Source organism: Streptomyces sp. NPDC046349, assembly GCF_055587885.1.
Window position 1 is genome coordinate 1 of sequence record NZ_JBVJFK010000006.1, and the last position, 209,753, is coordinate 209,753.

The 209,753-nt window shown below is 72.9% G+C and carries 186 protein-coding genes, 3 pseudogenes and 1 riboswitch; of the genes and pseudogenes, 106 read left to right on the top strand and 83 right to left on the bottom strand.

All coding sequences use genetic code 11. From position 1 onward, the window contains the following. Window positions 1-754 precede the first annotated feature (754 nt). Both ACZ6JS_RS15325 and ACZ6JS_RS15330 read left to right on the top strand, forming a co-directional pair. A complete protein-coding gene (locus ACZ6JS_RS15325; protein WP_469298135.1) occupies window positions 755-1,654 on the top strand; it encodes an aminoglycoside phosphotransferase family protein in 900 nt (299 codons plus the stop codon). A gap of 19 nt (window positions 1,655-1,673) precedes the next feature. Next, window positions 1,674-2,147 (top strand): GNAT family N-acetyltransferase, encoded by a 474-nt coding sequence (locus ACZ6JS_RS15330; RefSeq protein WP_469298137.1) that lies wholly within the window; start codon window positions 1,674-1,676, stop codon window positions 2,145-2,147. Between the two features lie 13 nt (window positions 2,148-2,160). On the opposite strand, the gene ACZ6JS_RS15335 is transcribed toward ACZ6JS_RS15330, so the two are convergent. Next, on the bottom strand, window positions 2,161-3,153 hold the full coding sequence (locus tag ACZ6JS_RS15335; protein WP_469298759.1) for a zinc-binding dehydrogenase: 993 nt from the start codon (window positions 3,151-3,153) through the stop codon (window positions 2,161-2,163). 140 nt (window positions 3,154-3,293) lie between these two features. Here ACZ6JS_RS15335 and ACZ6JS_RS15340 point away from each other — a divergent pair, with 140 nt between their 5' ends. Both ACZ6JS_RS15340 and ACZ6JS_RS15345 read left to right on the top strand, forming a co-directional pair. Further along, entirely contained in the window at window positions 3,294-3,968 is a 675-nt protein-coding gene (locus ACZ6JS_RS15340; protein ID WP_469298139.1) for a pentapeptide repeat-containing protein, read from the top strand. A 650-nt stretch (window positions 3,969-4,618) separates the two neighbouring features. Then, window positions 4,619-5,632, top strand: a complete 1,014-nt coding sequence (locus tag ACZ6JS_RS15345; RefSeq protein WP_469298141.1) for a glycoside hydrolase family 26 protein — start codon at window positions 4,619-4,621, stop codon at window positions 5,630-5,632. Here the strand turns inward: ACZ6JS_RS15345 and ACZ6JS_RS15350 are convergent, their stop codons facing one another. The 3 genes from ACZ6JS_RS15350 to ACZ6JS_RS15360 are packed head-to-tail and all read right to left on the bottom strand — an operon-like array spanning window position 5,633 to window position 7,978. Beyond that, window positions 5,633-6,136, bottom strand: a complete 504-nt coding sequence (locus tag ACZ6JS_RS15350) for a hypothetical protein (RefSeq protein ID WP_469298143.1) — start codon at window positions 6,134-6,136, stop codon at window positions 5,633-5,635. It lies immediately after the preceding gene. A 46-nt stretch (window positions 6,137-6,182) separates the two neighbouring features. Then, the gene (locus ACZ6JS_RS15355; RefSeq protein ID WP_469298144.1) at window positions 6,183-6,806 is read right to left on the bottom strand and encodes a response regulator; all 624 of its coding nucleotides are present in this window, start codon (window positions 6,804-6,806) and stop codon (window positions 6,183-6,185) included. Further along, window positions 6,803-7,978 (bottom strand): sensor histidine kinase, encoded by a 1,176-nt coding sequence (locus ACZ6JS_RS15360; protein WP_469298146.1) that lies wholly within the window; start codon window positions 7,976-7,978, stop codon window positions 6,803-6,805. The genes ACZ6JS_RS15355 and ACZ6JS_RS15360 overlap by 4 nt, the downstream gene beginning before the upstream one ends. 385 nt (window positions 7,979-8,363) lie before the next feature. On the opposite strand from ACZ6JS_RS15360, the gene ACZ6JS_RS15365 reads away from it, so the two are divergent. Together ACZ6JS_RS15365 and ACZ6JS_RS15370 are read left to right on the top strand one after the other, a co-directional pair. Continuing rightward, window positions 8,364-8,924: a GlcG/HbpS family heme-binding protein gene (locus ACZ6JS_RS15365; RefSeq protein ID WP_469298148.1), complete on the top strand. Its 561-nt coding sequence runs from the start codon at window positions 8,364-8,366 to the stop codon at window positions 8,922-8,924. Window positions 8,925-8,956: 32 nt separating this feature from the next. After that, a complete protein-coding gene (locus ACZ6JS_RS15370) occupies window positions 8,957-10,369 on the top strand; it encodes a M1 family metallopeptidase (protein WP_469298150.1) in 1,413 nt (470 codons plus the stop codon). Between the two features lie 23 nt (window positions 10,370-10,392). Here the strand turns inward: ACZ6JS_RS15370 and ACZ6JS_RS15375 are convergent, their stop codons facing one another. Further along, entirely contained in the window at window positions 10,393-10,917 is a 525-nt protein-coding gene (locus ACZ6JS_RS15375; protein WP_469298152.1) for a GNAT family N-acetyltransferase, read from the bottom strand. An 88-nt stretch (window positions 10,918-11,005) separates the two neighbouring features. Then, entirely contained in the window at window positions 11,006-11,581 is a 576-nt protein-coding gene (locus tag ACZ6JS_RS15380; protein WP_030854704.1) for a TerD family protein, read from the bottom strand. 157 nt (window positions 11,582-11,738) lie between these two features. On the opposite strand from ACZ6JS_RS15380, the gene arfB reads away from it, so the two are divergent. Further along, window positions 11,739-12,164 carry an alternative ribosome rescue aminoacyl-tRNA hydrolase ArfB gene (gene arfB / locus ACZ6JS_RS15385; RefSeq protein WP_469298154.1) on the top strand — a complete coding sequence of 142 codons (426 nt, stop codon included), beginning with the start codon at window positions 11,739-11,741 and terminating at the stop codon, window positions 12,162-12,164. A gap of 25 nt (window positions 12,165-12,189) precedes the next feature. On the opposite strand, the gene ACZ6JS_RS15390 is transcribed toward arfB, so the two are convergent. Beyond that, window positions 12,190-12,672 carry a flavin reductase family protein gene (locus ACZ6JS_RS15390; RefSeq protein WP_469298761.1) on the bottom strand — a complete coding sequence of 161 codons (483 nt, stop codon included), beginning with the start codon at window positions 12,670-12,672 and terminating at the stop codon, window positions 12,190-12,192. A gap of 386 nt (window positions 12,673-13,058) precedes the next feature. Here ACZ6JS_RS15390 and cdgB point away from each other — a divergent pair, with 386 nt between their 5' ends. Further along, window positions 13,059-14,780 (top strand): diguanylate cyclase CdgB, encoded by a 1,722-nt coding sequence (gene cdgB, locus ACZ6JS_RS15395; protein ID WP_469298156.1) that lies wholly within the window; start codon window positions 13,059-13,061, stop codon window positions 14,778-14,780. A 68-nt stretch (window positions 14,781-14,848) separates the two neighbouring features. Next, a complete protein-coding gene (locus ACZ6JS_RS15400; RefSeq protein ID WP_469298158.1) occupies window positions 14,849-15,880 on the top strand; it encodes a CBM35 domain-containing protein in 1,032 nt (343 codons plus the stop codon). Between the two features lie 69 nt (window positions 15,881-15,949). Here the strand turns inward: ACZ6JS_RS15400 and ACZ6JS_RS15405 are convergent, their stop codons facing one another. From ACZ6JS_RS15405 to ACZ6JS_RS15420, 4 genes are all read right to left on the bottom strand, one after another. Further along, the gene (locus tag ACZ6JS_RS15405) at window positions 15,950-16,408 is read right to left on the bottom strand and encodes a hypothetical protein (RefSeq protein WP_469298159.1); all 459 of its coding nucleotides are present in this window, start codon (window positions 16,406-16,408) and stop codon (window positions 15,950-15,952) included. A 144-nt stretch (window positions 16,409-16,552) separates the two neighbouring features. Next, window positions 16,553-17,473, bottom strand: a complete 921-nt coding sequence (locus tag ACZ6JS_RS15410; RefSeq protein WP_469298161.1) for a 1-phosphofructokinase family hexose kinase — start codon at window positions 17,471-17,473, stop codon at window positions 16,553-16,555. A gap of 122 nt (window positions 17,474-17,595) precedes the next feature. Further along, complete coding sequence (nagA, locus tag ACZ6JS_RS15415; protein ID WP_469298163.1) at window positions 17,596-18,759, bottom strand: N-acetylglucosamine-6-phosphate deacetylase; 1,164 nt, start codon at window positions 18,757-18,759, stop codon at window positions 17,596-17,598. Beyond that, window positions 18,759-19,691 carry an ROK family protein gene (locus tag ACZ6JS_RS15420; RefSeq protein WP_469298763.1) on the bottom strand — a complete coding sequence of 311 codons (933 nt, stop codon included), beginning with the start codon at window positions 19,689-19,691 and terminating at the stop codon, window positions 18,759-18,761. The genes nagA and ACZ6JS_RS15420 overlap by 1 nt, the downstream gene beginning before the upstream one ends. 176 nt (window positions 19,692-19,867) lie before the next feature. Here ACZ6JS_RS15420 and ACZ6JS_RS15425 point away from each other — a divergent pair, with 176 nt between their 5' ends. The 3 genes from ACZ6JS_RS15425 to otsB are packed head-to-tail and all read left to right on the top strand — an operon-like array spanning window position 19,868 to window position 22,335. Further along, window positions 19,868-21,166 carry an ABC transporter substrate-binding protein gene (locus tag ACZ6JS_RS15425; RefSeq protein WP_469298165.1) on the top strand — a complete coding sequence of 433 codons (1,299 nt, stop codon included), beginning with the start codon at window positions 19,868-19,870 and terminating at the stop codon, window positions 21,164-21,166. Window positions 21,167-21,210: 44 nt separating this feature from the next. Continuing rightward, on the top strand, window positions 21,211-21,447 hold the full coding sequence (locus ACZ6JS_RS15430) for a DUF3263 domain-containing protein (protein WP_030031449.1): 237 nt from the start codon (window positions 21,211-21,213) through the stop codon (window positions 21,445-21,447). 39 nt (window positions 21,448-21,486) lie between these two features. Then, entirely contained in the window at window positions 21,487-22,335 is an 849-nt protein-coding gene (gene otsB, locus ACZ6JS_RS15435) for a trehalose-phosphatase (RefSeq protein ID WP_469298167.1), read from the top strand. A gap of 122 nt (window positions 22,336-22,457) precedes the next feature. Here the strand turns inward: otsB and ACZ6JS_RS15440 are convergent, their stop codons facing one another. Further along, window positions 22,458-23,912, bottom strand: coding sequence for an alpha,alpha-trehalose-phosphate synthase (UDP-forming) (locus tag ACZ6JS_RS15440; RefSeq protein ID WP_469298168.1), 1,455 nt, complete (start codon window positions 23,910-23,912; stop codon window positions 22,458-22,460). Window positions 23,913-23,958: 46 nt separating this feature from the next. After that, entirely contained in the window at window positions 23,959-24,909 is a 951-nt protein-coding gene (locus tag ACZ6JS_RS15445; RefSeq protein ID WP_469298765.1) for a glucosyl-3-phosphoglycerate synthase, read from the bottom strand. Window positions 24,910-25,094: 185 nt separating this feature from the next. Next, window positions 25,095-25,252, top strand: a riboswitch (SAM riboswitch). Between ACZ6JS_RS15445 and thrC the strand changes: the two genes are divergently transcribed. From thrC to ACZ6JS_RS15485, 8 genes are all read left to right on the top strand, one after another. Continuing rightward, window positions 25,246-26,544, top strand: a complete 1,299-nt coding sequence (thrC, locus tag ACZ6JS_RS15450; protein WP_469298170.1) for a threonine synthase — start codon at window positions 25,246-25,248, stop codon at window positions 26,542-26,544. It overlaps the preceding riboswitch by 7 nt. A 36-nt stretch (window positions 26,545-26,580) precedes the next feature. Then, window positions 26,581-26,859, top strand: coding sequence for a MoaD/ThiS family protein (locus tag ACZ6JS_RS15455; protein ID WP_451926521.1), 279 nt, complete (start codon window positions 26,581-26,583; stop codon window positions 26,857-26,859). Between the two features lie 386 nt (window positions 26,860-27,245). Beyond that, complete coding sequence (locus tag ACZ6JS_RS15460; RefSeq protein WP_030009783.1) at window positions 27,246-27,452, top strand: cold-shock protein; 207 nt, start codon at window positions 27,246-27,248, stop codon at window positions 27,450-27,452. A gap of 317 nt (window positions 27,453-27,769) precedes the next feature. Then, window positions 27,770-29,389, top strand: coding sequence for a chaperonin GroEL (gene groL / locus ACZ6JS_RS15465; RefSeq protein WP_030823434.1), 1,620 nt, complete (start codon window positions 27,770-27,772; stop codon window positions 29,387-29,389). Between the two features lie 126 nt (window positions 29,390-29,515). After that, the gene (locus tag ACZ6JS_RS15470) at window positions 29,516-30,109 is read left to right on the top strand and encodes a hypothetical protein (RefSeq protein WP_469298172.1); all 594 of its coding nucleotides are present in this window, start codon (window positions 29,516-29,518) and stop codon (window positions 30,107-30,109) included. Between the two features lie 7 nt (window positions 30,110-30,116). Continuing rightward, window positions 30,117-30,677: a hypothetical protein gene (locus tag ACZ6JS_RS15475; RefSeq protein ID WP_469298174.1), complete on the top strand. Its 561-nt coding sequence runs from the start codon at window positions 30,117-30,119 to the stop codon at window positions 30,675-30,677. 36 nt (window positions 30,678-30,713) lie between these two features. Then, window positions 30,714-31,313: a phosphoribosylanthranilate isomerase gene (locus tag ACZ6JS_RS15480; RefSeq protein ID WP_469298176.1), complete on the top strand. Its 600-nt coding sequence runs from the start codon at window positions 30,714-30,716 to the stop codon at window positions 31,311-31,313. A gap of 194 nt (window positions 31,314-31,507) precedes the next feature. Continuing rightward, window positions 31,508-31,693 (top strand): hypothetical protein, encoded by a 186-nt coding sequence (locus tag ACZ6JS_RS15485; protein WP_469298178.1) that lies wholly within the window; start codon window positions 31,508-31,510, stop codon window positions 31,691-31,693. A 9-nt stretch (window positions 31,694-31,702) separates the two neighbouring features. On the opposite strand, the gene ACZ6JS_RS15490 is transcribed toward ACZ6JS_RS15485, so the two are convergent. Beyond that, on the bottom strand, window positions 31,703-33,364 hold the full coding sequence (locus ACZ6JS_RS15490) for a serine/threonine-protein kinase (protein WP_469298181.1): 1,662 nt from the start codon (window positions 33,362-33,364) through the stop codon (window positions 31,703-31,705). Window positions 33,365-33,492: 128 nt separating this feature from the next. After that, window positions 33,493-33,843: a protease inhibitor I9 family protein gene (locus tag ACZ6JS_RS15495; protein ID WP_469298183.1), complete on the bottom strand. Its 351-nt coding sequence runs from the start codon at window positions 33,841-33,843 to the stop codon at window positions 33,493-33,495. 551 nt (window positions 33,844-34,394) lie between these two features. Here ACZ6JS_RS15495 and ACZ6JS_RS15500 point away from each other — a divergent pair. Next, window positions 34,395-35,579, top strand: coding sequence for a S8 family peptidase (locus ACZ6JS_RS15500; protein WP_469298185.1), 1,185 nt, complete (start codon window positions 34,395-34,397; stop codon window positions 35,577-35,579). A 306-nt stretch (window positions 35,580-35,885) separates the two neighbouring features. Next, window positions 35,886-37,283 (top strand): outer membrane protein assembly factor BamB family protein, encoded by a 1,398-nt coding sequence (locus ACZ6JS_RS15505; protein WP_469298187.1) that lies wholly within the window; start codon window positions 35,886-35,888, stop codon window positions 37,281-37,283. Here the strand turns inward: ACZ6JS_RS15505 and ACZ6JS_RS15510 are convergent. Both ACZ6JS_RS15510 and ACZ6JS_RS15515 read right to left on the bottom strand, forming a co-directional pair. Continuing rightward, on the bottom strand, window positions 37,270-37,494 hold the full coding sequence (locus ACZ6JS_RS15510; protein ID WP_469298189.1) for a DUF397 domain-containing protein: 225 nt from the start codon (window positions 37,492-37,494) through the stop codon (window positions 37,270-37,272). The genes ACZ6JS_RS15505 and ACZ6JS_RS15510 overlap by 14 nt on opposite strands. Continuing rightward, a complete protein-coding gene (locus ACZ6JS_RS15515; RefSeq protein WP_469298191.1) occupies window positions 37,478-38,314 on the bottom strand; it encodes a helix-turn-helix domain-containing protein in 837 nt (278 codons plus the stop codon). Before ACZ6JS_RS15515 ends, ACZ6JS_RS15510 begins: the two co-directional genes overlap by 17 nt. Before the next feature lie 114 nt (window positions 38,315-38,428). Here ACZ6JS_RS15515 and ACZ6JS_RS15520 point away from each other — a divergent pair, with 114 nt between their 5' ends. Together ACZ6JS_RS15520 and ACZ6JS_RS15525 are read left to right on the top strand one after the other, a co-directional pair. Next, window positions 38,429-38,647 (top strand): hypothetical protein, encoded by a 219-nt coding sequence (locus ACZ6JS_RS15520; protein ID WP_469298193.1) that lies wholly within the window; start codon window positions 38,429-38,431, stop codon window positions 38,645-38,647. Next, entirely contained in the window at window positions 38,644-38,925 is a 282-nt protein-coding gene (locus tag ACZ6JS_RS15525; protein ID WP_469298195.1) for a hypothetical protein, read from the top strand. The genes ACZ6JS_RS15520 and ACZ6JS_RS15525 overlap by 4 nt, the downstream gene beginning before the upstream one ends. A gap of 252 nt (window positions 38,926-39,177) precedes the next feature. On the opposite strand, the gene ACZ6JS_RS15530 is transcribed toward ACZ6JS_RS15525, so the two are convergent. Beyond that, window positions 39,178-39,780 carry a GNAT family N-acetyltransferase gene (locus ACZ6JS_RS15530; protein ID WP_469298197.1) on the bottom strand — a complete coding sequence of 201 codons (603 nt, stop codon included), beginning with the start codon at window positions 39,778-39,780 and terminating at the stop codon, window positions 39,178-39,180. Window positions 39,781-39,895: 115 nt separating this feature from the next. Then, a complete protein-coding gene (locus ACZ6JS_RS15535; protein ID WP_469298198.1) occupies window positions 39,896-40,744 on the bottom strand; it encodes an SDR family NAD(P)-dependent oxidoreductase in 849 nt (282 codons plus the stop codon). A gap of 104 nt (window positions 40,745-40,848) precedes the next feature. On the opposite strand from ACZ6JS_RS15535, the gene ACZ6JS_RS15540 reads away from it, so the two are divergent. Further along, window positions 40,849-41,460: a CGNR zinc finger domain-containing protein gene (locus ACZ6JS_RS15540; RefSeq protein ID WP_469298200.1), complete on the top strand. Its 612-nt coding sequence runs from the start codon at window positions 40,849-40,851 to the stop codon at window positions 41,458-41,460. A gap of 346 nt (window positions 41,461-41,806) precedes the next feature. Here the strand turns inward: ACZ6JS_RS15540 and ACZ6JS_RS15545 are convergent, their stop codons facing one another. Together ACZ6JS_RS15545 and murQ are read right to left on the bottom strand one after the other, a co-directional pair. Then, window positions 41,807-43,330 (bottom strand): PTS transporter subunit EIIC, encoded by a 1,524-nt coding sequence (locus ACZ6JS_RS15545; RefSeq protein ID WP_469298202.1) that lies wholly within the window; start codon window positions 43,328-43,330, stop codon window positions 41,807-41,809. Window positions 43,331-43,360: 30 nt separating this feature from the next. Continuing rightward, window positions 43,361-44,290: an N-acetylmuramic acid 6-phosphate etherase gene (gene murQ, locus ACZ6JS_RS15550; protein ID WP_469298204.1), complete on the bottom strand. Its 930-nt coding sequence runs from the start codon at window positions 44,288-44,290 to the stop codon at window positions 43,361-43,363. Between the two features lie 664 nt (window positions 44,291-44,954). Here murQ and ACZ6JS_RS15555 point away from each other — a divergent pair. Both ACZ6JS_RS15555 and ACZ6JS_RS15560 read left to right on the top strand, forming a co-directional pair. After that, window positions 44,955-45,329, top strand: coding sequence for a hypothetical protein (locus ACZ6JS_RS15555; protein WP_469298206.1), 375 nt, complete (start codon window positions 44,955-44,957; stop codon window positions 45,327-45,329). A 7-nt stretch (window positions 45,330-45,336) separates the two neighbouring features. Continuing rightward, window positions 45,337-45,606, top strand: a complete 270-nt coding sequence (locus tag ACZ6JS_RS15560) for a DUF4031 domain-containing protein (RefSeq protein WP_469298207.1) — start codon at window positions 45,337-45,339, stop codon at window positions 45,604-45,606. A 114-nt stretch (window positions 45,607-45,720) separates the two neighbouring features. On the opposite strand, the gene ACZ6JS_RS15565 is transcribed toward ACZ6JS_RS15560, so the two are convergent. Then, window positions 45,721-46,980 (bottom strand): serine hydrolase domain-containing protein, encoded by a 1,260-nt coding sequence (locus tag ACZ6JS_RS15565; RefSeq protein ID WP_469298209.1) that lies wholly within the window; start codon window positions 46,978-46,980, stop codon window positions 45,721-45,723. 383 nt (window positions 46,981-47,363) lie between these two features. On the opposite strand from ACZ6JS_RS15565, the gene ACZ6JS_RS15570 reads away from it, so the two are divergent. After that, the gene (locus ACZ6JS_RS15570; protein ID WP_469298211.1) at window positions 47,364-48,257 is read left to right on the top strand and encodes a helix-turn-helix domain-containing protein; all 894 of its coding nucleotides are present in this window, start codon (window positions 47,364-47,366) and stop codon (window positions 48,255-48,257) included. Between the two features lie 241 nt (window positions 48,258-48,498). Then, entirely contained in the window at window positions 48,499-48,648 is a 150-nt protein-coding gene (locus ACZ6JS_RS15575) for a hypothetical protein (protein WP_469298805.1), read from the top strand. An 8-nt stretch (window positions 48,649-48,656) separates the two neighbouring features. On the opposite strand, the gene ACZ6JS_RS15580 is transcribed toward ACZ6JS_RS15575, so the two are convergent. Then, window positions 48,657-49,874, bottom strand: coding sequence for a Cmx/CmrA family chloramphenicol efflux MFS transporter (locus ACZ6JS_RS15580; RefSeq protein WP_469298767.1), 1,218 nt, complete (start codon window positions 49,872-49,874; stop codon window positions 48,657-48,659). 74 nt (window positions 49,875-49,948) lie between these two features. Continuing rightward, the gene (locus ACZ6JS_RS15585) at window positions 49,949-50,623 is read right to left on the bottom strand and encodes an HD domain-containing protein (protein WP_469298213.1); all 675 of its coding nucleotides are present in this window, start codon (window positions 50,621-50,623) and stop codon (window positions 49,949-49,951) included. 149 nt (window positions 50,624-50,772) lie between these two features. Here ACZ6JS_RS15585 and ACZ6JS_RS15590 point away from each other — a divergent pair, with 149 nt between their 5' ends. Next, complete coding sequence (locus ACZ6JS_RS15590; protein ID WP_469298215.1) at window positions 50,773-51,480, top strand: copper homeostasis protein CutC; 708 nt, start codon at window positions 50,773-50,775, stop codon at window positions 51,478-51,480. Between the two features lie 198 nt (window positions 51,481-51,678). On the opposite strand, the gene ACZ6JS_RS15595 is transcribed toward ACZ6JS_RS15590, so the two are convergent. Next, entirely contained in the window at window positions 51,679-53,760 is a 2,082-nt protein-coding gene (locus ACZ6JS_RS15595) for a HelD family protein (RefSeq protein WP_469298217.1), read from the bottom strand. A gap of 309 nt (window positions 53,761-54,069) precedes the next feature. Between ACZ6JS_RS15595 and ACZ6JS_RS15600 the strand changes: the two genes are divergently transcribed. Continuing rightward, window positions 54,070-54,255, top strand: a complete 186-nt coding sequence (locus ACZ6JS_RS15600; protein ID WP_030662445.1) for a hypothetical protein — start codon at window positions 54,070-54,072, stop codon at window positions 54,253-54,255. 85 nt (window positions 54,256-54,340) lie between these two features. Here ACZ6JS_RS15600 and ACZ6JS_RS15605 read toward each other — a convergent pair whose 3' ends face one another. After that, a complete protein-coding gene (locus ACZ6JS_RS15605) occupies window positions 54,341-55,570 on the bottom strand; it encodes a serine hydrolase domain-containing protein (RefSeq protein ID WP_469298769.1) in 1,230 nt (409 codons plus the stop codon). 220 nt (window positions 55,571-55,790) lie between these two features. On the opposite strand from ACZ6JS_RS15605, the gene ACZ6JS_RS15610 reads away from it, so the two are divergent. After that, window positions 55,791-56,585, top strand: coding sequence for a glycosyltransferase family 87 protein (locus ACZ6JS_RS15610; RefSeq protein WP_469298219.1), 795 nt, complete (start codon window positions 55,791-55,793; stop codon window positions 56,583-56,585). Here the strand turns inward: ACZ6JS_RS15610 and ACZ6JS_RS15615 are convergent. Both ACZ6JS_RS15615 and ACZ6JS_RS15620 read right to left on the bottom strand, forming a co-directional pair. Further along, complete coding sequence (locus ACZ6JS_RS15615) at window positions 56,551-58,194, bottom strand: DNA repair helicase XPB (RefSeq protein WP_469298220.1); 1,644 nt, start codon at window positions 58,192-58,194, stop codon at window positions 56,551-56,553. The genes ACZ6JS_RS15610 and ACZ6JS_RS15615 overlap by 35 nt on opposite strands. 79 nt (window positions 58,195-58,273) lie before the next feature. After that, window positions 58,274-58,891, bottom strand: a complete 618-nt coding sequence (locus tag ACZ6JS_RS15620) for a TetR/AcrR family transcriptional regulator (RefSeq protein ID WP_469298221.1) — start codon at window positions 58,889-58,891, stop codon at window positions 58,274-58,276. A gap of 70 nt (window positions 58,892-58,961) precedes the next feature. Between ACZ6JS_RS15620 and ACZ6JS_RS15625 the strand changes: the two genes are divergently transcribed. Both ACZ6JS_RS15625 and ACZ6JS_RS15630 read left to right on the top strand, forming a co-directional pair. Next, window positions 58,962-59,534: a peroxiredoxin-like family protein gene (locus ACZ6JS_RS15625; RefSeq protein WP_469298223.1), complete on the top strand. Its 573-nt coding sequence runs from the start codon at window positions 58,962-58,964 to the stop codon at window positions 59,532-59,534. A gap of 197 nt (window positions 59,535-59,731) precedes the next feature. Then, window positions 59,732-60,274, top strand: coding sequence for a DoxX family protein (locus tag ACZ6JS_RS15630; protein ID WP_469298225.1), 543 nt, complete (start codon window positions 59,732-59,734; stop codon window positions 60,272-60,274). Between the two features lie 24 nt (window positions 60,275-60,298). Here ACZ6JS_RS15630 and ACZ6JS_RS15635 read toward each other — a convergent pair whose 3' ends face one another. Both ACZ6JS_RS15635 and ACZ6JS_RS15640 read right to left on the bottom strand, forming a co-directional pair. Further along, complete coding sequence (locus ACZ6JS_RS15635; RefSeq protein WP_469298227.1) at window positions 60,299-60,898, bottom strand: DUF4291 domain-containing protein; 600 nt, start codon at window positions 60,896-60,898, stop codon at window positions 60,299-60,301. Window positions 60,899-61,289: 391 nt separating this feature from the next. Then, window positions 61,290-63,725 (bottom strand): helicase-associated domain-containing protein, encoded by a 2,436-nt coding sequence (locus ACZ6JS_RS15640; RefSeq protein ID WP_469298229.1) that lies wholly within the window; start codon window positions 63,723-63,725, stop codon window positions 61,290-61,292. A 132-nt stretch (window positions 63,726-63,857) separates the two neighbouring features. Here ACZ6JS_RS15640 and ACZ6JS_RS15645 point away from each other — a divergent pair, with 132 nt between their 5' ends. Then, entirely contained in the window at window positions 63,858-64,865 is a 1,008-nt protein-coding gene (locus ACZ6JS_RS15645; RefSeq protein WP_469298231.1) for a hypothetical protein, read from the top strand. Window positions 64,866-64,920: 55 nt separating this feature from the next. On the opposite strand, the gene ACZ6JS_RS15650 is transcribed toward ACZ6JS_RS15645, so the two are convergent. Further along, entirely contained in the window at window positions 64,921-65,295 is a 375-nt protein-coding gene (locus tag ACZ6JS_RS15650) for a hypothetical protein (RefSeq protein WP_469298232.1), read from the bottom strand. 378 nt (window positions 65,296-65,673) lie between these two features. Between ACZ6JS_RS15650 and ACZ6JS_RS15655 the strand changes: the two genes are divergently transcribed. Further along, window positions 65,674-66,354, top strand: coding sequence for an HAD family hydrolase (locus ACZ6JS_RS15655; RefSeq protein ID WP_469298234.1), 681 nt, complete (start codon window positions 65,674-65,676; stop codon window positions 66,352-66,354). Between the two features lie 8 nt (window positions 66,355-66,362). Here the strand turns inward: ACZ6JS_RS15655 and ACZ6JS_RS15660 are convergent, their stop codons facing one another. Continuing rightward, window positions 66,363-66,617 (bottom strand): hypothetical protein, encoded by a 255-nt coding sequence (locus ACZ6JS_RS15660; RefSeq protein ID WP_469298236.1) that lies wholly within the window; start codon window positions 66,615-66,617, stop codon window positions 66,363-66,365. A gap of 176 nt (window positions 66,618-66,793) precedes the next feature. On the opposite strand from ACZ6JS_RS15660, the gene ACZ6JS_RS15665 reads away from it, so the two are divergent. After that, window positions 66,794-67,177: a cold-shock protein gene (locus tag ACZ6JS_RS15665; protein ID WP_030012939.1), complete on the top strand. Its 384-nt coding sequence runs from the start codon at window positions 66,794-66,796 to the stop codon at window positions 67,175-67,177. A gap of 71 nt (window positions 67,178-67,248) precedes the next feature. On the opposite strand, the gene ACZ6JS_RS15670 is transcribed toward ACZ6JS_RS15665, so the two are convergent. From ACZ6JS_RS15670 to ACZ6JS_RS15685, 4 genes are all read right to left on the bottom strand, one after another. Further along, window positions 67,249-68,112 (bottom strand): 1,4-dihydroxy-6-naphthoate synthase, encoded by an 864-nt coding sequence (locus ACZ6JS_RS15670; protein WP_469298238.1) that lies wholly within the window; start codon window positions 68,110-68,112, stop codon window positions 67,249-67,251. Then, on the bottom strand, window positions 68,087-68,824 hold the full coding sequence (locus ACZ6JS_RS15675) for a futalosine hydrolase (RefSeq protein ID WP_469298239.1): 738 nt from the start codon (window positions 68,822-68,824) through the stop codon (window positions 68,087-68,089). Before ACZ6JS_RS15675 ends, ACZ6JS_RS15670 begins: the two co-directional genes overlap by 26 nt. A gap of 13 nt (window positions 68,825-68,837) precedes the next feature. Further along, the gene (locus tag ACZ6JS_RS15680) at window positions 68,838-69,326 is read right to left on the bottom strand and encodes a DUF2771 domain-containing protein (RefSeq protein WP_469298241.1); all 489 of its coding nucleotides are present in this window, start codon (window positions 69,324-69,326) and stop codon (window positions 68,838-68,840) included. A 399-nt stretch (window positions 69,327-69,725) separates the two neighbouring features. Further along, window positions 69,726-71,102, bottom strand: a complete 1,377-nt coding sequence (locus ACZ6JS_RS15685; protein ID WP_469298243.1) for an MFS transporter — start codon at window positions 71,100-71,102, stop codon at window positions 69,726-69,728. 328 nt (window positions 71,103-71,430) lie between these two features. Between ACZ6JS_RS15685 and ACZ6JS_RS15690 the strand changes: the two genes are divergently transcribed. Beyond that, the gene (locus tag ACZ6JS_RS15690; RefSeq protein WP_469298245.1) at window positions 71,431-72,354 is read left to right on the top strand and encodes a DUF3027 domain-containing protein; all 924 of its coding nucleotides are present in this window, start codon (window positions 71,431-71,433) and stop codon (window positions 72,352-72,354) included. 56 nt (window positions 72,355-72,410) lie between these two features. Here ACZ6JS_RS15690 and ACZ6JS_RS15695 read toward each other — a convergent pair whose 3' ends face one another. Further along, entirely contained in the window at window positions 72,411-73,442 is a 1,032-nt protein-coding gene (locus ACZ6JS_RS15695) for a WD40 repeat domain-containing protein (RefSeq protein WP_469298246.1), read from the bottom strand. A 76-nt stretch (window positions 73,443-73,518) separates the two neighbouring features. On the opposite strand from ACZ6JS_RS15695, the gene ACZ6JS_RS15700 reads away from it, so the two are divergent. Together ACZ6JS_RS15700 and ACZ6JS_RS15705 are read left to right on the top strand one after the other, a co-directional pair. Then, window positions 73,519-74,211, top strand: coding sequence for a GDSL-type esterase/lipase family protein (locus ACZ6JS_RS15700; protein WP_469298248.1), 693 nt, complete (start codon window positions 73,519-73,521; stop codon window positions 74,209-74,211). A 59-nt stretch (window positions 74,212-74,270) separates the two neighbouring features. After that, window positions 74,271-75,260, top strand: coding sequence for an aldo/keto reductase (locus ACZ6JS_RS15705; protein ID WP_469298250.1), 990 nt, complete (start codon window positions 74,271-74,273; stop codon window positions 75,258-75,260). Between the two features lie 201 nt (window positions 75,261-75,461). Here ACZ6JS_RS15705 and ACZ6JS_RS15710 read toward each other — a convergent pair whose 3' ends face one another. Both ACZ6JS_RS15710 and ACZ6JS_RS15715 read right to left on the bottom strand, forming a co-directional pair. Beyond that, window positions 75,462-75,605, bottom strand: a complete 144-nt coding sequence (locus ACZ6JS_RS15710; protein ID WP_469298252.1) for a hypothetical protein — start codon at window positions 75,603-75,605, stop codon at window positions 75,462-75,464. Between the two features lie 186 nt (window positions 75,606-75,791). Further along, window positions 75,792-76,097: a hypothetical protein gene (locus tag ACZ6JS_RS15715; RefSeq protein ID WP_469298253.1), complete on the bottom strand. Its 306-nt coding sequence runs from the start codon at window positions 76,095-76,097 to the stop codon at window positions 75,792-75,794. 138 nt (window positions 76,098-76,235) lie between these two features. Here ACZ6JS_RS15715 and ACZ6JS_RS15720 point away from each other — a divergent pair, with 138 nt between their 5' ends. From ACZ6JS_RS15720 to ACZ6JS_RS15735, 4 genes are all read left to right on the top strand, one after another. Continuing rightward, window positions 76,236-77,228 carry a helix-turn-helix domain-containing protein gene (locus ACZ6JS_RS15720; RefSeq protein WP_469298255.1) on the top strand — a complete coding sequence of 331 codons (993 nt, stop codon included), beginning with the start codon at window positions 76,236-76,238 and terminating at the stop codon, window positions 77,226-77,228. A gap of 319 nt (window positions 77,229-77,547) precedes the next feature. Continuing rightward, the gene (locus ACZ6JS_RS15725; RefSeq protein WP_469298257.1) at window positions 77,548-77,724 is read left to right on the top strand and encodes a hypothetical protein; all 177 of its coding nucleotides are present in this window, start codon (window positions 77,548-77,550) and stop codon (window positions 77,722-77,724) included. Between the two features lie 214 nt (window positions 77,725-77,938). Further along, window positions 77,939-79,372: a C40 family peptidase gene (locus ACZ6JS_RS15730; protein WP_469298259.1), complete on the top strand. Its 1,434-nt coding sequence runs from the start codon at window positions 77,939-77,941 to the stop codon at window positions 79,370-79,372. 92 nt (window positions 79,373-79,464) lie between these two features. Then, on the top strand, window positions 79,465-80,997 hold the full coding sequence (locus ACZ6JS_RS15735) for a peptidoglycan DD-metalloendopeptidase family protein (RefSeq protein ID WP_469298261.1): 1,533 nt from the start codon (window positions 79,465-79,467) through the stop codon (window positions 80,995-80,997). 77 nt (window positions 80,998-81,074) lie between these two features. On the opposite strand, the gene thpR is transcribed toward ACZ6JS_RS15735, so the two are convergent. The 3 genes from thpR to ACZ6JS_RS15750 form a co-directional block, all read right to left on the bottom strand. Further along, on the bottom strand, window positions 81,075-81,662 hold the full coding sequence (thpR, locus tag ACZ6JS_RS15740; protein ID WP_469298262.1) for an RNA 2',3'-cyclic phosphodiesterase: 588 nt from the start codon (window positions 81,660-81,662) through the stop codon (window positions 81,075-81,077). A gap of 92 nt (window positions 81,663-81,754) precedes the next feature. Continuing rightward, the gene (locus tag ACZ6JS_RS15745; RefSeq protein WP_469298264.1) at window positions 81,755-83,116 is read right to left on the bottom strand and encodes an MFS transporter; all 1,362 of its coding nucleotides are present in this window, start codon (window positions 83,114-83,116) and stop codon (window positions 81,755-81,757) included. 26 nt (window positions 83,117-83,142) lie between these two features. After that, window positions 83,143-83,580 (bottom strand): MarR family winged helix-turn-helix transcriptional regulator, encoded by a 438-nt coding sequence (locus ACZ6JS_RS15750; protein WP_030662370.1) that lies wholly within the window; start codon window positions 83,578-83,580, stop codon window positions 83,143-83,145. 141 nt (window positions 83,581-83,721) lie between these two features. On the opposite strand from ACZ6JS_RS15750, the gene ACZ6JS_RS15755 reads away from it, so the two are divergent. Next, window positions 83,722-83,904: a hypothetical protein gene (locus ACZ6JS_RS15755; protein ID WP_030010567.1), complete on the top strand. Its 183-nt coding sequence runs from the start codon at window positions 83,722-83,724 to the stop codon at window positions 83,902-83,904. A gap of 25 nt (window positions 83,905-83,929) precedes the next feature. Here ACZ6JS_RS15755 and ACZ6JS_RS15760 read toward each other — a convergent pair whose 3' ends face one another. After that, entirely contained in the window at window positions 83,930-85,390 is a 1,461-nt protein-coding gene (locus ACZ6JS_RS15760; protein ID WP_469298266.1) for an NCS2 family permease, read from the bottom strand. Window positions 85,391-85,553: 163 nt separating this feature from the next. On the opposite strand from ACZ6JS_RS15760, the gene ACZ6JS_RS15765 reads away from it, so the two are divergent. Both ACZ6JS_RS15765 and ACZ6JS_RS15770 read left to right on the top strand, forming a co-directional pair. Continuing rightward, entirely contained in the window at window positions 85,554-85,838 is a 285-nt protein-coding gene (locus ACZ6JS_RS15765; RefSeq protein ID WP_469298268.1) for a DUF2530 domain-containing protein, read from the top strand. 226 nt (window positions 85,839-86,064) lie between these two features. Next, window positions 86,065-88,527 (top strand): cation-translocating P-type ATPase, encoded by a 2,463-nt coding sequence (locus ACZ6JS_RS15770; protein ID WP_469298269.1) that lies wholly within the window; start codon window positions 86,065-86,067, stop codon window positions 88,525-88,527. A gap of 24 nt (window positions 88,528-88,551) precedes the next feature. On the opposite strand, the gene ACZ6JS_RS15775 is transcribed toward ACZ6JS_RS15770, so the two are convergent. Continuing rightward, the gene (locus ACZ6JS_RS15775; RefSeq protein ID WP_469298770.1) at window positions 88,552-88,968 is read right to left on the bottom strand and encodes a nuclear transport factor 2 family protein; all 417 of its coding nucleotides are present in this window, start codon (window positions 88,966-88,968) and stop codon (window positions 88,552-88,554) included. 101 nt (window positions 88,969-89,069) lie between these two features. Between ACZ6JS_RS15775 and ACZ6JS_RS15780 the strand changes: the two genes are divergently transcribed. Both ACZ6JS_RS15780 and ACZ6JS_RS15785 read left to right on the top strand, forming a co-directional pair. Then, window positions 89,070-89,639, top strand: a complete 570-nt coding sequence (locus ACZ6JS_RS15780) for a PadR family transcriptional regulator (RefSeq protein ID WP_469298270.1) — start codon at window positions 89,070-89,072, stop codon at window positions 89,637-89,639. Beyond that, window positions 89,626-90,417, top strand: coding sequence for an SGNH/GDSL hydrolase family protein (locus tag ACZ6JS_RS15785; protein ID WP_469298272.1), 792 nt, complete (start codon window positions 89,626-89,628; stop codon window positions 90,415-90,417). The genes ACZ6JS_RS15780 and ACZ6JS_RS15785 overlap by 14 nt, the downstream gene beginning before the upstream one ends. 377 nt (window positions 90,418-90,794) lie before the next feature. Here the strand turns inward: ACZ6JS_RS15785 and ACZ6JS_RS15790 are convergent, their stop codons facing one another. Beyond that, window positions 90,795-93,923: a sacsin N-terminal ATP-binding-like domain-containing protein gene (locus ACZ6JS_RS15790; RefSeq protein WP_469298273.1), complete on the bottom strand. Its 3,129-nt coding sequence runs from the start codon at window positions 93,921-93,923 to the stop codon at window positions 90,795-90,797. 336 nt (window positions 93,924-94,259) lie between these two features. After that, a complete protein-coding gene (gene serC, locus ACZ6JS_RS15795; protein ID WP_031158295.1) occupies window positions 94,260-95,378 on the bottom strand; it encodes a phosphoserine transaminase in 1,119 nt (372 codons plus the stop codon). Between the two features lie 175 nt (window positions 95,379-95,553). Between serC and ACZ6JS_RS15800 the strand changes: the two genes are divergently transcribed. The 4 genes from ACZ6JS_RS15800 (at window position 95,554) to ACZ6JS_RS15815 (ending at window position 100,753) form a co-directional block, all read left to right on the top strand. Further along, window positions 95,554-98,427 (top strand): FAD-binding and (Fe-S)-binding domain-containing protein, encoded by a 2,874-nt coding sequence (locus ACZ6JS_RS15800; RefSeq protein ID WP_469298772.1) that lies wholly within the window; start codon window positions 95,554-95,556, stop codon window positions 98,425-98,427. A 57-nt stretch (window positions 98,428-98,484) separates the two neighbouring features. Then, window positions 98,485-99,420 (top strand): EamA family transporter, encoded by a 936-nt coding sequence (locus tag ACZ6JS_RS15805; protein WP_469298275.1) that lies wholly within the window; start codon window positions 98,485-98,487, stop codon window positions 99,418-99,420. Next, the gene (locus ACZ6JS_RS15810; RefSeq protein ID WP_469298277.1) at window positions 99,420-99,776 is read left to right on the top strand and encodes a DUF1801 domain-containing protein; all 357 of its coding nucleotides are present in this window, start codon (window positions 99,420-99,422) and stop codon (window positions 99,774-99,776) included. Before ACZ6JS_RS15805 ends, ACZ6JS_RS15810 begins: the two co-directional genes overlap by 1 nt. A gap of 500 nt (window positions 99,777-100,276) precedes the next feature. Next, entirely contained in the window at window positions 100,277-100,753 is a 477-nt protein-coding gene (locus ACZ6JS_RS15815) for a GNAT family N-acetyltransferase (protein WP_469298280.1), read from the top strand. 784 nt (window positions 100,754-101,537) lie between these two features. Here ACZ6JS_RS15815 and ACZ6JS_RS15820 read toward each other — a convergent pair. Next, complete coding sequence (locus ACZ6JS_RS15820; RefSeq protein WP_469298282.1) at window positions 101,538-103,160, bottom strand: CocE/NonD family hydrolase; 1,623 nt, start codon at window positions 103,158-103,160, stop codon at window positions 101,538-101,540. A gap of 330 nt (window positions 103,161-103,490) precedes the next feature. Between ACZ6JS_RS15820 and ACZ6JS_RS15825 the strand changes: the two genes are divergently transcribed. The 7 genes from ACZ6JS_RS15825 to ACZ6JS_RS15855 all read left to right on the top strand — a co-directional run bounded on the left by ACZ6JS_RS15825 (window position 103,491) and on the right by ACZ6JS_RS15855 (window position 113,156). Continuing rightward, the gene (locus tag ACZ6JS_RS15825) at window positions 103,491-104,321 is read left to right on the top strand and encodes a TIGR03084 family metal-binding protein (RefSeq protein WP_469298284.1); all 831 of its coding nucleotides are present in this window, start codon (window positions 103,491-103,493) and stop codon (window positions 104,319-104,321) included. Next, window positions 104,318-106,150 (top strand): acyclic terpene utilization AtuA family protein, encoded by a 1,833-nt coding sequence (locus ACZ6JS_RS15830; RefSeq protein WP_469298286.1) that lies wholly within the window; start codon window positions 104,318-104,320, stop codon window positions 106,148-106,150. Before ACZ6JS_RS15825 ends, ACZ6JS_RS15830 begins: the two co-directional genes overlap by 4 nt. Then, a complete protein-coding gene (locus ACZ6JS_RS15835; RefSeq protein ID WP_469298288.1) occupies window positions 106,147-107,745 on the top strand; it encodes an acyl-CoA carboxylase subunit beta in 1,599 nt (532 codons plus the stop codon). Before ACZ6JS_RS15830 ends, ACZ6JS_RS15835 begins: the two co-directional genes overlap by 4 nt. 8 nt (window positions 107,746-107,753) lie before the next feature. Further along, window positions 107,754-109,664: an ATP-binding protein gene (locus ACZ6JS_RS15840; protein ID WP_469298290.1), complete on the top strand. Its 1,911-nt coding sequence runs from the start codon at window positions 107,754-107,756 to the stop codon at window positions 109,662-109,664. Then, window positions 109,661-110,821 (top strand): acyl-CoA dehydrogenase family protein, encoded by a 1,161-nt coding sequence (locus ACZ6JS_RS15845; protein ID WP_469298292.1) that lies wholly within the window; start codon window positions 109,661-109,663, stop codon window positions 110,819-110,821. Before ACZ6JS_RS15840 ends, ACZ6JS_RS15845 begins: the two co-directional genes overlap by 4 nt. 1,004 nt (window positions 110,822-111,825) lie before the next feature. Then, the gene (locus ACZ6JS_RS15850) at window positions 111,826-112,563 is read left to right on the top strand and encodes an enoyl-CoA hydratase family protein (RefSeq protein ID WP_469298293.1); all 738 of its coding nucleotides are present in this window, start codon (window positions 111,826-111,828) and stop codon (window positions 112,561-112,563) included. Continuing rightward, window positions 112,551-113,156 (top strand): TetR/AcrR family transcriptional regulator, encoded by a 606-nt coding sequence (locus ACZ6JS_RS15855; protein WP_469298295.1) that lies wholly within the window; start codon window positions 112,551-112,553, stop codon window positions 113,154-113,156. The genes ACZ6JS_RS15850 and ACZ6JS_RS15855 overlap by 13 nt, the downstream gene beginning before the upstream one ends. A 184-nt stretch (window positions 113,157-113,340) precedes the next feature. Here ACZ6JS_RS15855 and ACZ6JS_RS15860 read toward each other — a convergent pair whose 3' ends face one another. Then, on the bottom strand, window positions 113,341-114,447 hold the full coding sequence (locus ACZ6JS_RS15860) for a citrate synthase 2 (protein ID WP_031155218.1): 1,107 nt from the start codon (window positions 114,445-114,447) through the stop codon (window positions 113,341-113,343). Window positions 114,448-114,647: 200 nt separating this feature from the next. Between ACZ6JS_RS15860 and pdxH the strand changes: the two genes are divergently transcribed. Then, window positions 114,648-115,310 carry a pyridoxamine 5'-phosphate oxidase gene (pdxH, locus tag ACZ6JS_RS15865; protein ID WP_469298297.1) on the top strand — a complete coding sequence of 221 codons (663 nt, stop codon included), beginning with the start codon at window positions 114,648-114,650 and terminating at the stop codon, window positions 115,308-115,310. Between the two features lie 763 nt (window positions 115,311-116,073). Then, window positions 116,074-117,387, top strand: a complete 1,314-nt coding sequence (locus ACZ6JS_RS15870) for a PAS domain-containing protein (protein WP_469298298.1) — start codon at window positions 116,074-116,076, stop codon at window positions 117,385-117,387. A gap of 44 nt (window positions 117,388-117,431) precedes the next feature. Here ACZ6JS_RS15870 and ACZ6JS_RS15875 read toward each other — a convergent pair whose 3' ends face one another. Continuing rightward, on the bottom strand, window positions 117,432-118,187 hold the full coding sequence (locus ACZ6JS_RS15875; protein ID WP_469298299.1) for an SIS domain-containing protein: 756 nt from the start codon (window positions 118,185-118,187) through the stop codon (window positions 117,432-117,434). 212 nt (window positions 118,188-118,399) lie between these two features. Between ACZ6JS_RS15875 and ACZ6JS_RS15880 the strand changes: the two genes are divergently transcribed. Both ACZ6JS_RS15880 and ACZ6JS_RS15885 read left to right on the top strand, forming a co-directional pair. Then, window positions 118,400-119,092: a metal-dependent transcriptional regulator gene (locus ACZ6JS_RS15880; RefSeq protein WP_030665907.1), complete on the top strand. Its 693-nt coding sequence runs from the start codon at window positions 118,400-118,402 to the stop codon at window positions 119,090-119,092. 289 nt (window positions 119,093-119,381) lie between these two features. After that, a complete protein-coding gene (locus tag ACZ6JS_RS15885) occupies window positions 119,382-120,257 on the top strand; it encodes an alpha/beta fold hydrolase (protein ID WP_469298301.1) in 876 nt (291 codons plus the stop codon). 89 nt (window positions 120,258-120,346) lie between these two features. Here ACZ6JS_RS15885 and ACZ6JS_RS15890 read toward each other — a convergent pair whose 3' ends face one another. The 3 genes from ACZ6JS_RS15890 to ACZ6JS_RS15900 form a co-directional block, all read right to left on the bottom strand. Continuing rightward, window positions 120,347-122,032, bottom strand: coding sequence for a transporter (locus tag ACZ6JS_RS15890; protein WP_469298303.1), 1,686 nt, complete (start codon window positions 122,030-122,032; stop codon window positions 120,347-120,349). Continuing rightward, window positions 122,029-122,907 carry an ABC transporter ATP-binding protein gene (locus ACZ6JS_RS15895; protein ID WP_469298305.1) on the bottom strand — a complete coding sequence of 293 codons (879 nt, stop codon included), beginning with the start codon at window positions 122,905-122,907 and terminating at the stop codon, window positions 122,029-122,031. Before ACZ6JS_RS15895 ends, ACZ6JS_RS15890 begins: the two co-directional genes overlap by 4 nt. A 183-nt stretch (window positions 122,908-123,090) precedes the next feature. Further along, entirely contained in the window at window positions 123,091-123,771 is a 681-nt protein-coding gene (locus ACZ6JS_RS15900; RefSeq protein WP_469298307.1) for a bifunctional DNA primase/polymerase, read from the bottom strand. A gap of 222 nt (window positions 123,772-123,993) precedes the next feature. On the opposite strand from ACZ6JS_RS15900, the gene ACZ6JS_RS15905 reads away from it, so the two are divergent. Then, window positions 123,994-125,364, top strand: a complete 1,371-nt coding sequence (locus ACZ6JS_RS15905; protein WP_469298309.1) for a transcriptional regulator — start codon at window positions 123,994-123,996, stop codon at window positions 125,362-125,364. A gap of 215 nt (window positions 125,365-125,579) precedes the next feature. Next, window positions 125,580-126,854, top strand: coding sequence for a hypothetical protein (locus ACZ6JS_RS15910; protein WP_469298310.1), 1,275 nt, complete (start codon window positions 125,580-125,582; stop codon window positions 126,852-126,854). Between the two features lie 30 nt (window positions 126,855-126,884). On the opposite strand, the gene ACZ6JS_RS15915 is transcribed toward ACZ6JS_RS15910, so the two are convergent. Beyond that, window positions 126,885-128,186: an ABC transporter substrate-binding protein gene (locus ACZ6JS_RS15915; protein ID WP_469298312.1), complete on the bottom strand. Its 1,302-nt coding sequence runs from the start codon at window positions 128,184-128,186 to the stop codon at window positions 126,885-126,887. 196 nt (window positions 128,187-128,382) lie between these two features. Between ACZ6JS_RS15915 and ACZ6JS_RS15920 the strand changes: the two genes are divergently transcribed. Both ACZ6JS_RS15920 and purU read left to right on the top strand, forming a co-directional pair. Further along, complete coding sequence (locus ACZ6JS_RS15920; protein ID WP_469298773.1) at window positions 128,383-128,829, top strand: SCO4402 family protein; 447 nt, start codon at window positions 128,383-128,385, stop codon at window positions 128,827-128,829. Window positions 128,830-128,843: 14 nt separating this feature from the next. Then, entirely contained in the window at window positions 128,844-129,728 is an 885-nt protein-coding gene (purU, locus tag ACZ6JS_RS15925) for a formyltetrahydrofolate deformylase (protein ID WP_030964739.1), read from the top strand. A 478-nt stretch (window positions 129,729-130,206) separates the two neighbouring features. Here purU and ACZ6JS_RS15930 read toward each other — a convergent pair whose 3' ends face one another. Then, window positions 130,207-130,725 (bottom strand): EF-hand domain-containing protein, encoded by a 519-nt coding sequence (locus tag ACZ6JS_RS15930; protein ID WP_469298314.1) that lies wholly within the window; start codon window positions 130,723-130,725, stop codon window positions 130,207-130,209. A gap of 301 nt (window positions 130,726-131,026) precedes the next feature. Between ACZ6JS_RS15930 and ACZ6JS_RS15935 the strand changes: the two genes are divergently transcribed. Then, entirely contained in the window at window positions 131,027-131,605 is a 579-nt protein-coding gene (locus tag ACZ6JS_RS15935; RefSeq protein WP_469298315.1) for a sigma-70 family RNA polymerase sigma factor, read from the top strand. Then, window positions 131,602-132,871, top strand: a pseudogene (locus tag ACZ6JS_RS15940) (maleylpyruvate isomerase N-terminal domain-containing protein). The gene ACZ6JS_RS15935 and the pseudogene ACZ6JS_RS15940 overlap by 4 nt, the downstream one beginning before the upstream one ends. Before the next feature lie 439 nt (window positions 132,872-133,310). On the opposite strand, the gene ACZ6JS_RS15945 reads toward ACZ6JS_RS15940, so the two are convergent. Continuing rightward, window positions 133,311-134,864 (bottom strand): class I adenylate-forming enzyme family protein, encoded by a 1,554-nt coding sequence (locus ACZ6JS_RS15945; protein ID WP_469298317.1) that lies wholly within the window; start codon window positions 134,862-134,864, stop codon window positions 133,311-133,313. A 160-nt stretch (window positions 134,865-135,024) separates the two neighbouring features. On the opposite strand from ACZ6JS_RS15945, the gene ACZ6JS_RS15950 reads away from it, so the two are divergent. The 4 genes from ACZ6JS_RS15950 to ACZ6JS_RS15965 all read left to right on the top strand — a co-directional run bounded on the left by ACZ6JS_RS15950 (window position 135,025) and on the right by ACZ6JS_RS15965 (window position 139,146). Then, window positions 135,025-136,221, top strand: a complete 1,197-nt coding sequence (locus ACZ6JS_RS15950) for an amidohydrolase family protein (protein ID WP_469298318.1) — start codon at window positions 135,025-135,027, stop codon at window positions 136,219-136,221. After that, entirely contained in the window at window positions 136,221-137,375 is a 1,155-nt protein-coding gene (locus ACZ6JS_RS15955) for an acyl-CoA dehydrogenase (protein WP_469298320.1), read from the top strand. Before ACZ6JS_RS15950 ends, ACZ6JS_RS15955 begins: the two co-directional genes overlap by 1 nt. Before the next feature lie 5 nt (window positions 137,376-137,380). Then, the gene (locus ACZ6JS_RS15960; RefSeq protein ID WP_469298321.1) at window positions 137,381-138,313 is read left to right on the top strand and encodes an acyl-CoA dehydrogenase family protein; all 933 of its coding nucleotides are present in this window, start codon (window positions 137,381-137,383) and stop codon (window positions 138,311-138,313) included. Between the two features lie 341 nt (window positions 138,314-138,654). Next, window positions 138,655-139,146 (top strand): ATP-binding protein, encoded by a 492-nt coding sequence (locus ACZ6JS_RS15965; protein ID WP_469298323.1) that lies wholly within the window; start codon window positions 138,655-138,657, stop codon window positions 139,144-139,146. A 220-nt stretch (window positions 139,147-139,366) separates the two neighbouring features. Here the strand turns inward: ACZ6JS_RS15965 and ACZ6JS_RS15970 are convergent, their stop codons facing one another. Both ACZ6JS_RS15970 and ACZ6JS_RS15975 read right to left on the bottom strand, forming a co-directional pair. Further along, window positions 139,367-140,086, bottom strand: coding sequence for a hypothetical protein (locus tag ACZ6JS_RS15970; protein WP_469298325.1), 720 nt, complete (start codon window positions 140,084-140,086; stop codon window positions 139,367-139,369). A gap of 141 nt (window positions 140,087-140,227) precedes the next feature. Continuing rightward, window positions 140,228-141,154: a cyclase family protein gene (locus tag ACZ6JS_RS15975; RefSeq protein WP_469298327.1), complete on the bottom strand. Its 927-nt coding sequence runs from the start codon at window positions 141,152-141,154 to the stop codon at window positions 140,228-140,230. A gap of 106 nt (window positions 141,155-141,260) precedes the next feature. Between ACZ6JS_RS15975 and ACZ6JS_RS15980 the strand changes: the two genes are divergently transcribed. Genes ACZ6JS_RS15980 through ACZ6JS_RS15990 form a run of 3 tightly spaced genes read left to right on the top strand, consistent with a single transcriptional unit; the run spans window position 141,261 to window position 144,456 of the window. Beyond that, entirely contained in the window at window positions 141,261-142,181 is a 921-nt protein-coding gene (locus ACZ6JS_RS15980) for an SDR family oxidoreductase (protein WP_469298328.1), read from the top strand. A gap of 11 nt (window positions 142,182-142,192) precedes the next feature. After that, window positions 142,193-143,392 carry an acyl-CoA dehydrogenase family protein gene (locus ACZ6JS_RS15985; RefSeq protein ID WP_469298330.1) on the top strand — a complete coding sequence of 400 codons (1,200 nt, stop codon included), beginning with the start codon at window positions 142,193-142,195 and terminating at the stop codon, window positions 143,390-143,392. Then, window positions 143,389-144,456, top strand: a complete 1,068-nt coding sequence (locus ACZ6JS_RS15990) for a Zn-dependent alcohol dehydrogenase (protein ID WP_469298332.1) — start codon at window positions 143,389-143,391, stop codon at window positions 144,454-144,456. Before ACZ6JS_RS15985 ends, ACZ6JS_RS15990 begins: the two co-directional genes overlap by 4 nt. A 73-nt stretch (window positions 144,457-144,529) precedes the next feature. Here ACZ6JS_RS15990 and ACZ6JS_RS15995 read toward each other — a convergent pair whose 3' ends face one another. Beyond that, complete coding sequence (locus ACZ6JS_RS15995) at window positions 144,530-145,180, bottom strand: flavin reductase family protein (RefSeq protein WP_469298775.1); 651 nt, start codon at window positions 145,178-145,180, stop codon at window positions 144,530-144,532. 353 nt (window positions 145,181-145,533) lie between these two features. Between ACZ6JS_RS15995 and ACZ6JS_RS16000 the strand changes: the two genes are divergently transcribed. Then, a complete protein-coding gene (locus ACZ6JS_RS16000) occupies window positions 145,534-146,334 on the top strand; it encodes a VOC family protein (protein ID WP_469298334.1) in 801 nt (266 codons plus the stop codon). Between the two features lie 27 nt (window positions 146,335-146,361). On the opposite strand, the gene ACZ6JS_RS16005 is transcribed toward ACZ6JS_RS16000, so the two are convergent. Next, window positions 146,362-147,162, bottom strand: a complete 801-nt coding sequence (locus ACZ6JS_RS16005; protein WP_469298336.1) for an enoyl-CoA hydratase/isomerase family protein — start codon at window positions 147,160-147,162, stop codon at window positions 146,362-146,364. A gap of 171 nt (window positions 147,163-147,333) precedes the next feature. Continuing rightward, window positions 147,334-149,568, bottom strand: coding sequence for an acetate--CoA ligase family protein (locus ACZ6JS_RS16010; protein ID WP_469298338.1), 2,235 nt, complete (start codon window positions 149,566-149,568; stop codon window positions 147,334-147,336). A gap of 308 nt (window positions 149,569-149,876) precedes the next feature. Between ACZ6JS_RS16010 and ACZ6JS_RS16015 the strand changes: the two genes are divergently transcribed. Beyond that, entirely contained in the window at window positions 149,877-150,362 is a 486-nt protein-coding gene (locus ACZ6JS_RS16015; protein WP_469298340.1) for a hypothetical protein, read from the top strand. A 45-nt stretch (window positions 150,363-150,407) separates the two neighbouring features. Here ACZ6JS_RS16015 and ACZ6JS_RS16020 read toward each other — a convergent pair whose 3' ends face one another. Further along, the gene (locus tag ACZ6JS_RS16020) at window positions 150,408-151,556 is read right to left on the bottom strand and encodes a flavin-containing monooxygenase (RefSeq protein ID WP_469298341.1); all 1,149 of its coding nucleotides are present in this window, start codon (window positions 151,554-151,556) and stop codon (window positions 150,408-150,410) included. A gap of 246 nt (window positions 151,557-151,802) precedes the next feature. On the opposite strand from ACZ6JS_RS16020, the gene ACZ6JS_RS16025 reads away from it, so the two are divergent. Both ACZ6JS_RS16025 and ACZ6JS_RS16030 read left to right on the top strand, forming a co-directional pair. Further along, window positions 151,803-152,255, top strand: coding sequence for a DoxX family protein (locus tag ACZ6JS_RS16025; RefSeq protein WP_469298343.1), 453 nt, complete (start codon window positions 151,803-151,805; stop codon window positions 152,253-152,255). An 80-nt stretch (window positions 152,256-152,335) separates the two neighbouring features. Then, window positions 152,336-152,788 carry a Zn-ribbon domain-containing OB-fold protein gene (locus ACZ6JS_RS16030; protein ID WP_469298776.1) on the top strand — a complete coding sequence of 151 codons (453 nt, stop codon included), beginning with the start codon at window positions 152,336-152,338 and terminating at the stop codon, window positions 152,786-152,788. Here ACZ6JS_RS16030 and ACZ6JS_RS16035 read toward each other — a convergent pair. Next, window positions 152,737-153,471, bottom strand: coding sequence for a pyridoxine/pyridoxamine 5'-phosphate oxidase (locus ACZ6JS_RS16035; protein ID WP_469298345.1), 735 nt, complete (start codon window positions 153,469-153,471; stop codon window positions 152,737-152,739). The genes ACZ6JS_RS16030 and ACZ6JS_RS16035 overlap by 52 nt on opposite strands. Window positions 153,472-153,960: 489 nt before the next feature. On the opposite strand from ACZ6JS_RS16035, the gene ACZ6JS_RS16040 reads away from it, so the two are divergent. Beyond that, window positions 153,961-154,167, top strand: coding sequence for a DUF4287 domain-containing protein (locus ACZ6JS_RS16040; RefSeq protein ID WP_469298348.1), 207 nt, complete (start codon window positions 153,961-153,963; stop codon window positions 154,165-154,167). A 280-nt stretch (window positions 154,168-154,447) separates the two neighbouring features. On the opposite strand, the gene ACZ6JS_RS16045 is transcribed toward ACZ6JS_RS16040, so the two are convergent. Further along, window positions 154,448-155,641 (bottom strand): thiolase C-terminal domain-containing protein, encoded by a 1,194-nt coding sequence (locus ACZ6JS_RS16045; protein WP_469298350.1) that lies wholly within the window; start codon window positions 155,639-155,641, stop codon window positions 154,448-154,450. Between the two features lie 293 nt (window positions 155,642-155,934). Here ACZ6JS_RS16045 and ACZ6JS_RS16050 point away from each other — a divergent pair, with 293 nt between their 5' ends. Continuing rightward, window positions 155,935-157,197: an acyl-CoA dehydrogenase family protein gene (locus ACZ6JS_RS16050; protein WP_469298352.1), complete on the top strand. Its 1,263-nt coding sequence runs from the start codon at window positions 155,935-155,937 to the stop codon at window positions 157,195-157,197. After that, window positions 157,197-157,679 (top strand): nitroreductase family deazaflavin-dependent oxidoreductase, encoded by a 483-nt coding sequence (locus tag ACZ6JS_RS16055; protein WP_469298353.1) that lies wholly within the window; start codon window positions 157,197-157,199, stop codon window positions 157,677-157,679. Before ACZ6JS_RS16050 ends, ACZ6JS_RS16055 begins: the two co-directional genes overlap by 1 nt. Window positions 157,680-157,750: 71 nt before the next feature. Here ACZ6JS_RS16055 and ACZ6JS_RS16060 read toward each other — a convergent pair whose 3' ends face one another. Next, window positions 157,751-158,398: a TetR family transcriptional regulator gene (locus ACZ6JS_RS16060; protein WP_469298355.1), complete on the bottom strand. Its 648-nt coding sequence runs from the start codon at window positions 158,396-158,398 to the stop codon at window positions 157,751-157,753. Window positions 158,399-158,684: 286 nt separating this feature from the next. On the opposite strand from ACZ6JS_RS16060, the gene ACZ6JS_RS16065 reads away from it, so the two are divergent. The 3 genes from ACZ6JS_RS16065 to ACZ6JS_RS16075 all read left to right on the top strand — a co-directional run bounded on the left by ACZ6JS_RS16065 (window position 158,685) and on the right by ACZ6JS_RS16075 (window position 162,642). After that, window positions 158,685-159,479, top strand: a complete 795-nt coding sequence (locus ACZ6JS_RS16065; protein WP_469298356.1) for a VOC family protein — start codon at window positions 158,685-158,687, stop codon at window positions 159,477-159,479. A 193-nt stretch (window positions 159,480-159,672) separates the two neighbouring features. Beyond that, on the top strand, window positions 159,673-162,081 hold the full coding sequence (afsK, locus tag ACZ6JS_RS16070) for a protein serine/threonine kinase AfsK (RefSeq protein ID WP_469298358.1): 2,409 nt from the start codon (window positions 159,673-159,675) through the stop codon (window positions 162,079-162,081). 66 nt (window positions 162,082-162,147) lie between these two features. Further along, window positions 162,148-162,642 carry a peptidylprolyl isomerase gene (locus tag ACZ6JS_RS16075; RefSeq protein ID WP_469298360.1) on the top strand — a complete coding sequence of 165 codons (495 nt, stop codon included), beginning with the start codon at window positions 162,148-162,150 and terminating at the stop codon, window positions 162,640-162,642. A gap of 83 nt (window positions 162,643-162,725) precedes the next feature. On the opposite strand, the gene ACZ6JS_RS16080 is transcribed toward ACZ6JS_RS16075, so the two are convergent. Genes ACZ6JS_RS16080 through ACZ6JS_RS16090 form a run of 3 tightly spaced genes read right to left on the bottom strand, consistent with a single transcriptional unit; the run spans window position 162,726 to window position 165,122 of the window. Next, window positions 162,726-163,502 (bottom strand): enoyl-CoA hydratase/isomerase family protein, encoded by a 777-nt coding sequence (locus tag ACZ6JS_RS16080; protein ID WP_469298362.1) that lies wholly within the window; start codon window positions 163,500-163,502, stop codon window positions 162,726-162,728. Further along, window positions 163,499-163,963: a Zn-ribbon domain-containing OB-fold protein gene (locus ACZ6JS_RS16085; protein WP_469298363.1), complete on the bottom strand. Its 465-nt coding sequence runs from the start codon at window positions 163,961-163,963 to the stop codon at window positions 163,499-163,501. The genes ACZ6JS_RS16080 and ACZ6JS_RS16085 overlap by 4 nt, the downstream gene beginning before the upstream one ends. 7 nt (window positions 163,964-163,970) lie before the next feature. Further along, window positions 163,971-165,122, bottom strand: a complete 1,152-nt coding sequence (locus tag ACZ6JS_RS16090) for a lipid-transfer protein (RefSeq protein ID WP_469298365.1) — start codon at window positions 165,120-165,122, stop codon at window positions 163,971-163,973. 96 nt (window positions 165,123-165,218) lie between these two features. On the opposite strand from ACZ6JS_RS16090, the gene ACZ6JS_RS16095 reads away from it, so the two are divergent. Further along, on the top strand, window positions 165,219-166,847 hold the full coding sequence (locus tag ACZ6JS_RS16095; RefSeq protein ID WP_469298367.1) for a FadD3 family acyl-CoA ligase: 1,629 nt from the start codon (window positions 165,219-165,221) through the stop codon (window positions 166,845-166,847). A gap of 51 nt (window positions 166,848-166,898) precedes the next feature. On the opposite strand, the gene ACZ6JS_RS16100 is transcribed toward ACZ6JS_RS16095, so the two are convergent. From ACZ6JS_RS16100 to afsR, 4 genes are all read right to left on the bottom strand, one after another. Continuing rightward, window positions 166,899-167,681: an LppU/SCO3897 family protein gene (locus ACZ6JS_RS16100; protein ID WP_469298369.1), complete on the bottom strand. Its 783-nt coding sequence runs from the start codon at window positions 167,679-167,681 to the stop codon at window positions 166,899-166,901. A gap of 98 nt (window positions 167,682-167,779) precedes the next feature. After that, window positions 167,780-168,508, bottom strand: a complete 729-nt coding sequence (locus tag ACZ6JS_RS16105) for a class I SAM-dependent methyltransferase (RefSeq protein WP_469298371.1) — start codon at window positions 168,506-168,508, stop codon at window positions 167,780-167,782. Window positions 168,509-168,691: 183 nt separating this feature from the next. Next, on the bottom strand, window positions 168,692-168,883 hold the full coding sequence (locus ACZ6JS_RS16110; RefSeq protein ID WP_469298373.1) for a hypothetical protein: 192 nt from the start codon (window positions 168,881-168,883) through the stop codon (window positions 168,692-168,694). Between the two features lie 173 nt (window positions 168,884-169,056). Continuing rightward, complete coding sequence (afsR, locus tag ACZ6JS_RS16115) at window positions 169,057-172,404, bottom strand: SARP-family global regulator AfsR (RefSeq protein ID WP_469298375.1); 3,348 nt, start codon at window positions 172,402-172,404, stop codon at window positions 169,057-169,059. A 132-nt stretch (window positions 172,405-172,536) separates the two neighbouring features. On the opposite strand from afsR, the gene ACZ6JS_RS16120 reads away from it, so the two are divergent. Further along, the gene (locus tag ACZ6JS_RS16120; RefSeq protein ID WP_469298376.1) at window positions 172,537-173,769 is read left to right on the top strand and encodes an amidohydrolase family protein; all 1,233 of its coding nucleotides are present in this window, start codon (window positions 172,537-172,539) and stop codon (window positions 173,767-173,769) included. A gap of 312 nt (window positions 173,770-174,081) precedes the next feature. Here ACZ6JS_RS16120 and ACZ6JS_RS16125 read toward each other — a convergent pair whose 3' ends face one another. After that, window positions 174,082-175,431 (bottom strand): RICIN domain-containing protein, encoded by a 1,350-nt coding sequence (locus tag ACZ6JS_RS16125; RefSeq protein WP_469298378.1) that lies wholly within the window; start codon window positions 175,429-175,431, stop codon window positions 174,082-174,084. Between the two features lie 241 nt (window positions 175,432-175,672). Here ACZ6JS_RS16125 and ACZ6JS_RS16130 point away from each other — a divergent pair, with 241 nt between their 5' ends. Further along, the gene (locus ACZ6JS_RS16130; RefSeq protein WP_469298380.1) at window positions 175,673-176,527 is read left to right on the top strand and encodes a trypsin-like serine peptidase; all 855 of its coding nucleotides are present in this window, start codon (window positions 175,673-175,675) and stop codon (window positions 176,525-176,527) included. Between the two features lie 201 nt (window positions 176,528-176,728). Here ACZ6JS_RS16130 and ACZ6JS_RS16135 read toward each other — a convergent pair whose 3' ends face one another. After that, window positions 176,729-177,172, bottom strand: a complete 444-nt coding sequence (locus tag ACZ6JS_RS16135) for an NUDIX hydrolase (RefSeq protein ID WP_469298381.1) — start codon at window positions 177,170-177,172, stop codon at window positions 176,729-176,731. Window positions 177,173-177,456: 284 nt separating this feature from the next. Here ACZ6JS_RS16135 and ACZ6JS_RS16140 point away from each other — a divergent pair, with 284 nt between their 5' ends. The 6 genes from ACZ6JS_RS16140 to ACZ6JS_RS16165 all read left to right on the top strand — a co-directional run bounded on the left by ACZ6JS_RS16140 (window position 177,457) and on the right by ACZ6JS_RS16165 (window position 185,089). Further along, window positions 177,457-178,263, top strand: coding sequence for a L,D-transpeptidase family protein (locus ACZ6JS_RS16140; protein WP_469298383.1), 807 nt, complete (start codon window positions 177,457-177,459; stop codon window positions 178,261-178,263). 461 nt (window positions 178,264-178,724) lie between these two features. Beyond that, window positions 178,725-179,672, top strand: coding sequence for a TIGR03619 family F420-dependent LLM class oxidoreductase (locus tag ACZ6JS_RS16145; RefSeq protein ID WP_469298384.1), 948 nt, complete (start codon window positions 178,725-178,727; stop codon window positions 179,670-179,672). Window positions 179,673-179,682: 10 nt separating this feature from the next. After that, window positions 179,683-180,468: an SDR family NAD(P)-dependent oxidoreductase gene (locus ACZ6JS_RS16150; RefSeq protein ID WP_469298386.1), complete on the top strand. Its 786-nt coding sequence runs from the start codon at window positions 179,683-179,685 to the stop codon at window positions 180,466-180,468. Between the two features lie 107 nt (window positions 180,469-180,575). Further along, on the top strand, window positions 180,576-181,697 hold the full coding sequence (locus ACZ6JS_RS16155; RefSeq protein WP_469298777.1) for an LLM class flavin-dependent oxidoreductase: 1,122 nt from the start codon (window positions 180,576-180,578) through the stop codon (window positions 181,695-181,697). Between the two features lie 192 nt (window positions 181,698-181,889). Next, the gene (locus tag ACZ6JS_RS16160) at window positions 181,890-183,629 is read left to right on the top strand and encodes an N-acyl-D-amino-acid deacylase family protein (RefSeq protein WP_469298387.1); all 1,740 of its coding nucleotides are present in this window, start codon (window positions 181,890-181,892) and stop codon (window positions 183,627-183,629) included. Then, complete coding sequence (locus ACZ6JS_RS16165; RefSeq protein ID WP_469298389.1) at window positions 183,626-185,089, top strand: aldehyde dehydrogenase family protein; 1,464 nt, start codon at window positions 183,626-183,628, stop codon at window positions 185,087-185,089. The genes ACZ6JS_RS16160 and ACZ6JS_RS16165 overlap by 4 nt, the downstream gene beginning before the upstream one ends. Window positions 185,090-185,761: 672 nt before the next feature. Here the strand turns inward: ACZ6JS_RS16165 and ACZ6JS_RS16170 are convergent. Beyond that, window positions 185,762-186,850 carry a DNA alkylation repair protein gene (locus ACZ6JS_RS16170; protein ID WP_469298391.1) on the bottom strand — a complete coding sequence of 363 codons (1,089 nt, stop codon included), beginning with the start codon at window positions 186,848-186,850 and terminating at the stop codon, window positions 185,762-185,764. Between the two features lie 344 nt (window positions 186,851-187,194). On the opposite strand from ACZ6JS_RS16170, the gene ACZ6JS_RS16175 reads away from it, so the two are divergent. The 4 genes from ACZ6JS_RS16175 to ACZ6JS_RS16190 all read left to right on the top strand — a co-directional run bounded on the left by ACZ6JS_RS16175 (window position 187,195) and on the right by ACZ6JS_RS16190 (window position 190,865). Continuing rightward, complete coding sequence (locus ACZ6JS_RS16175; RefSeq protein ID WP_469298392.1) at window positions 187,195-188,754, top strand: APC family permease; 1,560 nt, start codon at window positions 187,195-187,197, stop codon at window positions 188,752-188,754. 116 nt (window positions 188,755-188,870) lie between these two features. Continuing rightward, entirely contained in the window at window positions 188,871-189,161 is a 291-nt protein-coding gene (locus tag ACZ6JS_RS16180; RefSeq protein WP_469298394.1) for a hypothetical protein, read from the top strand. 56 nt (window positions 189,162-189,217) lie between these two features. Continuing rightward, on the top strand, window positions 189,218-190,057 hold the full coding sequence (locus tag ACZ6JS_RS16185; protein WP_469298396.1) for a bestrophin-like domain: 840 nt from the start codon (window positions 189,218-189,220) through the stop codon (window positions 190,055-190,057). A gap of 190 nt (window positions 190,058-190,247) precedes the next feature. Then, on the top strand, window positions 190,248-190,865 hold the full coding sequence (locus tag ACZ6JS_RS16190) for a flavodoxin family protein (RefSeq protein WP_469298397.1): 618 nt from the start codon (window positions 190,248-190,250) through the stop codon (window positions 190,863-190,865). A gap of 139 nt (window positions 190,866-191,004) precedes the next feature. Here ACZ6JS_RS16190 and ACZ6JS_RS16195 read toward each other — a convergent pair. After that, window positions 191,005-191,145 (bottom strand): annotated as a pseudogene (locus ACZ6JS_RS16195) (hypothetical protein); the annotation flags it as partial. A 66-nt stretch (window positions 191,146-191,211) separates the two neighbouring features. Between ACZ6JS_RS16195 and ACZ6JS_RS16200 the strand changes: the two are divergent. Then, a complete protein-coding gene (locus ACZ6JS_RS16200) occupies window positions 191,212-195,165 on the top strand; it encodes a hypothetical protein (protein WP_469298398.1) in 3,954 nt (1,317 codons plus the stop codon). An 88-nt stretch (window positions 195,166-195,253) separates the two neighbouring features. Here ACZ6JS_RS16200 and ACZ6JS_RS16205 read toward each other — a convergent pair whose 3' ends face one another. The 4 genes from ACZ6JS_RS16205 to ACZ6JS_RS16220 form a co-directional block, all read right to left on the bottom strand. Continuing rightward, complete coding sequence (locus ACZ6JS_RS16205; RefSeq protein WP_469298400.1) at window positions 195,254-196,114, bottom strand: TIGR03619 family F420-dependent LLM class oxidoreductase; 861 nt, start codon at window positions 196,112-196,114, stop codon at window positions 195,254-195,256. A gap of 94 nt (window positions 196,115-196,208) precedes the next feature. Next, window positions 196,209-197,312: an ADP-ribosylglycohydrolase family protein gene (locus tag ACZ6JS_RS16210; protein WP_469298779.1), complete on the bottom strand. Its 1,104-nt coding sequence runs from the start codon at window positions 197,310-197,312 to the stop codon at window positions 196,209-196,211. A 747-nt stretch (window positions 197,313-198,059) separates the two neighbouring features. Continuing rightward, the gene (locus ACZ6JS_RS16215) at window positions 198,060-200,651 is read right to left on the bottom strand and encodes a bifunctional FO biosynthesis protein CofGH (RefSeq protein ID WP_469298402.1); all 2,592 of its coding nucleotides are present in this window, start codon (window positions 200,649-200,651) and stop codon (window positions 198,060-198,062) included. Between the two features lie 40 nt (window positions 200,652-200,691). After that, window positions 200,692-201,474: an SDR family oxidoreductase gene (locus ACZ6JS_RS16220; RefSeq protein ID WP_469298403.1), complete on the bottom strand. Its 783-nt coding sequence runs from the start codon at window positions 201,472-201,474 to the stop codon at window positions 200,692-200,694. Window positions 201,475-201,921: 447 nt separating this feature from the next. Here ACZ6JS_RS16220 and ACZ6JS_RS16225 point away from each other — a divergent pair, with 447 nt between their 5' ends. The 3 genes from ACZ6JS_RS16225 to ACZ6JS_RS16235 all read left to right on the top strand — a co-directional run bounded on the left by ACZ6JS_RS16225 (window position 201,922) and on the right by ACZ6JS_RS16235 (window position 204,256). Continuing rightward, complete coding sequence (locus tag ACZ6JS_RS16225) at window positions 201,922-203,247, top strand: diacylglycerol/lipid kinase family protein (protein WP_469298405.1); 1,326 nt, start codon at window positions 201,922-201,924, stop codon at window positions 203,245-203,247. Between the two features lie 131 nt (window positions 203,248-203,378). After that, window positions 203,379-203,630, top strand: a complete 252-nt coding sequence (locus ACZ6JS_RS16230; RefSeq protein WP_469298406.1) for an amphi-Trp domain-containing protein — start codon at window positions 203,379-203,381, stop codon at window positions 203,628-203,630. Window positions 203,631-203,746: 116 nt separating this feature from the next. Next, entirely contained in the window at window positions 203,747-204,256 is a 510-nt protein-coding gene (locus ACZ6JS_RS16235) for a hypothetical protein (RefSeq protein WP_469298781.1), read from the top strand. Here the strand turns inward: ACZ6JS_RS16235 and ACZ6JS_RS16240 are convergent. Beyond that, window positions 204,234-205,463, bottom strand: coding sequence for an aminotransferase-like domain-containing protein (locus tag ACZ6JS_RS16240; RefSeq protein ID WP_469298782.1), 1,230 nt, complete (start codon window positions 205,461-205,463; stop codon window positions 204,234-204,236). The genes ACZ6JS_RS16235 and ACZ6JS_RS16240 overlap by 23 nt on opposite strands. A gap of 224 nt (window positions 205,464-205,687) precedes the next feature. Here ACZ6JS_RS16240 and ACZ6JS_RS16245 point away from each other — a divergent pair, with 224 nt between their 5' ends. Then, window positions 205,688-206,545 carry a hypothetical protein gene (locus ACZ6JS_RS16245; protein WP_469298408.1) on the top strand — a complete coding sequence of 286 codons (858 nt, stop codon included), beginning with the start codon at window positions 205,688-205,690 and terminating at the stop codon, window positions 206,543-206,545. 97 nt (window positions 206,546-206,642) lie between these two features. Here ACZ6JS_RS16245 and ACZ6JS_RS16250 read toward each other — a convergent pair whose 3' ends face one another. From ACZ6JS_RS16250 to ACZ6JS_RS16260, 3 genes are all read right to left on the bottom strand, one after another. Then, window positions 206,643-206,852: a DUF397 domain-containing protein gene (locus tag ACZ6JS_RS16250; RefSeq protein ID WP_030845059.1), complete on the bottom strand. Its 210-nt coding sequence runs from the start codon at window positions 206,850-206,852 to the stop codon at window positions 206,643-206,645. A 198-nt stretch (window positions 206,853-207,050) separates the two neighbouring features. Next, window positions 207,051-207,935 (bottom strand): helix-turn-helix domain-containing protein, encoded by an 885-nt coding sequence (locus tag ACZ6JS_RS16255; protein WP_469298412.1) that lies wholly within the window; start codon window positions 207,933-207,935, stop codon window positions 207,051-207,053. A 331-nt stretch (window positions 207,936-208,266) separates the two neighbouring features. Further along, window positions 208,267-209,001: a GOLPH3/VPS74 family protein gene (locus ACZ6JS_RS16260; RefSeq protein ID WP_469298414.1), complete on the bottom strand. Its 735-nt coding sequence runs from the start codon at window positions 208,999-209,001 to the stop codon at window positions 208,267-208,269. Window positions 209,002-209,186: 185 nt separating this feature from the next. Here ACZ6JS_RS16260 and ACZ6JS_RS16265 point away from each other — a divergent pair. Then, a pseudogene (locus ACZ6JS_RS16265) lies at window positions 209,187-209,753 on the top strand (hypothetical protein); the annotation flags it as partial.

The window sequence follows — 209,753 nt, forward strand, 5'->3', positions numbered from 1 at the left end:
CCCTCCTGCGTGTCGCCGCCCCAGGGCAGCGCTCCGGAAGTGGCCGAGGGGGGACGTGGCGGGGTGTCCCCGCAGGACGAGCGCGCGACCACCGGATACAGCCGAGACATACCCGCACGCGCCGAGCCGAGGAGACACCCCGGCGGCGGCCCCCCGCCACCAACCGGCCCCGCCCCACCGCGCCCCCGCCGGGGACACCCCCGAGCCGGCCGCAGGGCCCCGGCCCCACCACAACCCGCCGAGGACACTCCCGAGCCGCCCCCAGGGCATCCCGCCGCCAGAGCGGTCCACCGCCGAGCACCCTGCAGGGCCCCGGTCCCGCCGCGCCGTGCCGGGGCCACCGCCGGGCCGGCCGCAGGACACCCCGCACCGGAGCGGGCCGTCCACCGCCGAGCACCCCGCAGGGCACCGGCCCCACCACAACCCGCCGAGGACACCCCCGAGCCGCCCCCAGGGCATCCCCCCGCCAGAGCGGTCTACCGCCGAGCACCCTGCAGGGCCCCGGTCCCGCCGCACCCTGCCGGGGCCACCGCCGGGCCGGCCGCAGGGCATCCCCCCGCCGGAGCGGGCCGTCTACCGCCGAGCCGCCCGCAGGGCCCCGGTCCCGCCGCGCCGTGCCGGGGCCACCGCCGGGCCGGCCGCAGGACACCCCGCACCGGAGCGGGCCGTCTACCGCTGAGCCGACCGCAGGGCAGCCGGCCGGGCAGGGCCGGACTGCCGAGCGCCCCGCAGGGGAAGCCGCTAGCGTCAGCGCATGGTCGAGATCGCGGAGATCCCGGACGGGCTGGTCGAGGCGCAGGTCGGGTACCACGGGGATGCCGGGCGGGAGTTCATTGCCGGGTTGCCCGCGCGGGCGGCGGAGTTCCTGGGGCGGTGGCGGCTGCGGCGGACCGGGCCGGTGATGCACGGGGTGACGGCCCTGGTGCTGCCGGTGGAGCGGGCCGACGGCAGCGGGGCCGTGCTCAAGCTGGTGTCGCTGGACGAGGAGTGCGCGGGGGAGCCGGTCGCGCTGCGTGCATGGGACGGGGACGGGTGCGTCCGGCTGCTGGACCACGATGCGGACACCGGCACGCTGCTGCTGGAGCGGCTGGACGCGGGGCGCGACCTGGCGGACCTCGCGCGGCGGGACGCCCGTCAGGCGGTGCGGGTGATCGGGGAGTTGCTGGCGCGGCTGACGGCGGTGCCCGCTCCGGCGGGGTTGCGCGGGCTCGGGGACATGGCCGCGGGGATGCTGGAGGAGGTGCCGCGGGCGTTGGAGCGGTTGGTGGACGAGGGCGACCGGCGGCTGCTGCGGGACTGCGCGGCGGCGGTCGCGGAGGTGGCGGGCGAGCCGGGGGACCGGCTGCTGCACTGGGACCTCCACTACGAGAACGTGCTCGCCGGCGGTCGTGAGCCCTGGCTGGCGATCGACCCGAAGCCGCTGGCCGGCGACCCCGGCTTCGACCTGTTGCCGGCGATCGTGAACAACTTCCGTGCGCAGGACGTGCGGTGGCGGTTCGACCTGCTGGCGGAGGCGGCCGGGCTGGACCGGGAGCGGGCCCGGGCCTGGACCCTGGGCCGGGTGCTGCAGAACTGCCTGTGGGACGTGGAGGACGGCGAAGGGCGGCTGGAGGACGAGCAGTTGGCGGTTGCGCGGCTGCTGCTGGGGCGGTGATCCGCCCTAGGCTGCGGGCATGATCCGTAGTGCTGAAGTCGCCGATGTCCCCGTCATCCACGCGATGATCCGTGAGCTCGCGGAGTACGAGAGGGTGCCGCACGAGGCGCGGGCCACCGAAGAACAGTTGCGGGAGGCGCTGTTCGGCGAGCGCCCTGCGGTGTTCGCGCACATCGCGGAGACGGACGAGGGGGAGGCGGTGGGCTTCTCGGTGTGGTTCCTGTCCTTCTCCACGTGGCGCGGGGCGCACGGCATCTACCTGGAGGACCTGTACGTGCGGCCGGGTGTACGCGGTGGCGGCCACGGCAAGGCGCTGCTGGCGGAGCTGGCGCGTACGTGCGTCGAGCGCGGCTACGAGCGGCTGGAGTGGTCGGTGCTGAAGTGGAACGCGCCGACCATCGCCTTCTACGAGGCCCTGGGCGCACGGCCGCAGGAGGAGTGGTCGGTGTACCGGTTGACGGACGGGGCGCTGGCGGAACTCGGCCGGGCGTAGGGCGGGGCGGCGGTCAGGGTTCGAGGACGACCTTGCCGGTGGTGGCGCGGGTCTCCAGGTCGCGGTGGGCTGCGGCGGCGCGGGCCAGGGGGTAGCGGGTCAGGGCGGGGCGGAGGCGGCCGGCCGCGGCTTCCGCGAGCGCTCGGGTCTCCAGCAGGCGCAGGGGGTCTTCGCCGCCGGCCCGCTGGAGCATGGCGGGGCCCAGTACGCCCCGGGTGGTGATGCCGCGGGCGGTGAGGTCGGCGCGTTCGGCGTGGGTGAGGTCGAGGGGGCCGCCGGACCAGCCGAAGACGAGGTGCAGGGCGCCGGGGGCGAGCAGGCCGAGTGCGGCGCGGGCGGTCGGTCCGCCGACGGAGTCGAAGAGGATGGTGGCGCCGTCGGGGTGGCGGGCGCGGACGGCCTCGGGCCAGGCGGGGTCGGTGTGGTCGAGGGCGAGGTCGGCGCCGTTCGCGGCGGCCAGGGCGGTCTTGGCGGCTCCGCCGGCGAGGGCGATGACGGTGGCGCCGGCGTTCTTCGCGTACTGGACGAGCAGGGTGCCGATGCCGCCGGCGGCGGCGGGCACGAGGACGGTGGAGCCGGGCCCGAGGTCGGCGAACTGGAGGATCCCGAGGGTGGTCCGGCCGGTGCCGATCATGGCGACGGCCTGGGCGGCGTCGAGGCCGTCGGGTACGGGGTGCAGCCGGGCCGCATCGGCGACGGCGTACTCGGCGTAGCCGCCGGGGGCGAAGCCGAGGTGGACGACGACGTCGCGGCCGAGCCAGGCGGGGTCGGTGCCGGGGCCGAGGGCGTCGACGGTGCCGGCGACCTCGCGGCCGGGGATCGTCGGGAGCTCGGGGAGTGGGGCGGGCGGTCCCTGGATGCCCTGGCGGAGGCTGGTGTCGAGGAGGTGGACGCCGGCGGCGGCGACGGCGATGCGGACCTGACCGGGGGCGGGGGTGGGGCGGGCGATGCGCTCGGGGGTGAGGTTCTCGGCGGGGCCGAAGGCGTGGAGGCGGATCGCGTTCATGGTGGCGTGCGTGGTGGCGTGCGTGTCGGTGGGCATGGGCTCAGGCTGCGACCTGGAGTCCGGTTGAGGTCAAGGGGAAGAAGGCGGGGGCGGGGGCGGGGGCGGGGGCCGTTGTCAGTGCGGTCGGCCACGATGGGGCCATGGTGCGAAACGGGCGGCAGCAGTCGGTGAAGGCGGCGCGGAGGCCGGAGCTGCGGCTGCCGGACCTGGCGCCCTGGGAGGGGCGGGAGCTGGAGCCGGACGGGGACTACGACGGGCTGGAGTTCGCGGACCTGGACCTGGCGGGGCAGGAGGGGGTCGGGGCCCGGTTCATGGACTGCGCGGTGCGGCGCTGCGCGCTGGACGAGTCGGGGCTGGCGAAGGCGCGGATCCTGGATTCGGTGCTGGAAGGGGTCCGCGGGGTGGGGACCGACCTCTCGGGTGCTTCGCTGCGGGACGTGGAGCTGGTGGACGCGCGCCTGGGCGGGGTGCAGCTGCACGGGGCCGGGCTGGAGCGGGTGGTGGTCCGCGGCGGCAAGATCGACTACCTGAACCTGCGGAAGGCACGGCTGCGGGACGTGGTCTTCGAGGGGTGCGTTCTGGTGGAGCCGGACTTCGGGGGCGCGGTGCTGGAGCGGGTGGAGTTCCGGGACTGCGCGCTGCGCGGGGTGGACTTCAGCGGGGTCAGGATGGCGGACGTGGACCTGCGGGAGGCCGCCGTCCTGGAGATCGCGCGGGGGGTGGATGCGCTGGCCGGGGCGGTGATCAGCCCGGCGCAGCTGTTCGACCTCGCTCCGGCGCTTGCTTCCCAGCTGGGGGTGCGGGTGCTGCCGTGAAGGGGCTCGGGGTCCGGGTGCGGCGGTCCGGGTGCGGCGCCGTGGCGGGGGCGCTGCCCCCGGGCCCCCGCGCCTCGAACGTCGGCGGGGCTGGGAGCGGGTCCTTGAAGGCCTGCGGGGCTGCAAGAGCGGGTTCTGCCCCGGGGTCGGGGCTTCGGATGCCGGGGGGTGTGCGAGCGGGGCTCTGCCCCCGGGCCCCGGGCCCCGGGCCGTGAAGGCCTGCGGGGTCGGTGAGCGCGGTCTCCGCCCCGGGCCCCGGGCTTCGAATGCAGGGGGCTGTGGCAGCGGGATTATGCCGGGCCCCGGGCTCTGAACGACAGCCGGGTCGGGGCGCGGGGTCTCTGCCCCGGGCAAACGCCGGCGGGGCTCACAGCCGGGCCTCGGCCCGGGCCCAGGCCTTGAATGCCGGGGGCTGTTTCAGCGGGGCTGCGGCCCGGGCCCCGGGCCCCGGGCCCCGGGCCCGGGCCCCGTGCCTCGGGTGTCGGCGCCCCCGGCGCGCCTCGGACGTCGGCGGGCCGAAGGACCGGGGGAGGGGAGGAGCGGGGTTGTGGCGAATGGCCGAGCAGGCGGGTGTCCGGACGGGCGGGGCAGCGGGGTGGGCGCCTAACGTCGCAGGCAGACACACGGTGCACGAGGCCTGTGGAGGTGTCATGTCCCACCGGAGCCGCCGGGTCCGATGGCTGGTCGGTGCCTGCGTCAGTACGGTCGCCGTCGCCCTGCTCCTCGTGGTGGGCGGCCCCGGCCCGCGACCGCCGCGGCAGGGCGCCGGCGGCGGGCCGGGGAACGGGGCCGCAACGGCCGTGGGCGCCTACCTTCACTACGGTTCGCCCGGCGTCGCGCGGATGGAGGAGCTCTCGCGCTGGCTCGGCGGTACCGAGCTGCGCGCCGGGCACACCTATCTGCCGGGTGACACCTGGACCAATATCGAGGGGGCCCCGGATTCGCTGCGCACCTGGGCGCGGTGGCGCAAGGAGAGGGCCGACCGGCTGTTCGTCCTGAACGTGCCCATGCAGGAGCGCAACGAGGCGGGTGTCCCCGACGGCCGGGTCGCGGAGCTGATCCGCGCCGGCGCCCGGGGTGCGAACGACCACCACTTCCGGCGGCTGGCCGGGCGTCTGGTCGACCTCGGGGTGCCGGACACCGTGATCGTGCTCGGCTGGGAGATGAACGGCTTCAACTACACCCACCGCTGCCGTCCCGACCCCGAGAACTGGAAGGCGTACTGGCGGCGGATCGTGGCCGCCATGCGCTCGGTGCAGGGGCAGCGGTTCCGGTTCGACTACGCGCCCAACCGCGGGGGTGACGCGATCGCCTGGACGCGCTGCTACCCCGGTGACGACGTGGTCGACATCGTCGGCATGGACTCCTACGACCAGGAGCCGGGGCGCACCTTCGACGAGCAGGTCACCCAGCCCTACGGACTCCGGCAGCAGGTCGACTTCGCGAAGGCGCACGGCAAGCGGATCTCGTACCCCGAATGGGGGCTGTTCCGGCACGGCGACAATCCCGAGTACGTGCGGGGCATGCTGGCCTGGTTCGCCGAGCACGAGCCGCTCTACCACAGCATCACCGACTACTGCCCGCACGGCGTGTGGCAGTGCGGGCAGAACCCGCGCTCCGCACAGGTGTTCCGGGAGTTCCTGTCCGGCGGAGGACGGCTCTGACTACGCGGGGACGCGGGGGAAACGGGCCTGGAGGGTCCAGATGGCCGGGTTGTCGCCGAGGCCGTCGTGCATGTCGATCAGGTCCGCGAGCAGGTCGTGCAGGAAGTCGCGGGCCTCTCGGCGCAGCAGCCGGTGGCTGAAGGTCAAAGGGGCCTCTTCGGCCGGCATCCAGTCGGCCTCGACGTCGACCCAGCCGAACCGGCGCTCGAAGAGCATGCGGTCCGTTGACTCGGTGAAGTCGATCTCGGCGTACTGGCGGTTGGCGGAGCGGCTGCCGCGCGGATCCTGGTCGAGCTGCTCGACGATGTCGCACAGCGCCCAGGCGAAGTCCAGCACGGGCACCCATCCCCAGGCTGTGGATACTTCCCGGTCCGAATTCGTGTCGGCGAGGTAGACGTCCCCGCAGAACAGGTCGTGGCGCAGCGCATGGACGTCCGCCGAGCGGTAGTCGGTCTGCGGGGGGTCGGGGAAGCGCCGGGAGAGGGAGTAGCCGATGTCGAGCACGTACCCGATGGTGTCACGGGTGCGCAGGGGTCCCCACCCCGGTCGGTCAGGAGGGCAGGAGGCGCTGTTCCTTCGCGACCGACACGGCGCCCGCGCGGGTGTCGACGCCGAGCTTGTCGTAGATGCGCCCCAGGTGGGTCTTGACCGTGGCCTCGCTGATGAACAGGGCGCGGGCGATGTCGCGGTTGCCGAGGCCGCGGGCCAGCTGCCCGAGGATGTCCAGTTCGCGGTCGGTCAGGGTGGGGCGGCCTCCGCGCAGGTGGGCCATGACGCGGCTGGCGACCGGCGCGGAGAGGGTGGTGCGGCCCTGGGCGGCGGAGTGGATGGCGGCGAAGAGCTCCTCGGGGCGTTCGGCCTTCAGCAGGTAGCCGGTGGCGCCCGCTCCGATCGCCCGGGTGATGTCCGCGTCCGTGTCGTAGGTGGTGAGGACCAGGACGTGCGGGGGCTGTGGGAGCGCGGTGATGCGGCGGGTGGCCTCGACGCCGTCGATGCCCTCGCCGAGCTGGAGGTCCATGAGGACCACGTCGGGGTGGAGTTTGGCGGCCAGGGCGACCGCTTCCTCGCCGCTGCCTGCCTCGCCGAGGACCTCGATGTCGGGCTCGCTGCCGAGGAGGGCCAGCAGGCCGGCGCGGACGACCACGTGGTCGTCGCAGAGCAGGATCGTCGTCATGGAGCGGGCTCCAGGGGGATGGCCGCGGAGAGGACGGTGCCCTCGCCCGGCGTGGATTCGATGGTCAGGGTGCCGCCCAGCTGGCGGACGCGCGCCCGCATCGCCGGGAGGCCGTGTCCTCGCCCGTCGGCGTCGGCGTCGGCGTCGGGGCGGGGGTCGGTGAAGCCGTGGCCGTCGTCGGCGATGTCGAGGACCACCTGGTCCCCGAGGAAGCTCAGGGTGAGTGCGGCCGTACGGGCGCCCGAGTGCTCCCGGACGTTGGCGAGGGCGCCCTGGGCTATGCGCAGCAGGGCCGACTGGACGCGGTCGGGGAGGGGGGCGGGGATGCCTTCGAGGTGGAAGCGGACCTCGATGTCGGGTCCGGCGCCGAGGGCGCGCAGGGCTTCGGCGAGGCCGGAGCCGTCGGCGAGCTCGGAAGGGGCCAGGTCGTGGACCAGCCGGCGGGCCTCGGCGAGGCCGTGGGCGGCGATGCCGGTGGCGGTGCGTACGTGCGCGCGGGCCGTGGCGGGGTCGGTGTCCCAGGTGCGGTCTGCGGCCTGGAGCAGCATCTGCTGGCTGGACAGGTTCTGGGCGAGAGTGTCGTGGATCTCCATGGACAGCCGCTGGCGTTCGGCGAGGGTGCCTTCGCGGCGTTCGGTGGCGGCCAGTTCCCGGCGGGTGCGGATCAGGTCGTCGATCAGCGCCCGCTGGGCCTGGGCCTGGCGTTCCATGTGGACGAAGACGGCGGTGGCGAGGGCGGCGACGGCGGGCGGGGCCAGGAGCAGGTTCGGGTCGAAGGACGTGGACAGCTGGAGCTGGGCCGTCACGACGAAGGCGGTGAGGAGGGCCACCAGGACGACGGCGGCGCGCGGCGGGAGGGTGCGCAGGGCGGTGAGGAAGAGCGGTACGGCGCACCAGGCGAAGCTGGGCGCGAGGAGGACGAGGACCACCCAGGTGGTGACGACCAGGCCGAGCCAGAGGAGGCGGCGTCGGGTGGGGGCGGCGCCGAGTGCGGGGCCGAGTACGTAGAGCAGGGCCAGGGTGACGCTGAGGGCGATGACCCACGGGGTGCGGGGTTCGCCGGGGTGGCGCAGCAGGAAGCGGGCCACGGAGGCGCTGAGGAGCAGGAAGAACGCGGTGTGGGCGACCGTCGCCAGCGTGCGGGTGTCGTCGCGCGGCGGGGCGGGTGTCACGGGGTGCTCCTCGGTCGGGGGCGTGCGTCCATTGTCGGCTGCGGCCCTGTGCCTGCGGCGCCGTCGGGGTGGGGTCGGCAGTGCGGCGCCGTCGGGGTGGGGTCCGCGGGTGCGGCGCCGTTGCCGGGGCGCCGCCCGGACTTCGCGCCCCCGGACGCCGACGGGGCTGGCCCCCGGTCCGACCAGGAAATACCGCGCCGGAGGTGAAGCGCATCGGCCGATCGGATGACCCCCGGGTCAGCCGGTGCGGTGGCCGGGGCGAGCCGGTACGGGGACGGGGTGGAGGGGGTGTCGGGCACAGGCTTGGAGCAGTGAAGGAGCCGGCCCGACCGGCCCGGACCGACCCGATGCCGTCACCGTGCCACCGTTCTCAGGAGCAGCAGAGATGAAGACCCGCACCCGCGTTCTCACCGGTACCGCCCTCGCCGTCGCCCTGGGCGCCGGAACCTTCGGTGCGGTGAGCGCCAGCGCGAGCCCCGCCGCCGGCACCGCCCAGGCCGCCGCCGTCGCGGGGAAGAAGGACGGTCCGAGCGACAGGAACTTCACCACGACGACCCACCTGACCGTCGATGCCGCCACCCGCGCCGCCCAGGCCGCCCTCCAGGCCGCCGCCGCGGAGAACCAGAAGGTGACCGTCGCGGTGGTGGACCGCAACGGCAACACCGTCGTCACCCTGCGCGGCGACGGCGCCGGCCCGCAGTCCTACGAGTCGGCGCAGCGCAAGGCCTTCACCGCCGTGGCCTGGAACGCCCCGACCTCGGTGCTCGCGGGCCGTCTGGCCCAGACGCCGAACCTGAAGGACATCCCCGGCACCCTCTTCCTCGGTGGCGGCACGCCGGTCCAGGCGAACGGCGCCCCCGTGGCCGGGATCGGTGTGGCCGGCGCTCCCAGCGGCGACCTGGACGAGAAGTTCGCCAAGGCCGGCGTGGACGCGCTGGGCAAGTAGATCGCGCCCTTTGCCCGCTTAGGATCGAGTGCGTGGACCACCGCGCGTTTCCCCGCCTCGCCGCCCCTGCCGTCGCCGCCCTGCTCGCCGTCACCACGGCGTGCACGGGGGGCCCGGTGCAGGGGCGGCCGGGTGCGTCGGGGCTGCGTGACCCGTACTTCCCCAAGGCCGGCAACGGCGGTTACCAGGTCGAGCACTACGGGCTGGACCTGGCCTACGATCCGGCGGACGGAGTGCTGCACGGCAAGGCCGTCATCACCGCGCGTGCCCAACAGGGGCTCAGTTCCTTCAACCTCGACCTGAGCGGCCTGCGCGTGGAGGACGTGGACGTCGACGGTGAGGCGGCCCGGTTCAACCGGACCGGCAACGAGTTGACGGTGCGCCCGGCGGACGACCTGAAGAAGGGCCAGGTCTTCCGTACGGAGGTCGCCTACAGCGGCAGGCCCAAGGCCCTCACGGACGCGGACGGCTCCAGGGAGGGCTGGATCACCGGCGAGGCCGGCGCGGTCGCGGTGGGCGAGCCCGTCGGCTCGATGACCTGGTTCCCCGGTAATCACCACCCGAGCGACAAGGCCGCGTACGACATCACGATCACCGTACCGCACGGCTACGAGGCCGTGTCGAACGGAGAGTTGCGCTCCCGTACCGAAGTCGCCGGCGGGCGGACGCGGTTCGCGTGGCACAGCCCGGAGCCGATGGCCGGCTACCTGGCCACTGCAGTCATCGGCCCGTACAAGGTGACCACCGGGAAGACGCCTTCGGGGGTGTCCGTCTACAACGCGGTGTCACCCGAGGAGGCGGCGGCGAGCGAGAAGTCGCTCGCGCGGCTGCCGGAGATGGTCGAGTGGGGCAGCCGCCGGTTCGGACCCTATCCCTTCGGTACGGCGGGTGCGGTCGTGCTGCCGGCCGGGACCCTCGCCTACGCGCTGGAGACGCAGACCAAGCCGGTGTACCCGGGGGCGCCCGAGGACGAGGCGCTGGTGCTGCACGAGCTGGCCCACCAGTGGTTCGGCAATTCGGTGTCGCCGAAGTCCTGGAAGGACATGTGGCTCAACGAGGGCTTCGCGACCTACGCCGAGTGGCTGTGGGACGAGGACCACGGCGGGCCCACGGCGCAGCAGCACTTCGACGCCCTCCTGGCCGGCGACACGGAGGTCGACGCGGCGGCCGACTCCGGCTGGGACGCCTTCCCGCCGGCCGACCCGCCCGGGCCGGAGGACATCTCCGCGAGCCCGGTGTACCAGCGCGGAGCGATGGTCCTGCACCGGATCCGGCAGGAGGTCGGCGACGAGAGGTTCTTCGCGCTGGTGCGCGGCTGGGCCGGCGACCACCGGCACGGCAACGCGAGTACGGCCGACTTCACCGCCTACGCGCAGGAGAGGACGGGCCGCGACCTGCAGGAGGTCTGGGACGTCTGGCTGTACGGGAAGGACCGCCCGAAGTAGCCCGTGGCGGGGTGGGCGCGACGCTACGCCGCGCCGAGGGGCTTGCGCAGCACCGTGCAGTCGCGGCCCCTCTCGAGGTCCCTGGCGCGGCGCACGGGGGAGTATCCCCGGGACTGCCAGAAGGCCAGGCCCTTGGGGTTGTTGTCCAGTACGGCGATCTGCACGCCGGTGCGTCCGGCGGCGCGGAAGCGGTCCTCGACCAGGGTGGCCACGGCGCGGCCGTACCCCTCGCGGTGCGCGGTGGCGTCGATGAGCAGCAGCCCGATCCAGGGGTCGTCGTCCCCGGGGGCGGCGGAGGGGTTGCGGTCCAGGGTGGCGGCGAGGCCGACGAGGCGGCCGGCGCTGCGGGCCAGGAGGATCTCGGCGCCGTCGTGGGCGAGTTCGTCGGCGAGGGAGGCCGCGACCTGCTCGACCGTGATGCGGTTCGGGTCGGGGAAGTCGCCGCTGAGTTCGAAGAACGCGTGGTTGGTCGAGTAGAGGGCGGCGATCTCGGTCAGGACCGGGCCGGGGAGGGCGCCGTCCACGGGGATCAGCGGTTGGAGGATCACCTGTGGAACGGTAGCGAAGCCCCCTCCCCGTAACGGCCGGGAGGGGGCTTCGCCCGCGCTGGTGCCGGTCAGCGCCGGACCGTGCGACTCAGACGTTGACGCCGAAGTCCTGGGCGATTCCGGTGAGGCCGGAGGCGTAGCCCTGGCCGACCGCGCGGAACTTCCACTCGGCGCCGTTGCGGTAGAGCTCGCCGAAGACCATGGCGGTCTCGGTCGCCGCGTCCTCGGAGAGGTCGTAGCGGGCGATCTCGGCGCCGCCGGCCTGGTTCACGACGCGGATGTAGGCGTTGCGGACCTGGCCGAAGTTCTGGCTGCGGCTCTCGGCGTCGTAGATCGAGACCGGGAAGACGATCTTGTCGACGTCGGCGGGCAGGCCGGCGAGGTTGACGTTGATGGCCTCGTCGTCGCCCGCGCCCTCGCCGGTGCGGTTGTCACCGGTGTGGACGATGGTCTGGTCCGGGGTGGACTTGTTGTTGAAGAAGACGAAGTGGCCGTCGGAGACGACCTTGCCCATCGCGTTGACGGCGATGGCCGAGGCGTCGAGGTCGAAGTCGACGCCGGTGGTCGTACGGACGTCCCAGCCGAGACCGACCGTGACGGCAGCGAGGCCCGGGGCCTCCTTCGTGAGCGAGACGTTGCCGCCCTTGGACAGGCTGACAGCCATGGGAATGTCCCTTTCCTCATCCAACATGCACGTACAGGCGGTCAAGGTACCGCTGACCTCTATAACGCGACGAGAGGCCGGTCGGGTTCCCGTCATGAATTCCGGATGACGGCAAATGCGGGTGACGCGGGCCGGGCGGACACGGATCATAGGGGGCATGCCTGGTCCCTATGTCATCCGCGGTTCGGTCGCGCTCCCCGAGGGGGAGCTCTCCTGGCGTTTCTCGCGGTCCTCCGGGCCCGGCGGGCAGCACGTGAACACCTCGGACTCGCGCGTCGAGCTGCTGTTCGATCTGGCGGCGACCAAGGCGCTGCCCGACGTCTGGAAGGAGCGGGCGCTGGAGCGCCTCGCGGGGCGACTGGTGGGCGGGGTGGTGACCGTACGGGCCTCCGAGCACCGCTCGCAGCTGCGCAACCGGGAGATGGCGCTGGTCCGGCTGGCCTCGTTGCTGGCCGAGGCGACGGCGCCGCCGCCCAGGCAGCGGCGGCCGACGAAGATCCCGCGCGGGATCAACGAGCGGCGGCTGCGCGAGAAGAAGGCGCGGGCCGAGACCAAGCGGGGCCGGACCGGGCGGGACTGGTAGCCGCGGCGGGAGCACGGTCCGGGAGTCAGCCCAGGTGCCGGTAGCGCCCGCGGAAGTACGCCAGCGGCGAGGAGTCGGGGGACGGCAGGGCGGCCCTCAGGACCCGGCCGATCACCAGGGTGTGGTCGCCCGCCTCGACGCGGTTCTCCGTCCGGCATTCCAGGGTGGCGAGGGCGCCGCTCAGCAGGGGAGCGCCGGAGGCCTCTCCGCGTTCGTACGGGAGGTCGGCGAAGAGCAGCCGGTCGCTGATGCGGCCCTTCATGGAGAAGCGGCCCGCGATCTGGAGCTGGTGGTCGGCGAGGACGGAGACCGCCCACAGCGGCTGCTCCGCCAGCAGGTCGTCCATGCGCGAGCCCTCGCGCAGGCTCACCAGGACCAGGGGCGGCTCCAGGGACACGGACATGAAGGCGGTCGCCGTCATGCCGACGTCCTCGCCGGGCGGCCCGCCGGCCGTCAGCGGGGCCTCCTGCGCGGTGATCAGGCACACGCCCGCGGCCAGCCGGGACATCGCGGCGCGGAACTCGTCATTGCTCACCCCCTCAGCATGGCGGCTCGTGTCGGGCGGGGCGGATACAGGGGTCGTCTTCGGCACCCTGAAACGCTAATCTCGCCCTCCCGTACGGCACATCGGGCCCTGGTCCGAGTCGTGCCCCCGCCCCTCGGCCTAGGCCCGGGCGTATCGTTTGCTCACGAGAAGCCGGGGGAGCGCTCCCAGTCCGAACCGTCCCCAGCGCGTACCGTTATTCATCTCATGTGACTTGAGTCACAGAGGACAAGATTTGTTGACCCTGTGTACCTGCCGCACAGCTCACTGTGATTCAGTGGACGGGACACCGCAACGAAACGCCGATGACAAACCTGGAGTTGCTGTCGAGGTCTCGGGGAGAGCGAGCAATGGAGACCGAGTCGGAGCCGTACGTCCGTCTTGCGACCCTGCGGCAGCTGCACCGGGTGGTGGCCGATCTCAACACGGCCCGGAGCCTGGCGGACACTCTGCAGACCGTCGTGGACGGCATCGTCGTGGGCCTCGGCTATGAGCTCGCCTGTGTCAACCTCGTTCGCCCGGACGGGGATCTCGTCGTCGCCGCCTTCGCGGGCGACCCCGCCGCTGAGGCCCTCATCACCGGTCGCGTGGGCTCCCGCGCCTCCTGGGAGCGCCGTCTGACGATGGGTGAGTGCTGGGACGGGCTCCGCTTCATCCCGCACACCGAGGGCTGGGTCCTGCTGGAGGACGACGTCCCCCAGTGGCACACCGACGGCCCGGATCCGCGCTTCGAGGACGAGTGGCACCCCGAGGACCGGCTCTACGCACCCATGTACGCGTCCGGCGGGGAACTTCTGGGTGTCATTTCGGTGGACAGACCGCGCAACGGCCGCCGGCCGGGGGCCTGGGGCCGCGAAGCGCTCCAGATGTACGCCTTCCAGGCGGCGATTGCGATCAGCAACGCGAGGCTCCGCGCGAACATGCAGCGCGCCCTCGTCCGGCTGGAACGCGAGCAGCAGGCGCTCCGCGCCAGTGAAGAGTCGTTCCGGCAGGCCTTCGAGTACGCGCCCAGCGGCATGGCCATCGCCGAGATGGGCGGAGACCAGCACGGGCGGCTGCTGCGCACCAACGACGCGCTGTGCCGGCTGCTCGGCCGCCCCGCCTCCGTGCTGCGCCGCTACTCCTTCTCCGACCTGGTCCACCCCGAGGACATCGGCACCCTGCTGCGCACCTCCGCCGAGGGCGGCCGCGCCGAGCTGCGCCTGGGCCGCCGGGACGGCACCTACGTCTGGGTCTCGCTGCGCAACTCCGTCGTGGCGGACGCCGCCGACGGGCCGCGCTTCCTGCTCACCCACGTCGAGGACATCGAGGAGCGCAAGCGCCACGAGCTCCAGCTCGCCCACCGCGCCAGCCACGACTCGCTCACCGGCCTGCCCAACAGCGCCGAGCTGCGGGCCCGGCTCGGCGCGCGGCTGTGCCGCAGGCCGCAGTCCGCGCGAGCCAGCGCGATCGAGGCCCTGGACGCGGCCTTCGAGGGGCGCGAGGTGCACGACGGCCACGAGGTGCGGGTGGAGGCGGGTGGTGCGGGTGAGCACGGGTTTCAACCCGACGGCCCCGACCGCTACACCGCATCCGATCCCTTCGACTTCCCAGGGGCGCCGACCGCCCCGACGGACGGCCCGTACGACCACCACGTGCACACGGTGGCGCCCGCGACCGACGTGGACGACGGGACGAAGGGGCTGGCGGTGCTCTTCTGCGACCTCGACGGCTTCAAGTCGATCAACGACCGGTTCGGGCATCACACGGGCGACGCGGTCCTGATCGAGGTCGCCCGGCGGCTGACGCGGGGCGTCAGGGACGGTGACACCGTCGCCCGGCTGGGTGGTGACGAATTCGTCGTCCTGGCCGACGGCCTCGGTGCCGCGGACGCCGCGGACCTCGCCGTCCGGCTGCGCAACGCGATCATCCCGCCGATCCGCGTGGACGGCCGCGCGGTGCGTGTCGGCGCGAGTTTCGGCATCGGCTGGGCCAGCTGCGGCATGTCCGCGGACGAGGTGCTGCGCTCCGCCGACCAGCGGATGTACATCGAGAAGAGGTCCCGCTCCAAGGCGCACCGCCGGGCGGGCTGAGGCGGTCCGTCGCCCGTGTGTGCACCTGTTCGGGGTAGGCTCCCGGGGGTCGAAAGGAGTGACCTGCGATGACGACGCCCGCGAACAACGGCCCGCACGGTGGGGCGAACAAGCCCGAGGACGATGATCCGTTCGGCTATCTCTACGCGGACGGCCAGTCTGCCGGAGCCACCCCGCCCACGTCGGGCGGCGGGTACGGCTATCCCGGCGGGTCGGCCGGCGGTCACCCCGGTGCGCAGCCCGGTGTCCCCCGTACCTCGCACCATCAGGTGCGCACGGTCGGGGACCGCCGCAACGGCGGCCAGCGCGGCCCCGTTCCCCAGCAGCAGAACCCCGGCTACCAGGCCCAGTACCAGGCTCCCGAGGCGCTCCAGGCGGGCGGCTACGGAGTTCCGCAGCAGCCCCAGGCCCCGCAGCACCAGACCCAGACGATCGGGCAGTCCGGCGGCCACGGCGGCCACGGCGGCGGCTCCAGCCGGCGCGGCCTGCTGATCGCGGCCGTCGCGGTGGTCGGCGCGGTCGTGATCGGCATCGGCGCGGCCCTCGCGTTCGGCGACAAGGACAAGCCCGAGGACAAGGGCAACGACACCGCGAACGGCAACCAGCAGTCGGCGGCTCCGCAAAACCCGGCGAGCCCGACCCCGAGCACGAAGCCCTCGCAGGTCCAGCTGCCGAAGGGCGAGGCGGCCGGTGCGGGCATGGTGCTGACCGGCGGCGCGAAGCTGGACAGCACGGTGCCCGGTTCGAAGAGCGCGGGCGGTCAGTACGTCGCGGGCTTCAACCAGCCCGGGGCGGCGCTCACCTGGACGGTGGAGGTGCCGGAGGCGGGCGACTACACGCTGTTCGTCAACTACGGCGTCCCCGGCAAGGACGGCAAGGCGACCCTCACGGTCAACGGGCAGACCCCGACCCAGGGGCTGAACCTGGCCAACTTCGCCAAGGCCGCGGACGGCGCCTGGGACAAGGGCTGGACGCGCACCTACGCGTGGATCACGCTGAAGAAGGGCTCGAACGCGATGAAGATCTCGTGCGAGCCGGGCAACCAGTGCGACGTGATCTTCGACCAGCTGGAGCTGGCCTCGGGCCACACCAAGCGCTGACCGCGAGCCGCTGAACGGGTCCGGCCCTGCCGCGCATGCGGCAGGGCCGGACGTTCGTCGCAGGGCCGGTCAGCCGCAGTGGACCCAGCCGGTGGTGTGGCGGTGCGTGCCCGGCCAGCCGGTGGAGCCGTTCCAGAAGCCCGTGACGTGCCCGGAGAGCTTGATGCACTTGCCCGGGGCGGAGACGTAGACGGGGCCCGCGTACTGGGTGTAGGCGCGCTGGCCGTCGACGTCGGACTTGCCGTCGCTGGTGGTGATGGAGATCCCCATGCCGTCGGTGATGTTGAACTGGCTGTCGCGGCGCAGGATCGCGCAGTTCTTGCCGGTGGACTTGTTGTAGTAGAGGAACATCACTCCGGCGCCGGTGGCACCCGAGTGGTCGCCCAACGGGTAGGCGTCCTGCTGGTAGTAGCCCGCGCCGCAGGAGCCGCCCGAGATCGTCTGGGCCTGGGCCGGGACCGCCGCCAGGGAGGAGACGGCCACGACGCCGGTGGTGATGGCGAGCACCCTGCGGGAAATTCGGTTCATGTGGTTCAACCTTGCATATGTGTAGATCAACAGCTCTCATGATCATAATCCGCCGCCCCCGGCCCGCCGCTCGCTGAAACACCGTCAAGCCTGTTGCGTGCGTGACACTTTGAGGGACGCCCGGGAGGCGCTCCGGCGGACACGTCAGCTGCTGCCGGTGACGCTCACGGTCTGCCGCAACTCCTCGTAGGTGCGGGGGTCGAACTCTCCCGCCACCGGGGACAGGACCGTGGCCGCCGAGAGGGCTGCCGCGCGGGTGAGGCGGTCCGGCCAGTCCAGGCCCTCCGCCAGGGCGGACAGCAGGCCCGCGACGACGGAGTCGCCGGCTCCGGTGGGGTTGCCGGACAGCGGGCGGGGCGGGGCCGCCTGCCAGGTGCCCCGGGCCGTGGCGGCCAGCAGGCCGGCCGGTCCCAGCGAGGTGACCACCGCATGCGCGCCGCGGCGGCGGGCGTCGAGGCTGGCGGGGAGCGGGTCGCGGGAGCCGGTGAGCTCGGCCAGTTCGGCGGCGTTCGGCTTGATGATCTCGGGGCGGGCGGCGACCCCGCGGCGCAGGGCCTCGCCGCTGGTGTCCAGGAGGACGGGGACCCCGGCCGCGCGGGCCGACCGCACGAGCACCGCGTACGCGCCCACGGGTACGCCCGGCGGGAGGCTGCCGCACAGGGCCACCGCCCGTGCCCCGGCCACGAGCTCCTCGTAGTGCGCGAGGAACCGCGACCACTCCGCCGCCGTGATCAGCGGGCCCGGCTCGTTGAACTGGGTCGTGTCGCCGGAGGCTTCGTCGACCACGGCCAGGGTGCGGCGCGAGGCGCCCTCGCAGGGGAGCAGGGCGTCCACCACCCCGGGGGAGGCGGCCAGCATGTTCCGCACGACGGAGCCGACCGGGCCCCCGGCGAAGCCCGTCGCCGTGACCTCGTGGCCGAGCGCGGCCAGGACGCGGGCGACGTTGAGCCCCTTGCCGCCGGGCCGTTCGGTGACGGCGGTGACCCGGTGCGAGGCGTGCGGAAGCAGCCGCGGCACGCGGTACGTGACGTCGAGTGCGGTGTTGAGCGTCACGGTCAGGATCATGGGCACCCCCGGGTCTGTTGCTGCCGGGATCATGCCAGGGGGTACTTCCCGGCGGTAGCCGGGGGAGGCGGTCGGCCCAGTCCCACGGGCCGACCGCCTCGCCCCGTTCAGCCGCTCGGCCGTCAGGCGGGGGCTCGGACGGCCGGGCTGACGACCCATTCGCCGCGCCGCATGACGCCCTTGAGGTCGAAGGCGGCGTCCAGCACGACGAGGTCCGCGTACTTGCCGGGCTCCAGCGAGCCGATCTCGTCGTACAGGCCGATCAGCTTGGCCGGGTTTGCGGAGATCGCCTGGACGACGGACTCCACCGGCAGCTTGTCGAGGGTCACCGAGCGCTTGAAGGCGGTGTCCAGGGTGAGCGTCGAGCCGGCGATGGAACCGCCCTCGACGAGGCGGGCCACACCGCCCTTGACCTCGACCTCCAGCGGGCCGAGGTGGTAGGTCCCGTCGCCGAATCCGGCCGCGTCCATGGCGTCGGTGATCAGTGCCACGCGGTGTGCGCCCGCGTGGTGGAAGGCCAGCTCCAGGGCGGCGGGGTGCAGGTGGGTGCCGTCGTTGATGAGCTCGACGGTGATCCGCTCGTCCTCCAGCAGGGCGGCGATGGGGCCGGGCTCGCGGTGCGCGAGCGCGGGCATCGCGTTGAAGAGGTGGGTGGCCACGGTCGCGCCCGCGTCGATGGCGGCGCGTGTCTGCTCGTAACTGGCGTCGGTGTGCCCGATCGCGGCGATGACCCCGTGCTCGGCCAGCAGCCGGACGGAGTCCAGGCCGCCGGGCAGTTCGGTGGCCAGGGTGAACATGCGGGCGGCGCCGTGGGCGGCGTCGATGAGCTTGCGGACCTCGGCCGGGTCGGGGTCGCGGAGCAGGTCCTCCTTGTGGGCGCCCTTGCGGCAGGCGTTGATGAACGGCCCCTCGAAGTGGATGCCGGCGATCTCGCCCGCCTGCGTCAGCTCGGCCAGCAGCCCGGCCCGCCGGGCGAGTTCGTCCAGGTCGCCGGTGACGGTGGAGGCGACCAGGGTGGTGGTGCCGTGCGCGCGGTGGGTGCGCACGCCCTGGAGGACGTCCTCAGCGGTGCCGGAGGTGAACGAGGCGCCGCCGCCGCCGTGGTTGTGCATGTCGACGAAGCCGGGGACGATCCAGTGCCCGGTCAGGTCGACGATCTCGGCGCCCTCGCGGGCGCTGCCGGCGATGCGGTCGCCGTCGACGATGATCCGGCCGCCCGCCACGGTCCCGGTGGGCAGCACCACCCTGGCGCCGGAGAGAACAGTGCTGTGTGCGCTTCCGGACATCAGGCCGGTACCTCCGTGGCGAGTAGGTCCCAGGCGAGCAGCCCTGCGCCCAGGCAGCCGGCGGTGTCCCCGAGGGCCGCCGGCACGATGTGGGGGAGCCGCTGGAACGTCACGCGCTCCTCCACGGCCTTCCGTAGTGGTGTGAACAAGGTTTCCCCCGCCTCGGCGAGCCCGCCACCGATGATCAGCGTGCGCGGGTCCAGCAGGGTGATCGCGGTGACCAGCCCGTCGGCGAGGGCCCTCACGGCCGCCAGCCAGACCTCGCGGGCGCGCGCGTCGCCGGATTCGACGGCCTTGGCGCAGTCGGCGGCGTCGGCCCCGGGGTCGCCGGAGGCGGCGGCCCAGGCGCGGCTGACGGCGGCGGCGGACGCGAGGGTCTCCAGGCAGCCGCGCTGGCCGCAGCCGCAGTGGGGGCCGCCGGGGCGGACCACGATGTGCCCGATCTCGCCCGCGTACCCGTGGGCGCCGGCCTCGATGCGGCCGGCGATGCCGATGGCGCCGGCGATGCCGGTGCCGAGCGGGACGAAGAGGAAGCGGTCGGCGCCCCGGCCGGCGCCGATGCGGCCTTCCGCGAGCCCGCCCGTGCGCACGTCGTGGCCGAGGGCCACCGGGATACCGCCGAGGCGCCCGGTGAGCAGGGCGCGCAGCGGTACGTCGCGCCAGCCGAGGTTCGCCGCGTAGACGGCGATCCCGTTGTCGGCGTCGACGATGCCGGGGACGGCGACGCCGGCGGCCGAGGCGGCCCGCCCGAAGCGCTCCCGGCCGGTGGCGAGGAGTTCGGCGGCGAAGTCCTGGATCGTCTCGACGACGGCGTCGGGGCCCCGCTCGCGGCCGGTGGCGCGGCGCGCTTCGTGCAGCAGGGTGCCGTCGTCGGCGACGAGGGCGGCCTTCATCCCGGTGCCGCCCACATCGAGGGCGATGACGTGTTTCACGGGTTTCACAGAGACAGTCTCGCGTGCTCGGCGGGGAAAGGTCTAGTCCATTGAGAGGGATTGTTGAGTGGCCATACAAATCGGGCGCCCTGGTGGGGGGCCTGATGTGGACGAGCCGCCAAAGTGGTGTAGACCTTACGTGGATCGTACGTACAACAAGGGGTGGATCGATACCTGTGAAGGGCCGTTACCAGAGCCTGGCCGCGTCCGGCGCCGCGCTGTGCCTGACCGCCGTGACGCTGACGGGCTGCGGAGCCATCGGCGGACTCACCGGAGACAACGAGGTGACCCTGCGGGTCGTGGCGGCCGACTACGGGGACAATCCGCAGAACTCCTCGTCGGCCTACTGGAAGGGAGTCGCCGAGGGCTTCCAGAAGGACCACCCCGGCATCAAGGTCGAGGTCGACGTCTACTCGTGGTCCGAGGTCGACGCCAAGGTCGCCGAGATGGTCAAGGCCGGCAAGGCCCCCGACATAGCCCAGATCGGCGCCTACGCCGACTACGCCGCCGCCGGCAAGCTGTACTCCACGGCCGAGCTGCTCTCGGTGAAGACCGAGGCCGACTTCCTCGCCCCGCTCGCGGACGCCGGGAAGGTCAAGCAGACGCAGTACGGCATGCCCTTCGTCTCCAGCACCCGGCTGCTCTTCTACAACGAGAAGCTGCTGGCCGACGCGGGCGTGATCGGCAAGGACGCCAAGGGATGGCAGCCGAAGAGCTGGGCCGACCTGGAGGCCGCGGCCAAGAAGCTCAAGGGCGCCGGCGTCCCCACCCCCTTCGCACTGCCGCTGGGCCGCGAGGAGGCGCAGGCCGAGACGATGATGTGGATGCTCGCGGGCGGCGGCGGCTACACCGACAACGAGGAGGGCTACTCCATCGACTCCGCCGACAACGTCAAGTCGCTGGAGTTCCTGCGCGACAAGATGGTCGGCCAGGGGCTCACCGGGCCGGTCGAGCCGGCCAAGCTGGACCGTCAGGCCGCCTTCGAGGCCTTCACCAAGGGCGAGGTCGGCATGCTCAACGGCCACCCGACGCTGATGAAGCAGGCCGAGGCCAAGGGCGTGAAGTACGGCATGGTGCCGCTGCCGGCGTCCGACGGCTCCCCGCAGCCGGCGATGGGCGTCGCGGACTGGGTCATGGCCTTCAAGAACGGCCACCGCGAGCAGTCCGGGAAATTCCTGGACTACCTGTACCAGCCCAAGAACGTGACGGCCTTCACGGAGAAGTACGGCCTGCTGCCCGCCACCACGACCGGCTTCCAGGCGAAGCAGGCCGCCACGAACGGTTCCGCGGCCCAGCTGAAGCCCTTCCTGGCGGCGCTGCCCAGCTCGCGGCTCTACCCGGTCGGCAAGAAGTCCTGGGCGGGCGTCAGCGAGGACATCAAGCAGAAGATCGGCACGGCCGTCCAGCCCGGCGGACAGCCCGCCAAGGTGCTGGAGGAGATCGCCACCGCGGCGCGCGCGGCGGACAAGGACTGACCGGGGCGCCGTCGTCTGTCGGACGGCGGCGTTAATCTGGCGGTATGACGGACGAGGGGCAGCTGACGGCCACGGAGGCCGCGGTGCTCGCGTACGAGGGACGCACCTGGCCGGGGCCCGGAGCCAAGGAACGGGCCATACGGGAAGGACTGGGGATGACCCCCGTCCGCTACTACCAGCTGCTCAACGCCCTCATGGACGACCCGCGGGCGCTGGCTCACGCCCCGGGCACCGTCAACCGGCTGCGCAGGATCCGCGAGGCCCAGCGAGCCCGGCGATAGCCGTAGCCGTCGACCCGCCGGGCCGTTAGGGTCGTGGCTATGGGGAGCCATCCGCACGATCTGCCGATGCCCGTCACCGCAGCCGGACGCGAGGGACTCGAAGCCCTGCTCCGCGCACCCCGCCGGTCCGTGGTCGCCCTGGACTTCGACGGCACTCTCGCCGACATCGTCCCGGACCCGGACCAGGCCCGGGCACATTCCGAAGCCGTTCCCGCGCTCTCGGCGCTCGCCCCCGAGGTCGACTCGGTGGCGGTGGTCACCGGGCGGCCCGCGGGCGTCGCCGTCCGCTACGGCGGCTTCGCCGGGGTGCCCGGACTGGAACACCTCGTCGTCCTCGGCCACTACGGCGCCGAACGCTGGGACGCCGTGACCGGCATAGTCCACGCCCCCGCCGAGCACCCCGGGGTGGCGGCGGTACGGGCCGAGCTGCCCGGGTTCCTGGACTCCATCGGGGCCTGGCGCGGCACCTGGATCGAGGAGAAGGGCCGGGCGCTCGCCGTCCACACCCGGCGGGCCGAGGACCCGGCGGCGGCCTTCGCGGCCCTGCGCGAACCCCTGACGGAGCTGGCCGCCCGGCACGGGCTGATGGTCGAGCCGGGGCGGGCGGTGCTGGAGCTGAGGCCCCCGGGCATGGACAAGGGCGTGGCCCTGACGGAGTTCCTGGCGGAGCGGGACGCGGAGACCGTGCTGTACGCCGGGGACGACCTCGGTGACCTCGCCGCGTTCTCGGCCGTCGAGAAGCGCAGGGCCGACGGGCTGCCGGGGCTGCTGGTGTGCAGCGGCTCGGCCGAGGTCCCCGAGCTCGCCGCCCGCGCCGACCTGGTCCTGCCGGGCCCGGGCGCCGTCGCTTCCTTCCTGGCCTCCCTGGCCGCGGCCCTCCGGCGCTGACGGCGTTCGCGGGCGGGCCGCCGCTGCCGGGGCCCGCCCCCGGACCCCCGCGCCTCGATCGCAGCCGGGGCTGATGTCCGGCGTCCGAGGAGCGGGGTCCGGGCCGGAGCGCCGGTAGTTGATCAGGCCAGGGCCGCGAGCTGGGCCTCGAACCAGGCCGCGGGCGGAAGGGCCGTCGCGGCCGCCGCCATCCGCTTGGTGCGCTCCGCACGCTCGGCGGCCGGCATGGCCAGCGCGGTGTGGAGGGCCTCCGCCGTCTGCGAGACGTCGAACGGGTTCACCGTCAGCGCGTCCTCGCGGAGCTCCTCGTACGCCCCCGCCCCGGTGGACAGCACCACCGCGCAGCCCGCCTCGGACAGCACCGGGATCTCCTTGGCCACCAGGTTCATCCCGTCCCGCACCGGGTTCACCAGTGCCACGTCCGCCATCCGGTACACCGCCAGTGACCGCGCGAAGTCGTCCTTCACCGACACCAGCACCGGCTGCCAGTCCTCCGTGCCGAACTCCGCGTTGATCTCCGCGGCCAGCTCCGAGACGGCCGCCGTGTAGTCGCGGTACACCTTCAGGTCCTGCCGCGACGGGTACGCCGACGCCAGGTGCACCACCCGGCCGCGCCACTCGGGATGGACCGTCAGCAGCTCCCGGTAGGCCAGCAGGCCCCGCAGGATGTTCTTCGACAGCTCGGTCCGGTCCACTCGGGCGATCGTCCTGCGGCCCGCGACCTCCGCCCGCAACTCCGCCAGCTTCGCGTCCACCTCCGGCCGGCGCGCCAGAGCCCGCAGTTCGTCGGCGTCCACGCCCAGCGGATACACGGCCACGTCCGTCCGCTTGTGGCGGACCGGACTCGACGGGTTCTTCTGGACGTACCTCGCCTTCGACGGCTCCACCCCGGCCGCGAACTTCGGCTCGGCGACGCCCCGTTCGTCGTCCAGGTGCGCGCCCCCCATGAAGGAGTGCGCCCAGGCCCATGTGTGGAAGCCGACCACGTCCGCGCCGAGCATCCCCCACATCAGCTCGCTGCGGATGTCGTCGGGCAGCATCCGCAGGAACTCCTCCGAGGCCCACGGCGTGTGCGTGAAGTGCGCGATCCGCAGGTCCGGCCGCAGCTCCCGCAACTGACCCGGCACGAGCGCCAGGTGGTAGTCCTGCACCAGCACGTGGGCCCCCTGCCCGGCCTCGTCGGCGAGGGCGCGCGCGAACGCCTCGTTGTACGCGACGTACGAGGCCCACCGGCGCCGGAACTCCGCGTCGAAGACCGGCTCGCGCGGCACGTCGTACAGATGGTGGTGGGTGAACCACAGCACAGAGTTCGCGATGCCGTTGTACGCGTCGTCATACATCGTGGGATCGATGTCCAACATCCGGACGCCCGGCTCGGAGACGTCCCGGCGGACCGCCTCCCGGTCCGCGTCCGACAGGGCCGCACAGATCCACAATGCCCCGGGCTGCTCCGCGAGGGCCGCCGAGAGTCCGGAGACGAGACCACCCCCGCCGCGCCGGGCGCTGAGCGTGCCGTCGTCGGAGAGGGCGTAGGAGAGCGGGCCGCGGTTCGCCGCGACGAGTACCTGAGAAGCCATGCGGCGAACCTAGCCCGGCCCGCGCTCGCTCAAACGTATGGACACGTCACGCCACGCGGCGCCGTCCGTACTCCTTCACGCCCAGCATCGGCGGCCGCTCCTCGGTGTCCACGGCGTACGTGTGCGGCACGAAGCCCTCCGGGCCCCGCTCGAACTGCGTCAGCTCCGGCCGTACGAGGTGCCCGCGAGAGAGCCGTACCTGGGCCGTGCGGTAGATCGCCGCGGCCATCCGTCCCAGCGCCTGTCCGCCCTGATGGCGGTGGAGGCGCACGCCCACGTCCACCTGGGCCAGCGCGTCCAGCCCGACGGTGTGCAGCGCGTCGACCAGCAGGCCGAGCTCGACCCCGTAGCCGACGGGGAACGGCAGCCGCTCCAGCAGGGAGCGCCGTACGGCGTACTCGCCGCCCAGCGGCTGGACGAAGCCGGCCAGCTGCGGCCAGTGCAGGTTCAGCAGCGGGCGGGCGACCAGCTCGGTGACCCGTCCGCCCTGGCCGGGGGCGTCCCCGAGGGGCCGGTCGTACATCGCCTTGACGAACTGCACGCCGGGGTCGGTGAGCAGCGGGCCCACGATCCCGGAGACGAAGGAGGCAGAGAAGTCCCGCAGGTCGGCGTCGACGAAGCAGACGATGTCGCCGGTGGTGGCCAGCAGCGAGCGCCACAGCACCTCGCCCTTGCCGGGCAGCGCCGGGATCCTGGGCAGGATCTCGTCGCGGTGCACCACCCGGGCGCCGGCCTTCGCCGCGACCTCGGCGGTCCGGTCGGCCGAGCCCGAGTCGACCACGACCAGCTCGTCCACGAGCGGGACCGGCAGTCCCTCGATCAGCTCACGCCGGATGACCTCGACGATCGCGCCGACCGTGGCCTCCTCGTCCAGCGCGGGCAGCACCACGCTGACCGTGGTCCCGGCCGCCCGTTTGAGGTCGAGCAGCTGGTCGAGCGGTCGGTCGGCGGCGGACCAGGAGCGGTCGGCCAGCCAGCGCTCCACCTCTTCCAGCACCCTCAGCACTCCCTGCTCGTCGGCGTTATGGGCCGTTATGCGATCCATCTCGCGTTTCGGACGGCTGTCTCAACCGCCCGTCCCTTCGGTTACAGTCTTGAACAACGCGAAGGACCACCGCATGCCGGGGTCCCCCGCGTACAAACGCACCGGCGCGCCACAGAGCGCGTGTGCCGGTGCCATACCGCTCATCCAGAGGGGCAGAGGGACACGGCCCGTTGAAGCCCCGGCAACCCTCCAGTCGGTTCTCGCGATCGCGCAGCAGCGCTCGTCAGCGAGGTCCCCGGCTAGGGAAGGTGCCAATTCCGTCTCATGGCGAAATGCGCCATGGGGAAGATGAGGAGAAAGGGCCTCGCCATCATGGCTGCACAGACTGTCGCCACCTCTGTCGATCTCGGACCTGCCACGGGCCTTTCCTGTCGCGAGTGCGGTACCCGCTTCGAGCTCGGCCCCATCTTCGCGTGCGCCGAGTGCTTCGGACCTCTGGAAGTCGCCTACGAGCTCCCCACCGGTGACCCCGAGGCCCTGCGCGCCGCGATCGAGGCCGGCCCCAACAACATCTGGCGCTACGCGCCGCTGCTGCCCGTCCCCGCGGACGTGGCGTCGAAGCCGAGCCTGAACCCCGGCTTCACCAAGCTCGTCGACGCGGCCAACCTGGCCAAGGAGCTGGGCGTCACCGGCAAGCTGTACGTCAAGGACGACTCCGGCAACCCGACGCACTCCTTCAAGGACCGCGTCGTGGCCATCGCCGTCGAGGCCGCCCGCGCCTTCGGCTTCACCACCCTCTCGTGCTCCTCCACCGGCAACCTCGCCGGCGCCGTCGGCGCCGCGGCGGCCCGGGCCGGCTTCCGCTCCTGCGTGTTCATCCCGCACGACCTGGAGCAGGGCAAGGTCGTCATGGCCGGTGTGTACGGCGGCGACCTGGTCGGCATCGAGGGCAACTACGACGACGTCAACCGCTTCTGCTCCGAGCTCATCGGCGACCCGCTGGGCGAGGGCTGGGGCTTCGTCAACGTCAACCTGCGCCCGTACTACGGCGAAGGCTCCAAGACCCTGGCGTACGAGATCTGCGAGCAGCTCGGCTGGCAGCTGCCGGACCAGATCGTCATCCCGATCGCGTCCGGTTCGCAGCTGACGAAGATCGACAAGGGCCTGCAGGAACTCATCAGGCTCGGCCTCGTCGAGGACAAGCCGTACAAGATCTTCGGTGCCCAGGCCGAGGGCTGCTCCCCGGTGTCGACCGCCTTCAAGGCCGGCCACGACGTGGTCCGCCCGCAGAAGCCGAACACCATCGCCAAGTCGCTCGCCATCGGAAACCCGGCGGACGGCCCGTACGTCCTGGACATCGCGCGCCGCACCGGCGGTTTCGTGGAGGACGTGAACGACGAGCAGGTCGTCGAGGCCATCAAGATCCTCGCGCAGACCGAGGGCATCTTCGCCGAGACCGCGGGCGGCGTGACCGTCGGCGTGACGAAGAAGCTCATCGAGAACGGGCAGCTCGACCCGACGCTGACCACCGTCGTCCTCAACACCGGCGACGGCCTCAAGACCCTGGAGGCGGTGGCCGCGGACAGCGGGCAGACCGCCACCATCCGCCCCAGCCTGGACGCGTTCCGCGCCGCCGGCCTGGCCTGACCATCCTCCACGTACTACCGGAAAGGCAGTAGCGCCATGAGCGTCAACGTCCGCATCCCCACCATCCTGCGCACCTACACCGGCGGTCAGGCCGAGGTCCCGGCCGAGGGTGCGACCCTCGCCGAGGTCATCGAGTCCCTGGAGGAGAACCACCCGGGCATCGCCGCGCGCGTCCTGGACGACCAGGGCAAGCTCCGCCGCTTCGTGAACGTCTACGTCAACGACGATGACGTGCGCTTCGAGGGCGGGCTCGAGGCGGTGACGCCGGACGGCGCCGGCGTCTCGATCATTCCGGCCGTCGCGGGCGGCTGCTGACCCACCCGGTAAACCGAAATTACCCCCTCCGCTAAAAAGCGGAGGGGGTAATTCTGTTTGATTGGGCACGGTAGAGTTGGGGAAGTCCCCTCCGCTGGACTTGCCCGCCGCATATGAACGGGTCGCGTGAGGGTCGACATCGGGTCAATGTGCAGGTGCGGTATGGGGCTTTGGCGAAATTTGCCCGGCCCGAGTTGCCCTGGAATCTGCCAAATTTTCACTCTATTTCAATGTTTCTCGGTGTCCAGATTTCTCGTCGGATTGACCTGTTGCAGACAGCACTCGCGCAGATACATTCAGCCTCGGTCGAAGCGTTCCGACGCAAGTTCTGACCCGGGAACGCGAAGTGCGTTCCCGCGCAAGGGCCAGTAATAGGGGAGTTAGGCATGGCTCAGGGCACCGTCAAGTGGTTCAACGCGGAGAAGGGCTACGGCTTCATCGCGGTCGACGGTGGTGCGGATGTGTTCGTCCACTACAGCGCCATCCAGATGGACGGGTACCGCACCCTTGAAGAGGGTCAGCGGGTCGAGTTCGAGATCTCACAGGGCCAGAAGGGTCCGCAGGCGGACATGGTCAAGCTCGCGCTCGGCTAGTCCCGGAGCATCGACCACCGACGCTCGGTCTTCCGTCGAAGACCCGGAAGACCTACGAGGGGCCCACATCCCGGACACGGGATGTGGGCCCCTCGCGTGTCACCTGGGCCTTCGTCGAAGCCGCTTGCACTCCAGGGGGTCGAGTGCTAATCATTGGCGTTAGCACTCTACGAGTGAGAGTGCTACTGAAACGAGGACCGGGTCGGTGAGGCCCGCAGGGTCCGGTGGGAAGGAACCGCCGGGCACGCAGGCCGTCCGTCGCGGGCGCGGGCGCGGTCCTGGGAGCAATCCACCGCTGTCCGGGAGGACCACTTCAGATGGCCAAGATCATTGCGTTCGACGAGGAGGCCCGCCGCGGCCTCGAGCGTGGGATGAACCAGCTCGCCGACGCCGTCAAGGTCACCCTTGGCCCCAAGGGTCGCAACGTCGTCCTTGAGAAGAAGTGGGGCGCCCCCACGATCACCAACGATGGTGTCTCCATCGCCAAGGAGATCGAGCTCGAGGACCCGTACGAGAAGATCGGCGCCGAGCTGGTCAAGGAAGTCGCCAAGAAGACGGACGACGTCGCCGGCGACGGTACGACCACCGCCACCGTCCTGGCCCAGGCGCTCGTCCGTGAGGGCCTGCGCAACGTGGCCGCCGGCGCCAACCCGATGGCCCTCAAGCGTGGTATCGAGAAGGCCGTCGAGGCCGTCTCCGCCGCCCTGCTCGCCCAGGCCAAGGACGTCGAGACCAAGGAGCAGATCGCTTCGACGGCCTCCATCTCCGCCGCCGACACCCAGATCGGCGAGCTCATCGCCGAGGCCATGGACAAGGTCGGCAAGGAAGGCGTCATCACCGTCGAGGAGTCCCAGACCTTCGGTCTGGAGCTGGAGCTCACCGAGGGTATGCGCTTCGACAAGGGCTACATCTCGGCGTACTTCGCCACCGACATGGAGCGCATGGAGTCGTCCCTCGACGACCCGTACATCCTGATCGTCAACTCCAAGATCGGCTCGGTCAAGGACCTGCTGCCGCTCCTGGAGAAGGTCATGCAGTCCGGCAAGCCGCTGCTGATCATCGCCGAGGACGTCGAGGGCGAGGCCCTGTCGACCCTGGTCGTCAACAAGATCCGCGGCACCTTCAAGTCCGTCGCCGTCAAGGCCCCGGGCTTCGGCGACCGCCGCAAGGCCATGCTCGGCGACATCGCCATCCTCACGGGCGGCACGGTCATCTCCGAGGAGGTCGGCCTCAAGCTGGAGAACGCCGGTCTCGACCTGCTCGGCCGCGCCCGCAAGGTCGTCATCACCAAGGACGAGACCACCATCGTCGACGGTGCCGGTGACAGCGACCAGGTCGCCGGTCGCGTGAACCAGATCCGCGCCGAGATCGAGAACTCCGACTCGGACTACGACCGCGAGAAGCTCCAGGAGCGCCTCGCGAAGCTGGCCGGCGGCGTGGCCGTCATCAAGGCCGGTGCCGCGACCGAGGTGGAGCTCAAGGAGCGCAAGCACCGCATCGAGGACGCCGTGCGCAACGCGAAGGCGGCCGTCGAGGAGGGCATCGTCGCCGGTGGTGGCGTGGCCCTGCTGCAGGCCTCCGCGGTCTTCGAGAAGCTGGAGCTCGAGGGTGACGAGGCGACCGGCGCCAACGCCGTGAAGCTCGCCCTGGAGGCCCCGCTCAAGCAGATCGCCGTCAACGGTGGTCTCGAGGGCGGCGTCGTCGTCGAGAAGGTGCGCAACCTTCCGATCGGCCACGGCCTGAACGCCGCGACCGGCGAGTACGTCGACATGATCGCCGAGGGCATCATCGACCCGGCGAAGGTCACGCGCTCCGCGCTGCAGAACGCCGCGTCGATCGCCGCGCTGTTCCTGACCACCGAGGCCGTCATCGCCGACAAGCCGGAGAAGGCTGCGGCCGCTCCGGGCGGCATGCCGGGCGGTGACATGGACTTCTGATCGACCTGGTGGTTGATCGGCTGTTCTCGAACGAGGGCGGCACCCCCGCGGGGGTGCCGCCCTCGGGCGTTCCCGGGCCGGGAAAACCGCTGGCCGGGGTGGGTGGGGGCGTGTGAACGTACGGCCATGGGGAACTTCGTCGCATATCCCGTGCTGCGCACCACCGATCCCGCCGAGGCGTACGCGAAGGCGCGACATCTGTGCGCGCTGCTCGCCACGCGGTACGAGCACGTGTACGTGGGGGCCGAGCTGTGGACGGTCGAGGACCTGCGGCGGATGGCCGGGCTGCTGCCGGAGGCGGTCTACGACCATGTGGAGAGCCGCAGAGACCCTGTGACGGGTGAGCCCCTCTACTCCGGCATGGACGGGCGGGCGGCCGCTGACGCGGAGCTGGCGGGGGAGGTGCCGCTCTGGTTCTGCCAGGAGGAGCTGCCGGGCGGGGTTCGCGACGAGGACTTCGTGCATGCCGTGGGGGCCGGGCCGGCCTCCGTGCGGTGGGAGGGCTGCTGGCCCGACGAGCCCGAGCTGGGCTCGCACGCCTCACCCGCCTACGACGGCGTGCAGCTGGTCCTCAACAGCGACGCATGCGAATGGTACGGGCAGGTCACCGGCGTCCGCACGCTGTACGTCCACGTGACCGAGCACGGCGACCCGGGCCGGGCCGAGCGGCTCGCCGCCGCGATCGGCGGAGCCGTGCTGGGCGAGCCGGAGCAGGGCTGAGGGCGGGGTGGGGAGTTCGCGTGCGTACCCCGTATACCGGTCCGACGACCTCGCCGAGGCGTACCGGCGGGCCCGACTGCTGGTGGGGCGGATGAAGCAGATCGACCCGGAGATGTGGCTGTGCGCGCAGACGCACACCGTCGCGCAGGCCCGTGGATTGGCGGCGTTCCTTCCGACGGGGCTGTTCGAGCCGTCCTACGACTGGTCCTCGGACGTCTGGTACACCGGCGCGGAACTGCCCCGCGACGACCTGGAGCTGGCGGCCGTCCTGCCGCTGACCGTCGACTCGTACGCGGCTCCCGGTCCGGTCGAGGGCGCGTTCCTGCGGGTGGTGGGCGACGGCGCGGCCACGTTGCTCTGGCGCGGGGCCTGGCCATTCGTCCCCGAGATACCGTCCCACTCGGACGACCCGACCAACCAGCGTGTGGAGCTGGACGTCAACGGTGAGCATCCCGACGGCCCGCACACCGTCTACGTGCACTTCCGGTCCGCCGACGAGGCGGGTGCGGCGCATCTCGCCGCGGCGATCGGCGGGTCGGTGCTGGGGCCCGTACAGGTGGGCCGCTGACGCCGGTACGCGGGCGGGTCCGCATAGGCTGGACGCATGGCTGACCTCTTCGTCAAGATCTGCGGGCTCAGGACCGCGCCGGACGTCGACGCCGCGGTGGCGGCCGGGGCGGATGCCGTCGGGTTCGTGTTCGCGCCGGGCAGCCCCCGTACGGTCGGCGCCGCCACCGCGCGCGAGCTGGCGGCCCGGGTGCCGGCCACGGTGCTGACCGTGGGGGTGTTCCGCGGGCAGTCCGTCGAGGAGGTGCGCCGGTTCGCCGAGGAGAGCGGCGTACGGGGCGTGCAGCTGCACGGTGAGGAGGGCCCCCAGGACTTCGCGGCGTTGCGTGCCGAGGGCCGCACCCTGCTGCGGGCCACCGCCGGGCGCGTGGAGCGCTGCGGTGAGTACGGCGAGGACCTGCTGCTGCTCGACGCCCCCGACCCGGGCTCCGGCAGGCCGTGGAACTGGGGGGCGGCGGACTTCACCGCGCCCGAGGGACGGTGGCTGCTGGCCGGCGGGCTGCACCCGGACAACGTGCGCGAGGCGCTCGCGGCCACCGGGGCGTGGGGCGTGGATGTGTCCAGTGGCGTGGAGCGGGAACGAGGTGTGAAGTCGCCGGAGTTGATCCGCGCCTTCATCGAGGCGGCCCGCGGCTGAACCGCGACGCCGACGCCGATGCCGGCGCCGATGCCGATGCTGCCGACTCTGCCGGTGTCGGCCCCGGCGCGCTGCCGCAGGCGTGAGCGCGTCGGCCGTGGCAACAACGCCGGTGTTGCCACGGCTGCGCATGGGATGCGGCGGACGGGGCATCCGGGCGGTGAGGACGGTTCGTCGTTCAGGAGGTGGCTGCGGTGCGCCGTACGAAGGTGCTGGACTCCTTTCCCGCCGGTGACCCTTACGGCAGTTGGCCCGCCGAGGAGTACGCGGCCAGGTGCCGGGAACGGGGGCGGCGGGTGACGGTCGTGATGGACCTCGACAGGGACGCCTTCCTCGTCGTTGCCCTCGACGCGGACGCGCCGCAGGAGGCGGCGGCATGAAGACCTGCGTCAGGAGGCCGCGCGCCAGACCGTCATGTCGGCCCTGATCCAGCTGGGGTCCTTCGACAGCCCGGGGGCCGACTTGATGCCGATGACGAACAGCGCGATGTCGCCGGACGGGTGCTTGACGCAGACCTCGCTGCCTGCCGCCATGACGTGCAGCGTCAGGTCGTTCTCCCTGGCGGACGCCAGCTCCTCGCGGCACGTCTCGAGGTTGCCGGTGCCCGCCTTTTGAGGCATGGAGAACACGCTCGCGTCGCTCTCCATCTTGCAGCCGCTGGCCAGCCCGCACTTCATCCGGATGTCTCCCGTGCGGTCGCCGTCCTCGTGCTGGACGGGCTCCTTGATGCTGATCGAGTTCTTCTCGTTCAGCATCAGCCCGGGGTAGGGGAGGGGCTTGGGCGGCTGGGACGCGTTCGGCGTGGGGGTGGGCGTGGGGCCGTTCTGCGGTGTCAGGGCGGCCGACGTGACTGCGGCCGCCTCACGTTCGGCCGCCCGGTCCGTCATGTCCATGAGCTTCCAGCCCAGGCCCCCCAGCGTCAGCGCACCTGTCACCGCTGCCACGGTGGCGAACCGCGCGGTCCGTCGCCGCTTGAGGTCGGCGGCCGCCGCTGCCGACGCGGCCCCGGCGGAGGACGTCGCCGGCGCCGCGGCTCCCGCGGGGGCGGCCGCGAGGTGCCCGGATGCCGCCGAAGCCGCCGCGGTCGCTGAGCCTGTCGAACCCGCCGAGGTGGCTTCACCCGAGGCCGGCAGTGGAGCGGCGGGCCGGGCGACCGGAGCCGGTACCTCCTCGTCCAGGCCGACCACCTCCCGCCAGACGGCCGGTCCGCCGCCGGCGGTGGCCTCCTCGCCCAGGTACGCGCGGCACCACGCGAGGATCTCCGCCGGGGTGGCCCGCTCCTCCGGTTCGGTGGCCAGGCACAGCGCGAACAGCGGGCGCAGCGGCTTGGGCAGCTGGGTCAGGTCGGGCTTGGAGTGCACGATCCGGAACAGCACGGTCATGGACGGCCCGTCCCCGTACAGCGGCTTGCCCAGCGCCGCGAACGCAGCCGTCTGGCCCAGTGCGAAGACATCGGTGGCGGGCGTGGTCCGGCCCGCCAGACCCTGTTCGGGAGCCATGTACTGGGGTGTGCCGATGGTGTTGCCCGTGGCGGTGGCCGTCAGGCCGGAGGCCTGCGAGATGCCGAAGTCGATCACCCGGGGGCCGTCGGCGGCCAGCAGCACGTTCGACGGCTTCAGGTCGCGGTGGACGATGCCCGCGCCGTGGACGGCCGCGAGGGCCTCGGCGACGCCGGCCATCAGCCACACGACCGCCGCGTCGGGCAGCGGCCCGCGCCGGGCGACGGCCTCCGACAGCGAGGGACCGGACACGTAGACGGTGGCCAGCCACGGCGGGGTCGCCTCCGCGTCGGCGTCGATCAGCTCGGCCGTGTAGGCGCCCCGGACCCGGCGGGCGGCCTCCACCTCCCGGCGGAAGCGCCGCCGGAAGGTCGGGTCCTCGGCCAGCTCGGGATGGACCACCTTGATCGCGACGGGGCGGCCGCCCCGGGTGTGGGACAGGTACACCCGGCCCATGCCGCCCGACCCGAGCCGTGCGGCGAGGCGGTAGCCGCCCACGGTCTGCGGATCGTCAGTCCGCAGCGGCTGGAACGCCTCGGTCGCGCCGTTCATCGGTCTCCCCCCGATCCCCCCGTGACCAACCGGTGAGTTGATCCACGTAACCCTAAGCGCCGGGCAGGGACGGGGCGGTGCCGGGGAGCGGCTGCGGCGCGGGCGGGCCGTGCCGGAGGCGTTCCCGGTCAGTCCGCCGTGTCGAAGGAGGACACACCGCCGTCCTCCTGGATGGACTCCACACCGGGGATGACGTGCAGGGCCGCGACCTGGCCGGGGCTGAGGCGGGCGGAGAAGCCGTGCAGCGCGGTGCGGTAGACGTAGTCCGGGGAGGCCCCGACCATCCGGGCCACCGTCGCCGGATCGAAGCCCTGGTGCACGGTGACGATGTACGGGGCTTCGTCGCCGACGGTCGCACGGGCCATGGGCGTGGCCACGGCGGCGGTGGCCGTGGCCGCGGCCACGGGGAGGGCGGTGACGGCGGCCAGTGCGGCGGCGGCCGCGACCACGGGCAGGGCTCGGCTCAGGAGGATGCGCATGGGGGGAGGCCATCACGCGCCGCGGTGCGGGTCAACGACGTCCGGGGGTGTGGCGGGCGCACGGGCGGCGCACCGGCCGTGCGCCCCCTGGGGTGGCGGCGGCCCGTACGGGTGATGCCGCCGGGGCGGCCACCGGCCGCGCGGGCCGGAGCACGACCGTGACGGCACAGCGGGGCAACCCCGTGTGCATCCGCGCCGCGCGCCGCGGCGGCGCGCCTCCCTCGACGGCCCGGGCCCGCCCACAGGTGGCGGGCCGTCGGCGGTCTCGAAGACTTCCGCCCACGGTCACACGTACGGGTGGACTTTTCCGGATCTTCCCCGGCGGTCGGCCTTCGGATGACCGCCATGGAGCCGCCGGAGGATGACCCTTTCTGCACCGTGCGCGACGGGCCCTCCCCGGCGGAGTCCGTCGCTGGGCCAGGCGGAGGGCGGGCGGCTCAAGTCCTCGGCGGGGCGGGCCCGATGTACGGGAGGGCCGCGCCCGGCGGGCATCCACCGGTTGACGCGGATCCCCCCACGCCGATCCACACGCACTTCAGGGAGTTCTCTCGATGCGTCTGCTCGCCGCACGCCTGACCACGGCCGCCGTGCTCACGTTGACTTCCGTGGCGGCCGGTACGGCCTCCGCCGCCGGACCGGAGCCCAGCCCGGCGCCGTTGATCACCTCGACGAACGCCATCGCCGGCAGCTACATCGTCACCCTCGCCAAGTCCGTCGATGCCGCGAAGGTCGCGGAGTCCGTGGGCGTGACGGCGAAGTTCACGTACGAGACGGCGCTGAACGGCTTCGCCGCACCCCTCACCGAGAAGCAGCTGAAGATCGTCCGGCACACCCGCGGCGTGCTGTCCGTGGCGCAGGACGGGCAGGTGACCGGTCCGCCGGCGCCGCCGAGCGGGATCACCACCAAGGCGCCCTCGAACTCCTGGGGCCTGGACCGCATCGACCAGCGGTTCCTGCCGCTCGACAACGGGTTCAGCCCCAACACCAGCGGCCAGGGCGTGACCGCGTACATCCTCGACAGCGGGATCGACTACCGCCACCCCGAGTTCGGCGGCCGGGCGCGCCCCGGCTTCGACGCCATCGGGGACGGCCGCAACGGCCAGGACTGCCACGGCCACGGCACGCACGTCGCGGGCACGGTCGGCGGCACGAATGTCGGCGTGGCGCACAAGGTGAACCTCGTCAGCGTCCGCGTCCTCGGCTGTGACAGCAGGGGTTCCTGGTCGGGGATCATCGCGGGCCTGGACTGGGTGGCCGCGAACGCCCAGCAGCCGGCCGTCCTGAACGGCTCCCTGGGCGGGGACCGCCTCGAGCCGGTCAACAACGCCACCGCCGCGCTGTTCGACCGGGGCGTACTGCCGATCGTCGCGGCCGGCAACGACAACCGGGACGCCCGCTTCGTCTCGCCGGCCTCCACCCCGAACGCGGTGACCGTCGGCGCCACCAACCGCTTCGACCAGGAGACCGACTTCTCCAACTGGGGCGAGCTCCTCGATCTCTACGCCCCCGGCCAGGACATCATCTCCGCGCGGATCGGCGGCGGCACGGTGTCCCTCAACGGGACCTCCATGGCCGCCCCGCACGTCACCGGGGTGGCCGCCCTCTACAAGGCCGTGCACCCCGATGCCCGTCCGGCCGAGGTGGCGAACTTCCTGAAGAACGAGGCCACCGAGGACGTCATCCAGAACCTCAGCGACAACGGCCCCGACAAGCTGCTGTTCACCAGCGGCCTGTGACCGGGACCCGCTGACCGACCGGCCCCCTTGCGGGCGCGGCCGGCCTCCGTCTCCTCGGTCTGCACCGGACCTGACGCCGGCCGAGGAGACGCCCGTCGCGCAGGCCCGGAACCCGGACTGTCGGACGGGTGACTGTCCCTCGGACGACCGCTGTTCCTGGAACAGCGCGGTGTTCCATCCCGGCCCCGTGCGCCGGGAACACCTCCCACCGGACCGGGACAGCAGACGCGTGTCGTGCACGGTCCGCCGCGGGGCATGCAGGCCCCGGCCGTCGGGCCACCCCCTAGGCTGCACGTGAGGGGGATCATGAACAACAGCACACTCATGGGCGCGCGTTGGGTGCCGCGCGCCCTGTTCGTATCCGGTACGGCCGGCGCCGCCGTGACCGCCCTGTACCTGATTCTGCTGAGCCGGTCGGCCTTCGTCGACTGGACCCGCGGCCGCGGCTGGCTGCTGCTGCTCACCCCCGCCCTCGGGGTCCTCGCGTACGTACTGCTGGCGCGCGGGCGCGGCGGCTCCCGGGGCGCGGGGATCCGCTGGGTGGCGGCGGCCGTCGCGCTCGCCGCGCTGTGGCCGGCCTGGCAGGGGTACGTGTGGATGCGCGGCCCGCAGGCGTACGTGTGGACCTGGTGGCAGCGGGAGAACCCGGAGTCGGCCCGGCCGATCGGCGCCTGGCACCTCCCGGGGACGGGGCTCGTACGGGCCCGCACCGACGGGTTGCGCATCTACGACGGTGGGGGCCGCTCGGCCGGAGGGCGGGCCGCCCCCGAGGGCGTTGCCTTCTGCGCCCTGAGCCGGGCCATCGCGCAGGACGTGGGCCTGGTCGCAGCTGCCCGCATGCCCGGCGGCTGCGGCACGCGGGTCTCGGCCGTGGACCTGCGCCAGGACGAGGAACTGTGGGCCAAGGACCTTCCGGCGGCTCCCGTCCCGGACGGGGACACGCCGCCCGTGGCGGTCGTGGAGGCGACTGCCGTCGCCGTGGCGGACGGTGCCCTCCTCGGCCTGGACCTGCGCAGCGGCGAGGAACGCTGGCGGGCGCCGGTTCCGGCCGGCTGCCGGGCGCGCGCCCTCGACGGCGCTGCCGGCCGGGTCCTGTACGTCGAGGACTGCCCGGGCGCCGGCACGGCCCGGCTGACCTCGCTGGACGCGCGGACCGGCACCCTCGCCTGGCAGACGCCGCTGCGGAGTCCTTCGGGTGAGCTGCGGATGCTGTCGGCGCGCCCGATCGCGCTGCGCGCGGGGGATGCGGTGCGGCTGTTCGACGACGCGGGGCGCGAGCGCGGCGCGGTGCCGGTGGCGGGCCCGCAGGAGGACCTCCTCGCGGAACCGGGACCGCTGGTCGGCGGTGACCTGCTGGTCCTCCCGGTGAAGGGCAGGGTCCCGGGGATCTCCGCCTACTCCCTGCTGGACGGCCGCCGCGTCTGGCACGCCGGGCTCGACGGGGCCACGGTCCTCGGTCTGGCGAAGGGCCGCGCCCCGGGCGGGGTCGACGTGCTGACGTCGACCGCCGCGCGGACACACCTGTGGCACCTGGACGGCGTCACGGGCAGGCCGAAGGCCGAGCCGACGATCCTGCGGGACGTCCCGCTGGGCCGCCGGTTCGAGATCTACCCGACGGGGGCCGAGGGCTACACCTTCGTGAACCTGGACCCGGCCGGTGAACTGCCGTCGTACGTAGCCCTGAAACGGGTCAGAGGCTGGTGACGAACGCCTTCCAGGCGGGCCCGCGGAAGGTGAGGTGGGGGCCGTCCGTCACCTTGGAGTCCCGGACGGGAACCGTGACGCTGCCGCTGGGCCCGCTGTGGGTGGACTTCGGCCAGGTGGCCATCTCCAGGCAGTTGCCGCCGTCGCCAGCGCTGTAGCTCGATTTGTGCCAGGTGGCCGCTGCGAGGTCGTACTCAGGCGTGCTCATCATGGTCGTAATCCTCCGCCACGGATTCGATCAGGGCCAGTGATTCCCGAGGTGGTAGCGAGCTGGCCGTGAGCAGATCGTAGGTCAGCGTGCGCTGGTTGACGGTGGCTGGATCGTCCAGCAGCAGTCCCGTCTCCAGGCCTTCAACGTAGACGAGGGGCGGAGCGTCGTCGAATGCCATCAGCCTGAGTGGGCCGCCAAGCACGGCATGTGCCCCGGCGGTGAACGGGATCACCTGGAGGATGATCCGGTGGCACTGGGCCAAGGCCGCGAGATGGCGCAGAGCGTCCGCCATCACCTGTCGACTGCCGACCTCCCGTCGTAGAACTGCCTCGTCAAGGACGGTCCACAACAGTGGGGTTGTTGGATCTTGTAGCAGTGCGGCGCGAGCCATTCGGTTCGTCACCAGCTCGTCGATGGCCTCTTCCGTAGCCGTTGGCTGGTACGCCCGGAAGACGGCACGCGCGTACGGTTCGGTCTGCAGCAGCCCGGGGATGATCAGGGGCGCGTACTCGCGGATGGCCTTCGCCAGAGCCTCCGCTTCGGCCGCGGCGGCGAAGTGGTCCGGATACTTGGACTTGGCCGCCGCGCCGCAGTTGCGGGCGAAGAAGCCGTTCGCGTCGAGGATGTCGTCGATCTGGCGGGCGAATTCGATGTGCATCCGCCGTGTGCCCGCCTCGAGCTGGCCGATGAACGAGCCGCTCACGAAAAGCGGTTCGCCCAACTCGGCCTGGCTCATCCCCGCCCGCTCGCGCGCCACGCGCAGTTCGGCGCCGAGCAGGGCGCGGGGTGAGGAGGAGGGATCGAGGTTCTTACCTGCCATGGCAACTCCCGGGCCAACAGGTGGGGTTGTTCTCGGTGCTTCCTTGAAAGGCTAGCCAGCCCATCGCCACGCTGTGTGCAGAACGAGACCACCCAGCGTAGAAAGGCGCAGTACATGGTGCTCACGCCCACGGAACGGATCCAGGCGGCCGAAGAGGCCGTACGGGAACTGAAGGAGGCCCTCGACGGGGTCGGTGTCGTCTTTCCCTCCCTGGGCGTGGAACGGGTCTCGGCGGCCGGTATGTACGGGCTGCCGTTGGTCGACCTGGGCCGCTGCAACCTCGACACCGCGCTCCGGCTGGCCGCCGTGCTCCACGAGCGGGCCCATCCGTGAGCGAGTGCGACCGGGACCGGGAGCGGGCTCGGTGCGAGGCCGCCCTGGAGGGCTTCTTCGAAGTGGCGCAGAGCTGGGAGTTCGAGCTGGCCTGGAAGCTGTGCTGGCTGGAGAAGGACTTCGCCGACGCGGGGTGGAGGGGCGGGCCGCCCGGCGATCCGTGGCAGGGTGCGATCCGGGGGGAGCGCGGGCTGCTGACGGCGGCCGACCGGGGGCCGTACGTCGGCTGCCCGGTGGACGCCCCGACGGCCGGCGGGGCCGACGATGCGGAAGCCTGAGGGTCGCACCGCCCGTTCGACGGTGGCATACGGATCAGTTGGATCCGTATGCCTGGAGGATCCTCGGCGAACGTGCCATCGAGGTGCACGGCCTACTCGCCCGGAGGGGTGATCATCGGCGCGCGTCGCTTTCCGACCTGCTGACGCTACGACAGCCGAGCGTCATGGGGTGGTGGGTGGTCCTCCACTGCGGCGCCGACCACGACGGCATCGCGGGGGTCACGGGGCGGTCTGTCGAGTGTGGGTGGTGGATCAGGGGTTCGTCCCCCGGGGGGTGGGGTCGGTGCGCAGGCGGGCGTGGAGGTGTTCGTCGTGCCAGCCGTCCGCGTGGAGGAGGGCGCCTCGCATGGTGCCCTCCAGGGGGAAGCCGGCCTTCGTCGCGATGGCGCAGGAGGCCGGGTTGGCCACGGAGTGGGTGATGCGTACGCGGTGCAGGCCGAGGTCGTCGAAGGCCCAGCGGGTCAGGCGGTCGGTGGCCTTCGCCGTGACGCCGGTGCCGCGCCCGGCGGGCAGCAGCCAGTAGACGATCTCGCCGCTGCCGCCCGCCAGGTCGATGTCGGCCAGGCCGATCAGGCCGACGGCCCGGCCGCCTTCGGGGGCGATGGCCCAGGTTCCGGCCTTCTCGGCCGTCCAGCGTTCGTGCCAGAGGGCGATCCGGGCCTGCGCGCCGGGCAGGTCCAGCCGGCTCGGGCGGTTCCAGTGCCGGATGTCCGGGTCGTCGTGGGCCGCGACGAGCGTGGGGGCGTCGTACGGGGTCCAGGGGCGCAGCAGCATCCCGCCCCGGAGGGCGAGTTCCGGCTGGGCGAGTGCGGCCATCCGGCCGGCCGGGACCACGGGAGGTATCGAATCGATCATGGTCCGATCATTCCCGCTGCCTCGCGGAGGCGCACCGTGGCCGGTGGGCGTTGGGGGAGTCCGAGGCGAACAGCCGGCTGCCCGGGTGTTCCGGGGCCGTTGGGCCCCACAGCCCTTACCTGTCGACGGCGCCGGTCACGCGATTCCAGTCGTCCAGCTCTGCGGTTCGGGCTTGCAGCGCGGTGCGCATGCCGGTGGCGCTGGAGGTGCCGAGTGCCAGGCGCAGCGGGGGATTGGGGCTGTCGACCGCCGTTCGGATGCCTTCGGCGATCCGGGCTGCGGAGGAGAACGCGGATGCGGGCAGTTCTCCGATGGCCTTCCGGACCTCGCGAACGGTCCGGTCGTAGTCGTCGAGGCCGGCCGCGACGTCGAGGTTGGACAGGAAGGGAGTGGCGGTCATTCCGGGCTGGATGATCGTGACCTTGATGCCGAGCGGTGCGACCTCGGCCACCAGCGCGTCCGACAGTCCCTCGACCGCGTGCTTGGTCGCGGCCAGCAGCCCCACGCCGGGATGGGCGGACTGCCCATAGACCGACGAGCCCTGAAGGACGTGTCCGGATCGCTGGGCGCGGAGTACCGGCAGCGTCGCGCGGAGCACGTTGAGCACCCCGAAGACGTTGGTGTCGAACACGGCGCGGGCCTGCGCGTCGGAGGCTTCCTCGACGGCTCCGAAGAGTCCGTAGCCGGCGTTGTTGGCCACCACGTCGATACGGCCGAACCGTCTGAGCGTGCGCTCCACCGCTTCCTGGACGGCCTGCTCGTCACGTACGTCCGCGGGGATGAGGAGCAGGCGGTCGCCGTGTGCTCCGGCCAGTTCGTCCAGGGGAGCGGTATCACGGGCGAGCGCCGAGACGACGTCCCCGCTCTCCAGTGCCTGGAGGGTCAGTTCGCGGCCGATGCCGGAGCTTGCGCCGGTGATGAGCCATGTGCGGGGGGCGTTCTGATGGTTCGACATCTCATTCATGTTGCGACCGTAAGCCGATAGCTCATAACCAGTCAAGCGAACCGGCGCTCTTCGTTGCCTGTTAGAGGCTTTAGAAGCTATTTCTGCTGGTGTAGGGTGGGACGATGAGCAGCGCTGCAGCCGGATCGGCGAAACCCAGCCCGCGCACCGTCATGCCGACGGTGGAGACCGTGCTCGCGTTCGTGAACACGCGCGCGGACGGGGCCGGACGGCGGGAGCTGTTCGCAGACGGGGGCGCGTTCGCGGCGTGGCTCGCGGAGCACGACGAGTTCGGCGGAGAGACCGTGGCGACCGATGCCGATGCCGCGGCCGCGCGCGAGCTGCGTGACGCCCTGGTGACCCTGCTGCTCGCGCACTCAGGTGATGAGGAGTGTCTCGGCGAGCCGCTGAGGCACGCCGAGCAGCACCTGCGGCGCGCGGGTGCGCTCTACCCGCTGGCGACGGTGGTGACGACCGGTGGCGTGAAGCTGGTGTCGCCGCAGGCAGGGGTGCCCCGAGTGTTCGGGACCGTGCTGGCCGCGGTGACGGCCTTCGCGCAGACCGGCGACTGGGGGCGTGTCAAGGCGTGCCGCAATCCGCCGTGCCATTTCGGTTTCTTCGACCGAACCCGCAACGGGGCAGGGCTGTACTGCAGTACCGGCTGCGGTTCCCAGGTGTCCATGCGCAGCTACCGCCGGCGGCAGCGCCAGGAGAGGGAGGCATCGCCCGAGGCGTGAGAGCGCGCTCCACGGGATCTCCCCGGCAGCCGTGTCCTCGGGTCTGCCACCCCCGTGTTCTCGCTGCTGCTGCTGCCGTCCGTCCGGGAACGGAAGGGGCTCCGTGACCGACCGCTCCGGACGAGACCAGGCCCCCACCCGAAGACCCGACCTCGGCGCAGGCGTCCGCCACCGCGCTCGAACGCCGGGGAGGCGAACTCGCCGGCCGCGGACCCGGCCGGCGAACCTGCGCAAACAGTGGCGGGGCATCGCCGCCCGCTGCGAGGAGACAGCGGCCTTCCCGCCGGCCGGACTGCACATCGCGGCATCTTCATGTGGTCTGCGCGGTGATCCAAACGAAACCCCCTCAGGCGAGGGCCGGAGCCTTCGCCTGGTCGGCGGGGCCGGCGGGGTCCGGGGATGCCGGATCCGGGTCGGTGTTGAGGTCGGTCAGCATCCGGCCGGTGAAGCCGAAGAAGTAGGTGGCGGCGAAGCCCACGAGGTAGCCGGTGAGCAGGCCGCCCGCGTAGATCGCGAGGGTGACGCCCAGGCCGGAGGTGCCGTCCAGCAGCGGAAAGAGGGCCCAGCCGGAGGGGCCGATGGCGGTGGAGCCGAAGGCGATGCCCAGCTGGTTGAAGAGGCCGACGAAGGCGCCGCCGGCCGCGCCGCCGACGCAGGCGGTGACGAACGGGCGGCCGAGGGGCAGGGAGACGCCGTAGATCAGCGGTTCCCCGACGCCGAGGAAGCCGGCGGGGAGAGCCGACTTGATCGTGGCGCGCAGCGAGCCGTTGCGCGGGAGCCGGCAGTGGACGGCGATGGCCGCGCCGACCTGGCCCGCGCCCGCCATGGCGAGGATGGGCAACAGGACGGTGTGGCCGGACTGCTCGATGAGCGTGGTGTGGATGGGGATCAGGGCCTGGTGCAGGCCGAGCATCACCAGCGGGAGGAAGAGACCGCCCAGGACCAGGCCCGCGAACGCGCCGCCGGTGGCGAGCAGCCGGTCGGCGAAGGTGCCGATGGCGGCGGAGGCCTCACCGGCGAGGAACATCAGGCCGAAGAGGGTGACCAGGCCGGGGATCAGGACCGTCAGGGTGGGGGTGACCAGGACGTCCAGGGTCTGGGGGACCAGGCGCCGGCAGCGCTTCTCGACGTACACGGCGAGGAGGGCGGCGGCCAGTGCGCCCAGGACGCCGCCCTGGCCCGGCCTGAGCTCCGTGCCGAAGACAGTGATCTTCGCGACGCCCGGGAAGACGATGATCGCGGCGACCGCGCCGCCCAGGATCGGTGTGCCGCCGAATTCCTTGGCGGTGTTGTGTCCGACGAATACCGCGATCAGCGACATGAAGCCGGACGCGATGGCGGTGAGTGCGGGGACGATGCCGGGGAGCCGGCCCAGGTTCATCAGGAGGCCGCCGAGGCCCGCGATGATCCCGCAGCCGATGAGGGCCGGGATCAGCGGCACGAAGATGTTCGCGATCCGGCGCAGCATCAGCTTGAAGGGGGTGGCGTTGCGTGCCTTCCGGGCCTCCTTCAGGGCCGCGCCCTGGGCGGCCAGTTCGCCGGCGGTGACCGGGTGCGCGGCGGCGTCCGGGGCAGCCGCCGAGCGTCCCTCCTCGACCATCGCCTCGAACTCCGGCGTGACGCGCGCGACGGCGCCCGGGCCGAGCACGATCTGGTACGTGTCGTCCTCCACCACGCCGAGGACCGCCGGGAGGGCCCTCAGGGCCTCGTCCTGGACGCGCGAGCGGTCGCGCAGCGAGAGGCGCAGTCGGGTCATGCAGTGCGCGATCGAGATGACGTTGTCCGGGCCGCCGACCAGGGGGAGGATCGCGGCGGCCGTGGCGCGGTTCGTGTCGGTGGACCGAGTGGGCTCGGTGGGCTCAGTGGACATGTGGTGGTCGCCTTGCCGTAGGGGGTGGGGTCAGCGGGTCCGGGCGTGGGCGAGGGCCGCGCGGAGGTGGCCTCGGGAGGCGGCGAGGAGTTCGGCGGCGGCCGGCCCGTCGAGCTCGCCGAGGACGACGAGGATGGCGTTCTTGACCTCGCCGCCGGTGGCGGTGAGGGCGGCCTCGATCTCCTCGTCGGGGGCGCCGGTGGCCAGGGCCACGATGCGGCGGGCGCGGGCCCGCAGCTTCTCGTTGGAGGACCGCATGTCGACCATGAGGTTCCCGTACGTCTTGCCCAGGCGGATCATGGTGATCGTCGAGATGAGGTTGAGGACGAGCTTCTGCGCGGTGCCGGCCTTGAGGCGGGTGGAGCCGGTGAGCAGTTCGGGGCCGACGACGACCTCGATGCCGTGGTCGGCCGCGGCGGCGAGGGCGGAGCCGGCGTTGCAGGACAGACCGACGGTGAGCGCGCCGCGGGTGCGGGCGGCCTCGACGGCGCCGATCGCGTACGGGGTGCGTCCGGATGCGGAGATGCCGATGACGGTGTCGTCCGGGCCGATGTGCAGCCCTGCGAGGTCCTCGGCGGCCAGCTGCGGGGAGTCCTCGGCGCCCTCGACCGCTCTGACCATGGCGGAGGGGCCGCCCGCGATCAGTCCGACGACGTCGCCCGGGTCGGTGTTGAAGGTGGGCGGGCACTCGGAGGCGTCCAGGACGCCCATCCGGCCGGCCGTGCCGGCGCCGGCGTAGACGAGGCGGCCGCCGCGGGCCATCCGTGCGGCGATCGCGTCGATGGCGGCGGCGATCCGCGGCAGCTGGGCGGCGACGGCGGCCGGGACGGTGGCGTCCTCGGCGTTCATGGTGCGGGCGATGTCGAGGGTGGACAGCCGGTCGATCTCGGCGAGTTCGGGACGGAAGGCCTCAGTGGTCAGCGTCTCCAGCTGGGCGCGGAGTTCGGCGTACGCGGTCATGGCGGGAGCCTCCGGCGGTTCGGCGGTTCGGCGGTTCGGGCGGTGGGTGAGGCCTGCTGCGGTTGGGGCGCTGCGCCGGTCGCCCGGGCGGCGTCGGTGGCTGCCGGGAGGAGCGCGGCAGCGGTCGGCCGTACCCGCACGGGTCCGCCCGGCGGGGCGGACGGGCTCGCGGGCGGCGGGACGGGTTCGCGCGGTCCCGCCTGCGCGGCGCGCCGTCCGGCGTACCCGGGTACGTCCGGGGCCCGGGGGAGCGGCCCGCCACGCGGCGCCGGCCGCGGCGCGCGACGGGTGCCGGGCCGTGCGGTGTCGGCTTGCCCCGCACCTCGGCGCGTGTCGGGCGGGCCCACGGCCGTACGGAGCTCGGGGGCACCGCGAGGCGGGGCCGGCGGCTGCTCCAGGACGTCGACGGACGGTGCGCTTCGGATGGCGGCGTCGGGGCGGGTCCGCGGGGAGGGGCACGGCGCGGTCCGGGAGCCCGGCCGTGTCCCGGGCAGGGCCTTCGCCGCGGCGTCGGCCATGGTCACCGGCCGACCGGGCGGAGCAATCTCTCGGCTCCCTCGTCACGCTCGAAAGCTATTTTCAGGGGGAGTGGCGGTCAATCCGCCATTGGGCCCACGGCAGGCGCGTCTTCTTCACCCGCACCCGGCAGGTCCACAATGGCCCCATGGACCATACGACCCCCCTGGAACAGGCGCTGCATGTCGCCCGCGCACTCGTGCTCGCCGATCTCGCCGCCGGTGAGGTCGCCGATGCCGATGTCGTCTCCCTCGTCGAGGACTCGGTCACGCACCGCCGGTGGTGGGTGGAGCAGTGGCCGGAGGGCGCCGACTACCTGCCGGGGCTCGTCGCCCAGGACGTACAGGACTCACTGCTGGAGAAGTACGGGCGCTGGCCGCTGTGCCCGGTCTGCACCCACGGTGACCCGCACGCTCTGGACGTGGAGCCGGAGCTCGGACCCGACCCGCAATGGGTGTGCTCGGAGGCGGGCGTGAGAGTGGCCGCGGTCGGCGGCCTCGGCCCCGTGCTCGGCGTGCGGTGAACCGCCGGTGACCGTCTACATCGACCCGCCGACCTGGCCGGGCCACGGCCGCATGTGGTCCCACCTGGTCAGCGACGTCTCGTACGAGGAGCTGCACGCTTTCGCGGCGGGCATCGGCTGTCCACCGCGGGCCTTCGAGCGGGACCACTACGACGTGCCCTCGCACCGCTACGCCGACGCGGTCGGCGCGGGCGCCGTCGAGATCGGCAGCAAGGAACTCGTCCGGCGCATCACCGCGGCCGGCCTGCGCCGCCCGAAGGGGCGCCCGGCTGCCTGAGGGCGCTCCCGTGATCCCCGGCGGGCGCACGACGACAGCCGCGGCGCCTCGCCGCGTTGTCGGTGACCGCGTAGCGCGCCGTGACGCGGCCCGAACGACCGGACCGAACGGCGCTCAGCTGCTCGGGGCGGGCTTCGGGGCCGGGGCCGGCGGCGTGGACGGCGTGGACGGGGTGGACGGCTGCGGGACCGGGTTGGGCTGGGCCGCTGCCGGCAGCTCCCAGACGTGCTCGGGCGTCACGATCTCGGTGACCGTGTTGGCGATGAGGCTGCTCAGGCTGCCGAACTTCCCGTCGATGTCGGAGTTCACGACGATCACCATGGTCGCCCGGTCCTGCGGGAGGCGGACGGCAATGGTCTCGTAGCCGGGCAGCTCGCCGTTGTGGCCGATCCAGCCGGCGATGTCGGCGATGCCGAGCCCGTAGCGCACCCCGGCGTGCCCGGTGGGCAGCATGCGCAGCCGCTGTGCCTGGGTGCCGGGCTCCAGCATGCGGTCGCCGTCCGGCAGCCGTCCGCTGACCAGGGTCGGGACCCAGGCGCGCAGGTCGTCGATGGTGGAGATCATCGCGCCGGCCGCCCAGCCCCAGGACGGGTTCCAGCGGGAGGCGTCGACGGTGCTGCCGTCGGGGGTGAAGTTCGTGTAGCCGTGCACGTACGGGCCGGTGATCTCCGCGCCCGTCGGCAGCGAGGTCGCGTCCAGGTCGGCCGGTTCGAAGACCTCCTGTTCCAGATAGGCGTGCAGGGGCCGGCCGCTGACCTTCTCGACGAGCAGGCCGAGCAGGACGGTGTTGGTGTTGGAGTACTCCCAGCGTGCGCCCGGCGGGAAGTCGGCGGGGTGCCGGAAGGCGATGTCCAGCAGCTGCTGCGGGGTCCAGGAGCGGTACGGGTCGGCCTTGAAGGCGGCCGTCCAGCGCGGGTCCTCGGTGTAGTTGTAGAGGCCGCTGCGCATCTCGGCGAGCTGCCGGACGGTGATCCTCTCGCCGCCGGGCACCCCGTCGAGGTAGGTCGAGATCGGCGCGTCGAGCCGTACCTTCCCGTCGTCGACGAGTTGGAGGACGCCGGTGATGGCGAAGGTCTTGGTGACGCTGCCGATGCGGGTGTGCATGTCGGTCTTGACGGGGACGCCGGTGGCCTTGTCGGAGGTGCCGAAGGAGCGGACGTAGGCCTCATCGCCGTCGATCCACAGGCCGACGCCCACACCGGGAATGTCGGCCTCGCGCATGGCCGCGGTGATCGCGTCGTCGAGCTTCTCGGCGATCACGTCGTCGATGCCGACCCGGCCGGGCGGGGCGGCGGCGGGAGCCTGGCCCGCGCACAGTGCGGTCAGCAGCAGGGAGGCCGCCGCGAGGACGGTGGGCGTGCGGTACCGGCCCATGGAGGATCACCTCTGATGCACGTCCCCGAGCGTTCACCTGATCCCCGAGCCGACCTTCCCATCGTAGGAACCGGGGTCCGCAGGGGCGACCCGGACCGGGGTCCGCAGGGCGACCGGGACCGGAGCCCGTGCGGTGGGGCGCCGGTGGCGGGGACGGTCCCAGGACTCAAGACACGAGGGGAAAGGACCCCACCAAGCCCCACCCCTCCCGCCCGTGGCGCACACTCACTCACTTGAGTGAAAAAGGCCAACTTGACTGGCTTCGGGGCGGGTTGCCTGATCTACGCTCAGCGCGACAGAGCACATCGCTGACATGCGTCGGCCCCCGCCGGGACTGCAATCCCAGTCGGGGGCCTGACCACCGAGGAAGAAGCACCTTCCCGATGGATACCCAGAACACTAGCGCGCGCCCGCACGTCCAGTCCCGTAACGGCGGGGAAAACCACCCTTCCCGGGGCACCCGCGCGACCACCCGCTCCGGCGGCGTCATCCACGACAACTCCCGCCACACCAGCCGCTTCACGGTGATCGGCAACCACCTTGCCCAGCACGCCGAGCTGTCGCTGCTGGCCATCGGCCTGGCCGTCCACATCCAGTCCCTGCCCGGCGGTGCGCCCGTCGACATCAGGACCCTCGCGGCCCGGTTCCCCGAGGGGAAGACGCGGATCGCCGCGGCCCTGCGCGAACTGGAGGCCCACGGCTATCTGCGCCGCACCTGCGAACGCACCGGCAGCGGCCGCGTCGTCACCCGCACGGTCTCCTGCAACCAGCCCGGCCGGTCAGGTGGCACGGACGGGCCGGAGCCGAAGCCGAGGGCGCGGCGCCCCGCTCCCCGGGAGGGCGAGCCGCCCCGCCGCGCCCTCCCCGCCGTGCCGCGGCCCGCGTACCCGGCCCCCGACCTCCTGCGGTCCGCCATCGAGGTCCTCGCCGGCCTCCGTCGCGGGGATCCCCGCCTCCTGCTCTCGGCCACGGACGTCGAGCACCTCGCCCCCGGAGTCGCGGCCTGGCTGGAGCGCGACCTGCCGCCGAGCGCCGTGCACCACGCTCTGACGGCCAACCTGCCGCCGGAGCCCCTGCACCGCCCGGCCGCCCTCCTGGCCCACCGCCTGGCCGCCCAGCTCCCGCCCGTGCCGCCGTTCAGGGCCCCGGCAGCACCCGATGTCGTCAGACATCCGCTCCGCAACTGCGACGCCTGCGACCACGCCTTCCGCGCGGCCGAACCCGGCCGCTGCCGCACCTGCCTGACCGGACCGCCCGGGGTTCACCCCTCGGGGTGAACCACCGCCCAACCGGCCGTCCCGCACGGCACGGCTGCCTACGCTCGCGGCAAGACCCAGTCGCGAAATATGCCAAAAGCACTTTCCCGCCCGTCACTCCCACAGGAACCCCGATGGTCAGCTCGCCCCACGAGGCGATGCACCGCATCTTCCAGGAACACCCGGAGCTCTTCTCCCGGGTGTCGGAGGTGCTCGGCGTCGACTTCGCCCCACCCACGTCGTTCATCGCGACGTCCTGGCCGTGCTCGCGGAACGGGGCATCGATGTCTCCGAGGCCGTACGCGAGCGGATCACCGGCTGTGGCGACGTCGAGATCCTGGGCCGCCTGGGCCGCTGGCTCAGGCGGGCCGTGACCGCGCCCTGCGGCGACGCGGTCTTCGGCGACGGGTAGCGGCGCCGTCAGGTGTGGGCGGGGGCCTCGGCGGGGGCGGGGGTGCTGCTCCCGGCGACCACGCGGGTCGCGCGCGGCGGCGTGCGGCGGTCCAGGCGCCGGGCCAGGACCGCGAGGGCGATCGCGGTCACCGTCATGGCGCCACCTGCCCAGGCGGTCGCGGAGAAGCCCAGGCCGGCGTCGATGACGGTGCCGCCCAGCCAGGGGCCGCCGGTGTTGCCCAGGTTGAACGCGGCCGTGGTGGTCGCCCCGGCCAGGGTCGGGGCGACGCCGGCGACGTTGAACATGCGTGCGTTGAGTGCCGGCGCGGTGAAGAAGGCCGAGACGCCCAGCAGGAAGGACAGCGCGATCGCGGCGGCCGCGGCCGACGCCAGCAGGGCGAGGGCGGCCAGGAAGACGGTGGAGGCGGTGATGCCCCAGATCATCACGCCGAAGAGGTGCGCGTCGGCGACCCGCCCGCCGATGGTCGTGCCGACCAGCGCGCCGATCCCGAAGAGGCCGAGGATCCACGGCACCCACTGCGAGTCCAGCCCCGCCACGTCCGTGAGCAGCGGCGAGAGGTAGCTGAAGGCGCAGAAGACACCGCCCGCGCCCAGCGCGGTGATGCCGACGGCGAGCCACACCTGCCGGTCGCCGTAGATGCGCAGCTCGCGTCGGAGCGCGGGCTTCTCGGTGGGCAGCGGGATACGGGGGATCAGCGCCAGGATGCCGGCGAGGGCGACCGCGGAGGCCGCGCCGACCGACCAGAACGCGGAGCGCCAGCCCAGGTGCTCGCCGAGGAACGCGCCGGCCGGGACACCGAGGACGTTGGCGATGGACAGGCCGCCGATCATCACGGCCATGGCGCGGGCCCGCTGGTCCTTGTCGACCATGGCGATGGCGACGGCCGCGCCGACGGCCCAGAAGCCGGCGCAGGCCAGGGCCGCGACCACGCGGGAGGCGAAGAGGAGCTCGTAGGAGGGGGCCAGTGCGCCCGCGACCTGCCCGAGACCGAAGAGACTGATCAGGGCGATGAGGGTGGTGCGGCGGGGCAGGCGCAGGGTGGCCACGGCCAGCAGGGGGGCGCCGACGACCATGCCGATCGCGAAGGCTGATATGAGCAGGCCCGCCCGCGGGATGGTGACGCCCATGTCGGCGGCGATCGGCGGCAGCAGTCCGGACAGCATGAATTCGCTGGTGCCGAGCGCGAAGACGGACAGTCCCAGGACGTAGACGGCGATGGGCATGCGGGGGCGGGCGGCAGCTGCGGGCATGACTGTCACCAACCCGCGTGAACGCGGTCGAATTCCCCCCCGGCGTGTCATTCCCGTGACGGCTGTGTCGTCAGGGTGGCCAGCTCGGCCGCCAGGTTCGCGCGGGCCGGGGCCTCCCAGCACGCCGCGCCGTGGGGCGTGCGGAACAGCCGCGGCAGGTCGAGGAGCTGGCGCAGCACGGCGGCGCGGCCGGTACGGAAGGCCTCCTCGGGGACGAAGCCGTACTCGTCGCGGACGGCGGCGGCGTAGGCGGCGTACTCCTGCGGGGTGCCGGCCAGGACGGCCAGGTCGGCGTCGCAGAGCACCTCGCCGTCGGTGTCGCCGGGGGCGGGGTCGTGGGTGACGGTGAGCCGGACCAGGCGGGCGACCTCGGCAGTGCGCGCGGCGTCGATGCCCAGCTCGGCCAGGGCGCGCTCGGCCAGGGCGGCGCTGCGTTCCTCGTTCTCGGAACGGTCGGGGCGGTAGACGGCGTCGTGGAACCAGGCGGCGAGCCGGACGGCGGCGGGGTCGGCGGCGTACGGCGCCAGTACGTCGATCCGGGCCAGTACGTCGGCCAGGTGCGCGGTGGTGTGGTAGCGGCGCTGCGGCTCGGCCCAGGCGGTGAGGAGGCGGTCGGCGTAGGGGGCGGGATCGCGGTCGGCGGAAGCCCCGGCCTCGGCGACGGTGGCCCGCCAGCGGGCGCGGAGATCCGTGGTGTCGGTGCTCGGGATGCCTATGTCCATGCGCACATTGTGGGGGTGGCGTGATTGTGCTGGTGGAGCGCGGCCGAAGGCCCGTACCCTGAATATTGGACTAGACCTCTTTCGGGGGCTTCTGCGCGGGCTCCCCGAGCTCCCGCTCTCCCGAGCGTTCTTCAGAAGGATGGGATCGAATGAGCAACCGTGCGCTCCTGGAGGTGATCGCCCTCGACGTGGAGGACGCGGTCGCGGCCCAGGCAGGTGGGGCGGACCGCCTCGAGCTGGTCACCGACATGGCCGCCGACGGCCTCACCCCGGCGCGCGAGACGTTCGCGGCGATCCGGGCGGCGGTGGACATCCCGCTGCGCGTCATGATCCGCAAGGCGGACGGCTTCGCCGCGGGCGACGTCTCCGTCCTGGCGGCGACGGCGCGGGAGCTGCGGGCGGAGGGCGCGCGGGAGTTCGTCCTCGGCTTCCTGAACGCGGACGGCAGCCCCGACCTGGCCGCCGTCGAGGCGGTCGTCGCGGAGCTGGACGGCTGCGCGTGGACCTTCCACCGGGCGATCGACCGTGCGGCCGACCGCTACCAGCTGCGCAAGGCGCTGGCCGACCTGCCGGGCCTGGACACGTACCTGACCGCGGGGGCGGCGGCCGGGGTCGAGGAGGGGCTGCCGGTGCTGCTCGCGGAGGCGGCGCGGGGCGGCGAGCCGGGGTACGCGCCGCGGATCCTCGTCGGCGGCGGGCTGACGCTCGCGCACCTGCCGGTGCTGCGGGCGGGCGGGATCGACGCCTTCCACATCGGCGGCGCCGCACGTCCTGCGGGCTGGCACCACCCCGTGTCGGAGGCGGCCGTCGCCGAGTGGCGGGCCGTGCTGGACGGGTCCGGGTCCGCCGGCGTCTGAGGCGCGGGGCGGGGAACGGGGCCGGTGCCGGGGCGGGGCCGTGGCCGGTGCCGTTTTTTGGCGGGTGCCGGCCGGGACTCATGAATTCGTAACGCCCCGGGCGGTCCGGCCCGCGGAGGCTCCTGCCGCGCCGACGCATCGCGTCCTGCCTCCCGGACAACACCCCGCTCCCGCCCCCCGGCGGGCCGGTCCGCCGGGTCAGGCCAGGGCCTGGGGGAGCGGGGCCGAGTGGAGGGCCGTCAGGCCCGAGACGGCTCGGGTGAGGCAGACGTACAGGCGGCGCAGGCCGGTCCGCTCGTCCGGTTCGCCGTCGACGATCGCCGCCGGCTCGTCCAGAACCACGTAGTCGTACTCCAGGCCCTTCGCCAGCGACGCCGGGACGAGCGTCAGCCGGGACTGCGCGGTCGTCTCCTCGCCGGGGGACAGGTACGGCAGGCCCGCCGCGAGCAGGGCCTCGGACAGGGCGGGGATCCGGGCGTCCGCGGCGATCAGGCCGATCGAGCCCTCGTGGGCCAGGGAGTCGCGGCACGCCTCCACCACGGCCTCGTCGAGGTCCGCGACCCGGGCGATCCGCAGGGAACCCGGCGTCTCGCGGACCGAGGAGACCGGGGCCAGGCCCGGGGAGATCGACGGCAGCAGGCGGGAGGCGTAGGCGATCACCTCGCGCGGTACGCGGAAGCCCGCCGTCAGCTCCTCCAGGACCGCCTGCGGCTTGCCCAGGTGCGCCAGCGCCTCGTCCCAGCTGCGCGTGGCCCAGGCAGTGGTGCCCTGCGCGAGGTCGCCCAGGACCGTCACCGAGCCGGTCGTGCAGCGCCGTCCCACCGCCCGGTACTGCATGGGGGAGAGGTCCTGCGCCTCGTCGAGGACGACGTGGCCGAGCGAGGGGGTGCGTTCCACCAGGTCGGAGGCCTCGTCGATGAGGACCAGGTCCGCAGCCGACCACTTCGCCGACTTCACGCTCCGGAACGGCTTGGGCCACAGCAGGAGCTTCTGCTCGTCCGCCGTCAGGACGTCCTGCGCGTGCTCGGCGAGGAAGTCGGGGTCGGAGAGCAGGCGCAGGACCAGCTTCGCCGGTTCGACGAGCGGCCAGACCTCCTTGACCGCGGCCTTCACGGCCGCGTTGCGGGCCACCGCGTCCTGGACGCGGTCGTCCGGTGCCTCGCCCGCCTGTTCCATGCGGACGAGGACGGCGTGCGCGATGCGCTGGGGGAGGGCCTCACGGGCGGCGCCGTAGCGGATGTCGCGGTTCTGCAGTTCCTCGGCCATCTCCTGGAGTTCGTACGCCGGCACGCGCCAGCGGCGTGAGCCGCGGACCACCACCAGGGGCTCCGAGGGGCGGCCGACGTGCGAGCGGACCGCGCGGCGCAGCACCTCCGCCATGCGGGCGTCGCCCTTGACGACGGCGGTCTCGGCGGGGTCGGTGCTGCGGACCTCCAGGCCCTCGCGGGCGACCAGGTCGTCGACGGTGGCCTGCTTGACCTCCAGCTCGCCCAGTGCCGGGAGGACCTGCTCGATGTAGTGGAGGAAGGAGCGGTTCGGCCCGATGACGAGGGTGCCGGTGCGGGCGAGGCGCTCGCGGTGCGCGTACAGCAGGTACGCGACGCGGTGCAGGCCGACGGCCGTCTTCCCGGTGCCGGGGCCTCCCTGCACACAGACGGAGCCGGACAGGCCCGAGCGGACGATTTCGTCCTGCTCCGGCTGGATCGTGGCCACGATGTCCCGCATGGGCCCGACGCGCGGGCGTTCGATCTCCTGCTGGAGGAGCTTGCTGACGGCGGCCGCCTCGGCCGGGTCGGACAGGTGCTCGTCCTCGTACGCGGTGAGCTCGCCGCCGGTGTAGCCGAAGCGGCGGCGCAGGGCGATGTCCTGCGGGTCCTTCTTGGAGGCCCGGTAGAACGGCTGGGAGACCGGCGCGCGCCAGTCGATGACCATCGGGTCGCCGTCGGCGTCGTGGACGTGGCGGCGGCCGATGTAGAACTGCTCGCCCTCCGCCCCTTCGGCGAGGTCTGCGCCGGGGGCGTGGAGGTAGTCGAGGCGTCCGAAGAAGAGCGGCGTGTGGGCGAGATCGGCGAGGGCCTTGATGCGCTCGTCGATCTGGGCCTGGAGCACGATCGCGTTGACCCAGTTCGCGGTGACGTCGCGGATGTCGAGGGCCTCGACGTCCGCGCGCATGGCGCGCAGGGCGGCACGCGAGGCGGTGAGATGGGCCCGTTCGCGGCCCAGCGGGTCGGCGGGCGGGGTCGCGTGGTCGGGGGTGGTCTCGGGGGCGTGCGCGGGCACGGGAATGCCTCCAGCTGCTGGTACGGAACACAAGCCCCCGGTTTCCGGCCGGTGGGCGGCTCTCCCCGATGGGGCGGTGGGAGGCGGCAAGAGCGGAGATTCTAGCCAGCGCGGCGGGACCGCGCGAACGAATTCGCCGGGCCGGAGGTCCGCCGCGGCCGGGACCTCCGTACGGGTGTCGTACTCGGGAGTGTCAGACCTCGGTCGGTCCGTCAGGGGGTGGCATGCGACGGGAGGAGGAGGCCGGGGGCCTTGGGATTGCGCCTCCGGAGCGATGTGGATCCGGCGGCGGCGGAGCACCATGGATTCATGAGCACCGCAACCTTCACCCCCATTCAGGGCGGCCGCCCGAGCGGCGCCACCGCCATCTCCGACTCCACGCCCCGCCACCGCCTCGGCAGCATGCTGCACGCCGCGAAGGTCTTCGCGGCGGCCGCCGTGAGCGTCGTCGTGCTGGGCGAGTACGCCGAGGACGCGGGCGTCATACGCCGCTGAGGCGCCGTCCCGCGTCCCGCACCGGGTCTCCTGGGCCCGGAGCCTGGCCGTCGCCCCGGTCCCGGCTCTCGGTCCCGGTTCTCGGTCAGGCGTCGATCGCCTGGTAGACCGTGGTCCAGAAGTCGTGGATGAGCTGCGCCGGAGCCGCAGTGGTCAGTCCGACCTGCGTGAGCAGGACGCCCGTGAGCCCGTTCTCCGGGTCGGCGTACGCCGAGGTGCCGGTTCCGCCGTCCCAGCCGAACTGGCCGACGGGCGCGTAGTCGCCGCGGTAGGTGCGCACCGCCATCCCGAAGCCCCAGCCGCCCTGCTGCCCCTGGCCGAACGACACGTGGACGGCGCCGCGGGCCAGGGCCGACCGGGCGGCCTCCTGCTCGGGGGTGAGCCGGTTGGTGGTCATCAGCTCGACGGCGGGCCGGGACAGGATCCGCTGCCCCGCGTGCGTTCCGTGGTTCAGCAGCATCCGGAAGTAGGCGTGGTAGTCGTCCACGGTGGAGACCAGCCCGCCGCCTCCCGCCTGGAACGCGGGAGGCGCGCTGTACTGCCCGCTCTTGGCTTCGTCCCAGACGGTGAACTCCCCGGTCTGCGGGTTGGGGGCGTAGCTGGGCGGCAGTCGGTCGATCTTGTCGGCGGGCACGTGGAAGGCGGTGTCCTCCATCCCGAGCGGGTCGAGGACGCGCTCGCGCAGGAAGGCCTCGAACGGCTTGCCCGTGACGCGTGAGACGAGCACGCCGAGGACGTCGTGGCTGAGGTGGTACTGCCAGTGCTCGCCGGGCTGGCGCATCAGCGGCAGCGCGCCGAGGCGGCGCATCCACTCGTCCTGATCGGGCAGCGGCACGGCGCCCTGACTGAAGACGCCCCCCTCGAAGATGGCGTTCATGATCGGGGAGCCCAGCGCCGTCAGGTCGATGCCGAGGCCGAACGTGGAGGTCAGCAGGTCCCGTACGGTGATCGGGCGCCGTGCGGGCTCGGTGTCGTCCACGGGGCCGTCGATCCGCTTGAGCACCTGACGGGCGGCGAGTTCGGGCAGCCACCGGTCAACCGGGTCGTCCAGCCGCAGCGCGCAGTCGTCGAGCAGGGCCATCGACGCCGCCATGGTGACCGGCTTCGATGTCGACGCCATCCGGAAGATCGTGTCCCGGCTCATCGGCGCGCCGCCGTCGTGGCGCATCGTCCCGACCGCCTCGACGTGCGTCTCCTCGCCGTGGCCGATCAGGGCGACCACTCCGGGGATCCTCCCCGAGTCGACGTGCCGTGCCAGCACGTCGCGCACCTTGCGCAGCCCTGCTCCGGAGAAGCCGCCGTTGCTCCTGCCCATCATGATTCTCCCCGTGATCGGTGTTCGAGAACTGCTGAACAACTCCGAAGCTACATTGCATTCACAAAATGTGCAACGAATGTTGCGCGGCATGTGTCCCGCGATTTAGAGGGAGTTTGGGCCTGTGTTGCAATGAATATGGTGCTGAACGCAATGGGTGGCCTCGGTGAGTGTTGCAATGAGCTGTGAGTGGATGCATAGATCCACTAGGGTCACGCGCGTGACCTTGAGCCCCGCCCCAAGCCGCTCGCCGTCGTCCCTCGCCGGCGTGCTGCCGACGGGCTCGCTGCTCGTGCTGGGTGTGCTCTGCATCGCCCTGCGCGTCCCGATGGCCGATGACCTCGTCGAGGGCTTCTCGGCAGCCGAGTGGCGCCCGCCCGCCGGCTATCCGCCGTTCGCGGCGATCCTGTTCGCGCCCGCCGCCTGGCTGCCGCCCGGGTTGTTGAAGGCCGTGCTCGTCCTCGGCAACGCCGGACTGCTCGCCCTGCTGATCGCCCTGTCCTGCCGCCTCGCGGGACTGCCGGCCAGGACCGGGCCCGTCCTGGCCGCCACCATCGCCGGGCTGTGGCTGGAGCCGCTGTTCCAGGCACCGCTCCCGGGCCAGATCAACCTCGCCCTCGCCTGCCTGGCCGTGTGGGACCTCGGCCGCCCCGGTGCCGCGCTCGGCAAGGGCTTCGCGCTGGGCATCGCCGCCGGGATCACCCTGACCCCGGCGGTCCTCGTCCCGTACCTGCTGGCCACCCGCCGGGTGCGCGCCGGGCTGACGGCGCTGGCCGCCCTGGCCGGCACCGCCCTGCTCGGGCGGCTGGTCCTGCCGGAGGAGTCCGCCGCGTTCTGGTCCCGCCACCTGGGCGCCGCCGGCCGCGCCCTCGTACCGGACGGACCCGGCCTGTGGGTCTGGAGCGTCCCGCTGCTCACCGTGCTCGTCGCGAGGGCCCGCGCCGCCCGCGCCGCCCGCGCCGCCCGCGTCGGCCGGTCGGTCAGTCGTTCGCCAGCAGCTCGTCGGCGTCCATGATCCGGTAGGCGTACCCCTGCTCGGCGAGGAACCGCTGGCGGTGCGCGGCGAAGTCCTGGTCGATCGTGTCGCGTGCGACGACCGAGTAGAACCGCGCCTCGTGGCCGTCGGCCTTCGGGCGCAGGACGCGGCCCAGGCGCTGTGCCTCCTCCTGCCGCGAACCGAAGGTGCCCGACACCTGGATGGCGACCGTGGCCTCCGGCAGGTCGATGGAGAAGTTCGCCACCTTCGAGACGACCAGCACGCTGATCTCGCCCTCGCGGAAGGCGCCGAAGAGCTTCTCGCGCTGCGCGTTGGACGTCTCGCCCTTGATGACGGGGGCGTCCAGGTGCTCGCCGAGCTCGTCGAGCTGGTCGATGTACTGCCCGATGACGAGGGTCTGCTCCCCCCGGTGCTTGCGGACCAGCGCCTCGGTGACCTTCCGCTTCGTCGCCGTCGTCGCGCAGAAGCGGTACTTCTCCTCCGTCTCGGCGGTCGCGTACGCCAGGCGCTCGGACTCGGTCAGGTTGACCCGGACCTCCACGCAGTCGGCGGGTGCGATGTAGCCCTGCGCCTCGATCTCCTTCCACGGTGCGTCGAACCGCTTCGGCCCGATCAGCGAGAAGACATCCGACTCGCGCCCGTCCTCGCGCACCAGCGTCGCGGTCAGGCCGAGCCGGCGCCGCGCCTGGAGGTCGGCCGTGAACTTGAAGACCGGCGCGGGCAGCAGGTGCACCTCGTCGTAGACGATCAGGCCCCAGTCCCGGGAGTCGAAGAGCTCCAGGTGCGGGTAGACACCCTTCCGCTTCGTCGTCAGGACCTGGTACGTGGCGATCGTGACCGGCCGGATCTCCTTGCGGGTACCGGAGTACTCGCCGATCTCCTCCTCCGTCAACGAGGTCCGCTTGACCAGCTCGTGCTTCCACTGGCGGGCCGAGACGGTGTTCGTGACCAGGATCAGCGTGGTCGCCTTCGCCTTCGCCATCGCGCCCGCGCCGACCAGCGTCTTCCCGGCGCCGCAGGGCAGTACGACCACACCGGAGCCGCCGTGCCAGAAGCCCTCGACGGCCTGCTGCTGGTACGGGCGCAGCGCCCAGCCGTCCTCGGCGAGGTCGATGGGGTGCGCCTCGCCGTCGACGTAGCCGGCGAGGTCCTCGGCCGGCCAGCCCAGCTTGAGCAGCGTCTGCTTGATCTGCCCGCGCTCGGACGGGTGCACGGCCACCGTGTCGGGGTCGAGCCGCGCCCCGACCAGCGGGGTGATCTTCTTCGACCGCAGGATCTCCTCCAGCACCGGCCGGTCGGTGCTGGTCAGCACCAGGCCGTGCACGGGGTGCTTGGAGAGGGTGAGGCGGCCGTAGCGGGCCATGGTCTCGGCGACGTCGACGAGCAGCGCGTGCGGCACGGGGTAGCGGGAGTACTCCACGAGCGCGTCGACGACCTGCTCGGCGTCGTGTCCGGCGGCCCGGGCGTTCCACAGCCCGAGCGGGGTGATCCGGTAGGTGTGGATGTGCTCGGGCGCCCGCTCCAGCTCGGCGAACGGAGCGATGGCGCGGCGCGCGGCTCCGGCGAGCTCGTGGTCGACCTCGAGCAGGAGGGTCTTGTCGCTCTGGACGATAAGTGGACCATTCACGCGCGGCGCCCCGTTTCACTCAGGTCAAACCTCCAGTGTGCCGTACGGGGCCGGGGCTGGGAACACGGCGCCCGGCGGGTCAGCGGCCAAGCCCCGCCAACAGCAGGGCGAGGCCGCCGTGGAACTCCCGGTCCGGGGTCAGGGACCGGGCGCCTCGGGCGGCTTCGGTCAGGTAGGGGTACTCCTGCGCCGGGAGCCCGGCGATGGCGGCGGTGCCCGCGCCGGAGAGGGCGCCGAGGTGCTCCTGCTGGATCGCGCCGATGACGTAGGCGAGCAGGGCGCGCAGGGCGACGATCCGCTCCTCGGGCCCCAGCCCGGCCTCGCCGAGCACGCCGAGGACGGTCTCCCCCCACCGCAGCACGCTCCGGGAGCGGTGCCGGTGGGTGAAGGTGAGCGGCAGCACCTCGGGGTGCGCGCCGACGGTCCCGCGCAGCCGGTCGACGAGGAGGACGATCCGCGCCTGCCAGGTGCCGGCGGCCGCCGGCGGCGGAGTGCTGTCGACGGCGCTGAGGACCAGTTCGACGACGAGGGCCTCGAGTTCCCCGCGGTCCCGGACGTACCGGTACAGGGCCATGGTGCTGATGCCGAGTTCGACGGCGACGGCGCGCATCGACAGTCCGGCCAGTCCCTCACGGTCGATCACGGCGAGGGCGGCGGCGGCCAGTTGGTCCTGGGTGAGTGAGCGGGGGCGCGGCATGGCGGTTGACAGCGTACGGCATACGCCTACGCTGGTAGGTGTACGGCATACGCCTATCGAGGAGGCCCCAGTGCGGCTCGACACCGGCTCCACCGTCCGACCCCGATCCCTCACCGCCGTCCGCGACGGCGCACCCGTCGCCGTCCCGGACCCCGAACGCCTCGTCCACCTGCAGTTCCGCCGGTTCGCCGGCTGCCCGGTCTGCCACCTGCACCTGCGCTCGGTCGTGCGCCGCCACACAGAGATCGAGGCCGCCGGAATCCGGGAGGTCGTGGTCTTCCACTCCGCCGCCGACGAACTGCGCGAGCACGTCGCCGCACTGCCCTTCGCCGTCGTCGCCGACCCGGCCAAACGGCTGTACGCCGAGTTCGGCGTCGAGTCGTCCTACCGCGCGCTGCTCGGCCCCCGCGCCTGGTGGCCCGTACTGCGCGCCGTCGCCGTCGGCACGGCCGAGGCGGTGCGCGGGCGGCAGAAACTGCCGTCGCGCACCCAGGACAACGGGCGCCTCGGCCTGCCCGCCGACTTCCTGATCGCCCCCGACGGGACCGTCCTCGCCCGGTCGTACGGGGAGCACGTCGACGACCAGTGGCCGGTGGAGAAGCTGCTGACACTCGCGGAACGGGCCCGTACGGTCCGGACATGACTGCTGATCAGCAGACCTCCGTACCGGCCCTTCGCCGGGCGGATCGACTACGCGCCCAGGCGAGCCCTGCCGGGGCCGAACGGGTCGAGGACGCCGGCCCCCGACGTTGCGGCCCGATGATCGTGAAAGCGCCGTCATAGGGTGGCCGTCGCTCAGGCGACCAGGGGGGACCGGACGCTCCTGACGAACGGACGCTCATGACGTACACACGCTTCGACCGCTCGCTCCTCCTCGACTCCGCGCCCCCCGCCTCCACCGTCGTCCACGACGTCGGCCTGCTGGTGCTCCGCGTCGTCGTCGGCCTCACGATGGCCGGCCACGGCACGATGAAGCTCTTCGGCTGGTTCGGCGGCCCGGGCCTCACCGCGACCGGCAAGGGCTTCTCCATGGCCGGCTACCCCGCCGGGGACGCCATGGCCGTCATCGCCGGCCTCTCCGAGACCCTCGGCGGCCTCGGTCTCGCCTTCGGCCTGCTCACCCCGCTCGCCGGTGCCGCCCTCACCGGCGTCTTCATCAACATCCTCGACGTCCGGGGCTTCGATGCCTACTTCCCGCCCAAGGGCGTGGAACTCGAAGTGGTGCTCTTCGCCTCGGTCATCGCCCTCACGCTCACCGGGCCCGGCCGCTACGCGGCCGACCACTACCTCCCGGTCCTGCGGGCATCACGGCCCCGCTACTCCCTGCTCGCCCTGCTGGTCGGTGCCGTCGTGGGCTTCGCCGTCCTGCTCATCCGGGACTGACGGCAGGCGGGCGGCGGGCGCCGCCTACGCACCCAGGTGCCCCAGCGGCCCCGACGGGTAGGGCGCCTCCACCGGCAGCAGCGCGCGGGCTGCGTCCTCGGCCCCCTCCGCCCCCGACCGCAGCAGACCGTGGACCTCGCGGGCCAGCGGCGTCACATCGCGGATGGAGACCGTCCACTCGTCGGCGTACGCCCGCGACGCCGGACCCGCCAGGCCCAGCTGGAGCGAGCGGTACGGCAGCGGGTTCAGGTGCAGGTCGCGCTCCGGATCCCACTGCACGCGGGCGGGCGCCGTGCGCAGCGACTCCTGCCAGGCCGCCCGGTCCGCGTGCACGCCCGCCTCGTAGTGCGACAGGCAGGCCTCGCGCAGGGCCCGGTCGAAGCCCTCGCGGGTGATCTCGACCGCCAGCACCGTCTCCTGGTCGGGCTTGGTGGCCCAGCCGCAGCGGTACATCATCCACAGGAACGACGGCTTGATCCACGTCATCCGCTCGCGCTTCCAGGCGGGCGGGAAGCGGTTGTCGCGGGCCGCCGGGACCCCGAGGCGGGGCGCGTACGCCTGGTAGACGGTGACGGTGGTGTCGGTGTGGGCGGCGCGGATCCGGCGGTGCGGTACGGCTTGCATGGGCCCAGCGTGTCCCGCGGCGGGGCCGGGCCGCCAGCCGTTTTCCGTGCGGGTTCCGCGCCGCCCGCCCTCTCGGCCCCGGGGCCCCGGGTCCCCGGCCCCGGGCCCCTGCCGGCGAGCGCCGGCGGGGCTGAAAGACCGGGGCCCGCGCACATCCGGCGACCGGAGCAGAGTCAGCGGGCTCGCCCCCGGGAACCGTTCTTCATGGCGGGCCCGTGCGGGCAGCCGCCCCCCCCGGGTGTCGAGCGGCCCCGGCTCGCCTGCTCGGGGGCCTGCTCCTGCCGGTGCCGGCGAATCTCGCCGCGCGCGCGGCGGCCTGCCGGTCCGCGAGGACCCGGTCGCCCGTGTGGCCGGGTTGTCCGGCGCGGTGCGGCAGCCGGCGGTGCGGCAGCTAGAGGTGTTCGTCCGCCAGTTCCGCCACGCCCGTGACGCGGTGCAGGGCGTAGGTGCGGACCTCGTCCGCCGTGTGGTCGTAGCCGGTGACGAAGCCGCCCTCGACCCGAACCGGGGCGATGACCCGCTGGCTCGCCGCGCCGTCCGCGTTCACGTAGCCGATCCACACCGCCGACCCGGTCAGCGCCGCCGCCTGCACCGTCGCCAGGGTCTCCGCCGCGCTCGTGCGCGGCAGCTCGCCCGGAGCCGCGGCCGTCGGCCCCGGCTCCTTGCGGACCGCCGTCGCCGCCAGGTCGCCCGCGCGGATCGCCCGCACGGCCGCCCCCAGCAGCGTCGCGTCCGGCACCGGCGGACCGTCCGGCACCGGTACGGGTGCCGAGCGGGCCGGCGTGCGGTGGGCGTCGGCCCGGGCCACCAGCACGTCGCCGGTGCCCGACTCCGCGGCCGGCGCGTACCCCATCGCCCGCAACCCCTCCAGCAGCGCAGTCGGTTCGGCCCGCGCGGCCAGCACCGTCGGCGCCAGCCGGCGCAGGCCCAGCCCCGCCGAGCGCTTGTCCGCCAGGATCTCGCCCAGCATCGCGTCGTCGTCGCAGCGCACGTACGAGGAGGCCGCGCCGACCCGCAGGTGCCCGTGTCGGCGGGCCACGTCGTCGATCAGGTACGCCAGCGGCTGCGGCACCGGCGTACGGCTGTGCTCCTTGAGGAAGGCGTGCAGGTCGGCGGCCGCATGGCCGGCGTCCAGCGCCCGCCGCACCGACCCCGGCGTGAACCGGTACACCGTCGCCCCGCCCTTGGACTCCACGTCCGCGAGCACGGCGAGGGTGTCCCCGAGCGGGCGGCGCAGCGGGCCCGGCGCCACCGCCGTCAGGTCGGCCTGGAGCAGCACGTAGTCCACCGGCTCCGGCAGTAGCGGCGCCAGCAGCGGCGCCGGGTCGCGGTGCTCCAACAGGGCCCGGCCGGGCCCCGACAGGGCGCCCCGGCCGGTCACGCCGAGGACCTCCGCCTCGGTCAGCGCCCAGCCCGCGAGCCGGGCCCGCAGGTCGCTCGCCGTGCGCACGGGACGCTCCCACGCGAGCCGCTCCAGCACCGCCTGCTTGTCGGGCGAGGCGCCCTCCGGCAGATCCGCCAGGAGTTCCAGGACGCGCCTGCGCACCTCGGGCGCTGCGGAACGGTCCAGTTCGGGGCCGAGCACCGACAGCGTGCGCCCCTTCGCGTCCTGATCGCCGACCAGGCCGGCCGTGCGGGTCGCCGGCAGCCAGGCGGCGACCAGCACCGACCACCGTTCGGCGGGCGGCAGTTCCCGCCACTCGTCGAAGGCCGGGGTGGGCGCGTACCGCTCGTCGGCCTCACCGTCACTGGCCAGCAGCCCGGCCGCGTAGGCCAGTTCGATCCAGAACGCCGCCGACGCCTCGGTGGTGTCCAGGGCGGCCGCGGCCCGCTTCAGGTCCCGTACGGACAGCCCGCCCGCCCTCAACACCGGCGGACCGGTGTGCTCCCAGGACTTCACCAGCTCCTCGACGGTGGCCAGCGCGGCCAGCGCCTGGCCGGCGGCGTTCGCGTCCACGAGCTGTGGACGGTGCTCGCGGTGCGCGGGCACCGGCGGAGCCACCGGCGCGGTGTCCTTGTGGGCGAGGCCGCCGCGCAGGTGCAGTGCCACCTCCCGCGGCAGGACCACGGTCCGCGCCGTCGCGGGCAGCAACAACCCCCGGTCGCGCAGCCAGCGCACCGGCGGAGCCGGGTTGGGGGTCACCTCTCCGTACGGCGGCCCCCACACCAGCCTCCCCAGCACCTGGTGCGCCTCGGCCGGGGCCTCGTCCAGCAGCGCCGACATCCGCTCCGGGTCCGTGAACAGCGCGGTCAGCGCCGTGACCGCGGAGACCGGGTCGTGCGTGGCGGGCAGCCCGGCCGCCGCCACGATCTCCTGTACCCGCGTCGGCGACATCCCGGCCGTGGCCTCGGCGACGGTCGGTCCCAGCCCCGTCGGCGAAGGCCGTTGCGCGGACGGCGCGAGCAGCTCGCGGGCCGTGCGCACCAGGCGCAGCCGGTCCTCGTCGCCCCACACCAGGGCCTGGTCGCGCAGGGTGCCCAGGGCTGCGGGCAGGGCCCTACGGGCCCGCTCGTCCTCGCCCCCGGTCAACAGCCCCTCCAGCACCGGGTACGGGCACGGGTCCGGGGCCACGGCGAGGGCCTCGGCGGTCTGCAGCGTGAACCGGTCCAGGCGCTCCAGCGCCCGCACCACCGACGCCCGCGTCCCGGCGCGCGTGGCGAGCTGGGTCACGTCGCCCGGTACCGGGTTCAACAGGTCCGGACGGGCGTGCAGCAGGGCGGAGAGAGCGGCGTCGTCGCGGGCGCGCAGCGCCTCGGCGAGGGAGCGCGGGGAGCTCGCCCCGGTCCCGCTCTCCGGAGCTCCCGCAGCAGTGCTTGGCTCGGGCACAGTCGCCTCCAGGTCGCATCGGCCGGTCGTATCGGCCGGTCCCCATCCGGCCAACGGTATCCGCTGCGCCCGGGGCGGCTCCACGGGCGCACGCGCTACCTTCGGGAGAGGCGGTACGGGAGGAGCCTGGGCGTGGGGATCGAAAGCGACCACCTGGTCTACGAATATCTGAGCGCCGTCGGGGACTTGGCGCAACGCCGGCACCTCTCCTCCGGCGACCGGATGAGGCTCGTGGCGGGTCTGCGGGACGAGATCGACCGTCGGCGCGCCAAGTACGACCCCGAGACCCCCGCGGCCGTCCGCCGCATCCTGGAACGCATCGGCACGCCCGAGGAGGTCCTGGACACCCTCGGCTCCCGGCAGGGCGCGGCTCCCGCCGCCGGCCCGGCCGAACCGGTCCCGGCGGTGCCCTCCCAACGGGCCCCCGGCCGCCTGCGCCTGCCCGGTGTGCCCCCGCCGCGGCCGACGCCGCAACGGGAGCCCGAAGCGGAGAACGTACCGCCGCACCTGGCCGGGCTGGACGAGCTCGGCCCGTCCGGCGGCGCCGAGCCCGACTGGTGGCGGATGACGCCCGGCACGTACGGACGCGGGCCGCAGGTCGACGGCTTCGCGGGCGGCATCGAGATCCCGGACCTGTTCAAGGAAGGCCCGACGGAGGACGCCGAGGAGGAGGACGGGGCCCCGCCCGGGCCGCCGGACTCGCGGACGCGGACCCTCGTACGGTTCCTGCGCGAGCGGCGGCGTGCGAAGGCGGAGGCCGCCGGGGCGGCCGGGGCACAGCCGGAGCCGACCGCCGCCCCGGCCCGCCCGCGCCCCAACGCCTTCCTGCTGTTGGCCGCCGCGGTCCTCGTCGTCGGTGTCGTCAGCGGCCACTGGCTGCTGCTCGTCATCGGCTGGCTCCTGCCGTACGCCTCGCGGGTGCTGCGGCCCGCCGAACGCAAGTGGGCCGTCCTCGGGCCGCCCGGGGCGGTCCTCGCGGGCGCCGCGGTATGGCTGTGGGGCCGCACCAACGGCAAGTGGGGCGAGACCCTCGCCGACGACCAGGTCGGCGGTGCGGTCCAGGGGATGTGGCCGTGGCTGCTGCGGGGCGCCGCGCTGGCGTCGGTGCTGTACCTGGTGTGGCGGGCCCGCCGGCGCTGAGGTGACACGACACGACGTGACGCGGCGCGCCCCGGGTCCGGCGGCCCGCTGCCGCTCAGCCGCCCGGGATGCTCCGCTGCTCCTTCTCCAGCGGCTGCGCCTCGGCGGCCCTGACCAGATCGAGGAAGGCGGGCGCCTTGGCCACTTCCAGCAGTTGGGCGGGGGTGACGGGCGCCGACGTGTTCGACGCCTCGTGCGGGAACACCGCCAGCCTGACGTTGCACGTCCCGTAGCGGAAGGACACCTCCGTCTCCGTCACCGAGCCGGTCGGGACCGTCCAGGCGTGGGCCTCGACGCCGCCGGGCAGTGCGGCCTTCGCGCAGACCCGGCCACGGAGCTCCTGGCAGGGCTGGGGCTTCTCGCCCGACGGCCGCACGGAGAAGACCACCGGGAACGCCTTGCCGTCCTTGGCGGCCTGGAAGAACTTCACCCTCAGGTCCGGCGGTCCGGTACAGCCCCCGCTGGGCGGTACGGGCGAAGGTCTCGAAGTCGAGGCCGCCGGTCGCCGCGTCGCGCTCGGCCGCAGGCCCGTGGCCGTACCCCGGCCCCGGCCCGTACCCCGGCCCCGGCCCGTACCCCGGCCCGGGCCCGTACCCCGGCCCCGGCCCGTACCCCTGGCCGCCCCCGAAGTCCCGCGCCGCGTCGTGTTCGGCGCCTGGTGGCATCCGCCCTCCCTCTCACATCGTGTCCGTCACCCCTGTCCTGAGCGCCGCCGCGCCGGAAAGGTTGAACACGAGTTCCGGGAAGGTTCCGGTGAGGTTCGCCGCACCGTCCACGGCCGTGCGCCCGCCTCGGCACAATGGGCCGTATGGACCTCACCGTCGGCTTCGACCTCGACATGACCCTCATCGACTCCCGCCCGGGCATCCGGGCCGCCTACCGGGCACTGTCGGCCGAGACGGGCACGTACATCGACGCCGACGCGGCGGTCACCCGCCTGGGCCCCCCGCTGGACGAGGAGCTCGCGCACTGGTTCCCGCAGGCCGAGATCCCCGCCATGGCGGAGCGCTACCGGGAGATCTACCCCGACCACGCCATCGGGCCGACCCCCGCGATGCCCGGCGCCCGCGAGGCCGTGCAAGCCGTCCAGGCCATGGGCGGCCGCGCGATCGTCGTCACCGCCAAGCACGAGCCCAACGCCCGCCTGCACCTGGAGCACCTCGGGATCGAGCCGGACGCGGTCATCGGCTGGCTGTGGGCGGAGGCCAAGGCGGGCGCGCTGCGCGAGCACGGCGCGCAGGTCTACGTCGGCGACCACATCGGCGACGTACGCGGCGCCCACAAGGCCGGCGCCCTGTCCGTCGCCGTGCCGACCGGCCCGTGCCCGGAGCCTGAACTGCACGCGGCGGGCGCGGACGTCGTCCTGGCGGACCTCACCGCGCTGCCCGGATGGCTCGCGCAGTACGTCGCCGCACGACCCGCCCGGGCCGTCCAGCGCGTCCAGGCCGTACAGGACCCCTCTTCCGGATCTTGCCGGGCTACGGCCTGATCCCCGCCCTAAGCCCCCTGGGAGGCGCGCGCCGCCTTGCGCTGGGCGGCCGCCGAGCGCAGCACGCCCGCGGCCGAGATCGCGAAGCCGACGCCCATCAGCATGCACACGGCCCACGCGTACGAGGGGAACGGGTCCACGTCGAGGAACAGAGGGGCCATCGTGGCCAGCGTGGCCACGGCCCCGGCGATGAAGACGATGCCGCCCGCCTTGACCAGTCCGTCGCCGGGGCGCGCTTCGTCCGAATGAGGAGTAACAGTCACCCCACCAGGGTAGTTCCCTGGCCGAAGCAGCCGACCGTGAAGGACCGGGGAACGTCTTGTCACCCGGCCCCCGACCATTAGCCTTGAGGTGGCGGGTCACACATGGCCCGCTGCGCTGTTGTCCGGAGCCGTTCGCGGCCCCCGGACCCCGACGAGCACAAGGACAGAGGACGGACGTGCCTACCGGCAAGGTCAAGTGGTTCAACAGTGAGAAGGGCTTCGGCTTTCTCTCCCGCGACGACGGCGGTGACGTCTTCGTCCACTCGTCGGTGCTCCCTGCCGGGGTCGATGCCCTCAAGCCCGGTCAGCGAGTCGAGTTCGGCGTCGTCGCCGGACAACGCGGTGACCAGGCACTTTCGGTGACCGTCCTGGACCCGGCGCCCTCCGTCGCCGCCGCCCAGCGCCGCAAGCCCGACGAGCTCGCCTCGATCGTGCAGGACCTCACCACCCTGCTGGAGAACATCACCCCGATGCTCGAGCGCGGCCGCTACCCCGACAAGGTGCACGGCACGAAGATCGCCGGACTGCTGCGCGCGGTGGCCGACCAGCTCGACGTCTGACCTGAGTACGCAGACCTGCGCCCCGCCCTCGCACGAGAGGCGGGGCGCAGCCGCGTACGGCGCGGAGGCCGCTACGGGAAGGCGAGGGCGCCCGGAGCGATGGCCGGTACCAGACCCTCGGCCGCCGCCCGCGTCAGCAGCCCGCGCACCGCCGCGTAGCCGGAGTCGCCCAGGTCCGCCGTGAACTCGTTGACGTACAGCCCGATGTGCTGGTCGGCCACGGCCGGGTCCAGCTCCTGCGCGTGTGCGCGGACATACGGGCGGGAGGCCTGCGGGTCGTCCCAGGCCATCCGGACCGAGGTGCGCGCCGACTCGGCCAGCGCGCGCAGCCGCTCCGCACCCAGCGAACGCTTCGCGATGATCGCTCCGAGCGGGATCGGCAGGCCGGTCGTGGACTCCCAGTGCTCGCCCATGTCGGCCAGGCGGTGCAGCCCGTAGTCCTGATACGTGAACCGGGCCTCGTGGATGACCAGCCCGGCGTCCACCCGGCCGTCGCGGACCGCCGGCATGATCTCGTGGAACGGCAGGACGACGACCTTGCCGACACCCTCCGCCAGCACGTCGGCCGCCCACAGCCGGAACAGCAGGTAGGCGGTGGAGCGTTCGCTCGGCACCGCGACCGTCTTCCCCGTCAGGTCCAGGCCCGGCTCGCGGGTCAGCACCAGCGGGCCGCAGCCGCGCCCGAGGGCCCCGCCGCACGGCAGCAGGGCGTACTCCTCCAGCACCCACGGCAGCACCGCGTACGACACCTTCAGCACGTCCAGCTCACCGCGCTCGGCCATGCCGTTGGTGATGTCGATGTCCGCGAACGTGACGTCCAGGACCGGCGCGCCCGGCACCCGGCCGTGCGCCCACGCGTCGAAGACGAACGTGTCGTTCGGGCAGGGCGAATAGGCGATCCTCAGCGGTTCAGCTTCGACCACGGTGTTGCTCATGGCGTTCTCCCCAGTTCGCGAGTACGGGCCCCAGTGCGCGGAAGCCCTCGGCGAGCGCCGCCAGCGCGTCCCCGATCCGCCAGGCGGCACGGTCGCGCGGGCCCACGGCGTTGGACACGGCGCGGATCTCCAGTACGGGCAGTCCGTGCGCGGCAGCGGCCTCCGCGACCCCGAAGCCCTCCATGGCCTCGGCCCCGGCCATCGGGTGCCGGGCCATGAGATCGGCCGCCCCGTCGGCGGTCCCGGTCACGGTGGACGCGGTCAGCACGGGTGCCAGCAGGGCCCCGGTCGCCTCGGCGGCCCGCGCGGCCAGTGCGGGGGGCGGCAGGTGCACACTGCGCCCGAAGCCCAGCGACGCCACGTCGACGAAACCGTCGGGGGTCTGCGCCCCCAGGTCGGCCGCCACGATCGCGTCCGCGACGACGAGGGAACCCACCGGCGCGGCGGGCGCGAACCCGCCGCCGATGCCGGCGCTGACGACGAGCCCGTATTCGGCGAGGGCCAGCGCCGTGGCGGTGCCCGCGGCGGCAGCCGCGGGACCGACGCCGCCGACGAGCACGTCGAAGGCGATGCCCGGCAGGTCCCGGCGGGTGATGAGGTATCCGCCGGGGAGCGTGCGCGGCTCAGGACCGGGACTGTCCGGATGAGGGGTCAGACCGGTGAGGACGGAGTCCGACTCCGCCCCCACCGCCGTCACGACGAGCGCGCGCACCGGGGTCGTCCGGTTACTTGAGCTTGAGGTTGAAGGACCAGACGGCGAGCGGCTTGCCGGCCTCGTCGATCTGCAGGAACGCCAGCTTCTTCGAGGTGGGGGCCTCGCCCTGGCCGCCCGTCGCGAAGACGTCGGCGCCCGGGAAGCTGCGGTACGTGTTCGACGAGGGCTCGGTGATCGGCTGGCCGTCGAGCACCGCCGACCAGCGCTTGCCGTCCTCGACGATCTCCGGCTCGACGCCGAGCCGCAGCGTGTCGCCACGGCCGTACTCGATGGTCTTGGGGTTCTTCAGGTTGGTCAGGCAGTCCTGGACCTCGTCCACGGAGAGCTCCTTGCCGTCCTTGTGGCAAGAGGCCTCGGCGGACACCGACTCGCTGCCGACCGTCACGGTCGCGAGCGGGGTCGGCTTGTCGCAGGCGGAGAGAAGGAGGAGGCCGGCGGACACGGCTCCGAGGGCCGCGACGCTGCGGCGGGCCCTACCCGAGAAAAGCGGTGCGGTCATGAGCCGAAGGCTATCGGGCCCCTGGGCTGCGCCGCTGCACGGGGTACCGCCGGCCTGCGGCGCGCCGCCCTTCGGCTCCCGCCGGGGGTGGCTGTCCGGGCTCGGGCGCGCCGCCCTTCGGCTCCCGCCGGGGTGGCCGGGCGTGTGTCGGTGCGCCGCCGCCTTTTCGGCTCCCGCCGGGCGGTGCGCCGCCGCTGCGGGGGCTCCGCCCGCGGACCCCCGCGCCTCGAACGCCGGCGAGGCTGAGGGGCGGGGCTGAGGGGCGTGCCCTCGCCGGTGCCGGGGCAGGCGGGGCGGTCTCTCGCCGCGGCAGCCGAGCGGAGGGCCGCATGTGCGCGGCCACCGGGCCGGAGCCGAGCGGCGCGCCCGGGGGGCACGGCCGCGGGCGGGAGCCGGGGGTCAGGCGACTCTCGGGCGCGAGGGGTGTTGCTCGGGCTGGTGGCGGGGGGCCGAGATGACGCCGCGGACGGCCATCGTCGCGCCCAGCGCGACGATCGCCGCCGCCACCGACATGCCCAGGGCGCCGTTCAGCGGCAGCACGATGCCGATCGCCCCGCCCAGCACCCACGCGACCTGGAGCAGCGTCTCCGAACGGGCGAACGCGGACGTCCGTACCGCCTCCGGCACGTCCCGCTGGATCATCGCGTCCAGCGACAGCTTCGCCAGTGCCTGGCAGAAGCCGGCCGTCGCGGCCAGCACCGCCACGAACAGCCCGCTGAAGAACACGGCCGCCAGTACCGCCACGCCGAGCGTCACGCACAGCACCGACGCGACGATCGCCTCCGGCGCCCGGGCCCGCAGCCATGCGCCCACCGCCGTGCCGCAGGCGTTGCCGACACCCGCCGACACGCCCACGATGCCCAGCGACACCGCCGCGCTCTGCCCCGCCAGCGGCTGCTCCCGCAGCAGGAACGCCAGGAAGAAGATCAGGAACCCGGACAGCCCGCGCATCGCGGCGTTCGCCAGCAGCCCGCACAGCACGCTGCGGCTCACCGTCCGCAGCCCCGGCCGCTTCGAGTGGGCCTCGTGCGTCGACAGCCGGGCGCGGCGCTCGCCCTTCGCCTCGTCCACCTTGTGCGGGAGCGTGAACGCCGCGAAGGTGCCGCCCAGGAAGACGACGCAGGCCCCGTACAGCGGCCACTGCGGCCCGATCGAGTTCAGTCCGGCGGCGACCGGCGCCGCCACGCCCGTCGCCAGCAGACCGGCCAGCGTGACCCGCGAGTTCGCCTTGACGAGTGAGAACTTCGGCGGGAGCAGCCGGGGCACCACCGCGCTGCGCACCACCCCGTACGACTTGGACGCCACCAGCACGCCCAGCGCCTCCGGATACAGCTGGAGACCCCCCGTGGCCACCACGGCCGACATCAGCAGCGCGAGGACCGCCCGCGCCAGCATCGCCGCCGCCATCGAGGCCCGCCGCCCGTGCGGCAGCCGGTCCAGCAGCGGACCGATCACCGGGGCCAGCACCGTGAACGGGGCCATCGTGATCGCCAGGTACAGGGCCACCCGGCCCCGCGCCTCGTCCGTGGGCACCGAGAAGAACACCGTGGACGCCAGCGCCACCGTGATCATCATGTCGCCGGCGCCGTTGATCGCGTGCAGCTCGATCAGCTTGCCCAGACCCGATTCGCCCGCCCCGTGCGCGTGCGTGGCCCGCCGGATCCCCTTGGCCGGACCGGTGATCGGGCGGTGCAGGGCACGCCCGACAGCCCGGCCGGCCCGCCTGGCCGGTCCCGAGCCGTCGTCGGACGACCGTACGGGTGCCACACTCGACATAGTGCCCCACCCGGGCCCCGCGGGGCGTCTCCCGGCGCGTCGCGCAACCGGCGGCTTGTCCGCGAATCGGACCTTGCATGTGTGCCCAGGGCTTAAGAGGAGGTAGCGTGCGTAGCGCGCCACCGGCGGTTGCTCCTGGCCGCGCGCCTCTTCGTGATCCCGCAGAATGGATCGCAGTGAGGTGCGCCCGGAGTCCGATCGGGTGCGGACGTCGACGCGGCCCTCTGGTCCGCTCCGCCCGCGCCTCGTACGGACAGCACCACCGGGTCGTTGTGGACGACAGTACGGACGGCGCACACGTGAGACGGCGTAGGAGAGAACGAGACCAGTGAGTGCTGCGACGACGCGAAGCCGTACCCCGCGTACCCCCGACCGCCTGTGTGTCGAGGCGGTGGAACTCGCCCGCGCGGCCGCCGAGGAGGCAGCCTTCCCCGGTGTGGTGGGCGCCCACCTCTCCGCGGTGGCGGAGGGCGACCGCGTCGTCACCCACTTCTTCGAGTCCAAGGAACCGGGATACCGCGGCTGGCGCTGGGCCGTCACCGTGGCCCGCGCCTCCCGCGCCAAGAACGTCACCCTCGACGAAACGGTGCTGCTCCCCGGCGACGACGCCCTGCTCGCCCCCGAGTGGGTGCCGTGGAGCGAGCGGCTGCGCCCCGGCGACATGGGTCCCGGCGACCTCCTGCCCACCGAGGCCGACGACCTGCGGCTGGAGCCGGGCTGGTCGGGCGAGGACGCCCCGCCGCCGAACTCCGTCGTCTCCACCGAGATGGCCGAACTGGTCGAGGCCGAGGACGCCGACGTCACCGACCGCGTGACCGTCCCCGCCCGCGGCTCCATCTCCTCGGTCGCCGAGGAGCTCGGCATGCGCCGGGCGCGCGTGCTGTCCCGCTACGGGCTGCACAGCGCCGCCGACCGCTGGGACGAGTCCTTCGGCGCGAAGACCCCGATGGCTCAGGCCGCCCCCGCGTCCTGTGTCTCCTGCGGCTTCCTCGTCGCCGTCGGCGGCTCGCTCGGCCAGGCCTTCGGCGTCTGCGCGAACGAGTTCAGCCCGGCCGACGGCCGGCTGGTGTCGCTGTCCTACGGCTGCGGCGGCCACTCCGAGGCCGCGGTCATGCCGGCGCCGCTGCGGCCGGCCCCGCCGGTCCTCGACTCGATGGCCTCCGACGAGTTCGTCCTGCGGCCTGCCGCCGACACGGGCTCGGTCCCGGTCCCGGACGCCCAGGCCGCGGACCTGGACCTCGGCCACTCGTAACCCCTACAGGGGCGGCGGGCCCGCGAAAGCGCACGGGGACGGGCCCTTCCGCGCCGTCAGTCCCGCGCGCGGCGGCGGAAGAGACGCTTGGCACCGAAGACCAGGACCAGGCCGCCCGCCAGGACCAGGGCGCCCTTGCCGAAGCTGCCGGTCGGCTCCGGAGAGGTCGCCGCGTCCGGCGGGGACCCGGGCTGCGGCGACGCCGAACCACCGGGCGAGGCGGTTGCGGCCACCGGGACCGCGACCACCCGGCTGCTCGCGCCCTCCGAGCCGAACATGAGCGTGGAGCCGTCCGCCGTGTACGTCACCGACTCCGCCTGCCCCTGCCACGGCGCGTCCACCCGCTCGCCCTCGCCCTCCGGCCGGCCGTCCTTCCACGGGTACGTCCGGGCGGTGAAGTAGCCGCGCAGCGTCAGCCGGTTCCCGTCGGGGGAGAACGCGCCGTCCGTCACCCACGGGACGTCGGCGACCCGCCGGAAGACGTTGGCCCCGCCCGCCGACAGCTGCGCGGGACCCTCGTACAGGCCGCCCTTGCTCTCGTTCTTGCTCGCGATGTAGACGCGGCCCGTCACCGGATGGACCATCAGGGACTCGGCGTCGCGCGGCCCGTCCTCGTACCGCACCGTGAACTGCGCCGCCTTGACCGTGACATCACCCAGTTGCCGCGGCTCCTGGAACCGGTAGATCCACACGTGGTCCCAGGTGCCGCCGCGGTTGTCACCGATGTCCCCGACGTAGAGCTGCCCGTCAGGACCCAGCGAGATCGCCTCGACGTCCCGCGGCCGTCCGATGCCCGTCAGCGTCACCCGGGCCACCGTGTTGCCCGTGGCCGAGTCCACGCCGTAGACGTACGGGCCGTCCTCGCTGTCGTTGTGCGTCCAGTAGACGCCCGGATGGACGCGGCTGGCCGCCAGCCCGCTCGACTCCTTGATCCTCGGATCGGCGATGGTGAACGAGGACGATCCGGGGGACTGCGCGGCGGACGCCGCGCCCGGCAGCACGGCGACGACGACGGCGGCGGCGAGGGCGGTGGCGGTCGCGAGGCGGGCGGTCACGAGGGCGGCGGCGGGCGGCAGGGGCAGGCGCATCCTCCCAGCCTGCCAGTACGTTCCGCGTGTCCGGCGTCACAGCGGTTTCTGTCGCGCGATCCGCGATGATGACCGGATGCGTTTCATGTTCGTCGGCGACTCCATGACCATCGGACGCGCCGGCGACTACACCTGGCGCTACCGGATGTGGCAGCACCTCAACTCGACCTTCGGCGGCCCCTACCGCATCGTCGGCCCGCGCTGCGAGGTCTACGACACCACCGCCGACGCGCCCGTCAGCCACGAGTACGCCGACCCGGGCTTCCCGGAGCACGCCCGCCGCCACCTGGCCGGCTGGGGCGAGGGCTGGCAGCACATGGCGCCCGTCATGGGCGAGACCGTCACCGCGCACCGCCCGGACGTCCTGCTGGTCTCCCTGGGGCTGATCGACCTCGGGTTCTACACCGACGCCGAGCAGACCGCCGACAACGTCCGCCGCTTCATAGCGGGAGCCCGCTCCGCCCACCCCGCGATCCGCATGGTGCTGCTGCCGGTCATCCCGAACAGCCGGGCCGAGGCGGACGCCCCCTTCGCCGCCGAGGTGACCCGCTTCAACGAGCTCCTCGCGAAGGCGGTGGCCGACCTCACCACCGACGCCTCGCCGATCCTGCTGGCCGCCCGCCCGGCCGCGTACGACATCCACCGCGACACATACGACGGCACCCACCCCAACGCCTCCGGCGAGCACCGGCTGGCCGGCGAGTTCGCCGCGGTCCTGCACCAGGCCTGGGGCATCGGCGGCCCCTACAGCCCCGCACACGGCGCGTAACACGGCATTCACGAACGGGTCTTGCCTCGAGTGCACTCGAAGCAGTTGGCTAGTGCCCCATGAAGTACACACAGCTCGGACGCACCGGCCTCAAGGTCAGCCGACTTGTACTCGGCACCATGAACTTCGGACCCCAGACCGGGGAGCCCGAAAGTCACGCGATCATGGATTCCGCCCTCGACGCGGGGATCAACTTCGTCGACACGGCGAACGTGTACGGCTGGGGTGAGAACAAGGGCCGCACCGAGGAGATCATCGGGACCTGGTTCGCCCAGGGCGGTCGCCGCCGCGAGAAGACCGTGCTCGCCACCAAGGTCTACGGATCGATGTCCCGCGAGGGGGACACCTGGCCCAACGAGGACCGCCTGTCGGCCCTGAACATCCGGCGGGCCGTCGACGCCAGCCTCAAGCGGCTGCGGACCGACTACATCGACCTCTACCAGTTCCACCACGTGGACCGCCGGACTCCCTTCGAGGAGATCTGGCAGGCCGTCGAGGTCCTCGTCCAGCAGGGCAAGATCCTCTACGTCGGCTCCTCGAACTTCCCCGGCTACAAGATCGCCCAGGCCAACGAGATCGCGGCGCGCACCGGGCGGCTCGGCCTGGTCAGCGAGCAGTGCATCTACAACCTCGCCGAGCGGCGGGCGGAGATGGAGGTCATCCCGGCCGCCGAGGACTACGGGCTCGGGGTCATCCCGTGGTCGCCGCTGCACGGCGGACTGCTCGGCGGCGTGATCAAGAAGGAGGCCACCGAGGGGCGGCGGGCCTCCGGGAGGTCGGCGGACGCCCTCGCGAACAGCGCGGTGCGCGCGCAGGTGCAGGCGTACGAGGACCTGCTCGACAAGCACGGCCTGGAGCCGGGCGAGGTCGGGCTGGCCTGGCTGCTGACGCGTCCCGGGGTCACCGGGCCGATCGTCGGGCCGCGTACGCCGGAGCAGCTCGCCTCGGCGCTGCGCGCCGTGGAGCTGGAGCTGGGCGAGGAGGTGCTGGCCGGGCTGGACGAGATCTTCCCCGGGCCGGGGCCGTCCCCGGAGGCCTTCGCCTGGTAGCCGCCGGGCAGCCGCCGCCGGCCGGGACTACTGGCCGGTGGCGGCCGCCACGGCGACGACGAGGAACATCAGCACGAGCACACCGGCCATCACACGGTTTCTGGTCTTGGGATCCACCCGTCGAGCCTAACGCGGCAGCCCCCGCATCGTGGACGCAGGGGCTGTGCCGAGGTGTCTGTGATGCCGGCCGTGGCCGGGCGGTCACTGCCAGCTCATGTCACCGTTCTGCGCGGCGACCGGCGGCTTCGCGGCGGTGAGCGGGGCCGCGGAGGCGACGGCCGGGCTGCCGAGGACGAGGGCGAGGGCGACGACCGCGGCGGCCTTGAGGATGCGAGTGGTGTTCATGGTGTCCGGAGTCCCTTCGGGGTGCCGTGAGGCGTATCGACGGTGGTCCCGGTCGGTCCCGCACCCCGCGGTGGCGTTGTCCCTTTCCGGTGAGACATAGCTAAGCCGCAGCTCAGCGGGGGGAGAAGAGGTATCGGCTGGCCCAAACCGTCCGTGGACGGATGCGGACAGGCGGCCCCCGCGCGGTCAGCGGCTCCGTTGCTCCGGCAGGGACAGCGGCATCAGCGGGACGCCGACGTCCAGCAGGCGTGCGGCGGGCAGCGCCCGCGCGCCGAGCAGGCGGCGGCATACGGCCTCGGCGTGCCGTTCCGCCTCCTCCAGGGACTCGGAGAGCAGGTAGAAGCCGAGGGTGAAATGCTCCGGGGACTGCGGGTGCACGGCGAGGTGCTCCACGCGGTCCCTCGGGCGCAGCCCGGCACGGACCGCCTCGCGCAGATCATCGGGCACTTCCACCGGAGGAACCGTCCGCAGACGGGCATGGACGAGGTACATGTCTCCACCGTCGCCCCGACTGACCCGTGCAGAACACCCCTCCGGCTGGCCGTTTGTGGCCGTGGACACATCTGTCCATCCGTCGCTTCTTTGAGATGATCTTTCTCATCGAAGTGCCAACGGGGTTGGGGGAACCACATGTTGACCGAACTGGGCCTCGACGCGAGAGCCGAGGCCGTCTACCGCGCCATGCTCATGGAACCCGGGTCGGGCGTCACCGCGCTCGCCGATGCCGTGGGGATCGGCGAGGGCGACGTGCGCGAGGCCCTGGACCTGCTGAGCGAGCTGGCCCTGGTCCAGCCGTCCGCCGACGACAGCGGGCGGCTGCGCGCCGTCTCCCCGGACATCGGGATGGAGATCCTGATGGCCCGGGGGCAGGCGGAACTCGCCGCGCAGCAACAGCGGCTGGAGGCGTCCCGGGCTGCCGCGGCCCGGCTGATCTCCGAGTACTCGGAGTTGCGGCCGGCCGCCCGGCATCCCGGGGTGGAGCAGCTCATCGGCCTCGACGCCGTCCGCGACCGGTTGGTCGCGCTGACCCGGGAGACGAAGGAGGAGCTGCTGGCGTTCTCGCCGGACGCCACGCTGAGCGAGTCGGCCCTGGCCGCCTCGCGCCCCCTGAACAGGACGCTGCTCGAACGGGGCGTCCGCATGCGCACCCTGTACCTCGACAGCGTGCGCAACAGCCGGCCCTCCGTCGAGCACGCCAACTGGCTCACGGAACTCGGCGGCCAGGTCCGTACGGTGGCGTCGCTGCCGACGCGGATGCTCATCGTCGACCGCAGGACGGCGTTGATCCCGGTGAGCGACGACTCCGCGGCGGGCGCGGTGGTCCTGACCGGGCACGGCATGCTCGTCGCCCTCTGCGCGCTCTTCGAGTCCACGTGGGCGCAGGCGCAGCCGCTGGCGGAGGTGGCGGTCCTGGGCCCGGACGGCCTGACCGCGCAACAGGCTGCCGCAGTACGCCTGTTGGCGGAAGGCCACACGGACGATGCGATAGCCAAGCGGCTGGGGGTCTCCTCGCGCACGGCCCGGCGCATCGCCAACGAGCTGATGGAACGCCTCGGCGCCCGCAGCCGCTTCGAGGCCGGGGTCCGTGCCGTCCAGGAGGGCTGGCTGCCCACCCGCCCGTAGGGCTGTATCGCTCAGGCAGGCCGCCGGGCGGGACCACGCGAGTGGTCCCGCCCGGCGGCTTTCGCATGTCTGCGCCAGGCCGGCCGGAGGGGCCGGATCAGGCCAACGGTGGCCAGGTCCGGCCATGGCCCTTTCGGGCCAGTCGATCTCTCTTCCGCCCGGCCCGGGCAGCGGCGAATCTATTGCTTGTCAGCGGGGCAGCCCCCCGGAGACAAGCACCGAAGGCCCTGAGAGCCCTGAACGGACGCCACCGCGGGACGTCCGAGGGTGACGGGTTCAAGCCACCAGCCCATTCGTTTCGGAAGGACGAACCACCCCCATGCGTACTGGAATCCTCCGGGCCACCGCGGTCGTCGCCCTCACCCTCGGCATCACCTCCGTCGCACCGATGGCCTCCGCCCACGCCCCGGCCCACCCGGCCCCGGTGGCGGGCAGCACGGCCGGCCACGCAGGCCCCGCCGGAGCCCCGCCTGCGGCGGTGGTGAGCCGGCCGTAGGGCCCGGGGCCGACGCCCCCCGCTGCGTCCAGGCCTCCGCGTCGCCCGACCTCCGCGTCGTCCCGTACCCCCCCGCGTCGCCCCGCGGGACCGCTGTACCTGCAGGACAGCTGTCCGTCCGCCGTGCCTCGCACAGATCACGCCGCACCACCCGCCGGTCGAGCCCGCGCTCCCGGCCGCCCAGACCTCACCTGACCAGAACCGGAGCACAGCCATGTCCCGATACGGGATGAACACCCGCCATGCCGCCGTAGCCGCCCTCGTCGCCGGGGCCGTCGCTGCCGGCACCGTGGTCGCCTTCGACACCGCGGCGATCGCCGCCCCGGCGGCCGTCACCGCCGAACCCGCCACGAACCCCGACTACGGCAGCCCCGGCCAGGGCCCCGAGGGGGCGGTCGGCGAGGAGTCCCGGGCGACGGCCTTCGCCGCGACGGCCGCCACGCCGATCACCCGCAGCGCGGTCATCGCCCGGGCCAAGAGCTGGGTCGGCATCGGCCTGGACTACAACAGCGGCGGCCGTCACGGCGGATACCGCACGGACTGCTCGGGCTACGTCTCGATGGCCTGGGACCTGGACTTCCAGCCGGCCACCAACACCTTCGCCTCCCGCGGTGTGACCGAGCCGATCACCAAGGCGGAACTGAAGGCGGGCGACGCGCTCCTGGACGCGGACGCGGGCTCGTCCGGACACGTCGTCCTGTTCGAGAAGTGGGCCAACTCCGACCGCACGCAGTACTGGGGCTTCGACTTCACGCCCAGCGGCGTCCACCACCGCGTCTACGACTACCCGTACTACCCGGGCTACGGCCCCTACCACCCCGTCCGCTACAAGAACATCGCCGACGACGTGACCACCCCGCCGGCGCCCAAGCCCGGCATGACCGACCTCGTCGCGGCCAACATCAACGGCGACGCCGTCGACGACGTGGTCGGCGTCGAGGCCTCGACCGGCAAGCTGTGGCTCTACAAGGGCGCCTCCAACGGCACCATCGCCTCCGGCGGCAACCGCGTGGAGATAGGCAGCGGCGGCTGGAACGGCATGGCCAACCTGGCCGGCGGCGACTACAACGGCGACCGCAAGGACGACATCGTCGCCGTCGAGGAGGCCAGCGGAAAGCTGTACCTCTACCCGGGCACCGGCAGCGGCCTCTCCTCCCGCAAGGAGATCGGCTCCGGCGGCTGGAACGGCATGTCCGAGCTGATGGGCGGTGACTTCAACGGCGACGGCAAGGCGGACGTCGCCGCCGTCGAGAAGTCGACGGGCAAGCTGTGGCTCTACAAGGGCAACGGCACCGGATCGATCGGCGGCGGCAGCAGCCGCGTCCTGATCGGGTCCGGCGGCTGGAACAGCCTGCACGACCTGGTCGGCATGGACGTCGACAACGACGGCAGGACCGACGTCGTCGGGGCCGAGACCTCGACGGGCAAGCTCTTCCTCTACAAGAGCAACGGCACAGGCCTGAACGCCCGCACGGAGATCGGCTCCGGCGGCTGGAACGGCATGAACGACCTCATCGGCGGCGACTTCACCTCGAACGCGAACGACGACCTCGTCGGCGTCGAGAAGGCCACCGGAAAGCTCTACCTCTACCCGGGCACCGGCACGGGTCTGGGGGCGCGCAAGGAGATCGGCACCGGCGGCTGGTAGCCCCACGCCCGACGCATCTCCCCGCTCTCCTTTCGCAACTCCCCTTCCCTAACACCCTTTTTGGCACCTCGTGCCGGTTTGGAAGCACTCCCATGTCTGTTGAGACCACCACCACCGCCACCGCCGCCGCCCCCTCCGCCTTCTCCCGCCTCATGTCCCGCCGGGTCCGCATCGCCACCGGCCTCGTCTGCGCCACCGTCGCCGCCGTGGCCCTCTCGGCCGGCGGTGCGAACGCCGACGGCGGCCCGGAGGACCCGCACGGCGACATGACCGAGCTGACGGCCGCCGACCTCGGCCTGCCCGAGGCCCCGCAGATGATGGCCATGGCGGCCACCTCCGGCGACGACCGCCCCGACTTCCAGATGCCGTTCAAGTGCGGCGAGACCTGGCAGGGCGCCTCCCGCTCCCACCACAGCCCCAGCGCCAACGCGATCGACTGGACCCAGGGCGGCTCGACGGTCAACTCCCCCGTCGTGGCGAGCGCCGACGGCGTCGTGGCCAAGGTGAGGGACCTCGGCGGCTCGAGCTACGGCAAGTACGTGGTCATCAACCACGGCGGCGGCTGGTCCACCGTCTACGCCCACCTCAACGGCTTCAACACCTCCACCGGTGCCACGGTCAAGGCCGGACAGCAGATCGGCATCGTCGGCAGCACCGGCAACTCCTCCGGCGCCCACCTGCACTACGAGCAGCGCCACGACCTGGTCGACCAGCGCACGGTCTTCAACGGCACCGCCTTCGGCGGCTCCGGATCCTGGTCCAAGTCGCTGACCAGCAAGAACTGTGAGACCAAGGCGCCGGAGCCGAAGCCCGAGGGTCCCGGTGACACAGGTGCCGGCTCCACCGGCATGGTCGACCTGGCCTCGGCCGACCTCAACGGCGACAACGTGGTCGACGTCGCCGCGGTGGAGGCCTCCACCGGCAAGCTGTGGCTCTACAAGGGCGCCTCCAACGGCACCATCGCCTCCGGCAGCAACCGCGTCCTGATCGGTTCGGGCGGCTGGAACGGCATGTCCAACCTGACCGGCGGCGACTTCACCGGCGACGGCAAGGACGACATCGCCGCGGTCGAGGAGTCCACCGGCAAGCTGTGGCTCTACAAGGGCGCCGACAACTCGACGATCTCCTCCGGAGGCAGCCGCGTCCTGATCGGTTCGGGCGGGTGGAACGGCATGTCGAACCTGACCGCCCTCAACCTCAACGGCGACAAGATCGCCGACCTGGCGGCCGTCGAGAAGTCCACCGGCAAGCTGTACCTCTACCCGGGCAACGGCACCGGCCTGAACGCCCGCAAGGAGATCGGCTCGGGCGGCTGGAACGGCATGTCCAACCTGACCGGCATGGACCTCAACAACAGCGGCCGCCAGGACCTGGTCGCGGTGGAGAAGTCCACGGGCAAGCTGTTCATGTACCCCGGCGACAAGGGCTACCTGAGCCCGCGCATCCTGATCGGCTCGGGCGGCTGGAACGGCATGTCCGACCTGATCGGCGGCGACCTGCTGAACTCGCAGCTGTCGGACGACCTGATCGCCGTCCAGAACTCCACGGGCAAGCTCTTCCTGTACCCGGGCACCGGCGCGGGCGGCCTGGGCGCCCGCAAGGAGATCGGCGTCGGCGGCTGGTGAGCACCGGCCGACCAGCGGCTGGTAGGCACCTGAAGTGAACATGCGTGAGGCGGCCCGTCCCTGCAGGACGGGCCGCCTCACGGCGTTCGCAGCGGCCAGGCGCGCACGGTCTCGTAACGGGGCTGTTCACCCCGCACCCCGCTCACGGGAAGGTGGCTGCGGACCAGGCTGAGCGTGTCCACCTGCCAGGCCGTGCCCTCGAAGCCCGCCAGGGCGTCCAGGTACGGGCGAAGCGGCGTGGCGCCGCCGTGCCCGTGGCCGTCCCCACGGCCGTGCCCGTGGTTGCGGGCCAGGGTGAGGTGCGGGGTGTAGCGGCGGTGCTGCTCCATCGGGATCCCGGCCCGCCGCGCGGCGGCGTCGGCCCGGTCGGCGAGCAGGCGCATGGTGTCGAGCTCGCCGGCGGCGCCGGTCCACAGGGCGCGGTCGCCGAAGTGCCCGCAGCCGTGCAGGCGCAGGGCGAACGGCGGCGTACGCCGGGCGGCCCGCTCCAGGCGGGCGTACAGCTCGGGGAGCGCGTCGTCGCGGACCTCGCCCATGAAGGCGAGGGTGAAGTGCCAGCCGGCTCGTGCGGTCCAGGTCAGCCGGTCGTCGTGGACCGCGTCCACGGCGGCGGCGAGCTCGGCGACGGCTTCCTCGGGCGGCAGAACGGCGGCGAACAGTCTCATGCGGTGAGCGTATGCCCTGCGCGCCGCCGGCTGCCGGGGTGCGGGCGGAGCCCGGCGGGGTGCCGGGCCCCGGACTCCGCCGGGCCGCCCGGTCAGGCCACCGTCACCAGTTCGCGGTGGCGCGGAACGGCCGGGACGAAGGTCACCCCGCGGCGGCCGACCCGCAGCCGGAGGTTGCCGACACGGGCCAGGACGACGCCGATGGCCACGGACGCGGCCAGGGAGATCAGGGCGCCCGAGGCCATGCCGACGCGGGCTCCGTAGGTGTCCGTGATCCAGCCGAGGAGCGGGGCGCCCAGCGGGGTGCCGCCGGTGAACACCATCATGAACAGGGACATGACCCGGCCGCGCATCTCGGGGTCGGTGGCCATCTGCACGCTGGAGTTGGCGGTGACGTTGACGGTCAGGCCGAAGACGCCGATCGGCACGAGCAGCGCGGCGAACAGCCAGAAGCCGGGGGCGAAGGCCGTCACGAACAGCAGTACGGAGAACAGTGCGGCCGCGGCCACCAGTAGCCGCAGCCGGGACTGCCCGCGGCGGGCGGCGAGCAGGGCGCCCGCGAGGGAGCCGGCCGCGATCAGGGTGTTGAAGAGCCCGTAAGTACCCGCGTCGCCGTGGAAGACGTCGCTCACGAACGCCGACAGCCAGATCGGGAAGTTGAACCCGAAGGTGCCGATGAAGCCGACGAGGACGATCGGCCAGACCAGCTCGGGCCGTCCGGCGACGTAGCGCAGGCCTTCCCGCAGCTGTCCCTTGGCGCGGGGCCGCGGCTCGACGGGGTGCAGTTCCTTCGTCCGCATCATCAGCAGGCCCGCGATGGGTGCGGCGAAGGACAGGCCGTTGAGCAGGAACGCCCAGCCGGAGCCGACGGCGGTGATCAGCACGCCGGCGATCGCCGGGCCGACCAGGCGCGCGGACTGGAAGTTGGCCGAGTTGAGGCTGACGGCGTTGGCGACCTGGTCCTTGCCGACCATCTCGGGGACGAACGTCTGCCGGGCCGGGTTGTCCACGACGGTGACCAGGCCGAGGAGGAGGGCCGCGAGGTACACGTGCCATACCTGGACGTGTCCCGCGAGGGTGAGGGCGGCGAGTGCGATGCCGGTCAGGCCCATCGCGCTCTGGGTGGCGAGGAGCAGGGGCCGCTTGGGCAGCCGGTCGGCGAGTACGCCTCCGTAGAGGCCGAACACCAGCATCGGCAGGAACTGCAGGGCGATGGTGATGCCGACGGCGGAGGCGGAGCCGGTCAGTGAGAGGACCAGCCAGTCCTGGGCGATGCGCTGCATCCAGGTGCCGGTGTTCGAGACGACCTGCCCGGTCGCGAAGAGCCGGTAGTTGCGGATCCTCAGCGAGCTGAACATCCCGCGGTTCGTGCTCGCGGGTGCCGCGGGCCGCGCGGCGGTAGTGGTGGTGGATATGTGGCCGGGTGCGGAGTCTGCTCCGTTTCCCGTACTCAAAAGCGTTCGCCTCCTGGCGTCGTTCCCTACAGGTGAGCGAGCTTCTCCAGGACGGGTGCGGCCGCGCGCAGCTTGGCCCATTCGTCCTCGGTCAGCTCTGCCGCGAGCCCGGCCAGGAAGGCGTTGCGTTTGCGGCGGCTCTCTTCGAGCATCGCTTCGGCCTCCTCCGTCTGGCGGACCACCTTCTGGCGGCGGTCGTCGGGGTGCGGTTCCAGCGTGACCAGTCCCTTGGCTTCCAGCAACGCGACGATGCGCGTCATGGACGGCGGCTGGACGTGCTCCCGCCGCGCCAGCTCACCGGGGGTGGCCTGGCCGCAGCGGGCGAGGGTGCCGAGGACCGACATCTCGGTCGGGCTCAGCGACTCGTCGACGCGCTGGTGCTTCAGGCGCCGCCCCAGCCGCATGACGGCGGAGCGGAGGTCGTTCACGGCGGCAGCATCGTCGCCATGGGAGAGGTCAGGCATGTACTTAGAATAACTCATTACTCTCGCTAAAGAACACCGGTTTTCCCGGTCATGCACCCGGTATGTGCCAGGTCACTCGTACGGGTGAGTCGGCGGCCGAAAGTGACCCGCGTACGCACCGTGTGCCCCGACTCTTTCGGCATGGGGACACATGTGCTGAGCATGCGCATAGACGGGGAGCTCCTCGACAGGCTCCGGATCCACGCCGCCAAACGCGGAATGAGCGTCCAGGACTATGTGGTCCGGACGCTCATTCGCGACGACTTCGACGAGCGCTTCAAGGCGGCCGTCGACGAGACGGAGAAGTTCTACGGGCTGACGTGAGCCCGCCGGGATTACGCGACAGCCCTCAGCCGAGGCCGAGCGCGGGCATCGCGTAGTAGAAGACGAAGACCGCCGACACGACGTACATGGCGGTCGGGACCTCCCGGCCCCGGCCGGTCGCCAAGCGCAGCACGCTGAAGGCGATGAAGCCGATGCCGATGCCGTTGGTGATCGAGTAGGTGAAGGGCATCATCACCATGGCCAGGAAGGCCGGAACGGCGATGGTGAAGTCGCTCCAGTCGATGTCCTTGACCGATCCCGCCAGGATCAGGAAGCCGACCGCGACCAGCGCGGGTGTGGCGGCCTGCGACGGGACCATGGTGGCCAGCGGGGTGAGGAACAGCGCCACGGCGAAGAGTGCGCCCGTCACGACGTTCGCCAGACCCGTCCGGGCACCCTCGCCGACACCGGCCGTGGACTCCACGAAGCACGTGGTGGCCGAGGAGGACGTCGCGCCGCCCGAGGCGACGGCGAGGCCGTCGACGAACAGGACCCGGTTGATGCCGGGGAACTCGCCGGTCTTCTTGTCGATCAGCTTGGCCTCGTCGCCGACGCCCAGGATCGTGCCCATGGCGTCGAAGAAGCAGGACAGCAGCACGGTGAAGACGAACAGGATGCCGGTGAGCAGTCCGACCTTCCCGAAGCCGCCGAAGAGGCTGACCTGACCGACGAGCCCGAAGTCCGGCGCGGCGACCGGGTTGCCGGGCCAGGCCGGGACGGTCAGGCCCCAGCCGGAGTCGGGCAGGTCGGCGACGAGCTGGATGACGACCGCGACGAGGGTCATGGCCACGATGGAGATCAGGATCGCGCCGGGGACCTTGCGGATCAGCAGGGCGAGGGTGAGCAGCGTGCCGATGACGAAGATCAGGACGGGCCAGCCGTGCAGGTGGCCGTCGCTGCCCAGCTGGAGCGGGACGGTGGTGTGGGCGGCGTCCGGGATGCGGGAGACGAAGCCGGAGTCGACCAGTCCGATCAGCATGATGAACAGGCCGATGCCGATGGCGATGCCCTTGCGCAGGCCCAGCGGGACGGCGTTCATGACGCGCTCGCGCAGCCCGGTGGCGACCAGCAGCATCACCACGAAGCCGGCCAGGACCACCATGCCCATCGCGTCGGGCCAGCTCATGCGCGGGGCGAGCTGGAGGGCCACGACGGTGTTCACGCCGAGGCCCGCGGCGAGCGCGATGGGGACGTTGCCGATGACCCCCATGAGGAGGGTGGTGAAGGCGGCCGTCAGGACGGTGGCCGTCACGAGCTGGCCGCCGTCGAGCTGGTGGCCGTACATGTCCTTCGCGTTGCCCAGGATGATCGGGTTCAGCACGATGATGTACGCCATCGCGAAGAAGGTCGCGAAACCGCCGCGGACCTCGCGGGCCACGGTCGAGCCGCGCTCGGAGATCTTGAAGTAGCGGTCCAGCCCGCCGGAGGGCTCCCGGGGGGAAGGCTCCGGGGTGGCGGATGCGGGGGCGGGAGCAGGGGTGCTCATACGGTCCTCATTGGTGGTTCATACGAAGAAAATGGGCCGCGCCCAAACCGTTTCAGTATGAACGCATAAGGGAAAGGCCGTCCATCTCCGCGCGTAGACCCACGCGGGGCGGGCGGAAGTCCGCCCGGGCGGGTTCCGGACGGCACCCGCTTAAACTTGCGGCATGGCGAAATGGACTGCGAAGCATGAGGCGCCCGAGCCCCTCGAGGGCCCCGTCGTCGCGACGGTCACGGGAGGAACGATCCTGTGGTTCGCCCTCTTCGTGGTCCAGCTGCCGTTCTACGGGTGGTTCGCCGACCGCGGCCAGCTCTGGTGGGTCTGGACCTGTGCGGCCGGGGGCTTCCTCGGCCTGATCGGCATCTGGTACGTCCGCGGCCGTGAGGCCGCCCTCCAGCGGCACTCTGCCGCCACTGCTGCGCAGGCCCAGAAGGACACCGACACCCCTTAGGGCGCCCTGCGGATTCGGGCCGGGCCCCGGCCGGAGCGAAGACAGTCCCCGCGCGAGGCGCGGCCCCCCCGAGGTGCTGGACGGGGCTCTGCGGGGTGCGCCCCGGGGTGGCTCCCCGCGCGGGGCGTTACGGGCTCCTACCAGCGGACGATTCGGGTCATCCCGAAGTCGCTTCTTCCGGCCCCTCGGCGGGTGAAGCCATCCGACCCCGCTTACCGTCGAAGGCATGACGGAGCGGGCGAGGATCGACCACGACGGGCGGGAGCCGAGCGGCGGACCCGGCACGGCCATCGACGCGGGGGCCGAGCTCGACCCCGTGCACCCCGTGCGGCCGCCGGCGCCCCGCTTCAAGCCGGGCGGGCTGAGCACCGCCGAGGTCGCCGAGCGTGTGGCCCGCGGGGACGTCAACGACGTCCCCGTCCGCTCCTCGCGCTCCACCACCGACATCGTCCGCGGCAACGTCTTCACCCGGTTCAACGCGATCATCGGCGTCCTGTGGGTGGTCATGCTCTGCGTCGCGCCGATCCAGGACAGCCTCTTCGGCTTCGTGATCATCGCGAACACCGGCATCGGCATCATCCAGGAACTGCGCGCCAAGAAGACCCTCGACGGCCTCGCCGTCATCGGCGAGGCCAAACCCAGCGTGCGCCGCGAGGGCCGGACCGCGGAGATCTCCACCTCCGAGATCGTCCTCGGAGACGTCATCGAACTCGGCCCCGGCGACAAGGTCGTCGTCGACGGCTCCGTCGGTGAGGCCGACGGCCTGGAGATCGACGAATCCCTGCTCACCGGCGAGGCCGACCCCGTCCTGAAGAAGCCCGGCGACCAGGTCATGTCCGGCTCCTTCGTGGTCGCGGGCGGCGGCGCGTTCACCGCCACCAAGGTCGGCCGCGAGGCCTACGCCGCCCAGTTGGCCGAAGAGGCCTCCCGCTTCACGCTCGTCCACTCCGAGCTGCGCTCCGGCATCTCCACCATCCTCAAGTACGTCACGTGGATGATGATCCCGACCTCCATCGGCCTGATCGTCAGCCAGCTCGTCGTCAAGGAGAACAACCTCGACGACGCCATCGCCCGGACCGTCGGCGGCATCGTCCCCATGATTCCCGAGGGGCTCGTCCTCCTCACCTCCGTGGCCTTCGCGATCGGCGTCATCCGCCTCGGCCGCAAGCAGTGCCTCGTACAGGAGCTGCCCGCCATCGAGGGCCTCGCCCGCGTCGACGTGGTCTGCCTCGACAAGACCGGCACCCTCACCGAGGGCGGCATGGACGTCACCGAACTCCGCCCGCTCGGCGGCGCGGACCCGGTGTACGTCAAGAAGGTGCTAGGCGCCCTCGGCGAGTCCGACCCCCGCCCCAACGCGAGCCTCCAGGCGATCATCGACGCCTACCCCGTCAGCGCGGAATGGCGGTGCACCGAGTCCCTGCCGTTCTCCTCCGCCCGCAAGTACAGCGGCGCCAGCTTCAGCGAGGGCGACGGTGAGAACAACACCTGGCTGCTCGGCGCCCCCGATGTCCTGCTGCCCGCCGGGGACCCCGCCCTCGACGAGATCAACGACCTCAACGAACAGGGCCTGCGGGTCCTGCTGCTCGCCCGCTCCGCCCGCGAGCTGGACGACGAGGCCGTCGCCACCGGGGTGCGGCCGACCGCGCTGGTCGTCCTGGAGCAGCGGCTGCGCCCCGACGCCGCCGACACGCTGCGCTACTTCGAGGACCAGAACGTCAAGGCGAAGGTCATCTCCGGTGACAACGCCGTCTCCGTCGGCGCGGTCGCCGGCAAGCTGGGCCTGCCCGGCGCGCAGAACACCGTCGACGCCCGCAAGCTCCCCACGGAGCGGGCCGGGATGGCCGAGGTCCTCGACGGGAACTCCGTGTTCGGACGCGTCACCCCGCAGCAGAAGCGGGACATGGTCGGCGCCCTCCAGTCCAAGGGCCACACCGTCGCCATGACCGGCGACGGCGTCAACGACGTGCTCGCCCTCAAGGACGCCGACATCGGCGTCTCCATGGGATCGGGCTCGGAGGCCACCCGCGCGGTCGCGCAGATCGTCCTCCTCAACAACAGCTTCTCCACCCTGCCGTCCGTGGTCGCCGAGGGCCGCCGGGTCATCGGCAACATCACGCGCGTCGCCACCCTCTTCCTCACGAAGACGGTCTACTCGGTGCTGCTGGCCATCCTGGTGGTCTGCTCGCAGGTCGAGTACCCCTTCCTGCCGCGCCACCTGACGCTGCTGTCCACCCTCACCATCGGCATTCCCGCCTTCTTCCTGGCGCTGGCCCCGAACAAGGAGCGTGCGAAGCCGCACTTCGTGAAACGGGTGATGCGGTACGCCATCCCCGGCGGTGTGATCGCGGCGACGGCCACCTTCGTCACCTACCTGATCGCCCGCCACCACTACACGGGCGCGGAAGCCCTGCCCGCGGAGACCAGCGCGGCGACGCTGACACTGTTCCTGACCTCGATGTGGGTCCTCGCGATCATCGCCCGCCCGTACACCTGGTGGCGCGTGGCCCTGGTGGGTGCCATGGGCGGAGCCTTCCTGATCGTCCTGATCGTGCCGTGGCTCCAGGACTTCTTCCAGCTCAAGCTGGTCGGAACCACGATGCCGTGGACCGCGGTGGCGGTCGCGGCGGCCGCCGCTGCCCTCATCGAGTCCACCTTCCGCTGGGTCGACCGCAAGTTCCCCGCCTGACCGGCAGGACCGTGGCGGGAATCCCTACGCCAGGCCGTCCGCCTGCAGGCCGGCCAGGACGGCCTGGCCCAGGGTGTGGACCGCGGATTGGGGGCGGACCATCACCGTGAACTCCTTGATCCGGCCCGCCTCGTCGAAGTGCAGCATGTCGATGCCGTGGATGTCCTTGCCGTCCACCGTGGCCCGGAACGGCAGGACCGCCGCGGGTCCCCGCGTGCCGTCCGCGCTCGTCCCGGTCGAGCCCTCGAAGTGGCCGACGTAGCGCAGGTCCTCGAAGACGCGCAGCAGGACCCCGAAGAGGCCCAGGACCATCGGCCTGCCTTCGAAGGGGCGGAACTTCACCGGGCTGTACAGCCTGATGTCCTCGGTGAACAGGTCCTCCAGCGCGGAGAGATCACGCTTCTCCACGGCGGCGCGGAAGTGTTCGGCGGTCTCCGTCACGGACTCCACGGCTCCTCCTGGTGCTGCTACTCAAGGAATTGACTAGTCAGTTTCGTGAGTATCATGCGGGGGAGTACGACGAAAGGGAAGGGGCAGCCGCGATGGCCTTGCGACATGCCGTACTGGCGGCGCTGCTGGACGGCGAGTACAGCGGCTACGAACTGGCGAAGTCGTTCGACATCGGCGTCGCGAACTTCTGGCACGCCTCTCCCCAGCAGCTCTACACCGAACTGGCCAAGCTGGAGAAGGCGGGCCTGGTCGAGGGCCGGCAGGTCGTCCAGGAGACCCGCCCCAACAAACGCCTCTTCCGGGTCACCGACGCCGGCCGGACCGAGCTGGAGGAATTCGCGGCCGCCGCGTCCAAGCCCTCGGTCATCCGCGACGACCTCCTCGTCAAGGTCCAGAACGCCGACCGGATCGGCACGGCGCCGGTGATCGAACAGCTCGAAGAACGGGCGTCCGCGGCCGACGCCAAGCTCGAACTCCTCGGCAGGGTCCTGCGCAAGATGCGCGGCGACCTGGACGAGGAGGAGTTCCTGCTCCGCGGCGAACGCATCGGCGGGTACCTGACCTGCCTGCGCGGCATCGCCTTCGAGCAGGGCCACCGCGACTGGTGCCGCCGCAGCGCGGCGATCCTGCGAGAGAGGCGGACCACCCGTGCCGAGACATGAGTACCGGCGCTACGTCGCCCTGGGCGACAGCCAGACCGAAGGCCTGGGCGACGGCGACGACACCACGGGCCTGCGCGGCTTCGCCGACCGGTTCGCCGGACACCTGGATGCCGCGCGCCCCGGCCTGCAGTACGCCAACCTCGCCGTGCGGGGACGGCTCGCCGGGCAGGTCCGCGCCGAACAGCTCGGCCCCGCCCTGGCCCTGCGCCCCGACATCGCCACCGTCGTCGCGGGGGTCAACGACGTACTGCGGCCCCGGTTCGACGCGGCCGGGGTCGCGGGCCACCTGGAGGAGATGTTCGCCGCGCTCACGGCCTCCGGGGCGCACGTGGCGACCGTGACCTTCCCCGACATCGGCAGGATCGCGCCCCTCGCCCGGCCGCTCGCACCACGCCTGCTCCAACTCAACGAGCTCGTCCGCGCCGCGGCCGCCCGGCACGGGGTCTTCGTCGCCGAGACCGCCCTGCCGGAGGCGGTGGCGGACCCGCGGATGTGGACCGAGGACCGCCTCCACGCCAGTTCCCTCGGCCACGAACGCATCGCCGCCGCCCTCGCCCACGCCGTCGGCCTCCCCGGAAGCGACGACACCTGGACGCAGCCGCTGCCACCGGCGGGCGCGCTGCGCCGCTCGGCCGTCGCGGCCGAACTGCGATGGGCGTCCGCCTTCCTCGGTCCCTGGCTGGGCCGCCGCCTGCGCGGCCGCTCCTCCGGCGACGGCCGCGCCGCCAAACGCCCCGACCTGCTGCCCCTGGCCTCCGGTAGCGCCGGGGCGCGGTGACCCGGCCGCGCCCCGCGGCGATTCAGGGGGCCGGTTTCCGGCCGCGAGCGGCCTCGGCCAGCCGCCCGGGCGTGCGGGGCGGTCCGCAGAAGGGCAGCAGCGTCATACGCCTCTTCCCTGCTCCGGCGACGAGCCGGACTCGCGCCTTCGCCGGTGGCGCGGCGGCTGCTGGAGCGCGGCCGGGCCGGGCGGCAGCGGCCGGGGCGGTGTGCCGGGCGGTCGGCGAGGCCCGAAGGCCCGAAGGCCCGTGAGCCGGATCCGTATGTCCGGGGCGTCGCCACCCCACCGCTGCGACAGCAACCGCCCACTGCCGCTGGTTACGCACGCGGAGCCGCACGCGGAGCCCGGTCCGGGCCGATGCCCGGTCCGGGGCCGTCTCAGTCGAACCAGCGGTCCCGGGCCAGTTCCGCCGTGCGGGACGGGTCCTCCAGCAGCGCCGCCACCTCGAAGCGGCGCGGCCACTGGCCCGCCGCCCAGGCCAGGCCCGCCGCCACACCCTCCAGGGTGGACGCGTGGAGGGTGCCGTCCGGCGTCCGCCGCCAGTCCAGCTCCGTGCCGCCCGCTACCAGCTCCTCGTGCTCGAGGTACGTCGCCGGGGTCGCCGGACCCAACAGCACCCGCACCGATTCCGGCACCTCGTGCTCCTCGCCCGGCGTCGTCACCTCCGCCGGCACCGTCTCCGACAGCCGGCGAACCTGAAGCAGGTCCGCGAGGTCCGCCGCCCGCACCGGCGAGACCGGCAGCAGGGGCAGTCCCGCCGCGAGCGGCAACAGGTCCGGGGCGTCCGCGATCACCGCGTCCGCCGCGTCCACCACGAGCACCTCGCCGTCGACCACCGCCCGCAGTTCGTCCGGCAGCGTCACCTGCTCGGGGTCGAGATCGGCCAGCGCCCCGTACAGGCCGTGCAGCTGCCGGTCCGTCACCTCGCGTTCGGGGTCGGCGAGCCGGCCCAGGAGCTCGGCCGCACCCCCGGGCTCGTCCAGCAGGGCCGGCACGGACGTGCGCACGCCCAGCGCCCGCAGCACCTGCTCGTCCTCGAAACCGGTGGCGTCCGCCGAGGTGTAGAGGCCCTCCAGCAGCGGGTCGCCGCCGGCCGCGCGCAGGCCCGCCGGGCGGCGGCCGTCCAGCACCGGGTGGTCGCGCAGCCACCAGGCCGTGTACGGGCGCACCGACTGCGTCGTCCCGTCCGGCAGCAGGATCCGCACCGGCTGGGTCAGCGCGTCCCGCAGCGGAGGCTGCGCCAGCATCGCGAGGGCCTGCGGCCAGCAGTCGTCGTCGACGAGGTCCAGGTCGCGGACGGCCACCAGCTCGGTCGCCACCGGCGGGACGGGCAGGTCCGGCAGCTGGTCCAGCACGTCCTCGCACCACACGTCCACCGCGTCCAGCAGCCCGGCGTCGTCCGGCTCCGCGAAGTCGCCCTCCCGCGGCTCCATTTCGTCCGGGTCCAGGACCACGTCGGTGGCGCGGACCAGCTGGAACGACGCCAGTACCCCACAGGCGGTCAGCGGGGCCCCGCCCCAGCGCTCGGCCAGCTCGGCATCCACGTAAGGGACCTCGTCCTCGCGGATCACGGCCGCCAGCGGCGATCCCGGCAGCAGCAGTTCGCCCGCCGGGGTGAGCTCCCCGTCCTCGTCCGGCAGGGCCAGCGCCCCCAGCCACGGCTCGTCGCCCGGTGCCAGATCCGCGTCGCGGACCAGCCCGAGGACGACCTCGGCCAGCTCGTCGGCGTCCAGGGTGTCGGCGTCCTCGTCCCAGATCTCCCCGGCATCCAGGGAGGCGGCCACCGCGGCCCGTACCTGCGGGGTCGTCAGGACCGCGCGGGGCGTCGCCGGCAGGGAGCCGAGCTTCTCCAGCAGCGGGTGCGCCGCCTCCGGGTGGGCCACCTTCAGGCCCAGCCGCGCCAGGTCCGCGGGAGTCTCGGCGTACGGGAGCAGGACGTGGCGCGGCCCGATCGTCGTGCGGCCGTCGGCGAGCGGCACGGGCAGCCCCGACAGCCGGTCGGGGTCCACCCCGGCAAGGCTGTCGTAGAGCCGGTACCACCATTCGGGGGTCCGCTCGATGCCCGCGATCCGCTCGATGGCATCGCCCAGCGGGAGCCGGCCCACGCCCAGGGTGCGCAGCTCGGCGCGGCGCTCCAGGCCCGCCGGCAGCAGGGTCGGCAGGACCTCCGCCAGGACGCGCACGGTGTCGGCGCCCGCGCCCTCCACCACCTCGGCCTCGAAGGGGCGCAGGGCCACCCGCTCCTCCGCGTGCTCGGGCGGCGCGGCCGGTGCGAGGAAGGCCGTACGGGGCAGCCGCTGCAGCACGGCGGCGCGCAGGGCGCCGTCCAGCTCGCCCTTGCCGAGCGGGCCGGGGACCAGGTCCACGAGACCGGTGCTCACGGGGTCCCAGGCGCCGAGGAGTTCGGCGTACGCGTCGGCCGCCCGCTCCACGAGGAAGTCGGTCAGAGGGCCCGGCGCGGGGTGGCGGCGGGTGGTGTCCAGCGGCAGGGTCGCGATGAGCAGCGCCGGGATGCCGAGCGGCTCGTCGGTCGGGGTCGGGGCGTGCACCACGGGCGCCGTGGTCGGCCGCAGCGGGGCGCCGTCGGTGTCGACGGGTACCGCCCACGACACCGCCCAGGCGGGTCGCAGCCGTTCCTCGACGGGCCGGTCGGCGAGCAGCGCCCTGTCGATGGCGCCGCCGTGGCGGACGGTGCGCCAGCGGTTGGTGCGCGAACCGGATTCGGTGGTGTCCTCGACGACGGTGTACGCGCCCTCGTCGCGGCGGTTGAGGGTGCGCGTGCCGGCGGGGGTCTCCACGACGACCTCGCACAGCCCGGGAAGGGTCAGCAGCAGGGCGTCGTCGATGCCCGCGAGGAGCCGCTCGACGAGGTCCGCGGCGGCGGTGTCGCGCAGCGGCAGGACCACGACGGTGTCATAGCCCTCCGGGGCGGTGCCCTCGGCGGGCAGCGGGAGGCGCAGCAGCGGCACGTGTCCGTCGCGGCGGCGCAGTTCGTCGCCGAGGCCGGGGCTGCCGACGGCGGCCTCGCGGGCCAGTTCGCGGGCCTCGGCGAGGGACCAGCGGACACCGCCGTGGCGGCCGAGGACCGCCGGTTCGTCACAGACGGCGAGGACGGCGGCGAAGCCGACGCCGAAGCGGCCGACGCTCTCCGCGGCGGGTTCCCGCTTGGCGGAGGCCCGCAGGGTGCTCAGGGACTCCACACCCGTCGCGTCCAGCGGGGCGCCCGTGTTGGCGACGGCCAGCAGTGCCGGGCCGCCCTCGCCCGGGTGGAGGGTGAGCCGCAGCCGTCCGGGCACCTTGGCGCGGGCCGCGGCGTCGGCGGCGTTCTGGGCCAGCTCGACGACGAGCCGGTCCCGGTAGCCGCCCAGCGCGAGGTCCTCCTCGGCGTTGGCGTCCTCTCGGAACCGGGCCGGGCCGGCACCCCAGGCATCGAGCACGCCGCGGCGCAGCCGGGCCGTGCCGAAGGGGTCCACGCCGCTCTGGGCCGCCGTCACTCGCACGCTCACGCCGCTGCCTCCAAGAATCGCCCAACGCAACTCCTGAAGGTATCGCGTGCCGGCCTGCACCTTGCCCGTGAGGTGGGGCGAACACGACGACGTCGCAGCCCGGTGGCGGTCCTGCGCGAGGTCGCCGCCGCAGGTGATGAGCCGCGGCTCGGGTCTGCGACGGGGCCCCCGCAGACCTTGTCGGTGGGGGAGGCGCCCTTCTCGAAGGCGTCGGTGCCGTCGGCGGTGAAGACGCCGACGGTGCCGTCCTCACCGGTGCCGGCGACGGCACCGGAAGGCGGAAGCCCCCGGTGACGAGCAGTACCGGGGGCTTCGGCAGTACGGGACGGACGACGGTCAGAGCTTCTCGATCACGTAGTCGATGCAAGCCGTCAGCGCCTGCACGTCCGCCGGGTCGATCGCCGGGAACATCGCGATGCGCAGCTGGTTGCGGCCGAGCTTGCGGTACGGCTCGGTGTCCACGATCCCGTTGGCGCGCAGCACCTTGGCGACGGCAGCCGCGTCGATGTCGTCCGAGAAGTCGATCGTGCCGATGACCGCGGAACGCTTGTCGGCGTCGACGACGAACGGCGTCGCGTACTTGGACGCCTCCGCCCACCCGTACAGGTTGCGCGCACTGGCCGCCGTACGGCCCGTGGTGAACTCCAGACCGCCCTGGCTGTTCATCCACTCCAGCTGCTGGTCCAGCAGGAAGAGCGTGGCCAGGGCCGGGGTGTTGTACGTCTGGTTCTTCAGCGAGTTGTCGATCGCCGTCGGCAGCGAGAAGAACTCCGGGATGTGCCGGCCCGACGCGTGCACGCGGGCCGCGCGCTCCAGCGCCGCCGGGGAGAACGCCGCCAGCCACAGCCCGCCGTCCGAGGCGAAGGACTTCTGGGGCGCGAAGTAGTAGACGTCCGTCTCGGTGATGTCCACCGGCAGACCGCCGGCGCCCGACGTCGCGTCCACCAGAACGAGGGACCCGGCGTCGGCGCCAGCGACCCGCTTGACCGGCGCCGCGACACCCGTCGAGGTCTCGTTGTGCGTGTACGCGTACACGTCCACGCCCGCCTCGGCCACCGGCTCGGGGTGCGTGCCCGGCTCGGAGGAGATCACGGACGGCTCGTCCAGCCACGGCGCGAGCTTCGCGGCCTTGGCGAACTTCGAGGAGAACTCGCCGAACGTCAGGTGCTGGGACTTCCGCTCGATCAGACCGGCGGTCGCGACGTCCCAGAAGGCGGTGGAGCCGCCGTTGCCCAGGATCACCTCGTAGCCCTCGGGGAGGGAGAAGAGGTCCCGGATGCCCTGGCGCACCGATCCGACCAGGTTCTTGACCGGGGCCTGGCGGTGTGAGGTTCCGAGCAGGGAGGTACCGGTGGCGGCGAGGGCGTCCAGCGCCTCGGTCCGCACCTTGGAGGGGCCCGCGCCGAAGCGTCCGTCGGCGGGCTTGATGTCAGCGGGAATCTGGATCTCAGCCACGAGCGGAGCGTATCGGGTCCGGGTCCGCGCTCCGGACGCGCGTCCACCGGATGAGACGCGGCGCGGCGGTGGCAGGCTGGGTGACGTGACGACATCCGGTGAAGTCGAGCGGACATTGCGGGCGCAGCTGCGCGGGGAGGTCGATTTCGGCGCCGCGGCACGCGCCCTGGTGACCATGGACGCCTCCAACTACCGCCGCGTCCCCCTCGGCGTCGTCGCCCCGCGCGACGCCGACGACGTCGCGGCCGCCCTGAGGGTGTGCGCCGAGGCCGGCGTCCCCGTCGTCCCGCGTGGCGGCGGCACCTCCATCGCCGGTCAGGCCACGGGCGCCGGCGTCGTCCTCGACCTCACCCGGAACATGAACGCCCTCCTGTCCGTCGACCCGGCGGCCCGCACCGCCGTCGTCCAGCCCGGCCTGGTCCTCGACCGGCTCCGCGACGCGGTGCGCCCCTACGGACTGACCTTCGGCCCCGATCCCTCCACCCACTCCCGCTGCACCCTCGGCGGCATGATCGGCAACAACGCGTGCGGCGCCCACTCCGTGGCCTGGGGAACCACCGCCGACAACGTCGCCGAACTCGCCGTCGCCACCTACACGGGCGGCGCCCACCGCATCGGCACCGGCTGGGACGGCGCCCCCGCAGGCCTGCGGGAACTCGTCGGCGCCCACCTCGGGCTGCTGCGCACCGGCATGCCGCCCGGCTTCTCGCGAAGGATCTCCGGCTACGGCGGCCTCGACGCCCTGCTCCCCGAACGCGGGGTGCGGCTCGCGCGGGCCTTCTGCGGCAGCGAAGGCACCCTCGGCGTGGTGACGGAGGCCGTGGTGCGCCTCGTGGAACTGCCGCCCGCGCCCGCCCTGGCCGTCCTCGGGTACGCCGACGAGAGCGCGGCGGCGGACGCGGCCGCCGGGCTGCTCCCGCACCGGCCGCTGACCGTCGAGGGCATGGCCGAGGACCTGCTCGGCACGGCCACGGGCGGGACGCGCGGGGCATCGGGGCTGCCCCGGGGGCGCGCCTGGCTGTTCGTGGAGATGCCGGACGAGGGAGGGGCGCGCACCGTCGCACGCGGCGCTGACGCCCTCGACGCGCTGGTCGTCACCGACCCGGCCCGGCAGCGGGCCCTGTGGCGGATCCGCGAGGACGCCGCCGGCACCGCGACCAGGACCCCCGACGGGCGGATGGCCTGGCCGGGCTGGGAGGACTGCGCGGTCCCGCCGGCCCGGCTGGGCGCGTACCTGAGGGAGTTCCGGGCCCTGCTGGCCGCCCACGGCCTGCGCGGTACACCGTACGGGCACTTCGGCGAGGGCTGCGTCCATGTACGCATCGACTTCGACCTCGCCTCCGCCACCGGCGTGGCCCGCTTCCGCGCCTTCTCCGAGGAGCTGGCCGACCTCGTCGTCGCCCACGGCGGATCCCTCTCGGGCGAACACGGCGACGGGCAGGCACGCGCAGAACTCCTGCCCAGGATGTACGGGCCGGACGTGATCCGGCTCTTCGGCGCGTACAAGGACGTCTGGGACCCGGCGGGCGGGATGAACCCGGGGACGCTCGTCAGGCCCGCCCGCCTGGACGAGAACCTCCGCTTCGAGGTGCTCCCCGCCACCCCTTTCGCCCGCGACATCGCACGGTGCGTCGGCGTCGCCAAGTGCCGTACGACCGAGACGGGCGGCCCCGGCGTGATGTGCCCCTCCTACCGGGCCACCGGCGAGGAGCGGCACTCCACGCGCGGCCGCGCCCGCCTGCTCCACGAGATGCTCGCCGGGGAGATCGTCACCGGCGGCTGGCGCTCGCCCGAGGTCGCCGAGGCCCTCGACCTGTGCCTGGGGTGCAAGGGCTGCCGCAGCGACTGCCCGGTCGGCGTGGACATGGCCTCGTACAAGTCGGAGTTCCTGCATCACCACTGGGCCGGCCGGATCCGGCCGCTCGCCCACTACACACTGGGCGGACTGCCGGGATGGCTGCGCCTGATCGCCCGCCTGCGTGCGGCGGGCGCCGTCAACGCGGCCGTGCGCCTCCTGCCGTTCCCGGTGCCCGGCCTGGCCCGGGAACGGCCCCTGCCGCGACTCGCGCAGCGGCCGTTCACACGGGATGCGGGGGCCGTGGGGCGTATGGCGGGCGCCGCGGGGCCGGCAGCCGGTGATTCGACGTCCGGTGGCGCCACGTCCGGTGATGCGACGTCCGGTGATGCGAGGTCCGACGGGCCGACTGCCGGTGGTCCGGCGGCACCGTCCGGAGGGCCGGCGCCGACGCCCGGTTCCGCGTCCGGTACCGCCTCCCGCGCCACGTCGGGTCCCGCGTCCCGTCCCAGCGTCACCCTGTGGCCCGACACCTTCACGGAGTACCTCGCCCCCGAGGTCGGACACGCCGCACTCCGCGTCCTGCGCGCGGCCGGCCTGCACGTCACCGTCCCCCGCGGCGGCCGGGTGTGCTGCGGCCTGACCTACCTCTCCACCGGCCGCCTCGACCGCGCCCGCAAGGTCCTGCGCCGCACCCTGGACGCCCTCGGCGACCTCCCCGGACCCGTCACCGTCCTCGAACCGAGCTGCGCCGCCGCCCTGCGCACCGACCTGCCAGCCCTGCTCCCCGACGACCCCCGCGCTGCCCGCCTGGCGGCGGCCGTACGGACCGTCGCGGAGACCTTGGAGGAGTACGCGCCGGCCTGGCGGCCGCCCCGCCTCGACCGCCCGGTGGTCGGCCAGACCCACTGCCACCAGCACGCCGTGCTCGGCGACGCCGCCGACCGCCGCTTGCGCGAGCGCGCCGGACTGGTGGGCGAGCCCTCCGGAGGCTGCTGCGGCCTCGCCGGGAACTTCGGCTTCGAGCCCGGTCACCACGAGGTGTCGGTGGCCTGCGCGGAGGAGCAGCTCCTGCCGTCGCTGCGCGCGGCCCCGCCGGGCGCAGCGGTCCAGGCCGACGGATTCTCCTGCCGGACCCAGATCGCCCAGCTGGGCGGAGTGCGAGCCCGTCACCTCGTGGAACTCCTCGCGGAGGGACTGGCGGACCAGGAGGCCCAGGAAGCCGCGCAGGTCCCTCCCGACACACGGTCGTAGCGAACATGTAAGGAAAGAGACGCGGCAACACTCCTTACGAAGGCTTAATCTGGATAAATGCCCGCACCTTCCGTGTCCCCGACGACCACCCCCGCCGCCGCACTCCCCGCCGACCCCTCCGTCGAGGGGCCCCGGTCCCGCTTCGGCCCGGTCGCACTGGTGATCTCGGCGGGCGTCTCGGTCCAGTTCGGGGCCGCCCTCGCAGTGATGATCATGCCGAGGGCCGGTGCGGCGGGAGTGGTCACCCTGCGCCTCGCGGCCGCCGCGATCGTCCTGCTGCTCCTGTGCCGGCCGAAGGTACGCGGGTACACGCGCTCCGACTGGGGCACCGTCGCGGCGTTCGGCGTGGCGATGGCCGGCATGAACGGCCTCTTCTACCAGGCCATCGACCGGATCCCGCTCGGCCCAGCGGTCACCCTGGAGGTCCTCGGGCCGCTCGCCCTGTCCGTCGTCGTCTCCCGCCGCCTCGTGAACTTCCTGTGGGCCGGCCTGGCCCTCGGCGGCGTGGCCCTGCTGTCCGGGCACGGCGGGGGCGGCCTCGGCTTCGGCTCCCTCGACCCGCTCGGTGCGGCCTACGCGCTCGGTGCGGGCGCGATGTGGGCGGCGTACATCGTGTTCAGCGCGCGCACGGGCCGCCGCTTCCCCCAGGCGGACGGCCTGGCCCTCGCGATGGCTGCCGCCGCCGTCCTTTCGCTGCCGCTGGGCGTCTACGAAGCGGGCTCGGACCTGCTGGTCCCGAGCACCCTGGCCCTGGGCGTCGGCGTGGCCGTCCTGTCCTCCGTGCTGCCCTACACCCTCGAACTCCTCGCCCTGCGCCGGATGCCTGCGCCGACCTTCGCGATCCTGATGAGCCTGGAGCCGGCCATCGCCGCCACCGCGGGCTTCCTCGTCCTCAACCAGGCCATGTCGGCGCTGGACGCCCTGGCCATCGCCCTCGTCATCGCGGCCAGCATGGGCGCGGTCCGCTCCCAGATCAGAAAGCAGCCCGCCTGATGGATGTCGCCGCCTACCTGGACGCCGCCCCCGAAGCCCGCCGCCCGGCCCTCGCCCGCCTGCGCGAGCTGTGTGTGACGGAACTGAAGGGCTTCGAGGAGCGCATCGCGTACGGCATGCCGGTGTACGTGCGGCCGGGCGGGACCGACGGGGAGATCGCCTGGGCGAACCAGAAGCAGTACATCTCCTTCTACCTGATGCGCACGGACGTACGGGACGCCTTCGCGGACCGCTTGGCGGCCCACGACATGGGCAAAGCCTGCCTCCGCTTCCGCAACCCCGCCAAGGTCGACTTCGACCTCCTCCGCGACCTCCTGCGCGCCACGTCCCAGGCGGGCCCGGGACAGGTCTGCTGATCAGGCTCCACGGCGGCGGCCGACCCCGGGCGGGCCGGGAGGCGCGGCGGGGGTGAGGGGGCGGGGGACGGGAAGGGCAGGGACGGGAGGTGCGGCGGGGGCTACGGGGGAGCGGGGTTTCGGCGGGGCGGGGTCGGGGGTGTGCTGGGGGTTTCCCGTCAGTCCCATCGTCTCTCCGGTTCGGGCCGGTCCCTCAAGGGCGCTCCTTCGTCGCGTCGCTTCGCGATGTCGCTGCGCTCCACCCTTGACCGACCGTCCCGCCCCGGAAATCCGAAAGACTGCCGGGAAGCCCCCAAAGGGACGGGCCGGGACCTTGTTTTCAGGGACGGCCACATCAGCGATGTGCGGGCGGAGCCCGCAGCGCCCCCAATCGCTACGCGCTCCTGCCGACGGCGGCCGCAGGCCCCTGTGGCCGGACATAGGCCGCCACCGATCGCTACGCGCTCCTCTCCGGATGGCGTCCGCAGACCGTCTGGGGCCGGTCGCTCTAAGGTCGAAGCATGAAGATCATCGTGCGCTCGGCTGTCGGAGCGGACCTGTCATCCCTGCTGACTCTCTACGGCGAGCTGAATCCCGACGACGAACCGCTGCCTCAGGCGAAGGTCGATGCCATATGGGCGACCATCTCCAGTCAGCAGGGGCGGACCGTGCTGGTGGCGGACGCGGAAGGCGACGTGGTCGGCACCGCAGACTGTCTGGTCCTGCCGAACCTCACCCGTGGTGGCCGGGCCATCCTCTTCGTCGAGAACGTCGTGGTCGCCGAGGCATTCCAGCGGCGAGGCGTCGGCCGCGAGCTGATGGAAGCCGTCGTGCAGCTGGGTGCGTCGAACGACTGCTACAAGGTGCAGTTGCTGGCAGCCGACGACGAATATGTCCACACCTTCTACGAGTCGTGTGGCTTCAAGGCCCGTGCGGAAGGCTTTCGTCGCTACATCGAACGACGATCTGACCTGAGTGGGGAAGCAAGCCTGAGATGACCGCTGAGGCGAAGCGAATCCAGGTGTGGGTGAGCGCGCGTCTCAGAGAGCCGTCAATACGCCCTGATTGCCCCTGTTTGGGCGAGCGGTTGAGATGTCACCGTGGCCTTGACGGGGGTTGGCATCGGCTGAGCCGATGGATCGCCCTCCCGTCCCCTCGAATCCGCCCCTCTCAGCCCCGAACAGGGGGCGGACGCGGTCGCGGAGAAGCGCGTAGCGATCGAGGGCGGCTTATGACCGGCCCCAGACGGTCTGCGGACGCGTGATCGAGGAGTGCGTAGCGATCGATGGCGGCCTATGTCCGGCCACAGGGGCCTGCGGACGCCGTCCGACAGGAGCGCGTAGCGATTTGGGGCGCTGCGGGCTTTGCCCGCACGGCGCCGACCCCCGATGGGGTCTTGCTGTCCCGGCCCGTTCCTTTGGGGGCTTCCCGGCAGTCTTTCGGATTTCCGGGGCGGGACGGTCGGTCAAGGGTGGCCGAAGGCCATCGCGAAGCGACGCGAGGAACGAGCGCCCTTGAGGGACCGGCACGACACGGAGAGACGATGGGACTGACGGGAAACCCCCAGCACATCGCTGATACCGCCCCGCCGAAACCCCGCTCCCGCTCCCCCTCACCCCCGCCGCACTTCCGTCTCTGCCCCTTCCCCGCCCCCTGACACCCCGCCACACCCCCCCCGCACCCCGCAGAAGCCCCGCAACCGGAGCGGTGTCGCGTGCGTCCTCCCTGGAGTGTGCGCCCGCCCGGACGGCCGCGGGGGACCGGCTGGGCGGGCGTACGGCATCAGCCGAGGGGAAGCTCCAGGTATGACGGGGTCGCCTCCGGGGAGGTGAAGGCCAGGGTCGCGCGGGGCAGATTGGCGTCGGCGTAGAACGGGTCGCGGGCGTCGATCACCAGCATCAGGCTGTGGCCGCGCTGCACGTCGTACGCCGTGGCCTGAAGCTCGATGTCCGCGCTGATCAGGCTGTCGGGCGGCGACTGGAGGTCGCTGTACGGGGCGTGCGTGACGAGGTGGGCCGAGCCGTCCGGGGCCGTGTCGAGGAGGTAAGCGACGAAGGTGGAGCCCGGGTTCGCCGCCCGGTAGGTCACGCGGAGCCGGGGCGTGCCGCGCAGCCGGACGGTCTCCGCGGCCGGTTCGGCCGTCCAGACGGCGGCGACGGTGCGGTCGATGTCCTCGGTCAGGTAGGTCTTCGGGCGGCCGGCCATCTCCGCGTACCCGGACTCGACGACCTTGTCGGCGACGGTCGCCGGGGTGTCCATCCCGCACAGCACGGTCGCCGTCCAGCCGGCTTCCGCCTCCGGGCCGAGCTCGCCCCCGTCGACGAGGTAGAGGCGTTGCAGCTGTTCGGTGGCGGAGGGCCAGGTGGGGCGGGGTTCGAGGGTTTGGCTCCACATGACCTCGCCGATGAACTGTCCCTCGTCACCGATGCCGTTGTCGATGTCCTTGAGGTGGTGGTCGAACCAGCGGTGAGCGTCCGTCCAGATCCGGTTCGGCAGGCCCAGGATGCCCGACATCTCGGGGCCCGAGTGGTCGCCGATGGAGATGGCGAGGCGTTTGGGCCCGGTCAGTTCGTTGAACATCCGCACCGTCTGGTTGGTCGGGAAGAGCGTCTCGTGCCAGGCGTGCGAGAAGAAGACCGGCACCTGACGGCGGTTGAGTTCCTTGATGTGGGTGAAGGGAGAGCGGACCTCGGCCCAGCGCAGGGTGCCCCGGACGTCGCTGCCGGTCAGGACGTTGTCGAAGACGCTGTGCGTCTGCGGGCTCAGCCGGGCCTTCGCGGCGGCCTTCAGCAGGGCCTTGACCGCTGCGACGTGGCGGGTGGAGTTCTCGTAGAACGCCTCCCCGAGGTCGCCCCAGGTGCTGAGCGCGACCACGGCGTCGACGCGGGTGTCGTGCGCGGCGACCAGTTGGCTGATGCCGGAGCCGTACGAGTCCCCGAGGAAGCCGATCTTCGTCACGGGGCCCGTACTGCGCTCGATCAGGTGGTCCAGGGCGCGGCTGCCGTCGGCGACGTCGAGCGGGCCGGCCACGTCGACCTGGCCCTCGGAGCCGGCGAAGCCGCGGGCGGAGTACGCGATGACGTTGTAGCCGCGGGTCGCGAACAGGGTGGCCTGGACGGCGTAGGCGAGCCAGCCAAGGGCCGTCCACGGCGAAGGCATGACGATCATCGGGCGCGGCCGGGCCCCGGTGTGCCGCCAGAGCGCCGCATCAAGGAGGTCGCCGTCGGCTCCGGTCACCTTGCCACGCGTGAAGACGGCGAGGGCGCGCGCCTCGGCCACCTCGGCGGCGCGGGCGGGCGGCAGGCCGGTGAGGTCGCCGCTCTCCAGCGCGGAGACGAAGGCTCCGAGGGTGGTCGCGTCGAGTTCGGGATAGAGGGAGAAGGGAGGTTGGGCGGCTGGAGTCACGTCAGTTCATCCTCTTCGTCGAGTGACACGAACGTGGGCGCCCGCCCGGGCCCGGTGCGGAGCGTTCAGTATCGACGGGACATCCGGTGACGTATCGCCGCTTTCCGGCTTACGGCCTGAATCGCCCTCCGTGGTTACCGGCGCGATCGTGCCGAGAGACCTGCGCCCGGTGCGGATATCGATCAACTACCTCTGGGTTCAGGGGTTTTGGTGCGGTGGCGGGAAGGTGTCACCCCGTGCTGCGCCCGCACCAAAAAATCATGCAAGCATGCTTGATTGTTTTCTTGGGTGCTGCCAGTCTTCCCCTCACGCCGAGAAGGGGAGCGCACCGTGCCCGATCCGTCCGCCGTCGACGACGCCGTCGCCGTCTTCACCGATCTGCGCGAGGAGGGGCGTGAACTCGACTGCCTCGTCGAGCGTTTGCCGGCCGGGGACTGGGCCCGGCCCACCCCCGCGCCCGGCTGGACCGTCGCCCACCAGATCGCCCACCTGCACTGGACCGACCGGGCCTCGCTGCTCTCCCTCACCGATGCCACGGGCTTCGGCGTCATGGTCGAGGAAGCCCTGAAGGCTCCCGACTCCTTCGTCGACGACGGCGCGCGCGAGGGCGCGGCGCTGCCGCCCGCCGAACTCCTCAACCGCTGGCGGGACACCCGTGACGCGCTCGCCGAGGCCCTGGCCGCGGCTCCGCCCGACACTCGTTTCCCCTGGTACGGGCCGCCGATGAAGGCCGCCTCGATGGCCAGCGCCCGCCTGATGGAGACCTGGGCGCACGGCCAGGACGTCGCCGACGCGCTGGGAGTGCGCCGCACCCCGACCGCGCGGTTGCGGCACGTGGCGCGCATCGGCGTACGGGCCCGCGACTACGCCCACGCCGTACGCGGACTGCCCGCGCCCGACGGGGAGTTCCGGGTGGAGCTGACCGCTCCCGACGGCGCGCAGGTCTGGGTGTACGGCCCGGCGCAGGCCCCGCAGCGGATCACCGGCCCGGCCCTGGACTTCTGTCTGCTGGTGACCCGGCGCGCCCACCGCGCGGACCTGGACCTGACCGCGACCGGCCCCGACGCGGACCGCTGGCTGGACATCGCCCAGGCCTTCGCCGGTCCGCCCGGTGCAGGGCGGGAGCCGGGTGCGGGGCGGGGCCGGGGAGCCGGACGGTGAACCGGCCGCCGCTGCGCATCGGCAACGCCTCCGGCTTCTACGGAGACCGCTTCGGCGCCCTGCGCGAGATGCTCACCGGCGGCCCGCTCGACGTGCTGACCGGGGACTATCTGGCCGAGCTGACCATGCTGATCCTGGGCCGGGACCGCCTGAAGAACCCGGACCTCGGCTACGCCAAGACCTTCCTGCGCCAGCTGGAGGAGGGCCTCGGGCTCGCGCACGAACGGGGCGTGCGGATCGTCACGAACGCGGGCGGCCTGTACCCGGCCGGACTCGCCGACGCGGTACGGGCGCTGGCCGCCAAAGTGGGCGTGCCCGTCTCCGTGGCCCACGTCGAGGGCGACGATCTCACCTCCCGCGAGGACGGCGCGCTGACGGCCAACGCCTACCTCGGCGGCGCCGGGATCACCGCCTGCCTGCGGGCCGGCGCCGACGTGGTCGTCACGGGCCGGGTCACCGACGCGGCGCTGGTCAGCGGCCCGGCGGCCTGGTGGTTCGACTGGACGCCGGAAGACCACGACCGGCTGGCGGGGGCGGTGGTCGCGGGCCACGTCCTGGAATGCGGGACCCAGGCCACCGGCGGAAACTACTCCTTCTTCACCGCCCACGACGTCCGGCGCCCCGGCTTCCCGCTCGCGGAGATCTCCGAGGACGGTTCGGCGGTCATCACCAAACACCCCGGCACCGGCGGAGCCGTCACCACCGGCACCGTCACCGCCCAACTCCTCTACGAGACCCAGGGCGTGCGCTACCTGGGCCCGGACGTGACCGCCCGCCTGGACACGGTCCGGCTGACCGACGACGGCCCCGACCGGGTGCGGATCACGGGAGTGCGCGGAGAGCGCCCGCCGGCCTCCCTCAAGGTGGGCGTCACCCGGATCGGCGGCTGGCGCAACGAGGTGGTCTTCGTCCTGACGGGCCTGGACATCGAGGCGAAGGCGGAGCTGGTCCGGTCCCAGCTCGCCGAGGCCCTGGACGGCGTCGCCGACGCAGCCTGGACCCTGGCCCGTACCGACCACGCGGACGCCGACACGGAGGAGACGGCGAGCGCCCTGCTGCGCCTGGTGGTCCGCGACCCGTCCCCGGACCGGGTCGGCCGCGCCCTGACCTCGACGGCCGTCGAGCTGGCCCTCGGCAGTTACCCGGGCTTCCACGTGTGCGCCCCGCCCGGCCCGGCCCAGCCCTACGGGGTGTTCGCCTCGGCCTTCGTCCCCGCGGACGAGGTCCCGCACACCGCGGTCCTCCCGGACGGCACCCGCCTCCGCGTCCCTGCCCCGCCCGCCCCGGCGGAGCCCCCTGCGCCCCCTGCCGTGCTCCCGGCCCCCTCGGCGGAGCCGGAGCCGACTGCAGCTCCGCCGGCGGAGCCCACCGGACTCCCAGCCCCGCCGGCGTTTGAGGCGCGGGGGTCCCGGGGCGAAGCCCCCGAAGGGGCCGGGGGCTCAGCCTCCGCCGGGACCGGGGCTGAGCCGCGGGAGACCGTCCGCGCCCCCCTCGGGGCGCTCGCCGGGGCCCGCAGCGGCGACAAGGGCGGCGACGCCAATGTCGGCGTCTGGGTCGCCTCCGACCCCGCATGGGACTGGCTGCGCGACACCCTGACCGTCGACCGGTTCCGGGCCCTGCTTCCCGAAACCCGCGGCCTCACCGTCCAGCGGCACGAACTCCCCAACCTCCGCGCCGTGAACTTCACCGTCATCGGGATCCTCGGCGACGGCGTCGCCTCCGGCCACCGCTTCGACCCCCAGGCCAAGGCCCTCGGCGAATGGCTGCGCGCCCGCCACCTCGACATCCCCGCCCATCTGCTCCCGCCCCCGGAGGGGACCGGCCCATGACCCGCCTGCGTACCACCGTCGACCCGCACGCCCCCGAGCACACCAGAGCCCGTACGGCCGCACTGGAGCGCCTCGCCGCCCTCCACGCCGAGCACGCCAAGGCCCTGGAGGGCGGCGGGGACAAGTACACGGCCCGGCACAAGAAGCGCGGCAAGCTCCTGGCGCGCGAGCGCGTCGAGCTGCTCCTCGACCCGGACACGGCGTTCCTGGAGCTGTCGCCGCTCGCCGCCTGGGGCAGCGACTACCCCGTCGGCGCCTCCATGGTCACCGGCATCGGCACGGTCGAGGGCGTCGAGTGCCTGGTCACCGCAAACGACCCCACCGTCCGCGGCGGCGCCAGCAACCCGTGGACACTGAAGAAGGCTCTGCGGGCCAACGAGATCGCCCGGCAGAACCGCCTGCCCGTCATCAGCCTCGTGGAGTCCGGCGGCGCCGACCTGCCCTCCCAGAAGGAGATCTTCATCCCGGGCGGCGCGATCTTCCGCGACCTCACCCGGCTCTCCGCCGAGGGCATCCCGACCGTCGCGGTCGTGTTCGGCAACTCCACCGCCGGAGGCGCGTACGTCCCCGGCATGTCCGACCACACCGTCATGATCAAGGACCGTTCCAAGGTGTTCCTCGGCGGCCCGCCCCTGGTCAAGATGGCCACCGGCGAGGAGAGCGACGACGAGTCCCTCGGCGGGGCCGACATGCACGCCCGCACCTCAGGGCTCGCCGACCACTACGCCCTCGACGAGTACGACGCCATCCGCCAGGCCCGCCGCATCGTGGCCCGCCTGAACCACCGAAAGCCCCGCCAGGACCCGCCGAAGGCCGAGGAGCCCCTCTACGACCCGGAGGAACTCCTCGGGATCGTGCCGCCCGACCTGAAGACCCCCTTCGACCCCCGCGAGGTCATCGCCCGCATCGTCGACTCCTCCGACTTCGACGAGTTCAAGCCGCTCTACGGCACCAGCCTCGTCACCGGCTGGGCCACCCTCCACGGCTACCCGGTCGGCATCCTGGCCAACGCCCAGGGCGTGCTGTTCAGCGCCGAGTCCCAGAAGGCCGCCCAGTTCATCCAGCTCGCCAACCAGCGCGACATCCCGCTCCTCTTCCTCCACAACACCACCGGCTACATGGTCGGCAAGGAGTACGAGCAGGGCGGCATCGTCAAACACGGCTCGATGATGATCAACGCCGTCTCCAACTCGAAGGTCCCGCACCTGTCCGTGCTCATCGGCGCCAGCTACGGAGCCGGCCACTACGGCATGTGCGGCCGCGCCTACGAGCCCCGCTTCCTCTTCGCCTGGCCCAGCGCCAAGTCCGCCGTCATGGGCCCCCAGCAGCTCGCCGGGGTCCTCTCCATCGTGTCCCGGCAGTCCGCCGCCGCCAAGGGACTCCCGTACGACGAGGAACAGGACGCCGGGATGCGTGCCTTCGTCGAGGCGCAGATCGAGTCCGAGTCCCTCCCCATGTTCCTGTCCGGGCGGCTGTACGACGACGGGGTCATCGACCCGCGCGACACCCGTACCGTCCTCGGCCTGTGCCTGTCGGCCGTCCACAACGCCCCCGTCGAGGGCGCCCGTGGCGGCTTCGGCGTCTTCCGGATGTGAGCCCGCACATGACGAACCTGACCTCCCTCCTCGTCGCCAACCGCGGCGAGATCGCCGTGCGGATCTTCCGCACCGCCCGCGACCTGGGCCTGGCCACCGTTGCCGTGCACTCCGACCCCGACGCCGACGCCCTGCACGTACGTGCCGCCGACGCGGCCGTACGGCTGCCGGGCGCGGCCCCCGCCGACACCTACCTGCGCGGCGACCTGGTCATCAAGGCCGCGCTCGCCGCCGGAGCCGACGCCGTCCACCCCGGATACGGCTTTCTCTCCGAGAACGCCGACTTCGCCCGCCAGGTCCGGGACTCCGGCCTGACCTGGATCGGCCCTCCCCCCGAGGCCATCGAGGCCATGGCCTCCAAGACCCGGGCCAAGGAACTGATGCGCGCCGCCGGAGTCCCCCTCCTCGACCCCGTAGACCCGGCCGCCGCCACCCCCGCCGACCTGCCCCTCCTGCTCAAGGCGGCCGCGGGCGGAGGCGGCCGCGGCATGCGTGTGGTCCGCGACCTGGACGCCCTCGAGGAGGCCCTCCACGCCGCGTCCGCCGAAGCCGCCTCCGCGTTCGGCGACGGCGAGGTCTTCGCCGAGCCGTACGTGGAGCGCGGCCGCCACGTCGAGGTGCAGATCCTCGCCGACGCCCACGGCACCGTCTGGGCCCTCGGCACCCGCGACTGCTCCCTCCAGCGCCGCCACCAGAAGGTCATCGAGGAGGCCCCCGCACCCGGCCTGCCGGACCTCCTGCGGAAGAGCCTCCACGACGCCGCCGTCGCCGCGGCCCGGGCCGTCTCCTACCGGGGAGCGGGCACCGTCGAGTTCCTCGTCACCGCCGACGGACGACCCTACTTCCTGGAGATGAACACCCGCCTCCAGGTCGAACACCCCGTCACCGAAGCCGTCTTCGGCCTCGACCTCGTCGCCCTCCAACTGCGTGTCGCCGAGGGGGCGGCCCTGCCCCCGGAGCCACCCGAGCCCACCGGCCACGCCGTCGAGGCCCGCCTCTACGCCGAGGACCCCGCCCAGGACTGGCGCCCCCAGACCGGCGTCCTGCACACCCTCGACATCCCCGGCCGGGTCCGCGTCGACACCGGCTTCACCGACGGCGACACCGTCGGCATCCACTACGACCCCATGCTCGCCAAGGTCGTCGCCCACGCCCCCACCCGCGCCGAAGCCGTACGCGCCCTCGCCCACGCCCTCGCCGGAGCCCGCATCCACGGCCTCACCACCAACCGCGAACTCCTCGTGGGCTCCCTGCGCCACCCGGAGTTCACCGCGGCACAGCTCGACACCGGCTTCTACGAGCGCCACCTCGCCGCTCTCACCGAGCCGACCCCGGACGCCGGCACCGCAGCCCTCGCCGCCGCCCTCGCCGAGGCCGCCCCCGCCCCGGGCGCACCCCTCGCCGCCCGCCTCGGAGGCTGGCGCAACCTCCGCTCACAGCCGCACACCCGCCGCTACACCACGGCCGGCACCGAGTACGAGGTCCGGTACCACCCCGTCGACCACCCCGGAGTTCGAGTCCTGGCGGTCGAGCGGGACCTCGTCACCCTCGAAGTCGACGGCATCCGGCGGATGTTCCACGTGAAACGAAATTCGAACAACACCAGGGTCTACGTCGACTCCCCGCTCGGAGCCCACACCCTCACCCCCGTCCCCCGTTTCCCGGACCCCCAGGACCGCACCGAACCGGGATCCCTGCTCGCCCCCATGCCCGGCACCGTCGTCCGCGTCGCCGAGGGCCTCGCCCCCGGCAGCCCCGTCACCGCCGGGCAGCCCCTGCTCTGGCTGGAAGCCATGAAGATGGAGCACCGCATCCTCGCTCCCGCCACCGGCACGCTCACCGCGCTCCACGCCGCCACCGGCCAACAGGTCGAGTACGGCGCCCTGCTCGCCGTAGTCCAGGAGGAACCGCAGTCATGAGCTCCACCATCGAGTCGACCGAACACCAGGCGCTGCGCGCCGCCGTCGCCGCCCTCGGGCAGCGCTACGGCCGCGAGTACCTCGCCCGTCTCGCCCGCGAGGGCGGCCACCCCGACGAGCTGTGGGCCGACGCCGCGAAGCTCGGCTACCTCGGAGTCAACCTCCCCGAGGAACACGGCGGCGGGGGCGGAGGCATCGCCGAACTGTCCATCGTCCTCGAAGAACTGGGCGCCGCCGGCTGTCCCCTGCTCATGATGGTCGTCTCGCCGGCCATCTGCGGCACGGTCATCGCCCGGTTCGGCACCGACGACCAGAAGCGGACCTGGCTCCCCGGCCTGGCCGACGGCAGTCGCACCATGGCCTTCGGCATCACCGAACCCGACGCCGGATCCAACTCCCACCGCATCACCACCACCGCCCGCCGCGACGGCGACGACTGGATCCTCACCGGTCGCAAGGTCTTCATCTCCGGCGTCGACATCGCCGACGCCACCCTCATCGTCGGCCGCGCGGAGGACGCCCGCACCGGGCGCCTGAAGCCCTGCCTGTTCATCGTCCCGCGCGACACCCCCGGCTTCGGCCGCTCGGTCATCGACATGGAACTCCAGGCGGCCGAGAAGCAGTTCGAACTGACCCTGGACGAGGTACGCCTGCCCGCCTCCGCCCTGGTGGGCGACGAGGATGCGGGCCTCCTCCAGCTGTTCGCAGGCCTCAACCCCGAACGCATCATGACCGCCGCGTTCGCCATCGGCATGGGCCGCTACGCCCTCGCCCGCGCCGTCGAGTACGCCAAGACCCGCCAGGTGTGGAAGGAGCCGATCGGAGCCCACCAGGCCGTCGCCCACCCGCTGGCCCAGGCCCACATTGAACTGGAACTGGCCCGCCTCATGACCCAGAAGGCGGCCGCCCTGTACGACGCGGGCGACGACATGGCCGCGGGCGAGGCCGCGAACATGGCGAAGTACGCCGCGGGCGAGGCCTGCGTCCGCGCGGTGGACCAGTCCGTCCACACCCTCGGCGGCAACGGCCTCACCCGCGAATACGGCCTGGGCTCCCTCATCACCGCCTCCCGCGTGGCCCGCATCGCGCCCGTCAGCCGCGAGATGATCCTCAACTTCGTCTCCCACCAAACCCTTGGCCTCCCCAAGTCCTACTGATTCCCTGGCGGCGCCTGGAGGCCCGCAAGGCGCGGCGGCGCCGGGGCCCTGCGGGGTGCTCGGCGGTGGACGGCTCGCTCCGGCGGGGATGTCCTGCGGCCGGCTCGGCGGTGTCCCCGGCAGGGTGCGGTGGGGCGGGGCCGGTCGGTGGCGGGGGGCCGCCGCCGGGGTGTCTCCTCGGCCCGGGCCCTGCGGGGTGCTCGGCGGTGGACGGCCCGGTCCGGTGCGGGGTGTCCTGCGGGCGGCTCGGGGGTGGCCCTGGCAGGGCGCGGTGGGGCGGGGCCGGTTGGTGGCGGGGGGCCGCCGCCGGGGTGTCTCCTCGGCCCGGGCCCTGCGGGGTGCTCGGCGGTGGACGGCCAGGTCCGGTGCGGGGTGTCCTGCGGGCGGCTCGGCGGTGGCCCTGGCAGGGCGCGGTGGGGCGGGGCCGGTCGGTGGCGGGGGGCCGCCGCCGGGGTGTCTCCTCGGCTCGGCGCGTGCGGGTATGTCTCGGCTGTACCCGGTGGTCGCGCGCTCGGCCTGCGGGGACACCCCGCCACGTCCCCCCTCGGCCACTTCCGGAGCGCTGCCGTGGGGCGGGGACACGCAGGAGGGTCCCCGCAGGACGAGCGCGCAACCCCGGCCGCCTGGCCGCGGCACACCCGCACGCGCCGAGCCGAGGAGATCCTCGTGCGGGGCACCGCCCCACCCCCCACCCCGCCAAGCCCCGCACCACACAGCCGCCACCACCGAAGCCCCGGGCAGGGAACAAACCCGCACCCGCCCAAGCCCCCGCCGGAGCGAACCCCACACCACCGAGCCGCCCGCAAGGCACCCCGCCGGAGCGAACCCCCACACCGCCGAGCCGCCCGCAAGGCACCCCGCCGGAGCGGACCCCATACCGCCGAGCCGCCTGCAAGGCACCCCCCCGCCGGAGCGAACCCCACACCGCCGAGCCCCCCGCAGGGGACACCGCATAACCTCCCCCCGACGCCCCCGTACACCCCGCCGACCGCTCCGGAGGAGCCATGGCCACACCCGTCCACGCCACAACGGCGGCCGGAGTCACCACCCTCACCCTCGACTCCCCGGCCAACCGCAACGCGCTCTCCGCGGAGCTCGTCGCCGAGCTCCGCGCAGCCCTGGCCGAAGTCGCCGCGGACCCGGACGTGCGCGCCGTCGTCCTCACGCACAGCGGCTCCACCTTCTGCTCCGGCGCCGACCTCAAGTCCCCGTCCGCCCCCGCCGACGTCGTGGCCCTGTTCCGCGAGATCGCCGAGCTGCCCCAGCCCGTCGTCGCCCGCGTCACCGGTCACGTCCGGGCCGGCGGCCTCGGCCTGCTCGGCGTATGCGACATCGCAGCCGCCGGCCCGCAGTCCTCGTACGCCTTCACGGAGACCCACCTGGGCGTGGTCCCCGCCATCATCTCCGCGCCGCTGCTGCCCCGCCTCGACCCGCGCGCCGCAGCCCGCTACTTCCTGACCGCCGAGGCCTTCGACGCCGCCGAGGCCGCACGGATCGGCCTGCTCACCCTGCACGGGGACGACGTCGACGAGGCCCTCGCGCCCGTCCTCGCGGGTCTGCGCAAGGCCGGCCCGCAGGCGCTCGCCGCCACCAAGCGACTGGTCACGGCATCCGTGCGCGCGGCCCTCGCGCAGGACGGTGCCGCCCTCACCGAGCTGTCCGCGCACCACTTCGGTTCCGCGGAGGCCCGCGAGGGCATCACCGCCCGCTTCGAGCGCCGGGACCCGTCATGGGCACGGTGACCGGCGCGGCCGCCGGCAGCGGCCCCAAGCAGGCGCGCAGCCGCGTCACCCGCCGCCACCTCCTGGAGGCGGCCGTGTCCTGCCTGGCCGAGCACGGCTGGGCCGGCTCCACCGTCTCCGTCGTCGCCGAACGCGCCGGTGTCTCCCGCGGAGCCGCCCAGCACCATTTCCCCACCCGTGAGGACCTGTTCACCGCTGCCGTCGAGTACGTCGCCGAGGAACGCTCCACCGCCCTGCGCGACCTCTTCCACGCCGGCCCCGTCGCCCGCCCGGCCGTCGTCGAGGCGCTGGTGGACCTGTACACGGGCGCCCTTTTCCGGGCCGCGCTCCAGCTGTGGGTCGCCGCCTCCAACGAGGAGCAGCTGCGCCCGCGGGTCACCGAGCTGGAGGCCCGCGTCGGCCGTGAGACCCACCGCATCGCCGTCGAGCTGCTGGGCGCCGACGAGTCCGTGCCGGGTGTACGGGAGACGGTGCAGGGCCTCCTCGACATGGCCCGAGGCCTGGGTCTGGCGAACGTCCTGACCGACGACGCGGCCCGCCGGGCCCGCGTCGTGGCCCAGTGGTCGCGCATCCTCGACGAGGCTCTGGGCTGAGCCAGTCGGCCGATCGCGGACGCCGGCACGATCGCCAGGGACTGCCCAACTGCCCGGCAGGTCGTCGGCGCGCCGGGCGGACCGCCGGGCGGCCGACGGCAGAAATTCGGGAAACGCGGCGGGGGCGGCCGGGCCGGAGGAGTCCGGGCCGCGGCGCCCCCGCGAGGGCGGGCGGCCGGGCCGGTCAGGCGGTCTCGGCGATGTCCGCGTAGCCCTCGATCTCCTGCGGGTTGCGCCGGCCCGGGCCCGTGTAGCGGGCCGACGGGCGCACCAGGCGGCCCGTGCGCTTCTGCTCCAGGATGTGCGCCGACCAGCCGGCCGTGCGGGCGCAGCTGAACATGGAGGTGAACATGTGCGCCGGCACCTCGGCGAAGTCCAGCATGATCGCGGCCCAGAACTCCACGTTGGTGGCGAGCACCCGATCGGGGCGACGCGCGTGCAGCTCCTCCAGGGCGGCCTTCTCCAGCGCGGCCGCCACCTCGTAGCGCGGTGCGTCCAGCTCCTTGGCGGTGCGCCGCAGCACGCGGGCGCGCGGGTCCTCGGCGCGGTAGACGCGGTGCCCGAAGCCCATCAGGCGCTCGCCCTTGTCGAGGGCCTTCTTCACGTAGGCGACGGCGTCGCCGGTGCGCTCGATCTCCTCGATCATGCCGAGCACGCGGGACGGCGCGCCGCCGTGCAGCGGGCCCGACATGGCGCCGACGGCGCCGGAGAGGGCCGCGGCCACGTCCGCGCCGGTGGAGGCGATGACGCGCGCGGTGAACGTGGAGGCGTTCATGCCGTGCTCGGCGGCGGAGGTCCAGTAAGCGTCGACGGCCTTGACGTGCTTCGGGTCCGGCTCCCCCCGCCAGCGGATCATGAACCGTTCGACGACGGACTCGGCCTTGTCGATCTCGCGCTGCGGGACCATGGGCAGGCCCTGGCCGCGGGCGGACTGGGCGACGTACGACAGCGCCATCACGGCCGCGCGCGCGAGGTCGTCGCGGGCGGTCTGCACGTCGATGTCCAGCAGCGGTTTCAGACCCCACACGGGGGCGAGCATCGCGAGCGCGGACTGCACGTCGACGCGGATGTCACCGGAGTGGACCGGGATGGGGAAGGGCTCGGCGGCCGGCAGGCCGGGGTTGAAAGCACCGTCGACCAGCAGGCCCCAGACGTTCCCGAAGGAGACGTGGCCGACGAGGTCTTCGATGTCGACGCCCCGGTAGCGGAGCGATCCGCCTTCCTTGTCGGGTTCGGCGATCTCCGTCTCGAACGCGACGACCCCTTCGAGCCCGGGTACGAAGTCGGACATCAGGCGGCTCCTCAGATAGTGCGAACACGCGCGGCTCCCGGCGTGACTCGCGGTCCGGCGCGGTCATCCCCGTTGATGCCCGGCACGGCCGATGCTCACCCGTGCGGGGACCTTCGGACCGGCCCCAAGATTTTGGCCGCTACGCCCCGACTGTGGAAGCGTGACATACGGCACACCGCCGCCGGTCCACCTGGGGCAGGATGGCTGGCGTGACCGATCAGGACATTGACCCCGCAATGATGCGCAAGCAGTACCGCTCGGAGATCGTCCACGAGGGGAGCCTCGCCGAGGACCCGATGGAGCAGTTCGCCCGGTGGTTCCAGCAGGCCGCCGACTCGCACCTCTTCGAGCCGAACGCCATGGTCGTCTCTACGGCCACCCCCGACGGACGGCCCAGCTCGCGCACGGTGCTGCTGAAGCAGTTCGACAGCCGGGGCTTCGTGTTCTTCACCAACTATGCGTCCCGCAAGGGCCGGGAGCTGGCGCAGAACCCGCACGTCGCGCTGCTCTTCCCCTGGCACCCCATCGCCCGCCAGGTGATCGTCACCGGGACGGCGGCCCGTATCGGCCGCGACGAGACGGCGGCGTACTTCCGTTCCAGGCCGCACGGTTCGCAGCTGGGTGCCTGGGCGAGCGAACAGTCGAGCGTGATCGGCTCGCGCGCGGAACTGGACAGCCGCTACGCCGAGCTCGAGGAGCGCTATCCGGAGGGCGAGCAGGTCCCGGTGCCGCCGGAGTGGGGCGGGCTGCGGGTGGTGCCGCAGGAGGTCGAGTTCTGGCAGGGCCACGAGAACCGGCTGCACGACCGCCTCCACTACGTGCTGGAGGGCGGGAAGTGGCGCCTGGAACGGCTCTGTCCGTAGCCGCGGGACGGCGTCCTGCGGGCGAATCCCGCTCGCGGACGCAGGCGACCCGCGGGCTCGGGTTCCTCTCCTGCAGTGAGAGGAGCCGGCCGGACGTTACCGGCGAGCCCGCGGGTCGGGTGACTGCTTGGGATTGGCGCCGGGCTATCCGCCGGGCACCGCACTGGGTGCGCTACTGACGACGGGCCCTAGCCCGCAGCCACCTCACGCGTCCGGAGTTCGTACATTTCCGGGATCACCTCCTTTCAGTGTGCGTCCACTGTAGGCAGGCTCGTGGCGCTCGCTCAATCGAATTTCGCCGGCGGATCCGCAGGCGTGTCCATCGGCTCTCAAAGGCAACCGAAGATTCCGGTGAGAGGCGCCGAAATGGCTGGTCAGCGGGTTGACGTGGGGTCGGCCACCGGCCCGGAGCGAAGGCGCCCGCCCCGTCTGCCGGCCCGTTTTCCGCCGGAAGGGAGGGCGGCCGCCACGAGTTCCCCGTCGAGCAGCGGTGACGGACCTTCGGCGCGGCCCCGGCAGGCGGTGGGACCCGTAGCGCCCGGACGGCGCGCCGGTGGCGGGGGCGCCGAGGGCGGGGGAGCCGAGGGCGTGGTTCTTCGGCAGGCGCGTGACGGGCCGGTCCGCTCGATGTGCGGCCGACGCGAAGGCGTTGCCCCAGATGCGGGGGTCCGCATCGATTTCCCCGAATGCGGTGTGGGCTGGGTCACGTTCCAGTTGAATGATCTGACGTGCCGCATACGCGAACACCTGCTGGGGGTTCCAGGTGAGTGCTTCCGGACGTGACGAGACCGCCGACGACCTGCTCGCCGCGCTGTTGGACGGGATGGACGCCGCGCTGTGCGCCTTCGATTCCGACGGGGTGATCACCCACTGGAACCGGGAGGCCGAGCGGATCCTGGGCTGGTCGGCCGAGGAGGCCGTGGGCCGCAAGGGATTCGAGGGGTGGGCGGTGCGGGCCGCCGACGCCCAGGACGTGCAGGACAGGCTGATGTCCGCCCAGCACGTGCCAGGGCGGCAGGTCCACGAGTTCGCGCTGCTCACCAAGGACGGCGGGAGGGTCCTCGTGCGGACGCAGTCCGCCGGGGTGCCGGGGGCGGACGGCTCACCCGCGGGGGTGTACTGCGCCTTCAGCGAGGTGCACGCGCAGATCGACCTGGAGCGGTCCATCGCGCTCAGTGAGGCCCTGATGGACGACGCCTCCTGGGGCGTCGTCCTCGTCGACGTCGACCTGCGGCCCGCGGTGGTCAACACGCACGCCGCGCGGGCCTTCGGGGCCGGCCGCACCGCCCTGCTCGGCCGGCCCCTCGGGGAGCTGCTGGCCCAGGGGGTGGAGGAGCTGGAGGGGGCGCTCCAGCACGTCCTCGCGGAGGGGGCGCCGCCCGCACCCGTCGAGATGTGGGTGTCGGTGCGCACGCCCGAGGGGGTTCGGCGCCGGTGCTGGCGGTGCGGGTTCCTGCGGCTGGCCTCGCCGCTCGCGGAGGAGCCGGTGCCGCTGGGCGTCGGCTGGCTGATCCAGGACGTCACCGAGGCCCGGCAGGAGCAGCTCGACGCCGCGCAGGCACGGTTCCGGTCGCACCAGCTCCACCGGGCGGGGCGGGCCGCCGCCGAGTGCGAGGACCCGGCGGAGGCGGCCGCCGTACGCCTGGACTTCGCGCTCGCCGGCTTCGCCGAGCACGCCCTGCTGGACGTACTGGTCCCGGCGGCCGACTCCGGGCCGCGAAGGCTCGTACGGTGCGCCGCATCGCCGCCCGCGCTGCCGGCGCCCGGTTCCATCCCCGTGCGGTACGCGGCCGGGCATCCGGCGTTGCAGGCGCTGGACCGGATCGGGTCGGTGCGCACCAGCGCCCCGCGCGGTGCGGCGGACGCGGAATGGGCGCGCGCCCGGCAGTGGCCCGAGGGCGCGGCGCACGTGCTGTGCACGGTGCTGCGCAGCCGGGGGCGGACCCTGGGTGCGCTGACGTTCCTGCGCGGGCCCTCGCGGGTGGCGTTCGAGCGCGCGGACGCCGCGTACGCGGAAGAGGTCGCTGCGCGGGTCGCCGCGGACCTGGACCTGGCGACGCGCCCGGCGGGCCAGTGACGCGAACCGGTCAGTGACGCAGGCCGGTCAGTGACGCGAACCGGTCAGTGACGGAAGAAGATCCGGTCGCCGTACTCCTGCATGACGCGGCCGTTCCACTCGTGGCCGCCGTCGACGTTGCCCGAGCGCAGCAGCGGGGGCTCCAGGCCGCGGGCGGCGAGTTCGCCGGCCGCCGCGGCCATGACCGCCTGCATGATCGCGCTGGTGACGACCGTGGAGGCGGGGGCGAAGGGGGCGTCGATGCCGTCGATGCTCAGCTCGGCGTCGCCGACGGCGATCTTGCTGTCGAGGACGACGTCGCAGTGGTCCTTGAGGAAGGTGCCGGAGACGTGCCGCGACCTGGTTCCGGTGGCGTAGGCGACCGAGGTCACGCCGATGACCCTGAGGCCGATGGCGCGGGCGTTCATGGCCATCTCGACCGGCAGGGCGTTGCGCCCGGAGAGGGAGATGATCACGAGGACGTCGCCGTCGGAGGCGGGACTGCTGTCGAGGACGGCGCCCGCGAGGCCGTCGACCCGTTCCAGGGCACTGCCCAGGGTGGCGGGCATGACGTCGACGCCGGCCGTGCCGGGGACGGCGAGGAAGTTCATCAGGGCCAGGCCGCCGGCCCGGTAGACGACGTCCTGGGCGGGCAGCGAGGAGTGTCCGGCGCCGAAGGCGAAGAGGCGGTTGCCGGCGGCGACGGCGTCGGCGATGAGGGTGCCGGCCTCGGCGATGTGCGGGGCCTCCTCGTCCCGTACCCGCTCCAGCAGGCCGATGGCGGCGTCGAAGAACTGACCGGCCAGCTTGCTCTCGCTCATACGCCGATGGCCCTTCCAGAGGTGGGGTGCGTCCGTGTCCGCCGCTCACCGTGCGGTCTGGACCAAGGGCGTGTCAATACGGCCGTCAATCCCGTGTCCGAACGGCCCGGGCGTGTACGGGACCGGTCTTGACCCCCTGGACACGGGACGGTTGTCGGCCTGATGCGTCAGAATTGGGGGCAGGGCCAGCGCACGCAATCCGAGGGGCACGAATGTCCGGACTGATCGATACCACGGAGATGTATCTCCGCACCATCCTCGAGCTGGAAGAGGAAGGCGTGGTACCCATGCGCGCCCGGATCGCCGAGAGGCTGGACCAGAGCGGGCCGACGGTGAGCCAGACGGTGGCGCGCATGGAGCGGGACGGCCTGGTGGCCGTGGCCACCGACCGGCACCTGGAGCTGACGGACGAGGGCCGGCGGCTGGCGACGCGTGTGATGCGCAAGCACCGCCTCGCCGAGTGCCTGCTCGTGGACGTCATCGGGCTGGAGTGGGAGCAGGTCCACGCCGAGGCCTGCCGGTGGGAGCACGTGATGAGCGAGGCGGTGGAGCGACGGGTGCTGGAGCTGCTGCGCCACCCGACCGAGTCGCCGTACGGGAACCCGATCCCCGGGCTGGAGGAGCTGGGGGAGAAGGCCGAGGCGGAGCCCTTCCTCGAGGACGGCATGATCAGCCTGTCCGAGCTGGACCCGGGCACCGAGGGCAAGACGGTGGTCGTGCGGCGGATCGGTGAGCCGATCCAGACGGACGCCCAGCTGATGTACACGCTGCGTCGTGCGGGTGTGCAGCCCGGCTCGGTGGTGAGCGTGACCGAGTCCCCGGGCGGTGTGCTGGTCGGCAGTGGTGGTGAGGCCGCCGAGCTGGAGGCGGAGATCGCCTCGCACGTGTTCGTGGCGAAGCGCTGACCTCGTAGGTCCCCAGCCGTACGGATTCGGTCCTCGACAGTGGTCGGTCCCGGCGCCTCGCGGCGCCGGGACCGGTCCTCCCCTGTGCGACCTGGAGCCCCGAGCTCTCAAGGTCGTCCCGTCGGACCGTCTTCCCCGAGCGGCCCGCCTCCCTGCTGAAAGGATCTCCATCGGCAGGGGCGGCCAATCCTTGAGCAAGGTCACTCGAAAGAGCGGTGTTGTGGGCGAGAACCCCGTTTTCGAATGCGGGTTCGATAGTCTGGCGGGGAGCGAAGGGGGTGCATCTGCGGTGGTACAGCGCATCGATGTGACAGGGGCCGAAGGCGTCCGTCTGGCCGCCTGGCAGTTCCGAGAACCGGCCGCCGAGGCAGACCCCCGATCCGGCGTGCTGTTACTGCACGGGCTGATGGGCCGTGCCTCCCATTGGGCCGGTACCGCCCACTGGCTCGGCGAACGCCACCGCGTCGTCGCGCTGGACCAGCGCGGCCACGGCCATAGCGACCGCCCGCCCGACGGTGCCGCCCCGCACACCACCCTGGGCCGCGAGGCCTTCGTGGCCGACGCCGAGGCCGCCGTGGAACAGCTCGGCCTCGCCCCCGTCACCCTGATCGGCCACTCCATGGGAGCGCTCACCGCCTGGCAGCTCGCCGCCCGCCGCCCCGACCTGGTCGCGGCCCTCGTCATCTGCGACATGCGCGCCTCGGCCCTCGGCGCGGCCTCCCAGCGCGAGTGGGAGGACTGGTTCCACCTCTGGCCCCTGCCCTTCCCCACCCAGGACGCGGCCCGCCGCTGGTTCGGCGAGGACGATCCCCGCGTGGAGCATCCCGACCCGGGCCGCGGCGCCTTCTTCGCCGAGGTCATGCACGAGGCCCCGGACGGCTGGCGCCCGCTGTTCTCGCGCCGCCAGATGCTGACGGCGCGCGAGACCTGGGTCCACGACGCGCACTGGGAGGAGCTGGCGCAGGTCCGCTGCCCGACCCTCGTGGTCCGGGGCCTGGACGGCGAACTGGGCCGCGCGGAGGCCCAGGAGATGGTCCGTGTCCTCCCGGCCGGCCGGTACGCCGAGATCCCCGACGCCGGCCACTACCTCCACTACGACCAGCCGGCGGCCTGGCGCGCCGTCCTGGAACCCTTCCTGGACGACATCCCGGCTCCCACCCCCTGACCCGACCGCCGACGCGCACCGCCCCGGGCGTCGCCGCACGGCGGCGCCCGGGCGCCGGAGGTCTGCCGGGAGCGGGACGCCGGGCGGCGTCAGCCCTTGCTGACCGCGAGCAGGATCTCCGGCAGCTTCCGCGACACCGTCGGGGCCGCGAGCCGCAGGCCCGCCCAGGTGGCCAGCCAGCCCCAGGCCATGCCGATCGGGAGCACGACCCAGGACGTGTCACGGTGTTCGGCCATGTTGAGCCAGATGGCCAGGGCGATCACCGGCGCGCACACCAGCGCCGACGCAAGCATCCCGCCGGCGATACCGCCCCAGGCGAGCCCGCCCTGACCCGGCGCGACGTTCTTGAAGGCACCGTCCGTCGGGATGGAGTACGGGAAGCGGGCCGAGGCCAGCGCCCCCGTGCAGAGCATCGAACCGAGCAGGGCGAGAGCCACGCCCACCCCCGCGGGAAAGGCCTGCCAGTCGTCCACCAGGGCGGCGGTGACCGCCGTGACGAGGACCGTGTACGGCACGGTGACCAGGGCCAGCGCGGCCGCGCGGGCGCGCAGCTCCACGTACGCGTCACGGGTGCTCGAGATGGTCTGCGCGACCATCCAGAACGCCGAGGTGTCCTGCCCGAACTGGTTGTACATCTGGACGCCGAGCATGCCCGCGCCGAAGCTGCCGAGGTAGACCGACCCGGTACCCTGCAGCGCGTTGAAGACGGGCACGATCACGCCGATCGCCAGCGCGGTCACCCAGGCCGACTTGGTCTTCGGGTCGCGCACGACGTAGCGCAGGCTGCGCTGCATCGAGGCGCCCGTCCGGCCGCCGGGCATCAGAGACCAGAAGCCGCCGCCGGCGCCACCGCGGTCCTTGACCGGTCCGGACGCCGCGATCGTCGAGCCGTCCGGGGTGACCATCAGCTTGGTGAGGCTGCGCTCCCAGGACCACATCAGGCCGGCCACGGCGCCCACGGTCAGCACCAGTTGGGCCGCCCCCCGGCCGTACGCGCCCTCGCTCACGGAGTCCACCATCCCGACGGCGGTCGCCGGCGGCAGCCACTGCACCACCGCCTCGACGGGTTCCAGCTTCGACAGACCGCCCGCCTGGAAGAGGCTCTGGCTGGCGAAGTTGGCCAGCTGCGCACCCACCGCGATCACCAGGCCGCTGAGGAGCGCCAGGTCACGCCCCTTGCGGCTGGTCAGCAGGCGCACGTTGGCCGTTGCCACGGCCCGCGCGAGGGTCACGCAGCCGAGCAGGAGGAGTGGTACGGCCACCACGGCCGCCACCGCGCCCGCGGCGCCGCGCGCGACGGCTATCACCGAGCCGATCGCCAGGCACAGCGTGAACAGCGGTCCGATGCCGACGAGCGAGGCCGCGAGCAGCGCCCGTACGAGAGGACGCGGGCGCAGCGGCAGCATCACCAGCCGGCTCGGGTCCAGCGTCTCGTCCCCGGTGGGGAAGAACAGCGGCATGAATGCCCAGCCGAGCGCCAGGATCGCGGCCAGCAGGACCACGACGGTGCCCGCGTGCGCGCTGCCGTGCAGCAGGCCCAGGCCGAGCGTCATGAAGAAGCCGACCACCAGCGCGAACGCCAGCGTCGAGAAGTAGGCGGCCTTGCGCTTCGAGGAGCCCTTCAGCCCGTTGCGCAGGAGGGACAGCTTGATGCGGAGGAAGATCGGGGTCAGCGCGGGCGGCGCGGCGGGGGCCGACGTTCCCGCGGCGATCCCGGCGATCCCGGCGGTACCGGAGGCGCCGGCGGCCCCGGCGGGGGCGGCGGGCGCGCTCATCGTGTGACCGTCCCGGAGTTCTCGGCGGCAGCGGACCGGCCGGAGTTGCCGGAGTTGCCGCCGAGCCAGTCCAGCGAGTCCCCGGCCGCGTCCCGCCCGTGTGCGCCGACCAGTTCGAGGAAGGCGGCCTGGAGGGAGGGCGCGGAGCCCCGTACGTCGGCCAGCGGGCCGGCGGCGCGGATCCGGCCGGCGGCCATCACGGCCACCCAGTCGCACAGCGACTCGACGAGTTCCATCACGTGGGAGGAGAAGACGACCGTGGCACCGGAGGCGGTGTAACGTTCCAGCACTCCGCGGATGGTCTGCGCCGACACCGGGTCGACGCCCTCGAACGGCTCGTCCAGGAAGAGCACTTCGGGGTTGTGCAGCAGGGCCGCCGCCAGGCCGATCTTCTTGCGCATGCCGGTCGAGTAGTCGACGACCAGCTTGTGCTGCGAACCGGCCAGGCCGAGGATGTCCAGCAGCTGCGTGGCCCGCTTGTCGGTCTCCTCGCCCGGGAGTCCGCGCAGCCGGCCCATGTAGCCGAGCAGTTCGCGCCCCGACAGCCGCTCGAAGAGCCGCAGTCCCTCGGGCAGTACGCCGATCCGCGCCTTCACCTCGGTCGGGTCGGCCCACACGTCGTGCCCCGCGACGAGGACCCGCCCCATGTCGGGGCGGAGCAGGCCGGTCACCATGGAGAGCGTGGTGGTCTTGCCCGCGCCGTTCGGCCCCACAAGGCCGATGAACTTTCCTGCGGGCAGGTCCAGATCGATGCCGGCGACGGCCACCTGCTCGCCGAACCGCTTCCACAGACCTTCCACGCGCACGGCGGACGGCGCGGTTCGCGCGCCCTCCGCCCCGTACGTCCCACCCGTCGCATCGCCCTGGTCCGGCATGCGCCTGCCTCTCGTCACACGTCCCCGTCGGTCGTTCTCTCCTCACGATAGGAGGAGGGGGAGAGGCCTCGTCAGTTACTAATGTCATGAGTTTCCGGGCGTGTTCTCACACGGCCCGGGCCCGCGGCGCCACGCCCCCCGCGGCGTCACATCCGGTGTGCCGTCACGGCCGGTGCGGCGCCGTCATCCCTGGCGCCGCTTGCGTTCCGCCGCCGCCTCGCTGCCGCACGCGTACGCCAGCGCGTCGATCAGCTCCTCCGTGTCCGGCAGCCACCGGTTCGCGGGCGTGGGGCGGCGCGCCCACTGGACCGCGCCCCGGCCGCCGAAGCGGGTGGGCGGGGCGGCCACGTACTCGCCCTCGCCGCGTGCGGTCAGATCGATCGCGGACGGCGTCCAGCCCAGCTTGCGCACGAGGTCCGGGACCTTGACGCCGGCGCCCGGCAGCACGAAGAACAGCATCCTGTGGTCGGGCGTCAGCGTGACCGGCCCGAGGGTGCGCTGCATGCGCTCCAGCCGGGCCAGGGCCAGGAAGCCGGCCGAGTCCGGGACGTCCAGCGCGTCGAAGGTCCGGCCCGTCGGCAGGAGGATCGACGCCTGGGGGTTCTTCCCCCAGACCCGGCGCACCTGCACCGCGCTGCCGGTCGCGTGTGCCGCCCAGTCCTTCACCGCCGGGTGCGCGCCCGGCGCCGGGCAGTCCGCGGCCCCGCAGGAGCACAGCTCCCGGCCGTCCCCGGGCTCCAACCAGGTGCCGGCGAAGACATCCCAGTGCCGTTCTTCCGCGTACCGCACGGCATGGTCCAGCAGCTGCTCGCCGCGCTGCTTGGGGATGGGTGCGGTCTCCGTGACTCCCATGGTCTCTTCCACGCCCATCACAACTGCCCGGGTCACCCGGGGTTACGGGCGTAAACCCGCCCGCGGGCGGAGCATCGATCCTGCATATGGGGCGCACTGATGCACGCATGGGGGCGCGTAGGAGGCCGGGGCGCTGTTGCTGGGTAGCGACACGACGCAGAGCGGAAGATTCTCCGCACATCAGGCGGGAAGTGATCATTCCAACGGATCACCCGCGGTCAGCAGGGGGTTTTCATGGCAGCCAGGCCTCTCGTCGCCCGCCAGCCGAACGAACGGCTGCAGGCGCTCATCCAGGAAGCCGGGTGCTCCAACGCCGGGCTCGCCCGGCGCGTGAACATGTGCGGGGCCGAACACGGCCTCGATCTGCGCTACGACAAGACCTCCGTGGCCCGTTGGCTGCGCGGCCAGCAGCCGCGCGGCCGGGCGCCCGGCATCATCGCCGAGGCGCTCGGGCGCAAACTCGGCCGGACCGTCACCATCGACGAGATCGGCATGGCCAACGGCAAGAACCTCGCCTCCGGCGTCGGCCTGCAGTTCTCCCCGACCGTCATCGGCGCGATCGAGCAGGTCTGCGAGCTGTGGCGCAGCGACGTCGGACGGCGCGACTTCCTCGCCGGTTCCAGCGTGGCCGCCTCGGCGCTCGTCGAGCCGAGCCGCGACTGGCTGATCACCGGCGCCGACACCCAGGTGGCGCGCAGCGGCGGCTCGCGGGTGGGCATGTCGGACGTGGAGGCGGTACGGGCGACCACCGACGCCCTCAAGGAACTCGACCACCGCTTCGGCAGCGGGCACGTACGGCCGGTGGTCGTGCACTACCTCAACTCGGTGGTGTCGGGGCTGATCGGCGGCTCCTACCGGGAGCCCGTCGGGCGGGCCCTGTTCGCGGCGGTGGCCCGGCTGACGGAACTGGCGGGCTACATGGCGGTGGACACGGGCCAGCCGGGCCTGGCGCAGCGCTACTACATCCAGGCTCTGCGGCTGGCGCAGGCGGCCGGGGACCGTGCGTACGGGGGCTACGTGCTGGCGGCCTCCATGAGCCACCTCGCGGCGGAACTGGGGAATCCGCGGGAGATCGCGCAGTTGGCGCGGGCCGCGCAGGAGGGGACGCGCGGGCAGGTGACGCCGCGCGTCGAGGCCATGTACTACGCCGCCGAGGCGCGCGGTCACGCCCTGCTGGGCGACGCCCGGGCGACGGGGGTGCTGTCGGCGCGGGCGCTGAGCGCGCTGGAGCGGGCGGAGCCGGAGTCGGGCGACGATCCGGTGTGGATCCGCCACTTCGACGAGGCGTACCTCGCGGACGAGCTGGCCCACTGCCACCGCGACCTGGGGCAGGCGGACGCGGCTGCCCGGCAGGCCGAGGAGGCCCTGCGCGGCCTCCCGGCGGGCAAGGCGCGCCGCCGGGCCATCGGGCTGCTGCTGCTGGCGGCGGCGCGGGTGCAGCAGCGGGAGGTGGAACAGGCCTGCCAGACGGCCACGCAGGCGGCGGACCTGCTGGCGGGGCTGCGCTCGAACCGGGGGACCGAATACCTGGAGGACCTCAGGACACGGCTGGAGCCGTACCGGGAGGAGGCGGCGGTACGGGAGTTCGCCGCGCGGGTCGCCTAGCGGCGGACTCGGCCGGCTCGTCCCGCTGCCGGTGCGTTGCCGGGGTGCGGCGCCGCTGCCTGCTGCCGCTCGGTGGCGCCCCTGGGGCCGTGCGGCGGGACGGGTCCTGAGGCGGGGCTGATTCCCGGGTCACGGGTGGTCTCACGGTGGCGGTGCGTGACCGGGTAGCGTGGCCGGGGTTCCGTACGGTCGGGCGAGTCGGAGAAGGAGTCCCGGTGACGCAGAGCGGACAAGGGGGCGCCCCCCAGCCGGGTGCTCCGTGGGAGCCGGACCCGGCGTCCGGGTATCCGGCGTACCCGGAGCAGCCGCAGCAGGCGCAGCCCGGGGCCGCCTACGGGTATCCGCAGGCCTACCCCGCGGCGGAGGCCGTGCCCGGGCACGTGGTCGGGCCCGGCTACGAGGGGCCCGGCGCACCGCACGGCTACGGCTATCCGCCGCTGCCCGAGGCCGTCACCCAGTACATTCCGCCCGTCCCGGCCGATCCCGCGGCCCCCGCGCACGCGGAGGCGGCGACGCAGTTCATCGCGCCCGTTCCCGCGCACCCGGGGCACGACGAGGCCGCGACCCAGTTCATACCGCCCGTGCCGGCCGATCCCGCGGGCCCCGCGCACGCGGAGGCGGCGACGCAGTACATCCCGCCGGTCCCCGCGGGGACCGGCGCTCCCGCGGCCTCCGGCGTCGAAGGGTTCGACGGCCTGTTCCGCGGCGACGACTCCGCCGGGCACACCCAGCACCTGCCGCCCGTGCAGGAGCCCGTGCTGCGGGGCCGGCCGCCGCAGCGGCCCTACCCGCCGCGCGGGCAGGCCCCCGTACCGCCGCAGGCGCACCAGCAGTACGCCCCGCCCCCGCCGGCGGAGCCCTCCCGCAAGGTGTCGCCCGCGATCATCGGGGCCGTCGTCATCGGTCTCGCCGTCGTCGGCCTCGGCGTCGGTTCGCTGCTCGGCGACGGCAAGCCGCAGAACAACGACCCGGGCGCCGTGCCCGCCGCGCCGACCGCGAGCGGCGGCTCGGCCGCGCCGGCCGAGGCGCCGGTCGACCCGGCCCGCCCGCAGGCCGTCCAGCTGGACAAGCTCCTCGCGGACAGCAACGACAGCCGGGCCGCGGTGATCAAGGCCGTGGAGGACATCAAGGGCTGTTCCAACCTCGACCAGGCGGCTTCGGACCTGCGCGACGCGGCCCGTCAGCGCGAGGAACTCATCACGCGGTTGCAGGAGTTGAAGGTCGACAAGCTGCCCGACCACGCCAAGCTGTCCGCCGCCCTGACCAAGGCCTGGCAGGCCTCGGCGGACGCCGACAACAGCTATGCCGCGTGGGCGGACGACGTGGACGACGACAAGTGCAAGGACGGCAAGGCCAAGGCCACCAAGAACGCCGCCGAAGGCAACAAGTCGAGCGGCGAGGCGACCAAGGCCAAGGAGTCGGCCGCGACCATGTGGAACACGATCGCGGCCAAGTACGGACTCACCAAGCGCGACAAGTCCCAGCTCTGAGGACCGCCCCGAAGCAGGCCCCGCCCGCAGTCACGCCGTGCGCGGGGCCTGAACCAGCGTCGGGGTCATGTCCAGGCTCTTCTCGCCGGGCTGCGCCACGAGGCGGCCGGACTGGACGATCTGGAAGGTGACCTGGCCGTTGACGATGCGGGGGAAGCCGGCGACGGCGCGCATGTCCTGGTAGCGCCAGCTCAGATCGGGGGTGAGGCCGCCGGTCTTCACGGGCTGGGACTCGTTCAGCGACCGCTTGACCTTGCGGGCGTCGACGTCCTCGCCCTCCTCGAAGCGCTTCACGATCTCGCTCAGCACCGTGTACGCGATGAACGTGGTCTGCGCCCCGCTGTCGTCGGGGTCGACGCTGTCGTCGCCGAAGGCGAAGTCGGTGACGACCTTGCGCATCGGCTCCCAGACGGGATCGGAGGCCACCGGGTACCAGCTCGTGATGTACGCGCCCTCGAAGGGACTTTCCCGGCCGCCCGTGCGGTCCACCAGGGACTGGCTGACGCTGCCCAGCACGGAGGAGATCTGCGGCTTCTTGCGGTGGGGTTCGGTGCGGCGGAAGGCGTCGAAGAACGTCTCGGTGCGCTCGCCGAGGACCGCGGTCACGCAGCCCTTCTCCTTCTCCTTCTCGTTCTCCTTCTCCTTGCCGGTGCCGGTGGTGTGCGCGAGGGCCTCGCTGGCCTGCGGCTTGAAGTCGGCGGAGTCCTCGGCGGCCCGGATGTCGGCGGCGTCCGCCATCTTGTTGGCCCGCAGTCCGGCGTTGAGCAGGACCGGCAGCGTGTCGCCCGCGATGGTGTCGGGGCGGACCAGCGCGACCTGGTCGCAGAAGCGTCCCAGCTGGTGTCCGGCGCCGGCGATCAGGACGGACTGGCCGCCGTTGACCGGGTAGGAGAGCGGGGACTGGAACTCCTCCGAGGAGACGCCGTAGCCGCCGATGAAGGGGATGCCCTCCGCCTCGAGGGGGGCCATGAAGGCGCGTCCGTGCTGGCTGTAGGAGCCGACGACGGCGACCGCCTTCTCCGCGACCGCCTTGCGGGCGCAGTCGGCGGCGCCGCCGGGGGTGTTCTTCTCGTTGCAGGTCAGTACGCGGAGTCGGTGCCCGTTGATGCCGCCCTTGGAGTTCACCCAGCGCTCGTAGGCCTTGGCCATTCCGGTCATCCCGGGCATGTTCGTGGCGCCGGTCCCCTCGGGGGCGAAGGTCATGACGGTGATGGTTCCCCCCGGGCCCCCCGAGCTGCCGGGGAGCGTTCCGCACCCGGCTACGAGGCACGCACCCATCGCCGTGGCCACGACGGTGCGGGAGAGGGATGCTGCGCGTCGCGAGATGGTCATGTCCATGCACCATTCCGCCCCACCGGTAACTGTCGAGTGAGATGGACACAACATTCGGTGACGTCGAGGTGAATTACGGGGGCGCCGTCGCTTGCAGGCGCCTCAAGATCGCACTCAACGGGAACGTACGATCGAAAGCGTGACATTCGCCCAAGGTTCGAAGAACTCTTCCAAACGCGGCGGCCGCTCCTCCACCATGGGCGGCATGCCCCTGAACGACATGCCGTGGTGGCGCTGGCGCAGCAACGTGCGCTCGGCGCTGCACATGCTTTCCGATCCGGCCTTCCACGAGGACACCTGGCTGGCCGGCGACGAAGGGTACGGCGACGTCACCGACGCCGTGTACCGGCTCGTCGAGGACACGTGGCTCGACAGCTGGTCCGCGGAGAAGTACGTCGGCACGATCTTCCGCGACTCGCAGGAGGCGGCACTCGTCGACCTCGCCGTGCTGCGCGTGCTCCGCATCCTCCACCAGGTCGGCCCCGACGCCCCTGTCTCCGTCTACCTGGAACACCACGCGTGGCCCGAGGCGGTCCGCGCCGCCCGCGAGGCACACGTACGGCTCGCGCAGGCCGACGGGGACGACCCGGACGTACGCCCCACCTCGCTGGAAGCGTTGAGGATCCTCACCCGCGCGGTGTGAAAGGCTGTGCGGTCATGAGCGACCCGCACAACGAGGCCCAGGCCCAGCAGCAGCCCCAGTACGTCCTGACCGTGTCCTGCCCCGACAAGCAGGGCATCGTGCACGCCGTGTCGAGCTATCTGTTCATGACCGGCTGCAACATCGTGGACAGCCAGCAGTTCGGAGACCGGGAGACCGGGCTCTTCTTCATGCGGGTGCACTTCGAGGCCGAGCCCGCCGTGACGGTGGAGAAACTGCGGGCGAGCTTCGCCGCCATCGGCGAGTCCTTCAAGATGGACTGGGAGATCCACCGCTCCGAGGAGCGCATGCGGATCATCCTGATGGTGTCCAAGTTCGGGCACTGCCTCAACGACCTGCTGTTCCGTTCGCGGATCGGGGCCCTGCCGGTCGAGATCGCGGCCGTGGTCTCCAACCACACCGACTTCGCCGAGCTGGTCGCCTCGTACGACGTCCCGTTCGTGCACATCCCGGTGACGAAGGACACCAAGGCCCAGGCCGAGGCGCAGCTGCTGGAACTCGTCCGGGCCGAGAACGTCGAGCTGGTGGTGCTCGCGCGGTACATGCAGGTGCTGTCGGACAACCTCTGCAAGGAACTGAGCGGGCGGATCATCAACATCCACCACTCGTTCCTGCCGAGCTTCAAGGGCGCCAAGCCCTACCACCAGGCGCACGCGCGCGGTGTGAAGCTGATCGGCGCGACCGCCCACTATGTGACGGCGGACCTCGACGAGGGCCCGATCATCGAGCAGGAGGTCGAGCGGGTGGGCCACGAGGTCACCCCGGACCAGCTGGTGGCCGTCGGCCGCGACGTCGAGTGCCAGGCCCTCGCGCGCGCCGTGAAGTGGCACAGCGAGCACCGCGTACTGCTGAACGGCTCCCGCACGGTGGTCTTCGCCTGACGCACGGGCGGTCCGGCCGGGCGCGCGGGCGCCGGCCGACCGTGACCGGACGTCGCCGCTCGCGGCCCGTGGCTCGCGCCGGGCCGGAGCCGGCTCGCGGTTCGGGCCCGCGGCCCGCCGGCCGTCCTGCCCCCGTCCTCGGGCCCACGGGGCCCACAGCGCCGAGGCCCGCGGGTGCGCCGGCGGTGTCGGCCGGGCGGCGAGGGCCCTCGGCCGGTGACCGGTGACCGGTGACCGACCGGTTCGACCGACGGCCCGTGACCGGTCCGCGGCTCCCCCGGCCGGGCGCGGGGCGGGCCGGGCGCGGGCCGGGCGCGGGGCGGGCCGGGCGCGTGGCGGACGGTCCTGTCCCAGTGCCGGCTCCTCGTCCTCGGCCGGCCGCGCGGCAGCATCCGGCGGGCCGCACCCGTCCGTCGCCGCTGTGCGGGCGGCGTGGCTCCGGGCGCCCGGCCAGGTCCGTGCGGGCTCGCCGCAGGCGTCACGCGTCCGGCGCCTCCACCCCGCAGTACCCCGCGAAGGCGGCCAGGATCTCGTCCTCCGAGATGCGTCCGTCGCCATCGGAGTCGAGCCCGCGCGCCACCTGCTCGGCGAGTTCGGGCGCGGTGCCCAGGACGCGCAGCACGCGGGCCGCCGCCGTCGGCGTCGCGCCGAGGCCGTCCTCGTCAGCCACCGCGATCACGGCCCGCAGGAACGGGCGGGCGATCTCCGCGAACCGCTGCGGGTTGTCGCGCAGCCGCTTGGCCGCCCCGGTGATGAACTCATCGCGGGACACCCGCTGGTCCCCGTCGACGTCCGCGATACCGGCCATACCCTGCCAGAACGCCTCGGCGCCGCCGAAGACGGCCTGGCCCTTCTCCGACCGTGCGGCGGTACCGAATTCGGCCAGGACGGCCTTCGCGGCCGCGCTGAAGTCCTCCCGGTCGATGAAGCCGGACCCGTCCTGGTCGAAGGTGGCGAATCGGGCGGCGATCTTGCGCTCGTATTCTGCGCTGTCCATATGCGGCGTTCCACCTTCACGTGTGCGTGGGGTTCAGATCAAGACAAGGCAGGAGCGTAAGGCCTTGGTGGCCTGCACGTTAAGCGAAGTGGTCAAGCAGGCGGCCGCATCGAACCCGCGCACGGGGAGCGCGGCGGGGCGCGTACGCGTGTACCCATGTGCCCTCGACCGCACCACCGTTCACGCCCTGCGACGCCCCTATCACGGAGGGCCTACAACCGAGGGGAGCTTCCTCCAAAACAGGCGCGATCGGCCATGTGCCCACTACATTCGATGCGTCGACACACGGCTGGGGGCACTTATGCCGAAGGACGCACCACCGCGGTGGGACCGCCGCATGCAGCAGCGCCTCGCCCGCGGCGAGGCCGCCGCGCTCGGTGAGCTCTACGACCGCTTCGCCTCGCTCGTGCACAGCCTGGCGCACCGCGTGCTGGGCGACGAGAAGGCGGCAGACCGGATCACCCGCGAGGTCTTCGGCTACATCTGGGAGAACCCCGACGCCTACGACCCCAAGCAGGGCTCCATGCGCTCCTGGGTCGCCCGGATCACCCAGGGCCAAGCGGTGGCCAGGCTGCGACAGGCCGAACTGGGCCGGGGCTCCCGCGAGGAACTGGAACAGAAGGTGCGCAGCGCCAACGCCGCCGCCCGCGCCGACTACATCGTCACCTCCATGCCCGCGCCGCTGCGCGCCGCGCTGGAACTCGCCTACTTCAAGCGGCGCGACTACCGGCAGGCCGCCGCCGACCTCCGGATCAGCGAGGACGAAGCGCGCCGCCGGCTCCGGCTCGGCCTCCAACTGCTGTCGACCGCCAACGCCCTCCCGCAGGAGGACACCGCCCAGCCCGGTCACGGCCCGCGCGAATACGGAACACCCCGATGAACGGCCCCGCCCAGTCGCCCGACGACGGATACGATCGTCCCGGCGGCCAGGCACGGATACCGGGCCCGCGCGGAGCCGCCGACGACCTCGACCCGGGGCGCGCACCGCGCCCGCTGCCGCTGCCGCTTCCGGCGGACCCGGCGCCGTCACCCTCACCGTCACCTCCGCCTTCCCACGCCGTACTGAAGTCCCTCCTCGGCGCGTGGGCGCTGGCCGCGTGTTCGGCCGAGGAGACGCGGGCGGTCGAGGACCACCTCACCGAGTGCGCGCCCTGCGCGGAGGAGGCACTGCGCCTGCGCGACGCGGTCGGACTGCTGCACCCGGAGGAAACCCTCGACCTCAAACCGCTGCTGCGCTCGCGCGTCCTGGAGGACTGTCTCGGCAAGCGGCCGGCCCGCATCCCGGTGCCGGTGTGGGCGAGCCCGTACGACACCGAGACCGCGCGGCTCGACGCACTGCTCCAGGACTTCGGCGATTCCGAGTGGCACACCCCGGTGCGCCTGAAGTGGTTCGAAGAGGAACGGAGCCGGTCACAGCGGACCACCGTCGCGGGCGTGATCGGACACCTGATGACGGTCGACGGGCTGCTCGCCACCGCGCTCGGGCTGGACGACCCGCTGGGCGCGGACGCGCCGCCGGGCGGTCCGACCGTGCGGACGGAGTACTTCTGGGGCGTGTCGGCGTACCCGACGACCCGCCAGGTGCGCGAGCCGTGGCGGGAGCAGGGTCACACCCTGGTCCGCACGGTTTCCTTCGCGGGCCGCGGCGTCGCCGAACTCGCCGTGGACTACGGCGGTTTCGCCCTGCCGCTCGGCGACGCCTTCCTGGAGCGCGCCTTCGAGTGCTGGGTGCACGCGTGGGACATCGCGGACGCGGTGGACTACCCGTACGAGCCGCCTTCCGGGCCGCACCTCCACGGGATGATCGACCTGGCGGCGCGGCTGCTGCCGGGTGCGCTGGCACAGCGCCGCCGCGCGGGCCTGGCGGGTCCGGCGCGGGGCCTGGTCGCGGCGGGAACGCCCGGGCGGACCCTGCACCTGGAGATCGAGGGTGCGGGAGGCGGCGGCTGGGACATCGCGCTGGACTCGCCGGGAGCGAAGCCGTCGCCGGAACGCACGGTGGCCGAGATCGCCCTGGACGGTATCGAGTTCTGCCAGCTGGCCGCAGGACACATCTCACCGGAGGACGTGGCCGCGGGACAGCACGGCGACCGCGAAGCGATCCGCGACGTTCCTCTTCGCGGCGGCCTCCCTGAGCCGCCTGTAGGCGGGCCGGGTACGGAGTCACCCCACCCGGGGCCCTCACCCCGCGGCCCCACCGCCCCGGGCCGGTGGCTGCCCACCCGCCCCGGGCGGGGTCGGGGCGCGGCGGGATCGGGGCGCGGCGGCAGCCGGTGGGGCGGGCCGGGCAAGCGGGGCGGGGGCTTCGGGGGGCGGGGTTTCCGCGGGGCGGGGTCGGGGGTGTGCTGGGGGTTTCCCGTCAGTCCCATCGTCTCTCCGTGTCGTGCCGGCCCGTCAAGGGCGCTCCTTCGTCGCGTCGCTTCGCGATGTCGCTGCGCTCCACCCTTGACCGACCGTCCCGCCCCCCTTCCGCCGTGCTCCGATCCTGCCGCGCCCGCGGCCGGGTGGGCAGTCACCGGCCGGGGGCGGTGGGGCCGCGGGGGTGAAGGCCCCGGGCGCGCGGGAACGTGTACCGGCCCGCCCCCCTACGCGTATCGCTCCCGCAGTTTGTATTTGAGGACCTTGCGCAGGGCCTCGTTGCGGGGGAGGGCTTCCAGGAGTTCGAGTTGTTCCGGGAGTTTGTGGGTGGCCAGGCCTTCTGCGCGGAGGTGGGACGTGAGTTGGGAGAGGGTCAGGGAGGGAGCTCCGGGGGGTTGTTCGACGACGGCGCAGACGCGTTCGCCGCGGGTCTGGTCGGGGAGGCCGATGACGGCGACGTCCGCGATGCCCGGGAGGCGGTGGATGAGGTCTTCGATCTCCTTGGCGGAGATGTTCTCGCCTTTGCGGATGATGACGTCCTTGCTGCGGCCGGTGAGGACCAGGTAGCCGTCCGGGGTGAGGTGGCCGAGGTCTCCGGTGATCAGGTAGCCGTCGGGGTCGAAGACCTCGGCGGACTCGCCGCGGCTCAGGTAGCCCTGGCAGACCGCTTCGCCGCGCAGGCGCACCTCTCCGTCGGTGCCCGGGGGGAGGGGGGTGCCGTCGGGGGTGGTGATGCGGATGGACATGCCTGCCGGGGGGCGGCCTTCGGTGGTGGCGAGGTTTTCGGGGGTGTCGTCGGGGGAGCCCATGGTGATCATGGGGACTTCGGTCATGCCGTATCCGTGGGTGAGCTGGCAGCCGAGTTCGCGGACCACGGCGTGGTAGATCTCCGGCGGTTTGGGGGCGCCGCCGCCTGCGAGGAGGCGGAGGGTGGGGATGAGGGGGGTCTCGGGGGCTTTGCGCTGTTCGGTGAGGAACATGGAGTAGAAGGCTGTAGAGCCGCCGGCGACGGTGACCCCGTGGCGGCGGTAGCCGTCGAGGGCGTCGGGCATGGCGAACTTCTCGAAGAGGACCGCGGGGAAGCCGTAGAGCAGGAGCATCACGGTGTAGTCCGGTCCGGCTATGTGCGCGAAGGGGAAGGCCATGGAGCCTACGTCGGACGGGGTCAGGTGCAGGGCGTGCGCGAGGCATGAGCCGCCGGCGATGAGGGACCGGTCGGTGTGCAGGACGCCCTTGGGGTCGGACGTGGTGCCTGAGGTCCAGTAGATCCAGCGGACGTCGGTGCCGTTGGCGGGCGGCGGGGGCAGTACGGCCGGATCGCCGTCGGGGAGGGAGTCGTAGGCCTGGAAGACGCCGCGGGCGCCGAGGCGCCGAGCCATGGCGGGGTAGTCGTGGCCGCGCCACGTTCCGGGGATCGCGAAGAAGTCGGCCTTGGCCTCGCGGAGCGCGAAGCCGACCTCGCGGTCGCGGTAGAAGGGGATGACGGGGGTCTGGACGGCGCCGATCCGGGCGAGGGCGATGGTGAGCAGTACGGTCTCGATGCGGGTGGGGAGCTGCCAGGCGACGACGGTGCCGGGGCGTACGCCCATGTCGTGGAGGCCCGCGGCGACGCGTTCGGAGCGGTCGCGCAGTTCCGCGAAGGTGAGGCTCCGGTCGTCGGCGCTGTCTTCGGCCGCTTCGATGAGGACGGTGGTGTCCGGGGTGAGTACCGCCCGGCGGGTGACGAGTTCCCACAGGGTGCGGGAGCGGCTCAGTTCTGTCGCGGTTGCGGTGTCCGTCATCCGGACCTCCCCCTAGCCGTTGCTGACGGATAGTCAGATCAAGCGCAGAGCGTAGGGCGCATGCGCTTGTCGGTCCAGGGGTGGCGGGGCTAGCTTGTTTCTGACGATCCATCAGATCGGTCGTCTACCGGCACCGGATTGGCACCGGATTGGGGAGCCCATGGAACTGCCTCGGATCATCAGCGTCGACGACCATGTGATCGAGCCCGCCCACCTGTTCGACGTCTGGCTGCCCGCCAAGTACCGCGACCGCGGGCCCAAGGCACTCACGGCCGGCATCGGCGAGCTGCAGTACACGGGCGGCAAGTACGTGATCTCCATGGACCCGGACGGACCTCCGACCGACTGGTGGATCTACGAGGACCTGAAGTTCCCGTACAAGCGCAACATCGCCGCCGTCGGCTTCGACCGCGACGACATGACGCTGGAGGGGATCACCCGCGAGGAGATGCGCCAGGGGTGCTGGGACCCGAAGGCGCGCCTCGCCGACATGGACCTCAACCACGTCGAGGCCTCCCTGTGCTTCCCGACCTTCCCGCGCTTTTGCGGGCAGACCTTCGCCGAGGCGCGCGACAAGGAGGTGGCCCTCGCCTGCGTGCGCGCCTACAACGACTGGATGGTCGAGGAGTGGTGCGGCGACAGCGGCGGCCGGCTGATCCCGCTGTGCATCATCCCGCTGTGGGACATCGACCTGGCGGTGGCCGAGATCCGGCGCAACGCCGCCCGCGGGGTGCGTGCGGTGACCTTCTCCGAGATTCCGACCTACCTGGGACTGCCGTCGATCCACTCCGGCTACTGGGACCCCTTCTTCGCCGTCTGCCAGGACACCGGCACGGTGGTCAACATGCACATCGGGTCCAGCTCGCAGATGCCCGCCGCGTCCCCGGACGCGCCGCCCGCCGTCCAGGCGTCGCTCAGCTTCAACAACGCCATGGCCTCGATGATGGACTTCCTCTTCAGCGGCGTGCTGGTGAAGTTCCCGGCGCTCAAGCTGGCCTACAGCGAGGGCCAGATGGGCTGGATCCCGTACGCCCTGGAGCGCGCCGACGACGTGTGGCAGGAGCACCGGGCGTGGGGCGGGGTGCGCGACCTGATCCCCGAGCCGCCGTCGACGTACTACTACCGGCAGATGTTCTGCTGCTTCTTCCGCGACAAGCACGGGATCGCCTCGCTCGACGTCGTCGGCCGGGACAACGCGACCTTCGAGACCGACTACCCGCACGTCGACTCCACCTTCCCGCACACCAAGGAGGTCGCCCTCGACCACGTGCAGGGGCTGGACGAGGAGACCGTCTACAAGCTGATGCGCGGCAACGCCATCCGCATGCTCGGCCTGGACCTGGACAAGGGCCGCTGATGGACCTGACTTACACCGAGCAGGAGCAGGACTTCCGGGCGCGGCTGCGCGAGTGGCTCCACAAGGCGCTGCCCGAGCTGCCCGCCCGGCCGTCCCCCGACGACTGGCCGGGCCGCCGCGCCTACGACCTGGGCTGGCAGCGCCGGCTGTACGAGGCCGGTTACGCGGGTCTGCACTGGCCGGTGGACGCGGGCGGCCGCGGTGCCACCCCCACCCAGCACCTGATCTTCCTGGAGGAGACGGAGCGCGCCGGGGCCCCGTACGTGGGCGCGAACTTCGTCGGGCTGCTGCACGCCGGCCCGACGATCGCCGCCGAGGGCACGGCCTGGCAGCGGGCGCGCTGGCTGCCGCCCGTACTGCGCGGCGACGAGGTGTGGTGCCAGGGTTTCAGCGAGCCGGACGCGGGCTCCGACCTGGCCGCCCTGCGCACGCGCGCGGTCCGGGACGGCGACGACTACGTCGTCACCGGTTCGAAGATCTGGACCTCCCACGCGGAGGTCGCCGACTGGTGCGAGCTGCTGGTGCGCACGGATCCCGGGGCGCCCAAGCACCGTGGCATCTCCTGGCTTGCCATGCCGATGGACGCGCCCGGGGTGACGGTGAGGCCGCTGCGCACGCTCGCCGGGTCGACGGAGTTCGCCGAGGTGTTCCTCGACGAGGTGCGGGTCCCGGTCGGCAACCGGGTGGGCGCGGAGAACGACGGCTGGCGGGTCACCATGGTCACCCTGTCCTTCGAGCGGGGCACCGCGTTCGTCGGCGAGGTCGTCGCGTGCCGCAGGACCCTGGGAGAACTGGCCCGGACGGCGAAGGCGAACGGACGCTGGGACGACCCGGCCGTGCGGCGCCGGCTGGGCCGGCTGTACGGGGAGTTCGGTGCGCTGTGGCGGCTGACCCAGTGGAACGTCAGCGAGTCCGAGCGCTCCGGCGGGGTGCCCGGCATCGGCGGTTCGGTCTTCAAACTCGCCTACTCGCACGCCCGCCAGGAGCTGTACGACGTGGCGGCCGAGGTCCTGGGGGCGTCGTCGCTGTCCCTGGACGAGGAGTGGGTCCAGGGCCGGCTCTCCTCCCTCTCGTACACGATCGCGGCGGGCACCTCGCAGATCCAGCGGAACATCGTCGCCGAGCGCATCCTCGGCCTCCCGAAGGGCCGGTGAGGGGCATGGACTTCCAGCCGACGCAGGACCAGCGGGACCTGCGGTCGGGCGTACGGGGCCTGCTGGAGGCCCGGTACGGGCGCGGGGCGCTGCGTGCAGCGGTCGACGCGGGCGCGGGCGCGGCCGTGGACCGAGCGCTGTGGCGGGAGCTGGGGGAGGCGGGCTTCTTCGCGCTGCGGCTTCCGGAGTCCGAGGGCGGCGTCGGGCTGGGGCTGCCGGAGGCGGTGCTCGCCTTCGAGGAGGCCGGTCGGGCCCTGGTGCCGGGGCCGCTGGTGGCGACGCACCTGGCGGCCGGGATGGTGCCGGGGGCTGCGGCGGGCGCGGCGGTCGTGACCGCTTTCGACCTGCGCGGGGACCTCGTCGCGTACCTGGGGGAGGCGGACGCGGTGCTGGGGTCGGACGTGCTTCCGCACGGAGCGCCGGTGCGCGCGGCGGACCCGCTGACGCCGCTGTACCGGGTGGTGCGGCCGGCCGCCGCCGACGGGTGCGCGAACGGGTCGGCGTACGGCTGCGCCTACGTGTCGGAGGGGGCGCTGCTGACGGCCGCGCTCCAGGTCGGGAGCGCGCTGCGGACCGTGGAGCTGGCGGTGCGGTACGCGGGGGAGCGGGAGCAGTTCGGGCAGCCGATCGGGGCGTTCCAGGCGGTCAAGCACCTGTGCGCGCAGATGCTGGTGCGGGCGGAGGTGGCCCGTACGGCGGTGTACGCGGCGGCGGTGACGGGGGATCCGGGGGAGTCGGCGGGGGCGAAGCTGCTGGCGGACGAGGCCGCCGTGCGCAATGCGCGGGACTGCCTGCAGGTGCACGGCGGGATGGGCTTCACGTGGGAGGCGGACGTGCACCTGCACCTGAAGAGGGCCTGGGTGCGGGCCGAGCAGTGGCGGACGGCGGCGGAGGCGGAGGAGCTGCTGGCGGCGGAGCTGCTGGGTTCGGCGGAGTAGCAGCGTGTGACGGATCGGCTGGGAAGGGTAAGGAAGGGTGCGGGGGCAACGACGCGGGACGCATGTCCGATTACGGAGAGTTGATATCGGTTTGTGTCCTTCGCCCGCCGCATTACGGCCAGGATGCGGGGACCTGCTCCGGTACGCTCCGACGAATGCGAGCGGTTGAGCGGCGTGAGCGTCGCACAGTATGCACCACGCCTACTTCATCGCGCGGGAATATGCCCGAAGCGCTTGTTGTGGTGACTGTATGTGAACCATGCTGCTACGCAAGGGGATCACGGCCGGTGATCCCATCCTGTCGCGAGGCGAAGTGTCCGCCGGTTCGGATGGTGTGAGCGGTGCAGGTGCTTCAGGTTCAGCTGGAGGTAGGCGCGGACCCGGCCGAGGTCGGCCGGGCCCGTCGTTGGGCGCGGTCGCGGCTGGCGGGGTCCGGCATAGGGGACGACGAACCGCTCGCCGAGACACTGATCCTGCTGATCTCCGAACTGGTCACCAACGCGGTCGTGCACACGGGCTGTCCGGCCGTGCTGCGCATGCTGTTCGGGGGGCCGGGAGTGCGGGTCGAGGTGGCCGACGCCAGCGACCGGGCGCCGGCCCGCCGGCAGGCCTGCGGCGAGGACACGGGCGGGCGCGGCCTGGAGTTGGTGGACGGCCTGGCGGACCGGTGGGGCTGGCAGCGCGAGGGTGCGGGCAAGCGGATCTGGTGCGAGATCGACCGGGCGCGGAAGGCGGAGGCGGACGCCGCGACGAGCGGTGCCTCGGCCGAGGCGGGCTCGTGCTGTCCGTCGGAAGTTCACCCTCCGCTGCGGGAACCGCGCGTGTACCTCTAACGAGGTGTTGACGGTTCGTCACCTGTTGATCACCCTGGTGTGGAGCGATTCGACGCGAGGGGACGCCAAGGACACGCCTTGACGAGTGCGGGTCGCGGGGTGGCGGCCGCCGTGCCGCGCTCGGGGCGTGCATGCGCGCCGCCGCCACCCGCAGCACACCGCGGCGCGCTCCGCGGCCCGGCGGTCGGGCGGCGGAGCGCGGCGGGCGCCGGGGCGGAGGTCAGCCGTCGGTGCAGATCACGTCATAGGGACGGCCCACCGAGATGGTCAGACGGATCGGGTCCGTGGTGCCCGAGGGGCACTCTTCCTTCGTCTTGACCAGGCCGAGGACCTTGAGTGCGCCCGAGCCGCCGCAGGGGACTTCCTTGGCCTGGGAGGTCACGCAGTCGCCCTTGACGAGCTGGCCGCCGCCGGCGCCCGCGTCGCCGGGGTGGTCGTTGGACAGGTTGCGGCCGCAGACGGTGTTGGTGGGGATGCCGCTCGACTTGCCGCCGTTGTAGGAGATGCTGACCTCGATCATCACGTCGGTGCCCGCCGGGCACTGGATGGAGCCCGGCAGGATGCTGGCCTCCTTGATGTCGATGGCCTTGAAGGAGGCCCCGGAGTCGGAGCAGCCCGTCCGCTTGTACGCTTCGGCGCCCTTGGAGGGGTCGGGCCCGCCGCAGTCGCCGACCTTCCAGGCGCTGGAGGTGTCGGAGGAGGACTCGGGGGAGCCGGGGTCCTTGGCCGTGGGCTTGGCCGACGGCGTCGCGGAGGTGGAGGTGGAGGTGGACGTCTTGCCCTTGTCCTCGCCCAGCACCTTGGAGGCGCCGTAGGCGCCGACGACGACCAGGGCGACGACCAGGAAGGTGACGAACTTGTTGTTGCCGCGCCGCGGCGGGGTTCCCGGGGTGAAGGGCGGCGGTGGCGGGGGCGGGGACGCCTGGTACGGGTTGGACATGCGCTTCTCCTGTGCTGAGGGTGGTGAGGAGCGGGGGGTGACGCGAGAACGGTGACGCGTCATGGACACAACATGGTTCCACCCCGTGCGGGGCCCGGGCCGCCGGGGTGCCGCCGCCCCCGCCGCCTGCGCGGTGGCGTCTCAGAGGATGGCCACCGGAGCCACGGGGGTGCCGGTGCCGCCCACGAAGGGCTCGGGCATGGCGGACAGGAGGAAGGCGTACCGGTCTTCTTCTGCACAGGCTGTGGACAGTTTTTCGAGGTCCCAGTTCTGGCCCTGGTGCATGCCCATCTCCACCAGGTCGAGGGCGTGGACGGGCAGCCACAGGTTCTCGATCTCCGGCGGGAAGATCTCGAAGGTCAGGGTGTCGTTCGCGACGGCGGCCACGTCCCGCGCGTGGAACCACTCCGGCGTACGGACGGACAGCCCGGGGGAGGGGAAGCCGTAGCCGTGCCTGTCGCCCGCCAGGTAGACCTGGATCTGGCCGGTGCGGACCAGGACGATGTCGCCGCGACGGACCGTGACCCGGCCGAACTCCTCGGCCTCCGCCAGGTCCGCCGGTGTCACCGCGTGGCCGCCCGGCAGCCGGTCGAGGCCCTTGGCGCGGGCCACGTCGAGGAGCACCCCGCGCGAGACGATGGGGCCGGCCTTGTCGATGCCGCTGAATTCGGCCCGGCCGTGCGCCGTGATGGTGCCCGCTGGGCGGCCGTTGTAGATCCTGCCCGAGTGCGAGACGTGGGTGAGGGCGTCCCAGTGGGTGCCCGCCTGCAGGCCCATGCTGACGGCGTCGTCGCTGCAGGCCACCGTGCCCGGGCCGAAGAGCTCCTGGTTGATCTGCACCATCGTGTGCAGCGGATTGATCCGGCCGGGGATCATGCCGACCTGGACGCCGTCCTCCTTGAGGGGCAGCGCCAGGGGGACGCGGCGGCCCGTGCGAATCTCCGCCGCGGCACCCCGGACGACCTCGTCGGTGACCAGGTTCAGGGTGCCGATCTCGTCGTCGGCGCCCCAGCGCCCCCAGTTGTTGACGCGCTTGGCGATGTCGTGGAACTCGGCGGGCAGGGTCATGCGTCGACAGCTCCTTGCGTGAATGCGGCAACGAGGGCTTGTGCGCGTGTATCCGGCTACCCATAGAATCTAACGGTCCGTCAGAAACCGCGGGAAGGGGCCGGACGTGGGGAACTTCTTGGCAGGCAGGGTCGTCGCCGTCACCGGCGCCGGCCGGGGCATCGGACGGGCCGTGGCACTCGCCGCGGCCGCCGAGGGCGCCAAGGTCGTCGTCAACGACTACGGCGTCGGCATCGAGGGCTCGGAACCCACCAGCGAGATCGCCGACGGCGTCGTGAAGGAGATCCAGGCCGCCGGCGGGGAGGCCGTCGCCGTCGCCGACGACATCTCCACCATGGCGGGCGGCCGGCGCATCGTCGACACCGCGCTCGCGCAGTACGGACGCATCGACGGGGTCGTCTGCGTGGCCGGCATCCTGCGCGAACGGATGCTGTTCAACATGTCCGAAGAGGAATGGGACCCGGTGGTCGCCACCCACCTCAAGGGCACCTTCACCGTCTTCCGCGCCGCCTCCGCCGTCATGCGCCGCCAGGGGTCGGGCACCCTGATCGGCTTCACCAGCGGCAACCACCAGGGCTCGGTCGCCCAGGCCAACTACAGCGCCGCCAAGGGCGGGATCATCTCCCTCGTCCGCTCCGCCGCGCTGGGCCTCGCCAAGTACGGCGTCACCGCCAACGCCGTCGCACCCGTCGCCCGCACCCGCATGTCCGCGAACGTGCCCATGGAGCTCAAGGAGATCGGCGAACCCGAGGACGTCGCTGCCCTGGTCACCTACCTGCTCTCCGACAAGGCCGTCGCCGTCGGCGGCGAACGCATCACCGGGCAGGTCTACACGATCGCCGGCCCGAAGATCGCCGTCTGGGCGCAGCCGCGCGAGCTGCGCGCCGGATACGCCGAGGGCTCCTGGACCCCGGAGAAGATCGCCGACTTCCTGCCCGGGACGGTCGGGACCGACCCGATGCCGATGCTGGCGCAGCTGGAGGCCATGGCCAAGGCGGCGGCCGCCAAGGACCGCCCCAACACCTGACGGGGCGCGCCATGGATTTCGGCTTCGGGGCCGAGGACGAGGAGCTGCGCGCACAGGCCCGGGCATGGCTGGCGGAGCACCTCGTGGGCCCGTACGAGCACGCCGTCGGCCTCGGCGGCCCGGGCAGCGAGCACGAGGGTGTCGAGGCCCGGCGCGACTGGGAGCGGGAGCTCGGCCGCGGCGGCTGGATCGGCCAGGGCTGGGACGCGCCGGAAGGCGCCTACGGGCAGCGGCGGCTCTCGCTGACCGGGCAGGTGGTGTGGGCCGAGGAGTACGCGGCCGTGCGCGCCCCCGGCCGGGTCGGCCACATCGGCGAGAACCTCCTCGCGCCCACATTGATCGCCTACGGCAGCCCGGAGCAGCAGCACCGCTTCCTGCCGGCCATCGCGTGCGGCGAGGAGCTGTGGTGCCAGGGCTACAGCGAGCCGGGCGCCGGCTCCGACCTCGCGGGCATCCGTACCGCGGCCGTGCGCGACGGCTCCGACGGGCTCTTCCGCGTCACCGGGCAGAAGATCTGGACCTCCCTGGCCGGAGAGGCCGACTGGTGCTTCGTCCTGGCCCGCACCGAGCCCGGATCGAAGCGCCACCGCGGCCTGTCCTTCCTGCTCGTACGCATGGACCAGCCCGGCCGGGTGGAGGTCCGGCCGATCCGCCAGATGTCGGGGACCGCGGAGTTCAACGAGGTGTTCTTCGACGGGGCGGTGGCCGCGGAGGTCGTCGGCGCGGAGGGCGGCGGCTGGACCGTGGCCATGGGCCTGCTCGCCCTCGAGCGGGGCGTGTCCACCCTGGTCCAGCAGATCGGCTTCGCGGCCGAGCTGGAACGCGTCCTCGGCCTGTACGCGTCCTCGGGCAAGGCCGACCCGGTGGTCCGCGACCGCCTCGTACGGCAGTGGGCCGAGCTGCGCACCATGCGGTGGAACGCGCTGCGGACGCTGGGTGCGCAGGGCGATCCGGGTGCGCCGAGCGTGGCCAAGCTGCTGTGGGGCGGCTGGCACCGCAGGCTCGGGGAGCTGGCGGTGGAGGTCCGGGGAGCGGCGGCCGCGGCCGGGCCGGGCACGTGGTCGCCGGAGCTCCCGTACCAGCTCGGACTCGACGAGGAGCAGCGCCTCTTCCTGTTCACCCGCGCCGACACGATCTACGGCGGTTCGGACGAGATCCAGCGCAACATCATCGCCGAGCGCGTGCTCGGCCTGCCTAAGGAGTCCAGGTGAGAGGCGTCGTGTTCGACGGCAAGCAGGCCCAGGTGGTCGACGACCTGGAGATCCGGGCACCGGGGCCGGGGGAGGTGCTCGTCGCGATCGGTGCGGCCGGGCTCTGCCACAGCGACCTGTCGGTGATGGACGGGACGATCCCGTTCCCGCGGCCGGTGGTGTTGGGGCACGAGGGCGCGGGCGTCGTGGAGGCCGTCGGCGAGGGCGTCACGCACGTGGCGCCCGGCGACCACGTGTCGCTGTCCACGCTGGCCAACTGCGGTGCGTGCGCGGACTGCGACCGGGGGCGTCCGACGATGTGCCGCAAGGCGATCGGGATGCCCGGGCAGCCGTTCTCGCGGGGCGGCAGTCCCCTCTTCCAGTTCGCCTCCAACTCCGCCTTCGCGGAGAAGACGATCGTCAGGGCCGTGCAGGCGGTGAAGATCCCGGCCGACATCCCGCTGACGTCGGCGGCGCTCATCGGCTGCGGCGTCCTGACCGGGGTGGGGGCGGTCCTGAACCGGGCCCGTGTCGGCCACGGGGAGACGGTCGTCGTCATCGGCACCGGAGGCATCGGGCTCAACGTGCTCCAGGGCGCCCGGATCGCCGGGGCCGCGACGATCGTGGCGGTGGACGCGAACCCGGCGAAGGAGGCGGTGTCGCGGCAGTTCGGGGCGACGCACTTCATCGACGCGTCCGCGGCCGCCGACTCCTCGGCGGCGGTCCGCGAGATCCTGCCGACCGGTGCCGACCACGCCTTCGAGTGCGTGGGCAACGTCAAACTGATCCGGCAGGCCGTCGACCTCCTCGACCGGCACGGTCAGGCGGTGCTGCTCGGAGTGCCCGGCTTCAAGGAGGAGGCGTCCTTCCTCGTCTCGTCCATGTACCTCGACAAGGCGATCATGGGCTGCCGGTACGGGTCCTCGCGCCCCCAGCGCGACATCGCCCTGTACGCGGAGCTCTACCGGCAGGGCCGGCTGCTGCTGGACGAGTTGGTGACGGAGGTGTACCCGGTCGAGGACTTCGCCAAGGCCGTCGACGACGCCCACCACGGGCGGGTGGCGCGCGGAGTGCTCACCTTCTGAACCGCCGGTCGCGGTGGCTGCCGGTCCGCCCTCCGGGACGGACCGGCAGTCGGCGTTCTGCCGCCGGTGCCCGTCAGTCGGCGAGGCGGCCGAAGCGGCCCTTGTGGAAGAGGAGCGGATCGCCCTCCCCGGCCGCGCCCATGGCCACGACCCGGCCCACGACGATGAGGTGGTCGCCACCCGTGTGGACGGCGTGGATCCGGCAGTCGATCCATGCGGGCACGGCGTCGAGCTGCGGGGACCCGGTGACGGGGGCCGGGGTGTGGGCGACGCCCGCGAACTTGTCGGCGCCGCTGACGGCGAAGGACCGGCACAGCTCGCCCTGTTCGGCTCCGAGGATGTTGACGCAGAACACCCCGGCGCGGGCGATCCGCGGCCAGGTGGTCGACGTACGGGCCACCATGAAGGTGACCAGGGGAGGGTCCAGGGACAGCGAGGCGAAGGACTGGCAGGCGAAGCCGGCCGGCCCGGCCCCGGCCCCGTCCCCTTCCGCGTCCGAGCCGGGCGGCGCGGTGATGACCGTGACACCGCTGGCGAAGTTCCCCAGCACTGCCCGGAATTCGGCGGGCCCGACCGGCGCGCGCTCGTCCTCGCCGACAGCCCGCAGATCGGGACGTGGCAGGGCGTCGACGGACTCGGCTTCCCGCTGCGCCGAGGCGGAGGTGGGGGAGCCGACTGACCTGAGGTATCGGACGACGGTGGCCGCCATCCCTGCATGTCCCATCACACCTCCGATTGAAGCTGACGGTACGTCAGATTGGAAGCCCGGTGCGGGCGGCACCCGGGCGTGGCGGGCCGCCGGCCACCGGTGCGTCGGCGGACAGGGGTGGACAAGGCCGTTTCCCGATGGGAGGGCCGGGACGGCGTCCGGGGAGGATGGCCGGGACGGAGGACCCCGGCGCTGTTCCGGTTCTTCGGCGACCCGACAGCGGCACACGCGGCTCCTGCGCCCCCGCACGCCGGCGACGCACCCGCACGGGTGAAACCGGACCGGCCGGCGGCTCCGCGGGCCCGGGTGGGGGAGGAGGCTCGGCATCGTGGCTGCGACCCCTACAGCCGCCGTACCCCGGAGGGCACATGCTCGGCACCGACTTCCACACCGGATCACCCAACTGGCTCGACCTCGGCAGCCCCGACACCGGCGCGGCCGCCGCGTTCTACGGGGCCGTCTTCGGCTGGGAGTTCGTCTCCGCCGGACCCGAGGCCGGCGGATACGGCTTCTTCCGGCAGGACGGCAAGACCGTCGCCGCCCTCGGACCGCTCACCGAGGAAGGCGCCCGCCCGGCCTGGATGCACCACTTCATGACCCCCGACATCCAGGCCACCGCCGAGGCCGTCCGGGCCGGCGGCGGGAAGGTACGCATGGAGCCCATGGACGTCATGGGGGAGGGGTGGCTGGCGCAGTTCACCGACCCGCAGGGCGCCGAGTTCGCCTGCTGGCAGCCCGGGAACACCGCCGGGTTCGGGATCGCCTCCGCCGAGAACACGCTGGTCTGGGCGGAACTCCACGTCCCCGACCCGGTCGCCGACATCGCCTTCTACGCCGGGCTGTTCGGTTGGCGGCACGCCGAGATGCAGGTGCCCGGGATGACGTACCGGGTCCTGAGCACCGCCGACGGCGACCAGGAGGACGCCTCCTTCGGCGGCGTCGCACCGCTCGGCGAAGGCGCGGCCGGCAGCGAGGACGGGGACGGGGACGCGCGCTGGGTGCCCTACTTCCACGTCGGCGACGTCGACGCCACCATCGCCAGGGCCGAGGAGAACGGCGGGACCGTCCTCATGCCGGCCGCCGACGTGCCGGACGTCGGGCGGATCGGCTGGCTGGCGGACCCCTTCGGCGCGGTGTTCGCCCTGCTGAAGCCCGCCCCGCAGATGTAGGCCGAAGGCGGGAGACCCCGGCGCCGCTCAGCGGCCCAGGTACTTGGGAGTGCGCCGTTCCACGAAGCTCGCCACGCCCTCGTTCGCGTCGGCCGTGGTCATGTTGATCTCCTGGGCGGTGGCCTCGGCGGCCAGCGCGGCCGCCCGGTCGCCGTCCAGGGAAGCGTTGACCAGCTGTTTCGTCAGGGCGAGGGCCCGGGTCGGGCCCTGGGCGAGCCGCTCGGCCCACTCCCGCGCGGTCGCCTGGAGATCCTCGGCCCGAACCACCCTGTTGACCAGGCCGAGCCGCTCGGCCTCGGCCGCCGGGACGGCGTCGCCGAAGAACATCAGCTCCTTGGCCTTCTGCGGGCCGACCAGGCGGGGCAGCAGGTACGCGCCGCCCCCGTCCGGCACCAGGCCGCGGCGCACGAACACCTCGATGAAACGGGCCCCTTCGGCGGCGATCACCAGATCGCAGGCGAGGGCCAGGTGCGCACCGATGCCGGCGGCCGTGCCGTTGACGGCGGCGACGACCGGCTTCTCGCAGTCGAGCACCGCGGTGATCAGGCGCTGGGCGCCGAGGCGGATCATGCGGGCCACGTCCCCCGCGACCCGGTCGCCGGCGGCGGGGGCGCCCCGCAGATCGGCGCCCGCGCAGAAGCCCTTGCCGGTGGCGGTCAGGACCACCGCCCGGACGGCGGGGTCGGCGGAGGCCTCGGCGCACAGCGCGATGACACGTTCGCGCTGGGCCCACGTGACGGCGTTCATCGCCTCGGGGCGGTTGAGGGTGATCCAGGAGACGTTGTTCTCGGTGCGATGGAGGACGTCGTCCTCGGGGGCGCGTGTCATGCGGGTACTCCCGTCGGGGGCGGTCTGGTGCGGGGTGCGGCGCGCGGGTGCGGGGGCGCTGCCCCCCGCACCCCCGCGCCTCGGACGCCGGCCGGCCGGGGATCTCCGGCGCGTCCGGCGTTCGGGACCGGGACCGGGCGGGCCCGGCGGCCGAGGAGGCGGCGCCCCGGGTCAACGGCAGACGGCGAGGGCGTCCAGGGCGACCGCGCCCTGGCCTCGGGGGAGGACCATCAGGGGGTTGATGTCCAGCTCGGCGAGTTCCCCGCCGAACTCCAGGGCCATCCGCTGGATTCGCAGGATGACCTCCACCAGCGCGTCCACGTCGGCCGGCGGCGCGCCCCGTACGCCCTCCAGGAGGGCGTGGCCGCGCAGCTCCGTGAGCATCGCCCGGGCCTGGTCCTCGCCGAACGGCGGGACGCGGACCGCCGCGTCGTGCAGGACCTCGACGAGGACGCCGCCCAGCCCGACGGTGACGGTCGGGCCGAAGAGGTCGTCCTGGGTGACCCCGACGACCATCTCCACGCCCCGTTCCACCATCTGGCAGACCAGGATCCCGTCGAGCGGGACGTTCTCGTAGCGGGCGATGTCGGTCAGCTCCCGGTACGCGTCGCGGATCTGGCTCGCGGAGGTCAGGCCGATCTTCACCAGGCCGAGCTCGGTCTTGTGGCCGAGCTGCGGACCGGAGGCCTTCATCACCACCGGGTAGCCGACCAGCCCGGCCGCGCGGACCGCCGCCGCCGCGCTCGTCACCAGCTGCTCGCGGGGCACGCGTATCCCGTAGGCGCGCAGGAGTTGCTTCGCGGCGTGCTCGCTGAGCTGCTGTCCCGGCCGCATGAGGGCCTGGGCCTTGCGGTACGAGGGCGACGGCGTGCGGGGTGCGTCCTCGAAGGGGGAGCGGTAGCGGGCGGTGAAGCGGTGGTGGCCGAGGTAGGCGCGTACGGCGGTGATGCAGTTGCCGAAGGTACGGAAGGTGGCCACGCGGGAGGAGCCGAGGAGGGTGGTGCGGTAGGCGTCCTCGGTGCCGACCGGGGAGCCCCAGATCACGCAGACCAGCTTGTCGGTCTGCTCGGCGGCGTCCACGAGGTCCTGGGCGAGCCTGTCGCTCATCGGGGGGAAGGGGCCGGTGATCGGGCAGATGAGGACCCCCACCGACGGGTCGGCGAGGATCGCGTCGATGATCTTCCGGCCGCGCCAGTCGCCGACGGGGTGGCCGCCGTTGTCGACGGGGTTGGCGACGTTCAGGTACGGCGGGATCCACTGGTGGAGTTCGTCCTGCTTGGCCGGCGAGAGGGTGGGCAGCGGCAGGCCCGCCTCGGTGGCCAGATCGGAGAAGTGGGCGCCGGTGCCACCGGAGATGGAGTACACGACGACGCCGTCGGCCTGGGGCCGGCGGGCCCGCGCGAGAAGGGCGGCCGTGTCCTGGAGCTCGTCCAGGCCGTCGACGCGGATCACGCCGAACTGGCGCATGGCGGCGTCCACGACGGTGTCGGCGCCGGTCAGCTTCCCGGTGTGGGAGGCGGCCATGCGGGCGCCGGTCTCGGTGCGGCCGACCTTGACGGCGACGACGGGGACGCCGTTGCGGGCGGCCCGGTCGGCGGCCAGGAGGAAGGACCGGCCGTCCTTGAGGCCCTCCACGTAGCAGGCGATGGCGCCGACCTCGGGCTGCTCGGCGAAGTAGGAGATGAAGTCGGACGTCTCCAGGTCGGCCTCGTTGCCGGTGGGCGCCCAGTGGGACAGCCGGATGCCCAGTTCCTGCAGGGTGTAGACCGGCCGACCCTGGTGGCCGGACTGGGTGATCAGTGCGATCGCCGGGCCGTCGAGGTCGTCACGGAACGCCTCGAAGGCGTTGAGGTTGGTGTTGGGGCCCAGCAGGCGCAGCCCGGAGCGCCGGACCGCGGCGGCGAGGCGTTCCTGCGCGGCGGCTCCGGCGCCGCCGGTCTCCGCGAAGCCGGAGGCGAAGACGACGGCGAACTTCACCTTGGTGTCGGCGAGTTCCTCGATGACGGGCAGCGGGTCGGAGACCAGCAGCACGGCGAGGTCCACCTGTTCGGGCAGGTCGGCGACGGAGGCGTGGCAGGCCAGTCCGAAGACGGTGGGGCGGGTGGGGTGCACGGGGTGGATCCGGGCGCCGACGCGGTCCGCCCAGGCGATGAGCTGGCGGGTGATGCCGGTGTTGGGTCTGCCCTCGGCGTCGGAGGCGCCGATGACCGCCACGGACTCGGGCCGGAAGAACCGGTCCAGGTCGGGCACATCGGTGTGCAGCGGCCGTCCGCTGACGTCCACGGGGATCGCGTCGTCGGCGGAGGGCGCCGCCGACGAATGGACGGCCGTCCTGGGGGTCTCCCCGCAGGCCTCGACCCGTGCGCGGAAGTCGGTGGTGAGGGTGCCGTGAGTAGATCCAAGCATCGTTCCGCCCGCTCCTGCTCGATGAACCTCGATGGAACAACCCGATAACTGACGTGTAGTCAGATTACTGAACTGACGTGGCGTCAGGAACAGGGCTGCGCAGGAAAGCTGGTGGAGGTGATGTGGTGAACGGTGACAGATTCCCGAGGAGCGGGTCCAGAGTGCACTTCCGGCCGAGATCACCCCGTCCGCGGTACGGGGCCGGCGTGCTCGTCGCCCGCGGCTCTGGACGTTCGCCCGTCGCGGTGTGATCATCGGCCACATGACTGCTGTCCGAAAGGCCCGTGCCGCGTAGGCGCCCGAGCGCGGTGCGCACACGACTGGCCCTGCCGCGAACCGCGTACACGAGTGCCGGGCACTGTGGGTTCCACCGGCCTTCCAGGCCGTGGCCCACCCGGATCGACCGGCTTTCCTCCCGGACGGTCGCCGCGATCCACCGCGAGGAGTGCCGGCGACCGTACGACGAAGGGCTCTGGCCCGGGGCGACGGCGACGGCCCTCGCGACCTGCCGTTCCTTCCTCGCCCTTCCGGGCCGCTGGCTGTACCTGCGGCGGGACTACTGCGGCTGCGAGCAGTGCGACCTCCGCAACGACATCGCCGTGGCCCGGGACCTCCTCGAACTGGTCGTGCGCAGGCTTCCGCCCTGGCCGCGCCGGGAACTGCAGGCCCTGCTGGCGGGACTGGACGAGGAGCTGTGGCGCCGCACCGTGCCCGACCCGTTCGCGCACCGGCAGCCGCACCGCGGGGGAGCCTGGTGGCGCCGGCGCCTCTACGACCTGGACCATCTGCTGTGACGTGTCCCGGGTCCCGGCGGCCCCCGGCCAGGGGCGGGCGAGGGGTCAGCGGGCCGCTCGCCGGGCCACCGCCTTGGCGATCTTCTCCGCGTCCAGGGCCATCTCCCGGAACATCCCGCTGATGGGGTTGGTGAAGCCGGTGAAATACAGGCCGTCGGCCTGCGCGGCGGTGCGGGCGCCGTGCATACGGGGCCGGCCGCGCTCGTCCAGCACGCCGAGGTGGCCGACCAGCCCCTCCAGGCGCCGGTGGTACCCGGTGGCGGCGACCACCGCGTCAGGGGCGATGCGCGAGCCGTCGGCGAGGACCACCTCCGACCCGTCGAAGGACTCCACGGCGGCCACCGGCTCCACGGTGCCGGAGCGCACCGCATCGATCAGGCCCACGTCCTGGACCGGGATCGCCCCCTGCTTGACCCGGCTGTACAGGCCGGTGGCGGGGCGCGGGAGCCCGTACGCCGACAGGTCCGGGACGGACGCCCGGGCCACGAGCGCGCCCAGCCGGTCCACGAGCCGTACCGGCAGCCGCCGGACGAGGATCCCGCTGCGCTGGGCCGGCCAGCCGGCCGTGGAGCGGCGCATGATGTGCGGGGCGGTGCGCACGGCGAGCCGTACCCGGGCCGCGCCGCCCGTGGCGAGGTCGACGGCTATCTCGGCGCCGGTGTTGCCGACGCCGACGACGAGGACGTCCTGGCCCGCGTACGGCTCGGGGTTGCGGTAGTCGGCGGCGTGCAACAGCCGGCCGCCGTACGACTCCCGGCCCGGCCAGTCGGGCAGCCTCGGCGTGTGGTTGAAGCCGGTGGCCACGACTACGGCCGCGGCGGTCAGCACCCGCCCGCCGCTGGCGTGCAGGGTCCAGCCGCCCTCTTCCCCGGGGCCGGGTTCGATCCGGGTCACCTCGACGCCGGTGACGAGTTCCAGCTCATGGAACTCGGCGTACTTCTCCAGGTAGCGCACGACGTCGTCGCGGGAGACCCAGCGTCCGAACCGGCGCGGCATCGCCAGGCCCGGGAGGGCGGACAGCCGACGTGTGGTGTGCAGGTGCAGCCGGTCGTAGTGGCTGCGCCAGGACGCGCCGACGGTGTCGGACTTCTCCACGACCACGGCGCGGACCCCGCGTGAGCGCAGCGCGGCGGCCGCGGCGAGGCCGCCGGGACCGGCCCCGATGACGTACACGGGGCGGGGCTGGGTGGTCATGTCGACTGATGGTGCGGGTACTGCGGGCATGAGGTGTGATCGTATCGCCACGCTGGGTTGATGGGTCTCGGACGAGGAGGGAATCGATTGCGGATCGGTCACGGGTGCGGTGGGGGACCGCGGGGGATTTCCGCTCCACCGGTCCCCGCGGAGCCGGTCCGTCGGGGCCGAGGCCTTGCGGGATCGGCCCGGATCCGCTGAACTGACGTACCGTCAGATCAAGGGTGAGGAGAGGTGGGGCTGCCGATGCAGACCATCTGGCTCAGCGGGGCCGAATGGCTCGCCGTGCTCCGGATAGGCCTCGGCCTGTGGTGGCTGGAGAGCTGGCGGCACAAGGACAAGAAGGGCTGGTTCGACCGCGGCACCGGCATCGCGTGGGCCGCCGACGTCGCGCACAAGCACCGCTGGACCTTCGTCAAGGGCGGTTTCGAGCTGGTCGTCGCACCCCGGCCGAGACTGATTGCGTACATCGTCGTCTACGCGGAACTCGCCCTCGGGCTGGGCCTGGTCTTCGGCCTCCTGACCCCGGTCGCCCTGATCGGCGGACTCCTGCTGAACCTCCTCTACCTCGTGCTGATGATCCACGACTGGGCGGAGCAGGGGCAGAACGCGATGATGGCGCTCATCTCACTCGTCGCGCTGCTCGCCATGTCCTGGCAGACCTGGTCCCTCGACGCGGCGATCGGACTGTTCCTGTGAGCGGCCCCGGCGGCCCCGGCGGCACGGATGGCACGGGCGGCCCCGGCGGCACGGGCGGCACGGGCGGCCCCGGCGGCACGGTGCGCCACGACCTCCCCGAGACGGACGACTTCACCCGCCCCTACTGGGACGCGGCGGCGCAGGGCCGGCTCCTGCTGCGACGGTGCGGCGACTGCGGCCGCGCACACCACTACCCGCGCGAGTTCTGCCCGCACTGCTGGGCCGGCGAGGACCGGGTGACCTGGGAGGCCGCGAGCGGCCTGGCCAGCCTCTACACGTGGTCGGTGATCCACCGCAACGACCTCCCGCCGTTCGGCACGCGCGTCCCCTACACGGCCGCCGTCGTCGACCTGGTCGAGGGCCCGCGGATGATGACCGAGGTGGTCGAATGCGAGGCGGCCGACCTGCGCATCGGCATGCCCCTGACGGCCACCTTCCGCGAGCGGGCCGACGGCGTGTGGGTGGCACTCTTCCGGCCCGATCAGGGCCAGAGCAGCTCGCGCACCCAGGAGCCGCCGACGGCGCGCCGGTAGCGCAATCGGGTGTGCCGACGGGCGGCGTCCCCCTGGAAGAACTCCACCTCGGCGGGAGCCAGTACGTACCGCGTCCAGGTCGGAGCCGGCGCGTCCGGCTCCGATCCGGCCCGCTCCCAGGCGGCAGCCGAAGCCCGCCCCAGCTCTTCCACGGAGCCCAGCACCTCGCTCTGCCTGCCCGTGAGCGCGGCCGCCAGCGCACCGCGCGAACGGACCGCCAAGTCCGCCCGGCTCTCCTCCGGGCCGCACGCGGTGACCGCGCCCCGGACCCGGACCTGCCGGGCAACCGACGGCCAGTAGAACCCGAGCGCCGCCTCCGGCCGCGCCGCCAGCTGCACGCCCTTGGCGCTCGTGGCGTGCGAGGCGAAGTGCCAGCCCCGCGCGTCGACGTCGTGCAGCATCAGAGTCCGTACGTCGGGCCGCCCGTCGCCGTCCACCGTGGCCAGGCTCATCGTGTGCGGCTCCGGCTGCCCGGCCCGGGCCGCGTGCACGAACCACTCCCGGAACAGCGCCACCGGCTCGGCGGGCGCCGCCCCCGTGTCGAACCCGGGCAGCGGCGAGTCCCACACGCGCAGAGCGTGCAGCACCGAACGGAACTCCTCACTGCCGACCCCGTCATCGGTCCGTCCGCCGGATTCACCGGCGGACCCGTCACTGACCTCGTCGCTGAATTCGCTGCTCATGGCGCCCAGGCTATGCGCGACCGGGCGGCTGGGCGGCGGGGCGGCGGGGTCACTCGGCGGCGGGGTCGGAAGGCCGGCGGCGAGCCGACGGGAGCCGCCGCCCCGTCCGCCACCGGCCGGGACGGCTCGAACATGCCGGTCCCGGCAACGAGCCCCCTCGGGAAGCTTGCCGTACCGGCCCCCCACGACCGTCCGTACGGCCCCGGCGTCACCGCTACGGTCCAGGCCGGTGGCGGCGGCCCGGTCTCCCACCGTGCAGGAGGACGGCCCCCAGCAGGTGCAGGTCCGCGATCGGGGGACCGGTACCGCCGCCGCGGCGGCTGCGCCGCTCCGGCGCACCCTCGCCCCGCCGGTGGCGAGCACCGCCCCGGCACCGCGGGTACACACCGCCGGGACATCGGTGTGGCGCAGGCCACACGCATCGGCCGCTCGGTTTTCCTTCCGTCGCCGGTCATACCTACGACGACACCGCAACCAAGGAGACATGCCATGGCCGACGCCGTGAAGGGCCCCGCCAGCTACTTCCCGTCGATCGAGAAGAAGTACGGCCGACCGATCGCCGAGTGGAGGGACCTCATCAAGTCCTCGCCGCTGACCAAGCACATGGAACTCGTCGCCTGGCTCAAGACGGAACACGGCCTGGGCCACGGCCACGCCAACGCCCTCGTGGCCTACACGCTGGCGGAGGCCGAGTAGACGCGCCGACGGCCGCCGTGTCGGGGTTCCGGCGGGGCGGGGTGCCGCGCGGGGTGGACGGGGGTCCGGCGAGGCGGGAGCGGGAGGCGGGGGTGGGGTGTGAAGGCGCGGGGTGGCTTCGGGGGCGGGATTCGGGCGGAGAGACGATGGGACGGACGGGGAACCCCCGGCACATCCCTGATACCGCTCCGCGTGGACCCTGTCCCCGGAGTCGCCCCGTCGCTCCTCCTGCCCCGATCCCGAGCCCGATCCTTCCCCTTTTCCCTTCCCTACCCCTGCCCTACCCCCGACCGAGCAGGATCGTCCCCGAGGAGCAGAACCAGCCGCCCGTGCCCGACGTGAGGGCTACCTCCGGGAGGCGGCCGCCGGGTTTGGTGACCTGGCCCGCCCCTGCCTCGCCGCGCAGCTGGCGGACCGCCTCGACCAGCAGGAACAGGCCGCGCATGCCCGGGTGGCAGGCCGACAGGCCGCCTCCGTCCGTGTTGACCGGGAGTTCCCCGTCGCGCAGCAGGCGGCCCTTCTCCACGAAGGCCCCGCCCTCGCCCTTCGGGCAGAACCCGAGGTCTTCCAAGGTCACCAGCGTCATGTAGGTGAAAGCGTCGTAGATCTCCGCGACGTCGACGTCCGCGGGGGTGAGGCCCGCCTGCTCGAATGCGATGCGGCCCGAAACGGCCGCGGGGGAGACGGTGAAGTCCTCCCACTCCGACATGGTGGTGTGGGAGACGGAGGTGCCCGCCCCCAGGATCCACACGGGCGTCTTCGCGGTGTCGGGTACGTGGTCCTCCGCTGCCAGGAGCACCGCGCAGCCGCCGTCCGAGCGGATGCAGCAGTGCAGCTTCGTGAAGGGGTCGGCGATCATCTCGCCGGACAGGACGTCCTCGACGGTGATCGGGGCGCGGTACATCGCGTCGGGGTTGGTCGCCGCGTTGGCCCGGGCCTGTACGGCGACCGAGGCGAGCTGTTCCAGGGTCGTTCCGTACTGGTGCATGTGGCGGCGGGCGGCCATGGCGTACTTGGAGATCAGCGTGTGGCCGTAGGGGACCTCGAACTGCAGCGGTCCCCGCGCCCCGAAGGACAGGTTCGACGTGCGGCGCCGGGCCTTGATGTCGGCGCGGGCCGTGGAGCCGTAGACCAGCAGGACGGCATTGGCGTGTCCGGCGGCGATCGCGTCCGCCGCGTGTGCGGCCATGACCTCCCAGGTCGAGCCGCCCACGGAGGTGGAGTCGACCCAGGTGGGACGCAGGCCGAGGTACTCGGCCACCTCGACCGGGGCGAGCGTGCCGAGGCCGGCCGAGGCGAAGCCGTCGATGACGGAACGGCCGAGGCCTGAGTCGGCCAGGGCGCGTCGGGCGGCCTGTGCGTGCAGGGCGTAGGGGGTGGGGCCGTCCACCCGGCCGCAGTCCGAGAGGGCGACGCCGACCACCGCGACCCGCCGGCGGGGGCGTGTGGTGCTTCCAGGTGTGAGTCCAGGCATGCAAGGACGGTACATCTGACGTATCGTCAGATACCAGGCTCCGACGCCGACTCCCCGGCGCCGGGCCGGACCCCCGGCCCGATCGTCAGGCCCTGATGGCAGGACCCGCTGCCGGGCGAGGCTGCCGGCCTGAGTCCAGCCTCCGCTCCCCGAACCTCCGGCCCCCTCCTGTCCGCCTCCGGCAACCCGCCCCCGTCGGCCCCTGTGCATCTGTCGTCCGCCGCCCTAACATGACGGCCCGTCAGAAACGCCCCCGGCTGCCGCTGGGAGGTGCCCTCGGGAGGAGCCCGACGATGGATGCCGCCTTCACCGCGGAGCAGGACGAGATACGGCGCACCCTGCGCGAGATCCTGGGCAAGCGCTGCGGCCCCGACGAGGTCAAGGCCGCGGTCCGTACCGCCGACGGGTACGACCGTGAGCTGTGGCAGCAGCTCTCCCGGCAGCTCGGGCTGCCGGGCATCGCCGTCGCCGAGGAGTACGGCGGGGTCGGCTGCGGTCCCGCCGATCTGGCGCTGGCCTGCGAGGAGGCCGGGCGGGTGCTGCTGCCTTCGCCTCTGCTGGCCACCGCCGCGCTGTGCGTGCCCCTGATCACCGCCCTCGGCACCGACGCCCAGCGCTCCGCGCTGCTCCCGCTGCTGGCGTCGGGCGGGCTGACCGCCGCCCTCGCCGTCCCCGGCCCGGCGCTGGCCACCGCCCTCGCGCTGACCGGCGAGGACGCCGCGGGCCAGTGGTCCGGCGGCGGGCGGGCCGGCGGGGTCCAGGCCCGCGCCGACGGCGCCGGCGGCGGCTGGCGGCTGTACGGGGAGGCCGCCCAGGTGCTCGACGGCCACAGCGCCCCGCTCCTGCTGGTCGCCGCGCACGCCGGCGGCTTCGCGCGCAGCCGCACGCTGCTGTTCCTCGTACGGGAGGGCGCGCCCGGCCTCGTACGGTCCCGGCAGGCCGTGCTCGACGAGACCCGCCCGCAGGCCCGAGTCCAACTGCGGGACGTGCCAGCGGAGTTGCTCGGGCGGCGGGGTGGGGCAGGTGAGGGGGCGGACGTGCTCGGGGCCCTCGCCGCCACTGGCCGCAGCGCTTCCGCCGTGCTCGCCGCCGAGGCGGTCGGGGCGGCCGGCCAGGTGCTCGCGCGCACCGTGGAGTACGTGTGCCGGCGCGAGCAGTTCGGCCGGGCGATCGGTTCCTTCCAGGCGGTCAAGCACCGGCTGGCCGACCTGTACGTGCAGGTGCAGGCGGCCCGCTCCGCGGCCTACTACGCCGCGTGGGACCCGGCCCAGGGCGGCCTCGCGCTCGCCCAGGCCCTGGAGGCGCTGCGTACGGCGGCGGGGGAGGCGATCCAGCTGCACGGCGGCATCGGCTTCACCTGGGAGCACGACGCGCACCTGTACTTCAAGCGGGCGGCCTCCGACGAGCTGCTGTTCGGCCCGGTGCACCGGCTGCGGGCGCACGCCGCAGACCGTGCGGGCCTGTTCGCGCCCGCAGCGGCGGCCTTGCCCGCACCCGTTTCCGCTGCCGCGGCTGCCGCCGCGTCCCCGCCCGCCCAAGAGAAGGTGGCCGTCTGATGGCTCGCGTGGCTCCCGGCGTCAAGCTGATGCAGAAGGTCTCCTCGACCATGCTCTTTGCCAAGATCGCACCGCACTTCATCCCTGCCGTGGACAAGGCGGTGCACAAGCTCACCCGCGGCAAGGTCATGCTGAGCGCGCAGATGCTGCCGGGCGTGATCCTCACCGCCAAGGGCGCCCGGACCGGTGAACCGCGCACCACGCCGCTCGCCTGCATGCCGGAGGACGGCGGGACGAGCTGGATCCTGATCGGGTCCAACTTCGGCCGCCCCGGGCACCCGGCATGGACCGGGAACCTGCTCAAGAATCCTGATGCAGAAGTGAGTTGGCAGGGTGAGGACGTAGCCGTACGGGCCCGGCTGCTGGCGGGTGAGGAGCGCGCGGCGGTGTGGCAGGCGGTGTTGGGGTTCTGGCCGCCGTACGCGACGTACCAGGCGCGCATCGAGCGCGAGATCAGGCTGTTCCGCCTGGAGCGTCGCTGATCCGGGGCGGATCGTGGTGTGGCGCCGGCACGGAGCCGGCCGGGGGTGGCGGACCCGGAGCGGGTCCGCCGTTACCTGGTCGGCTTCTTGCCCGTGATGCCGAGGTGGACGAGCAGGGCCAGGTTCGGCTTGAGCTCCGCCTGCTTGACGCCCCAGGTCTGGAAGCCCTTCTGGTGCGAGGCGACCGCGGCCAGCATCGCGACCAGGGAACCGGCCATCGCGGCGGGGCTGACGTCCTTGTCGACCTTGCCCTTGGCCTGGAGCTCCTTCACCGATTCCGTGAGGGAGTTGGTGACCGAATTCAGGATCTTCATGCGGATCTTGTAGAACCGCTTGTCGCCCTCGGCCGCACCGAGGTCGACCACGCGCAGGATCGCGTCGTTGCGACGCCAGAACTCCAGGAAGCCGTCGACGAGTTCCTCGGCGGCTGACCACCCGGACTTGCCCACCCAGGTCCGTCCCTCGACGAGGGACGTCAACTCTGCGCCCTCGGTGGCCATTTGCTCGGCGATCTCCAGGACGGCGCCCTCGACGTCCGGGAAGTACTGGTAGAAGGTCGCGGGGGAGGTACCGGCCTTGCGGGCGACGTCGATCACCTTGACGTCGCGGTACGGCGAGGAGCTGAGCATCTCGCTGAGGCAGTCGAGCAGCTTCTGCCGCGTCGCCTGGCCGCGCCGGCCGGCGACACGCCCGTCGACGGTGCGTACTTGTCCTGTCATGCCGTCAGCTTACCGAGGGGTGATCGGCGCGCTATTCGGCCGCCTGCAAATGGGGTTACTGGGTCCCTGGCCTGGGCGGGAGGCCGTCCCGGACGGTCGCGGAGGGGGATTTCCGGCCGGATGCGCCCCGTAGTCGCCCCGTAGTCACGGTCCGGGCGTGTCGCCCCGTTCCGCGAGCTTTCCCCCGAATAGTCTTATCAACAGGCTGTGGACAAGTTTTCGGGCGGATCATGGCTGGGAGAGGTGGGAGGGTACACACCCTCGCAGAACGGAAGGAACCGGGCCCATGGCCGCATTCGTGGAAGGCGCACCCTGCTGGGTGGACGCCTCGCTTCCGGACGTCGAGGCGGGCAAGCGTTTCTACGGCGAGCTCTTCGGGTGGACCTTCGCGGACAGCGCGGGCGCACAGTACGGCCACTACACGCAGGCCTACAGCCGGGGCCGCAACGTCGCCGCCCTCGCCCCCAAGCCCGACGGCCGGATGCCCACGGTATGGGGCGTCTACCTCTACACCAACGACGCCTACGCCTGCGCCCAGCGGATCCGCGCCGCCGGAGGCCAGATGGTGATGGACCCGATGCCGGTCGGCCCGTACGGCACGGCCGCGATGGCCGCCGATCCGGGCGGGGCCGTCTTCGGGCTGTGGCAGCCCGGCACCCACCACGGCTTCGAGGCCCAGCAGGAGCCGTTCACGTACTGCTGGAGCGAGGTCTACACCAGGGCCCGCGACGCCGTGGACGTCTTCTACGCGAAGGTCTTCGGCTACGTCCCGCAGGACCAGGACGACGCCGGCGTCGAATACCGCATCTGGTCGCCGCCCGGCAAGGCGCCCGGCACCGACACCGCCGTCCTGGGCCGCAGCCTGATCACCGACGCCTTCCCGGAGATCATGCCGGCGCACTTCCTCGTCTACTTCGCCGTTCCCGACTGCGACCGGTCGGTGGCGACCGTGCAGCAGCTCGGCGGCCGGGTCACCGCGGACCCCTTCGACACCCCCTACGGGCGCATCGCGGTGGTCGCGGACAATCAGGGGGCGGTCTTCGGGCTCCTGTCGGAACCCCGCACCGGGGCGGACGCCTAGGGCGCCGTGGACGGATCGCCGGGCAGATCACACCGCGCTGCCCGCCGTGCCGGGGCCGGACCCGGCCCGGGCCTGACAGAATCGGGTTGCGCGACCGGGGCTGCGCCCCGGAGTGAGACGCTGCACGGGGCATGGCCCCGTGCCGGTGGGAGCGGGCCCGGTGGGTGGCCCGTACGGGGAGGTGTGGAGGCGAGTGGTGGAGCAGCTGACGCAGCACGACCCGAGACGGATCGGCCCCTTCGAGGTGCTGGGACGGCTCGGCGCCGGCGGCATGGGGCTGGTCTATCTCGCGCGGTCCGCGTCCGGACGGCGAGTCGCGATCAAGACGGTGCGCACCGAGCTCGCCGAGGACCAGCTCTTCCGCGTCCGCTTCACCCGCGAGGTGGAGGCGGCGCGTGCCGTGTCCGGCTTCTACACCGCCGCCGTGGTCGACGCCGACCCGCGTGCCGCCGTGCCGTGGCTGGCCACCGCGTACGTCCCGGCGCCCTCCCTGGAGGAGATCGTCAACGAGTGCGGGCCCATGCCCGCCCAGGCCGTACGGTGGCTCGCCGCAGGCATCGCCGAGGCCCTGCAGTCCATCCACGGCGCCGGGCTCGTCCACCGCGACCTGAAGCCGTCGAACGTGCTCGTGGTCGAGGACGGCCCGCGCGTGATCGACTTCGGTATCGCGAGCGGTGTCTCCAACACCCGCCTGACCATGACGAACGTCGCCGTGGGCACCCCCGCCTACATGTCGCCCGAGCAGGCGAAGGACTCGCGCAGCGTCAAGGGCGCCAGCGACGTCTTCTCGCTCGGCTCCACGCTGGTCTTCGCCGCGACCGGGCATCCGCCGTACCACGGGGCGAACCCGGTGGAGACGGTCTTCATGCTGCTGCGCGAAGGGCCGAACCTGGAGGGGCTCCCGGAGGAGCTGCGGCCGCTGATCGAGTCCTGCATGCAGATGGACGCCTCGCTGCGGCCCACCCCGGCCGACCTGCAGGCGCAGCTGGCCCCGCACCTCTTCGACGGCGGCGACGACAGCGGTACCGCCTCGGCATGGCTGCCGGCGCGGGCCGTCGCGATGATCGAGGCCCGGCGGGCGGGGAACCGTACGCCGGCCGCGGCGGTGCCCGCGCCCGTCCGCGACGGCCGTGGCGGCGGCGGAGCCCGCGGTCCGGTGTCCGAGCAGTCCACGCACCGCCGTCCGCGCGGCGCCGAGGGCTGGGTGGACCCGCGCACCGGCCAGGCCGTGCCGCAGCGCCCGCACCACCCGCCGCGGTCCCCGGTGCCGTCGGGCGAGCCCGTACGCCTGGGCGGCTCGCCGGTGCCGATCGGCCCCGGCCCGTTCGCGACGGCCGCGGCGTCCGCGGCGCACACCCCCGCGGCGGACTCGGCGACCGGCTGGGTACGCCCGCCCGACGGGTCCGCTCCGGCCCATGCCACCGGGCCGGCCACCCCGTCCGTACCGGGCCCCGGCGCGGCCCCGGACAGCGGTCGCTGGCGTCCCTGGCGCTTCCGCATGTCGAACGAGGTCTGGGGCACCCCGGCCGTGGCGGGCAACCTGCTGTACGTGACCTCCTTCGAGGTCCACGCGCTGGACGTGGCCAGCGGCCGCCGCCAGTTCAAGACCCGCGACGTCGCCTGGTCCATGGCGGTCGCCGACGGCCGGATCCACGCCTCCGACGGGCCTTCCCTGTACGCACTCGACGCCTCCGACGGCTCCGAGCGGTGGCGGCTGTCCACCGACGCCTGGGTGTACGCGCTGCGCGCCGAGCGCGGCACGGTCGTCACCGCCACCCGCGGCGGCGGCGTACAGGCCTGGGAGGCGTCCAGCGGCCAGAAGCTGTGGGAGCTGACGGGCGCGCAGAGCGACTTCGAGACCCCGGAGGCGGCGCCCGTCCTCCACGAGGGCACGGTGTACGTGTGGCAGGACGCGCGGCTGCGCGCCCTGGACGCACGCAGCGGCCGCGAGTCCTGGTCGTACCCCGTCGGCGACGCCGGCTCCTGCGGGAACGTGCCCGTCCGGGTCACGCCCGCCCCGGACGGCAACGTGTACGTCGCGGCCGGCACCCGGGTGCTGTCGGTGGACCGGGCGTCGGGCCGGGTCCGCTGGCACTTCGAGGCCCCCGCGGTCTTCCTGGCACCGCCGGCCTTCGCGCCGGGCGCGGCCGTCACGGGCGGCGGGGTCTACCTCGCCGACTACCTGGGCACCGTCTACGCCCTCGACGCGGCCACCGGCCAGGACCGCTGGCGGATCGCGACGGAGGCGCGGCAGTCCTCCGACCCGGTGCTGGTGGTGGGCGGCAACGTCCACCTGGGGGCGGGCAGCGCCCTCTACACGCTCGACGCGGTCACCGGCACCCCCAAGTGGCGGTTCGCGGCGGGCGGCGAGATCACGGGCCTGCCGGCGGTCGCGGACGGCCGGGTGCACTTCGGCTCGGCCGACCACTGCCTGTACACCCTGGACGCGGCGGGCGGTCAGCTCCGCTGGAAGCTGGCCACCGGCGGCGAGATCACGGGCGCCCCGGTCGCGGAGGCGGGCGTGGTGTACGCGTGCAGCAAGGACCGCTGCGTGTACGCCCTGGACGCGGCCAAGGGCACGGGCACCCGTACGAGCGGGTGACCCGACAGGGGCCGGGTCCGGCCCCGCCGGGTAGCGCACCGCACCGGGAGTGACAGGATGGACCCCATGAGCAACGTCTACTTCGACATCAACATCAACGGCGCCCCCGCCGGCCGCATCGTCTTCAAGCTGTACGACGACGTCGTACCGAAGACGGCGCGCAACTTCCGTGAGCTGGCCACCGGCCAGAACGGCTACGGCTACGCCGGCTCGGGCTTCCACCGCGTCATCCCGCAGTTCATGCTGCAGGGCGGTGACTTCACCAACCACAACGGCACGGGCGGCAAGTCCATCTACGGCGAGAAGTTCGAGGACGAGAACTTCAACCTGAAGCACGACCGCCCGTACCTGCTGTCGATGGCGAACGCCGGCCGCAACACCAACGGCTCGCAGTTCTTCATCACCACGGTCGTCACGCCGTGGCTCGACGGCAAGCACGTCGTCTTCGGCGAGGTCGTCGAGGGCCAGCAGCTCGTCGACCAGATCGAGGCCCTGGGCTCCCAGTCCGGCGCCCCCAAGGGCAAGATCGAGATCGCGGCCTCCGGCGTCGTCGAAGCCTGATCCCCACCCGCCTGCACGGCCGGTCGGCCCCGCCCCCGCTCGGGGGCCGGGGCCGCCGCCGCTTGTCGGGGCCGACGGGCGGGTCAGCGCAGGCGGGGCCCGGGTGCCGTGCGGCGGTTCGCGAAGAGTTCCGCCTGCCGTTGCGGCGGCAGGTTTCCCAGGGCGATCAGGGCCGGCGCCTGTGCGAGGGCCTGCTGGAGCACGGCCTGCTTCGCCGACCACAGGGCCCGTACGGTGCCCTGTACGGCCTCCGTCGGGAAGCCTGCCAGGATCTGCGCCGCCCGCAGGGCCGCCGGGAGCAGCCCGTCCGGCTCAGCCAGTTCCGACACCAGGCCGATCTCATGGGCGCGGCGCGCGGAGAGCCGTTCGGCCGTGCCCATCAAGGACATCCGGGCGGCCTCGCCGAAAGGCATGCGCTGCGCCATGTACACGGCCTCGTAGGCGCTGACCATCCCGTAGGCGGTGTGCGGGTCGAAGAAGGTGGCCGTTTCGGAGGCGATGAGGAACTCCGACTCGCCCAGCAGGTAGAAGGCTCCTCCGCAGGCCATGCCGTTGACGGCGGCGATCACGGGCTTCCACAGGTCGCAGGACTTCGGGCCGATCGCGATCAGCGGGTCGTCGGCGGAGTAGGGGGAGGCGGGCTGCGGCACCTCGACGCCGCGGTCGATGCCGGTGCAGAAGGCTGCCGTTCCGGCGCCGGTCAGCACGACCGCCCGTACTTCCTCGGCGAACCGGAGCTCGCGCCACGCCTCGCCCAGTTCGGCGGCGGTGGCCAGGTCGACGGCGTTGTGCCGGTGTTCCCGGTCCAGGGTGACCACGGCGACCCCGGTCGCCTTGTCCCGCTCCACCCGCAGGGTCACGGCTTCTCCAGGATCCAGCGCGGCACGGTCATCCCGCCCGTCTCGGTGAAGGCCACGTGGACCCGCGCGCCGATGCGCAGCCGGGCCGGGTCCATGGAGTCGAGGGGGGCGTCGGCGGAGGCCACCAGGTTCCCGGCGAGCCGGATGTGCGGGGCGTCGGCGAGCTCGACGAGGATCACGTTGTACGGGGCCTGCGCGGCGTAGGCGGGCAGCAGCGGCGGGTGCGGCCGGACGTAGGACCAGATGCGGCCGCGGCCGCTCATGCGGCGCCACTCGCTGTCGAAGGACCGGCAGTGCGGGCAGCAGGGGCGGGGCGGGAAGCGCAGTCTGCCGCACGCGCTGCAGGCCTGGACGCGCAGTTCGCCGCGGGCGGCGTACTCCCAGAAGGGGGCGCCGTCCTCGTCCGGGACGGGCAGGAGCAGGGCGTCCGCGGACGCGGCGGCTTCGGGTGCGGTGGTCATCGGTCGGTCAGCTCCTCAGCAGGATCGCGGACGTCGGGACGCCTTCGCCCGCCGTCACCAGGCACGTCGTGGCGTCCGGCACCTGGGCGGTGGAGACGCCGCGCAGTTGTTTGACGCCTTCGTTGATCAGGTTGAAGCCGTGCACGTACGCCTCGGACAGGCCGCCGCCGCCGGTGTTGACGGGGAGCCGACCGCCCAGTTCCAGGGCGCCGCCCTCGGTGAAGGCGGCTCCCTCGCCGCGGCCGCAGAAGCCGTAGCCCTCCAGGGAGAGCGGGATGAGCGGGGTGAAGGCGTCGTAGATCTGGGCGACATCCACGTCCTGGGGGCCGAAGTCGGCCTGCTTCCACAGGTGGCGGGCGGCGGTCCAGGCGGGCCCGGACAGGGGGTCGTCGTTCCAGTAGTTGACCATGCCGTGGTGCTGGGACGGCAGGCCCTGGGCGGCGGAGTGGACGTAGACGGGCTTGTGGCGGCAGTCGCGGGCCCGTTCGGCGGAGACGATCACGCAGGCCAGGGCGCCGTCGGTCTCCAGGCAGTTGTCGAAGAGGCAGAGCGGGTCGCTGATCATGCGGGAAGTCATGTACATCTCGCGGGTCAGCGGGCGTTCGTACATCATCGCGGCGGGGTTCTCGTTGGCCCGGTTGCGGCAGGCCATGGCCACGTTGAAGAGGTGGTCGCGGGTGGCGCCGTACTCGTGCATGTAGCGGCGGGCCAGCATCCCGATCTCGTCGGCGGGGCGGAGCAGGCCGAAGGGCCGGGTCCACTGGCCCGGGGTGGGCAGCTGGACGGCGGTGTTCTTCCAGGGGCGGGGGCCGGAGCCGCGTTTGCGGGAGCGCCAGGCGACGCCGACGGTGGCCTGGCCGGTGGCGACGGCGGCGGCGAGGTGGCCGACGGTGGCGCAGGAACCGCCGCCGCCGTAGCCGATCTTGGAGAAGAAGGTGACGTCGCCTGCGCCGATGGCCTTGGCGACCTCGACCTCGTCGGTCTCCTCCATGGTGTAGGAGGAGAAGGCGTCGACCTCACCGGGATCGATGCCGGCGTCGGCGAGGGCGGCCAGGATCGCCCGGCAGGCCAGTTCCTTCTCGGACTGCGGCAGACGCTTGGCAAAGGCGGTCTGGCCGATGCCGACTATCGCCGTAGCGTCCTTGAGCGTTGCCGCCATCGCCACCTCCGGGGAGTGCGCCAGTACTGACAGCCGCGAAGGCTACAGCTAATCTGACGGATAGTCAGCTACTGGGTTCGCGGGAGGGTGACACGCATGGGCGACGACGGGCTGCACGAGGACGCGCGCGGAGACCTGCGCTGGGGAACCATCGCGGGACTCGTGCGGGCGGCATCGGCACGGTACGGCGACCTCGAGGCCGTGGTCGACGGGCGCGTCCGGATCAGTTACGCGCAGCTCGGGGACCGCGTCGAACGCGCCGCGGCGGCCTGCCTCGCCGCCGGGGTGGAGCCCGGCGACCGGGTCGCCCTCTGGGCGCCCAACACCCTGGACTGGATCGTCTCCGCGCTCGGCGCCGTCTCGGCGGGCGCCGTCCTCGTCCCCCTCAACACCCGTTTCAAGGGAGCGGAAGCGGCGTACGTCCTGCAGCGCAGCCGGGCCCGCCTGCTCTTCGTCACCGGCACCTTCCTCGGCACCTCCTACGTCGCCTCCCTGCGCCGGGCCGCCGCCGAGGGCCCCGGTCGCGGGCCCCTGCCCGGACTGCCGCACCTGGAACAGGTCGTCGTGCTCGCCGAGGACGCCCCCGACACCTTCCGCACCTGGAAGGACTTCCTGGCGGGCGGGGACCGGGTCACGGCGGAGGCGGTCCGCGAGCGTGCCGAAGCCATCAGCCCCGACGCCCCCTGCGACATCATCTTCACCTCCGGCACCACTGGCAGCCCCAAGGGTGCGGTCATCACCCATGCGCAGTCCCTGCGCTGCTACGACGTGTGGAGCGGGCTCGCCGGACTGCGCGAGGGCGACCGCTACCTGATCGTGAACCCCTTCTTCCACACCTTCGGCTACAAGGCCGGGATCATCGCCTGCCTGATGCGGGGGGCCACGATGGTCCCGCAGTCCGTCTTCAACGTGGACACCGTCCTCGCCAACATCGCCGCGGAGCGGATCTCCGTACTGCCCGGGCCGCCCACCCTGCACCAGTCCCTCCTGGACCACCCGCAGCGCGGCCACCACGACCTCTCCGCCCTGCGGCTGGTCGTCACCGGCGCGGCCGTGGTCCCGCTCCGACTCGTCGAGCGCCTGCGCGAAGAACTGCACATCGCCACCGTCCTGACCGCCTACGGGCTCTCCGAGGCCGGCGGCATCGTCACCATGTGCCGCCGCGGCGACCCCGCCGAGGTCGTCTCCGCCACCTCGGGCCGGGCCATCCCGGACACGGAGGTCGCGGTCCTGGACGGCGCCGGGCGGCCCCTGCCGGCCGGGCGGGCCGGCGAGATCGCGGTCCGCGGCTACAACGTCATGCAGGGGTACTTCGAGGACCCCGGCGAAACCGCCGCGGCGATCACCCCGGAGGGCTGGCTGCACACCGGCGACGTGGGCGTGCTGGACGCGGGCGGGAACCTGCGCGTCACCGACCGGATCAAGGACATGTTCATCGTCGGCGGCTTCAACGCCTACCCGGCCGAGATAGAGCAACTCCTCGGTCTGCACCCGGACATCGCGGACGTCGCGGTCGTCGGCATCCCCGACCCCCGGCTGGGCGAGGTCGGCAAGGCCTACGCCGTCCGCCGCCCCGGCTCCACCCTCACCGCGGACGATCTGATCGCCTGGTCCCGGCGGGAGATGGCCAACTACAAGGTCCCGCGCGCGGTGGAGTTCGTCACCGAGCTGCCGCGCAACGCGAGCGGCAAAGTCCTCAAACGCGAACTCCGCGCACGCTGCTGAGCCTGCGTGACGGTGATCCGATCGCGTGGTGCCGCGCGGCACATCCAGGGGTCAGCGGGCGTAGGAGCCCATGCCGATCAGGCAGTACACGTACTGGTTGAGGACGATCGAGCCGCGCATGTAACGGTAGGAGAAGGCGTACTGGGTCTTCGGGTTGTCGTTGCAGCTGTCGAGGTCCGACGTGCCGGGGATGCTCTCGATCACCCGGTAGTGAGCGTCGGACGCCGAGCAGGGCACCTCCTCCACACCGCTGACACTGCGGGGCGTCGTCGAGTCCGGCAGCTGCCCGTTCAGGCAGGTGCCGCGGTCGAACGGGCTGGGCTCGGGGCTGGGCTCCGGGCTGGGCTCCGGGCTGGGCTCGGCGCTGTACGGCGTGGTGGCCGCGGCCTCGGGGGCCGACGTCCGGGGTGACGGGGTGGGGGAGGGGGTCCACGAGGACGACCAGGCGGGCGTCGCGTCGGCGGTGGACTTCGAGTCGTCGGCGCCGTCGCCGCCGCTGAGTACGAAGAAGCCGATGACCAGCAGCGCGGCGACGCCGAGCCCCACCAGGCAGCCGCGCCCGCCGCCCGTCTGCGGAGCCGGGACGGGCTGCTGCGCGCCCGCCGTCGGCGGGGGAGTGATGCCGCCGGCCCCGGCGATCCACGCGGCGCCCGCCCCGGACACGTGGATGCGCAGCAGTACCTCCTCGGCGCCGGCACGGACCTTGACGAGGTCGCCGTGCCGACAGGGCGGTATCCGCAGGCGGACCGGGCCGGACGGCAGCTCGACGGGGAGGATCACACCGTGGGCGGCCTGCTCCGGAGTGATCGTGATGAGCATTTCCTGTGACGACACCGGCTGCTCCAAGGAGTGAGGTGGTGCGCAGGCTGCCTGACGGTTCCTCACGGATTGTGCCCTGTGTCCTGATGGTGACGCAGCCGTTCCGGTGAGTCTCAGCAGCGTCGGGCCAGGACCAGCCGCCAGCGCGGAGCGCCGCCGGCCTGACGCCCGAAGTGCTCCAGCGGGACCGTCTCCACCATGAAGCCGGCCGCCCGCAGGTCCGCGCGCACCCCGCTCAGCGGAAAGGTCCGGTAGTACATGACGAACGGCGGCCGCCACACCGCGTTGCGCACCCGCATCGCGGCGTCGAAGCCCGCCACCGCCCACCACACCGGTGAGCTCGGCGGGATCGGGGCGCCGATCGGGAAGGCGAAGACCCCGCCCTCGCGCAGCGCCGAGCGGACCCCGGCGAAGAGCGCGGGCCGCTCGGACGGCAGGAAGTGGCCGAAGGCGCCGAAGCTGACCGCCAGGTCGTAGGAGCCGGCCAGCGCGGAGGGCAGTGCCCGGGCGTCGGCCCGTACGAAGTCCACGCGGTCGTCGACCGCGTGCGTGCGTTCCGCCTCGGCGAGCATGCCCGCGCTGAGGTCCACCCCGGTGACGCGGTCCCGGCACAGCCGCCGCAGCATCCCGATCCCGGCGCCGGTGCCGCAGCACACGTCCAGGCCGGAGCCGAAGGTGCCCTCCTGCTGGGCGAGGGTCTCCTCGACCGCGTCGAGCATCCGGTCCGGCGTCCGGAAAGGGGTGTGGTCGAACTTCGGCGCGAGGAGGTCGTAGCCCCGCTCGACGGAGGAGAGGCCCTGCACGGCCAGTTCGCGGACGCTCGGTCCGTGGGAGGAGAACACACCCCCAGCGTAAGCCGCGCCCGGGGCTGGGCCGTCTCTTCCGCCCTCGGGCCGGGCATACGCGTGCGGCGGTCGCGATGGCTCCCCCTCCGGGCCACCGCGACCGCCGTTCCCCCGTTGCTCCCCCGATGTCCCCCCGAGCCCCCGTTTCCCCCGTGGGCTCCCCCGTACGTCGGGCGGCTGTTACGGGCGCGGACCGGACGCGTGGTTGTCCAGCGTCCGGATCTCCTCGCCCGCGGCCTGCTCGTCCGTCTGCGGCTTGATCTCGATGCCCGACGCGTGGTTGTCCAGGGTCTCGATCTCGACGCCCGAGGCATGGTTGTCGAGCGGCTTTATGGTGCCGTCGTTCGGCAGGATGTTCTCGTTCGTCGTCATCGGTTCTCCTGATGGATGGGTGGGACCCGTTCGGCGATTCCCCCGATGACCGCCGAACGGGTAATCCTTCCAACCGGCCCGGATGTCCCCCGACGCACCGGGTCGATGCACCTATCGTGCCGTTCGGCGATAAACGAACGATGAACGCCTCGTTCAACGGGCGTCCTCGCAGGTCAGGCGGCCATCTCCGTGGCCAGCAGGGTCTGTACCTCACCCAGCTCGGCCGAACCGAGCTGCTTGAACACCGCCTCCGCGTCCCGCCAGCACGCCCGCGCCCGGTCCGTCTGCCCCAGCCGCCGCAGCGCCTTGCCCAGCACGGTCAGCACCGTCGCGCGCCGCCACTCGCCGCCGATGCCGCGCAGTGCGATGGCCTGCTCGGCGTGCGCGGCGGCCAGCGTGGGCCGACGCGCGGCGAGATGGGCGACGGCGAGCCGGAAGTGGGTCACGCCCTCCCACAGCGGCTGCCGGTTGTCGTGGAACAGCGTCAGCGCCTCGTTGAGTTGAGCGAGGGCCTCGCCGAGCCGTCCCGCCTGGGTGAGCGCGATGCCCAGTGCGTAGCGGCCGTTGGCCAGCCGCAGAGACAGGCCCATCCGGTCGTAGATGGCGATGCCCTGCTGCGCGAGGTCTATGGCGCTGGTGAGGCGGCCCAGTTCCACGTGGATACGGGACAGGTTGCACAGGGCGCTCGCCTCACCGACGTTGTTGCCGTCGGCGCGGAAGTTCTGGATGGCCTCCAGCAGGTACCGCTCGCCGTCCGCGTGCCGTCCTTCGTAGAGCGCGATGATCCCGCGGTCGTTGGGCGCCCAGCAGCTGGGCAGCGGGTCGCCGGCCTCGCGGGCCAGGGCGGTGGCCTGGCGGGCCTCGTCGTCGGCCTCGGCGAAGCGGCCGGCGACCAGGTGCACGTTGGTGAGGGTGGTGCGGGCGCGGCCCTCGGCGTAGGGGTCCTTGGCGGCCTGTGCGGCGTCGCGCAGGGCGGTCGCGGCCGACTCGTACTGCTTGGAGTTGGCCCCCGACTCGGCCAGGTCCTTGGCCGCCCACAGCAGGTCGACGGCCCGGCGCAGGACCGGTGAGTCGCCGCCCCGGGTGGAGGCCTGCCGTACGCACGCCAGCAGGGGGCCGGCCTCGGTGTACAGCCAGTCCAGGGCGGCGCGCGGCTCGGCGAAGACCAGCCCGGGGTAGTGGGTGTCGGAAAGGTGCGCGGGGAGCCGGTCGCCGGGGCGTTCCAGGGCGTACACCCCGGAGGCGGTGGCCAGGTAGAAGTCCAGGAGACGGTCCAGGGCCGCCTCCCGCTCGCTCGGCGGCTGCTCGTCGCGTTCGGCGCAGGCACGCGCGTAGAGGCGTACGAGGTCGTGGAAGCGGTAGCGGCCGGGGGCGGCGGATTCGAGTAGGGAGCAGTCGACTAAAGCCTCCAGGAGGTCCTCGGTGTCGTACTCGGGCAGGTCGAGTACGGCGGCGGCCGCGGACAGGGAGATGTCGGGGCCGTCGGCGAGGCCGAGGAGGCGGAAGGCGCGCTGCTGGGCCGGCTCGAGCTGGCCGTAGCCGAGTTCGAAGGTGGCCTTGACGGCGAGGTCGCCGGCCTGGAGCTCGTCGAGGCGGCGGCGTTCGTCGCCGAGCTTGGCGGCGAGGACGGAGACGGTCCAGGTGCGGCGGGCCGCCAGCCGGGAGGCGGCGATGCGGATGGCCAGTGGCAGGAACCCGCAGGCGCCGACGACGTCGAGGGCGGCCTGGCGTTCGGCGCGCACGCGTTCCTCGCCGACGATGAGGGTGAAGAGCTGGAGGGCCTCCTCCGGGCTCATCACGTCGAGGTCGACGAGATGGGCGCCGGCCAGGCCGGCCATACGGACGCGGCTGGTGACGAGGGCGGCGCAGCCGGCGGTGCCGGGCAGCAGCGGGCGGACCTGGGCGGCGTCGCGGGCATTGTCGAGGAGGACCAGGACGCGGCGGCCGTCGAGGGTGGAGCGGTAGAGCGCGGCCCGCTCGGCCGGGGAGTCGGGAATGGCGGTGTCGGGGGTGCCGAGCGCGCGCAGGAAGGAGCCGAGGACGGCCTCCGGTTCGGCGGGGCGGGCGTCGGTGCCCTGGAGGTCGACGTAGAGCTGGCCGTCGGGGAAGTGCGGGCGCGCGGTGTGGGCGACGTGCACGGCAAGGGTGGTCTTGCCGACGCCGCCGATGCCGGCCAGTGCGGACACGGCCATGACCTGGTCCTGGGCGCCGCCGGAGAGGATCGTGCCGAGCTCGTGGACGAAGCTGGAGCGGCCCGTGAAATCGGGTACGGTCGCGGGCAATTGGGCGGGCCTCACGTGAGCGGCGGTGGCTGCCGGGGCGGGGTCTTCCGCGCGGGCCAGGTCGGCGTCGGCGTTCAGGATGCGCTGCTGGAGGGCGGCCAGTTCGGGGCGCGGGTCGACGCCGAGTTCGTCGGCGAGGAGCCGGCGGGTGTCGGCGTAGACGGCGAGGGCCTCGGCCTGCCGGCCGCTGCGGTACAGGGCGAGCATGAGCAGCTCGCGCAGCCGTTCGCGCAGCGGGTGCGCGGCCGTGAGGGCGGTGAGCTCCGAGACGGCCTCGGCGTGGTGGCCGACCTCCAGGTCGAGGTCGAGGCGGGTCTCCAGCAGCTGGAGGCGCCATTCGGCGAGCCGGGTGCGCTCGGTCTCGGCGTGCGGGCCGGGGACCCCGGCGAGGGGTTCGCCCTCCCACAGGTCGAGGGCTCGGGCCAGGAGGGTGCGGGCGAGGGAGCGGTCCCCGGCGGCGCGGGCGCTCTCGGCGTCGGCGGCGAGGCTGCGGGCGACGCCCAGGTCGAGGGTGGCGGCGGAGCGCAGCCGGATGGCGTATCCGCCGGACTCGGTGACCAGCAGGCCGGGGGCGACGACCTTGCGCAGGCGGGAGGCGTAGGTGCGGATGGTGGCGAGGGCCTGCTGCGGCGGATCCTCGCCCCAGATGGCGTCGATCAGTTCGGGTGCGGTGGCGGTGCGGCCGTCGCGCAGCAGGAGTACGGCGAGCAGGGCGCGTTGCTGGGGGGTGCCGGACGGCAGGGCCTCGCCGCCGCGCCAGGCGCGCACGGGCCCGAGGACGGCGAACCGCGACTCGCCTGCGGCGGCCTCGGCGGGCTCGGCGGGCTGCGGGGTGGTGTTCGCGGCGGCGGCCGCGGTGGGGCGGGCCGTGGTGGGCGCGTCGCTGTCGCCGCGGGCGGGGCCCTGGCGGGACCCGCCACCGGCGGGGGCCGGGCGTGCGGTGTGCGGGGCGCCCGTCGGGGCGTCGGTGGGGGACGGGCCCGCCGCGGCTCCGGCGGCGGCACGGCCGGAGGTGGTTGCGGCGGGGGCCGGGCCGGCGGCGCGGGCCGCGGACCGGGGCGTGACTGCGGTACCCGCCGCGGCGGGATCGGCCGCGCCGGGTTCCCGGCGCGCTCCCGGGGTGGCCGGCGGCGGTACGGGACCGGCAGGGCGGGCGGCGGAGCCGGTTTCGGACGCGGCGGCAGCCGCACGGGCCTCGGGGTGTTTCCGCGGGTGCGGGATGGCCGGTACGCCGTCCATCTGTCGTCCCCCCTGCCTTCCGTCGGTGTAAGGGTCAGTCTGCCCTGTCTCGCGCGTACACGTCAGCCCGTCCATGACCGATCACAGACCAACTAGCTGACGGTTCGTCAGATCGGCGCTACGGTATGCGCCATGGAGACCTTCCCGAAGATCATCTCGGTGGACGACCACACGGTGGAGCCCCCCAACGTCTGGCGGGACCGGCTCCCGTCCAGGTACCGCGACATCGGCCCCCGCATCGTCCGCGCCCCGCTGAAGGAAATGACCTTCCTCGGCGGCAGGTTCGCCCCCGTCATGGGAGCACCGGGCGACGACGGCCCGATCGGCGACTGGTGGGTGTACGAGGACCTGCACCGGCCGCTCACCCGACTCGACACCGCCGTCGGGTACGACCGCGACGAGATCAAACTGGAAGTCATCACCTACGAGCAGATGCGCCCCGGCTCCTTCTCGGTTCCCGACCGGCTCGCCGACATGGACGTCAACCACGTCCAGTCGGCCCTCTGCTTCCCGACCTTCCCCCGCTTCTGCGGCCAGACCTTCACCGAGGCCGCAGACCATGAGCTGGGGCTCCTCGGCGTACGGGCCTACAACGACTGGATGGTGGAGGAGTGGTGCGGCCCCGACGCCCGGGGCCGACTCATCCCGCTCACCCTCATCCCGCTCTGGGACGCCCGGCTGGCCGCCGCGGAGGTCCGCCGCAACGCGGCGCGCGGCGTGCGCGCGGTCGCCTTCTCGGAGATACCCCCGCACCTGGGCCTGCCGTCCATCCACACCGACGAGTGGGACCCCTTCCTCGAGGCGTGCGACGAGACCGGCACGGTCATCGCCATGCACATCGGCTCCTCGTCCCGCATGCCGTCCACCTCCGCCGACGCCCCGCCTGCGGTCGGCTCCACCATCACCTTCGCCAACTGCTGCTTCTCCATGGTCGACTGGCTGATGAGTGGCAAGTTCGAGCGTTTCCCCAACCTGAGGATCATGTACGCGGAGGGCCAGATCGGCTGGATCCCGTACATCCTCGAGCGCGCGGACGTGGTCTGGGAGGAGAACCGCGGCTGGGGCGGGGTCGCGGACAAGGTGCTCCGCCCGCCGTCCGAGCTGTTCGCCGGGCACGTGTTCGGCTGCTTCTTCGACGACGCGTTCGGCCTGAGGAACCTCGATTCGATCGGCGTCGGCAACGTCCTCTACGAGACGGACTACCCCCACTCCGACTCGACCTGGCCGAAGTCCCGGGAGGTCGGCGAGGCGCAGATGGGGCACCTGGCGCCGGACGTGGTCGACCGCATCGTGCGCGGCAACGCCATCGACCTCCTCGGGCTCACCCCGGACGGCCTGTGGGCGGGACCGGGCTCGGCTGCCTGACCCGCCCGGTCGGGCCGGTGCCCGACGGCTCGCGGCCGTGCCCGGCGGCGCGGTCACGATCAGGAGGGAGACGGCCGGGCCGGCCGGGCACAGGGCCGGCAGCAGCGCGGCGACGCCGTCAGCGCGGCGAGGCCGGCCGCCCGAGCCGGTGAGCGACTTCACCCGGATCCCGGCCGCCAGCCGCATCGCGCTCGTGCCGAACCCGGATTGGGGCCGGCGTGCGTCCGAGGCGTGCCCGCGCGGATCGGTCGACTGCCCTACGCGGACGGGCCGCCCGGTGCGTCGGGCGGCCCGTCGTCGATCGGGGCCGGGCTACTTCGGGGTGGCCCAGACCTGGCGCTTGTTCGTGTTCGCCGTGTAGAGCTGGACCACCGTGCCGTTGGCGGTCGCGCCGCCGGTCACGTCGAGCACCTTGCCCGATGCCACGTGGACGATCTGACCCTTGGCGTTGACCGACCAGCGCTGGGCCGCCGAGCCGTTGCAGTCGTAGAGGCTGATCTTGTTGCCGTTCGTGCTCGCGTTGCGCGCGTTGTCCAGGCACTTGCCGAACGCGCGGAAGGTGCCGTCCTTGCCCAGGATCCAGGACTGCGCCGCGGAGCCGTTGCACGTGTAGAGCTGGATCTGAGTGCCGTTTGCGGCCTTGCCGCCCTTGACATCGAGGCACTTGGAGCCGATTCCGGTCACCTTGCCCTGCGGGGACAGCGTCGCCCCGGCGCCGGCCGCGAGGCGCCGCAGGCCCTGGACGTCGTACTGCTGGACATAGGTGCCCGCCCGCTTGTCCTGGTAGGCGTAGGCGGGCGAGCACATGACCGGGAACTGGCCCGAGTCGGTCCCCTTGACGCAGTCACCCCTGGTCAGGCTGCGGTTGGCGTGCGTCAGGCCCAGCGTGTGCCCGAGCTCGTGGCTGATGTGGTTGCGCATGTACGTCTCGCCCATGGCGGCGGTCGGCTTGCCGGCCGGGGTGAAGAAGGAGTCGTCGATGTAGGCGTGTCCGCTGGTCACGGTCTCGGCCACGGAAGAGCTGGTGAAGCCGCAGCTGAGGTTGGCGGTGCCGGTGCCGTCGCGGACGACCTTCCAGCCGGTGCTGCCCATGGTGCCCTCGCCGGCCGGCGGGACGCACGGACGGTGCAGCACGCCCACGATCACCTCGCCCTTGGGCCGGACGTAGTCCCAGCCGACCGGCTTCGTGTCGACGGTGACCGGAAGGTTCGTGATGCGGCGCAGGTCCGCCGCGGACGCCTGCACGTACGGACCCAGCCAGTCCGCGGACTTCTGGTCGTAGAACTTGATCGTGTAGCCGGTCGCCAGCCACTTGGTCGCGCCGCTCAGCTTCCAGCCCTCGCCCTGCGGCGCGGTGGGCGCGGCTGCCGCCGCGGCCGACCTGGTGGCGGCCTTCGGCGCCGCCTGCGTCCCGAGCGACATGACGCCGTTGCTGAAGACGGTGCCGTCGCTGCCGTGGACGGTGGAGTCCTCCACGTGGGCGTCGGGCGCCTCCCCGGCCGGCGGGGCGCTGTCCGCGCCGTCGACGGCGCTCCCGATGCCCGCCGCCCCCGTGGTGTCCTCGGTGCCGAACGCGGTGGAGGGGAGCTGAAGGGTTCCCACGATCGCGGCCGCGGCCGCCGCGGCAACGATGGATATTCGGTGCTTGCCTGTGAATCGCAAGTGTTCGTTGCCCTCTCGTCAAGAATCTCTTTCCGCGCGCCCGCGCGACGGCGGGGGCGGCGAGAATCGAAGCGATGATAGGCCAATAGCCCCAAAGTCCTCTCCGGAGGCCCGAGTTGAACGCCGTGTAGGCACTGCCGGCGGTGACTGGCCGGTTACCCAGGGGTCGTCGCGTGCCTTGCACCCGGCGCCGCGGTCAAGGCATGCTTCGCCAGGGCAAAGCGGAAGGATCATCATGCCGGTGGACAAGCGGAGCGTCGTGACGGCCGTGCTGTGCGCGGTGGCTGCCCTGGGGGCCTCCGCGGCGGTGGCGAAGCTCGCGCCTCCGCCCGAGGCGGCCGCGCCCGTGCGGGCCGAGGCCGCGAAGCCCTCGCTCCCGCCCGCGGGCCCCTCGCGCTCGCACGAGCCGAAGCCCCAGCTGTCCGGTCTGCCCGGGACCACCCTGCCGCCGGCCGTGACGCCCCCGCCGGGCGGGCCCGCCGCCTTCACCGGCGCCCTGTTCACCAACGGCCTGGACAGCGACCACTTCTGCACCGCCACTGTGGTGCACAGCCCCGGCCGCAACCTCATCGTCACCGCCGGGCACTGCCTGCTCGCCGGGAAGCAGGGCGACGGGACCGCCGTCTTCGCGCCGGCCTACGCCAACGACAAAGCCCCGTACGGCACATGGAAGATCGAGGAGGTCTTCGAGGACGACCGCTGGTCCGAGGGCACCGACGACGACTACGACCTCGCCTTCGCCACCCTCGCCCCCGACGCCCAGGGCCGCTCGATCGAGGACGTGACCGGCGCGGCCGTGCTCGACACCACCGGCCGGGCCGGCGAGGAGGTCACCGTCACCGGGTACCCCGCCGACCGCAAGGTCCCCCGCACCTGCACGGCGACCGCGGTGCGTGAGAGCCCGACCCAGCAGCGCTTCGACTGCGCGGACTTCCCGGGCGGGACCAGCGGCAGCGCGTGGATCGCACGCGACGGGAAGATCATCGGCATCCTCACGGGCGGGGACACCGACGACGTGTCGACCAGCACCGTGCTGGGGGAATACGCCGCCTCGCTCTACACGAAGGCCACGTCCCAGGCCCCCGCCTCCCGCTAGCGGGTGGGTCGCAGAGCAGGCCGGGCCACTGCCGGAAGGCCTGCTCGATGACGATCCGCGGCTCGGCGGTGCGATGGGCGAAGGGAGGGAGCGGCCGGCCCTGCCCGCAGATGAGGGGGCGGGGAATCCCCCGAGGGCGAATCCGCACGAAGGGCGGCACGTGTCGCCACTCCCCGGCCTCGCAGTGCCGACGGCGGGCGGTCAGGCCAGCAGGCCCAGGTGGACCGGTTCGGGCGGGCTGTTCGTGAGGAGGTCCGACAGCCGGGGCGGCCAGACCGGTTCGCCCAGCGTGGCCAGGCGCCGCGCGGAGAGCCACTGCCAGTGGATGCCGGGCTCCTCCAGGACCGGCTCCCGGTGCGGCCCCCTGGTGACGTAGATGTGCTCGTGCTGGCGCACCGGTACGCCCTGGTGGGTGAAGTCGTGCTCCCAGGTGCACAGCAGGCGCTCCGGCTCCAGGTCGGTCCACCCCGTCTCCTCGCGCAGCTCGCGCCGCACGCAGTCCTCGGGGCTCTCACCGGGGTCGATGCCGCCGCCGGGCGGCAGCCAGTGGATGCCCACCTCCACGTTGTCCTCACGGAAGAGGAACACCGACCCGGTGGGGGACAGGATGACAACGCGCGCCGCGTGACGTGGAGTTCGCCTCATCGAGTCAGGGTACGTCGGTGATCGGCTCCAGGGGACGGGTCCCGCTCCCCATGTGCCCCGGAGCCGGTCGCCACGCCGCCGCCCACGGCCCCGAGGGGGGCCACCCAGGACACGTCGCCCGTACGGGCGTGGACCGCCGCGCCCGCCCCGTCCACGACGATTCCGGCCGGCACGCCGAGCCCACAGGGCGGTCCGACGATCCGTGTCCGCTTCCCGGTGCCCGGCGTGGCGCGCACATCGCGGACAAACCGGGTCTGAAGGTGCGCTGATGTACGGTCGGGTGAATGAGCAAGCACGCCCGAGCACGCTCCCGCCCCGCCGGTACGAAACGTCGTGCGGCGCGCCGCGCGGCGCTCGCCGCCACCCTCGGCCTGGTGACCTTCACTGCCGGATGGGTGTACGTCGCCCAGGACCCGGAACAGGCCGCGGGCGCGGCGCAGTCCAGCACGGACTCCCGCCCGCAGCCCGTGGACCGGGTGGCGCGCGACACCCCGCGGTCGCCCACGCAGGGCCTGACCGGGATCAGCGAGCAGACCCGGGCGAGGATCCCGGCCGAGTCCCGCCAGCTCATCCTGGTCACCGGCAAGGCCGTGGACTCCTCGGAGTCCACGGCCACCCTGTACACCCGGCCCGCGCCCGGGGCCGACTGGGTCAAGGCCGAGAGCTGGCCGGCGCGCAACGGGGCCAGGGGCTGGTCCACGGAGCGCACGTACGGCGACCTGACCTCGCCGCAGGGCGTCTTCGCACTGACCGACGCGGGCGGCCTGCTGTCCCCGCCGCCGGGCACGAGGCTCCCGTACGACGAGGACCGGGGTTTCGTCGCCACCGGCCGCGGGGTCAACGGGGAGTCCCTGGTCGGCTCCTTCGACTACGTCGTCGCCATCGACTTCAACCGCCGCCCGGGTCATTCCCCGCTGGACCCGGTCAAGCCGGAAGGCGAGGACAAGGGTGGCAACATCTGGCTGCACGTGGACCACGACGGCCCCTCCCAGGGCTGCGTCGGCATCCCGAAGGAGGCCATGCGCAAGGTCCTGGAGACCCTGGACCCGGCGGCCAGGCCGGTCATCGTGATGGGGCCGGAAGGCTTCTGACAGGGGCGGCGGCGGCCGGTCGGGCGCCGAGGCTCGGGACGCCCACCGGTTCGCCTGTCCAGGTCGTTCTGCTGCGCGGGGGATGGGGCGCAGCCGTTCCGGGCGTGGAGCGCGGCGCGGGCCCGCTCGGCCTGCTCTGCCCGCTCTGCCGGGGTGGGTGCGTCTCGGGGAACGGGCCAGGCGGGAGCGTGGCGACAGCTCTTCGGCGGCGGCGGCCGCGGCGGCGCGTCCGGCCTTGGCCTCCTCGGGGATGCGGGGGTCGGCGTCGGCTGTGAGCGTGCTCCTGCCTGTGCCGTACGGGCACGGGTGGCGCCCGTACCCGCACGTTGCGGCCGGTGGGTCCGGCCCCGCCGGGACCGTCCCGGGATCGCCCCTCCCCCTTGTCTGACGGGCCGTCAGGTATCACGATGGCCCCGGCACCGATATGACGAACCGGCAGACGAAGGCGAGGCGGGCCCGCCATGGCGCGCGTGTTTCCGGAAGGTCGGCTGGTCTACGGGATGCAGCTCCCGGTCCAGTCGCAGAGCACCATCTACGCCGAATCCTGGGAGGCGTCGGCCGGCGCCGCCGATCTCGCCGAGATCGCGCGGGCCGCCGACCGGTCCGGCTTCGCATACGTGGCCACCTGCGACCACGTGGCGATACCGCGGCGGCTCGCGGGAGCCATGAGCACCGTCTGGTACGACCCGGTGGCCACCCTGTCCTTCCTGGCCGGGGTCACCGGGCAGGTGCGCCTGCTGAGCCACGTGGCGATCCTCGGCCTGCGCCACCCGCTGATCAGCGCCAAGCAGTACGCCACCCTCGACCACCTCTCCGGCGGCCGGCTGATCCTCGGCGTCGGCGCCGGCCACGTCCAGGAGGAGTTCGACGCCCTCGGTGTGGACTTCGCGCGCCGCGGCGCCGTCCTCGACGAGACCCTGGACGCGCTGCGGGCGGCGCTGGGGCCGGGGGAGTACCCGGAGTTCGAGGGCGGGCGGTTCGCCTTCAGGGACCTCGGACAGCTGCCCCGGCCCGCCCAGGAGCGGATCCCCGTCTGGGTGGGCGGATCCTCGCCCGCCGCCGTACGCCGGGCCGCCGTCCGCGGGGACGGCTGGCTCCCGCAGGGCGACCCGCGCGACCGGCTCCCGGCGCAGATCGCCCGTATCGCGCAGCTGCGCGCCGAGGCCGGCGTCACCGGCCCCTTCGAGGTCGGCGCGATCACCGAGGCGCTGTACGTCGGCGAGCCCGGCTGGGACACAGGCCGGCACACCCTCACCGGCAAGGCGGAGGCGCTCGCCGAGTCCCTGCGCGAGTACGCGGCGCTCGGCGTCGACCAGATCCAGGTCCGCTTCCGCAGCCGCGACCGCGCCGAACTCGTCGACCAGATCTGCGCCTTCGGGGCCGATGTCGCCCCGCACCTCAACGACTAGGAGCACGGGCATGGGCAAGCTGGACGGGCGCGTCGTCGTCATCACCGGTGCGGCGCGCGGCCAGGGCGAGCAGGAGGCGCGGCTCTTCGCCGCCGAGGGGGCCAAGGTGCTCCTCGGCGACGTGCTGGACGAGCAGGGCGCGGCGGTGGCCGAGGATCTCGGCGAGGACCGGGCCCGGTACGTGCGGATGGACGTGAGCCGGGAGGAGGACTGGGCGGCCGCTGTCGCAGCCGCGAAGGAGGCCTTCGGGCGGATCGACGGCCTGGTCAACAACGCCGGCATCCTGCGCTTCAACGAGCTGGCCGCGACCCCGCTGGAGGAGTTCCGGCAGGTGGTCGAGGTCAACCAGGTGGGCACCTTCCTCGGCATCAAGGCGGTGGCGCCCGAGATCGAGGCGGCCGGCGGCGGCACCATCGTCAACACCTCCTCGTACACGGGCCTGACGGGCATGGCGTACGTCGGCGCCTACGCCGCGACCAAGGCGGCCGTCCTGGGCCTGACCCGGGTGGCCGCGCTGGAGCTGGCGGACAAGGGGATACGGGTCAACGCGATGTGCCCCGGCGCGGTGGACACCCCGATGGCCAACCCCGGCCTGCTGGACCCCGCGAACATGACCGACGAGGCCCGCGACGCCATGGCGGAGCTCTACCGGCGGGTTGTCCCCATGGGCCGGGTGGGTCGGCCGGAGGAGATCGCCAGGCTGGCGCTCTTCCTGACCGGCGAGGACTCCTCGTACATCACCGGCCAGCCGTTCGTCATCGACGGCGGCTGGATGGCGGGCGTCAGCATCCTGTAGCCCAGCCAGCTGATGGGACGTCAGGTATTGACGCTCCAGGCTCCGCGATGGAACAGTCGTGACATCAAATCTGACGCAACGTCAGAAAACAGAGGACGGTGAACCCCTTGGAATTCGGTCTCTTCGTGCAGGGATACGTGCCTGAGGCGCGGTCCAAGGTCGACCCCGAGGCAGAGCACAAGGCGCTGGTCGAGGAGACCGAGTACGTCATCCAGGCCGACAAGTCCGGCTTCAAGTACGCCTGGGCCTCCGAGCACCACTTCCTGGAGGAGTACTCGCACCTGTCGGCGAACGAGGTGTTCCTCGGCTACCTCGCGCACGCCACCGAACGCATCCACCTCGGCTCCGGCATCTTCAACCCGCTCGCCCCGGTGAACCACCCGGTCAAGGTGGCCGAGAAGGTCACGATGCTCGACCACCTCTCCAAGGGCCGCTTCGAGTTCGGCACCGGACGCGGCGCGGGCAGCCACGAGATCCTCGGCTTCCTGCCCGGCATCGAGGACATGAACGGCACCAAGGAGATCTGGGAGGAGACCATCGCGGAATTCCCCAAGATGTTCCTCCAGGAGGAGTACGAGGGGTTCCAGGGCAAGCACTGGTCGCTGCCGCCGCGGAAGGTCTTCCCCAAGCCGTACGGCAAGGCCCACCCGGCCATGTGGTACGCCGCCGGGTCGCCGTCCTCCTACGCGATGGCGGCCAAGAAGGGCCTCGGCGTGCTGGGCTTCAGCGTGCAGAAGGTCTCCGACATGGAGTGGGTCCTCGACCAGTACAAGACGGCCATCCGGGAGGCGAAGGCCATCGGCGCCTTCGTCAACGACAACGTGATGGTCACCTCCACCGCGATCTGCGCCGAGACCCACGACAAGGCCGTCGAGATCGCCGTCAACGCCAACATGAACCGCTTCCAGTCGCTGGTCTTCCGCTACCACGACACCTTCCCGCGGCCCGAGGCGATCCCGCAGTGGCCCGAGACCCTGCCGGAGTACAACGCGGAGATCATCGAGCTGCTGATCGCCGAGGAACTCCTCATCTGCGGCGACCCCTCGGAGGTCCGGGCCCAGTGCAAGCGCTGGGAGCAGGCGGGCGCGGACCAGCTCTCCTTCGGTCTGCCGACCGGCGTCGGCCACGAGGACACGATGACCACGATCAAGCTGATCGGCGAGCACGTGATCCCGCACATCGACACGGACCCGGTCCACCGCACCACGCGCTTCCGGCAGTCGGCCTGACCCCTGCGGGGCGCACCGACGGGGACGGCGTCTTCCCGGACCGCCGTCCCGCACCGGCCCCGGCCGGAGGCCATGCCGAGGCCGCGGTCGCCCCGGCGGCCTCCGGCCGGGGCATGCAGGGGCGCCGCCCCCGCACCCCCGCACCCCCGCGCCTCGAACGCCGGCGGGGCTGGACATCGCAGAAGGGACGTCATGCTCGACCACCTGATCAAGGGCGCGACCGTCGTGGACGGCACCGGCGCCCCCGCCCGCGTCGCAGACCTCGGCATACGCGACGGCCGTATCGCCGTCATCGCCGAACCCGGCACCGTCGCCGAAGAAGCCCGCACCAGCGAGGACGCCACCGGCCTCGTCCTCACCCCCGGCTTCGTCGACCCGCACACGCACTACGACGCCCAGCTCTTCTGGGACCCGTACGCCACGCCCTCCATGAACCACGGCGTCACCACCGTCGCCGGCGGCAACTGCGGCTTCACCCTCGCCCCGCTCAACCCGGCCCGCCCCGAGGACGCCGACTACACCCGCCGCATGATGAGCAAGGTCGAGGGCATGGCCCTCAAGGCCCTCGAGGAGGGCGTCGACTGGACCTGGTCCACGTTCGGCGAGTACCTCGACGCCCTGGAGGGCCGTATCGCCGTCAACGCCGGCTTCATGGTCGGGCACTGCGCCCTGCGCCGCCACGTCATGGGCGAGGACGCCGTGGGCGGACAGCCCACCCCCGAGCAGATGCAGCAGATGCTCGACCTCTTCCACGACGCCATGAACGCCGGCGCCTGGGGCCTGTCCACCACTCAGTCCTCCACCCACTCCGACGGCACGGGCGCCCCCGTCGCGTCCCGGCACGCACGGCCCGCCGAGCTCCTCGCGCTCTCCCGCGCCGTCGCCGAACACGAGGGCACCCAGCTCGAAGCGATCGTCGCCGGCTGCCTCGACCAGTTCTCCGACGAGGAGATCGACCTCTTCGTCGACATGAGCGCCGCCGCCGGAAGGCCCCTGAACTGGAACGTCCTCACCATCGACGCCGCCGTCCCCGAACGGGTCCCGCGCCAGCTGATCCCCAGCGAGCGCGCCCGCAAGGCCGGCGGCCGCGTCGTCGCGCTCACGATGCCGATCCTCACCCCCATGAACATGTCGCTCGGCACCTTCTGCGCGCTGAACCTCATCCCCGGCTGGGGCGAGGTCCTCGGCCTGCCCGTCCCCGAGCGGATCGCCAGGCTCCGCGACCCGGGCGTACGCGCCGAGATGCTGCGCCGCGCCGACAGCAAGGAGGCCGGCGTCTTCCGGCGCCTCGCCCACTTCGGCCGCTACGTCATCGGCGACACCTACAGCAAGGAGAACGAGGGCCTTTCGGGGCGGGTCGTGGGCGACATCGCGGCCGAACGCGGCCAGGACCCCTTCCAGTGCCTGGTGGAGATCTGCGCCAACGACGACCTGCGCACCGTGCTCTGGCCGATGCCCACCGACAACGACCCGGCGAGCTGGGCGCTGCGCGCCGAGACCTGGCAGCACGAGGACGTCATGCTCGGCGGGTCCGACGCCGGTGCCCACCTGGACCGGATGTGCGGCGCCCCGTACACGACCCGCTTCCTCGGCGACTGCCTGCGCGGCCGCAGGCTCGTGCCGCTGGAGGAGGCGGTACGGATGCTCACGGACGACCCGGCCCGGCTGTTCGGGCTGCGCGAGCGCGGCCGCCTCGCCGAGGGCTACCACGCCGACCTGGTCCTCTTCGACCCCGAACGGATCGAGGCGGGCCCGGCCACCCTCGTCCACGACCTGCCCGGCGACAGCCCCCGCCTGGACGCGCGGGCCATCGGCATCGTCTCGGTGCGCGTCAACGGCGTGGAGACCGTCCGCGACGACGAGGTCACCGGGGCCGTCCCCGGCATCGTGCTCAGGTCGGGCCGGGACACGAGGACGGTGAGCACCCGTTGAACGCACAACCCCTCTACATCGGCGGCGAGTGGGTGGAGCCTGCCGGCGGCCACTACGACGTGGTCAACCCGGCCGACGAGTCGGTGGTCGGTCTCGCCCCCGAGGCCTCGCGCGCACAGGTCGCGGACGCGGCCCGCGCCGCGGCCGAGGCCTTCGAGAGCTGGTCGCGCACGACGCCGCAGGCACGGGCGGCGATCCTCGACCGGGCCGCGGACATCATGCAGCGCGAGTTCGAGCCGTGGACGGCCCTCGCGCAGGCGGAGACCGGCGCCCCGACCGGCATCGCACGGGGCATGCAGGTCGGCGTCGGCGTGGCCCGCTTCCGCAGGTACGCCAAGGGCGCCCTGGAGGCCGTCGAGAAGGGGCTGCCACCCCAGGTCACGGAGGCCGGCCCGATGGGCAGGGCAAGCATCCTGGGCGCGCTGGAGGTCCGGCAGCCGGTCGGTGTGGTCACCTGCATCACCTCCTACAACAACCCGTGGGCGAACCCGGCGGGCAAGGTGGCCCCCGCCCTGGCCATGGGCAACACGGTCGTCGTCAAGCCCGCCCCGCAGGACCCCCTGTCCGTCTTCAAGATGGCGCAGGCGCTGCACGAGGCCGGGGCCCCGGCGGGCGTCGTCAACGTGGTCGGCGGGCAGTCGGTGGAGGTCGGCGAGGCCGCCGTGGACTCCCCCTACGTGGACATGGTGTCCTTCACCGGCTCCACCGGCGTCGGACAGCGCATCGCGGAGGTCTGCGGCCGCACGATGAAGCGGCAGCTGATGGAACTCGGCGGCAAGGGCGCGGCCGTCGTCATGGACGACGCCGATCTGGACGCCGCGGTGATGGGCATCGGCACCACCTTCTCCTTCTACTCCGGCCAGATCTGCACCGCCCCGACCCGCGTGATCGTCCACCGGTCGGTCTACGAGCAGCTGGTCGAGAAGCTCACCGGCTACCTGGCCTTCATGAAGGTCGGCGACCCGGCGGCGGCCGGGACGGTGGTCGGCCCGGTCATCTCGGCGGCGCACCGCGACCGCGTGGAGTCGTACATCGAGCTGGGGAGGAAGGAGGGCGCCCGGATCGTGCACGGCGGCGAACGCCCCGTGGTCGGGGACGGGCGGGGCTTCTACGTCGCCCCGACCCTGCTCGTGGACTGCACGAACGACATGCGGGTGGTCCGCGAGGAGATCTTCGGCCCGGTCGTCGTGGTCGTCCCCTTCGACGGCGACGAGGACGAAGCGGTCCGGCTGGTCAACGACAGCGACTTCGGCCTGCTGAGCTACGTGTGGTCCGGGGACACGGCGCGCGCCTTCCGCATGGCGCGGCGGCTGCGCGCGGGCGGGGTCGGCGTGAACACCGTCGGCCGCAACATGGAGGCCCCGTTCGGCGGCTTCAAACGCAGCGGCGTGGGCCGCGACGTCGGCTCGTACGCCCTGCACGCCTACAGCGAGATCCAGTCGATCGTCTGGACGGCGTAGCCCGCCCGGCACGGACGGTGCGGACCGCGGGCGGGCCCCCGGAAGGGCCCGCCCGCACCGCTACCCCTCTTCCCCTTCCGGCCAGGGGAAGCCGAGGGCTTCGGCGTCCTCCCGCCGGGCATGGCGCAGGTCCGCGAGAAGCGGGGATCGCCGGCCGCGAGCCGCCGGATCGCCGCGTCCGCCTGCGCCTGCGGCGAGGAGCCGTCGTCCGGGACGAGCCACTCGAAGTACAGCCGCGGTCCGTTCGGGACCTGCGTCCGGAACCGAGGCCGCGTCCGTGGAGGAACGAGACCACGACCGTACCGGGATCGTCCCGGGCGGGGTGCGCCTCGACGTCGCCGCAGTCCCATGCGGCCGACACCTCGGGCCTGTCCCGCAGACCCGGGCGATGAACAGGGCGGTGGTGTGGGCCCGCCACTCCCACTCCCGGTCCCGTACGGCCCGGGTGATCTCTGCGTCGTACGCGGCGGCGTCGAACCGCAGGGCCGTGGGTTGTGGCCCCTGCACGCCGTCGAGCCGGACGACTTCGGAGAGCCGGGCGACGGGCACGGGCCACGGCGCGGGCGGACGGTCCGTCGGAGCGTCCGTCGGCGGGAGCAGCAGGGCCCGGGCGCTCACCGGGCGGGGTGGGACTCGATTCCGTAGGTCATGCCCGGCAGCATGCCGCAGTGATCATCCGGCGTCCAGCGAGAAGACGGCCTCGCCGCGGACCCGGCCGTTGACCTGTAGCTGCACCAGGTGCTCGCCGGAGTGGTAGCGGCGGGTGGTGATCGGCTTGAAGGAATGCCGCCTGGTGCCGGCCAGGGTCTCGCCGGGGGCCAGCGGACGGGTGACGAGCTTGAAGACCTTCGGGGTGCGGGTGCCGTTCGCCTTCGTGTGGTGCACGACGTAGTCGATGACGAGCTCGGCCGGGAGCTCGCCGGTGTTGGTGACGGCGTAGTCGAAGACGAGGTACTCCCCGACGGCCACGCGCGCCGTGGTCACCACCGGCCCGTGCACCGTGACCGGTACGTCCGGGGCGTGCCCGAGGAGGGTCAGCGCCTCGGGCCGGCCGGCCTTGACCAGGGTGCGCAGTCCGTGCCGTACGACGCGGTCCGTGGTGTCGGCGGGCTCGGCCAGCCAGCGGGCCGCGGTCTCCACGGCGAGGAGGGGATGGTCCCGGCTGATGTCGTTGAGGTGGTTGGAGACGGAGCGGCGGACGTACTCGGACGTGTCGAGGTAGAGGGCGTCCAGCACCGGCAGGGCGGGGCGCGGGTCGGCGACGAAGGCGGGGAGCTGCGGGGCCCACGGCAGCCGGGGCCGCGTGCCCTCGCTGGCGAGGCGCCGCACGTGCGGGTCCGGGTCGTCCGTCCACTTGCGTACGACGGCCAGGGCCCGGTCCGGGTCGGCGCGCAGGAAGGGCCGCACCGCGGATTCGGCGGTCAGCCGGGAGGTGAGGTCGTGCAGCAGCTCCAGTCCGGGCTCGAACACCTCCAGCCCGCGGACGGCGACGGCCTCGTTGACGGGGAAGGTCATCCACCCCTCGAAGCCGGGCTCGGCCAGGGCCGTGCGGACGACGGCCTCGAAGCCGGGCCAGTCCTCGGGGAGGTCGGCCAGCACGGCGTCGCGGACCGCGGCGACCCGCCCGCTGTACGACAACCCGTCCAGGGCGGCGGCGCGGGCGGTCAGGGCGGGCGCGGACCGGCGCCCGCCGGCCCGGGCCAGCAGGCCCGCAAGGGTGGTGACGGTGTCCGCGCTGAGGAGCTCATCGGCCGTGGGCATGGGGACAGTGTCGCGGATCGCGCACCCGGCGGGTCTTCTGGGCGGACGGCGCCCGCGGGCACGGTTGACGCGCGCGGCAGGTCGACCCTCATATCCCGTTACCGGTGGTCACCGCAAAGTCACGAGGGAAACTTTGAAAAAGTGCAAATCGGACATGCCTGCGGTTTCCGCATCCTGAAAGACTCCTGGCCGGGCCTGTTGAATCGCGGCTCGAATCCTGAGTGAACCTTGTATTAAGTGCCCGCGAACTGTCTCGACCTCGGGATTCCAAGGCGTCGCGGGATGCTTCCATCCGGACTTCGATCCTCCGGATGTGGAAAACGCACCATCTAACGTCCTGACCCATGACTCAGCTGGACGTTCGGCCTCAGGCCGGAGACACGGTAAGCGGCGTCGCCGAGGGCGATGTCCGCGGCAAGGGCCTCGGCAAGGGCTCCGTAGGGCTCGTGGGCAGCGCCGTCATCGGCATCTCCACGGTCGCCCCCGTCTACTGCCTGACCTCGACCCTCGGCTCCACCGCCGGCGAGGTCGGCATGCAAATGCCCGCGATCTTCCTCGCCGGCTTCCTCCCGATGCTCCTGGTCGCCTTCGCGTACCGCGAGCTCAACAAGGCCATGCCGGACTGCGGCACCTCCTTCACCTGGACCGTCAAGGCCTTCGGCCCGCGGATCGGCTGGATGTGCGGCTGGGGCCTGGTGATCGCCACGATCATCGTGCTCTCCAACCTGGCGGGCGTCGCGACCTCCTACTTCTGGCTGCTGGCCGGCGAGGTCACGAACAATCCGTCGATCGCCGCCCTCGACGACAACAAGCTCGTCCACATCGCCACCTGCCTGATTCTGATCGCCGTCGCGACCGCCATCAGCTACCGCGGCATGACCGCCACCAAGGGCGTCCAGTACGCCCTGGTCGGCCTCCAGCTGGTCGTGCTCGCCGTCTTCGTCGCGATGGCCTTCCAGAAGGCCTCCGCCGGCACCTTCGACACCGGTCTGGACTTCTCCTGGTCCTGGATGAACCCCTTCGCGGTCGAGTCCATGGCGGCCTTCACCGCCGGACTTTCGCTCTCGATCTTCATGTACTGGGGCTGGGACGCGTGTCTGGCCACCAACGAGGAGACCACCGGCTCCACGAAGACCCCCGGCCGCGCCTCGCTCATCGCCATGGTCGTCCTGGTCGGCTCCTACCTCGCCACCGGCGTCGCCGCCCAGATGGCCGTCGGCTCCGGCGGCGAAGGCCTCGGCCTCGCCAACGAGGAGACCTCCGACAACGTCTTCGCGGCCCTCGCCGGCCCGGTGATGGGGCCGGTCCTCGGCATCCTGCTGTTCATCGCAGTCCTGGCCTCGGCCGCGGCCTCCCTGCAGACCACCTTCATCCCGGTGGCCCGCACGGTCCTCGCCATGTCGACGTACGAGGCGCTGCCGCCCTCGTACGCCAAGGTCCACCCCAAGTTCAAGACCCCGGGCCGCGCCACCGTCATGGCGGGCGCCGCCACCGGTCTCTTCTACACGGTGATGACCCTGGTCAGCGAGAACGTCCTGACCGACACGATCTTCGCGCTCGGCCTGATGATCTGCTTCTACTACTCGCTGACCGCGTTCGCCTGCGCCTGGTACTTCCGCGCCGAACTGCGCCGCTCCTCCCGCGACCTGCTCTTCAAGGGCGTCCTCCCGGTCCTGGGCGGACTGCTGCTGGCCGCGGTCTTCTGCAAGACCCTCTTCGACATGTGGGACCCGGCCTACGGATCCGGTTCCACCGTTCTCGGCGTCGGCAGCGTCTTCATCATCGGCGTCGGCCTGCTGGCCCTCGGCCTGGTGATCATGTTCGTCACCGAGCGCCGCAGCCCCGCCTTCTTCCGCGGCGAGGTCCTGACCAAGTCCACCCCGTCCCTGGTGGTCGAGGACTGACACCCCGCCGCAACGCCCCGCCGAGTCATCCCCGCGGCCCCGGATCGATCCCCCCGATCCGGGGCCGCCGGCGTTCCCGGCGGTGACCTCGGGTGCGGGAGGTCGTTGGGCCGGGCATGACTGCCATGAAGCGCACCCTTGCCGCCCTGGTCCTGTCCGGCGGCGCCGCCCTCGCACTCGTTCCCGGCGCCGCGCACGCCGCCGACGAGCCCTCCGGTGCGGCGCCGCTCGTCGGCCGCGTCGTCGACATCGCCGACCACCCCGCGCAGACCGTCCAGGACGCGAAGACGGCGGTCGGCGTCACCACGGGTGCGGTGGGCTCCGCCTCGAAGGCGACCGACAGCTCCCTCTCGGGCGCCGGGACGGCCCTGGACGCCGGCCTGCCGAAGACACCGAAGGTCGGCTGAGCCCGGCGCCCGCACGGGCAGCGGTACGGCGGCCGGAGGAGTTCGTTGAGCAGCGCATGATCCTCTGGCTGCTCAACCACGTCAGCACCTTCGTCATCGCCGTCCTGCTCGTGGGCGGCCTCACCGGCCTCGCCGCGGCCGGGAGCGCGGCCGCCCGCCGCCGCTTCCCGCACCTCGCCCAGGGCGAGCACAACGAGATGGTCGGCGTCGCACTCGGCATGTTCGGCGCGATCTACGGCATCATCCTCGCCTTCGTCGTCGTGACCCTGTGGACGCAGCGGGAGAACACCCAGAACATCGTCGCCGCCGAGGCCGCCGACCTGGCCGCCGTCGTCCGCAGCGCCGACGCCTTCCCCGCGGCCGACCGCGCGCGCGTGCACACGGCCGTCGGCGCCTACTCCCACGCCGTCGTCGAGGTGCAGTGGCCCCTGATGCGGGAGGGCCGGCCGAGCTACGGGGCGACCGGCGCGCAGACGCACGGCCTGTACCGGGCCCTCCTGGCCTACGAGCCGCAGGGTCCGCGCGCCGAGACCTTCTACGCGGAAGCGGTCGCCCGCCTCAACGACCTCAACTCGCAGCGCCGCGCCAGGATCACGATGGCCGAGACCTCGCTGCCGGTCCTGCTCCAGGTGCTCGTGTACGGCGGCGCGTTCGTGATCGTCCCGCTCACCTTCCTCTTCGGACTGCGCAGCCTGAAGATGCAGCTGCTCTTCGTGTCGGCGGTGGCCGGACTGATCGGCTTCAGCCTGCTGCTGGTCGTGGCCCTGGACCGGCCCTTCGCCGGGGACCTGAGCGTGAGCCCGGCGCCGTACAAGGAGGCGGTCCTGGCGCAGTTCTGGGCGGCCGACGCCCCGGCCGATCAGCCCCAGGTGCGGGAGCAGAGCACCAGCCGGTAGCCCTCGGGGTCGGCGACGGTCACCCTCACTGGTCCCCGTACGGGTTGTGGACGGCGACCCGGGTCCCGCCGTGTCGACCGGGCCGCCGCACGATGACGGCGACCCCATGCTGGGGGATTGCGCTTTCCCGGCGCGGCCGCCCCCGCTTGCGGACGGAATGGGTCCGCAAGCAGGGTGAGTTGCACGCCACATGACGACCGACACACTCCATGACGCCGACCGTTCCTTCCTCTTCGTCCTCGGCAGCTCCCGGCCGGAGGGCAACACCGAACTCCTGGCCCGAGCGGCCGCCGAACAGCTTCCCGCGGGCATTGCGCAGCGCTGGGTCGACCTGGCCAAGGACCCGCTGCCCGACTTCCAGGACGGCCGGCACGAGGACGGAACGTGGCCGGTGGGCGAGCGCGAGGAGGAGCTGCGCCGGCTCACGCTGGAGGCCACCGACATCGTCATCGCCTCGCCTCTGTACTGGTACACGGTCTCCGCGAACACCAAGCGCTACCTCGACTACTGGTCCGGCTGGCTGGGCGTCCCCGGCCTGGACTTCAAGAAGCGGATGGCCGGCCGCACCCTGTGGGGCGTCACGGCGATGTCAGAGGAGGACGAGGTCCGCGCCGACGGGCTGATCACCGCCCTCAACCACTCGGCGGCCTACCTGGGTATGCGCTTCGGCGGAGTCCTGCTCGGCAACGGCTCCCGGCCCGGCCAGGTGCGCGGCGACGAGCGCGCCATGACCCGTGCCAAGACCTTCTTCGAGCGCGAGGCCCCGCTCGCCCGGTTCCCCGGCGAGGAGGGGGCGGGGGAGCGGTAGGCGTGGTCGCGCCGCCGTTCGGCGGGTGGCGGCGACGCCGCCCGGGAACGCGGTCCAGACGTCCCGCGTGACGGCCGGCTCCGGGCCGGCCGTCACCTCGCCGGTCCCGGACGTGCACGGCGCCGGGGCAGGCGGCGACCTCGACGCAGTCGTCGCCGTCGCCGCTGCTGCAACTGCTCTTGTACTTCGGAGTCGGAGGCATCCGGGCGGAGCTGCCCCGGCGGGGCCCACCCCCTGCGGCAGTCATGTAGTGGGCATATAAGCTCCGCCTGCCCGTCATGTGAGGGACACAGGACGGACCTGCTGAGCTGGGGGCTCCATGAGATTGCTGCCTATGGGCAGAAGCATGCGCGAGAGACCGGGGAGAGGCAGGTCCGCGGTCGCGTCCGGAGCCCTGCTGCTCTCCGTACTGGCATCGTTCGCCGGCCAGACCGGACCCGCCGCCGCGGCGGCACCGCCCGCCGCGACCGCCTCACCGCAGGCAGGCGCTGCCGCCGGAGCCGCTCCCGAGGCCGGCCCCGAGGCCGCACCCGCGCCGAAGAGCGATCCGGTGGGCGACCGCGAAGCCGTCGTGCGCTCGCTGCAGCAGAGCGGCCAGGCGGGCGGCGCCTGCCCGGCGGCCCTGCAGCCGAGCACGATCGTCACCTGCGCGGTGGAGCCGAACACGACGGCCTCCCTCTCGATCACACTGGCCGCGCCGGACGTGGTCGTCCTGCAGGTCGTCACGTCGCCCGGGATCATCCGGCCCGAGCTGGTGTCGCCCACGGGCGCCACCGTCACGTGTGAGCACGTGCTGGGATCGGCCGACTACGCGTACGGAGCGGTCCGCTGCCCCGCCGCCCAGGCGGGCACCTACACCATGAAGGTGGAGAACGGCACCGGCTCGCAGACCCAGGTCTGGGCGTCGTACCTGCCGCTGGTCTCCTCCACCACGTGCACGACGGTCGCTCCCGCGGACCGCACCCTCGGCGCCCCCAAAATCTTCCAGGGCTCCCTGCCGGCCGGCTCGGCAGGTGACTGCTACGCGCTGGACCTGGTCGCGAACGACGTGCTCCGCACCTACTCGTCCTCCAAGGACATCCACCACATCGTCCACGACGCGACCGGCAAGCAGATCTGCGCCGGCGTGCGCGACTGGCAGGACACGGGGAGCGTCGCCCTCGACTGCAAGCTCGCCGGAACCGCACCGTTCCGCATGACGGCGCTCAGCGCCCTCGGGGCGGGCCAGGCGGCCTACGACGTCACCCTGGCGCGTCTGTCGAAGCCTGAGGGCTGCGCGGTGGTGGATCCGCAGGCGTTCGGGGTCTCCCCGGACCTGAGCTCCACGGTGCGATGCCGCACCCTCCGAGTCGCACAGCCCGCCTGGCACTCCTTCGGTCCGGTGGCGTCCGGTCCCGCCCCCGCCGGCACGCTGTTCAACGCGGCCGGCGTCGCGATGCCCGGTTCCTGCCAGTACGGCGGATGCGATCTGCCCGCCGGCGACCACACGTGGGCGGCCACTCCGAAGCCGGAGGCGCCCGCCGCCTTCGGCATGGCCTTCCACTCCGCCAAGGAGACCCGGGGCTGCACCGCCACCCACGACAACGGGCTCGTCGCCGGGCCGGCGACCGGCACCTTCGGCGGACCCGGGCAGAAGCTGTGCCTCACCCTGCCGACCGCCTCCGGAAAGGGCGTGTACCTGCTCGACCGGACGCCCGCCGGCGGGCAGGCCGCAGGCGCCGTGGTGTACGACGCGTCCGGCCTCAAGCAGTGCGAGTACTCCGGCTACCACCCCGTCTGCAAGCTGACCGGTACCGCGCCCTTCCGGGCCGTCCTGACCGGCACGCCGTCGAAGGCGTACGCGCTGGCGGTCCACCGGACCGGCGAGGCCGCGGGATGCGCGGCCTGGCCGCAGACCGGCTTCGACGGATCGGTGGGCGCACAGGCGTCGCTGACCTCGGGCGGACTGCAGACCTGCCTGAGCCTGCCGGCCGACAAGCATGCGACCGCCGAGGTGCTGGCCTACTCCGCCCCCTTCAACCGGGGGTCGGCGACCTTCTACGCCGCCGACCCCGCAGGCAACGTCGCCTGCATCGGCGGCTCCGTCCTGACGTGCCCCCTCGCGTCCGGTACCCCGTACACCGTCATGCTGGTCGGACAGACCGCGGACACCTACAAGCTGGCCCGGCGTGACATCTCGGCCACGGCGAACTGCACCGCCCCGGTGTCCACGAAGGTCGGCGGCCAGGCCGCGTCCTTCGACCTGACCTCGGCGCTCGACGCGCGGTGCGTGCGGGTGAGCGGCGCGGCCACCGACAAGTTCTGGCTGGGAGCCCGCACGGCCGGCGGCAAGGACGCCCCCTCGGCGACGCTGCAGGTGGTCGACGCCGGTGGCCTCTTCAGGTGCCGGCAGTACACCGCGGCCTGCCGGGTCGCCGGATCCACGTCGTACGTCGCGATCGTCCACACCACGGACTACGCGGGCAAGCCGATCCACGCCGACGTGGACACCTGGAAGGTCGCCACGTCCACGGGGTGGGTCCCGGAGTGCACCGCGAACCGGATCTCGGTGGCGGGCTTCCCGTATCGCAGCGGGGTGCTCACGCAGGCCTCCACCGCGTACTGCGCGGTCATGGACATGAAGCCTTCGCAGAGCTTCGGCGTCGGCGGGCAGTTCACGTCCAACGACCTGGCCGTCGCGGCCACTCCCGAGCGGAGTCTGCTGGGCCCCGGCGTATGGGAGGGCACCGGCACCACCTCCAAGTACGGGTGCGACGGGTACGGCCTGTGCTCCGCCGAGAGCGACGCGCAGGCCGGCCAGGCCGTCCTGATGCTGAGCTCCGGCAGGGCTGCACCGCCGGTGGAGTTCACCATGAACGGATCCTGCGTCACGGGATGCACCGGGCAGCAGCCCAGCCCGTGGGTGTCCGGGATCAGCCCTGCCACCGGTCCCGCCGGAACGTGGAATCAGGCGGTCGTCCACGGGCAGAACCTCACCCTCGGCATGGAGTTGATGCTCATGCCCAGCGGTACGCAATACGAACAGGGCCCCTACCTGAAGCCGCTGTCGGTGAGCCCGGACGGGACATCGATGAAGGTGCTGGTCGACACGACCGGCCTGCAGCCGGGCCTGTACGACGTCGGGCCCTTCATCGGGCACAGGATCACCAAGGCGTACACGGTGACGGCGCCGACGGCGGCCGTCAAGAGCCGGTTCGTGCCGCACGGTCCGTTGCGGTTCCTGGACACCCGCGACGGCACGGGTGCGGCGAAGCAGCGGGTCGGTCCGGGCGGGGTCGTCACCCTGCAGGTGGCCGGTGTGAAGGGCATCCCGGCGAGCGGGGTGACGGCCGTGGTGATGAACGTGACCGCGGTCCAGCCGACCGAGGCCGGGCACGTGATGGTCTACCCGAACGGGCAGCCCACGCCCAAGGTGTCGAACCTGAACTTCGCACCCGGGCAGATCGTGCCGAACCTGGTGACGGTGCCGGTCGTGAACGGGAAGGTCGACCTTCGCAACAACGCCGGGTCGGTGGACCTGATCGCCGATGTCACCGGCTACTACACCGGCCAGGCCGGCGCGGGCTCCGCGCTGAACCCGGTCACCCCCGCCCGGTTCCTGGACACCCGTGACGGCACGGGTGCGGCGAAGCAGCGGGTCGGTCCGGGCGGGGTCGTCACCCTGCAGGTGGCCGGTGTGAAGGGCATCCCGGCGAGCGGGGTGACGGCCGTGGTGATGAACGTGACCGCGGTCCAGCCGACCGAGGCAGGCCATGTGACGGTCTACCCGAACGGGCAGGCGGCGCCGGGCGTGTCGAACCTCAACTTCACTCCCGGGCAGATCGTCCCCAACCTGGTGACGGTGCCCGTGGTGAACGGCAAGGTGGACCTGCGCAACAACTCCGGGTCGGTGGACCTGATCGCCGACGTCACCGGCTACTACGCGGCCGAGGGGTCGGCCTTCTCGGCCGGCGCGCCGGTCAGGCTGCTCGACACCCGCGACGGCACCGGCGCCCGCGCCGGAGCCGTCGGCGGGGGCAGCATCGTCAGCCTGCAGGTGGCCGGGGTCGAGGGCGTGCCGCTCACCGGAGTGACCGCGGTGGTCCTGAACGTCACCGTCACCGGACCGACCGACGCGGGCCACCTGATCGTCCACCCGCACGGCACCGGACGTCCGGGCGTGTCGAACCTCAACTACACGGCCGGGCAGACCGTTTCCAACCTGGTGGTCGTCCCTGTCGTGGACGGTCGGGTGACGTTCTTCAACAACTCTGGCTCCGCCCACGTGATCGCCGACCTGAACGGATACTTCACGTCCTGAGGACGCGCGGCAAAGTGAGCACCGGGCCCGTCCGATCGCATGATCGGGCGGGCCCCGCCGCTGTACAGGCACCGGGTGGGCCGAGAGGTCAGAGGTACTGGGCGAAGTCGTCCAGGGCGCGCAGGATCTCCGGCTCGGGGGCCGAGGGAAGCTGGAGCACGACCTCCTCGATGCCGAGGTCGGCGTAGTGGGCGAGCTTGCCCGGGCTGGGGTGTACGGCGTACGGGACCACCCGGAGGGACTTCGGGTCGCGTCCTGCGGTCTCCCAGACCTGCCGCAGCACCGGGAGGGACTCGGTCAGGCCGCCGCCGCCGATCGGGAGCCAGCCGTCGGCGTGATCGGCGATCGCGGCGAACAGCTTCGGGCCCGCCGCGCCGCCGATGAGGGTGCGGGGGCCGTGCAGGGGGGCGCCGGGGCTCAGCTCGCGCGGGGCCTGGGCGGGCTTCGGGTGGGCGCTGCTGGCCCGGACGGAGCAGTACTGGCCGACGTATGCCGTCGGCTCGGGCGCCCACAGGGCGCGCATCAGGGCCATCCGGTCGCGGACCAGATCGCGGCGGGTGCGCCACTCGACGCCGTGGTCGGCTGCCTCCTCGACGTTCCAGCCGTAGCCGATGCCCAGGGTGAAACGGCCGCCGGAAAGGTGGTCGAGGGTCGCGGCCTGCTTCGCGAGGACGATGGGATCGTGCTGGGCGACAAGGGTGATGCCGGTGCCCAGGTGCAGCCGCGCGGTGACGGCCGCGGCCTGGCCGAGGGCGACGAAGGGGTCCAGGGTGCGCCCGTACATGTCCGGGAGTTCGCCACCCATCGGCGCGGGGGTCTCGCGGGCGACCGGGATGTGGGTGTGCTCGGGGAGGTAGAGGCCCGAGAAGCCGCGTTCCTCCAGACTGCGGGCGAGACGGACGGGGGAGACGGTGCGGTCGGTGAGGAAGACGGTCGTGGCGATCCGCATGTGTGCTGGCACCTCCGGCAGCCGGGACGTGGGAACGCCACGGTACGGGCTGCGGACGACGATGTTGAGGGTGCGTCAGGTCGGGGGACCCGCGTCAGCCGCGGGGGTAGCGGGCCAACCAGCCGGGGGACGAGCCGGACGGGCTGTGCAGGGTCGGGCCCTGGGTCATCTCCAGGGCGAAGTCGTCGCACAGTTCCAGGAGCGTGGCGCGGCCTTCGAGCTCCGCGAGCCATGCGGGAGGCAGGGCCGTCTCTCCGTGGAGCGCGCCGAGCAGTGCCCCGCACAGGGCGCCGGAGGCGATGGAGTCGCCGCCGTGGTTGACGGCGAGGCGCAGGCCGTGGGCGACGTCCTCGGCGACCAGGGCGCAGTAGACGGCCACGGCGAGGGCGTCCGAGGCGTCGGGCTCGGCATGGCCGGGGGAGAGGGCTTCGACGGCTTCGGGGCCGGGCGCGCCCCGGGTGACCGCCGAAGTGGCGCGCTGGAGGGCGTCGGTGACGGGCTGGTGGCCGGGGCGGGCGCCCAACAGGCCCAGGGTGCGCTGGACGGCGGCGTCGAGGGAGTCGCCGCGGGTCAGGCCGTGGACGATGACGGCGAGGGCGCCGGCCGAGAGGTGGGCGGTGGGATGGCCGTGGCTCTGGGCGGCGCACTCGACGGTGAGCTGGAGGACGAGGGCGGGTTCCCATCCCACCAGCAGGCCGAAGGGGGCCGAGCGGGCGGCGGCGCCCGCGCCGCGGGCGGCCGGGTTCTTGGGCCGGTCGAGGGGGGCGAGGACGTCGTCCCCGAAGCCGGTCAGGCACGCGCGGTCGGGATGGCGGCGGGCGTAGAGCCACTCCTCCTGCGCGAGCCAGCCGTTGTCCTTGCGGCGCTCGTCGGGGCCCCACTCGTGCTGGGTCGCGGCCCAGCGGCGGTACGCGCGGTGGACGTCGGTCGGCGGGTGCCAGGCGCCGGTGTCCCGGCGTACGTGGGCCCGTATCAGCCCGTCCACGGTGAAGAGGGTGAGCTGGGTGGCTGCGGTGACCCGGCCGCGGCGGCCGTCGGCGACGGCGGGGGCGGTCAGGCCGTCGGGGCCGTGGGCGGAGCGGATGGCGCCCAGGGACAGGCCGGCGAGGGGCGCGCCGAGGGCGTCGCCGAGTGCGGCGCCGAGCAGGGTGCCGCGGATCCGGCCGCGGAAGTCCTGCTGCTCGATCCGCCCCCACAGCCCGGTGACGATCCCCCGCCCGAGCGTCCGTTCCGCGGGGCCGCCCCGCCCTTGGCCTCCGGCCGGGTTGGCGGCTCCGGGGCCTGCTGATCCGCCCGCTTGTCCGTGGCCTTCGGCCGGGGCTGCTCCGGGGGCGGCTGCGTCGGCGTTGTCCGCCGGGGCCGGGGTTCCGCCGGCCGGGCCGGGGACGTGCGGGCCGGCCGCCGGGGTGTCCGGGTGCCCGTGGCCTCCCGTCCGGGCGGGGGCGGCCGCGGGCACGGGGCCCGGCGGGACCGATACCCCGTTGGCCGGGTGCAGCCCCCCGGCCGGGTTGGCCGGGCCGGGCGCGGGTGCCGGGGCAGGGGTGAATCCCGGGGGAAGGGGGTTCGGGAGGGCAGGGGGAGGACCCGAGGGCGAGCGGGGACCACCGGTCGTGCCGTTGTCGTCGTCCCTACCGATCACGTCGTCCACCCCCGGCACCGCGCCCCCCGCTGACCTGTCACCGCCGCGCATGCGAAATCCGCACTGTAGTGGACACGTTCGATCGAAACCGGAAGCGGTACGCCAAGAGGTCTGTAAGTGAGCAGAGATCGGCCGGAATGCGAACAGTTCCGGCCGCGCCTGGCCGATGGCATGTTGTGCCGCACGCCTTCGACTCGGCCGGTTTCACCACACCGCGTTCCTCCGACGTTCCCCAGGAGGACCTCCCGCTCGGCCGCCGGTCGGCGGGGGAGGGGAGCCGTGTCCCGCCGACGCCCTCCGCCCCGTTCAGTCCAGTACGGGCAGCAGCTCCGGCAGATGCCCGTCCGAGGCGCGTGCTGCCCGCTGCCGCTCCTCGGGCACCTCCCCGTACAGCGTCGTACGGGGCTTCGCGGGACGTCCCGCCGCCTCGGCGACCGCCACCAGGTCCCGGACCGACTTGTACGAGCCGTAACTCGACCCGGCCATGCGGGAGATCGTCTCCTCCATCAGCGTCCCGCCGAGGTCGTTCGCCCCCGAGCGGAGCATCTCGGCCGCGCCCTCGGCGCCCAGCTTCACCCAGCTCGTCTGGATGTTGGGGATGTGCGGGTGCAGCAGGATCCTGGCCATCGCCGTCACCGCGCGGTTGTCGCGGACCGTGGGACCGGGCCGGGAAATGCCCGCCAGGTACACGGGCGCGTTGGTGTGGATGAAGGGGAGCGTCACGAACTCCGTGAAACCACCGGTCTCCTGCTGGATCCGGGCCAGGGTGCGGAAGTGCCCGAGCCAGTGCCGGGGCTGGTCCACGTGCCCGTACATCATCGTGGACGAGGAGCGGATTCCCAGCTCGTGCGCGGTGGTGACGACGTCGATCCAGTCCGCCGTCGGCAGCTTGCCCTTCGTCAGGACCCAGCGCACCTCGTCGTCCAGGATCTCCGCCGCCGTCCCCGGGATCGAATCCAGTCCGGCCTCCTTGGCCGCCGTCAGCCAGTCCCGTACGGACAGGCCCGTGCGGGTCGCGCCGTTGACGACCTCCATCGGCGAGAAGGCGTGCACGTGCATGCCCGGCACCCGCTGCTTGACCGCCCGCGCGATGTCGAAGTACGCCGTCCCCGGCAGGTCGGGGTGGATGCCGCCCTGCATGCACACCTCTACCGCGCCGACGTCCCAGGCCTGGGCGGCCCGGTCGGCGACCTGGTCGAGGGAGAGCGTGTAGGCGTCGGCGTCGGTGCGGCGCTGCGCGAAGGCGCAGAAACGGCAGCCGGTGTAGCAGACGTTGGTGAAGTTGATGTTCCGCGTGACGATGTAGGTGACGTCGTCGCCCACCGTCGACCGGCGCAGCTCGTCGGCGATCCGGCACAGGGCGTCGAGGGCCGGCCCGTCCGCGTGCAGCAGCGCGAGCGCCTGCGCGTCGGTCAGCTTCGTCGGGTCGTCGGCGGCCTGCGCGAGGGCGCCGCGTACGTCGGTGTCGATGCGCTCGGCCACCATGCCGGGGGCCGCGGCCTCGCGCAGCGCGTCCCAGTCGCCGTAGACGTGGTCGAAGTCCTCGCGCCGGTCGGCGGTACGGCCCTCCGTGTCGATGGTGGCGTGCAGGTCCGTACGGCCGGTGCCGGCGCCGCCGTACGCGGCGAAGCCCTCGTCGGGCTCCTGCCAGGGGCGGCCCTCGACGACGGCCCGCTCGTCGGCCAGCCCGGTCTCCGCGTCGGCCAGCGCCCGTACGTGCGGCAGCAGTCGCGGGTCCAGCCAGGGTTCGCCGCGCCGCAGGAACTCCGGGTAGACGGTGAGGCGTTCGCGCAGCTCGAAGCCGGCGGCCGCGGTCCGCGCGGCCAGCTCCTCGATGTGCGGCCAGGGGCGTTCGGGGTTGACGTGGTCGGGGGTCAGCGGGGACACGCCGCCCCAGTCGTCGATGCCCGCGCCGATGAGCAGGGCGTATTCGGCGTCCACCAGGTTCGGCGGGGCCTGGATGCGGGCGTTCGGGCCCAGGATGTGGCGGGCGACGGCGATCGCGGCGGCCAGCTCCTCCAGCTCCGCGTCCGGCATGCCGCGCATGGCGGTGTCCGGCTTGGCGCGGAAGTTCTGGACGATGACCTCCTGGATGCCGTGGTAGCTGCGCTGGATGCGGCGCAGCTCGAAGAAGGCCTCGGCCCGCTCCTCACAGGTCTCGCCGATGCCGATCAGGACGCCGGTGGTGAAGGGGACGTTGGAGCGTCCCGCGTCCTCCAGCACGCGCAGCCGTACGGCCGGCTCCTTGTCGGGGGAGCCGTGGTGGGGGCCGCCGGGCTCGGACCACAGGCGGGTGGCGGTGGTTTCCAGCATCATGCCCATGGACGGGGCGACGGGCTTGAGGCGCTGCAGCTCGGACCACGACATGACGCCGGGGTTGAGGTGCGGCAGCAGCCCCGTCTCCTCCAGGACCCGGATCGCCATGGCGCGGACGTAGGCGAGGGTGTCGTCGTAGCCGTGCGCGTCGAGCCACTCGCGGGCCTCGGGCCAGCGGTCCTCGGGGCGGTCGCCGAGGGTGAAGAGGGCCTCCTTGCAGCCCATCGCCGCACCCCGGCGGGCGATGTCGAGGACCTCGTCGGGGGAGAGGTACATCCCGTGGCCGCTCCTGCGGAGCTTGCCGGGGACCGTGACGAAGGTGCAGTAGTGGCATTTGTCGCGGCAGAGGCGGGTGAGGGGGATGAAGACCTTGCGCGAGTACGTGATGACGCCGGGCCGCCCGGCGGCGGCGAGCCCGGAGTCCCTGACGCGAGCGGCGGACGCGGCGAGGTCCCGCAGGGCCTCGCCGCGCGCCCGGAGGAGCACGGCCGCCTCGGCCGCGTCGAGCGCGACGCCGTCTCGGGCCCGTCGCAGCGCGCGGCGCATCGCGTTTTCGGTCGGAGCCTCACTCGGAGTGGTCATGGGGCGAGCATACGATCCGACGTCCCGGCCGTGGAGTGGGTCATCTCATCAGCTCACCGGCGTTGACCAGCAGTGATTGGCCGGTAATCGACCGGGCGCGGTCGGAGGCGAGGAAGACGGCGGCGTCGGCGACGTCGCCGTCGGTGGCGAGGTCGGGCAGCGCCATGCGCTCGGTGAGGCGGGCGAGCACCTCGGCCTCGGGGACGTTCTCGGTGTGGGCGGTGAAGGTGACGAAGGCCTGGACGGGCGGGCCCCACATCCAGCCGGGCAGCACGGTGTTGACGCGTATCCGGTGCGGCCCGAACTCGCGGGCCATGGAGTACATGGCGGAGGTCAGCGCCCCCTTGGAGGCGGCGTACGCGGCCTGCTGCACCTCGTTTGGCGCGGCGACGGCGGACTGCGTCCCGATGATGACCACGGACCCGCCCCGCTCCTTGAGGGCGGGCAGGCAGGCGCGGGTCATGCGCAGGGTGCCCAACAGGTTGACGTCGATGATCTGCTGCCAGGTGCCGAAGTCGGCGTCCTCCAGCCCGCCGAAGTACGAGTCCCAGGCGGCCACGTGCACAACGGCGTCGACGCCCCCGAACCGCTCCACGGCGAGGGCGGCGAGGGCCTCGCACTGCGCCTCGTCGCCGATGTCGGTCGGCCGGTGGGCGGTGTGGGCGCCACCGGGGTCGATCTCGGCGGCGGACTTGGCGAGATTGGCCTCGGTCCGCGCCCCGAGCACGGCGTTCCCGCCGTCCCGCACGACGGCGGCGGCGACCTGGTGCCCGAGCCCGGCCCCGACGCCGGAGACGATGACGGTCTTCCCTCGCAACAGCACGGCGTACCTCCAGGCGGGCCCAGTCATATCTGACGACCCGTCAGGCTAGGGGTTCGCCGCCCCCCTGGGAAGGCCCGCGCACCGCCCGCGGACCCCGCCCCGCCCCCGGGCCGTCGATCCCTCCGAGCGCCTGCGCCGCGACGGATCCACGGCGGAAAGCCGTCCGCGCGTCCGGGGTGATCCGTGCGGTGCCGACACGCGTCGCGGTGCATCGGCGCCGCACAGCCGGGCCGTCACTCGTGGGTGACCTGCACGGGGCCACGGCGTCTGACCGGGTGCACCGAGTTCATGTGCCGGCGACCACCCCGTGCGGTGGTCGCAGGACCAAGGTGCGGGGGCGGGGGTGTCCGCGTCGACGGTCGGGGGTGTTGGGGGGATGATCGGATGGGAACGCATCCGGCGGGGACGATCCGCCGCGCCGGGACCCGGTCGGAGGACGTGAGGACCATGTCGCTCTCGCACCCCGTCGGCGCGCCCCCGCGCGCCCGGCTGCTCGCCCTGCTGGCGCTGGTGTGCGCGCTGGGCGCGGTGGTGGTGCTGGTCGCGGCCGGCGAGGGCGGCGGGCTGATCGTCCTCACGGTCGGGTTGGCCGGCGCGGCGCTCACCGCCGTGGGCACGTGGTGGGTGGTCGCCCACCGCGGGCCGGTCCGGCTGGCCGGGGCCGTGCTGACCGTGGCCGCGCCGGTGGCCATCCTCGTCATCTACGCCCGGGCCGACCTGTGGCCTACGGCGCTGGCCGCCATCGTGCTGTGGGCGGCCGCCGTGGCGTGCGCGCGGACGGCGCTGCGCGCGGCCCGGCCACCTGCCGGCATGCGGGCGGCCGCGGCCGCCCGCCCCCGGCACCCCGTGCTGATCATGAACCCGAAGTCCGGCGGCGGGAAGGTCGGCCGCTTCGGCCTCGTCGAGAAGGCCGAGGCGCTCGGCGCCCGCGTGGTGCTGCTGGACACCGAGGTCGTCACGGACGTCGCCGCCATCGCCCGACGGGCGGTCGCCGAGGGGGCGGACCTGCTCGGGGTGGCCGGCGGCGACGGCACTCAGGCCCGGGTGGCCGAGGTGGCGGCCGAGCACGGCCTGCCCTTCCTGGTGGTCTCCGCAGGGACCCGGAACCACTTCGCCATGGACCTCGGCCTGGACCGCGAGGATCCGGCCCGGTGCCTGGACGCGCTCGCGGACGGGGAGGAGCTCAGGATCGACCTGGGCTTCGTGGGCGGCCGCGCCTTCGTGAACACGGCCTCGTTCGGCGTCTACGCGGAGGTCGTGCAGCGCCCCGAGTACCGGGACGCCAAAGCGGACTCGGCGCTGAACGCACTGCCCGACCTGCTGCTGGGGTACTCCGGCGGCTCCCTCGAAGCGGCGACGGACGGGATGCGTCTGGAGGCCCAGCAGGCGCTGCTGATCAGCAACAACCCCTACTCCTCGCCCGAACCGATGTCGGTGGGCGCCCGCCGGGCCCGCCTCGACCTCGGCGTGCTGGGCGTCGTCGGCATCCGGGTGAACAACGCCGCCCAGGCGGCGGACGTCGCCCTGCGGGGCGCGCGGGCTCCGGGCCTGCACGTCCTGACCTCGCGACAGGTCGTCATCGGATCGGAGGCCGCACGCATCCCGGTCGCCGTGGACGGGGAGGCCCTGACCCTGCCCACGCCCGTCACCTGCTCCATCCGCCCGGGCGCCCTGCGCGTACGGGTGCCGAGGGACCGCCCCGGCGCCCCGGTGGCCGGTCCGCCCATGGAATGGCGCGACGTCCTCGCGCTGGCCCTCAACCGGCTGCGGTGACGGCGAGGCGGGCGGCCCCGGGATGCCCGGCCTCCGGTGCGGCGCCACAATGAGCTTTACCCGGTGCGCCCCGGTATGTCCCGCACGCCGATGCCCCGGTGCCCCGCTGGTCGTGCGGATAGGAGACCGCCGTGAAGGACCTCAAGTTCGAGCAGAAGAGTTCTCTTTCACGCCTCGAGGCCGCCGATCAGCTCGCCGCGCTCGCGGAGGCGCTGCGGCACGGCGGCAACGCCGAACTGGAACTCGGCCCCGGGACGATGAGCCTGCGGGTCCCCGAGGAACTCAGCACCGAGATCGAGGTCGAGGTCGGCGACGGGGAGATCGAGATGGAGATCGAGCTCAAGTGGCCCACCGCCCCCTCGCGGTCCGGGGCAGCGTCATAGTGGCCGCGGGCGGCGGCCCGGAGCGGGGCCGGGATCCCGGACCGGAGCCCGGCCCGGGGGTACGCCCCGAGCCGGTCCCGCGGGGCCGCCGCCCGGCGCCCCGCCCGGAGTCCGCTCTGCGGGAGGCTTCGTACGAGGCGTCCCAGGAGCCTTCCGCAGAGGTCCGCGGGGACTACGCGGGGGCGGTCTACGGATCGCTGCTCGCCGCCTCCGTCGTCGTCGGCGCCGGGACGCTCGGCTCGTTCCCCAGGCTGCAGCTCATCATCCTGCTGCTGGGCACCGCGGTCGTCTTCTGGGCGGCCCACGTCTTCGCCCGCCATTTCGGGGCCCGCCTGGCGGGCCGGCTCAGCTGGAGCGTGATCCGGCGCACCGCACGGGAGGAGCGCCCGATCATCGAGGCGGCGGTCCCGCCTGCGCTCGCCGTGGCCATCAGCCCGCTCTTCGACCTGGGGCCGCAGGGCATCGTCTGGCTGGCCCTCCTGGTCGCCCTGGCCGGTCAGGTCGGCTGGGCGACCGTGGCCGCCCAGCGCGCCGGCGCCTCGCGCCGCCTGATGGCCGTCGCGGCGGTGGTCAACCTCTTCCTCGGGCTGCTCATCGTGCTGCTCAAGGTCTGGCTCCAGCACTGAGGCCCGGAAGCGTCGCGCCGTACTCCGCCAGGGCCGCCCCGAGGCGGCCCACCCCCTCGGTGATCTCCCGCGGGGTGTGCGTCGTGAAGGACAGGCGCAGCGTGCGCGGGTCCGGGGTGCCCGTGTGGAAGGGGGCCCCGGGGACGAAGGCCACGCTGTGCGCCACAGCCGACCTCAGCAGGGCCGTCGCGTCGTGGTCCTCCGGGAGCCGGGCCCACACGAACATGCCCCCCTCGGGCAGGTTCCACTCGCAGTCCCCCGAAAGGGTCCGGCTGAGGGCGCTCTGCAGCGCGTCACGCCGCTCCCGGTACGCGGCGCGCACGGTACTTATGTGCGCGTCCAGGTCCACCGTCGCGAGGTAGTGCGCCGCGGCCAGCTGGTCCACCGTCGAGGTGTGCAGGTCCGCCGCCTGCTTCGCGACCACCGCGGCCCGCAGGAGCGCCACCGGCGCACGGAGCCAGCCCAGGCGCAGCCCGGGAGCCATGATCTTCGAGAAGCTGCCGAGCAGGGCCGTACGGTCCTCCGCGCCCGGGTGGGCGGCGAGCCACGGCACGTCCCGGCCCTCGTAGCGCAGGTCACCGTACGGGTCGTCCTCCACCAGCCACAGGCCGAGCCGGGCCGCGATCTCGGCGACCGCCGCACGGCGGGCGGCCGGCAGGGTGCGGCCCGTCGGGTTCTGGAAGGTGGGGATCGTGTAGAGCAGCTTCGGCCGTTCCCGTGCGACGAGATCCGCGAGCGCGTCCGGCATGATGCCCTCCTCGTCACAGGGCACGGGCACCACCCGCGCCCCTGCCAGCCCGAAGCACTGGAGCGCGGCGAGGTAGGTGGGGTTCTCGACCAGCACCACGTCGCCCGGCTCGATCAGCGCCGTGGTGATGAGGGTCAGGGCCTGCTGGGAGCCGGAGGTGACGAGCACGTCGGCCGCGCCGGTCGGCAGCCCGCGCGCCGTGGCCCGCGCCGCGACGGCCGCGCGGAGCTCCGGCGCACCCTCGGTGGTCGAGTACTGGAGCGCGCGGCGCGCCGACAGCGCGAAGGCGGTGTCGTACGCGGCCCGCAGGCCCTCGGTGTCGAAGAGTTCGGGCGCGGGGAGACCGCCGGCGAAGGAGACGATCCCGGGCCGCTGCGTGAGCGCGAGGATCTCGCGTACGGGGGAGCCCTCGACCGAGGTGGCACGGGCGGCGAACGCGGGCGGAGCGACGGCGGCGATCGTGGCGGCAGGGGCGGCGGCCGTGGCGGCAGCAGTGGCGGCAGCAGTGGCGGTGGCGACAGCGGGCACGGGAGCTCCTCGGGGAGACGGGTGCGAGCCCGCATCGTAACGAGAGAAACATGTAGACGGCATGGATGTATCGAGGGGTGGACGCCCGGCCGTTCGGACGCCCCGACTCCGCCCATCCCCTCCCCATCTGACGCAGCATCAGTTAAACCGTTGCCATGACGACAGGAGAGCAGGACCCGCAGCAGGAAACCCGCGCCGACGACTACGCCGCGCTGGCGGCGGTCGGTCCCTACGGCGTCCGCCCCGGCCACGCGCTGATCACCATGGTGGAGCCGCACCCGGGCCACGAGTACGCGTACAACCGCTGGTACGAGGACGACCACTACTACGCCGGAGCCATGGCCATGCCGTGGATGTACGCGGGCCGCCGCTGGGTGGCCACCCGTGAGCTCCAGGAGCTGCGCTACCCGGAGAAGTCGGCCGTCGCCCAGCCGGTCACCGCCGGCTGCTACATATCGACGTACTGGGTCACCGCGGGACGCTACGACGAGCACATGAAGTGGACCGTCGGCATCAACAAGCGGCTGAACCGCGACGGCCGCGTCTACCGGGACCGGACCCACGTCTTCACGGCCTTCCAGGACCACGCGGCCACCGTCTACCGCGACGGCGCCGCCGGTCCGCGGGACTACCACGCGCTCGACCACCCCTACGCGGGGCTGGTGGTGCAGGTGGTCGACGCCGACGGCCCACAGCAGCGGGCCGAGTTGCTGGAGTGGCTGCGCTCGCGCGCCCTCCCCGGGCGGCTGCACGGATCCCCGTCGGCGATGGTGACCGTCTTCCGGCCGACACCGCTGCCCGGTGACCGGATGACGTACGTCAAGCAGGTGGAGGGGGTCGACACCCGCCTCACGCTGCTGTGGTTCCTGGAGGAGGACCCCCGTACCTGCTGGGACCGCTTCCAGGGGCTGGACGCGGAGGTCGCGGAGGCGGGCCTGGGCCGGGTGGAACTCGTGGCCCCGTTCATCCCGACGGTGCCGGGGACGGACCGGTACGTCGACCGGTTGCGCTGACCCGGGCATGGCCGAGCCCCCTCGGCCAAGACGGCGGGTCGGTCGAGAGGGCTCAAAACGTCAGTGCCGTCCGGACGGGCGGAACGCGTCGTGATCTTCAGGCGAGGCGTCCCAGCCGGCCTTCGGTGACGTCGGTGACGAAGGAGGTCCACGAGCCGGGCGCGAAGGTGAGGGACGGGCCGTCCTGCACCTTCGAGTCACGCACGGCGATCGCCTCCATGACGGGGGACTTGACCTCGACGCAGGCGCCGTTGGCGGAGTAGGAGGACTTGACCCAGTTGTCGGTGGCGCCCTGGCGAATAGCCATGTTTCTCTCCGGTGAGCGAGTAGTTCCGGTGTCTTGTCGGCCATTTCCGGCTGACCTGATCGACGCTACCCGCAGCTCCTGATGGGTGAAGGAGGCATTCACCCGACCGAGTGGCATATTCCATTCAAGCCTTCTGTGGCCGGGGATCGACGGTGTACGGTGCCGACCCCTCGCCCACCCGTCCCCTGCGTCACAGGACTATTCACCCTTTTCGATATATTCGTTGATAATCTGCGAGATGAACTCCCTTGTCTTGTCCACTCCCAGGGCCTGAGCGCGCAGGTGCTCGTACATCACGCTGTACTTCTGGACGTCGTTGGCCTTCTCCAGGTACAGGTCGCTGGTGACGCCCTCGATGTAGACGACCGTCGAGTCGGACGCGTCCGGAAACTCCAGGATCGCGTACTGGCCGTTCACGCCGGGGTGCGCGCCCAGCTCGAAGGGCATCACCTGCACCGTGACGTGCGGCTGCTCCGACTGCTCTATCAAGTACTCGAGCTGCCGGATCATCAACCGGGCGTCGCCCACGTGCCGGCGCAGCGCCGCCTCGTCGATCACCGCCCACAGGCGCAGCGGACCGATCTCCGGGTTGTTGTTCTCCGTCTCGGAGAGACGTTTCTGGCGGTGCATCCGGACCTGGACGCGCTTGTCCACATCGGCCGGGGCGGTCTCCGGCCACGCGCCGCGAACGAGGGCCTGCGCGTATTCCGTGGTCTGGAGCAGGCCCGGGATCACCAGGGGCTCGTACGTGCGCAGGCTGGCGGCGTCGGTCTCCAGGCCGATGTACACGCTGTACGGGATGTCGCCGAAGGCGTGCCACCAGCCCTGCTGGCGGGAGTCCTTCGCCATCTGCATGAGGGAGTCGATGAGTCGGCGGTCCTCGACCTCGTACACGTCGCACAGGTCGCGGACGTCGCGCTGGCTGATGGAACGGCGGCCGTTCTCCAGTCGGCTGATCTTCGACTGGGAGACGAGGAGGCGTTCGGCGACCTGTTCGGCCGTCATGCCCTTGTCCTCGCGGAGCTTGCGCAGCTCCATTCCCAGTCGGCGGCGTCGGACGGTGGGATTGACATTGGACGCCACGTGAACGGCACCTCCGCCTTCTTCTGTCGTGCAGTGTCTCTCTGCGTGTCTGATGTTCAGCAGACTGCCACCGAAGCGGGCGGCGCCGCTGGGGAACGGCAGGGAAAACACAGACGCGCGGGGTGGCGGAGCCGGCGGACCGGCCCCGCCACCCCGCGCGCTGGCGGCTCCCGGAACGGATCCTCGTGGATGCCGGTACCGGCGGTGGCGTTGCTCTGCGGTGGTTCGGTGGTGCGATGGTGCGGCTGTGCGGCTGTGCGGCTGTGCGGCGATGCGGTGGTGGGGCGGTGCCCCGGGGTCCGGGAACCGTCCTGGCCTCACCGGGGGTGGATCAGTGCGCGGCCACGCGTGCCATCGCTCCCGTGCGACGCGGCTGCATCGGGACGCCGCCCGCCGAGGGCCGGGCCTGCGGTGCCGGCGCGCGGTCCCGGCGTGGCTGGGCGGCCACACCGTTCTGGACGTCCATCACGGCGTGCGCCACGAGTCCGCCCATCGGGTCGTGCCTGATCAGGTCCCGCAGCCGGGACCTGGACGAGCGACCCTCGTTGCCGGGGTACAGGTGCTTGCCGAGTCCGACCGCGTGGGCCAGAGCGGCGAGCGCCGCGGTCCGCGGGTCCGGCGGTACGCCGGTGCGGATCGCACTGTCGAGCCGGGCTCGGATCTCCCGGCTGATCTCCGTGTCCGTCGCCTGGTAGCGAGTCGTCGGCAACACTCCGCACATCTGTCCCGCGACGGCGTGGACCATGCCGCAGCGTTCGAGGTGCGCGAGGTAAATCTGACGAAGCCCCAGCCGGGGTCCGCCGATCCAGTGGACGGCCCGTACCGGGCTGCCGCGCCTGCGCAGCAGTTCCAGTGCGGAGTCCAGTGTCGGATCTCCTGTCGGCCGTGGCATCACCACGGCGATACGATCCCCATCAGGGGCTATCCGTCCTGCCAGAGCCAGCTCCACTAGCTGTGCCCCGGCCAGGCCGAGGTCGAGCGACTGCGGCTGCGCCGTGGTACCCGTGGCCGGGTCCAAGGCGAGCAGCAGAAGCTCCTCCGGAATTGTTCTGCGGCTCCTGCCCATCCATGCCTCCCCGCGTGGATGAGTGACAGGGTGACGCCTCTCACATTCATCTGTCGAGAGCGCGTGGCCGCTTTGTGGGGGAACCCGCAGCTATGTCGTTCTCGTCTGGCACGGGGGCGATGCTCCCTAGACGGGACACTGTTAGACATTCGGACAGCCGAACGTGGCGGCGATGAGGAGGAGCGGTGGCGGGCGAGTCCCCCGACAAGTCGGTAGATGAAGGAACGCCGGGGGCGGCGGAGTCGTCCGCGGAGCACGACCCGAGGCTGTCGGTGTTCCGGCCGAGGGAATCCGAGGACGGTGCCGTCGCCCGTGAGGGCGACAGCGGTGCCGGGGCCGAGGCCGCCGAGGCGGGCGGTCGGGATGCGCTGCGCGAGGCCGTGGCGGCCTGGGTCGCCACGACGACGGAGGAGCCGGGCACTGCCGAGGCCGACGGGCCCGCGCCGGCGAAGGCTTCCGCTTCCGACTCCGCTTCCGACTCCGTTTCGGACTCCGTTTCGGACTCCGTTTCGGACTCCGTTTCGGACTCCGTTTCGGACTCCGCTCCGGATCCGGCTACGGCCGGGGATGCGGAGCCCGAGCGGGCGGACAGTGAGCGTACGGCCGTGTTCCGGGCGGTGAAGCCGGGTTCCGCCGGTGCGGGCAAGTCGTCGGCGGAGGCCGAGGAGCGCCCGGCCGCGTCCGGTTCTGTGGCCGGTGGGTCGAAGCCGTCGGCTGCGGCCGCCGAGGCCGCCTCCGGTGGGTCGGCGTCC

Coding starts and splice junctions, on each gene's coding strand:
- ACZ6JS_RS15325 (WP_469298135.1), top strand. CDS start 755: ATGGTCGAGATCGCGGAGATCCCGGACGGGCTGGTCGAGGCGCAGGTC.
- ACZ6JS_RS15330 (WP_469298137.1), top strand. CDS start 1,674: ATGATCCGTAGTGCTGAAGTCGCCGATGTCCCCGTCATCCACGCGATG.
- ACZ6JS_RS15335 (WP_469298759.1), bottom strand. CDS start 3,153: ATGAACGCGATCCGCCTCCACGCCTTCGGCCCCGCCGAGAACCTCACC.
- ACZ6JS_RS15340 (WP_469298139.1), top strand. CDS start 3,294: ATGGTGCGAAACGGGCGGCAGCAGTCGGTGAAGGCGGCGCGGAGGCCG.
- ACZ6JS_RS15345 (WP_469298141.1), top strand. CDS start 4,619: ATGTCCCACCGGAGCCGCCGGGTCCGATGGCTGGTCGGTGCCTGCGTC.
- ACZ6JS_RS15355 (WP_469298144.1), bottom strand. CDS start 6,806: ATGACGACGATCCTGCTCTGCGACGACCACGTGGTCGTCCGCGCCGGC.
- ACZ6JS_RS15365 (WP_469298148.1), top strand. CDS start 8,364: ATGAAGACCCGCACCCGCGTTCTCACCGGTACCGCCCTCGCCGTCGCC.
- ACZ6JS_RS15380 (WP_030854704.1), bottom strand. CDS start 11,581: ATGGCTGTCAGCCTGTCCAAGGGCGGCAACGTCTCGCTCACGAAGGAG.
- arfB (WP_469298154.1), top strand. CDS start 11,739: ATGCCTGGTCCCTATGTCATCCGCGGTTCGGTCGCGCTCCCCGAGGGG.
- ACZ6JS_RS15390 (WP_469298761.1), bottom strand. CDS start 12,672: ATGTCCCGGCTGGCCGCGGGCGTGTGCCTGATCACCGCGCAGGAGGCC.
- cdgB (WP_469298156.1), top strand. CDS start 13,059: ATGGAGACCGAGTCGGAGCCGTACGTCCGTCTTGCGACCCTGCGGCAG.
- ACZ6JS_RS15400 (WP_469298158.1), top strand. CDS start 14,849: ATGACGACGCCCGCGAACAACGGCCCGCACGGTGGGGCGAACAAGCCC.
- ACZ6JS_RS15405 (WP_469298159.1), bottom strand. CDS start 16,408: ATGAACCGAATTTCCCGCAGGGTGCTCGCCATCACCACCGGCGTCGTG.
- ACZ6JS_RS15410 (WP_469298161.1), bottom strand. CDS start 17,473: ATGATCCTGACCGTGACGCTCAACACCGCACTCGACGTCACGTACCGC.
- nagA (WP_469298163.1), bottom strand. CDS start 18,759: ATGTCCGGAAGCGCACACAGCACTGTTCTCTCCGGCGCCAGGGTGGTG.
- ACZ6JS_RS15430 (WP_030031449.1), top strand. CDS start 21,211: ATGACGGACGAGGGGCAGCTGACGGCCACGGAGGCCGCGGTGCTCGCG.
- otsB (WP_469298167.1), top strand. CDS start 21,487: ATGGGGAGCCATCCGCACGATCTGCCGATGCCCGTCACCGCAGCCGGA.
- ACZ6JS_RS15440 (WP_469298168.1), bottom strand. CDS start 23,912: ATGGCTTCTCAGGTACTCGTCGCGGCGAACCGCGGCCCGCTCTCCTAC.
- thrC (WP_469298170.1), top strand. CDS start 25,246: ATGAGGAGAAAGGGCCTCGCCATCATGGCTGCACAGACTGTCGCCACC.
- ACZ6JS_RS15455 (WP_451926521.1), top strand. CDS start 26,581: ATGAGCGTCAACGTCCGCATCCCCACCATCCTGCGCACCTACACCGGC.
- ACZ6JS_RS15460 (WP_030009783.1), top strand. CDS start 27,246: ATGGCTCAGGGCACCGTCAAGTGGTTCAACGCGGAGAAGGGCTACGGC.
- groL (WP_030823434.1), top strand. CDS start 27,770: ATGGCCAAGATCATTGCGTTCGACGAGGAGGCCCGCCGCGGCCTCGAG.
- ACZ6JS_RS15470 (WP_469298172.1), top strand. CDS start 29,516: ATGGGGAACTTCGTCGCATATCCCGTGCTGCGCACCACCGATCCCGCC.
- ACZ6JS_RS15480 (WP_469298176.1), top strand. CDS start 30,714: ATGGCTGACCTCTTCGTCAAGATCTGCGGGCTCAGGACCGCGCCGGAC.
- ACZ6JS_RS15490 (WP_469298181.1), bottom strand. CDS start 33,364: ATGAACGGCGCGACCGAGGCGTTCCAGCCGCTGCGGACTGACGATCCG.
- ACZ6JS_RS15495 (WP_469298183.1), bottom strand. CDS start 33,843: ATGCGCATCCTCCTGAGCCGAGCCCTGCCCGTGGTCGCGGCCGCCGCC.
- ACZ6JS_RS15500 (WP_469298185.1), top strand. CDS start 34,395: ATGCGTCTGCTCGCCGCACGCCTGACCACGGCCGCCGTGCTCACGTTG.
- ACZ6JS_RS15505 (WP_469298187.1), top strand. CDS start 35,886: ATGAACAACAGCACACTCATGGGCGCGCGTTGGGTGCCGCGCGCCCTG.
- ACZ6JS_RS15510 (WP_469298189.1), bottom strand. CDS start 37,494: ATGATGAGCACGCCTGAGTACGACCTCGCAGCGGCCACCTGGCACAAA.
- ACZ6JS_RS15515 (WP_469298191.1), bottom strand. CDS start 38,314: ATGGCAGGTAAGAACCTCGATCCCTCCTCCTCACCCCGCGCCCTGCTC.
- ACZ6JS_RS15520 (WP_469298193.1), top strand. CDS start 38,429: ATGGTGCTCACGCCCACGGAACGGATCCAGGCGGCCGAAGAGGCCGTA.
- ACZ6JS_RS15530 (WP_469298197.1), bottom strand. CDS start 39,780: ATGATCGATTCGATACCTCCCGTGGTCCCGGCCGGCCGGATGGCCGCA.
- ACZ6JS_RS15535 (WP_469298198.1), bottom strand. CDS start 40,744: ATGAATGAGATGTCGAACCATCAGAACGCCCCCCGCACATGGCTCATC.
- ACZ6JS_RS15540 (WP_469298200.1), top strand. CDS start 40,849: ATGAGCAGCGCTGCAGCCGGATCGGCGAAACCCAGCCCGCGCACCGTC.
- ACZ6JS_RS15545 (WP_469298202.1), bottom strand. CDS start 43,330: ATGTCCACTGAGCCCACCGAGCCCACTCGGTCCACCGACACGAACCGC.
- murQ (WP_469298204.1), bottom strand. CDS start 44,290: ATGACCGCGTACGCCGAACTCCGCGCCCAGCTGGAGACGCTGACCACT.
- ACZ6JS_RS15555 (WP_469298206.1), top strand. CDS start 44,955: ATGGACCATACGACCCCCCTGGAACAGGCGCTGCATGTCGCCCGCGCA.
- ACZ6JS_RS15565 (WP_469298209.1), bottom strand. CDS start 46,980: ATGGGCCGGTACCGCACGCCCACCGTCCTCGCGGCGGCCTCCCTGCTG.
- ACZ6JS_RS15570 (WP_469298211.1), top strand. CDS start 47,364: ATGGATACCCAGAACACTAGCGCGCGCCCGCACGTCCAGTCCCGTAAC.
- ACZ6JS_RS15580 (WP_469298767.1), bottom strand. CDS start 49,874: ATGCCCATCGCCGTCTACGTCCTGGGACTGTCCGTCTTCGCGCTCGGC.
- ACZ6JS_RS15585 (WP_469298213.1), bottom strand. CDS start 50,623: ATGGACATAGGCATCCCGAGCACCGACACCACGGATCTCCGCGCCCGC.
- ACZ6JS_RS15590 (WP_469298215.1), top strand. CDS start 50,773: ATGAGCAACCGTGCGCTCCTGGAGGTGATCGCCCTCGACGTGGAGGAC.
- ACZ6JS_RS15600 (WP_030662445.1), top strand. CDS start 54,070: ATGAGCACCGCAACCTTCACCCCCATTCAGGGCGGCCGCCCGAGCGGC.
- ACZ6JS_RS15605 (WP_469298769.1), bottom strand. CDS start 55,570: ATGGGCAGGAGCAACGGCGGCTTCTCCGGAGCAGGGCTGCGCAAGGTG.
- ACZ6JS_RS15620 (WP_469298221.1), bottom strand. CDS start 58,891: ATGCCGCGCCCCCGCTCACTCACCCAGGACCAACTGGCCGCCGCCGCC.
- ACZ6JS_RS15630 (WP_469298225.1), top strand. CDS start 59,732: ATGACGTACACACGCTTCGACCGCTCGCTCCTCCTCGACTCCGCGCCC.
- ACZ6JS_RS15635 (WP_469298227.1), bottom strand. CDS start 60,898: ATGCAAGCCGTACCGCACCGCCGGATCCGCGCCGCCCACACCGACACC.
- ACZ6JS_RS15655 (WP_469298234.1), top strand. CDS start 65,674: ATGGACCTCACCGTCGGCTTCGACCTCGACATGACCCTCATCGACTCC.
- ACZ6JS_RS15670 (WP_469298238.1), bottom strand. CDS start 68,112: ATGAGCAACACCGTGGTCGAAGCTGAACCGCTGAGGATCGCCTATTCG.
- ACZ6JS_RS15680 (WP_469298241.1), bottom strand. CDS start 69,326: ATGACCGCACCGCTTTTCTCGGGTAGGGCCCGCCGCAGCGTCGCGGCC.
- ACZ6JS_RS15685 (WP_469298243.1), bottom strand. CDS start 71,102: ATGTCGAGTGTGGCACCCGTACGGTCGTCCGACGACGGCTCGGGACCG.
- ACZ6JS_RS15695 (WP_469298246.1), bottom strand. CDS start 73,442: ATGCGCCTGCCCCTGCCGCCCGCCGCCGCCCTCGTGACCGCCCGCCTC.
- ACZ6JS_RS15700 (WP_469298248.1), top strand. CDS start 73,519: ATGCGTTTCATGTTCGTCGGCGACTCCATGACCATCGGACGCGCCGGC.
- ACZ6JS_RS15705 (WP_469298250.1), top strand. CDS start 74,271: ATGAAGTACACACAGCTCGGACGCACCGGCCTCAAGGTCAGCCGACTT.
- ACZ6JS_RS15710 (WP_469298252.1), bottom strand. CDS start 75,605: ATGAACACCACTCGCATCCTCAAGGCCGCCGCGGTCGTCGCCCTCGCC.
- ACZ6JS_RS15715 (WP_469298253.1), bottom strand. CDS start 76,097: ATGTACCTCGTCCATGCCCGTCTGCGGACGGTTCCTCCGGTGGAAGTG.
- ACZ6JS_RS15720 (WP_469298255.1), top strand. CDS start 76,236: ATGTTGACCGAACTGGGCCTCGACGCGAGAGCCGAGGCCGTCTACCGC.
- ACZ6JS_RS15725 (WP_469298257.1), top strand. CDS start 77,548: ATGCGTACTGGAATCCTCCGGGCCACCGCGGTCGTCGCCCTCACCCTC.
- ACZ6JS_RS15730 (WP_469298259.1), top strand. CDS start 77,939: ATGTCCCGATACGGGATGAACACCCGCCATGCCGCCGTAGCCGCCCTC.
- ACZ6JS_RS15735 (WP_469298261.1), top strand. CDS start 79,465: ATGTCTGTTGAGACCACCACCACCGCCACCGCCGCCGCCCCCTCCGCC.
- thpR (WP_469298262.1), bottom strand. CDS start 81,662: ATGAGACTGTTCGCCGCCGTTCTGCCGCCCGAGGAAGCCGTCGCCGAG.
- ACZ6JS_RS15750 (WP_030662370.1), bottom strand. CDS start 83,580: ATGCCTGACCTCTCCCATGGCGACGATGCTGCCGCCGTGAACGACCTC.
- ACZ6JS_RS15755 (WP_030010567.1), top strand. CDS start 83,722: ATGGGGACACATGTGCTGAGCATGCGCATAGACGGGGAGCTCCTCGAC.
- ACZ6JS_RS15760 (WP_469298266.1), bottom strand. CDS start 85,390: ATGAGCACCCCTGCTCCCGCCCCCGCATCCGCCACCCCGGAGCCTTCC.
- ACZ6JS_RS15765 (WP_469298268.1), top strand. CDS start 85,554: ATGGCGAAATGGACTGCGAAGCATGAGGCGCCCGAGCCCCTCGAGGGC.
- ACZ6JS_RS15770 (WP_469298269.1), top strand. CDS start 86,065: ATGACGGAGCGGGCGAGGATCGACCACGACGGGCGGGAGCCGAGCGGC.
- ACZ6JS_RS15780 (WP_469298270.1), top strand. CDS start 89,070: ATGGCCTTGCGACATGCCGTACTGGCGGCGCTGCTGGACGGCGAGTAC.
- ACZ6JS_RS15800 (WP_469298772.1), top strand. CDS start 95,554: ATGGACGCCTCCAACTACCGCCGCGTCCCCCTCGGCGTCGTCGCCCCG.
- ACZ6JS_RS15805 (WP_469298275.1), top strand. CDS start 98,485: ATGCCCGCACCTTCCGTGTCCCCGACGACCACCCCCGCCGCCGCACTC.
- ACZ6JS_RS15810 (WP_469298277.1), top strand. CDS start 99,420: ATGGATGTCGCCGCCTACCTGGACGCCGCCCCCGAAGCCCGCCGCCCG.
- ACZ6JS_RS15815 (WP_469298280.1), top strand. CDS start 100,277: ATGAAGATCATCGTGCGCTCGGCTGTCGGAGCGGACCTGTCATCCCTG.
- ACZ6JS_RS15835 (WP_469298288.1), top strand. CDS start 106,147: ATGACCCGCCTGCGTACCACCGTCGACCCGCACGCCCCCGAGCACACC.
- ACZ6JS_RS15840 (WP_469298290.1), top strand. CDS start 107,754: ATGACGAACCTGACCTCCCTCCTCGTCGCCAACCGCGGCGAGATCGCC.
- ACZ6JS_RS15845 (WP_469298292.1), top strand. CDS start 109,661: ATGAGCTCCACCATCGAGTCGACCGAACACCAGGCGCTGCGCGCCGCC.
- ACZ6JS_RS15850 (WP_469298293.1), top strand. CDS start 111,826: ATGGCCACACCCGTCCACGCCACAACGGCGGCCGGAGTCACCACCCTC.
- ACZ6JS_RS15855 (WP_469298295.1), top strand. CDS start 112,551: ATGGGCACGGTGACCGGCGCGGCCGCCGGCAGCGGCCCCAAGCAGGCG.
- ACZ6JS_RS15860 (WP_031155218.1), bottom strand. CDS start 114,447: ATGTCCGACTTCGTACCCGGGCTCGAAGGGGTCGTCGCGTTCGAGACG.
- pdxH (WP_469298297.1), top strand. CDS start 114,648: ATGGCTGGCGTGACCGATCAGGACATTGACCCCGCAATGATGCGCAAG.
- ACZ6JS_RS15875 (WP_469298299.1), bottom strand. CDS start 118,187: ATGAGCGAGAGCAAGCTGGCCGGTCAGTTCTTCGACGCCGCCATCGGC.
- ACZ6JS_RS15880 (WP_030665907.1), top strand. CDS start 118,400: ATGTCCGGACTGATCGATACCACGGAGATGTATCTCCGCACCATCCTC.
- ACZ6JS_RS15890 (WP_469298303.1), bottom strand. CDS start 122,032: ATGAGCGCGCCCGCCGCCCCCGCCGGGGCCGCCGGCGCCTCCGGTACC.
- ACZ6JS_RS15895 (WP_469298305.1), bottom strand. CDS start 122,907: ATGCCGGACCAGGGCGATGCGACGGGTGGGACGTACGGGGCGGAGGGC.
- ACZ6JS_RS15905 (WP_469298309.1), top strand. CDS start 123,994: ATGGCAGCCAGGCCTCTCGTCGCCCGCCAGCCGAACGAACGGCTGCAG.
- ACZ6JS_RS15915 (WP_469298312.1), bottom strand. CDS start 128,186: ATGACCATCTCGCGACGCGCAGCATCCCTCTCCCGCACCGTCGTGGCC.
- ACZ6JS_RS15920 (WP_469298773.1), top strand. CDS start 128,383: ATGGGCGGCATGCCCCTGAACGACATGCCGTGGTGGCGCTGGCGCAGC.
- purU (WP_030964739.1), top strand. CDS start 128,844: ATGAGCGACCCGCACAACGAGGCCCAGGCCCAGCAGCAGCCCCAGTAC.
- ACZ6JS_RS15930 (WP_469298314.1), bottom strand. CDS start 130,725: ATGGACAGCGCAGAATACGAGCGCAAGATCGCCGCCCGATTCGCCACC.
- ACZ6JS_RS15935 (WP_469298315.1), top strand. CDS start 131,027: ATGCCGAAGGACGCACCACCGCGGTGGGACCGCCGCATGCAGCAGCGC.
- ACZ6JS_RS15945 (WP_469298317.1), bottom strand. CDS start 134,864: ATGACGGACACCGCAACCGCGACAGAACTGAGCCGCTCCCGCACCCTG.
- ACZ6JS_RS15950 (WP_469298318.1), top strand. CDS start 135,025: ATGGAACTGCCTCGGATCATCAGCGTCGACGACCATGTGATCGAGCCC.
- ACZ6JS_RS15955 (WP_469298320.1), top strand. CDS start 136,221: ATGGACCTGACTTACACCGAGCAGGAGCAGGACTTCCGGGCGCGGCTG.
- ACZ6JS_RS15960 (WP_469298321.1), top strand. CDS start 137,381: ATGGACTTCCAGCCGACGCAGGACCAGCGGGACCTGCGGTCGGGCGTA.
- ACZ6JS_RS15970 (WP_469298325.1), bottom strand. CDS start 140,086: ATGTCCAACCCGTACCAGGCGTCCCCGCCCCCGCCACCGCCGCCCTTC.
- ACZ6JS_RS15975 (WP_469298327.1), bottom strand. CDS start 141,154: ATGACCCTGCCCGCCGAGTTCCACGACATCGCCAAGCGCGTCAACAAC.
- ACZ6JS_RS15985 (WP_469298330.1), top strand. CDS start 142,193: ATGGATTTCGGCTTCGGGGCCGAGGACGAGGAGCTGCGCGCACAGGCC.
- ACZ6JS_RS15995 (WP_469298775.1), bottom strand. CDS start 145,180: ATGGGACATGCAGGGATGGCGGCCACCGTCGTCCGATACCTCAGGTCA.
- ACZ6JS_RS16000 (WP_469298334.1), top strand. CDS start 145,534: ATGCTCGGCACCGACTTCCACACCGGATCACCCAACTGGCTCGACCTC.
- ACZ6JS_RS16005 (WP_469298336.1), bottom strand. CDS start 147,162: ATGACACGCGCCCCCGAGGACGACGTCCTCCATCGCACCGAGAACAAC.
- ACZ6JS_RS16010 (WP_469298338.1), bottom strand. CDS start 149,568: ATGCTTGGATCTACTCACGGCACCCTCACCACCGACTTCCGCGCACGG.
- ACZ6JS_RS16020 (WP_469298341.1), bottom strand. CDS start 151,556: ATGACCACCCAGCCCCGCCCCGTGTACGTCATCGGGGCCGGTCCCGGC.
- ACZ6JS_RS16025 (WP_469298343.1), top strand. CDS start 151,803: ATGCAGACCATCTGGCTCAGCGGGGCCGAATGGCTCGCCGTGCTCCGG.
- ACZ6JS_RS16035 (WP_469298345.1), bottom strand. CDS start 153,471: ATGAGCAGCGAATTCAGCGACGAGGTCAGTGACGGGTCCGCCGGTGAA.
- ACZ6JS_RS16040 (WP_469298348.1), top strand. CDS start 153,961: ATGGCCGACGCCGTGAAGGGCCCCGCCAGCTACTTCCCGTCGATCGAG.
- ACZ6JS_RS16045 (WP_469298350.1), bottom strand. CDS start 155,641: ATGCCTGGACTCACACCTGGAAGCACCACACGCCCCCGCCGGCGGGTC.
- ACZ6JS_RS16050 (WP_469298352.1), top strand. CDS start 155,935: ATGGATGCCGCCTTCACCGCGGAGCAGGACGAGATACGGCGCACCCTG.
- ACZ6JS_RS16055 (WP_469298353.1), top strand. CDS start 157,197: ATGGCTCGCGTGGCTCCCGGCGTCAAGCTGATGCAGAAGGTCTCCTCG.
- ACZ6JS_RS16060 (WP_469298355.1), bottom strand. CDS start 158,398: ATGACAGGACAAGTACGCACCGTCGACGGGCGTGTCGCCGGCCGGCGC.
- ACZ6JS_RS16065 (WP_469298356.1), top strand. CDS start 158,685: ATGGCCGCATTCGTGGAAGGCGCACCCTGCTGGGTGGACGCCTCGCTT.
- ACZ6JS_RS16075 (WP_469298360.1), top strand. CDS start 162,148: ATGAGCAACGTCTACTTCGACATCAACATCAACGGCGCCCCCGCCGGC.
- ACZ6JS_RS16085 (WP_469298363.1), bottom strand. CDS start 163,963: ATGACCACCGCACCCGAAGCCGCCGCGTCCGCGGACGCCCTGCTCCTG.
- ACZ6JS_RS16090 (WP_469298365.1), bottom strand. CDS start 165,122: ATGGCGGCAACGCTCAAGGACGCTACGGCGATAGTCGGCATCGGCCAG.
- ACZ6JS_RS16095 (WP_469298367.1), top strand. CDS start 165,219: ATGGGCGACGACGGGCTGCACGAGGACGCGCGCGGAGACCTGCGCTGG.
- ACZ6JS_RS16110 (WP_469298373.1), bottom strand. CDS start 168,883: ATGACGACGAACGAGAACATCCTGCCGAACGACGGCACCATAAAGCCG.
- afsR (WP_469298375.1), bottom strand. CDS start 172,404: ATGGACGGCGTACCGGCCATCCCGCACCCGCGGAAACACCCCGAGGCC.
- ACZ6JS_RS16120 (WP_469298376.1), top strand. CDS start 172,537: ATGGAGACCTTCCCGAAGATCATCTCGGTGGACGACCACACGGTGGAG.
- ACZ6JS_RS16135 (WP_469298381.1), bottom strand. CDS start 177,172: ATGAGGCGAACTCCACGTCACGCGGCGCGCGTTGTCATCCTGTCCCCC.
- ACZ6JS_RS16140 (WP_469298383.1), top strand. CDS start 177,457: ATGAGCAAGCACGCCCGAGCACGCTCCCGCCCCGCCGGTACGAAACGT.
- ACZ6JS_RS16145 (WP_469298384.1), top strand. CDS start 178,725: ATGGCGCGCGTGTTTCCGGAAGGTCGGCTGGTCTACGGGATGCAGCTC.
- ACZ6JS_RS16150 (WP_469298386.1), top strand. CDS start 179,683: ATGGGCAAGCTGGACGGGCGCGTCGTCGTCATCACCGGTGCGGCGCGC.
- ACZ6JS_RS16160 (WP_469298387.1), top strand. CDS start 181,890: ATGCTCGACCACCTGATCAAGGGCGCGACCGTCGTGGACGGCACCGGC.
- ACZ6JS_RS16170 (WP_469298391.1), bottom strand. CDS start 186,850: ATGCCCACGGCCGATGAGCTCCTCAGCGCGGACACCGTCACCACCCTT.
- ACZ6JS_RS16175 (WP_469298392.1), top strand. CDS start 187,195: ATGACTCAGCTGGACGTTCGGCCTCAGGCCGGAGACACGGTAAGCGGC.
- ACZ6JS_RS16180 (WP_469298394.1), top strand. CDS start 188,871: ATGACTGCCATGAAGCGCACCCTTGCCGCCCTGGTCCTGTCCGGCGGC.
- ACZ6JS_RS16185 (WP_469298396.1), top strand. CDS start 189,218: ATGATCCTCTGGCTGCTCAACCACGTCAGCACCTTCGTCATCGCCGTC.
- ACZ6JS_RS16190 (WP_469298397.1), top strand. CDS start 190,248: ATGACGACCGACACACTCCATGACGCCGACCGTTCCTTCCTCTTCGTC.
- ACZ6JS_RS16200 (WP_469298398.1), top strand. CDS start 191,212: ATGCGCGAGAGACCGGGGAGAGGCAGGTCCGCGGTCGCGTCCGGAGCC.
- ACZ6JS_RS16205 (WP_469298400.1), bottom strand. CDS start 196,114: ATGCGGATCGCCACGACCGTCTTCCTCACCGACCGCACCGTCTCCCCC.
- ACZ6JS_RS16215 (WP_469298402.1), bottom strand. CDS start 200,651: ATGACCACTCCGAGTGAGGCTCCGACCGAAAACGCGATGCGCCGCGCG.
- ACZ6JS_RS16225 (WP_469298405.1), top strand. CDS start 201,922: ATGTCGCTCTCGCACCCCGTCGGCGCGCCCCCGCGCGCCCGGCTGCTC.
- ACZ6JS_RS16245 (WP_469298408.1), top strand. CDS start 205,688: ATGACGACAGGAGAGCAGGACCCGCAGCAGGAAACCCGCGCCGACGAC.
- ACZ6JS_RS16250 (WP_030845059.1), bottom strand. CDS start 206,852: ATGGCTATTCGCCAGGGCGCCACCGACAACTGGGTCAAGTCCTCCTAC.
- ACZ6JS_RS16260 (WP_469298414.1), bottom strand. CDS start 209,001: ATGGGCAGGAGCCGCAGAACAATTCCGGAGGAGCTTCTGCTGCTCGCC.